Here is a 190,979-nt window from a genome sequence, read left to right as displayed (position 1 = left end):
CCCTCACGGGCCTGAAAACCGCGATCTTTCTGGAGGTTGAGGGTGCGGCCCACTATCTGCCCGCTTACGCCGGCAACCTCGACATCATGACCAGCGCCGGCCTGCGAACCGCCGAGCATATGGCCGAGCGCATGCTGGCGACGCTCGCCGTGGCAGCCTGAGGAGACGACACACCATGACGCAAACCAAGAAAATCTACATCTCCGACGTGACCCTGCGCGACGGCAGCCACGCCATTCGTCACCAGTACAGCGTGGAGCAGGCCAGGCAGATCGCACAGGCACTGGATGAGGCCAGGGTCGATTCGATCGAGGTCGCTCACGGAGACGGCCTGCAAGGCTCCAGCTTCAACTATGGCTTTGGTGCCCATACCGACCTGGAGTGGATAGAGGCCGTGGCCAGCGTGGTCAAGCACGCCAAGATCACCACCTTGCTGCTGCCGGGCATCGGCACCGTCCACGACCTCAAGGCAGCCTATGAAGCCGGTGTGCGCGTGGTGCGGGTAGCCACTCACTGCACCGAAGCCGACGTGTCCCGCCAGCACATCGAGTACGCCCGCCAGCTGGGCATGGAAGCCGTGGGCTTTCTGATGATGAGTCATATGACCTCACCCAAGGCCCTGGCCGAACAGGCCAGGCTGATGGAGAGCTACGGCGCTACCTGCTGCTATGTGGTGGACTCGGGCGGCGCCCTGGGAATGAACGATGTGCGCGACCGCTTCAGGGCCTTCAAGGACATCCTCAAGCCGGAAACCCAGACCGGCATGCACGCCCACCACAACCTGAGCCTGGGCGTGGCCAACTCCATCGTGGCAGTGGAAGAAGGCTGCGACCGCGTGGATGCCAGCCTGGCCGGCATGGGAGCTGGCGCCGGCAATGCTCCGCTGGAGGTATTCATCGCAGCCGCGGAGCGCCTGGGCTGGAACCACGGCACCGATCTGTACAAGCTCATGGATGCGGCCGACGACATCGTGCGCCCGCTGCAAGACCGTCCGGTACGCGTGGACCGCGAGACGCTGGCACTGGGCTATGCCGGGGTCTACAGCTCGTTCCTGCGTCACGCTGAAGTGGCTGCCGCCAAATACGGACTCAAGGCCGTAGACATCCTTGTGGAGCTGGGCAAGCGCCGCATGGTCGGCGGTCAGGAAGACATGATTGTCGACGTCGCGCTGGACCTGCTGAGGCAACGCGAAGCCGCCTCCCTCTGATCTTTTACCCTCTTCGCGGTCAGCCAGCCGTGGCTGCCGCCTTCACGGAGTCATTTATGAACGCCCCCAACACGGAAGCCTCCAGCAGTCGCTTTGTCACGATCACCGAAGCGGGACAGCCCCTGAGGCTGCACTACAACGATGTCGGCTCCGGCAGCGAAGTCGTGGTCATGCTGCACGGCTCCGGCCCAGGCGCTAGCGGCTGGGCCAACTTCCACCGCAATATCGAACCGCTGGTGGACGCGGGATACCGTGTCATTTTGCTGGACTGCCCCGGCTGGAGCAAAAGCGACACAATCGTCAGCACAGGCTCGCGCTCGGATCTGAACGCACGCTGCCTCAAAGGCGTGCTGGACGCGCTGGACATCGCCAAGGTGCACATCATCGGCAACTCCATGGGCGGTCATAGCGCCGTGGGCTTTGCACTGGCCCATCCCGAGATGGTGGGCAAGCTCATCCTCATGGGCGGCGGCACCGGCGGACCCAGCGCCCTCGTGCCCATGCCCGCCGAAGGCATCAAGCTCATCGGCGCGCTGTACCGCGACCCCACGGTGGAGAACCTCAAGCGCATGATGAACGTGTTTGTGTACGACACCAGCAGCCTGACCGAAGAGCTCTATCAGCAGCGTCTGAGCAATATCCTGGCCCGCCGTGATCACCTCGAAAACTTCGTCAAGAGCGCCCAGATCAACCCGAAGCAGTTCAGCGACTACGGCGCGCGCCTGCCTGAAATCAAGGCCAGGACCTTGATCATCTGGGGCCGTGACGACCGCTTTGTGCCATTGGACATCGGCCTGCGCCTGCTCTGGGGCATTCCCAACTCGGAATTCCACGTGTTCAGTCAGTGCGGCCATTGGGCACAGTGGGAGCACGCCGAAGTCTTCAACAATATGGTTCAAGACTTTCTCGCACGCTGACCGGCCAGTGAGCCCGCAAGAAGTGGGAGCAAGCCATTGAGAGGAATGCCATGCATGGGCCTATGCGTATGGCCAGGTCAAATCCCTCCTCGATCAGATCGACTGTACGGTCGCCAAACGACAGATCGATACTCAGCTGCGGATACAGACGCGTCAGATTCAGCAGTATTGGCGCCACACACAGCTGCCCGCGTTCTCTGCGCTGCGCGTGCGCGGGCTGATGACACTGGCACTGTTCTCCAGCGATGCGGAACGCGTGCGCCAGTGTTTTGTGCGGCTGCGCAACCTGCGCGAGCAGTTGCGCCAGAGCGTGCACGCCAGCATCGGGCTGCAAGAGCTGTCCATGGGCATGTCCGGGGATTTCGAGATCGCCATCGAAGAAGGCGCTACGGTGGTGCGCGTCGGTCAGGCCATCTTTGGCGCTCGCGCCCTGCCGGACAGCCACTACTGGCCCCACGAACCCCATGCCTAGCGCCTGCAACTGCGCGCCAGCATCTGGCGCTCTGCATCTTCAGTACATGGCAACTGCTCATCGGGGGATGCGCCGGGCTATGCGGCCGAGGTATGCGACCGAGGTATGCGACCGAGGTATGCGACCGGGGGAGCGTACTTCTCAGGCCCTGTCTCTACCGCAAACCTTTGACTGGCGCGCTCCGGTCAGCCCTCGCTGAGAGCAGCGGGTGCAGACACCATCACGGGTGCCAATAGCTTTCTCTGGCTAGGGGCGCGGTTGTGCCCGTATTTCCGGCCAATGCATCAGAACGCTGGTTGGCTGCAGCAATCACAGTGGGGGCCATTTCTTCCAATTTTTGCTGCGGCAGGCGTGAAGCCGGGCCCGACACGCACACGGAACCCAGAAGCCGCCAGTGCTTGCCAAAAACGGGGGCAGAAATGGTTGCCACGCCTTGCTCGCTTTCTCCAATCGACCAGTGAAAACCACGCTGGCGTATGGCCTCATAGAGCTCGCCGGGCGCTCCAGAAAAAGCAGGTATCACGCGCCCTGGAGACCCCTTGTCCAGCGGCAGGCCTTCACCCATCCGTGCGTGATGGCGCAGCGCTTGCGGCCCTTGCACGCGCACAAGGCAGGTTCTGACGTTGCCTTCTCTGACGTAGAAGGCGGCGCTTTCTCCGCTGTCCATGGTGAGCGCGCGCAGTGCGGGCTCCAGCACGTTTTGCACATCAAAACCAGCCTGGTAACGCGCTCCCAGCCAGCCTGCTGCAGGGCCTAAACGCCAATCACCGTCTTCACGCTGAACCAGGTATCCAGACTGTGCAAGCGTGCGTGCAATACGCAGTGCGGTGGTCTTGTGCAATGGGCAGCGCCGGCTCAGCTCGGCCAGCGTCAGGTGAGACTCTCCCAGCGCAAAAGCATCCAGCACCTTCATGGCCCGGGTGACCGCAAACATGCTGCCCGTTGAGGGCATTGCGTGCTCAGGCCCATCACCAGAGTTGGGGGCATCGTCTTTGAATGCTGGTGCGGAGGCTGCGTTTGATTGCATCTCGGATGCGTCATGGCAAGTTGCGGTCAGAAGGCGTGTTCATGCTGCAAATTGTTTCGTTGTACGAAATTTCATTCGTAGCTCTTGAAAATATGTTGAAAGCCGTGCACCACCTGAAGAAATCTCGGGCGGTGAAATGAATCACTCACGCTGCATGTAATTTTTATATTAATTCAATATTTATATTGCGCTGTTTAATTTTTATTTTTGAGTGATGTTCAATTGCTGGCATAAATTATTCTAATCAATTGAATGAATTCGGAAAGCGCCTGTTTTAAATTATTCCGAATATTGTTTTATATTGTTTGATGGTATTTATTTGTCTATTTATTCTTCTGATTATAAAAAAGTAATATTTTAAATCCTATTAATAAGATGGATTCAAGAGGGATCTCGCTTATTACCAAGAAATTTCTTGTTCATTTATTTGATTAATGGTATTAGAGTTCCTGATCGCCAATAACAGCGAATATTATGGAGGTTTAAACTCATGAATAAATTAAAGACTATTATGGCTGCCTGCGCCGCATGCGCGTTGACCAGTACCGCAATGGCGGCGGATCCTGATGGAAAAATTGAATTCACCGGTGAAATCATCTCTGGTTCGTGCGAGGTGACAGGCGGGGGTGCCGGCAACAGCGTCCCAGTGAAGCTGGGCAAGGTCTTAATGAGCGCCATTACGGATGCGGGTACCGGTAATAAGGTCAAGAGCGTACCGATTGCGATAAATCTTGATTGCAGCAACTCTTCCACAGGCCTGACAACCGTCAAGTTCAAATTTGATCCCACCTCTGGCGGCTCGGGTATCGACTCGCACGATACCCGCCTTCTGAAAACCACAGGTGCCGCAACTGGTGTGGGTATTGGTCTGTACGACGGATCGAACCAGCTCATTAACCTGTCTGATAGTAGTAAGGAATACTCCGCAGCGCTGACTGCTGCTGCTGGTGGTACTGGTGGTAATAATAAATACACCGCCACGATGAACATGAGTGCTTCGTATGTGGGCAACGGCCAAACGGTCGAAGTAGGCTTAGCCGGCGGCACTTTGCCTTTCACTCTGACTTACGACTAAGTCGTGCCAAGGGGGCTTTCAGAGCCGCTGATACCACCTCTGATACGTCGTTGTTTCGCCTTGTCGTACGCCTGTACTGCCTGCGGCTTCACGTCTCGTCTCAGTCGCAAATCTGCGATTTGCCAGGTGGTGTTGGCCGCTCTGATGCCCCAGGTTTCAGCGAGCCGCTAATGAATATCAAATTCTTTTTACGCACATATCTGGTGCTGGCATTTTGGGCGCACGCCGCAACAGGCATGGCTGGCATTCAGGTTGGTGGAACAAGGGTTATCTTTCCCGCCACGCAACAAGAGGCCGCGCTTCAGGTGCGCAATCAAGGTGCCGATGACATCATGATTCAGTCGTGGATTGAGGCTATGCCCAATCAGGCGGAGAGCGATGTCCCGTTTGCCATCACACCATCGCTGGCCCGCCTGGGCCCCCGCAAAGAGCAGACGCTGCGCATCTTCTATCAGGGCGTTGGCCTGCCGCAGGACCGTGAGTCCGTAATGTGGCTGAACGTTCAAGAAATTCCCCAGGTCAGCACGTCTGAGAACAGCCTGCAGATCGCTATCCGCCAGCGGCTGAAGCTGTTCTACCGCCCCAAAGATCTGCCGGGCACAGCGGACGAAGCTGCGCGCAACCTGACTTGGAGTGTCGAGAAGACCTCGGGCTCTCCTGCGCTGCTGGCCAGCAATGGCTCCGCTTTCCACGTCTCTTTCGGCAAGGTCAGCATCGTTGTTGATGAGAAAGAGTATGAGGTGGCTCCTTCCATGGTTGCGCCTCAGGGCACCGAGCGCATGACGTTTACCCAGCTGCCCGCCACGCTCAGTGGTGATGCACAGGTGCACTGGGAATCTATCAATGACTACGGGGGGCTGGTCAAGCACCAGGCCTTGCTTCGTTTCTGATGCTGTATCCACTGCTTTATTGCTTTCGCACTCTTGATGCGGCAATTGCCTCAGCGCGCAGAACGCGCCGCTTTGGCGGGCCCTCACTGCATTGCATACCGATGAGCACAATCAATAAAACACCCAGAACGCAGCGCATCTGGATGAAAACCGGTGTGCCCCTGCCTTATCTGGCTGTAGCGTGCCTGATGGGCGTCTCCCCCGCGAACGCCATTCAGTTCAACCCCATGTTCCTCAAAGACAAGGGGGCGAATGTGGATCTGCGCTTTTTCGAAAAGTCCAACGGCATGCTGCCTGGCAGCTACATCGTCGATCTTTACCTGAACCAGCGCCTGGTACGCCGCCAGAACATTTACTTTGGCGCGGCAGACAACCGCTCAGAGGTTGAACCGGTGCTCAGTGTGGGCCTGTTGCGTGAGATGGGGGTGGACATTGAACGGCTGCAAAAAGAAGGCATCGTGGCGCAAAGCAGCGGTGACGATGAGGCCGTCACGCTGGCGCGCATTGAGGGGGCTGTTGTTGACATGGATGTCTCCAAGCTCGCCCTGTACCTCAGTGTGCCTCAGGCATACATCCGCCGTAACTCGCGGGGCTACGTGGACCCCTCCCTGTGGGATGACGGCGTGACCGCAGCCTTCAGCAACTACCAGTGGACGGTTAACCGCAACAGCGGTGACAGTTTTAGCCGTGACTACGCCTATCTGGGAATGCGCAATGGTTTGAACATGGGCCCATGGCGCCTGCGCAATGATGCATCTCTCAGCCAGAGCACGGGTGCCGCGCGCCGCTTTACCAGCAACCGCACCTATGTGGAGCGCGATGTCACTTTGCTCAAGGGCCGTTTTGCCATCGGGTAGCTGTATACCCACAGCGATATTTTTGAAAGCAGCCGCATTCGCGGGGTTCAGATTGCCTCAGACATTGGCATGCTGCCTGATGACCAGGCCGGTTATGCGCCAGTGGTGCATGGCATTGCCGAAACGCACGCCACGGTTGAAGTGCGCCAGAACGGCTACGTCATCTACTCCACCACCGTGTCTCCGGGCGCATTCGAGATTCGCGATATTTACCCCGGTGGCTCCAACGGCGACCTTGAGGTCACGATCATTGAATCCGATGGCCGCAAGCGCTCATTCACGCAAGCCTATTCCCACCTGCCGGTGATGGTGCGCAAGGGTGCCTTTCGGTACAGCCTGTCAGTGGGGAAGTACGACGCCGAGGGCCTGAAGGCACCCCAACTGCTGCAGGCCACAGCGGTGTATGGCGCCACCAACAATCTGACGGTTTCTGGCGGCTTTTTAAGTACCAGCGGCTACCGCGCCCTCAACCTGGGACTGGGTTTGAACAGTGCACTGGGTGGTGTGTCGCTGGACGTCACCAACAGCCAGTCTCGAAGAGGCGATGGCCACAACACCACCACGGGCCAGAGTACGCGCCTGCTGTACTCCAAGACGCTTTCTCTCACCAACACGGCCTTCACCATGGCGGGCTACCTTTATTCCACCGTGGGCTATCGCACGGTGCGCGAGCATATTCAGGCGCGCAACGACTCTGACCTGCACCCGTTTTTCAGCAACCGCCCCAAAAACCGCCTCAACCTGAACCTGAATCAGCCACTGGGCAGCTATGGCTCGTTGTTTGCCAGTGTGAGCGCAACCAGCTACCGCGACCGTGCGGGCAAAACCCAGAGTGCGCAGCTGGGCTACAACGGCAACTACAAAGGCATCAGCTTCAACATCTCGGGATTGCGCACGAAAAATACCAATTCTTCGCGCAAGCCTGAAAACCAGCTTGCCATAGGCGTGAGTATTCCCCTGGGGTCACGCTCGCAGCGGCTGTACAGCCAGATGACGCGGTCGAGCAACGGCCGCGAGATGCTGCAGGCTGGGGTGTCGGGCTACCTGGACGATGACAACCGGCTGTCTTACTCGGCGCAGGCCGGTTCGGCAGACAGCCAGCGCTCTGGCGGCGTTGGTGTGCTTTGGAATATTCCGGCGGCCAAGCTGGCGGGCAACTACTCGCAATCTGGTGCATCGCGCCACGTGGATGTGTCTGCCTCTGGCTCGGTGGTGGCGCATGCGGGCGGTATCACCTTTGGCCAGCCGGTGGGCGAAACCTTTGTGCTGGTGGAAGTGCCCGGCGTAGAGGGCGTGGGCGTGAACGGCGCCGTCTCTCGCACCAACAAGTCTGGCTACGCCATTGAAAGTTATGCGCAGCCTTACCGCTACAACAGCATCGGCATTGACACGCAGACGCTGAGTGCCGACGTGGACGTGCGTGAAACATCGCAGTTCGTTGTGCCGCGGCGCGGTGCCGTGGTCAAGGCCAGCTTTGACGCATCTTCGGGCCGGCGTGTGCAGTTTGTTCTGGCCACGGTCAATGGCGAAAAACTGCCTTTTGGTGCCCGCGTAGAAGATGACACGGGCAGCGTGCTGGCGGTGATTGACAACCAGTCGCGCGCTCTGGTGTTTGGCATCAAGGATGACGGCTGGGTGACTGTGCACTGGGGCGATGAAAGCTGCTTAGCCCCCTACACCTTGCCGGCCAAGGACAGTGCCCTGACCTATGACCAAGTAAGCGTTACCTGTGGCAATGCCCGGGCTGACCATGGAGCCCCCCTGTGATTAAAAAACTTCTTCTTGCCGCTGCAACGCTGTTCATGGCCCTGAGCGCCAGCGCTCAAAACAGTGCCGGATGCTACTGGCTGGAGCAACCACCGGCTGCGCAGCCTGACACGGCTTCTCGTACCGCCAACTACGGTGGGTTCCCTTCAACACAAGATCTCAGGCTGGTGCCCATTGGTGCACCGATGGGGCACTTCTTTTTGAGCTACCCCTTCAGAGGGATGCCTGACCTCAAGTGTCCGCTCGACAAAGTGCCGAATGTGACTATGTCATATTGGCTGGAGGGTGCCCAGCTGGAGCCCGGCTACAGCGATGTGTACAGCACCAATTTGTCTGGCATAGGTTTCAGGCTCAGGTCGGCCGGTTCGGGGGGAGAAACTGTTCCTTTCAGTGCGAGCAGGAAAAACGCACCGCTCGCGACGTTTGGGCTCAGAAACTTCAACCTGGAATTCATTCGCACGGCACACCACATTCAGCCGGGACAGGTTCGTCTGAATTTCAAGGTTTTTGGCAAATACCACGACTGGACGGCCATTACCTTTATTGGCAACAGCACTGTTGAGCTGACCACCCGCGAGTATTTCTCGGGCTGTACTGGGGATCCAATCATTGATTTTCCATTGGGCAAAGTCCATGTATCAGATTTGCCGAAGCGCCAAACACGTCGCTCCTGGCTGAATGTGGTGTGTACCGGGTTGCCGGCGGGCTCCAAGTTGCCGGTCAAGGTTTATTTTGAGGGCAGCAACAATGGCCCGGGCAGGCTGCGCCTTACGCCGGGCGGTGCAACAGGTGTTGAAATTGCAGTGACCAGCAACGGCGTGAAACTGCCCTTTAACGTTGGCAGTGCGCTGAATATGGATTGGCAGCACTCCACGTCTGACGGAGAGCGGTACAACCTGCCGCTTGAGGCGGGCTATGAGCGTATTGGTAACAGCAAAGTCGAAGTTGGCAAAGCCGATGGAACGATTAACTACGTGATTGAGTACAACTGAGCCCAAGGGCCATGTGATTGGCGATTGAGTTGTTTTAATAGCTGCCAAGGCTTAACTGCAAAGGTTTTACGATATAAAAATATCTAAAAACCTTTATTTATAAGCGATGACAGCTATTGTTTTAATTGCTACGGAAGATGGCGTTGAAGCAGCTGGAGAGCGGCCCACGTTACGCCACTGAACCCAATGGATGCGATGCTTGTGATGCTTGGGCGGATTTGTGCAGGCAACCGCAGCCGGTGCGCGCAATGCGGGTGGGGCGAGATAAATCAGGGGCGAGCCAATGCGAATGTGAGCGACTTGAACTGCGAAAGATCAACCGTTAGGTTCTCTAAATTTCTGAAATTTTCTCCAAACGTGCAAATGACAAAGCCCGCTGTGAGCGCGCCTTGTCACACCCTGACGTGGCCGCTATGGACAGATTGGGAGCTGCCTTGAGGCTATGCGGTGTTTTTTAATCTAATCGCCGCATCATTTGCGGCGATTGTTGATGGCAATCACCGCATGGCGCTACTGCAGCACCGGCTTTTAATTGCATCAGGGATGGCTGCGTTTGCCTGTGTGAATCGGTGGATGAAAACAGGCGCACCGCGGTGCATGGGGAATGTCATCAAAGGTCAGCAGCCACGGGGCTGTTCTGTGCAAACCTTAGAGATGGAGTAATCTTTGAAAGCTTGGGCTGATTCACTCGATGCTGCCCCATCGCTGGGGGAGTTGGTCGCTAATACCTCATTGTCCCTGCCGCTTGAGAAAAAGTGGTGCCTCTTAAGGTTGCGGTGGTCCCGTGCGTAAGAAAGTCCTGATCGTTGATGATCATCCATTGATTTGCGAAGCCATTCGCCAGGCTCTGCTGCCCATTGGCTTTGAAGCCCTTGGCGAGACTGCCGACGGCATTGATGCCTTGCGCATGATTGAGTCGTTAACGCCCGATATCGTCATTCTGGATATTGGCCTGGAGAAGCTCGATGGGCTGACCGTGCTCAAGCGTATTACCCGGGAGAAACTGGATGTGCGGGTGCTGGTGTTTACCTCGCAGTCTAAAGACAGCTATGCCACTCGCTGCCTGCAGGCGGGTGCAAGCGGTTTTGTCAGCAAGAGCGAACCCATTGAGACGCTCACCAAGGCGGTCAAGACGGTTGCCGACGGCTATGTTTTCTTTCCCAAGAGCGCCATGCCTTTGCTGGGCAAGGCCAAGGTGAAGGCGGAGGGCGGGCTGGACGATCTGACCGACCGAGAGCTGCAGATCTTGAAACTGCTAGCGGAAGGTTTCTCTAATGCAGAAATTGCGGCCCGGCTGAGTTTGAGTAACAAGACAGTGAGCGGGCACAAGGTCAATATTCAGACCAAGCTCAGTGTTGATTCTGTGATTGAGCTGGGCGAAATTGCGCGCCGGCACCATCTGGTATGAGCTGAGCTGAAAGTTCGTCCGTGCAGTGCCTGTTGCACATCGCCTTTTGTTTGCTGATCTGCAGCCGGATTAGTTTTGCGGGCGACCTTGTGCTGACGCCAGTTCCCCGTCAGGCACTCAGCGAGGTCAGGGTCACGCTGACCCAGCCAGAGCGGCAGTGGCTTGCACAAAAGCAGTTGCTGGTGGTTGGTGTGCTCAACGATCCGCTGCCTCCGTTTCGTATCTTCGTTGAGGGTCAGCGCCTTGAAGGGCTTGTGGCCGACTATGTATCGGCGCTGCAGCGCGAGCTGGGCGTGCCTTTGCAAGTGCGTGCCTTTGATGCCCGTAGCGATATGTATGCAGCACTGCGCGATGGCCGCATTGACATGGTCAGCAATGTCAATGCGTTGATGGCGAAAAGCAATGGCTGGGTGCTGAGTGCCCCCTACACACTGGCGCAGCTGGCGTTATTTTCTGAGGGCGGGGACTTGCATGAGTACAGCACGACGGACGGCAAGACCCGCATTGCAGTAGCCAACGGCATGATGCAGGAGCTGTTTGAGAGCATTGGCGGGCGCGGTCGTTTTCAGCAATATTCGTCGCCCTTGCTGGCGATGGCTTCGGTATTGAACGGTGAGAACGATGTGTTTCTGGGGGACACGCTGTCTAGCGAGTACCTGTCCAGCCAGCTGTTCAGCAATCAGTTTGTGATTAACCAGAGCGCCAAGCTGCCTGAGGTGCAAGCCGGGTTTGGTCTGTTGCCAGACAGCACGCTGCTTGCAGGGGTGCTTGGGCGGGCGCTGGGCGGGCTGACGCGCTGCCAGATAGTGACTGCGCAACATCTGTGGGGCGGTACAGAAGACTGCAGCGTCAGTGATTTGCGCAGCCGCCTCAGTCCGCAGGAGCTTGACTGGCTGGAGCGCAATGAAACGGTGGAGCTGGTGGTGAGCGAGGATCTGGCACCTTTCGCTTTTTTCAACAGCCGTGGCCGTCTCAATGGTATTGCGTCAGATGTGCTGGACATCATCCGGCGCAAAACCGGCATGCGCTTGAAGATTCGCCGCGTCAGCTCGCTGACCGAAGCGCACGATTTGCTCGATCATGGACAAGGCATTCTGAGCATCCTGCCCGATACCGCTTCAGCCTCACTGCCGTATCTGCGTACAGAGCCGCTGACGACGACCCACTATCTGTTCGTGCAGCGCAAGGAGTCAGCGCAGGTCGCGCTGGATGAGAAGAGCACAACAACCGTCGCTGTCGCCAAGGGCTATGTAGACCCCGAGCAGTTCAAGAGCCGGTATCCCAAATTGCGCTTTCATGAAACGCAGACCATGGGGAAGGCCTTCAAGCTGGTGCGTGATGGCCGCGTTGATATGGCGCTTGCGCCCGCCAACATGGTGCGTTATTACCTTCCCTACAAGTACGAAAGTAGTTTGAAGGCAGGAGACGTTGTCAGCGGTCTGGGCGTAGGTATTGTGTTCGGCGCGCCGCAGGGGCAAACACAATTAATTGGCATTCTTGATAAGGCAATGCTGGAGATTAAGCCCCGGGAGTATCTGCAGATTATTGGCCGCTGGCGTGCCAATTCAGCCACCGACGACAAGTACTGGGAGGGCGTCGTGTCGTACGTCTGGCGCGTGTTCGAGGTGCTTACTGTGCTGCTGCTGGTGGCGGGGGGGCTGATTGTTGCCCAGCGCAGGCGCATTCGCAGCAAGCGCGAGGATCTGCAGCAGCGGCAGCTGTTGCTCGATGAGTTGCGGGTTGCCAAGGAATCGGCCGACAAGGCCAGCAGCGCCAAGTCGGTGTTCTTGGCCACGATGAGCCATGAGATTCGCACGCCGCTCAACGCCATCATTGGCATGCTGGAGCTGGTGCTGGCACGCAAGGGCGACGCGGAGCAGAACCATCAGCTTGCCCATATTGCCTATGAGGCGGCGATCAGCCTGCTGGCGCTGATTGGCGACATTCTGGATATCTCGCGCATTGAAGCGGGCAAGCTGAGCCTGGAGCTGGAGCCGGTCAAGGTGAAAGATCTGCTGGAGTCTGTGGGCAAGGTGTTCTCGGGGCTTGCGCGCCAAAAGCAGTTGCGCCTGAGCCTGTCAATCGATGCGCGCGCGGCACAGCTGGTGTGGGCAGATGCCGTCAAGCTCAAGCAGATCGTCTCCAACCTGCTTGGCAATGCCATCAAATTTACGCACCGCGGCGGGGTGGAGCTGCGTTGCTCGGTGGAGGTGGCCGGTGACTCGGGGTTGCGCTTTGACATCAGCGTCATCGATACCGGGGTGGGCATTCCTGCGGCGCAGCTGGATCAAATCTTCAAACCTTATCGCGGGGTGGATGGCGTGGTCAGCGACCCCAATGCTGGTGCAGGCCTGGGGCTGACGATCAGCCAGGCACTATGCCTGCTGATGGGCAGCAAGCTGAATGTGAAGAGCACGGTGGGCAGCGGAACGCGTATTGATTTTTCGGTCACTCTGGCGCGGGTGATGGTGGATGCTGTGGCGCAAAGCAGCATTGAATCTTCGGAAAATACGGCAACGGTGCTGACGGTACTGATTGTTGAGGACCATTTGCCAAGCCAGTATTTGCTGATTCAGCAGATCGGTTATCTGGGTCATCGCACGCTGACCGCCTGCAATGGCCTGGAAGGGTTGGCCGTCTGGAGCAAGCATGACATTGATATCGTGATTACCGACTGCAATATGCCGGAGATGGACGGCCTTGAGATGACCCGTGCCATTCGTCGCTTGGAGCAGGGCCAGTCCATCAAGCCCTGTCTGATCATCGGTCTGACGGCAGATGCGCAACGCGAAGTGTTTCAGCGCTGTCTCTACGCAGGCATGAACCATGCGCTGGCCAAACCCACCAATCTGGCTGCACTGAACCGCCTGATTCCCAAGCTGGACGCGGGGCAGTCGCAGGCCGTTGAAGCTTCGTTATTGACCAACGATATTCAGGCATCGATGGCCAAGCGGGTCATTGCCAGCAATCAGTCCGAAAGCGATGCCCTGCGCCATGCGCTGGATGCGCATGATCTGGTCGCTGTGAAGCGCATCGTGCACAAGCTCAAGGGGACGGCGTACCTGCTCAATCACCAGGGGTTGCTGGAGCAATGCATGGAACTGGAGGACCTTGGTGTCAAAGGCCTTACCAAAGATCTGCGTGACGCGGCGCAGGTGTTGCTTGAAACGCTGGAGGAAATCAACCGTTTCCTGCAGGCCAAATGAACTTTGTACCAAGAGGTTTCTTGGTGTTGCTCGGGGCGTGTCTTGGTTGATGCTCGGCTGAAGCAACGGGCTTGAAAACTTGAAAGAGCACTCAATGGCCTCCCATAGAGGTGGAGGTGATACGTAGCAGCTTGGCCAACTACTTCGGTGGAGTGGATATCGTCGGTCCCTAGGAGCAAAACCTCGCCCGGGCCCACTGCAGCGTGGGTGGTTTCGACAACGATTCCGGACTTAGGGAACCTCTGCACAAAGCAGTTCCGAGCGTGATAGTCACCGCATAAGCGTGTACTGCTATTTTTGGCGACTCTCCTCCCCCCAATATGCCCGCGCTTCGCGGGCATATTGCCTTTTTAGGCTGTTATCACTGGCTTGGATTGGATGTTCACAAGCAACCGGCCACGGGCCACGGGCCATCCATAAGTTTGCCAAGGCAAGCAAGGTATGCAACTGCTGAGTGTTCTTGCTCAAGCCTCGGTAGCGAACTTTGACATGACCAAACTGCCGTTTGATGACCCGGAATGGGTGCTCGACCTTGGCCCGTATCTTGGATTTGACCTGCTCAATTTGCTCCTGCAAGGCGGAGATCGGCTCCATCAGATCCAGGGCCTTGCGCTTGCTGCGCTTCATCGCAATATGCCAACGCAGTTTGCGCTCAGGTGTGGCCGCAGGCATGTCGGGACGCTTATCAGCACCTTGGTAGCCAGCGTCGCCATATCCATTGGTTTCTTGTCCGTGTAGCAAGCTGTTGGCTTCAACTACATCGTTGATGTTGGCTGCAGTGCCTCGTATTGTGTGCACCAACCCTGAGTCTGCATCCACGCCAATGTGGGCCTTCATACCAAAGTGCCACTGGTTACCTTTCTTGGTCTGGTGCATCTCTGGATCACGAGACCTGGAGCTGTTCTTGGGGGAACTGGGCACTGCAATTAGTGTGGCATCCTTGATGGTTCCGGTACGAAGCAGCAGCTTTTTGCCCTCCAGCAGGTCTGTGACGGTTTGCAGAATCTGCTCCGCCAGCTTGTGCGTTTCCAGCAAATGGCGAAAGCGCAGGATGGTGCTCTCATCGGGTGTAGCGCTGTCCCATGACAAGCCTGCAAAGTCCCGGAACAGTGGCATGTCATGCAGCGCTTCCTCCATGGCAGGATCGCTGAGGGTAATAAACCACTGCTGCATGAAGTGGATGCGCAGCAACATCTCAACGGGAAACGGTGGTCGGCCTTTGCGCCCTTCTGGAGCGTATGGTGCAATCAGTGCCACCATATCCCTCCAGGGCACAACCTGCTGCATCTGTTCAAGGAATTCGCGTTTGCGTGTCTTCTTGGTGGAGAGGTTCAGGCCGAGATCAGTTTGCTGCATGGGCCGAAATGCCGACGCACCCGGCACGCATGTGCAAGTACATGCGTTGAGGATTTATTCAGAGATTCCCTAGTGGAAAAGCGCAGCCCTTACCGAGAACGGATTGAATTGTCGTTTTTTGCCACCGCATCATCCTCAGGATTCAGCAACGCCGGAATCTCGGCCACCAGCGCGTCAATGGCCACCCGCAACTTGCAACGTAATTGCCGTGCCTGTGGCCAGAGTGCATGGATCTCATAAGAGCGGGCTCGATAAGCAGGCAGGATGTGTACCAGCTCGCCACGCTTGGCATAGCTGCTCAGCAGCCAGCAGGGGACCCAGGCAATGCCATAGCCCGCCACAGCAGCAGCGGCAATGGCCTGTATATCGTCCATGCTGATCTGGGAGCGCACCTGCAGGCGGTAGTCCGAGCTGGCGCCTCGCCCAGCAACTGGCGAAACATTCCACGGGGCGACGACACCCGAGTGCGAGTAACTGATGACCGCATGACCATCGAGCTCCTCCAGTTTGCCGGGCGTGCCGTGGCGTGCCAGATAGGCCGGGGAAGCTCCGATGCTGATGTGCTGTGTGCCCAGCAGACGCGCAGACAGGGTGCCGCTGTCTTGCAGCGGGCCTATGCGTATGGCCAGGTCAAATCCTTCCTCGATCAGATCCACTGTACGGTCGCCAAACGACAGATCGATGCTCAGCTGCGGATACAGACGCGTCAGATTCAGCAGTATTGGCGCCACGCACAGCTGCCCAAAGCCTTCTGGCACGCTGACCCGCAGGCGGCCGATGGGCTCCATGCGGCCACTGTCCAGATCCGCCTCGGCTGCATCCAGCTCCTTGAGTGCACGAGTGCAGCGCTCGTAGTAGATCTGCCCTTCCGCAGTCAAGGTCTGGGTACGCGTATTGCGCTGCAGTAGCCGCGAGCCCAGACGTGCCTCCAGCCTGGCAACGGCCTTTCCCACAGCAGAGCGCGTCACGCCAAGCCGCTTGGCAGCAGCAGTGAAGCCGCCCGCTTCCACCACCTGCACAAAGGTGGAGACTCCTTCCAGAGGGTCTTGCACAGTCATGTCGATTGGATCCTTTAGCTCCCCAATGATGGGAAATCAACGCGTAAATTTAAGAATTTTATTCCCATAGACTCGCGTTGAACGTTCTGCGCCAGAACGCCGTTTCCCTTTTCTGGAGTGCGCAACCATGTCCTCGAATGATGTTGATCTCTTGAACACCAGCAGCCTGGAGCCGGCACCGACCCGGCGCAATCGCATTGCGCTGCTATCGGTCTGTCTGGCCGCACTGATGTTCAGCCTTGAAATCTCCAGCGTGCCTGTCATCTTGCCCACGCTGGAGTCCGTTCTGCACAGTGACTTCAAAGACATTCAGTGGATCATGAATGCCTACACCATCGCCTGCGTCTCGGTGCTCATGGCCACCGGGACACTGGCAGACCGGTTTGGCCGCAAGCGGGTCTTTTTGATCTCCATCGCCCTCTTTGCGTTTTCATCGCTGCTGTGCGGCCTGGCATGGAACACACCGATGCTGATTGCCAGTCGCGTGTTCCAAGGGGCCAGCGGCGGCGCCATGCTGATCTGCCTGGTAGCCGTCCTCTCGCATCAATTTCCGCAAGGCGCCGAGCGCAGCCGCGCCTTCAGCACCTGGGGAGTCATGCTCGGCATAGGCCTGGGCTTCGGCCCCCTGATTGGCGGCTTGATCGTCGCCCTATCGGACTGGCGCTGGGTGTTCTGGGTACACGTGCTGATTGCCACGCTGACTTTCTTTCTTGCCACCATCGCCGTGCAGGAATCGCATGACCCCAAGGCCGGCGCGCTGGATCTTGCGGGCATCGTCACGCTGTCCCTCGCAGTATTCGGCCTGGCCTTCTTTGTGACCCAGGGCTCCGATACCGGTTTTGGCAGCATGTCTGCGCTGGCCGCCATGGCTGTGGGTCTGCTGAGTTTTGCAACCTTTGTGTGGGTGGAACTGCGTGCCCAGCATCCCATGTTCGACTTCTCCGTCTTTCGGGTACGCAATTTCTCCGGTGCGCTGATGGGCTCCATGGGCATGAACTTCAGCTTCTGGGCGTTCATCATCTACTTGCCCATCTATTTTCAAAGTGCGCTAGGTCAGGATGTCACGGCCGCCGGCGTCTCGCTGCTAGCCTACACCCTTCCCACGCTGGTGTTCCCGGTGGTTGGAGAACGCATCGCCATGCGCTATGGGCCGCGTATCGCCATTCCGCTGGGGTTATTCGCCATCGGCCTTGGATTCATGCTGATGCTCGCTGGCAGCCAGCTTGCCCACAGCCACTGGCTTTACGTGCTGCCGGGCTGCCTGATCGCCGGCGCAGGGCTGGGTATCACCAACACCCCGGTGACCAATACCACCACTGCAGCGGTCTCCAGCGCACGCGCCGGCATGGCGTCCGGCATCGACATGAGTGCCCGCATGATTACGCTGTCGATCAATATCGCGCTGATGGGTTTCCTGCTGGTGCGCGGCGTGCAGCAGCACCTGCAAACCGCATTGCATGAACCCGTAGATGCTGCTGCGCTGCGCGAGATGGCCAACGGCATTGTCTCTGGCAACCTGCAAGCCCTGCACACCCTGCAGGCAGACGCTGGCGCCATCACTTCGCCGCAGGCACTGACTGACATTGCCCGCGAGGCACTGGTACACAGCTTTGGCGGCGTAATGCTCTATGCCGCCATCGCCGTGTGGCTGCTGGCACTGGGCAGCTTTGTGATCTTTTCGGGTCGCAGGCCAGCCCGCTGACTTTGATGGCGCTCCATGCCCATGGGCAAGAATCTGCCCGCTGATCTGCAACTTGGCAGCCTGCATTGCCATGGGCATCGATTTCCTTCCTGCATAGCAAGCTGCTGGCCTCGACAAGCTCGCCGACATTGGCGGCCGTGCCACGTACTGTGTGCACCAGGCCAGGATCAGCACCCATGCGGAAGTACCACTGCTTGCCTCTCCAGCTCTGGTGCATCTCTCTACCATGCACCTTGCTCCTAATCTTGGTGAATGTCAGTGCAGCACTCCAGGTAGCGTCCAAGCTGGTGCCAGTGAGCGGCATAGCGGCCCAATGCGTTGCCGTGGCACATTCATAGCACGCTCCAAGTCGATCAAAGACTGCCGTACTTTTGCACCGCCTGCGATTTGCTGAATCGTGTCGACGGATCCTCACGGATAGAAAGGGCACATCGCAATATATTTAAAAATCAGGATATTTATCCCAATAAATTTGTTTAACAAATTTATCGAAACCCTCCAGACTCCCTCCAAGACTCATAGAACTTGGAGACATCCGTTGGAGCAAAAGACTTTCAGTGCGCCTGGGCACTTTTTCCGTCCCTCGCGTTCACATGCTGTTGTCATTGGCGGCGGGACGATGGGAGCCGATGTCGCGGTCGTCCTGTGCCGCGGAGCGTGCAAAACGACTGTTGTCGAGCCCGATGCCGACCGGGCTGCCAAAGTCCCTGAACTGGTCCATCACGGCTTGACCCAACTGGATGCCGCTCAGCGGCTTGCCCAGTTGTCCGTCGTATCGTCCTTGGACGACCTGGACTGGAGCTCGGTGGACCTGGTGATCGAATGCATCCCTGAGCGTTTGGACATCAAGCAAGCGCTTTTCAAGCAACTCGAGCAGCGTGCCCGCAAGGATGCATTGCTGGCCAGCAACAGCTCGAGCTTTCCCATCACCGCAATTGCACAAGGCCTGCAAACACAGGAACGCATGCTGGGCCTGCACTTTTTCATGCCTGCGCACCTGACGCCTCTTGTTGAAGTGGTGTGCGGCGAGGCATCGCGCATGGAATGTGCAGAGAACCTTCATGCTTTCATGCGCCAGTGCGGCATGGTGCCCGTGCTGGTCAAGAAGGACTTGCCAGGCTTTCTGGCAAACCGTCTTCAGCACGCACTGGCTCGCGAGGCTTTTGCACTGATTGAAGCGGGCATTGCATCGGCCGAAGACGTGGATTCAGCCGTGCGCTTTGGCTTCGGCTTTCGCTTTCTTGCAGCGGGCCCCGTGCTTCAACGCGACCATGCAGGTCTGGAAGTCCACTGCGCCGCCGGTGCGACGATGTATCCATCGCTGGCGGACAACAAGGAGCCAAGCCCATGTCTTTCGCAAAGAGTGGCTGAAGGCAAGTTCGGCATGAAGTCCGGTGAAGGTTTTTTCAAGTGGACTCCAGAGAGCATCGCGCAGGAGAAACAGCGCTACCAGAAGACGCTGCTGGCAGGTCTCGAACTTCTCAAGAGCGAATTGCCTTCCGTGGGCGACGCTGCCGTGCAGTAAGAGGAACGCATGATGAATACACCTCTGATCATCACCGTTGCTCCCAACGGAGCCTACAAGACCAGGGAGCAACACCCCGAGGTTCCATTGACTGCGGCCGATCTGGCAAAGACCGCTAGGGAATGTCTGGACTCCGGGGCGTCCATGATTCATATGCATGTACGCAAGCCTGACGGCAAGCATTTGCTCGATGCCCACGCCTACATTGAAGCCACTGCTGCAGTGCGCAAGGCGGTGGGCCAGGAACTGGTGGTTCAAGTCACCACTGAAGCGGCTCAGGTCTATCAGCCATACGAGCAGATGCGGGTCGCACGGGAAACGGCGCCGGAAGCGATCTCTGTCGGCTTGCGCGAAATACTCAGGCCTGAAGTTCCCGAAGCGGATATCCAATCCTTCTTCACATGGCTCAAGCAGAGCAATGTGATGACCCAGATCATCCTGTATGACGTGGCGGACGTGCAGGCCTGGCAGCGCCTGCTTGCAAGCGGCGTCATCCCCGAAAACAAATGGTTTCTGCTTTTCGTACTGGGCCGCTACTCGGCGGGCCAGACCTCTTCGCCCATCGATCTGCTGCCGTTCCTGAATGCCCATGACGATGCCCATCCATGGGCGATGTGCGCCTTCGGCCCTCAGGAAAATGCATGCGCGATGGCTGCAGCAAGTCTTGGCGGCCATGCGCGCGTCGGCTTCGAGAACAACCTGTTCCTGAAGAGCGGCGAGCCGGCAGCAAGCAATGCAGCCTTGGTCGCCCAGGTTTGCCAAGGGGCCGCAGCACTGGGCCGCCCTCTGGCCACGGCTCACGATATTCGAGGCATGTTCCTGAACTGATCAGCACTTCAAGGCAGCAGCGCCTCTTGTGCCTTCAAGTAGTGATCTCTTGGAGGCACAAGATGATCTGCCGTCAGGCGGATCAGACGCTCCCTCGACCCCTCCCCCTGCGCCAGCACCGCCAGCAGCTCGTGATGCTCCTTCTGGGATTGCAGCTGACGCTCTCTGTTCATCAGCGTTCCAAATCGAATTGCATGCGTTTGGCGCGCGAAGTCTTCGATGGATTGCGACAGAAAAACATTACCGCATTGAGCAAACAAAAGCCGATGAAACTCCTGGTTGGTCCGAAAAATGCCGCGCGGGTCCTGCTGCTGGATAGCTGCGTCATGCCCGGCCTGAATGCGCCTGAGTTGCTCCAGGGCATCACGCTCCAGAGGCAGCGCAATTCTGCGCATCGCCTCCAGCTCGAGCAGCTCTCTCATTTCGTAGAGATGAATGACTTCCTCCCTGCTGAAAGCCTTCACCATGGAGCCAATATTGCGCCTGCGCTCAAGCAGGCCAGCACTTTCGAGCTGAGCCAAAGCGTCTCGCACCACATGTCGTTTGGCTGCGAACCTTTCCATCAGCTCATCTTCGACAAGACGCACTCTGGGAGCCAAGAGGCCCAGAACAATGTCTTCCTCCAATGTCGCGGCAATCACGGATGCGCCGTCCCCGGATGGACGGCGGTCCTTGGCAAAAGCGCCCGTCGGCATATGAACTTAACTCCTTGGAATCGAACCCTTGCGCTGCGTCGCAGTCAGGAAATCAAAGTCTGCGCCACGATCAGCCTGCAAAACAGTTTTCTTGAACAGATGCGCGTAACCACGCTCTGCTACAGGAACTTGAACAGGCTTGGCATTCTGACGCATAGCCAGCTCTTCATCGCTGACCAGCCACTCAATACAGCGCTCGCGCACCGACAGGCGAATTCTGTCTCCGGTTTGCACCCAGGCCAAGGGGCCGCCAATCGCCGCCTCCGGCGTCACATGCAAGACGATGGTGCCGAAAGCGGTGCCGCTCATACGGCCATCGGAGACACGCACCATGTCTTTCACGCCTTGAGCAGCGAGTTTCTTGGGAATGGGCAGGTAACCCGCTTCCGGCATCGCCGCTGCTTTGGGGCCGATATTCTTGAGCACCAGCACATCCTCGGCCCGGACATCCAGCTCGGGCGAGTCGATACGAGCGGCCAGGTCCTCCGCATTCTCGAAGACAACGGCACGGCCCTCATGCTCCATCAATTCGGGGTTCGCTGCGGACTGCTTGATGATGGCGCCTGCCGGGGCAAGATTGCCGTGCAGCACGGCAATGCCGCCCTGTGGATACAAAGGGGCATCCAAAGTCTTGACCACATGCTGCTTGAAGCCGGGGCCGGCCGCCTCCAGTTCCTCGCCCAGGGTGCGCCCCGTCACGGTCAGAGCATCGAGGTGCAGCAGAGGCTTGAGCTCTCGAAGCAGGGTATGCATGCCGCCGGCTGCATGGAAGTCCTCCATGTAGTGGTCGCCGGACGGCTTGAGGTCGAGCAACACCGGAGTATTGCGGCTCATGACATCCAAGGCCTTGAGATCCAGCTCGTAGCCCAGACGACCCGCGATCGCGGCCATATGCACGATGGCATTGGTCGAGCCCCCCATGGCCAGCAGCACGCGCATGGCGTTTTCGAAGGCAGCTGGCGTGAGAATCTTGTCAATGCTCAATCCTGCACGCGCCATATGCACGGCCACCTCACCGGATCGCTCCGCAATCCGGATGCGATCGGCAGTGACCGCTGGAGGGGTCGCGCTGCCTGGAAGGCCAATTCCCAGAGCCTCTGCAATGCAGGCCATCGTGCTGGCAGTGCCCGCCACCGAGCAGGTGCCAACACTGGCGACGAGCTGATTGTTGACGTCGGAAATTTCCTCCGCATCAATTTCTTCGGCACGAAATTTCCCCCAGTAGCGTCGGCAATCGGTGCAGGCCCCCACTCTTTCGCTTCGATGCGATCCAGTGAGCATGGAGCCGGTCACCAGTTGAACCGCCGGCAGTCCGACCGAAGCCGCGCCCATCAGCTGAGCCGGCACTGTCTTGTCACACCCCCCGATCAGCACGACCGCATCCATGGGCTGCGCTCGCAGCATCTCCTCCGTGTCCATGGACATGAGGTTGCGCAGATACATGCTGGTCGGCTGGGAAAAGCTCTCGTGCAAGGAGATGGTCGGGAAGTCCATGGGCAGTCCACCTGCCATCAGGATGCCGCGCTGCACCGCCTCGATCAATTGCGGCATGTTTCCGTGACAAGGGTTGTAGGAGCTGCCTGTGTTCGTGATACCGATCACGGGTCTGTCCAGCGCCTTGTCGGTATAGCCCGCTCCTTTGATGAAGGCCTTGCGCAAAAAAAGAGAGAAGCCGCGATCACCGTAGTTGGTGAGTCCTTTGGAAATTCCGCTCGAAGCGGCTTCCGGATGGATCGTGGCTTGCTGGTCTGGCTTGTTCGTCATGGGAGGGTTAACCATTGTTGATGCACTGATTATTAATAATATTATTGATTAGAAGAAAAATCGAGCGCTCGAACAAGAAAGCGCATACCTGAAAACCCTAAAGGAGACTTCATGAAACCCACACAACTCGCCAATCCGGCCATGCGCCGCCGCAAGCTCCTTAGCTTGGTTGCAACAGCCCTCGTTGCATCTGGCGTATCTGGAGCAGCCAGTGCGCAGACTGATTACCCCAACAAACCCGTGAGGCTTGTGGTTCCCTATGCTCCAGGCGGAGCGACGGATGTCATCGGCCGCGTTCTTGCCAGGCAGCTTTCAGACGCGCTTGGGCAGCAGTTCGTCGTCGACAATCGCGCCGGAGCTGGCGGCAGCCTTGGCGCAGGTCAAGTCGCTAAATCACCCGCCGATGGCTACACCTTGCTGATGGGGGCATTCACAAGCCACACCATCAATGCAGCGCTGACGCCTGCGGCGACTCCTTTTGACATCCATAAGAGCTTCTCTCACATCTCGGTCGTAGGCACCGTTCCGCTGGTATTTGTGGTCAATCCCAGTGTTCAGGCGAAGTCCGTCAGGGAACTGGTGGCCCTTGCCAAGACCAGCCCCGGCAGCGTCACGTTTGCATCCGCAGGCAATGGCTCGCCTCAGCATCTCTCGATCGAGATGTTCAAGCGTCAGACACAGGTTGAAGTCGTGCATGTGCCCTATAAAGGCAGCGGCCCCGCTCTTTCCGATCTGCTCGGCGGTCAGGTCAATGCAATGATTGATACCGTTCCTGCCGCACAGAGTCAGATCAAGGCAGGCAAGCTCCGGGCCCTGGCCACAACGACCAAAGAACGCGTTGCCTCGATTCCAGACATCGCTACTGTCGTGGAAGCTGGATTTCCAGACATGCAGGTCAGCTCCATGTTCGCACTCTCGGCTCCTGCCGGAACGCCAGTTGCAGTCATTCAGAAGATCAATTCAGCGCTGAAAGTGATTCTGTCCAAGCAGGATGTCAAGGACTCCATGCTCGCCCAGGGCACTATTGCCACCTACAGCACGCCGGACGAGTCAGCCAAGATCATCAACGCCGAGTACGCCAAGTGGGCCCGGCTGATCAAAGACAGCGACATCAAGGCTGAATAAGCGAAGGTAACGGAGCTCCAGGACGCTGCAGCTCCGCTACCTATACTGCGGTGGTGCAAGCCAACCTATCAACCAAAGACCTGAGAGCGGTAGTAGCCCTGAGCCAGACCAAGAGCTTTGGCCAAGCCGCCCTCCAGGTTCACCTCTCCCAGTCCGCGCTGTCGGCTCTGATTGCGCGTGTAGAAGCCCAGATCGGAGCAAGACTGTTTGAGCGCACCACTCGCGCCGTCGAGCTGACCGATGCGGGCCATGTCTTTATCGCCCATGCCCAGGAGATCTTGCGCGACACACAGCGTGCCTTGCGCGCCGTGACGGACACCGTACAGCTCAGAACTGGTTCGGTGACGGTTGCTGCACTTCCCTCTCTGGCCGCCTCGCTGCTGCCAAAGGTCTTTGCCGAATTCACGCGGATCCACCCCGGGGTGCGCCTTGCCTTGCTTGATACCTTGTCGGGCCCGGCGTTTGATCTCGTTCGTGATGGCAAGGTCGACTTTGCGCTCACTGCTGCCGATCCCAAACAGGAAGACCTCGCCTATGAGCAATTGATGGAGGACCAGTTCTTTCTCATCTGTCCCGATGACCATCCTCTATCAAAGCAGACAGGTCCCATCGCAATCGAGAACACCTTGGACTATCCGCATGTCTCCATGCCCAGCTCTGCCAGCGTGCGCCAGTACATTGATGCGGATCTGCTCTCCAAAGGGCTTTACTTCGCTCCTGTCTTTGAAGTTGACCATATTGCGACCATCGGAGCCTTGGTCAGCGCTGGTCTGGGCATCAGCGCACTGCCCGAAACAGCCATATCGCTGCTACAGGCCGACCGCCTTGCGCAGATTCCCTTGTCGGCCCCTGGAATTCAACGTCCTTTGGGCATGGTGATGCGCCGCCACGCACCTCGAAGCTCGGCGGCCAGGAAATTAGAGACATTAATCAGAGCGAGCCTGCACAACCTGGCCTCTCATTCCAGCTAGAGCACTGCTCCGGATGCCGGAAAAGGCAGAGGTCGAAGGGCATGTAAAAAATTTCCCGCTGATCGATACGAGCCACCTGCGCCGCCAAAAACCAACAAAAACTGTGGGAACTTTGTCTTTAGCACTCCCTCTAACGGAGTGCTAATATGAAGATCATGGAAGAAAGGAAACCTGCAATGAAAACTGCCTCCGGCTCCATTGCTACTGCCTTGGCGCCCGCGAACCCCTGGGCGCTGGTACCTCCGCTGGGCAACCTGGATGCCTATATCTCGGCGGTCAATCGTATGCCAATGCTCACCCTTGAGGAAGAGCAGGACTACGCTCGCAAACTCAAAGAACACAATGATCTGGACGCCGCCGGGCGTCTGGTGATGTCCCACCTGCGTCTGGTTGTCTCCATCTCGCGCCAGTACCTGGGTTATGGCCTGCCTCACGGCGACCTGATTCAGGAAGGCAATGTGGGCCTGATGAAGGCTGTCAAACGCTTCGACCCCGATCAGGGCGTGCGTCTGGTCAGCTACGCCATGCACTGGATCAAGGCGGAAATCCACGAGTACATTCTGAAGAACTGGCGCATGGTCAAGGTCGCCACGACCAAGGCCCAGCGCAAGCTGTTCTTCAATCTGCGCTCGATGAAGCATGACCTGAAGTCCGATGCAGCCATGGCGGACGAAGAGCTGGCCCTGCGCGAGACCCTGACCTTGAACGAAATTGACGCGGTCGCTGCAAAGCTCAACGTCAAGCGCGAGGAAGTCATCGAGATGGAAACCCGTCTGGCCGGTGGCGATGTGCTGCTGGATCCATCTCCCAGCGATGATGGAGAACAGGCCTTCGGCCCTATCGCCTACCTGGCTGATGCCAGTCACGAGCCTACAGCCATGCTCGAATCGCGCCAGCGTGATCATCTGGCAACCGATGGCTTGGTCATGGCTCTGGAAGGCCTTGATGACCGCAGCCGACGCATCGTTGAAGAGCGCTGGCTCAAGGTCAATGACGACGGATCTGGCGGCATGACGCTGCATGAGCTGGCTGCCGAATACGGTGTGAGTGCCGAGCGCATTCGCCAAATTGAGGTAGCCGCCATGAAAAAGATGAAAAAAGCGCTGGCCGAGTTTGCGTAAACGCCAACTTGCGCTCCAAGCCTTTAAAAGGCTGAAATGCTGAACCTCAAACCCGGATAATTTCCGGGTTTTTTATTTTTCGGCATTGATGCATGTTCTCATGTGCACCGATCGCCTATCAAGAATTCAAAAGAGACCTGCCATGCCTATTCGCACTTCGCGCATCTTGAAGAACCTGTCCCGCCGCAGCCTGGTTGCTGCAGGAGTCGCCATGGGGGCGACGGCAATGGCTCCAGCCGTCCTGGCAGCCGACAACTGGCCCGACAAGCCCCTGCACCTGATCGTGGGCTTCCCCGCAGGCTCCTCGCCTGATCTGACGGCCCGCGCGTTGGCCGAGCCATTGGAGAAGAAGCTGGGTCAGACCATCATCGTGGAAAACCGCGTGGGTGCTGGCGGCAATATCGCCGGAGAATATGTGGCCAAGGCAGATGGCTACACCTTCAGCGTGATGATCAACGGCAATATGACCATTGCCAAGATGCTCAACCCAGCCGTGCGCTATGACCCCATCAAGGACCTACAGCCCGTGAGCCTGATCGGCGTGGCTCCGCTGGTACTTGTGGCCCCTGCGTCGGCCCCACAAGGCAAGGCCTTTATGGAAGCGGCTGCCAAGGCTGGCGACAAATGGAGTTATGGCTCGCCCGGTGTCGGCACCGTGGGCCATCTGGGCATGGAACTGCTCAAGAGCCGCTCGGCCATCAAGGCCGTGCACGTGCCCTATACCGGCTACCCCCAAGTGTTCAACGGCATTCAGGGCGGCGATTTGAAGCTGTCCATGCTCCCTCCGGCACTGGCCATGGCACAGATTCAGGCCGGCAAGCTGCACGGCATCGGCGTGACCTCTGCAGCACGCAGCCCGCTGGCTCCCGGTCTTCCCAGCCTCAAAGAGCTCGGCGTCAACAACTTTGATCTGGAAATCTGGAACGCCGTGGCTGCGCCCAGATCCATGCCCAAGGCCCATGTGGACAAGCTGGCGGCCGCCGTCAGCGAGATCGTGCGTACGCCCGAGATGCGCCAGAAGCTGTCCATGCAAGGCTGGCAAGCCGTGGGCAGCTCGCCCGAAGGCCTGAGCAACCGCATCCAGCAGGATGTGAAAGCTCTGGGCACCATCATTCGCGAGCAGGGCATCACGGCGCAGTAAACACGCCCCCTGAGCCGCTTTGCGGCTTCCCCCGAGGGGGGACGACAGCCTCGCTGCGCGGCGGCGCTTGCTCGCTGTCACACAGATGACGTGCGCCAGTTTTCCTCCATCCCACACGCTGAAGCCACTCCGGGTATCAACGAGAGCTACTGCGGCGTCCTTTATCATGCGCCCGACAGGCATGGGTTTACGCTATGCCGTCGGGCGCATTGTTGTATCTAGGGCAGCGCCACCGCTTTTGGAGCCTTCATGGACGCTGGTACCTGGTTCACGCAGCTCAATGCCTGGCAAGTCATGGCATTGGGTCTGGTTTTTTTCGGGGGTATTTATCTGCTGGGCGGCCTGCTCATGGGTGCTCTGACGACATCTCTTGCCCGTGCAGGTATTGGCAGGCCGCTGGATATACGTCCGCTCAAGCCCGATCAGTTGCAACGTGAATGGCGCCAGTCCTTTCACTCCATACTGATCTTCGGCATCGGGATGGTCGTTCCCTGGGGCTTTCTGCAGCTGGGCTGGGCCCAGCTCTCGCCCACAGCCAGCGCCGGACGCATCGCTGTGGAGATCTTTGCGCTGCTGATCTGGAACGATGTGCACTTCTGGATCAACCACCGCCTGCTGCACACGCGCCGCCTGGTTCGCTATCACGGCGACCATCATCGCTCCGTGGTGACCACACCATGGTCCACCTACAGCTTCCACCCCATCGAAGCTCTGATGCTGGGCAACATCATCTTGCTGCCCATGCTGGTGCACGACTTCTATTTCTGGTCGCTCGCCTCTGTGCCGGTATTGAGCCTGATCCTGAATCTGATCGGCCACTCCAACTACGACTTTTTCCCCTCAGTCTCCGACACCCATCCACTGGCCGCCAGCCGCCGTCACCATCTGCACCATGCGCGCCCGGCAGGCAACTATGGCTTTGCGCTGGCCTTCATGGACCAGCTCATGCGCACGCGGGTTGCAGACAACACCCCCAAAAGCTCCGGTCACTGAATGAGCAGGCACCCTGGCCAGCGCCGGTATCCAGTCCTGCGCCACTGGCGGGACTGGCAATCCGTCTTCTACATGCTCCTGCTGCCGCTGCTCGTGTGGTGGCAATGGAGCCATGGCTTCAGCTTCATTCTCTACAGCATCGAGCTGTTTCTGACATTGGGCGTAGGCGTGATTCACCACAACCACACCCATGTGCGCATGTGGTGGGGGCGCTGGACCAACCGCTTCACCGATTACTGGCTCACCCTGCTTCAAGGCCACCCCACCTTTGTGTTCTGGCCCGCCCATGTGGCCAATCACCACCGATTTCGCCACGGACCACGCGATCTGGCACGCACCTACCGCCCTGAATGGGGCGGCGATACCAATCATCTGTGGGGCTATCTGATTCATCCGGTGCAGGCGGCCTTCGTGCTGTATCCGCTGTTCTTTCGCTGGCTGAACAATCTGCGCCGTCACTGGCCTGGCGCCTTTCGCTACTGCATGGGGCAATACGCGCTGTGGCTGGGCAGCTGGGGCTTCTTTCTCTGGCTGGACTGGCAAAAGGCGTTGATCTTCATCATCGTTCCCCAGTTGCACGGCCTGCACTGGCTACTGGCCACCAACTATCTGCAGCATGCCCACGCCGATGGAAGGCCGCTGACCAGAGCGCAGCGCAATACTCCAGGTATCGAGCTGAACTACGCGCGCAACTTTGAAGGCCTGGTCAACCCCCTGCTTTTTAATATTGGCCTGCACACCGCGCACCATGAATGCCCGCATGCCCACTGGTCTGACCTGAGCGGACTGCACGAGCGCATTTACCGCCAACGGGTCACACCTTCATTGAACGAGGGTGGCCTGCTGCCTTATATGGGACGCGTGTTTGTATTGGGTCTGGTCTGGCCCGCGGCAAGAACCGAGCCGCAGATGCCACCCGACGCTGTGAAGTAAAAACCTGTTGAGGATCTATGCCTGTTGCCTATTCCAACGTCTATCTGCAATCTGCCGGCATGTTTCTGCCCGGTGCCCCGGTGGACAATGCTGGCATGGATGCGTTTGTCGCACCGCTGAACCGCATCTCCGAGCGTATCAAGCGCCGCATCCTGGCCGAAAACGGCATCCAGACCCGCCACTACGCCATTGATGGCGAAGGCCAGACGGTGTTCAGCAACGCCCAGATGGCTGCCGGAGCCATCGAGGAGACTCTGGCCCTGGCTGGCAAAAAGCTCGGCGATGTAGGCTTTCTGTCCAGCGGCTCCTCGGGGGGGGACGCGCTGATGCCCGGCTTTGCCAGCATGATTCAGGGCGAGATGGCCGCCCCGCCCATGGAAACGCTTTCTGTGCATGGGGTCTGCGCCGCCAGTGTGGGCGCCATGCAGGCCGCTGCCATGGCAGTGGAAAGCGGCGCCCATGCGCTGGCCCTGTCGGTGGCCAGCGAAATGCCCTCGCGCCTTTTCAAGCGTTCGCGCTTTGCGGCCCAGGGCTATGACACAGACTTTGACGCCCATTTTCTGCGCTGGATGCTGTCCGACGGCGCGGGCGCCGTGCTGCTGGGCGGCCCCAAGGCACTGCCTCAGGCCAACGGACTGCGCCTCAAGCTCAAGTGGACACACCAGCGCAGCTTTGCCGGCGACTACCCCGTGTGCATGCAGCTGGGCATGACGGCCGATCGCGGAAAAAGCCATCTGGACTTCCCTGCCTGGAGCGATGCAGAGGCCGCAGGCGCTCTGGCACTGCGTCAGGACATTCGTCTGCTGCCGCATCTGTTCGATGTCTGCATTCACGAATATGCAGCCCTTGCCCACCAGGGCTGGGTGCCCGAACGCGGCATAGACCACTTTCTCTGCCACTACTCGTCGGAGCGCTTCATCCCCGTTGTCGACGAGCTGCTGGGCAAGGCCCAGCTCAGCATTCCGCGCGAGCGCTGGTGGAGCAATCTGGCATGGCGCGGCAACACGGGGGCGGCCTCCATCTTCATCATGCTGTCGGAGTTTTTGCAAAAACAGGGCCAGCGTCTGAAAGCCGGCGACACAGTGCTCTGCTTCATCCCCGAATCGGGCCGTTTCACAGCAGGCTACATGCTATGGGAAGTAGAGCTGGATGCGAATACCGAGCAAACGCCAGAGGCCAGCACCCCTCGGAAATCGGCACAGTCGGCGGCGCTGCCGGATGATGCTCTTCCCGATGTATCCACCATCGCCGCACCCCATGACCCGGCCGCTGCGCCATCGCAACTGGCGCCGCTGCTGACCGAGCTGGCCAGCATCTGGCAGGACTACCGCAGCAATGTCTGGCGCACTCCCCTGCTCCAGCGCATGCGCACGCGCCAGTTGCAGATCACCGACTATCTGCGCTGGATGAGTCACTGGATTCCCCAGGTGCGCGAAGGCAGTCTGTGGATGCGCGAAGGCGCGGCCTCGCTGACCGGCGACTACGCCACGCTGGCCTCGCTGATCGACCTGCATGCAGGCGAGGAGCAGAACGACTTCAAGATTCTGCACAGCGACTATCTGAAGGCCGGCGGCACCGAGACCGACATTAACCGCCTGCGCCGCAACCCAGGCGGCGAAGCGCTCAATGCCTATCTGCACAGCCTGGCTGCCACGCCCAACCCGATCGGCCTGCTGGGCGCCATCTACATCATCGAAGGCACGGGCCAGCGCATCGTTCCCAGCCTGCTGCCCCTGCTGCGCCAGAGCCTGCCGCTGCCGCCAGATGCCTTCCGCTTTCTCGAATACCACGGCGCCAACGACGAGAACCACCTGGAGCGCTGGCTGCTGGCCGTGCAGATGGCGCTGGAGCTGGACAGTGAAGGCACGGCCCAGCAGGCCATACTGCAGACCGCGCGCAACACGGCCGCCATGTACCTGATGCAGTTTCAGCATGTGCTGGCCGAGCGATAACTAGAAGCAGCAAGAAGCACCGGGAGGATTCATGAAGAACGAGTTCAACGACCATGTCTGGGACGAGCGCGACCCCAGCCCCTGGCTGGCGCTCTACCTCGACCAGAGCACACCTTTGCCCGATGACGTCAAGGCCGCCTGGCTACGCGACTGCAGCAGCAGCTCGCGCCAGTTCTTTCTGCCGGCCATGCGGCCGCTGGCGCGGCTGTCCATGATCATCATTCAGGCGCTGAAGATCTTTCTGCCCAAGCGCTGGTCGCACTCCATGCTGCTGCACCGCCTGCTGGCCTTCGGCATGAAGAAGTTTCTCTCGCCAGAGGCCAACTGGCTCATCATGCGCCACTTTCATCTGGGCTCCCAGGTACTGGCCTTCGTCGCCGCCAATGCCCCCACCAAGGTCAGCACGGCGCCATTGACGCCCATGGAAATCGACGATGTGAAGGACGAGCTGTTTCTCAAGCACGACCTCAACCTCTTCAACTTCGTGATTCGTCTGAACAAGGCTCTGCGCGAGAACGGGCAGGAACTGGTGCCCGTGGCCGAGCCCGATTTCTCCATGATCCGCGAGCCCGATCTCAGGCTCGAAGACATGCCGCGCGGGCGCTTCAACGTCATCGACCTGCAAAGCGCCATTGAGCTGTACACGCCCATCTACCAGTTGCTGCTGACCGACAACGACTTCTGGCGCGCCAGCAACTCGCTGCAGCTCGACGAAACCGTTGCCATCTACTGCGCCAAGATCCTGGCCTCGCCTGAGCACCTGGTGCTGCTCAACAACAAGCATCCCATGGTGCCCCTGTCCACCCTGTATGCCGCCTACCGCCTGGTGCTGCACGGCCTTTCCACCGAGATGCTGCACTCGCTGCTGACACGCATGGCCAACGGCGAGCACCCCATTCCGGCGCGCGAGCTGGCCAAGATGCACCAGGCCGCCGAGACGGTGATGGATCAAACCGCTGCAAAAAGCTGAGCCATGGACCCACGAAGCAACCGCATCACAGGCGTTCGCATCGACGAGCAGACCATCTGGCTGGCACTCGCGGACGGACGCGAACTGGCCGAGCCCATCAAGCGGCATATCCGCCTCGAAAAAGCCACGCCCGAGCAAAGGCTGCACTGGGTTCTGAGCGACGAGGATCACGGTCTGAACTGGCCGGCGTTGTGGCAGCCATCTCCCGCAGGCATGGTCAGCGTCTGGGACATGGATCAGGACAGTCTCTACAACCAGGCCATGGGCGCGCTGCTCGGCGCCCAATGGGACGTTACACAGATATCCCCGGTCCAGCATGAGCTGGTGGCTTTGTGGCGCATGGAAGCCGATATCAACAACGGCGGCTTTCTGCAGTTTCTGGGCAACTGGGGAGTGGAGAACCATCAGCTCACACTGCAGGCTCTGCAAGCCATAGGCGCCCCCGTCACGCAGCAATGTCTGCAAGACATGTTTGCGGTGCTCAGGCGATTTGAAGACATGCCAGAGAATGTGGACTTCTCCGATCTGCCTGCGCTGCTGACGGACGCCGAGCATGAGCAGTTGCAGGAACTGGAAGAAGCCTTCTGGGACTACCCGGAGCCTTTGAACAAGCTCGTGGTCATGCACTACGGACCCGCCCAATGAAGTCTGAAAACCAATCCGGCAAGACCTATTCGCTGGCGTTTCGCAAAGCCCTGGTGGACGAAGCGCTGAACCGCACACCCGGCGGCGGCTTTCCGGAACTGGAAAAGCGCCACCGCCTCAAGCCCGGAACCCTGTTCGACTGGGTCGAGGAGCTGGGTCCAGCACCACCGCCCGCGCCTTTTTCTGCGCTGCATTTCTGGATAGGAAATACGCCATTGGGCGAGCCGGAATTTGCCCGCTACTTTGAACATGCAGACAGTTACTGGGAGCTGGAAGTCGAAGACATTGAAAGCAGCAAGCAAGATGTCACGGGCTGCGGCTTCTGCCAGGACCTGGGCAGACAATTTCTGTTCGACGAAGACCTTCTGCTGATGATCTGGCTGCCCGAGCCAGTCCCTGTCTCTGCCTTGGTGAGCCACAGCACTCTGGACTCCGACACATCGCTCGCGCTCATCGTGCAAGCCTGTGAAACCCATGGCATTCACACGGCCAACGCCATGTTTGTCTATGCCGACCCAACCGAGCCGATCACCGATCCGAATAAGCTCTACAACGGACTGAGCTACATCGGTCTTTTTGACGACTGACGCAGCTCAGACGCTTTTTTCATTTTCTTCATGCACGACTTCATTGCCCAGATTTCGCAGCAATGGCTGCAGCTGCCGGATTGCCAGACCGAGCACAAGGACGCAGCCAGAACACGCATTACCAGCAGCGCAGCAGCCGGTTGCATGGATGTCGAATTCTTTGTGCACCACGGTGGCAACGGCTCTTTCTCGGCCACCAGGTATGAGGAGGCCATGCAGTTGGGCGCGGAGCATCGGCTTCATGCCTGGATCACGCTGCGTGATGCGGCCGGTGAAGTCATACACCATGAAGTCAGCTGCAACCCCGGGCGCTTTGCTCAGCTGCTGCATGAATGGCGCGCAGCGCCTGATGCAGCACCGGAACAAGTCACCATCCAGGCCTTGGCTTGCAGTCCGTCTACCGATGAGACTGAAACCTGTGTCCCTTCGATGGATCAGGAGCTGAACCTCGGCCTGCTGGACGAGCTCGCGGATGCACAGCAGGCACTTGAACGGCTCAAGGCCGATGTGGCCGCTATCGACCTCATGCGCCTGCTTCAGTCCTGGCCGCGAGATGATCGCGGACGACCTGCGGCGCGCACCACCGCCGTGCTTGCGGCCTACGGCCCCGCCACCCGCAAGCGCCAGCCCTGCCTGCTGGTTCGATCGGTCATGCAGTCAAAGATGCCGGGCTGGCAATTGCTTGTGTCGTCCGAATTTCTCTACAACTGCCGCCATCAGTGGAGCGATGCCCGCTGGCTGTGGTCGCCGGCAGAGGCCCCCAAGGACTCGGCTCTGGAGCGCAAGGCACGCAATCTGATGGCACAAGGCAAGGTCAGCGAGGCCTGCGCACTGTATGGCATCGAGCTTCACGAACGCGTGCGAAGACTTGCCGCAAGTCAGTCATTTCAGCGCTTCTCGCCCGCGCCAGAGGCCTGGGTGCAAGAGCTACGAGCTGCTCTTCTGCAGTTGGCTCCGTGGCGTCTCACAGCAGGCCTGCAACGCATACAGGAGCACCTGATTCAGGCCAACCGCAAGCCGCCCAAGCCCGGCAGCTGGGAGCGCAAGCTGTTCTGGTTCTCGGGCCAGCGCCAACAGGCGCGTTGGGGCCCCGGAGTACGCTTCAACGAGGATGGCAAGCCGGTGCTGGACCTGATCGTCACCGCATCCAACGAGCATTTTCCCGTGCCGGACTGGAAGCAGCAGCCACGCTAATCCCGTCAGTCAATATCATCAAGCCACTGCCAGCCAGTCCCGCACCTGCTCGGCGGGCATGGCACGCGAATGCAGCCAGCCCTGGAAGAACTCGCAGCCGATGTCACGCAGCAGCTGCAGCTGATCGAGTTCTTCGACACCTTCGGCCACCACCTCCAGATCCAGCGCATGGGCCATATGCACAATGCCGCCCATCAGCCTGTCCCGACAAGGCGACGGAAACAGAAACTCCCGCCCCAGCTTGACGCGCTGCAGCGGCAGATATTGAAGATAGGCCAATGACGAATGGCCGGTACCAAAATCATCCAGCGCAATCGTCACTCCCAGCCGCGCCAGAGCCTGCAGCACTTCGCTCCCCTGAGCGGGGTTGATCATGGCCTGGGATTCGGTTACCTCCAGCTCCAGCCATTGCGGCGGTACCTGATAGCGCTGCAAACAGCTGCTGACCTGCTCAACCAGATTCACCTGCCGCAGTTGATAGGCAGAAAGATTGACCGCAACCCGCAGCGGCGTACCGGCCTTGAGCCACAAAGCGATCTGCTTGCAGGCTGCGTCGAGCACATAGTTGCCCAGAGCCACGATCTGGCCCGAGGCCTCGGCCACCGGAATAAAGCGCGCCGGACTGACATTGCCCAGCAAGGGATCATGCCAGCGCAGCAGGGCCTCCACAGCCACCACTGCGGTGCTCTCGACCTTGACCTGAGGCTGGTAGTGCAGTTGCAAGCCACCATAGCTGAGCGCCATGCGCAAGCGCTCGGCCAGTTGCACGCGTTCAGCCATCTCCTTGCCCATGGCAGGTTCGAAAAACACCGCATGGCCACGCCCCTGGGCCTTGGCGCTGTACATGGCCATATCGGCGAAACGCATCAGGTCGTCGCCAGTCTGCGCATCGTCGGGATAAAGGGCAATGCCCACGCTGGCACCAAAATCCAGCGCCAGCCCGTCATGCTTGAAGGGGATGGAGAGCGCAGCCAGTATCTGTTCGCTCCAGAAGCGGGCGCGGGCCGCATTCTCACCCACCAGCAGCACCATGAATTCATCGCCACCCAGGCGTGCCAGCACGCCCTCGCTGCGCAGCTGGGACTTCAGCCGCCTGGCGACCTCCCGCAGCAGCTGATCGCCTGCCGCATGCCCGTAGCCGTCATTGATGGCCTTGAAGTTGTCGAGATCCAGCTGCAGCAGGGCCAGTGCTTCGCCGTCGGCCTGTGCGAGCTTGAGTTGCTCCTGCAGCTCCTGGCCGAATTGCCAGCGATTATTGAGTCCGGTCAGGGTGTCCTTGGTGGCCTGAAACTTCAGGCGTTGCTGCATCTGATGCAACTCCGTCACATCGCGCACAAAGGCAATGGCCAGACCTTTGTCGTCATCGCCAAAATAGCCAAGAGCAATGTCCACCGGCACGGCATTGCCCTGCTTGCGCTGCAGCCACAGCACGCCACCCAGCCCCATGGGCCGGCGCGATGGCTGGGCAAAGTAGCTGCGCAGGTAATGGCCATGCCCGGCCTGAAACTCGGGCGGCAGCAGCGTGTCCAGCGCCTGCCCTTCGAGCTCGCCGCGCCCGTAGCCTGAAATGGCCTGCATGGCGGCGTTGGCCGTCACGATGTGCCCGTCGCGGTCCACGAGCAAAATGCCGTCCGGAGCGGCATCCAGTGCCTGCTGCTCACGCCGGCTCAGCATGACGGAAAGGCTCACCCCCTCCTGCCAGGCCGACATGGCCAGTCGCAACCGACGCTGACAGTCCGCCAGCGCTGGTTCAGACACCGGTTTGAGCATTGAAGAAAAAGGGCACTCGGCCATACACAGACTCCAGATATCCACTCTGGCGTCCCTGCGTGCAGCCACTCCCCATGCTGCATCAACGGCCTGCATGCCCAACTCTAGAAAGCCGGATCGAGCCTTGCCAAGTGTTTGAAGTCGCTCACTATGCGCGCGACATCGCACGCTCTCCTTGCGCTATATCAAACACCAACATGTAACAATAATTTTCAGAGTTCGAGACCAATGCTGCTGGTCGCGACAGCTTCAGCCCAGCAGTGCCTTCACGTCCTGAGTCAGCAGCTGCGGCCCCGCGCCGTAGCGCTCGTAAACGCGCAACCGGCCCTGGGGATCGAAAAGATAGGTACCGGCCGAGTGATCGAGGGTGTAAGTTCCGTCAACCTTGCCTGGCACCTTCTTGAAGAAAATCTTGAAATCCTTGGCCACGGCAGCAATCTCGTCGGCCGTACCGCTGAGCCCCACAAAGCTCTCGTCGAAGTTGGCCAGATAGGCCTTGAGCACCTCAGGCGTGTCACGCTCGGGGTCCAGCGACACAAACACGGCCTGCAGCTTGTCGCCATCGGCGCCCAGCGCCTGCTTGACTTCAAGCAACTCCTGCAGCGTGGTGGGGCAGACATCGGGGCATTGGGTGTAGCCGAAGAACACGGCCACCACCTTGCCCGAGAAGTCCTTGAGGCTGCGCTTTTTTCCGTGGACATCGGTGAGCGGAATGTCCTTGGCGTAGTCTGCGCCCGTCACATCCACGCCCTGAAACTTGGGCTTGCTATCGTCCTTGCAGCCAGTCAATGTCAATGTGGCCGCACCGGCCAGTGTTGCGGCGCCTAAAGCGCCGAGTACGCGCAGCGCAGCTCGTTTATCCATGGTCGATCAGGCTAGGTAGTGATCCACCAGCAGCGCAGCAAACAGCAGGCTCAGATGGATCAGGGAAAAGCGGAAGGTCTTGCGTGCCAGCGCATCCGAGTAGTTGCGCAGCAGTGCCCAACCATAACCGCAAAAGCCCAACCCCAGAATCACTGCGGCAAAAAGGTAGAGATAGCCACTCATGCCCACCACAAAAGGCAGCAGACAGCCGGCAAACAGCACCAGGGTATAGAGAAACACCTGCAGCCGCGTGAAGGCATTGCCATGCGTGACCGGCAGCATGGGCAAACCGGCGCGGCGGTAATCCTCCACTCGGTACAGCGCCAGCGCCCAGAAATGCGGCGGCGTCCAGAGAAAGATGATGAGAAAAAGCAGCAGGGCTTCATGCCCAACCTGCCCCGTCATCGCCGCCCAGCCCAGAACGGGCGGCATGGCGCCCGATGCCCCGCCGATGACGATGTTCTGCGGCGTCAAAGGTTTGAGCACCAGCGTGTAGATCACGGCGTAACCAATGAAGGTGGCCAGCGTCAGCCACAGCGTGAGAGCATTCACGGCCAGCAGCAAGATGGCGGCACCTGCTGCGCACAGCAAGGCCGAAAACAGCAGGGCCTGGGAATGCGAGAGCTCGCCGCGCGCCGTGGGCCGCCAGGCCGTGCGCTTCATGCGTGCATCAATGCTGCGCTCGACCAGGCAGTTGAAGGCCGCTGCCGCTGCCGCAACCAGCCAGATGCCCGCGCAGGCCGCCAGCATGCGGCCCCAATCCTGCCAGCCGGGAACGCCCGGCACGGCCAGCACCATGCCGATGAAGGCGCAAAAGACGATGAGCTGCACCACCTTGGGCTTGGTCAGCGCGTAGTACTGCGCCCAGCGCGAAGCAGCCGCTCCTGCAGCCGGAACAGCGCCGTTCAAATCCGAGATTTCTGCCTGCATGCGGCCCTCCTCGCTGACTGTGATTCAGATGGCTGGCAGTGCCTTGCGAAAGCAGGCTAAAGCCGGTTTCAACACCTATTTCCGTGCTGCATCGACCGTAGCCCGCCCGGCCTCGTCCCATGAGGCAGAGGCGCGCAGCAGCCGCTCCAGATCGCGCTTGGCCTTGCCGGCCGTGGCTTTATCCATGCTTGCTGGAAAGCGCATCATCCAATGCCCCTGCGGATCGACCACATACAGATGCTCGTCCAGTGCATGCCCGACCTCGGGCTTGAGCCAGTTGCCGATGACTGCAGCGGGCACACGTACCGTTATGGCTTGCTCGGCAGCCGGCAGGATTTTTTCAGGCACGGGCTGCTGGTCGCTGATGAGCCAGACCCAGTCCAGCCGGTCCTTTTCACGACCCAGGGTTTCACGCAGTTGGCGCTGCAGATAGAGATGCTCCTGACAGCGCTGCCCGCAGTCCCCGGCACTGGTGCTCAGCAGCAGCCACTGGCCCTTGAGGCTGTTCAGATTCACGCTGCGGCCGTCCAGCGTCTGCGCCTGCACATCGGGCAGGCCGGGCTGCTCGGCAATCAGCTCGCCGTAGCTGCGCTGCTGCGAAGGACGCAACACGTAATAGGTGAAGTAGGAGGCCAGCACCGGCGCCGCACAGACCAGCAGCACGGCCAGCATCTTCCAGCGACCGCTGCGCGCCTGCATCTGCCGTGCCTGGGTATGCGCGGGATCGGGCAGGCTGTGGACCGCAAAGCTCAGCGGTTCATCCCTCGGGCTGCGCGGCGCGGCGGCGGGGGTAAAAGCGTCGGACGAGTTGAAACCAGACATAGAGCAACACCACCAAGACACTGAGTCCGAACCACTGAAATGCATAGCCGTAGTGCTTTTGCACACCGGCATTGATCTGCGGCCAGTCGCGCAGCAAGCCTTCGCTTGCGCCGCCGCCTTGCACCACGCTCAGCGCCAGCAGCGGCAAGCCGCTTTGCTGCGCCCACAGGGCAATGTCTGCATTCTGTCGGATGCGCGACTTTTGCTCATCAGGGTCTGCCCCGCCATGGGCCGTTTCCAGCTCCATCAGCCTGGACGGTGGCGCCTCCAGCCTGCCCTCGATGCTGACCGTGCCTGCAGGCGTCTGCACCTCGGGCAGAACCGTGCGGTCCATGAAGTTGCGCGGCGCCCAGCCACGCTGCACGATGATGACCCTGTGCTCATAAGGAGCGCTCAATCTGAAGGGCGTGAGTACATAGAAGCCGGCCCGACCCTGCATCTGGCGGTTGTCCAGAAAGAGGGTCTGCTCGGCCAGCCACTGGCCTTGCAGCTGCACGGGTCTATGCAGCAGATGCGCCTTCTGTGCTTCGCCGGCGGAGTTTGCCGCCAGAGCCACCTCGGCGGCCAGCTGGGCGTTATGCCAGGGCTGCAGCGCCTGCTGGCGCGTGATGGCATCGAAAACAGCCTGCTTCTGCGCGGCCCGGCCCAGTTGCCAAAAGCCCAGCGATGCTGTGGCGGCCACGCAGATCAAGGCCGCCGCAGAAATCAGTAGAAACCGCCAGAGGTCTGGAAATCGGGAAATGCGCACCAGATAATCCGTTCATGAAATTCGTGATCATTCTCGCCTTTCTCGCCATTTTGGCGAGTCTCGGCAGTGCGCTTTTCTTCATGATGCGCAGGGGCGACGGCGGCGAAAACTCGGAGGCCGACGATGCCGAGCGAAGCCGCAAGATGTTTCGCGCCCTGGCCCTGCGTGTGGCTTTGTCGGTTGCGCTGTTTCTCTGCGTTCTGATGGCGGCCAAGCTGGGCTGGATACAGCCCACAGGCTGGCAGCCCGGGCAATAGACCGCTTTGAGTCGCGCAGGATAACGCTCCTAAAACAAAAGCGCCTTGCGCTTGCCATTCATAGGATTCAGCATTGTTTGATGCTGAAACCGATGTTGGTCATGCGCAAGACGCTTCTATTTTTGAGAGTCTTACATCCAGTACACGAGGATGTAGAGAAAGACCCAGACTACGTCCACAAAGTGCCAGTACCAGGCCGCACCTTCAAAGCCGAAGTGGTGCTTGTCGGTAAAGTCCCCTTTCATCAGGCGGATGGTGATGAAGAACAGCATCAGCATGCCCACCAGCACGTGGAAGCCGTGAAAGCCCGTCAGCATGTAGAAGGTGGAGCCGAAAACGCCAGAGTTGAGCTTGAGGTTGTAGTCGTTGTAGAGATGGTGGTATTCGTAGCCCTGCACGCAGAGGAATACGAAGCCCAAAATCACCGTCATCCACATGAAGCTGATGCAGCGCGCGCGGTTGTTGACCTGCAGCGCATGGTGGGCGATGGTCAGCGTCACGCCCGAGGTCAGCAGCAGCGCCGTGTTGATGGTGGGCAGCCAGAACGGCCCTACGGTCTTGAACGGCTCGACGATATTCGCGGGCGACGCCGTGGCTCCGGGAGCCACACTGGGCCACACGGCCTGGAAGTTGGGCCACAGCAGCTCGTTGGCCAGACTGCCCAGTGCCGGCACCGAGTGCGCGCGTGCCCACCACAGCGCGGTGAAGAAGGCGCCGAAGAACATCACCTCCGAGAAGATGAACCAGCTCATGCTCCAGCGGTAGGACAGGTCGATCTTGCGGCTGTTGAGCCCGGCCTCGCTCTCGCGCGCCGCATCGCGGAACCAGACAAACAGCACGGCCAGCCACCAGACCAAGCCGAAGAACAGGGAATACATTCCCCATTCGTGGCCGTTGATCCAGGTGCCGGCACCCAGAATCACGAAGAACAGGCCGATGGCCGCCATCACGGGGTGGCTGGATTCGGCTGGCACATAGTAGTAAGGGGTTGCGCCCTGCGGGATTGCACTCATCACTCGGCTCCTGACTCTGTTGATCGTTGTTTTGACCGACGCTCCACTATCACTGGCACTGCATTCGCCACACCTGCCCTCAGCCAGAGGCTAAACGACCAGGTTGACGATCCATATCAACGCTAATACCAAGGCAAAAATCGCCACCAGCCCCACGGCAATCACATGCAGCGGCGTGATGCTGGCGAAATCCTTCTCGTACTCCTTGCCCTTGCGCACGCCCAGCATGGCCCAGGCGACGGCCACAATGCTGCGCCAGAAGCCTGTCTTCTTGACGTCCTGCGTCATGAGCTGCCTCCTGGCGTGACGACTGCAGCCGTGCTGCCTTCGGGCGCTGCGGGGGTCTTGCCGCCCACCTCGAAGAAGGTATAGGACAGCGTGATGGTCTTCACATCCTTGGAGATGCGCGGATCGATGACAAAGGCCACCGGCCATTCACGCTTCTCGCCGGGCTCCAGCGTGTACTGCGAAAAGCAGAAGCACTCCATCTTGTTGAAGAAGGCCGTGGCCTGGCGCGGCGCATAGCTGGGGATGGCCTGAGCGGCCATGCGCCGGTTCTGCACGTTCTGGAATTCATACATCACCGTGGCCAGCTCACCGGGGTGGACCTGCACCGAACGCTTGGCCGGCTTGAAGTCCCAGGGCCCGCGTGCATTGGCATCGAACTCCACGGTGATGGTGCGGCTGGTGTCGATCTGGCTGTTGGGCGGAAGCTTCACGTCGCGGCCCGCCACGCCGGCACCGGGCACCTGCTTTTCGGACAGCGACAGGATGTTGATGCCCGTCAGCTCGCAGATATGCTTGTAGATGGGAATGAGCACATAGCCGAACGCAAACATGCCCAGGGCAACGATCGCCAGCTTGCCCACCATCTTCGCGTTTTCCTTGGCTATGCTCACCTCAAGCTCCTTCACTCGGTTGCCAGCGGCCTGCCTCAATGCAGCCAGGCCATCTTCACCACAAAGCCGATAAAGAACACGGCAGCCGTGGAGGCCAGGATCAGCCCCAGCCTCCGGTTCGCCTTGCGTTGCTCCTGTGTCGTCATACGCGCCTCCTCAACCGATCACCTTGGTGGCGGTTTCATCAAGCTTGGGAGGCGTCTCGAACGTGTGGAACGGAGCCGGAGAAGGCACTTCCCACTCCAGGCCTTCGGCCGCTTCCCAGGGCTTTTGCGGCGCCTTTTCGCCATGACCGCGCATCGCGGGCCAGACGACGAACAGGAAGAAATACACCTGCATCAGACCGAAGCCAAAGCCGCCCAGGGAGGCAATCATGTTGAAGTCGGCGAACTGCATGGGGTAGTCGGCATAGCGACGAGGCATGCCGGCCAGACCCAGGAAGTGCATGGGGAAGAAGGTGATGTTGAAGAAGATCAGCGAGCCCCAGAAGTGGATGCGGCCGCGCGTCTCGGAATACATCACGCCCGTCCACTTGGGCGACCAGTAGTAATAGCCGGCGAACATGGAGAACAGCGAACCGGCCACCAGCACATAGTGGAAGTGGGCCACCACGTAATAGGTGTCCTGCAGTTGGATGTCGATGGGCGCCATGGACAGGATCAGCCCCGTGAAGCCGCCCATGGTGAACACGAAGATGAAGCCCACGGCGAACAGCATCGGGGTTTCAAAGCTCATGGAGCCGCGCCACATGGTGGCCGTCCAGTTGAACACCTTCACGGCCGTGGGCACGGAGATCAGCATGGTCGCATACATGAAGAACAGCTGACCCGTGACCGGCATGCCGGTGGTGAACATGTGGTGCGCCCAGACGATGAAGGACAGGATGGCAATCGCCGCCACGGCATAGACCATGGAGGTGTAGCCGAACAGCTTCTTGCGGCTGAAGGCGGGCACGATCTGGCTGACGATGCCGAAGGCCGGCAAGATCATGATGTAGACCTCGGGGTGGCCGAAGAACCAGAAGATGTGCTGGTACATCACCGGATCGCCGCCGCCTGCAGGATTGAAGAAGCTGGTGCCGAAGTGACGGTCTGTCAGCGTCATGGTGATGGCGCCGGCCAGCACCGGCATCACGGCGATCAGCAGATAGGCGGTGATCAGCCAGGTCCAGGCAAACAGCGGCATCTTCATCAGCGTCATGCCGGGCGCGCGCATGTTCAAAATGGTGACGATGATGTTGATCGCACCCATGATGGAGCTGGCGCCCATGATGTGCATGGCAAAGATGCTGGTGTCCATGGACGGGCCCATCTGCAGCGTCAGCGGCGCATACAGCGTCCAGCCGGCCGCCGGCGCACCGCCGGGCATGAAGAACGAGCCCACCAGCATGATGCCGGCGGGAATCAGCAGCCAGAAGCTGAAGTTGTTCATGCGCGCAAACGCCATGTCGGAAGCACCGATCTGCAGCGGCAGCATCCAGTTCGCGAAGCCCACGAAGGCCGGCATGATGGCGCCGAACACCATGATCAGGCCGTGCATGGTGGTGAGCTGGTTGAACAGCTCGGGGTTGACGATCTGCAGGCCGGGCTCGAACAGCTCGGCACGGATCAGCATGGCCAGGATGCCTCCCACCATCAGCATGGTGAAGGAGAACAGCAGGTACATCGTGCCGATGTCCTTGTGATTGGTGGCAAACAGCCAGCGGCGCCAGCCCGAGGGCATGGCGTGATGGTCGTCGTGCCCATGGTCGTGACCATGGCCCTCGTGGGTGTGGACGGGAGGAACTACGGCGCTCATATTCTTTTCTCCAATCGGTCTCTATACCCGGGGCTTACTTCGCGACCGTGATGTCAACACGGCGTGCCTGCTGGTCCGCACCTGCTGCAGCCGTGATGGTCTCGGGCTTGCGCAGCTCGATGCGGTCACCCGCAACGCCGCTGTCCTCCAGCAGCTTGGCCACGGCCTTGGCTCGCTCCTTGGCCAGCTCCGCGTTCTTGTCGGCGTTGCCGGTGGAGTCCACAAAGCCCGACAGGGCAATCTTGCCGTCCTTGTGGGCCTTCCAGTACTCGGCCGCCTTCTTCACCGCAGCCTGAGCCTTGTCGTCCAGCACGCTCTTGCCTGTCTCGAAAAAGACCTGATAAGGGCCGGCGTCGCTGGCCGCAGCGGCTGCACCTTGCGCAGGGACGGCAGAGTCAGCAGCAGGAGCTGCGGGTGCCGCACTGCCTCCTCCTTCAGGGAACTTGCCGCCACGCGCAGCCACGAACTGGGCGGGCTGCACCAGCTGGCCGGTCTGGTTGCTCCAGTGGTTCTTGGCAAAAGTCACCACTGCGGCCAGTTCGGTGTCGCTCAGTTGCTTCCAGGCCGGCATGGCACCGTTGGCGCGGCCTTCGAGCACGGCATGCATCATGTCGGCTGTGGGGCCCAGCACCACGGGACTGCCGTCCAGCGGCTTGATGGGACCGGCCCCTTTGCCATTGGCCTGGTGGCAGGCTGCGCAGTTGGCCGCATAGACTTTTTCGCCACGTGCTACCAAATCGGCCAGCACCCAGACCTTGTTCGGATCATCAGCCTTGGCGGCCAGCTTCTTCTTTTCTCCGGCCACCCAGGCGCTGTAGGCTTCGGCAGACAGCACCTTCACATGGATGGGCATGTAGGCATGCTCCTTGCCGCACAGCTCGGCACACTGGCCGTAGTAGTCGCCGGTCTTCTCGGCCTTGAACCAGGTATCGCGCACAAAGCCGGGAATCGCATCCTGCTTGATGCCAAAGGCCGGCACCATGAAGGAGTGGATCACATCGTTGGCCGTGGTGATGATGCGCACCTTCTTGCCCACAGGCACGACCAGCGGGTTGTCGACCCTGAGCAGATAGTCGTTGGGCGCCTTGCTCACATCGCCGCTGTTGGACATCTGACGCTGGGCGTTGTCCAGCGTGGAAACAAAGCCCAGGCCTTCGCCCTCGCCGCTCAGATAGTCATAGCCCCATTTCCACTGGTAGCCGGTGGCCTTGATCGTGAGGTCGGCGTTGGTCGTGTCCTTCTGTGCCACCAGCACCTTGGTGGCAGGCAGCGCCATCAGAATCACGATGATGAAGGGAGCCACCGTCCAGGCCACTTCCACCTTGACCGATTCATGGAAGTTCGCGGCCTTGGCTCCCTGGGATTTGCGGTGCTTCCAGATGGAATAGAACATCACCCCGAACACCGCGATGAAGATCACCGTGCAGATGATGAGCATCATCCAGTGCAGCCAGTGCTGCTCCACGGCAATGCGTGTCACAGGCGGATGCAGATTGAGTTGGTTGACGGCAGGACCTCCCGGCAGATCCTGCGCCGCATAGGCCATGGAACTGCCCCACGCCGCCAAGGCCAAACTCCAGGGAACCAGCTTGGTGGAAATGTTTTTCATCGTTTTCACTTACCTCAAAGCCTCAGTTGTCCACTCGCTCACACCGCTTCCGCCGCTGCGGGCCAGAAGGCTGTGACACTCACACTACCTCGCGAACTTCAACGCAGCATGCCCCAGAATTTGATAGCACTGTCTGCGCGCATTCACTAATGCATGTACCGGAAACCCATGCCAATCGGCCTTGCGCAGGCAAGGCCGACCGGACTCGAAACTCGTACTGGCAAGCGCATCTCACGGCCAACGCCGGACATGGCTGAAACTGGCCTGGCAGCCATAACTGAAAACGGGGAGATGGGACGCTGCTGCACTTCGGCCACCGCCGGGCACAGGGATGCGTCAGCGCAGCAGGAGGCTGGCTTGAGCTGATGATGAAATGCGAAAACCGGCCGCTGTCGAACCCGCTGGCCAGTCCCTTTGGCAAAGCGAAACACCCGATATCTCCCCTGGCGGCTTGGGCCGCACTGTCTGTTTTCCTTCAGGCAGGAGAGAAGCCCGAAGGATTGCTGCTATCCATGAAATAACTTGGGGAAATTGTAGGCAGCTTTGTGTCGATTCAATGACCGGAAAACGACAGATGTGCTATCGCAAACCCGTGTTGCGGGGCTGCTTGAGCATGGCTTTCATGTCTTCCAGCGACACGGCGCTGTTGGCTTCCAGACGCAGCTTGGGCTGCGGTTTGTAGGCGTGGCCATAGACGATCTCGAAGGTCAGCGAAAGTTGGCCATCGGGCTGCTTGTCGGCCCAGCGCTCCGCCATTTTCTGCAGCAGCTCGGCCTTCCAGCCACGGCCGCGCAGGCCGGCAAAACGCCCGGGATGCAGATTGCGGCCCAGTTCGCGCAGCTCCTGCAACAGGCGCTGCGGCGTGGCAAAGGTCAGTGTGATGCGCTCCATGTCCATCACGGGCTCGGCAAAGCCCGAATGCACCAGCATGTCGCCCCAGTCATGCATATCGGTAAACGTATGACCTGCCGGGCCCCAGCCCAGTTCGGCGTAGAGCCCATGCAACTGCTGCACCGTATCCGGCCCGAGGCAGGAGAACATGACATAGCCGTCGACCTTGAGCGCCTTGTGCCAGCGCTCGATCAGCGTCTGCGGGTCGGCGGCCGTATGCAGCAGCATATTGACCCAGAGCATGTCCATGCTGGCATCTGCAGGCGCCCCCATCTGCACGGCAGCCCCCTTCCAGCGCGAGAGCTGCCACCAGCGGCTGCCGAGCTTGTCCTGGGCCACGGCCTCGCGGCGGGCTACGGGTTCATAGATCGTGCATTCCGCCTGCGGATAGCGCTCGCGCAGCAGATGGTGTGCCTGCATGCCGCCGCGAACCGGCTCCCAGTGGCACCATTTCTCAGGCGGCTTCACTATCCAGTCCAGGCGCTGCTGCATGCGGCTGGCCACCTCTTCGTGCAACCACGGGGATTCGGCCGGAGCGGACATTTGCCAATGGTTTGCAGCTGCAGAATCAATTGTTGGAGGCAGGACGTGGGACATGGGCAGACAAAAGCAGGCAGCAAGTCGAGCAAGCGAGCCGCTCACCAACTGCCGGAGTGAAGATCAATGCGGCGCGAGTATATTGATTCCATGCCCGACCTTCATGCGACATGGCTTTCACGCCTGCGCCGCCAGCAGCAGCGTTGGCTGGATGCCTTGCCCAGCCAGTGCGCAGTCTGTGGTCGCTGGCCGGGGCCACGCATCTGCCGCGACTGCCATGCCCGCTGGGCTCAGCACAAGCACCGCTGCCACAGCTGTGCCTTGCCACTGCCTGCTCTGGTCAGCCTCTGCGGCAACTGCCTCAAGCAACCACCCCGACTCAAGCGCTGCACCGCCGCGCTGGACTATGCCTACCCCTGGCAAAACCTCATCACACGCTACAAATTTCAGGCCGATCTGGGGTTGGCGCGCAGCCTGGGCAGGCTGATGGCCAGTCACCCCGAAGTCAGGGAGCAGTTGCGGGCCTGCGATGCCTTGCTGCCCATGCCGGCCTCCGCACAGCGCGTGCGCGAGCGCGGCTTTGACCACAGTCTGCTGCTGGCACGCTCCCTCTCGGAGCAATACGACAGGCCCTTGCCCTTGCTGAGCGAGGCTGTGCAACGCCAACATCTGGAGCTGCCCCAACATGCCTCCAGCCGGGAACAAAGACTGCGCCAGCTGCGCGGCATCTTCAGCCTCGCCCCGGCTCGGCAGGCTCTGGTGAAAGGACGGGAGATTTTGCTGCTCGACGACGTGATGACCACTGGTGCCACGCTGGATGCACTGGCAGGCTGCCTGCTGTCGGCTGGCGCGGCCTCGGTCAGCGCCGTCGTGCTGGCACGCACGCCTTGACCCATATTCGCCACTCTGGAACTGCGGAGGCAGCAGCGTGGGTAAAAGCCGGGCTGCACAATAGCGCCCCATGTTTCATATCGTTCTTGTGGCGCCCGAGATCCCTCCCAACACGGGCAATGTCATCCGTCTGGCCGCCAATACGGGCTGCAGCCTGCATCTGATCGAGCCGCTGGGCTTTTCCATGGAAGACCGGCATATGCGCCGCGCCGGACTGGACTATCACGAGTACGCCAATGTGGCCCGCCACGCCAGCTGGGACGTCTTCCTTCAAACCTGTCAGCCGCAGCGCGAGCGCATGTTCGCCATGACCACGCATAGCAGCAGTCCGGCCCATGCCATGGAATTCAAGGCGGGCGACTGGCTGGTCTTTGGTTCTGAAAGCAAGGGACTGCCACCAGAGGTGCGCGCCCAGTTCCCCAATGAGCAGCGACTGCGCCTGCCCATGCTGGCATCTCAGCGCAGCCTGAACCTATCCAACGCCGTGGCCGTGACGGTGTTCGAAGCCTGGCGCCAGCAGGGCTTCGTGGGAGCTGCCCTTGCGGAGCCCAAGACAGCTCTTTAAGTTCCCGCTTATTGTCTCTATTTTCGGAACAATAAGTTGCGCAACAAGGGGTTTTTCTCGCAATTAGATCGTCCTAAAGTACGACCCATGGACTTGCAGCCGACCGACGATATCCGCCAGGACTGCAGGCCCGATGTACCCAAAGGACGAATCATGAAATACGCCAACCGCCTCGCCATCGTTGCCACCCTGGCCATGTCCGCCGCCGCTGCACAGGCCGCAGGCTTTGACTTCACCGGCGATCACTACCCTCCCGAAGTGGCCTCTCAGTCCACCCTGACCCGTGCCCAGGTCAAGGCTCAGGTGCAGGACGCCATGGCCAAGGGTCAGCTGCAACCCGTTGGCGATGCCTATCTGCCTCTGTCCCAGCAACAGCAATCCAGCAACCTCAGCCGTGAGCAAGTGCGCCAGGAAACCATTGCCGCAGGCAAGGCCGGTTTGCTGGACAACTATGGCGAATGACGGCCTCTGCGCAGCACCCTGCTGTGCAAGGTGCGGCTCAATAGCAAAGCCCCAAGGCCGATGCCAAGGGGCTTTTTTCATGGCTTGAAGATTACGCCGCGAATCAGGCCGCAGCACCAAAACTGCGCGCCAGCGACTCAGCCACGCACACAGGCTTGTCGCTGCCCTCGCGCTCCACCGTCACCAGCCAGGTCATCTGAATGCCGGCCGGCTCGATGCGCTCCGCCGCCTGCAATGTCATGCGGGCCCGCAAGCGGCTGTTGACGGGCACGGGAGCCATGAAGCGCACACGATTGAGCCCGTAGTTCACCCCCATCTTGGCGCCTTCGATCTTGAACGTGCCTTCGAAGAACTGCGGCAGCAGGGACAGTGTGAGAAAGCCATGGGCAATCGGCGCGCCGAACGGTCCCTGGGCGGCGCGCTCGGGATCGGTATGAATCCATTGCTGATCGCCCGTGGCGTCGGCAAACATTTGAATCTGGGCCTGGGTGATGGTAATCCAGTCGCTGACGGCGACTTCCTGCCCAATCGAGGCCAGCACTTCGGAGTAGGAGCGAAAGGTTTTCATGCCCCCAATGTAGAAGCCCCCTGCCCTGCGCCATGTCTGACGCGGGACAAGGGGCTTACCCTAGATGATTCGATCAAATATGCCGCTAGCTCAATCTATTCATAAGCATGCAGCTATGCTTTTCAAAGCAGATCAGGCTTCACTGGAGCGCTGAACAAAAAACAGGCCTGTGCCTACTGCCATCAGCAGGCCGCCGAACACCCGGTTCTGGTTGCGCATGGCGCGTGCGCTGCGCATCAGGCCGCGCAAGGCGCTGGCACCTGCGGCATAGCTGTGCATCACAGTGGTGTCCACGGCCAGCATAGTCACGGCCAGAATCGCCAACTGAGGGGCCAGGGGACGACTGGTGGTCATGAACTGGGGTAGCACGGCGACCATGAAGATGATGCCCTTGGGATTGGTGGCATTGGTCAGAAAACCCGTCAGCACACGCTTTTTGAGACTGGCCTCAGGCACTGCCTCTTGCGTTGCCAGCGGCGAGCCACCCGAGCGCCACTGGCTGATACCCAGATAGATCAGATAGCCTGCGCCCACGATCTTGACGGCATTGAAGGCCCACTCGGATGCCATGAGCAGCGAGCCCACGCCTGCACCTGCTATCAACAAGATGAGCAGCAGCCCGAGTTGCAGACCCATGATGGTGGCGCTGGTCTTGCGCACACCGTAGGACAGGCCATGACTCATGGACAGCACAGCCCCCGACCCCGGCGAGACCGCAATGATCCAGGAGGCCACAAAAAAAGCAAACCAGGTGTGCAGATCCATACTCACTCCAAACGCCGATCTAAAGCGCCAGTCACAAAGCGCCTATCTTAAAAGTTGCGCTATCAACTTGCAGACGCATGGTTGACCAGGCGCTATAAGCACCAGGTAAACATTCGTGCCATTTTTCTTTCTGTCAAAAATCTGACGCCTGGCTGCGGGTGCCAAAATGGAATCTCTCTAGGGTTAACACCACATAACATTCCCATGGAACACGGCTCTCCCATCTGGCTGACTTACGGCTTCATCTATCTTACGGCGGCGGTTCTGGCTGTCCCCATCGCCAGAGCCCTGGGCCTGGGAGCCATCATCGGCTATCTGGGCGCCGGCATTGCCATGGGCCCCTGGGGCTTTGGTCTGGTGCGCAATGTGGACGACATCCTGCATTTTGCCGAGTTTGGCGTGGTGCTGATGCTGTTCGTGATCGGACTTGAGCTGCAGCCCAAGCGCCTCTGGGAGCTGCGCCGCCCCATCTTCGGCTGGGGCATGGCGCAAATGGCGGTCTGCACCGGCATTCTGTTCCTGGCTGCCTGGGCCTTTGGTCTGTCCTGGCGCGTCAGCCTGATTGCGGGCATGGGCCTGGCACTGTCGTCTACCGCTGTCTGCCTGCAGATCATGGCCGAGCGCAATCTGATGCGCACTCCCAGCGGACAGGCCGCCTTCTCCATCCTGCTGTTCCAGGACGTGGCGGCCATCCCCATCCTGGCGCTGATTCCGATTCTGGGCGCTTACAAGGCCGCCCATGCCAGCCACGGTGACAGCCATGTCTGGCTGGCCATTCTCAAGACCGTGGGCACGATTGGCGCCGTAATCATCGGCGGCCGCCTGCTGCTGCAACCGCTGCTGCGCTGGATTGCGCGCAGCAAGACCCCCGAGATCTTTACTGCCACCTCCTTGTTGTTGGTCGTAGGCATTGCCATGCTGATGACACAGGTGGGCCTGTCCATGGCGCTGGGCGCCTTCCTGGCCGGCGTGCTGCTGGCCGACAGCGAATACCGCAGCGAGCTGGAAACCAATATCGAGCCGTTCAAAGGGCTGCTCCTGGGCCTGTTCTTCATGGCCGTGGGCATGAGCATTGACTTTGGCGTCATCCTCCAGTCTCCCTGGGCCATGGCCGCCATGGTGACGGGCTTTATTGCACTGAAGGCAGTGATGATCTTCGGCCTGGCCAAATTCATGCAGATTCCCTGGCGCGAACGCCCTGTGTTCACGCTGATGCTGGCGCAAGGTGGGGAATTCGCCTTTGTGGTGTTCCAGACAGCCGCGCAGTACAAGGTGTTTCGCCACAGCGTCTCGTCCATGCTGGTCGCGGCCGTGGCTCTGTCGATGCTGCTGGGCCCGCTGTTGCTGGTGCTGCTGGACAAACTGCTGCTGCGCCGCTTTTCCACCATCAAGGATGAGGAGTGCGGCTCCGACAAGGCCAGAGAGATCTCCGAGCCTCAGGACTCGCCCATCATCATTGCCGGCTTCGGCCGCTACGGCCAGATCGTGGCTCGCGTGTTGCTGGCCCAGGGCATACGCCCGACCATCCTGGACCATAGCGTGGAGATGCTGGAGGCCGCGCAGATCTATGGCCACCGGGTGTTTTACGGCGATGCCACTCGCATGGACCTGCTGCGCATTGCAGGCGCAGCCAAGGCACATGTGCTGGTAATTGCCGTCGACACTCCCGAGCAGTCCCTCAAGATAGCCAGTCAGGTACGCAAGCATTTCCCCAACCTGGAGATCGTGGCCCGCACCCGGGATCTCAATCACTGGTTCCAACTGCGCGACCTGGGTGTGGAGCATGCCCAGCGTGAAGTGTTCGAGTCCAGCCTGATCTCGGCCCAGTCGGTGCTGGAACTGTTAGGTCAGAGTCCGGCCGAGGCCAAACGCATCACGGCACGCTTCAGGGAGCACAATCTGGCTCTGGCTGAGCGCATGTACCCGCATTACAAGGACAAGAACCAGCTGATTGCGGTGGCCAAGCAGGGACGCCAGCAACTGGTGGAGCAAATGGCCAAGGAACGTGCCGACCTCCTGGCTGACAGCGCAGAAACACCAGATACCGCCCCGGCCAGCGAGCAAGACCACAGTCCGGCCGACGCCCGGCAGCCGTGATACGCTGCGCGCCATCATGTTCAACCCCAGTCAAGCCGACGTACGGCGATTTTTTTGCGGTGTGCGCGCCAAGATGATCAGCGGCGCGCCCATGGAGGCCATCGAGACGCTGGCCAGCCTGTGGATAGACGAGCACCCAGAGTATTTCGATGAGCTCTCCGACGTGGATGCCGCCGTGGCGCGCAACTACGATGCGGAGACCGAGCGTACCAACCCGTTTCTGCACCTGTCCATGCATCTGTCCATCAGCGAACAGTGCAGCGTGGACTCGCCACGCGGCATACGCCAGGCCGTGGAACTGCTGACCAGAAAGCGTGATCTGCATGACGCCCATCACGCCGCGATGGAATGCCTCGGCCAGATGCTCTGGGAAAGCCAACGCTCGGGACGCCCGCCCGATGGTGAGGCGTATGTCGCCGGAGTTCAGCGTCTGGCCACCACCGACGGCAGTTTCAAAAGCAGCCCCTGAGGCGATGTGCCGCAGAGCGGCACTTCATGGAGACAAAGAAAAAGCCGTCTTCACGGGCTTTTTCTTTGTCGCAGCCGAGCTACTTCTGGCCCAGACGGAAGTGCGGCTGCGCCACCACCTGCATCTCGCTGTCCAGGCTGCCGATGTACTTGGCAAGTTGCTGCAGCTCGTCGTTCTTGAACTGCTTGGCAATACCCGCCATCACGCCATTGCTGCGCCCGATGAGCGGATTGCCATCGGTTTTGTATGACTGCAACGCGCGCAAGACATAGTCCGAATACTGCCCTGCCACCTTGGGGTAGGACGGGTCAATGGGCTTTGAAAAGCCTTCACCGTGACAGGAGAAGCAGGCACCTTTTTGCAGCAGCGCCGTGACAGCAGGGTTCGCCTCCTTGGCCTTGCCATCCTTGGCCTTGCCATGACCTGCATAGAAGGCCGCCACATCGGCCATGTCCTGCTCGCTCAGCGAGTCGGCAATGCCGCGCATGGTGGGGTGTTTTCGTTCGCCTTTTTTATAGGCATTCAGAGCCGAGACGATATAGGCCTCGTTTTGCCCGCCGATCATCGGCACCTTGTAAACCTCAGGGAAGCTGGCCTGATAACCGGTGATGCCATGACAGCCTATGCACATGGCGATCTTGCCTTCGCCGGCCTTTGCATCGCCCTTGACAGCCTGGGCGTTTGCCGCGCCGGTCACTGATGCGACAACTACTGCCAATACCGTGGTCCAAGTTTTTATCATTTTGCGCGCACAATCCTTCAAGAGTTCAGACGGGTGCTCAAATGCCTTGCTGCAGTGCAAACGATTATGGCAGTGAGAATTTCGCACGCTTATCAATACTTACGCTGATACCGCCCATGAAGTTTCAAGGTTCCGACAAATACGTGGCCACGCAAGATCTGATGCTGGCCGTCAACGCTGCCGCTACCCTGCAGCGCCCTCTGCTGATCAAGGGCGAGCCCGGCACGGGCAAGACCATGCTGGCCGAGGAAGTGGCTCAGGCGCTGGACATGCCACTGCTGCAGTGGCATATCAAGTCCACCACCAAGGCCCAGCAAGGCCTGTATGAGTATGACGCCGTAAGCCGTCTGCGCGATTCGCAGTTGGGAGACGAGCGCGTCAAGGACATTCACAACTACATCGTCAAGGGCGTGCTCTGGCAGGCTTTCACGGCAGAACGCCCCGTGGCCCTGCTGATCGACGAGATCGACAAGGCCGACATCGAGTTCCCCAACGACTTGCTGCGCGAAATCGATCGCATGGAGTTCTATTGCTACGAAACCCACGAGATGATCCGCGCCAAGCACCGCCCGCTGGTCTTCATCACCTCGAACAACGAAAAGGAATTGCCCGACGCCTTCTTGCGCCGCTGCTTTTTCCACTACATCAAGTTCCCCGATGCCGACACCATGCGCCAGATCGTGAACGTGCATTTCCCTAGGCTGCAGGGTGAGTTGCTGAGCGCCGCCATGAAGGTCTTCTACGATGTGCGCAATCTGCCCGGCCTCAAGAAAAAGCCTTCAACCAGCGAGCTGATCGACTGGCTCAAACTGCTGGTCGCCGAGGAGATCCCTGCATCGGCCCTGCAGTCCGAGGAAGGCAAGGTCAGCGTACCGCCCCTGGTTGGCGCACTGCTCAAGAACGAGCAGGATATGAGCCTGTTTGAAAAGCTGGTCTTCATGAACCAGCGCAACCGCTAACCTTCCTTAAGAACCGAGGAGACACAGCCCATGAGCACCGCACAACAACTGCTGCTGGAAGGCGGCTCCGACGCCATCGGCTTTGTGGGTGGAGCCCTGCTGGGCTGGGGCCTTTCCCATGTGCTGGGGCTTGACCTGTTTGCCCAGGGCTATGGTGCGGGCAGCATTGCCGCCATCGCCTTGGTGGGGCTTGGCGGAGGCCTGGGGCTCAAGCTGGCCCGACTCTGGCGCGGCAAGCGCAATCCACTTTGAGTGAGCGAGCCATGACTTTTGTAGAACCTGTGACCTTGCGCGACCGCGGCGTGCGGCTGGAGCCGCTGGCTCTGAGCCATGAGCCTGGACTGGCAGCGGCCGCTGCCGATGGAGAGCTGTGGAAGATACGAGTGACTTCCGTGCCCGAGCCTGGCGAAGTACGCAGCTATATCGAGGCCGCGCTGCTGGGCCGCGACCAGGGCCACCGCTTTGCGTTCGCCGTGCTTGACGATGCCACCGGCAAGGTGCTGGGCACGACCAGCTATCACGACATCGTGCCTGCCATTCGCCGTGTGGAGATTGGCTACACCTGGTATGCCAAAAGCGTGCAGCGCACCCATGTCAACACTTCGGCCAAGCTGCTGCTGCTGGCCCATGCCTTCGGTACGCTTGGCTGCCATGTGGTGGGCTGGCGCACGGACAACTTCAACTTCGCCAGCCAGCGCGCCATCGAGCGGCTGGGAGCCAAGAAGGATGGCGTGATTCGCGGCCATGCGCTGCGCCGCGACGGCACGATTCGCGACACCGTGATGTACAGCATGCGCAGTGGCGAATGGCCTGAAGCCCGTGCACAACTGCTCTACCTTCTGGAGCAACATGCACCCGCTGCATAAGCGCTGGAGGCATTTTTCATGCTGATCGATTTCTTCTATACCCTGCGCGCCGCCAAACTGCCTGTGTCGGTCAAGGAGTTTCTGGCTCTGCTGGAAGCACTGGACGCGGGCATCATCGGCCCCAAGAGCGAAGATCGCTGGAGCCTGGACGACTTCTACCACCTGGGCCGAACCATTCTGGTCAAGGACGAGAAGCACTACGACAAGTACGACCGCGCTTTTTCCGCCTATTTCAAGGGCGTGGAGATGCTGGCCGACCTGACCAAGGAAATTCCGCAGGACTGGTTGCAAAAGCTGTTGGAGCGCGAACTCAGCCCCGAGGACAAGGCCAAGATCGAAGCCATGGGCTGGGACGAGTTGATGGAGACGCTCAAGAAGCGCCTGGAGGAGCAAAAGGAGCGCCACGAAGGCGGCAACAAATGGATTGGTACGGGCGGCACCAGCCCCTTCGGTCATGGCGGCTACAACCCGGCGGGCATACGCATTGGCGGGCCGGGCCGCAACAAGAGCGCCGTCAAGGTCTGGGAGCAGCGCGCCTACCGCGACTATGACGACACCCAGGAACTGGGCACGCGCAACATCAAGGTCGCTCTGCGCCGCCTGCGCAAGTTTGCGCGCCAGGGCAGCGAACTGGAACTGGACCTGCCGGACACCATCCGCTCCACGGCCGCCAATGCGGGCTATCTCGACATCAAGATGATCCCCGAGCGGCACAACAATGTGAAAGTGCTGCTGCTCATGGACGTGGGCGGCACCATGGACGAGCATATACAGCGAGTGGAAGAACTGTTCTCGGCCGTGAAGAGCGAGCTCAAGCATCTGGAGTTCTATTACTTCCACAACTGTGTCTACGACTTCATGTGGAAGAACAACCGCCGCCGCTTTGCCGAAAAATTTCCGACCTGGGACATCATTCGCAAGTACAACAAGGACTACAAGCTGATCTTTGTCGGTGACGCGACCATGAGCCCCTATGAAATCCTGCAGCCCGGCGGCTCGGTCGAGTACATGAACGAGGAGCCCGGTGCCGAGTGGCTGCAGCGCCTGACGAATGCCTTCCCGCACTTTGCCTGGATCAACCCCGAACCTCAGGGCGTATGGCAGTACCGCCAGAGCATCAGCATCATCCAGCAGCTGATGGGGGACCGCATGTACCCTTTGTCGCTCAAAGGCTTGGAAGACGCCATGCGCATGCTGTCAAAATAGGGGCATGCCCCAGACCTTGCCCTTGAAAAAGCCGGCCTTGAGGCCGGCTTTGCTTTTGGGAGCCGCCTTGCTCCTCAGCGGCTGCAGCCTGCTTTCCCCCAAAGACAAAGAAGCCGAAGCCATGGGCATCGACACCAGCGGCCCCCCAGCCTTCACTCTGGAAGTCGATGCCCCCAAACAAGTCCGTGCGCTGCTGGAGCAGCATCTTGAACTCAAGCGTTTTCGCCACCAGCCCGATCTGCAGCGCCGCGAGCTGACGCGCCTGCTGGGCGCGACTGATGCCAACGTGCGCGAGCTGATAGGCACCCTTGGCTATTTCAGTCCCACGGTGACCGTGGAGCTGACCGATACTCCCGAGGAAGAAGCGCCGCGCAAAGTGGTGGTCAAGGTCGATCCAGGCCCGCCCACCATCATTGAAAAATCCGAGGTGCGTTTTACCGGCGTCAATGCCAGCGATGAACTGGGGACCTCGCAGCGCCTGCAGATCGAAGAAACCTGGCCGCTGCAGGCTGGCGAGCAATTCTCGCAATCGGCCTGGAGCAGCGCCAAGAGCGGTGGTCTCAAGGAGCTGCAAAAGCGCCGCTACCCGCTGGCACGCATAGATACCAGTCTGGCCGATGTGGATGCCGACACCAACAAGGCCCAGGTCAGCGTTAGCTATGCCCCCGGCCCTGCCTATACCTTCGGTCCGCTGCAGATTGATGGCGCCGAGCGCTACGACCCGGTGCGAACGGCCCGTATTGCGCGCCTTCCGGAAGGTCAGGAATATGACTTGCAAAGCATGCTCGATGCGCAGCAGCGCCTGGTCAGCAGCGGCTATTACGACTCGGTATTTCTCTCCCTGGCCGATTCGCCACAACAGGCCGCTACCGAAGCGGAGCGCGACGAGCAGCGCAAGAATCAGGGTGCAGCCATCACCTCGCCCGTGATTGCCAAGGTGCGCGAAGCCAAGCTGCAGAAATGGGTGTTCGGTGTGGGTCTGAGCACGGACACCGGACCTCGTCTGTCCATCGACCACACTTACAACAAGGTGCCCGGTCTGAACTGGCGCGCCGTCAGCAAGCTGCAGCTGGACAGGAAGAACCCGCTTATATCCACGCAGCTGGTCGGCCTTCCCGGAGAGAATCTCTGGCGCTGGTTTGCCAGCGGCAAGCTCGAGCGTGCGCCTGCAGGCGACTTCTACACCAACAGTGCACAGATGCGCTTTGGCCGCTCCAAGGCCGAGGACCGTATAGAGCGCAATATGTACCTGCAGTACGACTATGCCAAGACCCAGGGCGCAGGTGCTCCGCCCGGTGCTTCCTCGCTGCTGGCCAACTATGGCTGGACGGCCCGCTATTTCGACAACAATCTGCTGCCCACCTCCGGCTTCGGCCTGGCCCTGGAGGCTGGTGCCGGCACCACGCTGACGCCGCAGCGCTCGCCGTTCGGGCGCCTCACTGGGCGCTGGCTCAGCCTGATCCCGCTGGGCGAGCGCGACGAGGAAACCAGGCGCCACAGCCGTCTGCAGCTCAAGGCTGGAGTCGGCGCCGTCATGGCCAAGAAAGATGTGGATCTGCCCACCACCATCATGTTTCTGACCGGCGGCGACAACACGGTGCGCGGCTACGGCTATCAATCGATTGGCGCACGCACCGACAACGGCCGTGTGATTGCGGGCCGCTATCTGGCGATGGGCAGCGTGGAATGGCAGCGGCCCATCACCATCAAGGGAAATACCCAGGACTTCGAGCACGCCGTCTTCATCGATGCCGGCACCGTGGGCGATGACATCAACCGCCTCTACACCCGCGTCGGTTTTGGCACCGGCATTCGCTGGAAAAGCCCGGTTGGCCCAATTCAAGCAGATCTCGCCTGGGGCGCACAGGAGCAGCAACTGCGCCTGCACCTGCGTCTTGGCTTCACGTTTTAAGCATGGCAGAACAAAACACCTCCCCTCCCGCCAAGGCATCCTCTTCACCTCTCAAACGCCGCCGCTGGCTACGCGCGCTGGGTTGGACCTTTGCAGCGACCCTGCTCGCCCTGGTGCTGGCGCTCGGCAGCCTGCTGTGGTGGATTGGCAGGGACGACTCGCTCAACCAAACGCTGCAGCGTGTGGCCGGCTGGATGCCCGCAGACCAGACCCTGGTCGCCAAAGAGGTCACGGGCAGTGTCAAGAATGGCGGCCGCATCGGCTGGCTGCAATGGCAAAGCCCGACCATGAAGGTCGAAGTCAGGGAAGCTCAGATCGGCTGGCAGTTCAGGCCTTTGCTGCTGTCGCGTACGCTCAAGCTGGGCGAGGTTCATATTGCCGAGTTGCGCATTTCCAGCACCCCTGATCCCGACAAACCCGCCAGCGAACCGCTGCAGTCGCTGACCCTTCCAGTGAAGATAGAGCTGCCCTTCAAGGTCGATCAGATCATCTGGCAAGGCCCGCCTGAAGCCGTGGTGCAAGACCTTCGCGGTCGCTATGAATACACGGGCACGCATCACGAACTCAAAGTCAGCAGCCTGCGCTTTGCCCAGGGCGCCTACCAGGCCCAGCTGAAGTTGCAGGGCGCCGCACCCATGTCCTTGCAGGCCGAAGCAAGCGGTGATGTGCAAGTGCCCAATCCGCTGGACAAAAGCGATGATTCTGCCAACACCATTGCCGTGCAGGCCAGGGTGACAGCCGAAGGCACTCTGGCCACCGACGCGGCCAAGCTGGAGATCAAGGCCAATGCCAGCGCCGAGGCCTTCGGCTCCAGCGCAGACACTCAAGTAAAAACAGCTCTCGACCCCAAACTCAAAGGCAACCCGCAGCCCTCAGGCGCGAAGTCCGGGTCAGCAGCAGATGCCGCCCCCATGCAAGCGGATGTGGAGGCCAGCATCATGCCCTGGCGCAGCCAGCCGCTGCTGGCTGCCAAGGCCCAGCTCCGCAATCTCGATGTCTCGGCATTCTGGCCTCAAGGACCGCGCACCCTGTTGACCGGCCAATTGCAGGCTGGCCCCGACGAAACGGTAGCTGCAGCTACGGACCTGGAGGCTCAGCCCTGGAACCTGAACACCAGTTTCAGCAACTCGCTGCCCGGCCCCTGGGACCGGCAACGCCTGCCCGTGGCCGAGCTGATGGCCCGAGTCCATTTCAACGGCCAGCAATGGCAGGTCGACGACTCTCGTATCCAGATCGGCAAGGGCAATATCGCGCTCGACGGTCAGTTCACGCCGAGCACCCGGTTGTTTGAAGGCCTGGCCACGGTGGAACAGCTCAACCCGGCCGATCTCTACAGCACGCTGGAAGCCGCCCCTCTGGAAGGCGAAATCAGCGCCAAGGCTGTGCAAGCCGAGCCTGGCAGCGGCGATCCCGCTGCCAGCAAGATTGTGTTTGCCGCTAATCTGCAGGCAGCGGGCGGCAAGCGCGACAGCAAAGCCTTGCGCATTCAGACACTGGTGGCCAGCGGCCAGTGGCAGGCTCCGCTGCTGCAACTGGAAAAGCTGCAGCTGGAAGCCCTGCAAGCCAGCGTCGACGCCAGAGCCGTGGAGTTCAATACCGAAACCCAGCAGGCCAAGGCTCGACTCAAGGCTACGGCACCCGGTGCGCAGCTGAACTTTGACGGGCAGATGAGTCCTGCCAGCGGCGCTGTCCAAAGCCAGCTGCAGCTCAGCTCTATGAGCACGCTCACACAATGGCTGCGCAAGCTGCCGGGCGTCAAGGATCCGCTGGCCGGCGCGCAACTCGATGGCAGCGCAGATCTGCAACTGACTCTGAAGGGCGGTTGGGAAAATCTGCTCAAGCGCCTGAGCGCTCCCCATGGCGCGGCCATTCCCGCCAGTGGCTTGCAGATTCAGGCCAAGCTGCGCGCCGAGAAGATTCGCTATCTGCCTGCCGGCACCGCAGTCGACCAGGGCGCCGTCCTGCCTGCGCTGGCATTGAGCATTGACGGCAGCCCCGAAAATGCCAGGGTCGGCCTGACCGCACAGGCCCAGCAAGCGGGCAAGAGCATTCAGCTCGACACCGCTTTGCAGGCCGGTCTAGTCGGCGGCAAGGGCATGGCACCGCTGGACTGGCAAGCCAGTCTGGAAAAGCTGCAGGCCCAGCTCACACCCGACAAGAACAAGCCCGGCCCCTGGGTAGTGCAGTTGCAAGCCCCAGCCCCCGTGCAGCTCAGGCAGCGCACCAGCGGCAGCACGGTGCTGAGCACCGTCTATCAGTTCAGCGCCGGCAAGCTGCAGATCACGCCCCCGAAGTTGGGCATCAGACGTACCAGCAGCGAGCCACTGGCACCTGTACAGCTGGCATGGGATGAGGGCTCCGTCACCCGTACCGGCAGCGGCCAATGGGGTGTGCGCAGCGCAGGGCAGGCGCTTGGAATTCCACTGGCCTGGGTCGATGCCTTCAGCCTTGGCGATGACGAGCCGCCGCTGGAAGCAGCCGGCATTTCCGGTGACCTGAGCTTTAACGCACGCTGGAACCTGGACACCTTGGGCAAGGATCTCAAGGCCGATCTCACGGTCGAGCGCGCCGCAGGTGATCTGCGGCTGGCGGTGGACGATGGCTCCAGCACCACCGTCATCCAGACCACCGGCCCCACCGCCACACGCGCCGGCGGCACGCGCACGCGCCAGATCGGCGGCGCAGGCATGCGCTCGCGCATCAAGGATATACGCCTCAACGTGCAGGCCCAGGGCAGCCAGGTCAACGCCAAGCTACTCTGGGAGAGCGAGCGTGCAGGCAAGCTCAGTGCCGAACTGCGCACCCAGCTCAGCTATCAGCAGGACGGCTGGACGCTACCCGCCACGGCACCTCTGTCCGGTCAGTTACACGCCAACATGCCAGATATGGGACTGTGGGCCCTGTTTGCGCCACCGGGCTGGCGCATTCAGGGCACGCTGGCGGCTGACGCCAGCATCAGCGGCACCTTGCAGGACCCCAAGTGGCAGGGCGATATCAAGGCCGATGGACTCAATATCGTGTCTCTGCTCGATGGCGTGGACCTGCGCGACGGCATTCTGCGCGCCAAGCTGCAAGGCACCAGGCTGGACATCACCGAGCTGCGCCTCAAGGGCGGTAAGGGCAGCCAGGCACGCATTCTGGGCTATAGCGGCAACCTGACCCGAGCTCCCGAAGACGGCGGCCAGCTTACCGGTTCGGGCTATGCCCAGTTCACACCACCGGGTACGGGGGCTGAATCGGGCCTGAGCATGAATCTGCAGGCCAAGGCCAGCAAGCTGCAAGTCCTGGTGCGCGCCGACCGTCAGGTCAGCGTCTCCGGCGATCTGCAGGCCCGGCTGGAGCAGGGCCAGTTCACGCTGCGCGGCGACCTCAGCGTCGACAGAGCCTCCATCATCCTGCCCGAGGAATCCGCACCATCGCTGGACAAGGATGTGGTCGTGCGCTCGGCGGCATCGCGCAAGGCCGAAGAGGAAGAGCGCCAGCGTGCCGAGCAACAGGCACGCAAGGAGCAGGCCCGGGCCACGCCGCGCAAGGTGCCCGACATTCTCGTCAAGCTCGACATGGGCCGCGACTTTGCTCTGCAAGGCTTTGGCATCACCACGCGACTGCTGGGCCAGCTTGAAGTGCGAGGAGCCAGCTACATCGGCGGCCCGCCCAGCGTGACCGGAGAAATCCGTACCGAGGAAGGCCGCTACCGTGCCTGGGGACAGTCGCTGAATGTGGAAACCGGACTGATACGCTTCAATGGCCCCTACAACAACCCCTCGCTGGACATACTGGCGCTGCGCCCGAATATTGCCGTCAAGGCCGGTGTGCAAGTGCTGGGCACAGCCAGTGCGCCACGCGTGCTGCTGTATTCGGACCCGGCTCTTCCCGATGCAGAAAAGCTCTCCTGGGTGGTCATGGGACGCGATCCCGCCTCTGGCGGGGCCAGCAGCGCCTTGCTTCAGCAGGCCGCCATGGCCCTGCTGGCTGGTGGCAACAGCTCAAGCGGCAAGATTGCGGGCAGCCTGGGGCTCGATGAAGTCGGCTTCAAGGGCGGCGGCGACGGCACGGATGCTGCAGGTGCTGCGCTGACCATGGGCAAGCGCATCTCGGACAAGCTCTACCTGACCTACGAGCAGAGCCTGTCGGGAGCCATGGGCATCATCTACATCTTCTACGACCTGTCGCGCAGCGTCACCTTGCGCGCTCAGACCGGCATGACCAGCGCCATGGACATCGTGTATACCGTTCGCAAGGATTAAGCATGAAATATGCCTATAACCATTTACTGTTAAGCGATAACAGCTATCAATCCTGAAATGCCACGCAGCCGCACCACGCTGGAGCAAGCCGCCGGCAAGCTCATACTTCGCATCCAGCAGGAATGGATGCAGGAGCTGGGCGAGCCCGCAGCTGCAGACAGCGAGCAAGTCATGAACCGCGCCCATGACTTGCTTGTGGCCGCATCGGCCGGCCGGCTCGACCAGGGGCTGCAGCAGCAGTCGATTGAAGAATTTCTGGGCAGGGAATGGCTACGCAGCCATCCTGCGGTGCAGCCATTCGTCAATGCTCTGACCGAGCAACTGCAGTCCTGATCCATCTATACAGGCCCTCAGCGGCCTGCTGCCACGCCTTATTTGACGTAGGAACGCAGCACCTTCACGACCAGCTCCAGGTCCTGCTCACGCTGCTCGGCCGTCGCAGCCTCGGCCCCCAGATGCTCGCGCACATGGCCTTCGAGTAACTCCAGCATCAAACCATTGACGGCCCCGCGCACAGCCGCCAGTTGCTGCAGCACCACGGCACAGTCCTGCCCTTCTTCCAGAGCTCGCTCCAGGGCCTGTGTCTGCCCCTTGATACGGCGAATGCGCGCGAGCAGTGGCTTTTGATTCGAAACGGTATGCGACATAAGCAGGAATTGTAGTCCTCATGCCGGCATGGAAAATATACTGGGGTAGAGTATATGAAAACATACCAATCATGACCTCATACACCAACTCCACACTGACCCGGCAGCACTCCCACAGCTTTGACCAAGGCAATCCGCTGGGTGAAAAAAACGCCAAGCTGGCCATGTTGCTGACGCTGGCCATGATGGTGCTGGAAATCACTGCAGGCTACTACTTCAACTCCATGGCCCTGCTGGCCGATGGCTGGCATATGAGTTCACACGCGCTGGCGCTCGGTCTATCCGTCAGCGCCTATGCCGCTGCGCGCAAGCTGGCCAATGACAGGCGCTTCAGTTTCGGCACCTGGAAGATAGAAATCCTGGCGGGCTACACCAGCGCCATCTGCCTGCTGCTGGTTGCCGCCCTGATGGCCTTTGAATCCATACAACGCCTGCTCTCGCCTGCCGCCATTCACTATCAGCAGGCCATAGGCGTGGCAACTCTTGGTCTGTTGGTCAATCTGGCCTGCGCCTGGCTGCTCAAGGACGGAAACCACCATCACCACGGCCATGAATCGCACCACGATCATCACCATGGACACGACCATGCGCACGGCGACCTGAACCTGCGCTCCGCCTATCTGCACGTGATTGCAGACGCTGCCACATCGGTCATGGCCATCGCAGCGTTGCTGGGCGGCATGCTCCTGGGCTTTGCCTGGCTGGATTCGGTCATGGGCCTTGTCGGCTCCGTGATGGTGGCAATATGGGCCTCAGGCCTGCTGCACGATAGCAGCCGCGTGCTGCTCGATGCCGAAATGGATGCTCCCGTCGTGGAAGAAGTGCGTGAAGCTGTTGCACAAGGTCCGCACCCCGTCAACATCACAGACCTGCATGTCTGGCGTGTGGGCAAGAGCCACTATGCCTGCATCATCGCGGTCGAGGGTGCAGCTACGGTCACCCCCGACTACATCCGCCAGCTGCTGTCGGTACACGAAGAACTCACCCATGTCTCCGTCGAAGTCAACCGCGCAGAGCCGGCATAAATAAGTCGGTTGGAATCCGCAGGCTGACAACACGGGTAGAATCCAGCGTCCCTCCCCGTAGTTCAATGGATAGAACGGTCGCCTCCTAAGCGACAGATACAGGTTCGATTCCTGTCGGGGGGACCATTTCCTAGTCCGGTAGCTTCCAAAGGCTTCCGGACTTTTTTATTTCTCCGCTGAAAACGGCCTTTTTCTTTCCACTGAAGTCCATCAGAGTCCAATGGCATCCACGCATATGTGGGGGTACATTTGGGGGCATGCTTTCAAAAATTGGGGGCACATTTCATTTGTACCCCCAAGGCGCTCTGCAGGATGTACCCCAAGGATCCGGGCCAGATACCCGTTCCAGCGTGGTGGCCGGCATCAGCGGCCGGGCCAAGACCTTACGCCAGACCTATGCCAATGAGGCGGACGCCCTGGCCGCAGCCCGTGCCGAATGGCTGCGCATTCAGCGCGGCATTTACTCGTTCGACATCACCTTGGCCTATGGCCCATGCCCCAGCGGCCGGTGATCGTCAGCGGCTGGAAAAAGCAGATTGATGAGACCGTGTGGATGGTTACCGCCGTGCGCCACAGCCTGAGCAGCAGCGGCTACATCAGCCAGCTGACTCTGGAAACGCAGCAGAGCGAGGGCGTGGAGGGCGGTGATGAAGCGGAGGACAAATAACCGTCAGAGGTAGGTTTCATCTGCTCCACATTCTCTGTAAACGAGTTAGTTATTGCTATCAAGCAATAGAACCAACGATACTCCGCCCGCTTCAGTTACAAATGAACACATCCATGGATAAGCACCATTGCGAAATGACGCGCCATCTGTGGCTAGCGGGAGTGCTTCTAGTTTGCTGCTGACAAAAATTCATCGGCAGTTTGAACAGATCATTAATGGGGAAATAAATGAAGAAGATCACAAACAAGGGAATTGCTCAAATCGCCTTGAGCGCAATCATGGGAGCAGTACTGGTTGCATGCGGCGGTGGCGGTGGCGGAGACAGCGGCAATGCAGGTAATCCAGCCCCCAGCACAACGACTGCCAGCGGCGTAGCTGCAGTGGGCGCTCCGATCGTGGGAGGCACTGTCACCCTGAAATGTGCTTCGGGGGCTACAGCGACGACAACCACCGGCACTGACGGCACCTGGAAAGTTTCCCTCAAGAGCGGTGACTATCCATGCGTAATCCGAGTGGATGGTGGTCAAGCTCACGGCCAAGCTCTGGCCACGCCCCTGCACTCTGTGGTTGCAGGCTCTGGTATCTCCAACATCACACCGCTGACCGACCTGATGGTCGGGATCCTCAGCAACAGCAAGCCCAACGCATGGTTTGACTCTGCCAACAATGGGGATCTGGGCAGCAAAATCTCTGCTACAGCTTTGGCCAGTGCGCAAGACAAGCTCAAAGAGACTCTGGCCAGCCTGCCCGGAAAGCCAGCTCTTCCCGATGGTTTCAACCCTGTGACCAGCGCATTCAATGCTCAAAAGGGCGATGCAGGTGATGATCTGCTGGAGAGCTACGGCGCAGCACTGACCTCCACAGGGCTCACACAAACAGAAGCTGCTGCAAGCGCTTCTGCAGGCAAGCCTCTGACTCAGGGTGCATTTGCGGGTTCCATGTTCACCACTCGCAATATGCTGACATTCCGTGCCGGCGGTGCGCTCACCCATGGCGGGGACTATGTGCTCTCCATCCCCGACCCCAAGCGCGGGCTCTCTACTGCGAAGATCACCATGAGTTCAGACGGCAATGTGACTCAGGTTGGCCAGCCTCTGCGCAACGTCGTCAGCTTTCTGAGCAATCGCTTTGCACAGTACTGCCAAAGTGAGCCGTACTCGGTCCACTATGCTTATATTTCTGATGACTGGACCCCCGTAACTGACAGCAATGAGCTGGTCGGCAAGATCTTCCGTGAATATGAGTATTGCCAAGACACTGGGTTCACCCAGTTCCATTCCGACGGCTCTTTCACGTACACCCCATACGGTTCAAACGCTCAGCCAGAGTCTTTGCTTGGCTTCTCAAAGGCGTTTACTGGCGAAGGGATGGAAGACCCCAGAGAGGACGCAGTGGTCAAAGCTAAAGCCTTCAAAATCACCATCAACGGCAAGACAACCTACGCCTATGTTGCAGTGGCCACATCCAAGAATACGAAACTTGATTTCGGCGAAGGCAACTACGTGACCATGGGTCTGTCTCAAGACCTGAACTGATACCGATAAACGGCACAAAAAGCGATGTGGGCCCAAAGCCACATCGCTTTTTTTGACTTTCTAGAATTCAACGACGTTGCCAATGCCTGATTGCGGCTCTTGAAGCGAAGTCAAAGCCTTTACCAACGAGGCGGACGCTCTGGCTGCCGCCCGTGCCGAATGGCTGCTCATCCAGCGCGGCATCTACTCCTTTGACATCACCTTGGCCTACGGCCGCGCCGATGTCATGCCCCAGCGGCCAGTGATCGTCAGCGGCTGGAAAAAGCAGATCGATGAAACCGTGTGGATGGTCACTGCCGTGCGCCACAGCCTGAGCAGCAGCGGCTATATCAGCCAGCTAACGCTGGAGACTCAGCAGAGCGAGGGCGTGGATGGAGGGGATGAGGCAAATGAATGATTAATTTTTACTGAAATTCAATTAATTACTCAATTCCGAGATCTTCATTATTTTTTAAGTTTTTATATTTACTATATTCTTCAATTCTTTTATTAATTTTGGAAGCCATTATATATTTAATTATCTGATAACCAAAAACTAAAATCATTCCAAAACACGCAACAAAAATTCCGGCAGAAAATGCTTTTGATTTTTTTATAGTATCTTGGTAGAATTTTTTTCCTTCGACACCAAATATTCCGCAAGCGATGTACTTGTTAAACTTCTTATTGGCATCATCACTGCCAGGCTCTGGATATGCTCCAGCGGTCATCACATCGCATTGCCTACGACTAAATTTCTCATCGTAAATGGATAGCTTTTTTCCATCAAAATGAAAATTTTGCTCTGTTTCAACAACGACAAATTGCGCATCATTTGTATTTAAAAAAATATTTGAAATAATAATAGATGATACGAGAGCTAAAATAAGAGTGACATTAATAATAATGTCATATTTAAAACTATCTTTCTTTATGCGACCAAGCCTGACATCAAAGAGGTTGGAAATCTTGCGAAGCTCAAGAAAGTTCACGTTATTAGAGGAAAGCCAGTTTCTCAATGACCTAACATGATCTTTTGTTTCCACATCGAACCCATACCTATACCGAAATAGCTCCAAATCTCTAATAATCTCCCAATCATTATTAAGTTCTTTGTCATTGAATTCCAGCTTGCCCCCGAAAAATATCCATATCCTATCCAAAAGGAAGTTTATGGATTTAGCTCTGTAAACACAAATACCAAGACAGAAAATAATAAGAGCGCCTACAAATGCAACCCCCCATATTTGGAATGAACCAGAAATTGAACTAATTCCATCAACAACATCTGCATTACTCATATCTTCTGCCAGTAAACACTCAAATTAATTTGACTTAAGCTTTCCACGCACAAGCTCAATCAGACTCTTTATTTCATCCAAATTGAGTTTTTCAAGCAGTTGAAGAACAGGCGGTTTTTCCGTGTGATTGCCATCGAGTGACTTGGATGCGTTATAGGCAATTGCATCAATCGACTTAGCAATCAGTTCTTTTTGCAATTGATCTCCATCAACCTTTAAATCTACAAGCTGCATCTTGTAACTTTGATAAGATGAAGCCAGAGATTCTTTGTGCGCATACTCTTGCTGCAGTCTCTCGTATTGACTTCTGCGCGTCGCGGAAAAAATGGCAAGCCAAATAACAGGTGCAATTATTGGTACTCTTGTCAGAATTGTGCGGAGCATCTCACTCCAGTCACCGGCCTTTACCATCGTCCACGCAAATGGTGAAAAACCAAATGTATCAGTAACCATTACCAAGCCACCGATCAACATTAAAAATAATGATATGTAAAATGCAACTGAATATATAAATATAGGTCTATCGAATGAATTTTTCAGTTTATTATATGCACTAGCTAGACCCGCACTAGTCGCACCTGGCAAGAGCGATTCAATTTGAATATGCATTGCTTGGTGCTTGACTTTTTGATCCTCTTCAAAATCATTTAGATCTTTTTTTCTATCATCCAATTCTTGCTTCAATCCACCCGTCAGGGTATCGGAACCATCTTCTGTAGGTTTTCCGAAAATAGTGGCATGAAATGATTTAAGCTCCTTGTGCTCCTTAGTGGAAGCCTCCCTCATTTCACCTAGTTCATAATTTATTGCCTGAATATTATTTTTGTGCGAATTGATCGTATTAGAGATTGAATCCGGCCCATCTAACAACTCTTTCCGGAAAGCTGCGACAGAGTTTTTATCAGATTCAACGCTAGATATCAAATCCTTAATATATATCTCTGCTGCTCTATGATCACCATCTCCTTCAAAGAGGTAAGCCGAAAATTCCTTAACCTTTATCTCTATCGCATCAATATTATCTTTCTTTGACTGAATTTCACCGAATGCGGTGGAAATTGATGATTGAGATTTTTTTGCAGATTGCTCAAACGATTTTATATAGCCATTAACTTTATCTGTGTAAGCTTTAACCGATGCTCCATAGGCATCAAGCGCAACCTCTGGGACAACCATGTAGGGCCGTATGTACGATAGTAAATTATCGGCATTACCGTTTGCGTTGGACAAATGAGCAGCATTACGGTTTGATTGATAATTTTGAACTTCTGAGAGACAGAGAGCAGCCTGTTGTTGAAAGCTATTAAATATAGTCAGAGGCGTCAATTCAAGATCCAATCCTGAAATAATAGTATCGATGTACACTATTATTTTTTTCAATCTTGCCAGCTCTTCAACTGTCGTTAACACTGTCACATCATCAATTACTTGACTATCAACAGCTTCTAAAAGAACTTTCCAAGTTGCACGGAATGGATGCGTCATCCCTGCATCGACCCAACGACTCATGTTGATTGCCTCCTAGTTTTGTATCTGATTCACTGAATCAGCGGTCGACCACCGACCTCACCGCCGCAAATAACTCTTACGCCCCGAATCCGTATAGCAATACTGCCCGCCACGTGGTCCAGTGCAGATATTGCCGCTGCGGCAACTGCAATCACCGCCAGCAGATTGGGTAGGTTTAGGCTGTGACGTCAGCCCCAGCGCGCGGCTGGCACCGCCGCCCATCTCTGCGCTGCAGCTGCGCTTGGAGCCGCTGACGGAGCCGTCATTGCAGATAAACAGGTCACCCTGGCAATGCGACACACCGCCCTTACGGCCCGAGCATGGATAGTTGGCAGCGTTAACGTCAAAGCTGCTCAAAGCCAACAGCACTAAAGCGCATGCAGCTATGAATATGGAGTGCAGAGACTTTTGCTGAGCCCACGGCTTGCGCGTGCCGGGCGCCATCATCGAGACTGCCGGTTGAACTCAGCTTGCGCTCTCATTTCAGCGACACAGCTGGAGTTTGGTTCACAGACATCGTCCTCTGCAGACCGGCGAGTTGGTCGTGCAGCAGTGTTCTGCGCTTTGGGCGTTGCAGCGCTAGCTGACTTTTGTACCTGGGGCTTTGGCGCGTTGCTGCTATCGCTGTAGTAGCCGCCACCTGACGAACCGTACCCGGAGCCACCGCTGCCATAGCTACGTCGGCTGCTTCGGATGCTGCCGCCCGAGCTACGGCTACTGCCACCTGAATTGCGACGGCCACCGCCGCCGCGAGCCTGGGCCACCGTGGGCACCAGTGCAGCAGCGACCAAGGCTGTGAAAAGACCTCGCCGCGTTGAACGGGCGCTCTCTAGAACCAGCATTGCACTCCCCCTCTTTTGTGAGCCGCAGTCTCTCTGGACCGTCAGCCCGAAATTCGGTTCTTACCTATTTCTCTTTCTCTTCTGACGAAAAGGCGAGCTTTGCAACAGCTTCCAGGGCAGTACGGCCTTCAGAAGTGCTGTTGCGCCAGGCTTGCAGCAGTTCGCGCTCTGCTGGGGCCAGGGTGCTTTCTGAGGCATTGGCCTTTTGTCCTGTGACTACAACACCAAGACCGGCCATCAGCGCCAAAACGCTAGCATTTGGGGTGGCTTCGCCCTTCTCCCATTTGAGCAAAGCACCTCTCGAGACATTGCATGCCTCTGCAAATGCAAGCTGTGGCATATCCAAGCGGAAGCGCTCCTCCTTGATTCGCTCGCCTATAAGCTCACAAAATTCATCCATGATGCATTGACACGCTCATTTTTGCTATCAAAGATGCAGTTACGTTGTAAATCTCAGTTCTCATCGTACATGACCACCACCGTCAACCTGCAGACATCTCAGCGCGCCGCTTTAGTCAGTGCCTCTGTGGACAAGCCCATTGCCATCCGCCTGGGCCAGCAAGAGCTGGACGAAGTGCTGCAATTGGCCCGCGCAGAGGACCGCCCTGCTGGCAACTTTGCCCGCATGGTGGCGTGCAGACGGGTAGCGGCAACAGCGGCGGACCTATCGGGGGCGCAGCATGATGAACGTCAACACCGGCCGCAGCATCGACTAGAGCCCGTCACCGCAGACCTGCAAGCGCTTTCGCTCTATGGCGCGGCCGGGTTCGATGTGGGGGCGCTGCTGCTGACGCTCACCAGCCGTGCGCCTTGTGCCCCCATGTCTCCGTCCGGGTCGTAGGCCAGCACCACGGCAGGGTCGGCGTCGGCCCTGCGGTAGATCGGCAGGTGGGCCAGCTCGGCTTCACAGATCAGCTCTTCTTCTTTTTCCTCCAGCGTGCACAGCTGCGTGGTCAGCTGTTCGCGGCGTGTGGTGCGTTCGGTCAGTGGCAGGCTGGGCACATACCACCTTGGCCAGAAATACCTTCTTGATGGAGCCTCCAAACAGCCAGATCAGCTGCGGTGCGATCGAGATATTCAGCATCCCCGACGCATTGCTTTGCCCCACCGGCAAATTCCCCCCCTGCATCACGCTCAAGGGGCTCACCTCGGTGATGGATGCCTCCGGGTTGCGCAGGCTCAGGAACTTGTTGTTGACCTCTGCGGCATCGCTCGACATGCAATCGAACCACGCAGACACACGGACTTTGTCGTCGCAAGCACTGCGGCAGATGCTCAGCTTGTGCTGAAAACCTCGTAATTTCCCACAATACAAGCTACAGCCCAAATGCCATGCATTGCGTACATTGGCGCGGCTTATGGATGAATCAACCCGGTAGTAATTTGCGCCCCGCGAAGCGGGCAGGCGTGGCGGGGGCGTCATGGCGCGCCGCGGGGTTGAAGGCTGGGTCTGTATCAGCCTCTAGAAGTCAACCAAGCGTCCACCCAAAGCGCGAAAATCAGGAGTAGTTCAGCGTTTTGAACGGTGAGGAGCCAGAGACATGAAGTGGGATACTCCGTTTCGTGACCGGGCGGAGGCTGGTCAAGCCCTGGCTGCGATGTTGAGAGAGTTTCGTGAGCAAGCCGATGTGCTCGTGCTGGCCTTGCCTCGAGGCGGTGTTCCAGTCGCCTATGAAGTTGCCAATGCGCTGGCCCTGCGGCTGGATTTGATCCTAGTGCGCAAACTAGGCACACCCGGCCACAAAGAGGTGGCGATGGGCGCCATTGCCAGTGGCGGCGTACAGGTGTTTAACGATGACGCCATCCGTGACCTGCACATCTCCCCAACGGCCATCGAGACAGCAATTCACGAGGAAACCCTGGAGTTGCTGCGCCGAGACAAGGTCTATAGAGGCAAACGTCCTGCGCCAACCATGCTCGGGCAAAGGGTGATACTGGTCGATGACGGGATAGCGACCGGTGCCACCATGCGAGCAGCGATTGTGGCGGTGCGCCAGCAGGCACCGGCGCGTATCGCAGTCGCCGTGCCGGTCGCCCCCGCTGAGACGCTGGCGATGCTACGCCCACTTGTCGACCAACTGATCTGCCAGCTCACCCCGAAGCCCTTCCACTCCGTTGGTCAGTACTACCGAGATTTCGCACAGACCACGGATGAAGAGGTAAAAACGCTGCTTCGCCTTGCTTGGCGGAGGGAACCGCGACAAACAGGCGCCCCTCCCTAAACGGCAGGTGACAGGCCGTAGCGCGTCAAAGACGGCATAGATCCAGAAAGCTCGCAAGACGGCACTCGAAACGAGTTGCGAAAGTCGCCGAATGCGGTCTGCTCGAAACGCATTTTTCTCCTAAGCTGTGGGACATTGGCATGGGACATGAGGAGTGCAAAAGTCCGAATTTAGCGATGATCGCCCGGAGAACACACAGGAAAAGCAATGTGGATTTTGGCAGAGAAGCTGGTGTAACGGGTTCGATTCTTGCCGTGCAAACTCAAGGCCGCGAAGGTGCATAACCTTCCGGCCTTTTTCTTTTTCCCCTCTGTAGTCCTCAATTCGAAGTACGCCAAAGTCCACAGAAACGATCCGCAATCCGGGGACATCCGGGAGTAAATTTGGGGGCACATTTTTAGGAAAAGGTGGCACATTTCAGATGCCCTCAGCCTTTGTCCCTAGGCTTCATCTCCCCATCCGTCACCCAACCCTTTCCCTCGTCGGCGCGAATATCGACCAACCCTTATCTGGCGCTGGTATACGAGTCATGCTTTTCGCCGCAGGCAACCAGACAACAACAGGAACACGGGCCGCTCAATGCAAAATGCTCATACGCGTGCGAACTTCGCAATCAAGCCTTGGCACGGGGCTTGAAGAGATGGATGGTTTCGCCGCGGGCAAGCATTCCCACCAACTGAGCGATGCGCCTGGCGCGCGTCTCGGCTCTCGCAGCCGTCTGGATCCGCCACAGTATCGCGTAGCGATTGGAAGCATTGATGCTTGCAAAGAAGGTCTTGGCCGCCGGCTCGGCCTCCAGTGCAGCCTGCAGATCCTCAGGCACCGTGGACGTACGCGCACTGTCGTAGGCCCGCGCCCAGCGCCCGTCAGCCTTGGCTGCCTCTACCTGAGCCTGACCTGGGGCCTGCATGCGGCCCGCTTCAATGAGTGCCTGTACCTTCTCGACATTGATCTTTGACCAGACGCTGCGCGCGCGCCTCGGCGTGAAGCGCTGAAGATAGTGTTGATCGTCAAAACTTTTCTTCTGTCCATCGATCCAGCCCCAACACAGCGCAATCTCCACCGCTTCGGGGTAGGTGACACTGGGCTCATTGGAGCCTCGCTTGGCGATCTTGAGCCAGAGGCCTTCGGAGGTAGCGTGATTCTTCTTCAGCCAGGCCTCGAAGGCTTTGGCGCTCTTGAACAGGGTTGGTGCAAGTTCAAGCGGGATGATGGATTTGACGGTAGGCATCACCTGGACCTATGCGAATGAGCATCAGCGTGGCTCCTGGCATAGAGGCAGGAGCCTGTTTGATGGCAGGGAAAGACAAGTTTAACCAGAACTCCCGGCCTGTAGCAGCCGCAAAACGCCCCACGACTCACCCCAAAACAGGGGCTGGAGCGATCACCACAACTGCACAAGCAATCCTGCCAGCCCTGCCGCCACAATGACGTAGATGACATTGATCTTGAAGCGGAGCAACGCAATGCCTGCTGCCAGCCCAATGACAATCGACGGCCACTCCATGTGTCCTGCGAAGCCTTGAGGCCAAACGACATGGTAGGCAAAGAAAACCGCCAGATTCAGGATGACACCCACGACCGCAGCGGTGATGCCGACCAAAGGTGCAGTGAACTTCAGCTTGCCGTGGGTGGACTCGATAAAGGGGCCACCCAGGAAAATGAAAAAGAACGACGGCAGAAAAGTGAAGAAGGTCACGATCACTGCTGCGACGACTCCGGCCAGCAACAGCGAATCCGCACCGAAGATCGCCTTGGTCCAGCCGCCTACGAAGGCCACAAAGGACACCACCATGATGAGCGGGCCCGGAGTGGTCTCTCCCAGAGCCAGGCCATCGATCATTTGTGTTGCAGTCAACCAATGGAAGTTCTCCACCGCGCCCTGGTAAACATAGGGCAGCACCGCATATGCGCCCCCAAAGGTCATCAGCGCGGCCTTCGTGAAGAACCACCCCATTTGAACCAAGGCAGACTCCAGACCAAACGCCGTGGCGAGCACCCCCATAGCACTGCCCCACAGCGTCAGGCAGACCAGCGACACCCTCCAGAATCCTCGCCAGGAAAATCGCGCATGCGGCGGAGTGGGAGTGTCATCGTCAATCAATGCAGCCCCGAGTGACTGACGCGCATTGCCTTTTTCATGGCTGGAGCCATCAAAGGCCTCGGGGCGCAATTTACCGCCGATGAAACCGATGGCTGCGGCCGCAATGACGATGAGCGGGAACGGAACATTAAGGGCAAAAATGGCGAGAAACGCAGCTGCCGCAATGCCCCAATGCCAACTGCTCTTGAGCGACCTTGAGCCCACCCGATAGGCGGCCTGTGCCACAAGCGCCGTCACAGCGGGCTTGATACCATAGAAAATGCCGGCAATGATCGGCATGTCGCCGTGGGCCATATACAACCAGGCCAGAGCCATGATGATGAACAGCGATGGCAGGACAAAAAGAACCCCTGCCAAAATGCCGCCCCATGTCCGATGCAGCAACCACCCCAGGTAAGTGGCAAGCTGCTGAGCCTCGGGCCCCGGCAGCAGCATGCAGTAGTTCAGGGCGTGGAGAAATCGCTTCTCGGAAATCCATCGACGCCGATCTACCAGCTCCTCATGCATGAGTGCTATTTGACCTGCGGGGCCGCCAAAGCTGATGAAGCCCAGCTTCAACCAGAAACGCAGCGCTTCTGAAAGAGAAAGAGAGACCGGCGCAACCGGATCGGTGGGCCTGGGCAAAGCGGTGTCCATAAAAGCTCCATAGGGAATATCCAGCTCTTGGACGAGACACCGTCTACCCTTGCGGGACGGGAGGCTGCTTTCCCGATGCAGAAATTCTAGCCCAGTCGCCCGGGCGCTCGTACACGCCGAGGACAAAGTCTGCAGTCACCGAGAGCAGCGCCAGCATATGGAACACAGCCGCACTTGCCGTGTTCCACAAGAGCATGCATTTCAGCCTTCGACGCCCAGGGCTTCTTCGCCTCAGATCTCTCGTGCAGACGAAGCCACCGGGCGTTGGCGTTTTCACTGCCTTGAGGCACAGTGCAGCTCGGATAGCCTGAATCTCATCAGCGATAGCGCTGCTTTCAACCTTCAGGCTGCATCCACAATCGACGAGACATCCAGCACATACATCTGGCGCTGGCGCTCATGCACCGAGTCAATGCATACCTGCTTGCCATCACGGCTCCAGCGCGGATGCAGGTCACAGCGGTTTTCCTTGCTCAGGTCCGGAGTGGCATAGAAACTGCCCAGATTGCGACGCTCGCCGGTCTGCATGTCGAAAAGGAACAGAAAGCGCTCGTGCGTGCTGTCGTCGGGATAGGTATCACTCAGCATCCAGCGGGTGCTCACCGGCGAGAATGTCATATGGCCGTTTTCCACCAGTACATTGCGGCCAACCACCTGTACCTCGCCTCCTTCAACGTCGTGATAGAGGTGGTAGTGGATCTCGCCTGCATGCGGCCCCCAGACAATGATGTGCTCATTGTCCTGCCACAGGGGGTGAGAGATCTGGTATTCCGATTTTTCATAGTCAAACGTGCCTACGGCATCGGGGTCGAAGTCGTCGGCCAGTTGCGGCAGCGGGTGATCGGAACACTCCAGCAAGCGCATGTCCGAACCGTCCGAATTCATGGTGATAAGGCGGTGCAGAAAGCAGGTCTCATCTTTCACTCGCTCTGTCCAGCGATGCAGAAAAAGTATGCGTGAGGAAGCCGGGTTGACCTCGATATGGCTTACCCAGTGGATGGCCTTGTCCATCGACGTCACAGGATGGAATGCCTTGAGTTGCGCATAGCTGACCAGCAACCGGGCATCGCCTGTCGCCAGTTCCATGCGCCAGATGCCGTCATCGGCGGGCGCCAGAGGCAATTCAAACGGCTGGCCGGGCTCGCTGTAACCAATGGTCTCGTGCGTAATGTACAGACGCCGGTAATTGACCGACAGTGCCCAGGCACTGCTGGGTGCCACCACATACACGGGCATGGGCATAACGCGGCGCTCTTGCGTATCCACATCCACCACCACAGCGCCAAAGCCCGGGTAACGAGCGGACATATCGCCCGTGCGATCGTTATAGATCAGCTTGCGGCCCGGTGCGCCGTCAAGCCATTGCAGCTGGCTGCCCATCTGGAAGTTCCAGGCACCGGTCTCGCCCACGGCGTGAAAGCGGTCACCGTCCTGAGTGTCGAAATAGCCAATCGTTGCCTTGACCTCTGGCGTCAGATAGATGTCCATCCAGGGCGTTTGCTGGGCGGCCAGCAGGCGATTGCTTTTGTCCCAGTTGGACTTGTTGTAGTAGCCGAAGAAGTGATGAAGGCTGCCGTTACCCACGCGTCGGCAGGGAGCAAAAGAAGAATGAGAAGAGGTCGTCATTGGATGTCAAGCAGTAGCGTCGCAGCACACGCTGCGACTCGAAAACGATGCAGGGCATGAAAAAGCCCGGCTCTGGCTAGTTCGCCGTAATCTTTCCAGCAGCGATCACCTGATCCCAACGCTGCTTTTCCCTGGCCACAAAGCTTTGCGCTTCTACCGGGGTATTGGCCACGGCACTCATCCCCTGCTCCTGCAGACCCTTGCGGAACTCGGGTGTATTGACCACCTTGCGGATGTCTTCGCTGAGCTTGTGCACCACCGCCTGAGGCACCTTGGAAGACACAGCAACCGTGGTCCACGATGTGGCCACATAGTCCTTCATTCCTGCCTCGCTGGCCGTCGGTACATCCGGCAATGCCGCAAGGCGTTCATTGCCTGTGACCGCCAGTGCCTTGAGCTTGCCGCCCTTGACGTGCGCCAGCACTGTCGGAGGGTTCTCGAACATCAGCTGGATCTGGCCACCAAGCAAATCGTTAAGTGCTGCCGAGCTGCCACGATAGGGCACATGAACAATGGGAGCACCGGACTGGAGCTTGTACAGCTCCCCCATCATGTGGACCGACGAGCCCACGCCAGCAGAGCCAAAATTGATGCTGCCTGGGTCCTTTTTGGCCAGCGCGGTCAGATCCTGCAGATTCTTGACCGGCAGATTGGGAGTTGCAACCACGACATGGGGCATCTCCGCCAGCACGGTGACAACGCGCAACTCCTTGGCAGGGTCGTAAGGCAGTTTCTTGTAAACCCCGTAAGCAGCATGCAATCCGATGGATCCCACCATCAGCGTGTAGCCGTCCGCAGGCTGGTCGGACACATATTTCCCGCCCAGATGACCGCCCGCCCCGGGCTTGTTTTCCACCACCACAGGCTGGTTCCACATACGGCCGAGCCTGTCGGCAAGCATACGGGCTTGCACGTCCGAGCTGCCACCCGCAGTGAACGGCACGATGATGCGAATTTGACGAGCAGGGTTGGGATATGCGGAGCTGTCTTCAGCCCAGGCTGAGCCGACACTCGCCAGCGTTGCGGCAGCCAGCACTCCCATGCACAGAGAGCGACGAGCGCTAATGCAAACCATCTAATGACTCCTTGGATTGATCGATGCGCCCTCAATTCCTGAAAACGCATGCACTTATTCGTATGGAAGTCAGTGTAGAAAGCCTAACCTACTCGGAAAAATTCATTTTTCAAACTCATCTATACGCAGCTGGTATACCCTTCCCCCTCAGCATCAATCCGATTGCGCCATGCCACGCCCTTTGAGTTTTAAAGAAATTGAAGCATTTCGTGCCGTGATGCAAACCGGCACAACGACCGCCGCTGCGCAGTTGCTGCACACCACCCAACCGTCCATCAGCCGTCTGCTGGCTCAGATGCAGACGGGCGCGGACCTGAAGCTGTTTGATATGTATAAAGGGCGGCTGCGCCCGACTGCAGAGGCACGGGAGCTCTTTTCGACGGTGCAGCAACATTTCGTAGGTCTGGACCGCATTGAGCGCGACCTTCAGGGGTTGCGGCAGTTCGGTGCAGGCACTCTGCGCATAGGCTGCACCCCGGCACTGGGACTGTCCATCGTTCCTGCGGCCCTGCACAATTTTCTGCAGCACTACCCAAGCACACACATCAGTCTGCAGACGCTAGGCACCACACATCTTCGGGAAGGACTGCTGCACGGCCAGTTTGACCTGGTGGTCAGTACCATGGCCATTGGCGCCCCTGAACTCAATGCAAGCGTTCTGCATCAGACCCAGGCCGTCTGCGTCATGCATCCAGGCCATCCGCTGGCACAGCACAGCAGCCTGCATGTCCAGGATTTGGAAAATCAGCTGCTGCTGACTTTGAATTCGGACGACAACATCTACCTGCAACTGCAGCGAACCATGCTCGAGCATGATGTCCGGCCCAGCTCAACTGTCGAGACAACCTACTCTTCCACCATCTGCTGCCTCGCAGCGCAAGGTACAGGCTTGGGCGTAGTGAACCCATACGTGGCGGCAACATTTGCGTCAACCCTCTGCATCAAACCGTTCCTGCCCGAGTGCTCAGTAGAGGTAGCGCTAGCACTGCCAAGTCATTCGGCACCTTCAGAACGCACGCAATGCTTCGTCGAGGAGTTGCAAAGACAGCTGGCAACATAAGCAGCTCAGCCCAGCTCTGCGGCAAAGACTAACCACTCAAGAAGACTCCAGCGTCAGATGGCAGCGAACGCCAAATACGCTTCAAAGGTCTGCGCCTGCAACCGAGCACATGCGCATGAATGCGGTTGAATTACGGCGATAGTCAGAGGACCCTTACCGGGCCTTGCATTGGATCGGCGCCATGCGGCCGACCTCGACCGTCAGATCCAGTCCTTTTCCTCGGATGGTATTGGGCCCGTTGCTATACACAAATCCGGAGCCGCTTGGCTGCTGTGGAAGCTCTATGCCTTGACCACCGCGTATCAGGACTGCTTTGCTGTTGGCAGGCGAGAAACGCACCGAAATGGATTCTCCGTTTGCGCAGGTGAATGCAACTTCACGGTCTGCATCTTGAGACGGCGCAGAACTGCAGGCACTGACGGCGATTGCGGCAAGCATGGCAAGGCCGATGACTTTCATAGACTTCTCCCGTGATATTTCAAGGCAAGACTCAAGCAGCCATGAAGAACTCTGGTGTCTTGTAGCACTTCCAAAACTTGGCTGATCGCCTTTGGCCTTTGTCTCGACAGATAGGAATGTCCCAACCCGCTACAAGCTCCTGCAGTCAGACTGTGACGCGAAGTGGAACTGGATTGACGCATACCTGCGCTCAGGTTGAGCTCACACGCCTGTCGCGCTCCTTGTCCCGGTAAAGACGTGCTTTTTCAGCATACATGGCCTTGTCCGCCCCTTGAACGATGCTCTCTATCGGCGTGCCTTCCTGGCCACAGGCATGACCCATGGAGACCTGGATGCTGTGACCCGGATAGAACTGATTGTTCAGCTCCAGCAAGGACAAGATGCGCTCCTGCAATGCCACGGCACCGCGTTCATCGGTTCCCGGCAAAAGCACGACAAACTCATCGCCACCGATGCGGGCAGCGCAGGCCGGCGCATCCACCGCCTTGGAGAGAACTTCTCCCATACGCCTCAGCATGGCATCGCCTGCAGTATGACCATGCTCGTCGTTGACGACCTTGAGTCCATTCATATCTATGGCAAGCATGGACAAGGGCCAGGGCCCTTTGCGCGACAGCCTGTTGAGCTCTTCCGTATAGAAAGCGCGGTTGCGCAACTGGGTCAACACATCATGCTTGCCCAGATATTCGAGATAAGCCTCAGCCTTCTTGCGAGCGGTGATATCTACGAGTGACAGCAGCACCAAGCCCCATTTTTCCGCATGGCTGCTCATGATGGCGAACTCCATATGAATATGGAGCACATCGCCAGAAAGTCCGTAGTTCACCACTTCCCGCTGCTGCACCAGCTTACCTTCCCAAAGGTCTATCAGCTGCTCGGCAAACGAATCGTACATTTCGCCCCTGAAAACCTTGGACAGATTCTGCAGCAGTTGCTGCTTGCTCTCGGCACCGAACATTTGCAGCGTCTGGCGATTGACATCGAGCACCTGGATTTCCTGCATGCAGCGGGTCACGAATTCCGGATGCACTTTCAGAAAAGTCCGGAAATCGGTGATTCCGCGCGCTCGAACATCGTCCATCAGGCGCTTGACCACGCTGAAGTCCTCGACCCACAGCGACACCGGCGAGTACTCGAACAGGTCTCTGGAATATTGCTCGCTGCTCTGAAGCTTCACCGTGCTCTGCACTTCGGCCGTCACATCCTCCAGAGAGACCAGCACCCGGCTCCAGCTTTGCTCGTAGCCCGGCAGTACACGCGCCCTCACCTGCACATCAAGCCGCCGTCCATCCAGGGCATAGTTGACCGAACGGGTCTCGAAACTGAGCACTCCTTCCCAGAGGGCGAGCAGCTCGTTCATGATGCTGTCGAGCATGTCGCCGCGAAAGACCTCGCTCAGCCGGCTCTTCAGGGTTTCCTCATCAGCGGCCTTGAACAGGTCAAGCGTGTATTGATTGACCCGCAGCACCTTGTAGGACTGACTGCACAGCTTGAGCCGCTCCGGATCTTCTTTGAGAAAACTGAGCAGATCGCTCACGCCCTGCGCCCGCCATTGATCGAATATCTGTTTCAGGCCGCTGTAGTCCTCCATCCAGAGCGATACCGGGGCCAGGTTGAACATATCCTCGAAGTCCAGACCTTCTGCGAGCGAATTTTTCACAAACAATACCTCCGCCAACGATTATTACCGAGACATCAAGCCTGCACGCTGCCCTCCTTTGCAAGGTCGATCGACTGTCGTGCAGCAATGAAAAAGACCCCCTGGGGAGTCTCTTAAAGTCAGATCACCTCAGGCAGTCTCTGCCTTGCAGCTTTCACTTTGTACATCGCAGCATCGGCTTTCTGCAAAGCATCGTCCACGTCGGTGTCATCGGGCGTCAAACAGACCATGCCTACGCTGGCTCCTGCGTACTCGATCTCACGTCCGTCGGCCAATTGCAAGATGGCGACAGAGGCTTTGCTCAGTCGCAACTGCATCTCCCTGATCACGGCCTCAGCGTCTTCATCCAGCAGAGGCCCTGCACCGACCATGACGAATTCATCGCCACCGAAACGAGCCAGCATGTCACTGCTGCGCAGTCCTGCTCGCAATTGTTCGGCCATGGCACGCAGCAACGCATCCCCAGCCTCATGACCAAACTGGTCATTGATCTGCTTGAAGCGGTCAAGATCCACAAAGCCCACCAGCACCCATTCACGGGTGCGGCGGCAATGAGCAATGAGCCGGTTGAGCTCCTCAGTCACGCAGCGACGATTGGGCAATCCAGTCAGGGCATCGAGCATGGCCAGCGAGGCCAGCTCCTCATTGGCATGCTGCAACGATCTCACCAGTTGCTCGCGCTCGGCAAAGCCGGCAATGATCTTGGCAAACAGTCGCAGCAAATCCTCGGCCTCTGCGGCCAGCGCGACGGAATGGTCGCTGGCTGCACACAAAGTGCCAAACAACGCACCATTGGAAAAACGCACGGGCGTGCTCACATAAGTCTGGATACCCAACTGGCGCGCTGCATCCGAGTCGCCCCAGCATTCGCCAACATTGTCGGTAAAGGTACGTCCTTCGTCGAGCGAGCGCTTGCACAAGGTATCGTTCCAGGGAACCTCCAGCCCTTCGGGAATTCTCATGCCTCCCGTATTGAGGGAGTACAGCACATTCTGAATACCGCGTGTCTCATCAACGGTGGTGAGGTAGGCCGACTCCAGATCAGTCACTTCCACCATGATTTCCAGAAGAGGTCGCGTGAAGCTGGGCAGATTCTGAGATGCAGAGACGGTCTGGGAAAGGCGTTGAATAATTGATGGCATGGTGCAATTTGGGGGTACGGCCGCACGACGAGTGGGGCAGCTCAAGCAAAGCCTAAAGCCTAGGCATCATCACTTTCATTCGACTGAGACTATCTTTCAATCATGCAATGAAAGCCAGATCCCAACGCTCATATTTTCAAGCAATCGATTGTCAGACTAGGACTGAGGCCACAGGACCCTGACACGCAAACCGCCCAGTTGCGGCGACTCGTCAAGCAAAAGCTCAGCACCACTGCTTTGCGCAATGCTTTGCGCAATGGCCAGTCCCAGGCCACTACCGCCGGCCATGCAGCCAGCCCCTTGACCTCGCACAAAGCGCTGCAGGACGCGCTGACGCTCTGCCGGTGCAATGCCAGGACCCGAGTCTTCCACTACCAGTGCACGTCCGTGCTCGTCCTGCAACCAGCCCACATCAACACGGCTCCCGGCGGGCACGTATTTAATCGCGTTGTCCAGCAGGTTGCGCAGCAGCACCGCCAGTGCACCGGCGTCTGCGGCCACACTGAATGCGGACTGCTGCTGCGGGTCTTCGCTCAGGCCCATGTCCAGCCCCTTGGCCTGGGCAGCCGGTGCGGCATCAGCCAGGGCCTGCTCGACCAGCACACGCAAGTCCGCCAGCGGCGCGTCTTCAGTCTGCGGCCTGGCTTCCTGCCTGGCCAATGCCAGCAACTGCTCCACCAGTCGTCTGGCGCGCTCTATTCCTTGCGCCAGACTGGTCTGCGCTGACTCGCGCTCAGCGCTGTCCGTCGCTTTGCGCAGCAGCTGCAATTGCAGCTGCAACGCGGCCAGCGGCGAGCGCAGCTCATGCGCAGCATCTGCAACGAAATTCTGCTGGGCCTCAAAAGCCTGCCGTACGCGCTGCAGCAGGTTGTTGAGCTCCTCCACCAGCGGGCGCATCTCATCCGGCAGATCATGCTCCGCCACGGGTGCCAGATCCTGGGGCTGACGCAGGGCCAACTCCCTGCGCACCCGATGCACGGGAGTCAGTGAACGGCGAATCACCCACCACACGGCCAGCGCCAGCAGCGGCAACAGCAACACCACAGGCAACAAGCTGCGCCAGGCGGCTTCACGCGCGAGCATCTGACGCACGCGCATGTCCTGTGCAATCTGAATCACCTGAGAGCGTGTCTGCAGTGAGAACACACGGTAGGTCGTGCCACGCGCAGGCACATCGGCAAAGCCCAGCACAGCCATCTGAGGCAAGGCATCGCCCAGAGCCGACTCGAAGATTCTCAGTCCCTCATTGGTCCAGACCTGGACGATGAACTCGTTGTTTTCATCTTCGGGCGGCGTTCCCTGCGGCCGGCCTTTGGCGTCGACCGGCAGACCTGCCCGCAGTGCAAACGCCGTCTGCTGCATCTGGTAGTCGAACAGGGTATCGGTCTGCTCCAGAGCATTGCGATAGGCAAAAGCCCCCTGCAGAACTGCCACCAGCAAAATCGCCATGCCGATGAACAGCAGCAGGCGTCCGCCCAGCGAACCAGGCAGCTTCAGCCGCTTCAATGCCTGGTTTTTGCTCATGGTCTTGGCACCATATATCCAAGACCACGCACATTGAGCACCGCTGCAGCGCCGAGCTTTTTGCGCAGCCCGTGGATATAGACCTCCACCGCATTGCTGCTGACCTCGTCGCCCCAGCCGTAGAGCTTGTCTTCGATTTGCTGACGTGACAGCGTAGCTCCCGGCCTTGTCAGCAATGCCTGCAGCACCGCCCATTCACGGCCTGACAGGGTGACTGGCTGACCATTCACGCTGGCCTCACGGGTATTGGGGTTGAGCATGATGCCTTCATGCTCATACACCGCATCCAGATGCCCTGCCGCACGCCGCGTTAGCGCGCGAATGCGGGCCAGCAGCTCATCCATGTCATAGGGTTTGATGACGTAGTCATCGGCCCCGGCGTCAAGCCCCGCAATGCGGTCACGCACGGCATCCCTGGCGGTCGCCACCAGCACCGGAGTGGCATCCTTGCGCGCACGCAACTGGCGCAGCACCTGCAAGCCATCAAGCTTGGGCAAGCCCAAGTCGAGCAGCACCAGATCGTACTGGTGGCCATGCAAGGCTGTATCGGCCTGGGCGCCATCCTGAACCCAGTCCACCACATAGCCTTCACCGCGCAGCAGCGCCAGCACGGCCTGGCCGATCATGGTGTCATCTTCAACGAGCAACAAACGCATGGCGCAAGGATAGCGCCGCTACAGCGGAAATGCCCAGCACCAGAAACAAAGGGCGCATCGCACGCTGCCTGCATGCCCGCACGGCGGCAAGCGAGCCAGCCCCACCCCAAGCGGGCAAGCCGCCACCTCACATGAAGGGCTGCCGGTTACACCGCAGCTTCGATGCCCGGCATCGCCATACGTGCCTTGGTCAATGCCATGCCCAGGTTGGCGGTACGGCGGCAGACAAAGACTGCCACATAGTCGGGCACTGCCTTGCTACGCAGAAAGACATGAATCAGGTTGTCACTGTTGATGATGATTTCCTGAAAATAGTGGTGACCATCATCGCTGATGCCGCGCGAACGCTTGAACAGGGTCTCGATCATGGAGACATTGGGGCCGTTGAACAGGTCGGCCGTAGCCGCAGCCACCAGATCAATCACGTCACGCGGATGGGAATCCACGGTACGGATCGACAGCAGCATGCCCGAAGCAGCATCCACATAACCTGCAGCCAAACATTCAGGCACCGAAGCCACGGCCTGCGTCAACACAGCATCCAAACTCATTTCGCTCTCACTTTCCTATTGCTTATCTTTTGCGTCATGGCCGTATGCAGTCCGCAGCGGCCATGCTTTGGTGGTCTTGAAAACATCACGCCATCTTTTGCAGCAATGCGTTTTCGAATTCATAAAGAAGCGCTTCCTGCGCCTCGGATTGCACATACTGAGCGTCAATCAATCGCACACGGCGCAGCGCTTCTTCGGCAGTCAGGCCCTCTCGCACCAGCCAGGCGGCAAGCACGGTTCCTGTGCGGCCCAATCCGGCAAGGCAGTGCACGGCAAGCACCTCCCCACGGCGCAGGGCGGCAGACATGCGTGCCAGCAGCATCTGCATCTGTGCCACTGTCGGTGGCTCGTGGTCATAGACCGGCAGGTGAAAGTTCTTGAGCCCATTGCGGGCCAAGGCATCCTGCGGGAAGTCCTTTTCCGTCAGCGTGATCAGCATGGTGACGCCGCAACGATTCAGGGCTTTGAGATCGGCGTCCATGCCGTGCACCACGCCCGGCCAGGGCGTACCAGCCAGCCTCCCTGGCACCAGCCAGGAAAATCCGTTCGGGCCGCGGCTGGCTGGCACGGCATTTTCAGCAGCCAGCAATGGCTGCATTTCCATCAGCACAGCCGCATTCACGGTGCGAGGCTGGTAGCGGGCTGCAGAGGACAGGCCAGATGACGCGACCGCTGCCGGTTGCGACAGTGCAGGTTCAGGTGCAGAGACCGACGTTGACGCAGGCAGAACGGGTTCCAATTTGGAGGAAGTAACGACCTCACTTACGGCTGCCGAAGATGCAGGCAAGTCGGAAAATTCGGCGATGGCCGCCAAGGCGGCGGCAGGCAAGGGAGGTGGCGGCAACACATCGTCGGCCAGCTCATTCAAAGGGGTACCCGGCATAGGTACAGCGCAGCTGCCGGTACGCAGGAATTGCTGACCGGCGGCACTGAGCGGCCGCTGAGTGAACGCCGCCATTGCTGCGGCTTCCTGAATTTGACCACCTGCGAGCAACAGCATCTGCTGGGCAGCAGCCTGGGCATGCTGCTGATGGTGCGTGACGAGCAGCACACTACTGTGCTGCCCTATCTGCTTGATCAAGTCCAGCAGCAAAAACGCCTCATAGCCATCCAGATCAGCCGTGGGCTCATCCACCATCAACACCGCAGGCCGGGCCCAGGCCTCGCGCAGAATGGCTACAGCGCGTTGCTGCACCGCACTCAACAGCATGGTGGACTTGTCCAGTACCTGGGCCAGCTCGGCAAAACCATAGTGCTGCAGCTGTTCAGTCACCCACGTGCGCCACTGCAGTGGCGCACGTGACTCGCTCTGGCGCGCCTTCTCGATCAGTGCATCCAGGGTGTTGGCACGCATGAGCCGGGCATGCTGCTGTACCAGGCGCGGCAAGGCCTGCACGCCATCGGCGCTCAAAGGCATACGCAATGGATGAGCGCAATAGACCACCTGCCCCCAGCTGCGAAAACGCGGATTGACCGCATTCAGTCCGGCCAGCGTGCGCAGCAGCGTGGATTTTCCTGTGCCCGCAGGGCCCAGCAATGCGGTTACGCCTGATTGCGGCAGCGTGAAGTCCACTTCGGCCAGAACCACGCGTGGACCATATGAAGCGCCCAGGCCTTGCACCTGCAGACTGTGTTGCTGATCCAAAAAATCTTCCCCTCGCAGCGCCTGCTCCGAGGGCCGTCACGATGTATTTGCGGTCACGCCAAATCGCCACCAAATGGCGTCAAAAAGACGAATGAGTGCTTTGGCCCGGCAGTCTATGGCATTACTTCTCCTGAAACTCGTCACTTCTTGAAATATGACAACATTATGTTGATATTCATAGAATATTCATTCATTCAGATATTTTTTGTTTTAAATCAATGAAAGCAGATAAAGAAAAACCGCAACCCGGAAGGTTGCGGTTTTCTGCGTAGTCAGGGCGTCAGTCAGCCCAGGCGCACCGGCACAAAGATTTTGTTGCCTTCGCGCCAGATCAGCACGGCCACGGTCTTGTCCGCCTTGGCGACTGCGGCCCGCACCTCGTCGATATTTCCGGCAGGTGCGCCATTGATGGACAGCAGCACATCTCCCTGGCTGATGCCTGCCGCTGCAGCCGGACCGCTGGCCTGAGCCACCAGCAGACCGGAGTCCACACCAATCTGCTTTTTCTCCTCAGGCTGCAGGGGGCGCAGCGCCAGACCCAGCTTGCCCTTGTCTCCATCGGGAGAGGACTTGGCCACCTTCACAGCCTTGTCGCTGGCATCGCCAAGGGTCGCACTCAGGGTTTTGGACTCACCTTTGCGCCAGATTTCCAGCGACACTTTCTGCCCCGGCAAGGCCTGGCCGATAAAGGCAGGCAGATCGCCCGAACCAACAACGGGTTTGCCATCCACCTTGCGCACCACATCGCCTGGTTCCAGTCCGGCCTTGGCGGCAGGGCCATTCCTTTCGACACTGGCCACCAATGCACCTTCGGGCTTATCCAGCTTGAAGGAATCGGCAAAGGCCTGATTGACCTCCTGCACACTCACGCCCAGCTTGGCATGCTGGGCCTTACCCGTTGCCTGAATTTGCTGTTGCACACGGGTTGCCAGTTCGATGGGAATCGCAAACGACACCCCTTGATACCCGCCAGAGCGGGTGTAGATCTGGCTGTTGATGCCCACGACCTCGCCCTGAGCGTTGAATAGCGGGCCTCCGGAGTTTCCGGGGTTGATCGCCACATCCGTCTGCAGGAAAGGCACGAAGGAGTCATCGGGCAGAGAACGACCCTTGGCGCTTACCACGCCAGCCGTCACGCTGTTCTCAAAACCGAAGGGCGAGCCGATCGCCAGTACCCAGTCGCCCACGCGCAACTGGCTGGTCTGGCCCAGCTTGACCGTGGGCAGGCCGCTGGCGTCAATCTTGAGTACCGCCACATCGGTCTTGGGGTCGGCTCCCAGCACTTTGGCCCTGAACTCGCGGCGGTCGTTGAGCTTGACCGTCACCTCCTTGGCTCCGCGCACCACATGGGCGTTGGTCAGAATCACGCCGTCGCTGGACACGATAAAGCCCGAGCCCTGTCCACGCATGGGTGTATCGGGCTGTTGCGCACGCGGCCCCATGCCCTGGCCACCGGGCATGCCTGGAATGCCGAACTGGCGGAAGAATTCAAAGAAGGGATCGTCAGGGCTGATGCCAGGGCCCTGTTGCTGACGTTCGCTGGTCTGGTCGCCTTCATCGTCGCTCATGGCACGAGAGGAGCCCACCACGCTGATATTGACCACGGCCGCGCCGTTGCGTGCCGTGATATCCGCAAAATTGGGAGCATTCACCGCAGGCAGGTTAAACGCTGTGGGCTGTGCAGCCACTGCAGATTGCGTCACCTGCGCCTGGGCAGCGCTGCGGGTTCCCACCAGGCCGGCGCCGGTGGCGCCCAGTGCGCCAATCGCACCAGCAGCCACCAGAGCCATCACCAGTCGGCGAGGCGTAGACAGAATTGTGTTCATGGTCATCCTTTCAAAGAAAAGCACCGGATCGGTGTCGTTGAAGGGAAGTTTGAACATGCACACTTAGGCCAGACTTAGGCTCGTGCAGCTCTGGGCCAAAGGCCTGATCCGGCAGCCGCCGGCTCGCACACGGTCCGGCGTGCTCAGGCTCTTTACAGCCTCAGATCAGCTCCAGCACCAGCTCCGGCGGGCGACAAAGCTTGGCCCCCTTGGGGGTGACCACAATGGGTCGATTGAGCAGCACCGGATGCGCAGCCACGGCCTGAATCAGCTGGACATCGCTGACGGCTGCGTTATCCAGACCCAGCTCCTTGAACTGGGCCTCCTTGGTACGCAGCAAGTCACGCACGGGGACACCCAGATGCGCCACCAGCTCAGCCAGCTCCGGCGCCGTCAGCGGCGTGGCGATGTAATCGACGATATTGGGCTCGATGCCATGCTCGCGCAGCAGCGCCAGCGCGCCGCGCGAATTGCTGCAGCGGCTGTTGTGAAAAATGGTGATGTCGGGGCGATTCACGGGGGTGTCTGTACTTGTAGTCATGACTGCAGTGTAGCGAGCCTGTGCCTGTCAAAGGCTTGGCAGGCAGCCACTGCATAGCAGCTATGCCGGCTGCGCCAGAGCCAGGCAGAGCGCCATCTCATAGACTGTCTGCAAAACATCATGAGGAGACAATATGCCCGCTTTCACCGCACGTGAACCCTCCTCTCTGAACCGTCGCCAATGGAGCCAATGGGCTGCGGCTGCCGCCTTGGGCAGTCTGACCGGCACTGCTCTGGCGCAGGACTCGAGGTACCCCAGCAAGGCCATACGCATGGTCATTCCGTTCACGCCCGGCGGCTCTGCAGACATTCTGGGTCGCGCCATAGGTCATGAGCTGACGACCGCCTGGGGCCAGAGCGTGGTGCCGGAAAACGTCGCCGGCGCAGGTGGCAGCATTGGCGCGGACCGCGTGGCAAAGGCCAGTGCCGATGGCTACACCCTGCTCATGGGCCATGTCGGCACGCTGGCCGTTACACCCACGCTCTACCCCAAGCTGCCTTACGACCCTATCAAGAGCTTTACGCCGCTGGCCTGGGTGGCGCGTGTGCCCAACGTGCTGGTCGTGCATCCATCGCTGCCGGTCAATGATCTGGCATCGTTCATCAGCTACGCCAGGGCCAACCCGGGCGCAGTGAATTTCAGCTCGGGGGGCAACGGCAGTGCCGCGCATATGACCATGGCCTATCTGAGCCTGCAAGCCGGGCTGAAGATGCAGCATGTGCCCTACAAGGGCACGGCACCGGCCGTCAATGATCTGGTGGCCGGCCAGGTTCAGGCCTTGTTCACCGGCATCCCTGCGGTGCTGGCCCAAATTCGCTCCGGCCAGATCAAGGCGATCGCCGTTTCATCACCTCAGCGCATCCCTGCACTACCCAATGTGCCTACCGTGGCCGAAGCAGGCTTGCCCGGATTTGAGGCCGACCAATGGTATGGCGTGGTCGGCCCTGCCAATATGCCCGCCGACGTGGTCGCCAAGATCAATCAGCAGATCAATGCATCGCTCCGAAGCCCTTCTATTCTTGAGCGTTTGCAAAGCGAAGGTGCCCAGCCCATGCCCAGCACGCCCAAGGTCTTTGCCGACCTCATAGTCAAGGACCTCGCGCGCTGGCGCAAGGTCATCGTCGACAGCAAGATGACGCTGTGAACGGGCAGCATTGAGGCTTCAGGCAGCAGCGGAAGCGGCGGCCACGGCAGCCGTCGCCGGCTCCAGCTCCAGCTCTTCCTCATGCGCATCGAACTCGCGCCCCGGCAGCAGCAGATTCAGTCCCACGGCCACCAGCGCACCCACAGTGATGCCCGAACCAAAGACCTCGCGCACAAAGGCAGGCATCTTGGACAGAAGATCGGGGCGCACCGTCACGGCCAGCCCGCAGCCCAGCGAGACCGCAATGATCAGACCGCTGCGACGTGTCTGCTCGGCGCTGCTGAGCATGCGGATGCCCGCCAGGATGATCATGGCAAACATCATCAGACCTGCACCTCCGAGCACGGGCTGGGGAATCGTCACCACCAGCGCACCCAGCACCGGGAACAGTCCGGCCAGCAGCAGCATCACGCCGGTCAGCATCACCACATGGCGGCTGGCCACGCCGGTGAGCGACACCACACCCACGTTCTGCGCGAAGGTGGAAACCGGCGGGCTCGACATCACGGCGGCAAAGGCCGAGCCCACGCCGTCGCACAGCATGCCGCTGGCCAGGCGCTTGCCGCGGATCGGCGTCTGCGTTGCCGCTCCCAGGGCCATGAATGTTCCGGTGGTCTCGACAATGGTCACGAGAAAGGCGATGGACATGGCAACGATGCCCGATACCGGAAAGCTCATACCGAAATGCAGCGGCTGAGGAATCGCGAAGATCGGCGCCTCGCGCACCTGGGTGAAGTCGATCAGACCCAGGGCCAGGCACAGCAGATAGCCGCAGGCAATGCCCAGCACCACGGCCGATGCCGAAATCACGCCCTTGCCCCATTGCACAAAGCCGATCACCAGCGCCAGCACAAAGCCGGCAATCGCCAGATTGCCCACCGCGCCGTAGCTGCCGCTGCCCACGCCGCCTGCGGCCCAATCCACGGCAACGGGCGTGAGCGACAGCCCGATCATGGTCACGACCACGCTGGTCACGGTATGCGGAAAGAAGCGACGGATCACCGGCATGAAAAAGCTGCCGATGATCATCACCAGCGAGCCCACCAATGAGGAGCCCAGGATGCCGGGAACGCCATGCTCCAGTCCCACGCTGATGCCCGCACCGACAAAGGCAAAGCTTGTGCCCATCACGCAAGGCAGGCGTATGCCGACAGGCCCCACGCCTCGGCACTGGATGATGGTGACCACGCCCGAGCCCAGCAAAGCCGCATTGACCAGGGCCACGATCTGGTCGGCCGGCAGCTTGAGCGCACCGCCGAAAACCAGCGGCACGGCAATGATGCCACCCAGCGCGGCGAGCAGATGCTGCAGCGAAAGCAGCGTAGTGGTGATGAGGCTGGGCGGACGGTCTTCCACCCCGTAAAGCAGTTTTTCCATGGTTGTGTCTCCTTTTCCCTATGCGATGGCCTCTTCAGAGGCACTTGTAGATATGTCGTCGAGGGGTGCCCGTGAGGGCTTCACTGCGTGCTTGGCTGTGTCGTGGCATATCTCCTTGGTCGAATCGGCGGTTGCAGCGGTAGGCTGAATCCAGCCATTCGGGACTGCATGTTGAGAACTGATGCCCTCACCTCAGGGTCAGCGAGCAAAGGCCGCCCCCGCAGCGAGGCTGTCGCCCCCCCTCTGGCGCAACGCACCAGAGAGGGGGAAGCGGCGGGGCCGCCTAGGCAAAGCCGCTCAGGGGGTGCATTACTGTCCCGCGGCCCGCTCGAACAGGCTGCGCGCAAGACGGCGGTGCTGGCCCAGCACGACAGGCAGGTCGGCCGTGAGCAGACGTCCATCCTCGACCACCACGCGGCCGTTGATGACGCTGCTGGATACATTGGCCGGTGTGCAGAACACCAGCGCCGCCACGGGGTCATGGCCGGCGCCCGCATAGCCGACAGCCTCCATGTCGAAGGCCACGAAGTCGGCCGACATGCCGGGGGCCAGCGCGCCGATGTCGTCGCGATTGAGCACGCGTGCACCGCCCAGCGTGGCAATTTCCAGCGCCTCGCGGGCACTCATGGCCGCCGGGCCGTAGCCCACGCGCTGCAGCAGCATGGCCTGGCGGGCCTCGCCCAGCATGTGGGCTCCGTCGTTCGATGCGCTGCCGTCCACACCCAGGGCCACGGGCACGCCCGCATCGCGCATTCCGCGAATGGGCGCGATGCCCGAGGCCAGGCGCATGTTGGAGCATGGGCAGTGCGCCACACCGGTGCCGGTGCGCGCAAACAGCGCAATGCCTTCAGGATCGAGCTTGACGCAATGCGCATGCCAGACGTCGCGCCCCACCCAGCCCAGGTCCTCGGCGTATTGCGCCGGGGTCAGGCCGAATTTTTCGCGCGAGAAGGCCACGTCGTTGTCGTTCTCGGCCAAGTGGGTGTGCAGCGAGACGCCATGCGCACGCGCCAGCACCGCCGATTCGCGCATCAGATCGCGCGTGACCGAGAACGGCGAACAAGGGGCCAATACCACGCGCAGCATGGAGTGGCGCGAGCCGTCGTGGTATTGCTGGATCAAGCGCAGACTGTCGCGCAAAATGGCCTCTTCCTCCTCCACCACCACATCGGGCGGCAGACCGCCTTTGCTGCGGCCCAGGCTCATGGAGCCGCGTGCGGCGTGAAAGCGCATGCCCATCTGCTGCGCGGCTGCGATGGAATCATCAAGGCGCGATCCATTGGGGAACAGGTACAGATGGTCGCTGGTGGTGGTGCAGCCCGACAGCATGAGCTCGGCCATGGCGGTCTGGGTCGAGACATGGATCATCTCGGGCGTCAGATGCGACCACAGCATGTAGAGGTTCTGCAGCCACGAAAACAGCTCGGCATCCTGGGCGGCCGGCACGGCGCGCGTCAGGCTCTGGTACATGTGGTGGTGGGTGTTGACCAGACCCGGCGTCACGACCTTGCCGCGCATGTCCAGCACGCGCGCCTGGCCCTCGTCGGCCATGCGGCGGTATTGCGCCGGCAGCTCGGCCGTTGCACCCACCCACAGCAGGGCCGGTCCGTCCGCCACCAGCGCACCGCCTTTGATCTCGCGGCGCTGCGCATCCATGGTGACCAGTACGTCGGCATTCAGGGCTATCAGGGTCATGGGTTTCTTCCTCTCTAAACAAGAAGCACCAGTCTAGAGAGGCACCCAAGCGCGCGATAGCGCCGAATTCCGCCAACCATGTCCACAAAATGTGGACAGAAAATCAGCGTTTTCTGGCGTAGAGCCGTGCCAGCGCCGATTCGATGCTTGCTGCCATGAGCGAAGCGGCAGCGCTCAGCTCCGCCCCCTTGCGCACGAACAGCATCAGGGTCTGGCGCTGCAGATGCGCATCGCGCAGGGGCACAAAACTGAGCGAGCCGCGATCGAGCTCCTCCAGCACATCCAGCGCGTTGAGCAGGGCAATGCCCTCGCCCAGCATGACCAGACGCTGCATCAAGGCCATGGAGGTGGACTCGGCCACCGGCGTCACCTCGATGGCACTGCGCGCGAAGGCTTCATCGAGCAGGCTGCGTATGGTCAGCGCCGGTGCCGGCAGGATCAGCGGATGGCCCACGCATTCGCTGAGCAGCAGCGACGAGTGATGCGCCAGCGGGTGCTTGACCGGCAGGATGGCTCCGATCTGCCATTCGCTGGCCGCCAGCATGCGCAAGCCGGGTCTGGGCGCCAGATCGTAGGCGAGACCCAGATCCACCTCCCCAGCTTCCACGGCGGACACAATGGCCTGCGTCGGCAAGTCGATGACACGCACGACCATCCCCGGATGACTGCTGCGAAAGTCATGCACCAGCGAGGGCAGCAAGGAGCCCGCCAGGCCAGAAGTCGCTGCCACTGTGATCTCGCCGCGTCTCATGCCCTTGAAGTCGGCAATGCGCTCACGCAGCGCTGCATGTTCGCGCAAGGTGCTGCGCACATGGGTCAGCACCATCTCGCCCAGAGGCGTCAGGCGCAGGCGGTTGTGGATGCGGTCGAACAGCGGCGCTCCCAGCTCGGCCTCCAGATCGAGAATCTGCCGGTTCACGGCCGTAGGAGCCACATGCAGGTACTCGGCCGCCTTGCGGATGGAGCCGCGGCGGACCACTTCATCGAGATAGCGCAAAACTCTGGCGTGCATGCGCGCAGCCTACAGGGTTTGACGGAGCCAGCAAAGCGCCGGCAGAGCGCCTAGCTCTGGCGCAGCCTGTCCACTTCGGTGTGCAAGTCCTTGGCCCAGGCGCGGCGGTCGCGCCCTTGTGCGCTCTGCGCCTCGCCATAGTGCACCACGGCAATCAGCTGCTCCGAGCAAAGCACACGCCAGATGGAGCCCAGCAAGGTCTCGTCCCCCACATAGGTGGCGGCATAGCTGGTGCTGCCTGTCTTGCCATCGACAAAGCGCAGCCCCACGGGCTGCACCGGTGCATCGCATTGCACGGCGGCTTCGAGCAGATTGGAGTGAAACGAGAGCAGGCTGCGTCCATCGCCTGTCGTCCCCTCGGGGAAGACGGCGAGGATTTCGCCGCGCTTGAAGGCCTCTTCCATGGCTCCCACCATGCGCACGGCATCGCGGCGCGAGCTGCGCTGGATGTAGAGCGTGCCTGCAGCCGTCGCCAGCGTGCCGATGATGGGCCAGCCCTTGACGTCGGACTTGGAGATGAATCGGCAATGGCGCGCCGCATGCAGCAGCGGAATATCGAGCCAGGAGATATGGTTGCTGACCATGAGCACCGGACCTTTGGCCGGTGGCTGCCCTTTGACCTGCAGTTGCACCCCGGCCCGCAGCAGCAGCGTTGCGGCCCAGGCCTGCACATGCTCGTGCTGCTGCAGGTAGTGCAGCTGCGGAAAGCGAAACGCCACGATCCAGGCGCCCTTGGCCACATGGGCCAGCAGACGCAGCCCGCGCCATACCGCACGCGAGCCGGTTTTGATTTTGTGCAAGCCGTTTGCCATGATTCCCAAAGAGTTTAGCGACTCGCCTCGCACAAGTTGCACCAACTTGAAACCGGCAAGCGCCTAAGACTGGCGCAATGCAAAGTCAGAGGCACCGAGGAAGCGCCGCCGCGCACCGAAGGTGTCGTCCCCCTCCCGATGCAACGCATCCAGAGAGGGGGGAAGCGGCAAAGCCACTCAGGGGGAGCCTATCGTTGATAAGCCACCGCACCATCCACAATGGTCAGGCTCACGCGCGCAGGCAGTTCATAGCCGTTGAATGGCGTGCTCTTGCCCTGACTTTGCAGCGTCTTGGGATCAACCGTCCACTCAGCTTCGGGGTCGACGATGCACAGATCAGCCACGCCGCCCACGCTGAGCTGCCCCAGCAGTGACTGCTGCTCGCCCAGGGCGCTGCCCAGCACGGCAACGGGCGCCGAAGTCACGACAGCCAGTGCGCGGTTCAGCGGCACCTTGTAGTCGCGGCTCCACTTCACGGCAATCGACAGCAGCAGCTCCACACCGGTCGCACCGGGTTCGGCTTCGGCAAAAGGCAGCACCTTGGCGTCTTCGTCCACCGGGCAGTGATCGGAAACCAGCGCATCGATGGTGCCGTCAGCCAGCGCAGCAGACAGCGCATCGCGGTCGCGCTGCTGACGCAGCACGGGCACCACACGGGCACTGCTGTCGAAGTAGCCGATGTCGTTCTCGGTCAACAGCAGAGAGTTGATGGACACGTCGGCGGTCACGTTCAGACCTTCGGCCTTGGCTCGGCGCACCAGCTCCACGCCGGCGGCGCTGGAGATGCGGCACAGGTGAACCCGGGTCTGCGAGCCACGGATCAGCTCGAAGATGGTGTGCAGCGCAATCGTCTCTGCCGCCACGGACACCCCGGCCAGACCCATGCGGGTGGCCAGCGCGCCGCTGGCAGCCACGCCCCTGCCCAGATCCTTGTCCTGCGGGCGCAGCCACACGGCGTAGCCAAAGGTGTTGGCGTAGCTCAGAGCACGGCTGAGCGTGGTGATGCTGGATAGCGGCACATCCGCCTGGCCGAAGGCCACGCAGCCGGACTCGGTCAGCTCGGCCATCTCGGTCAGGGTTTCGCCCTTGAGGCCTATGGTCAGCGCGCCCATGGGGAACAGACGCGACTTGTGCTGCTTCTCGGCACGGAACTTGAGCATTTCCACCAGGCCCTGCTCGTCGAGCACAGGCTCGGTATCGGGCGGGCAGACCAGACTGGTCACGCCACCGGCCACGGCAGCCGCCATCTCGGACTGCAGCATGCCTTCATGCTCGTGACCGGGCTCGCGCAGACGCACGGCCAAGTCCACCAGACCAGGCAGCACCCACTGGCCGGAGGCGTCGATTTCACGCTCGGCCACAAAACCATCGGGCACCGTGCCGATGGCGGCGATCACGCTGCCATCGATGGCGATATCGGCCTGCTGGTCGAAACCTCGTGCCGGGTCCATCACCCGGCCATTGCGAATCAGAATCTTCATGGTTTGGCACCAAATTGGCTTCCAGCCCTTGCCACAAAAGCGCTAGAAGCTACAAAAATATTACTTATCTGAAAACCGGCGCGCTCCAAGCCAGGGACGCCGAGCAAGAGCCGCCTCGCAGCGAAGGCGTCGTCCCCCTCCCGCATTGCGAGAGAGGGGGAAGCCGCGCAGCGGCTCAGGGGGTGTTTAAGCCTCATTCCCCGCGACGATCGACATGACAGCCATGCGTACGGCGATACCGAAGGTCACCTGCGACAGGATCACGGCCTGCGGGCCGTCCACCACGGCGGAGTCGATCTCAACGCCGCGGTTGATGGGGCCGGGGTGCATGACGATGGCATCAGGCTTGGCCAGCTCCAGGCGCTTTTCAGTCAGGCCGAAGCTCTTGAAGTATTCCTGGCTCGAAGGCAGCAGCGCACCGCTCATGCGCTCGTTCTGCAGGCGCAGCATGATGATGACGTCGCAGTCCTTGATGCCCTCCTCCAGATTGTGGAAGACGCGCACGCCCATGCTGGCCATGTCCGAGGGCACCAGGGTGCGCGGGCCGACCACGCGCACCTCGGCAGCGCCGAGGGTGGTCAGGGCGTGGATGTCCGAGCGCGCCACGCGCGAGTGCAGCACGTCGCCCACGATGGCCACACGCAGATTGGAGAAATCCTGCTTGTAGTGGCGGATGGTGTACATGTCCAGCAGGCCCTGGGTGGGGTGGGCATGGCGGCCGTCGCCGGCATTGACCACATGCACATGGGGCGCCACATGCTTGGCGATCAGATAGGGAGCACCCGACTCGCTGTGGCGCACGACAAAGATGTCGGCCGCCATGGCCGAGAGGTTGTCGATCGTGTCCAGCAGGGTCTCGCCCTTGCTGGCCGAGCTGCGCGCGATGTCCAGGTTGAACACGTCGGCCGACAGGCGCTTGGCCGCAATCTCGAAGGTGGTGCGGGTACGCGTGCTGTTCTCGAAGAACAGATTGAACACGCTCTTGCCACGCAGCAGCGGCACCTTCTTAACTTCACGGTCGTTGACGCTGACGAAGTTGCTGGCCGTGTCGAGAATCTGGGTCAGGATGTCCTTGGACAGGCCTTCGGTGGAGAGCAGGTGGATCAGCTCGCCGTTCTTGTTGAGTTGGGGGTTGCGCTTGTACAGCACGATCAGGCCTCTTGAATGCGGAAGTGGAAAACACCGCCCTCGTCGCGCGCCAGCGCCAGGGAGCGGTCGGCCGGCAGCGCCACGCGCGCTGCGGCAAAGTCGGCCTGGATGGGCAGCTCGCGCCCTCCCCGGTCCACAAGAACGGCCAGTCGCACGCTGGCGGGACGGCCGTAGTCATAGAGTTCGTTGAGCACGGCGCGCACGGTGCGGCCGGTGTAGAGCACATCGTCGAGCACCAGCACATCGGCGCCGTTCACATCGAAGGCGATCTGGGTCTGGGCGCTGGAGGCCATGCCGCGCTGGGCAAAATCGTCGCGGTGCAGCGAGGAAGACAGCACGCTGGGCTTGCCCTTGAGATTCAGATCCTTGTGCAGACGCTCGACCAGCCAGGCACCGCCCGATGTGATGCCCGCCAGACGGGTGTTCGGCCCCATGATGCGCTGCACGCCGCGCAGCAGCTCGCTATACAAGGCTTCGGCGTCCAGGATCAGGCTGCCCTGACCGGCAATGGTTTCACTCATGGGAGACTCCTCAAAAACTGTTCAAGAATGATGCAGGCCGAAGCCGCGTCGGCGTCGCGTGCGCCACCCGCCAGGGCTTCGGTCGTGCTGTAGCGTTCGTCCACCTCGTACACCGGCAGCTTGAAGCGGCTTCTGAGCTGGCGGCCGAATTTCAGGGCCCGGGCCGTGTTCTCGTGCGCCGCACCATCGGGGTGGTAGGGCACGCCTATCACCAGGGCATTGGGCTGCCACTCAAGGATCAGCTTCTCCACCGCGGCCAGGCGTGCATCCGCCCCTTCGGCCTTGATGGTGGGCAGCGGGTTGGCGCCGCCGAGCACGCGGTTACCCGAGGCGCAACCCGTGCGCTTGATGCCGAAGTCAAAGCCCAGGAACTGCTGGAAATGGGCCGGCACCTCGGGCTTTTGCGGTGCGGGCGCCGCTGCAGGCCTGGCAGCCGCATTTTCGGCCGAGGAAAAAGTCGAGGAAAAGGCCGCATCGGCGGCCTTGTTGGAAGAGGAAATATCGTTCATGCGCGACCCGACTCAGGAGACAGCATCCAGCGCTGCAGGCCCAGCAGGCCCAGAGCACGGTCATAGCGCTCGTCCACCGGGGTGCTGAAGATCACCTCGGGGTCGGCTTCCACGGTCAGCCAGGCGTTTTCGCCGATTTCGGATTCGAGCTGGCCCTCATCCCAGGAGGAATATCCCAGCGTGACCAGCACGCGCCTGGGACCGGCGCCATCCGACAGGGCTTCGAGCACATCCTTGGACGTGGTCATCTCCAGCCCGCCAGGAATGGTCATGGTCGAGGCATAGGCCGATTCGTTCTCGGGGGCGCCTTCGATGACCATGGGCTCATGCAGCACAAAGCCGCGATCGGTCTGCACCGGGCCACCGGTAAAGACCTGCTGGTCGCGCAAATCATCGCGTTTGAGACCCAAATCCACTTTTTGCAGCAGGCCTTGCAGGCTGAGCTTGGAGGGCTTGTTGATAATCAGACCGAGCGCGCCACGCTCGCTATGCTCGCACAGGTAGACAACGCTGCGCGAAAACGACTCATCTTCCAGGCCGGGCATGGCAATCAGGAAGTGGTGCGTCAAGTTGATAGGCGCAGATTCTGCAGACATGCAGCGATTTTACTGGCGATCCATGACTCCTTCTTACCCTGTGGGCTTGATCTGGCTGCGGCGCGACCTGCGTCTGGCTGATAACGCAGCCCTTTATCACGCATTGCAGCAATGTGAAAAGCTGTATTGCGTCTTTGTCTTCGACGACAGCATTCTTGCCGCCCTGCCCCGCGCCGACCGCCGCGTGGAGTTCATCTGCCAGAGTCTGACCGAGCTGGATGCCGCCCTGCGCGAGGCCGCAGGACGCGCGCACACAGGGCTGATCACCCGGCGCGGCCTGCCCCAGGACATCATCCCGGCCCTGGCCCGGCAGCTGGGCGCGGGTGCCGTCTTCTGCAACGACGACGACGAGCCGGCGGCTCTTGCCCGCGACGCCCAGGTGGCGCGCAGCCTCAAGAGCCAGGGGCAGTTGCTGCTGCGCTTCAAGGACCACCGCATCTTTGCGCGTGACGAGGTGCTGACCCAGAACCTGTCGCCGTTCTCGGTCTTCACGCCCTACAAGAACGCCTGGCTGCGAAAGATCACACCGTTCTATCTCTCGGCCTACCCCAGCGAGCGCAATCTGGCGAGCAAGCTGGCCGATCTGCCGGACACCGAGCGCCGCCCGATCCCCTCGGCTGCGGATCTGGGCTTTGCCCCGGACACGCTGGCCGGCCTGCGCCTGCCCACCGGCGTCAGCGGCGCGCGCCAGTTGCTGGCCGACTTTCTTCCACGCCTGCCGCAGTACAAGACGGCGCGCGACTTCCCGGCCCTCAAGGGACCCAGCTATCTCAGCGTGCATCTGCGCTTTGGCACCGTCTCGATACGCGAGCTGGCCCGCCTCGCCCACGAGGCGGCCCACAATGAGGACTGGTCCGCCGCAGCACGTGAAGGGGCGGCCACCTGGCTCAGCGAGCTGATCTGGCGAGACTTCTACTTCCAGATCCTGGCCCACCAGCCCTATGTCGTAGAACGCAGCTTCAAGCCAGCCTATGACGCTATCGAATGGGAGACGGGAGCTGAGGCCGACGCCCTCTTCGCCGCCTGGTGCGAGGGCCGCACCGGCTACCCGCTGGTCGATGCCGCCATGCGCCAGCTCAATACCAGCGGCTATATGCACAACCGGCTACGCATGGTCACGGCCAGCTTTCTGGTCAAGGACCTGGGTCTGGACTGGCGCCGGGGCGAGGCCTATTTCGCCGAGAAGCTCAATGACTTCGATCTGGCGGCCAACAACGGCGGCTGGCAATGGGCGGCCTCCACGGGCTGCGATGCCCAGCCCTGGTTTCGCATCTTCAACCCGGTGACCCAGAGCGAGAAGTTCGATCCCGACGGCAAGTTCATCGCGCGCTACGTGCCCGAGCTGACGCCCTTGCCGGCCAAACTGCGGCATGCTCCCTGGCTGGCCAAGCCGCTGGAGATGGCCGAAGCAGGCATCGCACTGGGGCTCGACTATCCCTTGCCCGTCGTGGATCATGCGGCGGCGCGGGAGCAAACCCTGGCGCGCTACGGAATCCTCAAGAAGGAGTCCTGATCTGCCTCCCGCCTTCAGGCCCTGTGACGATCCTGGCCAACGGCACAGTACATGCTGCTTTGCACGCGACTGTCAGCTTCCCAGCCAGCTCCTGATTAAAAAAAGAAGCGGCTTGCGCAAGTCCATCATACATTTCAGATAGATATCAACCTGAAATGCAATACTGACTGGCGCAAGCCGCTTCCTTATCAGGAGCAACGCTTATTCGACCACCACTCCTGGCTCCTCGGCAGGCCCGCCAAGCGGGCTGCGCTCAGGCGCGGGGCCGCTGCGCTGCAAGGCGTAGTGCTGGATCAGACCCAGCAGTTCCTCATCGGAATAGGGCTTGCCCAGGTAGTGATTGGCTCCCAGGTCACGGGCCATTTCACGGTGCTTTTGGGCAATGCGTGAAGTGATCATGACCACCGGCATGCCTTCGAGCTTCTGATCGGCGCGAATATTGCGCAACAGATCGAAGCCGTCCATGCGCGGCATTTCGATGTCGGACAGCACCAGGGTCGGGCGCTCATCCTGCAGACGCTCCATGGCTTGCAGGCCGTCAGCGGCCAATGTGACGCGGTAGCCTTCGCGCTGCAGCAGACGCTGGGTGACGCGGCGCACGGTGATGGAGTCATCCACCACCAGCACCAGTGGCACCGTGGTCTGCGCAGCTTCGGCGCCCAGCAGATCGGCACCGCCTGAATGAGCCTGCAGTTCGCCATCGGCTGCGGCCTGCTCGACCCTGGCCAGCATGGCTCGCACCTGCTCGCCATGGACGTTGGCCAGCGCCACCGGGTTGTAGATCTGCACCACTGCCCCCGAGGGCAGCACGGACATGCCGGTAAGGCCAGGCAGACGCGACAACTGCGGGCCCAGGTTCTTGATCACCACTTCCTGGTTGCCCAGCACTTCGTCCACATGAAGCGCCACACGCTGCGAGGCACTGCGCACGATCACCACGGGGCGCGTGCGACCGAGGTTTTCCTCGCTGCGCAGCGAGGTCTGCCACAGCGCACCAGCCCAATAGAAAGGCATGACTTCGCTGCCGTCCTGGAACTCCTGCTTGCGGTAGCTTTCCTCCAGCACATCGACGGGCACGCGGCGCACAATTTCCACCAGGTTGGCCGGCACACCCATGGACACGGCACCCATGCGCAGCATCACCACCTGGGTCACGGCCGTGGTCAACGGCACAACCAGACGGAAGGCACTGCCACGGCCTGGCTCGGTATGGGTTTCGATACGACCGCCCAGAGCATTCACCTCGGAACGCACCACATCCATGCCAATGCCGCGACCGGCAACGCCCGTCACCTCGGTGGCGGTGGTAAAGCCCGGCTCGAAGATCAGACGCCCCGCATCTTCCAGCGTCATGGGACGCTCGTCGGTCCACAGCTTGAGGCTGATGGCCTTGGCGCGAATCCGTTCCAGGTCCAGACCGGCCCCGTCGTCTTCCACGGACAGCGCCACGTCGTTACGCTCCTGACCCAGCACGATCTCGATGGTGCCCACGGCCGGCTTGCCCAGCTCCTGGCGCCGCTCGGGCGACTCGATGCCATGAGCCACGCAGTTGCGCAGCAGATGCTCGAAGGCCGGCATCATGCGCTCGAGCATGCCGCGGTCCATTTCGATGGTGCCACCCAGGATGTTCAGGCGCACCTGCTTGCCCATTTCCTTGGACGTCTGGCGCACCACGGCGTACAGACGCTCGGCAAAGGAGTCGAACTCCACCATGCGCGTGCGCAGCAGATCTCGCTGCAGATCCCGTGCCTGCCGGCCCTGGGCCACCAGATCGTCTTCGGCAGCGGCCAGATCCCGCTGCAGATTGCGCTGCACGGTGGCCACGTCATTGACCGATTCGGCCATCATGCGCGTGAGTTCCTGCACGCGGGTGAAACGGTCGAACTCCAGCGGATCGAAACCGGCTGCCGTGTCCTTGGACAGGGCCAGACGCGACTGCATCTGGCTTTCGGCCTGCACCTCGATGTCGCGCAACTGCGTGCGCAGGCGCTCCAGGTTGCCCGTCAAGTCATTGAGCGCCGAACGCGCCTGCGACAGCCGCGCATCGACACGCGAACGGGCAATCAGCACTTCACCGGTCTGGGAAATCAAGCGGTCCAGCAACTGCGCCCGCACACGCACGGTCTGCTGCGATGCAGGACGCGGTACCACCGGTGCCGGCAGCTCAATGGCCTGCACAGAATCTGCGGCAGTCTTTTCTCCGGCTTGAGCTTCCGTTGCTGCTGGCGTTACAGCAGACTCCGCCGCGCTCAGATGCAAAGGCGCCTGAGCAAGAAGATCGTCCAGTTGCGCCAGCGGCTGCTCGGGCTCCTGCTCACCAGCCATGCGCAGCACATCGAAACTGGCTTGCAAAGCGTCAAAGCTGCTCAGCAGCGGCTCGATCGCTTCGGCGGTGGGCCGCTCCTGGTCGATACGCTCCACCGCCGATTCCAGGCGGTGGGCCATCTCACCCATGCGCATGGCACCGGCCAGGCGGGCACTGCCCTTGATGGTGTGCAACGCGCGCAGGGCTTCGTTGCGAGCCTCATCCAGCTTCGGGCGCCCATGCCAGCGGCGCAGTGCAGCACCGAGCTTGGGCAACAGGTCGATGGCCTCTTCCTCGAAAATGGGAAACAGGTCGGCATCGACCTGGTCGAGCACATCGATATCGTCTTCGTCATCTCCGGCATGCACCGCCAGAGCAATGGCTTCATCGATGCGGCGCTGCAGCTCGGCCTCATGCTCCACGCTGCCTGCGGCAGGCACCATGGAATACGGTGCCTGATCCGCAGTTTGTGCCACGGCATCCAGCAACGGATCGGCTGCCGATGCTCCTGCGTCTTCCTCGGCCACATCCTTGAGTCCATCACCCGCAAGCTCGGGCAAGGCCGCCTCCTGCGAAAGCTCGGCGGCAAAGTCCAGCGGCAAGTCCTTGGGATCTGCAGGCGGCTGCAGCGCGTCTTCGACAGCGGGTAAAGCGTCCTTGAGGAAGCCCGCCGCAAACTGGTGCAGCAGACGGCGTACCTCATCGGATGCGGTCACGCATTGCTGAATCTGCAGCGCGCTGGCATAGCCCTGAGGCTGCAGATGCAGCAGTGCGTGTTCGAGCAGACGCGCCAGCTCCGACAAGGCCTTGAAGCCCACGGTACCGGAGCTGCCTGCCAGCGAATGCGCCAGCGCGATCGCATCATCGGGAATGGCGTCAGCTGGCTCTTGCAGCCACTGCTGCAGCACCTCGCCCAGACGTTCTGACCACTCGTCCGCTTCGTTGAGATAGACGTTGTACAGCGCTGCGCTGATGCGCAGGCCGTCGATATTGCGATAGCCGTCGTCCGGCTCACCTGTCTGTCCGGTCTGCTCGAGCACCGGCTCCTCAATCGCCGAGACTTCAGGCTCCGGCAGCTGAGCGGGTTCTTCGGCCATGACTGGCTCGGGCACGCCATCCAGCAAGGCTTCAATGGCCTCCAGCTCGATCGCTGCCTCTGCAGACGGCAGCTCAAGCGCCACCTCCACAGCGGCCGGCGCCCCGGTAGCTGCGTCCATGGCGGGGAGCTCCACGGCAGTCTGCATGTCTATGGCAGCCTGCTCGCTTTCACGCATGGCCGCTTCGAAGGCGGCGAAGTCCAGCTCCTGCACCTCTTCTGCACTGCTGCTTGGCTCCGTCACGGGCTGAGCTTGCATCAGGGCTTCGGCAGCAGCGTCTTCGGTCTGCTCCGGCTCAGGCCTGCCTTCCGACTCCAGCGTGGGCAGCGCCGATGCTTCGAGCAACTCCGGTGCCGCCAGCTGCTGCAGCAGATCGTCGGGAATATCCAGCTGCGGCAAGGCAAAGTCGGCCGTTGCCGATTCCGGCTCAAGCACAGGCTCCTGCACAGACACGGAAGACAGCTCCTCCAGGTAGAAGTCCAGCTCCGGCATGGCAAATGCGGGCTCGCGCTGGGCGGGCTGGGCATCGGCGCCCGGCTCTGCAGCCAGGGGCCCGGACTCCAGCGGCCACTCGAGCTCGGACGGCAGCTCCAGCACTTGCTCGTGCTCTGCGGCGGCTGACACATCGGCCTGCTCCGTGTGCTGGGCGCGCTCGCCACGACGCGGACCCAGGGCCACATCGGCACGCTCGCCCTGCAGGCGCATGGCGTCTGCAGCGGCACGGAAGGCCGTGGCCGACCAGTTCTGCGCCTGCTGATTTTCAATATCCTGCGCCCAGACGGCAAAGGCCTTCAGAGCATCCTGAGCCAGCTGCTGCATGGCCTGAGGCATGGGTCGCTGCTCTGCCAGCCACGCATTGAGCATCTGCTCCATGGCCCAGCCAGCTTCGCCAAACTCATCCAGCCCCACCATGCGCGAGCTACCCTTGAGCGTGTGGAACGCACGGCGCAGCGTGGTCTGCTCGCTCAGATTGCCAGGCTCGTCCGCCAGCGCCTGCAGGGCTTGCTGACCGTTGTCCACGACTTCACGGGCTTCCTCCAGGAAGATGGACAGCAGCTCGTCGTCGCCATCGAGCTCGGCAGCGCTCAGCTCGGAGGGCGCCGACGCGGCTTCGGCCGCCGGGACTGCAGTGCGGCTCAAGGCCGTCAAATCCTCGCGGCCCGCTTCATCGCCTGCCGGCCTGCCCGACTGCATGTCCGCAAACACCTGGGCCATGGCATCGGCCAGTGCATCGGAACCTGCCACTGCCGGCTCGGCCATGGCAGGTGCGGCCATGGCCTCGAAATCGGGCAAGGCACCGGGCTCGGTCGCGGCCCAGGGCGGGCTGTCCTCGTCGTCTGTGAGCCGTGCCTGCAAGGGCTGAGGCTGGGCCACAGGCCGCACTTCGGTGGGTGGCGGCGGGGCAGCGACCGAAGGCTCGACGGCCGCCGCAGTTGTCGGGGTGGCCGCTGTGGCGGATGCAGCAACCGCAGGCTGCACGGGCGCCACGCCCTCCATGGGAATGTCCACGGTCGGGCGGAAGGCTTCGGGGCCGCGACTGCGGCTATGGCCCATGACGATGCGCAGCTCGTCTTTTTCCTCGTCATAGACGAACAGCTTGCGCGCCATATTGCGCTGGTAGCTGAGCATATCGATGAGAAAGCCCATGGCGCCCAGACTGCTGCCCAGCTTCTCGAAGATACGCGGCTGATTCTCGACCGTCACCTCGCCAAGCATCAGATGCTCGACGGTGTCACGCATGCGCTGCATGGCGGTTGCGGCCTGCTCGAAGCCCAGCACCGACAGCACGCCGCGCATCTGCGCCATCTGGCCCGGCACCGAGGCCAGCACCGAGGTGTCTGCGGGATTGCGAAAGAACAGATCCAGATGCTTCTCTGCCTCGCCCAGGGTGATGCGCAGCTCTCCAACCACCGATCCCATGGTCTGCTGGTCGCTGGCCTGACGGTAGAGCTCCTCCATCCAGACTTCCAGCGGCTCGGATTGCGCGCCATGCAAAGCCGCATCCAGACGCTGGACCAGCACGCTGGACTGGGCGGACTGTATTTCGTCGTCATGCCCGGCGGTCATGAAGCTGGCCTGCAGATAAAGCACTGCGGTCGCCACCTCCATGGCCAGCTCGGCCGGAGGCGGCTCGCCAATGCGCTCCACCGTCTCCGCCACACGGATCAGCGCACGCGCCAGCCCGTGACTGACAGGCTGCAGCTTGACCAGCGACTCGGACACCAGTCCAAACTGCTCGGCCATGGATCTGATCTTGCTGCGGTCGCCGCCGGCAACGGCCGACCAGGTCTCGGCAGCAGCCGCAATACGCTTGCGCGCCTGCACCAGCACCGATGGATCGAAGCGGCCATAGCGCGCCACGTGGTAGTCCACTACCGGCATGAGCTCCATGGCATAGGCCTCGTGCACGGCCTTCAGGCTGTCGCCGGCCTGCTCGCGGGGCTTGGCCTGCGCGCAGAAGAACATCAGGTCCTGCAGCAGACGTGCGGGCGGCAGGCTGTCGCCCTTGGCCATGCTGGCGTACTGCATGAGCACGCGCGAAGCCATGCGCTTGACGTAGATATCTGCAGTGATGAGCCCGCGAGCCTGAGCATCAAAGAAAGCTGCGGCAATCTTCCAGAAACTGCGCGCCGCCACATCCTCGGCCTGGCCGGCCGCAAAGCGCCGGCAAAGCTCGCACATCTGGGCTGCCGCCTCGCGGTCGTCGCTCTTGACCATGCGCAGCACCACGCCGTCCAGCATGGCACGTGCATGCGGGCCATAGGCCAGCGGCTCGGGAATGATCCCGCTCCAGCGGGGCTCGCGCGCACGGCGCTCGGCAGGCCACAGGTCTGCCGGGTGGGCCTTGTCATTGCCGGCCAGCACCTGGGTCTCACGGTACTGAGGGAACAGGGCTACGGCCGAGACCTGCTGACCGGCCAGCACGGCCTCCAGGAATTCCATCAGCGCAAAGTGCGTGCGCTCCAGCGTGCTCGCCGCTTCCTGCGTGCAATATTCGGGACGCTGTACAAAGCGGTTGACCGCAGCTTCCATGCTGCGCAACACCTGCGCCGGGGCGGTGACGCCCACCATCTCCAGCGCGCCGCAAGCCTGATGCAGCTGCTGGCGTGCAATGCGCAATGCCGATGTATCCAACTCCTCAAGATCAGACAAACGGGCCGCATCTGCATCGCGCATGAAACGGCTCACAGCCTTGGTCGCCGCCTCCAGCGACTTGCGCACTTCATCGAGCACCCAGGCCAGCGGGCCCAGATCCTGCTCTGCAGTTGCAGACATGGCTGTACGTATTGGCGAGTCGTCAACCACTGACATGCTCTAGTTCCTTAACCCTCAAGGGTCGTGCATTTTTATGAGAGAAAGAGCCAGTCAAATCAGGCAATCTTGAATCGGGAAACAGACTGACGCAGCTCTTCAGCCATGTGGGAGAGCTCTCGCACCTGCTGCGCAGTGGTGCGAGTTCCCTCACCGGTTTGCTCGGTCACGGCAAAAATGTGCTGAATGTTTTCGGCCACGCCGTTGGCCATGTTGGCTTCACGTGATGTGGAACTGGAAATCTGCTCAATCAGCTCGGCCAGTCGGCGCGACACGCTGTCAATTTCAGACAGTGCAGTACCAGCAGAGTCGGACAGACGAGCCCCTTCCACCACACCCTGGGTAGAGCGCTCCATAGCGGCCACGGCATCCTGGGTGTCGGTCTGAATGGCCTTCACCAGCGCGGCAATCTGCCGCGTGGCGTCTGCCGAGCGTTCCGCCAGGCGCTGCACTTCTTCCGCCACCACTGAGAAGCCGCGACCAGCCTCACCGGCAGATGCGGCCTGGATGGCGGCGTTCAGCGCCAGCACGTTGGTCTGCTCGGTAATGTCGGAAATCAGTTCGGTAATTTCACCGATCTCCTGGGACGACTCACCAAGGCGCTTGATTCGCTTGGAAGTGTCCTGAATCTGATCGCGGATGGAGTTCATACCGCCGATGGCGTTCTGCACCGCCTTGAGACCCGAGTCCGCAGCCTGCAGCGACTGGCGGGCCACCTGGGCCGATTCCTGGGCCTGGGCCGAGACGTTGTTGATACGGCCGGCCATGTCCAGAATCGACTTGCCGGTTTCACGAATTTCATGCAGCTGCTCGTTCGATGCAGCCAGCAGTTCGGTCGATGTGACGTCCACCTGCTCGGTGGTCTGGGCCACGCGGGTCACGGTGTTCTGCACCGAGCCCACCAGAGCGCGAAGCTCTTCCACCGTGTAGTTCACCGAGTCGGCAATCGCGCCCGTGATGTCCTCGGTCACTGTGGCTTCCTGCGTCAGATCGCCCTCGGCCACAGATTGCAGCTCGTTCATCAAACGCAAAATAGCCGCCTGGTTGGCGTCGTTGATGCGCTTGGCCTCCTGCTCCTGCAAACGGGCATCGACCTGGTGGCGCTCGGCCTCCTGCTGGCGTGCCCGGCTGTCCAGCAGTTGCACGCGCGAGATGCCGATACCGCTCAGAACCACGGTCAAAATGGCGATGGCCAGCAGAGCCAGCTGCAGCATGCTGGCCCCGCCCAGTCCCTGCAGAGCCGTCTGCAGCTGCTCCAGTTGCTGGCGCAGCGGTTCGCTGTCGTTGTTGATGCTGGTCTGCGCTTCCCGGGCCGACACCAGCCCTTGCAGATTGCCCAGAATGGCGCTGGCCTGGGTACGCGTATCGTCGTACTGCTTGATCAGCGTCTCGAGCTGTTCATGCACCTGGGGATCGCGCGCCGCCGACAGCCGCATCTCGGCGCTGCCGTTGAGCAGACCTTCGGAGATTTCCTTGAAGGAGTTCAAATCCTTGCCCAGCAGGAAAACGGCCTCGGGACTCACACCCTCCATGGTCTGGAATTCGTTGGCAGACTTGGCAATACGCTGAGTCAGCATCACCAGCTGACCGGCAGCAGAGATCTCGGCCGCGCCTGCACCTTGCTGCAGCTTCAGCGAAGAAATGGTTTCTGCGGTTTCCAGCAGATCGGAGGACTGACGGTTGATGGTGCGCAGCGCGTCGCCCACTTGAGTCAGAGTCTTTTGCTGCCCAAGAATCAGACCGGCGCTCTTTTCCGCTCGCTCCACCAGGGTGCTGATGGAGCTGAGCTCATCCTGCAAACCGCCGCCCAGCGCGTTCACGCCCAGATCGGAATCGCCGGCAGCCAGCGCTCGCACGTTGCGCGCCAGAACACCGGCACTGTCCTTGACGTCGGAAAATGCAGGAGCGGCCCCCGTCATGGCGATGGAGACCGACTTGGCCAGACGTTGCGACTGCATCAATGCCTGACCGGTCGCCGCCAGTTGCTGGTTGGAGTTGCCCGCTTCGCGCAGCATCCATGCCGACAGCACCACCAGCACCAGCACCGAGCCACCGAGCAAGGTAAACAAGGTGCGCTGATGCTTGGCAGTCGTGGCCGCACCAAGAATAGGCAGGCTCACCAGTTCGTCCGCACGGCTGGCCTCCTCATCAACGCCGAAGACGGAAGGTGCCCCCTGCACGCTGTTGAGAGCTCCGTCGTACATGTCCTGTACGACCGTGTCTCCCATCATGCCGCTATCACCACTGACGGCTTCCGCGATGGGCTTGCGTCGGAACAACTGATTTATTTTCTGTGCAAAGGACATAGCGCTGTATCCAGGAACCTCAAGCACGAATGCTCAAAAATTTGGCGGTTTGAGACAGGGACTGCAATTTCAGCTCCTGCCAGCGGCGGCCGCTCGCATCGATATGGACGGCACCGAAGAAACTCGGGGAACGCTCAGGCGCAGGCTCGGCCTTGGAAAACGCATCTGCGGCACGCAGGCCCAGCAGACGATCGGCCAGCAGGGCCGCGTTGACCTCCAGGGCAGGGTTGAAGGCCAGCAGACTGCAGTCCATCAATTCCTGCTCATTGCGGACATTTCCATGTCCCAGCAATTGAGCCAGGTCCACAACCCCCATCAAAGCACCGCGCAGATTGGCGATGCCCAGAAACCAGGCCTGTGTGTATGGGACGGGCTGAACGCCGGTCCAGGGAAAGATTTCTCCCGCCTGATTGAGCGGCAGCAAATAATCCCGCCCGCCAGCCTGCACCGCCAGCCAGGCAGCAACGCTGACGCCTTCGCTGCGTGCTGCCTGTAGGCGCCCGGCCAGGCGGGATTGAAGATCTCGGAGGGCTTCGCGGTTCGCCATAAGCAGCGCAGCTCGTTATAGCGCTGCGATCTTGGCTTGCAGCTCGGCGGCATCCACGGGCTTGGTGATATAGCCACGTGCGCCCTGACGCATGCCCCAGACCCGGTCGGTTTCCTGATTCTTGCTGGTGCACATGATGATGGGCACATCGGCATATAGGGGATCGCGAGAGATGGCGCGCGTCAGCTGAAAGCCGTTCTGTCCGGGCATGACCACGTCCATCAGGATCAGGTCGGGCTTGTCTTCGGCCAGGCGCTTCATGGCTTCCTCGCCATTCTCCGCGGTACGCACCTGCATGCCCTGCTTTTGCAAAATATCGCTCAGAGCCATCAGCTCCGTCTTGGAATCGTCAACGACCAGAACTTTTTGAATTGTCATCATGCAGCTCCCACATCTGCAGCTTGCAGCGCGAATTGTCGTACGGCTTGCAGCAATTGATCTTTGGTAAATGGTTTGGTCAGATAGTCTTGACAGCCCACCATGCGACCGCGAGCCTTGTCGAATACACCGTCCTTGGATGACAGCATCACGACTGGCGTATTTGCAAAGCGAGCATTGCGCTTGATGATGGCGCAGGTCTGATAGCCATCGAGCTTGGGCATCAGAATGTCGCAGAAGATGAGCTGGGGCTGGTAGTCATTGACCTTGGACAGGGCATCGAAGCCATCGTCGGCAAGAAGAACTTCGTGACCACCTTGCTTGAGGAAAATTTCAGCGCTGCGGCGAATGGTGTTGCTGTCATCCACGACCAGAACGCGCAAAGGCGCACCAGATGCTGTCACGTTGAAATTCCTCCCAATTCGGTCGTTGATGGAGTGAGCGGCTCTTGCACTCAGATTTCCACCATTTCAAAATCTTCTTTGCGTGCACCGCATTCCGGGCATGTCCAGTTCATGGGTACATCTTCCCAGCGGGTGTTCGGAGCAATTCCATGTTCGGGGCAACCTTGGGCTTCGTCATAAAGCCAGCCACAGGTCAAACACATCCAGGTTTTAGGGTCAGTCACAGCTTAAAGGGGCTTCACATAGAATGCAACGATTGTATCTAGTCACAACCCCGGCTCCCACCCTTGCATTCCCGGGTGCAAACTGGGGTGCGCCATGGCATTGAACCCCATCTCCTCTCCCCCCCCTCGCCGCACCCGCCAGGAAGAAGCGACAGAGTCCGCTCCCGTCTGCGTGCTGTCCTTCAACAGCAGTGACCCCAGCGGAGCCAGCGGTCTCTCGGCCGACATCGCCACCATCTCCTCCATCGGCGGCCATGCGCTGCCGGTAGCCTGCGGCGCCTACGCCAGAGACACGGCCCGCATCTACGAGCACTTTTCACTCGACGATGACGCGGTGACCGAGCAGGCGCGCATGGTGCTCGAAGACATTGCCGTCACCGCCATCAAGGTCGGCTTCGTGGGCAGCCCTGCCAATCTGGCCGCCATCGCCACGATCTCATCGGACTACCCCGACATTCCCATCATCAGCTACATGCCGGACCTGTCCTGGTGGGAGGACGACAAGCAGGATCAGTACCTGGATGCGTTCAAGGAGCTTGTCCTGCCTCAAACCTCGGTGTTGGTTGGAAACCACAACACGCTGTGGCGCTGGCTGCTGCCGGACTGGGAAAACAGCCGCGCGCCCACGGCGCGCGACATCGCCATGGCAGCCGAGGCGCTGGAAGTGCCTTATGTGCTGGTGACAGGCATCCCCCTGCCCGACCAGTTCGTGGACAACGTGCTGACCACGGCCCAGTCCGTATTGGGCAACAGCAAGTACGAGATGTTTGACGCCACGTTCACAGGTGCCGGTGATACGCTGTCCGCTGCGATTACGGCCCTGCTGGCCACCGGCAACGATCTGGGCGCCGCGACGCTGGAGGCGCTGGAATACCTGGACCACAGCCTGGATGCCGGCTTCAGGCCCGGCATGGGCCACTATCTGCCCGATCGTCTGTTCTGGGCTCAGCCCACCGAGGACGAGGAGTCCGAAGACGAGCAGGCCGAAGATGCCACCGATGACGAACCCGACTCCAAGCCGATTGAAGGCTTTGTGATTCCCTCTCATGACACAAAACACTGATCTGAATATTGCATTGTTCGAGCGCGCCAAGGGCGTGATCCCTGGCGGCGTGAACTCGCCCGTGCGCGCTTTCGCCGCCGTGGGCGGCACGCCGCGCTTTGTGAAGCGCGCCCAGGGCGCCTATTTCTGGGACCAGAACGATCAGCAGTTCACTGACTACATCGGCAGCTGGGGCCCCATGATCCTGGGCCACGGCCACCCCGAAGTGGTCGAGGCCGTGCAGGCCGCCGTGCTCGAAGGCTTCAGCTTTGGCGCACCCACCGAGCGCGAAGTGGTGCTGGCCGAGAAGATTCGTGCCCTCGTACCGAGCATGGACATGGTGCGCCTGGTCAGCTCCGGCACCGAAGCCGGCATGAGCGCGCTGCGCCTGGCGCGCGGCTACACCGGCCGCAACAAGATCATCAAGTTCAACGGCTGCTACCACGGCCATGCGGATTCGCTGCTGGTCAAGGCCGGCTCGGGTCTGGCCACCTTCGGCGCCTCGTCCTCGGCCGGTGTGCCTGCCGATGTGGCCAAGGACACCATCGTGCTGGAGTACAACGACGTTACTCAGCTCGAAGAGGCCTTTGCCAAGATGGGCAGCGACATTGCCTGCGTCATCATGGAGCCGATTGCCGGCAATATGAACTTTGTGCGCGCCTCGGTGGACTTCACCCGTCGCATCTCCGAGCTGACCCGCGAGCATGGCGCGCTGCTGGTCTATGACGAGGTCATGACGGGCTTTCGCGTCGCCCTGGGCAGCGCCCAGAGCCTGTACGCCAAGGAAATCGAAGGCTTTGCGCCCGACATCACCGTGATGGGCAAGGTCATCGGCGGCGGCATGCCCATGGCGGCATTCGGTGCCCGCCGCGAGATCATGGAAAAGCTCTCGCCGCTGGGCCCCGTCTACCAGGCCGGCACGCTGTCGGGCAACCCCATTGCCACGGCCTGCGGCCTGAAGACGCTGGAGCTGATCAGTCGTCCCGGCTTCCATGCCGAGCTGCACCTCAAGACCGGCCACCTGATGCAGGGTCTGAAGGCCGAAGCCAATGCCGCCGGCATTCCCTTCAGCGTGGACTGGCAAGGCGGACTGTTCGGCTTCTATTTCCTGCCCGAGCTGCCCACGCACTATGCCCAGGTCATGAAGACCGACGGCAAGGTCTTCAACAAGTTCTACCACGGCATGCTGGAGCGCGGCCACTACTTTGCCCCGGCTCTGTATGAGGCAGGCTTTGTCAGCGCGGCGCACAGCGACGAAGATATCGACCGCACCATCGAAGCGGCTCGCGAAGTGTTCAAGACGCTGTAAGTTCGCAGCCTCGCCCCAGGCCCTGCAGCCGATGCCTGCAGGGCTTTTTATTTTCTGCAGCAGACCGCTCTTGCGCTGCCTTCTGCAAAGACATGTTTGCTTTCACAGCCACGTCATGGACGCTTGCCACGCTCGCGTTTTTGTCAGCAATGAAAGCACCATGACCGACGAATCCAGCAAGCCGACGCTGCACAACCTGCTCAAAGACACTGCTGCCGAAGCCAGTGACCTGAACCGCCGCCGCTTTGTGCGCCAGATGGCCTGGAGCGCCGGCGCCATGACCGTGCTGCCGCTCGCGGCCTGCGGCGGCGATGACGGCCAGCCGGCGACGGAGCCAGCCGTTCCCAGGGTCAGCTTCGCCCATGGCCTGGCCAGCGGCGATCCGCTGTCCGACCGCGTGATGCTCTGGACCCGCATCACCCCGCCCGCCGGCCACCAGGCAGACATTCCCGTGCAATGGGAGCTTGCCAGCGATGCAGCGTTCGCCTCCATCGTGGCGCGTGGCGAGAGCAGCGCCACCGCCGCCAGGGACTTCACGGTCAAGGTCGATGCAGCCGGCCTCAAGCCCGCCACGGTCTATCACTTCCGTTTCCGCGCCCATGGAGTGACGTCGGCGGCAGCGCGCACGCGCACCCTGCCCACCGGCTCGGTGGCTCAGGTCAGGCTGGCTGTCTTCTCCTGCGCCAACTATCCGGCCGGCTACTTCAACGTATACGCCGATGCGGCCAGGCGCAGCGACCTGGATGCCACGGTACACCTGGGCGACTACATCTATGAGTACGCGCGCGGCGGCTATGCCTCGGCCCAGGCCGAGGCCATGGGCCGCCTGGTCAATCCTGCCGGCGAAATTCTCTCGCTGGCCGACTACCGCGAGCGCCATGCCCAGTACAAGAGCGATGCAGACCTGCAGGCTCTGCATGCTGCAGCGCCCATGATTGCCATCTGGGACGACCACGAATTTGCCAACGACACCTGGAGTGCGGGAGCCGAGAATCACCAGCCCGGCGAGGGCGACTTTGCCATGCGCAAGGCCGCCGCCATGCAGGCCTACCACGAGTGGATGCCTACGCGCACCGCGAGCGCCGAGCTGATCTACCGCAGCTTCGACTTCGGCGATCTGGTCTCGCTGCACATGCTGGACACCCGCGTGATAGGCCGCGACAAGCAGCTGGACTATGCCGATTTCATGACCTCTGCCGGCATCGACTCGGCGGGCTTCACCACGGCCATGGCCAACCCGGCGCGTCAGCTTCTGGGTCAGACCCAGACACAGTGGCTGCAGCAGCAGATGGCTGCCTCCCGTGCCACCTGGCAGGTGCTGGGCCAGCAGGTGCTGATGGGGCGCATGAACATTCCCGCCCCCATACTCATGGAAACCATTCAAGCCGGTGCGGGCGTATCGGTCTCGCAGTATGCAGCGCTGGCGGCCAAGGCGCAGACCGCACCCGCGACGCTCACGCCTCAGGAGCAGGCCATCCTGGCCCAGCCTTCGATCCCCTACAACCTGGACGCCTGGGATGGCTATCAGGTCGCGCGCGAGACCGTTCTGGGCTCCGCGCGTCAGCTCGGCAAGAAGCTGGTGGTGCTGGCCGGCGACACGCACAACGCCTGGGCCAGCGAGCTGCAGGACATGAACGGCAAGGCCGTGGGCGTGGAGTTTGCAACCTCCTCGGTCAGCTCGCCGGGCTTTGAGCAATACCTGCCGGGCGAAGACCCCGCCACGCTGGCCGCTGCGCTGCAGCAACTCATCAAGCCGCTTAAATACTGCGACACCTCGCGCCGCGGCTACATGCTGGTGACGGCCACGGCGGACGCCTGCCGCGCCGACTGGGTGTATGTGAACACCATCAGCAGCCGCCAGTTCACGGCCAGCACCGAAGCCTCCATGAAAGTTCTGGCCAGCGCGCCGGGGCTGCTGGTCAAGGCCTGATCCCCGGGCCCGCAAGGCGAAGCGAGTCCGCCCTCAGGGCCTCTGAAAAGCGGCTCTGGCGCGCTCCACTTCAGCTCTGGTGATGCAGCCCGGCGCATGGTCGTTGACCATGCCCATGGCCTGCATCAGCGCATACATGGTGGTCGGCCCGACAAACTTCCAGCCGCGCTTCTTGAGCTCCTTGGACAGGGTTTGCGACTCCGGCGTCTGGGCCTGAATGGTCGTGCCCGTCGATGGCACAGCCGGCTGATAGCGCCAGAAGAACGCGGCCAGCGAGCCTTCGGCCTGGACCATTTCGATGGCCCGCTGGGCGTTGTTGATCACAGCTTCGATCTTGCCGCGGTGGCGCACAATGCCTGCGTCCTGCAGCAGGCGCTGAACATCGGCCTCGCCGAACTGCGCGACGCGCTGGAAATCGAAACCCGCAAAGGCTGCACGGAAGTTCTCGCGCTTGTTGAGAATGGTCAGCCAGCTCAGGCCGGACTGAAAGCCTTCCAGGCAGAGCTTCTCGAACAGGCGCTGGTCGCTGCCCACCGGGAACCCCCATTCGCGGTCGTGATAGTGCACATAGCCCGGCGTGGCCAGACACCAGCGGCAGCGCTGCTGGCCGTCTTCGGCGGACTGGGTGGGGGAGCGGGTCTGCAGGGTCTCGGTGGGTTCGGTACTCATGCCCAGCACTCTAACCAATGCAAAAGCCCTGCAGAGCATTCCCTGCAGGGCTTTTATTTTGATAGCTTGTTACGATTGAATTCAAACGATTTCAGATATAAAACATACTGAAATCAATGAATATCATGCGCTAGCAGCTCACTTGTTATCTGCCTGAGCCAGGCGCGAATGGCGCATGCCATAGGCCATGTAGATCAGCGCTCCCAGCGCCATCCAGCCCAGAAAGCGCAGCCAGGTCAGAGTGGTCAGATTCAGCATCAGATAAAAGCACAGCAGGGCCGAGAGCACAGGCAGCACCGGCACCCAGGGCACGCGGTAACCGACTCCGGCGTCGGGGCGCTTCTTGCGCAGCAGCAGCACGCCGATGCTGACCAGCACAAAGGCCGACAGCGTGCCGATATTGATCATCTCCTCCAGCAGCTCTACCTTGGTGAAGCCCGCCAGGACTGCGACAACGGCACCCACCATCAGTTGCAGGCGTACCGGCGTCTTGCGCCTGGCCGAGGTCACGCTCCAGCTGCGCGGCAGCAGGCCGTCGCGCGACAGCGCCATCAGGATCCGGGCCGAGCCCATGAGCAGCACCATGACCACGGTGGTCAGACCCAGCAGCACGCCTACGGCGATCACCTGGGCAGCCCAGTTGGCGCCCACGCTGATGAAGGCCGTGGCCAGCGAGGGATTCTCGGCCTTGGCCAGCTCGGTGTAGGGCACCATGCCGGTCAGCGCCAGCGTGACCAGGATGTAGAGCAGGGTCACCAGCGCCAGGCCGCCGAAGATGCCGCGCGGCAGCGTTTTCTGCGGGTCCCTGACTTCCTCGGCCGAGGTGGCGACCACGTCGAAGCCGATGAAGGCAAAGAACACCAGCGATGCGCCCGAGATCACGCCCAGCCAGCCGTACTGACTGGGGCGGGCACCGAACAGCCAGGCCAGCATGGGCTGGCCCCAGACATCGGCGGTCACGCCATGCCCTGCCACGGGCGGCTGGGCCGGCGGCACAAAGGGCGTGAAGTTCTTCAGGTCCATATAGGTGAAGCCCACCACGATCACGAACAGGGTGATGGCGATCTTGATCAGGGTGAACACATTGTTGACCCGGGCCGACTCCTGCGTGCCCAGGATCAGCAGCCCGGTGAATACCGTCACGATGAAGAACGGCCCCCACTCCAGGCTGATGGCTCCCAGATGCAGGGTGCTGGGAATATCCACGCCTGCCGTGGCAAACACCGTGGACAGGTAAATGCCCCAGTACTTGGCGATCACCGCGCCGGCGGCAATCATCTCCAGCAGCAGATTCCAGCCGATGATCCAGGCCACGCCCTCGCCCAGCGTCAGATAGGTGTAGGTATAGGCGCTGCCCGTGACCGGGACGCTGGAGGCAAACTCCGCATAGCACATGGTGGCCAGCGCGCAGGTGGCGGCCGCCAGGATGAAGGAGAAAATCACGGCCGGCCCGGCAAAGCTGCCCGCCGCGCGCGCGCCGACCGAGAAAATGCCGGCGCCCACGGCCACGGCCACGCCGAGAATCATCAGGTCGAACGCGCCCAGGCTGCGTTGAAGTTGACGGCCCGGCTCGTCCGAATCGGCCAGCGCCTGTTCAATGGTTTTGGTTTTCAGCCACTGCATGCATATCCCCAGGCTCTTGGCCACGCTTTTGGCGCGGCGCCTTCGGCCCAGTCCTTTTGTTCAAAACGGCATCCTAGGGATTTCACCAATAACGCGCAGATTCCCTGCAGCATCACCAGTCCATCGGCATGTTTTGTGCAGGCCCGGCTGCACACCCATCTCAAAACAGACTAGGCAGGCCCGCGCTTCACGAAGCCTGCACCGCGCTCAAAAATCGCGCCGCAGTCCTGCATGCAAGCGATCACTGACGCAGGATTCGCAATGGGCCTGGCCAGCTCCGAAAAGTCAGATGCGTGGAGGCTGCGGCGGCACATCGGCCGGACGAATCAGCAGGCAGAGCACTGGCACCAGCAGCAGCGCCGTGACCACATCCAGCACATGGTGCTGATGCACCAGCATGGTGGAGGCGCAGATGGCCACACTCCACAGCACCATGAGCACGCACAGCCCCCAGCGGCCACGCTGCCATTGCGCCTGGCAGATGGCCAGACAGGTCAGCGCTGTGTAGACGATGTGCAGCGAGGGCAGGAGATTGTGCGGCTGGTCCACAAAGAACATGGTCGCAAAAATGCTGCGATAGGGCTCCAGCTCGGGGATCACTCGGTCGAAGGCCAGATTCGCCGGAAACAGCACGAAGACCAGGCCGCAGATCAGCGTGGCCAGCACCTGGCGCTTGCCCAGCGCCGCCGTATCGGGCTGGCCCACCAGCCAGAACGGCAGGGCCAGAAACGGGAAAAACGAGAAATAGACAAAGATGAATTCCGGCACCAGCGGAATCATCGCGTCCCAGCGCGTGATGAAGTCATAGCGCTGGTCGCGCAGGCTGGCCAGCCAGTTGGCCGTGGGATAGATCGCGTAGGTGGCGATGTTCACCCAGATGGCCCAGAAGACAAAGCCGCGCTGACGCGCCGGGGCGTGCACAGGCGTGTGCAGGGCTTGATCGGCTTGGCTCAGCACAGGAGCGGGCTCGGGTTTTCTCATTTGAGGATTATGAAAGCAAGGCCTGCCACCCTGCGTAGGCTGCAAAGCAAAAAAGGCTGCCGGCGCCAAGCGCCAGCAGCCTTCAATTCACGCACGATCTCAGCAACCCGGCTTATTGAGCTGCAGCCGATAGCGCCTGAGCCGACAGCACCCAACGGGCCATCTGCAGAGAATCGGCCTCGCTGATTTGCGGGTGGCGCGGCATGATCACATTGCCCCAGACACCCACGCTGCCGCTGCGAATCTTGTCTGCCAGATAGCTCTGGGCATCGGCTTGCGAGCCGTACTTCTGTGCGATCTCCGTAAAGCCGGGGCCCACAAATTTGCGGTCCAGACCATGGCAGCGCATGCAATCTGCTCCCTCCACCAGCTTTCGGGCTGCCGCCAGCTCGGGCCTGGCTGCCACCAGCGCATCAGCCGCCTTCTCGGCCGTGCTGACCCGCATGATGCGCCAGCCGATATTGGCCACACCTAAGGCGCTAGCCACCATGACCAGCCCGATCAGCCAGCCAATCCAGCGCGGCCTGGGCGGGTAGTTTTCTTCGTCGTCGATGGGATCAGTCATACCAAGCACCAGATTCACAAAAAAGTATGGCCGGCAGACGCCAGCCATTGAGCACCGTACCCGAACAGGCATGACCCATCAAAGGGACAGCGAGCAAGAGCCGCCTCGCAGCGAGGCTGTCGTCCCTCTCCCGATGCCCAGCATCGAGAGAGGGGGAAGGCGCGATAGCGCCTCAGGGGGAGCAATCAGTGCCTGAAATGGCGCACGCCGGTGAACACCATGGCCACGCCACGCTCGTTGGCCGCATCGATCACTTCCTGATCGCGCATGGAGCCGCCAGGCTGGGCCACGCAGGTAGCACCAGCATCGACCACCACATCCAGGCCGTCACGGAAGGGGAAGAAGGCGTCCGACGCCACGACGGTGTTCTGCAGCGACAGCTTGGCGGCTTCGGCCTTGATGGAGGCGATGCGGGCCGAATCCAGGCGCGACATCTGGCCGGCACCCACGCCCATGGTCATGCCGTTCTTGCAGAAGACGATGGCGTTGGACTTGACGAACTTGGCCACGTTCCAGGCGAACAGCAGGTCGTTCAGCTCTTCAGGCGTGGGCTGCTTGACGGTCACGACCTTCAGGTCGGCCAGCTTGAGCTCGTGGTTGTCGGAAGTCTGCAGCAGCAGGCCGGAGCCGATGCGCTTGGATTCGATGGCGTTGCGGCCGTTGTCCCAGTCGGTTGCGCCGCCGGCGGGCAGAGCGATCTTCATCAGGCGCACATTGACCTTGGCCTTGAAGATTTCCAGGGCTTCGGCGCTGAACTCGGGAGCCATCAGCACTTCGACGAACTGCTTGGACACAGCTTCGGCAGCGGCCTTGTCCACAGGGCGGTTGAAGGCGATGATGCCGCCAAACGCGCTGGTGGGGTCGGTCTGGAAGGCCTTGGAATAGGCTTCAAAGGCATTCGCGCCCACGGCCACGCCGCAGGGGTTGGCGTGCTTGACGATCACGCAGGCAGGGGTGTCAAAGCTCTTGACGCATTCCCAGGCCGCATCGGCATCAGCGATATTGTTGTAGCTCAGCTCCTTGCCCTGCAGCTGCACGCCCGTGGCCAGCGAGCCGGGAGCGGGGTACAGGTCGCGGTACCAGGCGGCTTGCTGGTGGCTGTTTTCACCGTAGCGCAGATCCTGCACCTTGATGAAATGTCCGTTGGACTGGCCGCCGAACAGGGCGCGCTCGGGCACATATTCTTCGCTGAGCTTTTCGTCTTCGAACTTGACGCTAGACAGGTAGTCGCTGATCGCTCCGTCGTACTGGGCAATGCGGTTGAAGGCTGCCACGGACAACGCAAAACGCAGCTTGTCGGACAGCTTGCCGTTCGCCTTGAGTTCGGCCAGCACGGCTTCGTACTGGTCGGCGGCGGTCAGAACGCCCACGTCTTTCCAGTTCTTGGCGGCGGAGCGCACCATGGCGGGGCCACCGATATCGATGTTCTCGATGGCGTCGGCCAGCGTGCAGCCGGCCTTGGCCACTGTGGCCTCGAAGGGATACAGATTGACCACCAGCAGATCGATGGTCTCGATGCCATGCTCCTTCAAAGCAGCCATGTGCTCGGGCAGATCGCGGCGGGCCAGCAGACCACCGTGCACCATGGGGTGCAGGGTCTTGACGCGGCCGTCCAGCATCTCGGGGAATTGGGTGACTTCGGCCACTTCGGTCACGGGCAGGCCCACGCCTGCCAGCAGCTTGGCGGTGCCACCGGTGGACAGCAGTTGCACGCCAAGAGCGTGCAGGGCTTGCGCAAATTCGACGATACCGGTCTTGTCAGAGACGGAGATCAGAGCTTTCATGGGCGTCAATTCAAAGTTTGGATAAAAACAAGCTGCAAGTGCAGATATATCAGGCGCTTGCAGCTATGGATTCGGTAGCTTCGTCGTTCAGAGCAACTCGTGATCGACCAGTTTTTTGCGCAGGGTGTTGCGATTCAGGCCCAGCCATTCGGCGGCACGCGACTGGTTGTTGTCGGCCTGGCCCATCACCACTTCCAGCAACGGTTTTTCGACAAGACGAATCACCATGTCATAGACATTGGCCGGTGTTTCGCCCTCGAGATCGCGGAAATAGCCCTCCAGGCTATCGCGAACGACTTGTTCTAAATTCTGATTGCTCATGCAGCCATTTCTGCCGGTTCGTCCAGCTCGCTGCTTGGTTCAGCAGCGGCCGTGGCCGCCGGGATCCGCTCCATCTGCTGCCCCAGGGCATCCAGATAGTCGGCCACGGCCTGCCATTGCACCGCACAGTCCTCAATAGTGTTGATGTGTTTTCTGAACTCTTCCCCGCCCGGCAGAGCTCGCAGATACCACGCAATATGCTTGCGGGCGCTGCGCACGCCGACTCCCTCGCCATACAGGCTGTAGTGATCTTGCAAATGTTCGAGCAGCAGACGACGCAACTCGGCCACCAGGGGGGGAGCCAGATGCTCGCCGGTGGCCAGAAAATGCGCGATCTCGCGGAAGATCCACGGCCTGCCCTGAGCTGCACGGCCGACCATGATGGCGTCCGCCCCCGTATAGGCCAGCACATCGCGGGCTTTTTCAGGGCTGTTGATATCGCCGTTGGCCACCACGGGCACGTTGACGGCCTGCTTGACGGCCGCAATCGTGTCGTACTCGGCAAAGCCCTTGTAGCCTTGCTCTCGCGTGCGGCCGTGCACGGTCAGCATCTGGATGCCGACATCTTCAAACTGGCGCGCCAGCAGAACTGCGTTCTTGTGCGTATCGCACCAGCCGGTGCGCATCTTCAGGGTGACGGGCACGTTGTAGGGACGTGCGGCCTCCACCACGGCCTGGGCAATTTCCACGGCCAGCGGCTCGTTCTGCATCAGGGCGGAGCCCGCCCATTTGTTGCAGACCTTCTTGGCCGGGCAGCCCATGTTGATGTCGATGATCTGCGCACCGCGCTCGATGTTGTAGATGGCAGCCTCGGCCATCATGGGCCCTTCGGTGCCGGCAATCTGGACCGAGATCGGACCAGGCTCGCCCTCATGGTTGGCTCGGCGACTGGTCTTGAGACTGTTCCACAAGTCCTTGCGGCTGGTCACCATCTCGCTGACCGCGTAACCGGCCCCCAGTGCCTTGCACAACTGACGAAACGGCCGGTCCGTCACACCCGCCATGGGTGCGACAAACAGACGATTTGCCAATGGAATATGACCAATGTGCAGGGCGGGCATGGAGAGAATTTGGTTTCTGCGGCAGGCAATATCTGGCGCAGACCGGGCGCTGGAAAAGAGGGCCGGATTATACCTGCTCAAATTTTCAGCAAAACCAAACTCTATGCATCACCCTGCGAGGCGAGTCACTATCGAGCAATGGCACCACCGGCGTCTCAGTTTTTACGCACCGGCATATCAAAGTACTGCTCCGGATAGGGCTCGCTGACCAGCGTGTAATGCCACCACTCCTCGGGCAGATTCTTCCAGCCATTGCGCTGCATCAGGTTGCGCAGCCAGCGGCGGTTGTGCTGCACATCGGGCGACTGCTGGGCATTGTCGGTATGCGATTGCTCGTCAAAGAGATCGAAGGGCGTGCCCATGTCCACTTCGATGCCGTCAGCCAACGGCCCACGCACCAGCTTTCTGGCGCGCTTGGCATCCACCACCAACAGCGTCATGTCCACAGTGCTGGCACGGCTGTGACCCGATTTCTCGGCGATGTAGCCACGCTTGAAGAGCTCGCTCTTGGGCACGCGCGGGTAATACATATCCTTGTTTTTCTGATCGGCCATATCGCGACCCCAGCGCACAAAGTCGTCGACGGCCGCCTGGGGTCGGTAACAGTCATAGACCTTGAGAGCCAGCCCCTGTCCTGCCAGTTCCTTTTGAACAGCTGCCAGAGATTCGGCGGCTATGCGGCTGAGCCAGCAAACCCCGGCTTCATAGCCAGCCACGGGGCGGCCCATGAAGTTGTGCTTGGAGACATAGCGCATGTCCTGCTTGATGCCGGGCGCCAGCGTCGCCAGCGGCACCAGATCGGCAGCCACTGTGACCGCGGGTTTGGCATCAGACGGCGCGATGGTCTTTATGTTCGGTGCGCAACCAGCTATCAAAAGCAAAGCGACCGCCAAGCCTGCTGCCTGGCTCGATCGCATCATTTTTTTTAGAGGGCTGAAAGCCATTCTTACTCCCATTGATCTGGCGTTACCGGATAACACCCGTGTACGCATTTGGATAAGAAACCATATATCAACAGCCTGCAACCAGGCTGATGATCGAGAAATGACAGGATGCAAAGTTCAGGGAATTGAGCGACCCGCCTAAACTAGCCGCCCTATGGAAGCGTGGATACATCAGTTGCTGCAATGGCTGGCCCTGCCGGAGCTGGGTCTTAGCACCGTGTTTGTCGTGGCCCTTGTCTCGGCCACCCTGCTGCCGCTGGGCTCTGAGCCCGTGGTGGCCGCACTGGTCTCCGCCAACCCCGACCTGTTCTGGCCCGCCATTGTGGTCGCCACGGCGGGCAACACGCTGGGTGGGGCCATCAGCTGGTGGATGGGACTGGCCGCCAACCAGGCCTGGAACAAGGCCAAGAAGCTGCGCAGGCATGGAGAGCCGCCGCCCCAGAACATGCACCACAAGTCACGCTGGAACCGCATCGCCCGTTACTGGCTGCGCAAATACGGCGCCAAGGCCTGCCTGCTGAGCTGGCTGCCTGTCGTCGGCGACCCGCTGTGCGCGGTCGCCGGCTGGGTACGCCTGCCTTTCTGGCCTTGCGTCGCCTATATGGCAGTTGGCAAATTCCTGCGCTATACCTTGATGACGGCAGGCCTGCACCAGATCATTCAGCGCTTTTTTTAGATCCAGCTCAAGGCAGAAACGAGGGCGTCAGCAGACGCAAGCCCAGCGAGAACCAGCGCTGGTTGCCTTCGCCAAGGCGGTTGCCGTAGGTCGCATCAATCTGCACTCTGTCCGGCACGACCCAGTAACGCATGCCCACCTGTACCAAAGGCTTGCCCGAGCCCTGTCCATAAGTCTCGGCAATCAGCCAGGTGCGCTCCCGCAACTGGGTCTCGCTGCCCAAGCCCCAGGTCAGATGATTGCTGCGCGTACCCTGCTCGCGCAGCCAGCCCAAATTGGTATGCAACACCACTTTGTCATCAGCCAGCGACCAGCTGACGGGCACATAGGCATACATATCGTGACCGCCACCCGCATCACGACGCGGGTCGCGCGACATGCCTGCAGCCAGCCCCCAGCCCCAGCCATTGGTCTCCAGCGTCTTGAACAGCGTCTTGCCCTGAAGCATCTGTGCGCTGCCACGCGTGCTGCCGTTTTCACGGCTCAAAGCCCCGCCCATGGTCAATTCCAGGTTGCCGGTGAAATTGCAGGCCGGCTGCGCCCAGAACTCGGTATGTCCTTTGGGGCTTTTGACCCAGCTCTCAAGCTGGCAGGCTTTGGCATCGACGATGCGTGCATCATCAGTATTCATAGGGCGGGCCGCATAGGCCGCCGTGGCCAGAGTTGCAACCGCTACCGGCAGCAGCTTGTGTAAAGTCATGAGTTCCCTCCCTGCTATGTGCTTTATTCAGAGGCGTTGCTCTGCGGCAATCAACCGCTTGGCAGAAGATTAGCGCAGCACTGTGACACAGCTTGGGCAGCCCGACAATCCAAGTGTTTTTCTGACTTAGTCCTTGCACGACAAGTACATGAAGCTATTGATTGATGAGCAACAAAAAAGCCCGCAGCATTCGCGCGCATTCGAATGACCGTTTCCACTGCCTGTCCCGCCAGCAGCCCCCCTAAGACAGACATGCGGGCTCAATCCACCTTCAGACCAAGACTCCGGGTCACCACGGCATAGCGGTCCATATCTGCAAGAATCTGTGCCCCGAATTGAGCTGGGGACTGCTGCATCAGCGTATAGCCCTGCTCGCGCAGCGCCTGCTGCATCTCGGGCTCGGCCAGAATCTGCGTCAGCACCTGGTGCAGATGGGAGATCACGGGCAGCGGCGTGGCGGCAGGCACCAGCAGGCCATGCCACTGCTCTACGGCAAAACCGGCCAGACCCTGCTCGGCCACCGTGGGGACATCGGGCAGGGATGCGACGCGGGCCGGTGCCGTGACGGCGATGGCCCGCACGCGGCCAGCCGCTATCAGGGGCGCAGCGCTGCTGGCCGTGACCACAGCCACAGGTAGCTGCGCTGCAGCTACCGCAGTGATGGCCGGGCCGCAACCCTTGTAGGGCACATGTTGGAGGCTTGCATGGGCGGCCTGGGCCAGCATCTCACCCGCCATATGCTGGGGCGCGCCGTTGCCGCAGGAGGCAAAAGGCAAGGGCTGGCCAACGGTCGCTCCAGCCAGCGCATCGTGCAGATTGCGCACGCTGCTTTGGCTCGGTACCACCAGCACCGAAGCGATGCTGCCGGCATTGAACACGGCCTTGAAGTCCCGGCGCGGATCGAAGTCCAGATGCCGGTAGACACCGGGGTTGATGGCAAACGAGCTGTTGACCATGAGCAGCGTGGCGCCGTCGGGGGCGGCCTCGGCCACGGCGCGCGCGCCGATATTGCCGCTGGCGCCGGGCCGGTTCTCCACCACTACGGACTGGCCCAGGCGCTGCTGCATGGCCGCGCCCAGGCGACGCGCCAACAGGTCCGTGCCGCCGCCTGGCGGAAAGGTCACAACGATGGTGATGGGCTTTTCAAAACGCACTACCGCCATGCCCGCGCGGGCATGCCAAATCCCCGCAGCCGTCACCGCCAGCGCGGCAGCAACCAGTACCGCCCAGCTGCGGCGCTCCTTAAGCACGGCCTTCATCAATGCGCCCCTAAAACAAGGGGCCGCAAGCAAGCGCCGCCGTGAAGCGAGGCTGTCCTCCTCCCATGGAGGCAAGCGCCAAAGCCGCTCAGGGGGCGGGCCATCAAGCGTCCAGACCTATATCGAGCACGCGCGCGCTGTGCGTGAGCCAGCCCACGGCAATCTGGTCCACGCCCGTGGCAGCCACGGCGGGTGCAGTTTCAGGGGTAATACGCCCCGAGGCTTCGGTGATGGCCCGGCCCTTGCACATGCCGACCGCAGTGCGCAAATCATCCAGGCCCATATTGTCCAGCAGCACCACATCTACGCCCAGTTGCAGTGCCACATCCAACTGGGCCAGCGTATCCACTTCCAGCTCGATCTTGACCATATGTCCCACGCCCGCACGAGCACGCCCCACAGCCGTGGCGACATCGCCGGCCAGTGCAATGTGGTTGTCCTTGATGAGTACGGCGTCGTCCAGGCCAAAACGGTGGTTGCTGCCGCCACCGACACGCACGGCGTACTTCTGCAAGGCGCGCAGGCCCGGCATGGTCTTGCGCGTGCAGGTCACTCGGGTGCCAAAGGGCTTGATGGCCTCGGCAATCGAATGCGTGGCGCTGGCCACGCCACTGAGATGACAAAGGTAGTTGAGCGCCGTACGCTCGGCCGTGAGAATGGCTCGGCTTTTGCCACGGATGCGTGCGATCTCCATGCCTGGCTGCAGCAGCGTGCCGTCTGCGCAGCGGACGTCAAACTCCATGCGAGCATCCATCAGCACAAAGGCCAGACGTGCCAGATCAAGTCCGGCCAAGATGCCATCCTGCCTGGCCATCAGGCGCAACTCGCCCACCGCATCGGCAGGAACAATGGTGTCGGTGGTCAAGTCTGCGGCGCGTCCCAGATCTTCCAGCAAAGCCATGCGCACCAGCGGCTCCAGCATTACATCGGGCAGGGATGGAACGGGCAAGGCTGCAGTTTTATTAATGCTCATTTTGAGTATTTTTAGTTCAATAAAAAACGCAAAGACTTCCAGATCGCTTTCAGGCCTTACGTAAACCGATTTATGCTAAGTCTGAGCATTATTTAAGTCAAGCAGTCGCCGCAGTGAAAACAGTCCTCCATTCACAGCAGGGATCAGGCAGTCAATGACTTCTGGCCAGCGGCAGCTTGTTGCCCGCGATGGCGCGCTCCAGCATCACATTGCGTCGGAAACGGAACAGCTTGGCCGGGCGGCCCGCACCTACGGCCGTCATCTGGCCGGTTTCCTCAACCAGCGCCTGCTGCTCGATCAGGCGCCGGAAGTTCTGCTTGTGCAGACCGCGCCCGGCCAGCGCCTCCACCGTCTGCTGCAGCTGCAGCAGCGAGAATTCCTCGGGCATCAGCTCGAACACCACGGGCCGATATTTGATCTTGGCGCGCAAGCGGGCCATGCCGGTGGCAAGAATGCGGCGGTGGTCGTTGCTCATGGCTGCACCGGGCAGCAGTGAAGTGGCAGCATCGCCCTCTCCCTCACCCTCTCCCCAGGCTTCGGGTACCACGGCGGCCTCGAACAGCAGCTCGTAGCGCTGCAGAACCAGCTCCTCGTTCCATTCGTGCTCATCCAGGCCAAAAGTCATTGAAGCTCTTTGCCAGCGCGCACTTCTAGCCACACTATCTGAAGCAGCTTCGCTCCATGCATGCAGCGCTGGCGCAATGCGCTCGGCAATCACGCCGGGCATACCATCGCGCCAGTCCTCCCAGGGAAAGTAGCGGTACCAGTCCTGCCAGCCCGGCTGTGCGGCGCCGACCTCGTCCAGTTCCTGCGTCAGCGCCAGATAGCTGATGGAGATGACATGCATGCCAAGCTGCTGCGAGCGCTCCCGGTCTGCAAAGGTGTAGAGCTGCTCCACAAAGCCCAGAGGATGGTGGGTCTGTTTCTCCACCCAGGCACGCAGGCTGGCCTGCAGCGAGCGGTGGTTGCTGGTAAAAGGCCCGGCAGGCAGGGCACGCCCGGCCCCGGTGGTCAGGATACGGGGCTGGCCACCCGTGACGGCAACCAGCACTGCCACCAGATCGGCCTGCACGGAATGCAGTTCGGAATTGTTCAAACCACTCAAAAGCTATGAAGACGAGGACAGGGAGGAAGAGCAAATTCTACGGTGAGGCAGCCCCTGTCCACGGCTTATCCGGACTCTTCCCCGAAAAGGTCAAGGAATCGCCCTGCGCCAGCAGCTCGGGGGCTTGCACCAAAGGCATGTTCATCGACCCCGTGGCGATGGCCACCTGATTGCGCCCCCTATGCTTGGCCCTGTAGAGCGCCGCATCTGCGCGCTTGAGCAGATCGTCCTCGGTTTCGCCCGGCTCCCAGAGCCCGACCCCCAAAGAGATGGTAAAACGCCCTACCTCAGGATCCGCGCATTCCTCCACGGCACAGCGAATGCGCTCTGCCAAGCCTGCGGCCACACCGAGGCTGGCATCCGAGAGGACGATCAGGAACTCCTCCCCGCCCCAGCGCACGGCATGGTCATAGCGACGAACCTTGCCGGAAAGCACATGTGCCACCATCTTGAGCACACGATCTCCGGCCACATGACCAAAGCGGTCGTTGACCTGCTTGAAAAGATCGATATCGCCCAATATCACGCCATAAGGTCGCAGCTGATTCTGAGCCTGGAGCTGGTTGCGCTTGAGCTCGGTCTCGCCTGCATGGCGGTTGAGCAAGCCCGTCAACTTGTCGCGGTTTGCACGCTCACGCAACTCCATCTCTCGTTGCACCATGCGACTGATGTCCTTGGATGCCCCTACATAGTGGCTGATCTGCCCTGACTCATCGCGCAGAGCTGCAATGCTTTGCTCGGCGTAATACACGCCGCCGCTTTTGTGACGGTTGATGAAGGTGGCGCGAAAATTGTGGCCAAGACTCAATGCTTCCTGCAACTGGGCATAGAACTCGGGCTCATGCAGGCCCGAGCGCAGCATCTCGGTGGGCTTGCCAAGCAGTTCCGCCGCGCTGTAGCCAGTGAGAGCTTCAAAAGCCTGGTTGACGAAGACGATGGTGGAGTCGCGATCCGTGATCAAGATTCCGTCATTGGCCGCATTCAATGCCCTGGCGAGCAGCGCGCGCTCCTGCTCGGCCTGCACACGCTCCGAAATATCACGCTGCACCGCCACAAAATGCCGAATTACATCCTTCTCATCACGCACGGGGGAAATATTCCACTCCACGTGGTAGGTGCTGCCGTCCTTGCGGTAGTTCAGCACACTGCCCTGAAATGACAGGCCTTGATGCAGACAGTCACGCAAACGCTGCAATACCAGTTGATCCGTCAGCAGCCCCTGCAGCATGCGCGGCGAGCGGCCCAGAAGCTCTGCTTCGGTGTATCCGGTCATCTCGCACATGGCCGCATTGCAGTACTCGATGACAGGACCCTCTCCATCCAACCTGGCATCGGTAATCATCACCGCGCAAAAGGACTGAGCCATGGCGATCTCCAGCAACTGGCCGGTGATCGTTCGCTTTGCGATGGCATTGGCACGAATCATGTTTGAAACCTCGAGCGCGCTTGCAGTCGTGAAGGCTCATTATTCGTTACTTTGCGTCACTTGCGTATACCAAAAACACAGCATCTCAGCTTGTCCACGCCGAGCCGCCTCCGGATGTGCGGCCACCAAGCCATCAATCGGATACTTCCGGGCTGTTCCCGCTGGCTGAGCTGCCCGCGTCCGTTCCCATCGCACATCACCCATGGTCAGGGATATCGATAGCTCAAACCTTGCATATCCGGCCCCAGTGGCGTGCCGCAGCCATTTCCATGATTCCTGGAGGCAGACATCAATGAAAAAAGCACGGGGGCAGGCCTCAAGGACAAGACCGCTCTGGTGCCCGGCAGTGGCTCCGGCATGGGCCGGGACACGCATCGTGATTGCCGAAATCAAGCCGAGGCTGGCTACCCTAGGCGGTTGAGCCACGAGATCCATGGGCACGCCCGCCACAGGACCTGAGTGGGGACGCCCCCTAAGCCAAAGCACCTCGCGCACCAGGCTGAGAAAAGGCGCAACGTCCCGGCCTCTGACAGGGAAGGCACGCCACAGGGCTCTCTGTCAGGTTGCTTTCCAGAAAATATGGTCGGACTGATACTGCACGATTTGCTTGCTGCCCAGATTCGCGGCCCCGCAGGCCATGCTCGGCGCGACGCCCCCGTGGTTGCCACACGCTGGATATAGGTCACACCCTGCATGGCTCCCATGCCGGTGGCAGGATTGGCCTTGACCAGTTGCACAGGGATATTGCCCGCCCCGGCAGGAGCCACGGCAAGCTGCGTGGCAGTGACCTTGGAGCCGTCGTAATTCTCCCAAGTCGCTGGCGGCCTCCAGTATTTGCCGATGACCGTACCGCTTCGCATTTGCAGCTTGGCATTGGGGCCTACAAACACCCATTCGTGCTCGGCTGCCATGTCCCTTTTGGCCCGGCACTCATCGGTAACCAGGCCAACACCCACGGTCTCCATGGCCACTTTATGTCCTGCGGGCACTTGCACGGAAGCCGGAAGTTCGGCTTGTGAATACACCGAGTGAGAGCCCGTGGATGAGCAAGCGCTCAGGCCAAGCGCGGATAGGCACAGAGCGATCAGCGAAAGTGTGTGCCGGTCTACCGCTCATGGTCAAACCTTCTCAAGCCGCTTTTGCAGAGTTTGATGAATCACTGCGCGAAGTGGCGGCGACGCTGGGTGCACGACCTTGGCAGGTGATCATGAAGATCGAGTTGCCGCAGGCCCGGCTCGGCATTCTGGCCGGACTGGTGCTGGCCTCCGGCCGTGCCATGGGGGAAGTCGGCGTTTCGCTGATGCTGGGGGGCAATATCAGCGGGCGTACCGAGACGCTGTCGCTGGCTGTCTACAACCATGTCCTGGGGTCGGAGACGGATTGTGCGAACGCTCTGTCCTTGGTTCTGACCGGAGTTGCAGCGCTGGCCTTCTTTCTGCTTTGGAGGTTCGAGAGCCCAACCGTGAGAACGGATTGATCCCTTTGCTCCATTCACGGCAAGCGGCCTTGCATGGGCGACCTGCTGAACCACTTTGAGCCTGCAACGTCTTTCGCATGCACCGACTATCTGTGCCAGCGATAGCTGAACAATCAGCAGGTCATGATCGGCTGCGTTCGGCCAGAGGCAACTGGTGCATGGCTCTGCGTGGCTTGCCACTCAAAGCTAGACGCAGTCAGGGCGAGCGCAGCTGCGCTCTCGACAAGCGCGCATGCGCGTCTCCCGGCCTCCCTGACTTTTCAGCAGGAGTTTTCGACATACGACGACCGAGAGCATATGGGTCTTTATAGAATCAGGCATGGATATCGACAAGATCAAGGGCCGCCTGGCCTTTCTGCAAGAAGCGGAAAAGCTCAAGAGCGTGCTCCGAAGCGCACACACGTCGACAGGCAGGACGGAGAGCACCGCCGAACATACTTGGCGCCTGTGCCTGATGGCGATGACATTCGAGGACGAGCTGGCCGGCATGGACATGCTCAAGTTGCTGAAAATGTGCCTTGTGCATGATTTGGGCGAAGCGATTCACGGTGACATTCCTGCCATCGAGAAAGACCAGCACCCTGACAAAAGCGAGCAGGAAAAGGCCGACCTGCTGCATCTCACACGCTCTCTCGATAAGTCGCACCAGACCGAGATCCTCTCGCTGTGGCAGGAGTATGAGGATGCCGCATCGCCCGAAGCCAAAGCCGTGAAGGCACTGGACAAGCTGGAGACCATTCTTCAGCACAATCAAGGGGTCAATCCGGCCGACTTCGACTACGGGTTCAATCTGACCTACGGTCAGAAGCACACCAGTGCCGAACCTCTGTTTTCATTGGTGCGCGGAATCCTCGACGAAGGCACACGCCAGAAAATGGCCGAAGCCTCCCGCAATCCTGGCCAGTCACTCTAGGCCGCCGTCACGCGACTGCCGGCTAGGTATGTTCTTGTCTGAGAGTGATTGTTGCAAAGCAGCCCTTGTTCGTCGCCATTGAGTTGCGGCATGGTGCCCGGGTGAACAACCGCATGCAAAAGTCGATCTTTCAGATCGATACGGAATCGACGACCCCACCAGCTGGAATGGTCTGGCTGCTCCCCAAAACCTGCCTCTTCGATTTTTCATAAGGCCTCGGTCGAGCACAGCCCCAGCTTGAAGCCGGAAGCTTGCGGCCGCAAACCTCAGCCTCTGGACAGATATGCAGCGGCAACATCGAACCGAAACAGCCGCAGCACTCCTCCCTGGCAAACGCATGATTTCTTGGGGGCTTCGAGCCGTCAGTCGAAGTAAGACCTGAGGCCAGCCTTCGGGCCGCGCTGCCCCTGGCCTGCTCAAGCGTGTCGGTCATCTCCTTGCGCAAACTTGGCCCGACAAGAGCAGCGCTTGCCGCTCACCTGCCGACAGCATGTCGCCTGAAGGAGTCGCATAACTTAGCGGGGGGCCCGTGATTCAGAGATTGCATTGCTGGCGGCCGAATCAGGGCCGATCTGGCTTTTCGCAGGTGTCTCAACACTCGGCTCACCGGAACGCCAGAAAGCTCTCACAGTATCGAGCATGACTGGCTTGCGCTGCGGCGGCGCTGCCGTGATGCTGCCGAGACTGATGAATCCGGCCAGATACTCGGTTGACTCGACCCCCAGCTCAGAACAAAGCAAAACGTCGAAGCAGCGCTCGCCGCTGAGCATGATGGCTCCAAAGCCGAGTTGATGCGCCGCATTCAGCAGGTTGCCCAGTGCTGAGCCGGCTGCCAGCCATTGCTCACGCTCCGGCACCCTCATGCGCAGCCTGGGCGATATGATGAAAGCGAGCAAAGTCGGACTGCGTGTGGCGTGCTCACGCGCACGCCTGAGGTCCTCACTGGAGGCGAGAGGGTCGCGGCGCAATTTCTCCTGTTCGAATAAATCCGCCAGCCGCGCTCGAGAATCCGAGGCAAACACCAGTACACGCCAAGGATGTAGACCACCATGGTCTGGTGCTCTCAACGCCGCCTCGATCATCAGGTCGATCTCCTGGCTATCCGCTCCAGGTGCCTCAAGTCGCTTCGGTGAGACGGAGCGTCGATCCAGAAGAGGAGCAATTGCCTTTCTGCTGTTGGAAACCGCAAATACATGCTTGAGGGTGGAGATGGCCTCCGACAAGCCTTGAGCCCAGACAACGACCTTCTCGCCTTCAGTCGTGAACCCCCGAAAGACTGTCCCGGTTTTCACAAGACAACAGCCGTACTCGCGTTCGGCTTCTGCCACGGCTTTCTTCAACTGCGCTTGAGAGATTTGGCATGCAATTGCTGCTGCCGCCCAGTCCTGCTCCCGATGGAGGGCCAGCAGGTAGGAAATGTGATCTTGCTTCACTAAAGCCCTCTACTAAACATGATCGTCGCGAAGTAAGAACAAGGCATTGGTTATTCGAACCAGCTTATGAACGGTGATATGGGCAAGCCGTGTTCGTCATGTCTTTGCACATAGAACGCACATCTTCTTGATTCAATGTCTGCTCTTGCAAAGCTGCGCCCCTGCCTGCACAAATCTTTTCGGGGAAGATGTGGTGTTCAGTCTGCAGTCCCTGAATATCGAACCAGCGGACGCAGCATGGGTTTGAGCGGATCAGGCGTGTTGTCCAACTCGGACAGCGCATCCGCCTGTTCATACAAAGCGGCAGTCACGCCTGGTGCAGGTTGGCCACTTCAAGGCGGGTATACAGAGCAGACGCGATGGCCTTGCGGTGCTCAGGCCGCTCGAGGTGGAGCCCCCAGATTGACTCCTCCAACAGGATTTCCAGCACTTGCAGCCGCTCTTCAACGCTGAGCTTTTCGCTTCCCATATAGGTCTCAATTCACATAGGCACAAGAGTTCGGGAGGCAGTGGCAGATGCAAGCAGGAAGAGCCGCTGCGCGCCAACCAGACGAAGTCTGCCATGCCAGCCTTCGCTATATTCGAGTATATATTACGAAGAGATGAGCCCCCCATTGAATAATGGTGGTTGAAAATCTGCATCACTGCTTGCTCATGCTTTGCGAGAAGCGGTCCAGCGTTTCTGACGGAATTGATGCGATGCATTCAGCGCCCTGCACCCGTGGTGACGGGGAGGTGCTGGGCGATGAAGTTCGTACTTGAGCTCCTGCGCGAAGTTCAATGTCATGAGGGATCCTTTGCACTACGCCACTGCGGGCCACGCAGCATTCCGCATGCGTACAGGTGCTTGTGCCTCCAGCCTGCCTAGCTGCTGTGGACCAAGGCGACCAGCTTGTCCAGATCTGCTTTACATGCCCTGAGAGCATGTTGCTCGATGCGCCTGTACAGGGCAATCACCAGGTGCCCCGTTTCAGTGAGCTCCGTACCACCTCCATGAGAGCCTCCCGTCGACGTGATCACCGCCGGCTTATTCAGCGCATGATTGACTCCATCGACCAGCAACCAGGCACGGCGGTAGGACATGCCCAGGGATTTGGCGGCCGCAGCAATGGATTTGGTTTCGTTGATGGTCTCCAGGAGTTCGATTTTTCCAGGGCCGATGGCAATGATGTCGCCGGCCATAACACGCATGCGCAGCTTCACTTCCGGTGAAGCGAGATTAGAGCGTGAAGGTGTATTGGACATGTGGTTTGAAAGCGCAAGATGTGAAGTTACTGAAGGCTCAGCGTAACCACGTCGCCTGGGCGGAGCTATTCCGGCACAACACGAATTATGACGATGGCTGAGCCTCAGGTCCGAAGCATCAACGTAGTCAACAGGCTCGGTTCATATAGTCTCAGTGCCAAAAGCCGCTGAACATCGAGGCTGAATGCGCGGCAATAGACCCTCGGCTCTTTTGCGGGAGATATGCGGCAGCCGCAAAACGTGTCGTCGTTGTCAATCGATTCTGCGATCTGCTGGCTCCAGGGCCTCACTCCATATCGGAGCCAGTGATGCCGCATGCCAGAGCAAATTGCTGGTTCTGCAACCTCGAGCTTGGCAACCATGCCTTACCTCTGGCGCCCCTTGGCCCCTGATTGCCAAGAGCCGGAAACGACCATGAGCTGCGTACACAGACATTAGCTTCAGCATTGGCTTGGCTTGCCAACCCAATCTGCCTGCAATAGGCTTTGATACCTCCTGTCAATATCTGTGAAGTGCGCATGACGGATCATCACAACCCAATTCAGGAGGCTCGTCCCTGATGGCGCGTGCGATGTCAGCGGCGGTGTGCATGGGTCGCGCGCAAGGAGACTCTGATGTCTCATTTCTCGTTCGCTCGCTCGGCCAGCCTCGTCGCGCTGGCAATGATTCCTATGGCATCCTGGGCCATTCACGGCGCCGAAGGTGTCGAGTGGGGAGCACCGCCTCCGGTTCTCGCCAAAGGGGCCAAATTCGCGGTACTCCTGGGTGACCCCAATCAACCCGGCCCCTATGTGGTGCGTCTGTCCGTGCCCGCCGGCTATCGCGTCTTGCCGCATTGGCACAGCCAAGCCGAGAACGTGACTGTCATCTCGGGCACGGTCATGATCGGGATGGGCGACAAGTGGGACTCGAAGGCACTCAAAGTCCAAAAAGCCGGCAGCTTCGGATCGATTCCGGCCAAGACCAATCACTTCGCCATGTTCAAGGTTCCAACAGTGATCCAGATCCACGGGGAAGGCCCATTCGACCTGAACTACGTCGATCCGGCAGATGACCCGCAGAAGGCATACAAGTAAACCCAAGTTGCACTCCCGGCGTGCTCTCGGCGGGGCCGCTGGCGTGCCCCCCCGCGCAGACCAAGCGCATCAAGAACAGGTTGGCAGATGACATCGTTCCCGGTCAACTCGTAGGTACAAGGCATTTGACATTCTCATGATGTCAGGGTTGAGACTTGACTCACAACCTTGAAAGGAGCATGCAATGACTGCTTTTCGTGTGACCGATATGACATGCGGTGGCTGCGCGGGGCGCATCAAACGATCAATTGTGGCCATGGATGACAAGGCCTATATAGAGTTTGAGCTTAAGGAGCAAACCGTGCTTATCTCGGGAACCGCATCTGACGCCGAGTTTGCAGAGGCCATCCAGGATGCGGGGTATACGCCTGAGCTGATTGAACCGACCTCCGCCCTGGCAGGCAATGCAGGCCCGGATACTGCTCGATGCAAATGCCGGGCGGCACATCCCGGTGTTTCATGCAGTGGTGGCGATGATCCACCCTCATGAGCTTCGACGACGGCTAGGTCAATGAGGAGGCCGATTGAGGCAAGGATCTCGCCAGAGCGACCGGTTCACTCCCTGAAGTGCTGGTGCATCCATCGTTCTCCTCATAACCCCCGACTCTTCATACTGCGATTGCAACCCCGGTGATCTTCGATGGATGAAATGAAAGCGGCCTAAAAGGCCAGGCTTTCATTTTGGGAAGCAGGCGACAGCACGATCTGGGCATGGATACGGAATGCCACGAGCAGCATTTCGGTCCATTGCCCAGTTTTTTCCTCAAGGTGCCAGAACCAGATCCTTGGTGGTCACACTGTTGGCGATTGTCAGCGTCACGGCTGGCGCAGTGGTCTGAGTGGTGTAGCCGGCAGCGCTACCCAATATGTTGTACTTGCCAGCGGCAGCAGTATCTGCAGTAAACACCAACGGCCCGCTTGCGACGTAAGGTGCCTTGTTGGGCGCCACCAATGGCAGGTTCAGGCTGTAGTTTGCATTGGCAGGGTCAACCAGAGTCCATGCAGCATCGAGCCTTTGACCTGCGCTTAGCACTTGCTGGGCATTCACATCCGCATCTGTCAAAGGCGTATTGGATGTGTTTGTCACCTTGCCCGTAACAGTCGCCGAAGCAGACGCAGGCAGTGGAATGGGGGCCGTCGATGCGTTGAGCGCGGTGGTACCAGCAGCGATCGATACAGGAACGCCAGTCACTGCGGCGGTGGTCAGGTTCTGGCCTGCAACGACGACGGTGTAGTTGGTGTTCTCCGGCAGATATGCCAGCACGAACTTGCCTGTAGTGGCGTTGGGCACGGTGGCGCGCAAATTGTTGTCCGGGTCACGCGTGGACACCACGACGCTGGAGGCCAGAGCAGGATCCACATAGCCCACAATTGCTGTCGTCAATCGCTTGATGACGGCCACCACAGGTTTGAGGTTGTAGTTGCCCGAGTTACCTGCCTTGACAATGGACTTGCAGGCATCGAAGTCCAGAACCATATCGGCGACCTGGCCGCCGGTGACATTGAAATTGGCCTTCAGCTTGAAGCCGCTTTGTTGGCCGCTGGGAGTGGTCAGTGCGATCTCGTTGGTCGAACCCGATAGCACCAGTGCATTGGCCAACGGATTGGCAGATGTCGGGTTGGAAGGATTGTCAGCCAGCACCAAGCGGATTTGCTGGTAGTTGCCGGCCGGCAGCGGCAACGAACCCAATTCCTGCAGTACCCCATTGGTCAAACCGAGCAGGTCGATGCGTTGGGCTGGAATCGTCAACTCGCTCCAGCCAGAATCGGTGGTACCTGCCGTAGCGCTCTGATGCACACGGATTTTGGTGACAGTGACATAGACATGGTCGTAGCCGCACGCCGGAGCATCGGTCATGGCCAGCTTGAGCGTGCCTTGCTGTGGGGAGCTATCGCCACCACCACCGCCGCCACATGCTGCCAGGCCGGCAGCAATCAAACCCAGCCCAGCCCAGCACAGGGCTTTGGCAGAGCGAAATCCATGCAAGTTACTCATACGGTACCTTTTTGAAAACAAAGACAGCGCAATGCTAGGAGTGCCCTTGGATACAGTGTTACGACTCGTAGAACGCGGCATTAAAGCCGGCCTCTGAGCAGATCCGATCATGCTCTACCTTCAGTAACAAAGCCATTGAAACCTGCCTCCATCTGCCACAGTCATCGCCGAAAATAGGACTTGGCCGAGGTGATCCAGGTATGGGTTCCATGAAGGCTCGGATACCAAGCCTGCATTGCCGCACTCGAGCAATCATTGATAGAGAAATACAGACCAAAGCCATGCTGCGCAGCAAATTCGGAACACTGCTGGTGATCAGTGCTGCACTTTCTTGTGCGGCAGGATTTGCTCTGGATGCCCAGGGCAGCATCGCGAACCTTGAGCTTTGGATAGCTTTGGCAGTCCTGCTGCTCCTCAGCGGTGCAGTCCTGATCGCCTTGGGACAGAACGACTAGCCCCTTGAGGCCAAACAACGCTGTTGCCAGCATCAATCGCGACGGCCAGTTCCAGGCCCTGAGCAAAAGAAATGGTGACGTCGCCGAGATCCCTCCAATCATTCTCAGGACCTCCCTGCAGCTCTCGGCGACATGCGTCAGATCGAAAGGATTTCTATGAAAAAGGTGCTAGCGCTGGTCGCCACCGCTTTGCTGCTCAGCGGCTGTGTCGTGTATCCGAACGGCTACTACGACGACGGATACAGAAAGCCTCATCCTCATGGGTGCCCCCCTGGGCAAGCCAAGAAAGGCAACTGCTAGCGCTGAACCTCGCTGTGTTCAGCCCATAAGCACTTGCAGACATGAATCCATCTGATTGACTGTCAGTTGCCCGCCATGGAGCCACTGTCGACGCCGGTTGACTGCCGGCACCGGCCGGGATCAGGCGGTCACGAACTAAGGCAGTTTTTCTAGACGACGCAGAGCCACCAGCTGCCATATCGACAGAATGAATGTAGCCAGCATCAGCGCAATCGACATGGGCTGAATGAACGACTCGCTGCCTTGGAAGAAGAAAAACGCGTGAATGCCTATGGTCAAAAGGCCGAGACAGGCCAAGAGCTTGTAGAAAGGCAAGCCGGTTTTCATGTTGGCGACAACCCGGCTGTGCGAGTACATGACCAATCCAATGATTGGAATATTGAGGAGCAGGTTGCTTTGATTGCCGCCAGGAATGAGGAACAGCTCCCATTCATGCCAATAGGCTGCGTCGATTTGATGCGTGATCAGGATGGTGGCATTTGCCAGAAAGAGAAGGCGAAGGCGGTCTTGCATCGGCATTGACAATTCTTCTGTCTATTTTGTGGACATAAAGACTACCCTGGCCGGGCTGTTCAACCAATTCAATCGGGGATAGCCTCTCACGATCAAGAGCGATCGGTCATGAGCATTTGCGAACTGTTCGGACTGGACTTGAGCAAGTGACTTGACGACTTGACGCAGGCTGCGCCCCATGCAGTCAACGTGAACACCCGAACCAGCCATTGCACCCAAACCCGTCAGATCCGGCCACGGGAAGACTGCACAGGCCGGGCATTCACTGCCGCAACCAATCCACAAGATTTCGATTGCCGGTGCCTGCTTGGTATCCACTTTCACCAGTCAAGCATCGCCGGTCCGCTGAATGCGTCAGCTCTGCACGAATGCAGGCAGTCTGTTGCGTCAGCCAACTCCATGCACATCTTGACTCAACGTACGATCAAAACCGGCATCTGTGCCAAGCGCAAGACCTTGCAAGTCACAGACCCGAGCAATACGGCTTCTGCTGCCGTGAGCCCGTGGGAGCCGATGCAAATACCGAAGCAGCCAAGAGTTTCAGCCAAGCCCACGATAGCGATTGCATCATCACCCATGACGACGTGAAGGCGCCAGGTGATAAGCGTGGCCGATTCTGCAAGCGCTCGGCGCGCCATGGCCGTGACTGCCCAGCCGTATCGACCCAACTCGGTCTCCGCAGCCTCTTTGCTCAACCAGGGCTGCACATTCACGAGGTCAAGCATGCTCCCTTGCCCCATTGCCACCAAATGGGCACCCACGGCAACAGCACGCGAAGAGCACGCGGAGCCGTCCACTGCCACCAGCCAACGCTCGCCGCCGGTGTTCGCACAGTTGCACTCGCCTTTCCACGTCAACGAAATCAGCCTGCCAAGACTATCGCGCCGCTCGAGATCAGGCGCAGGTATGAGTGCAGGCATCGCTGCATTGCTCATAAAACACTCCTCGAAGATTTTCGGTCTGAGAGCTTCACGCTAAGCAGCACGGAAATCAGGACAATCGAGCCAACAATGAGTAGCGACCAATGCACGGGCATATGAAACCAGGGCATCATCAGCATCTTGCCGCCGATGTAGATCAATACCAGAGCAAGGCCGTACTTGAGCAGATGGAAGCGTTCGGCCATGTCGGCCAGCAGGAAGTACAGCGCCCTCAAACCCAGGATCGCGAAGATATTGGATGTAAAGACGATAAATGGGTCGGTGGTGACAGCAAAGATGGCCGGAATACTATCCACGGCAAAGACCAGGTCACTCGCCTCAATCATCAGAAGCACCAAGAACATCGGTGTTGCATGAAGCAATCCATCGACGCGTACGAAAAACGACTGGCCATGAAAGCCTGGCGCTATACGCATATGGCAGCGCAACCAGCGTAGCAGTGGATTCCTTTCCAAATCAGGCTTTTGCTCAGCCATGATCAGCATCTTGCCGCCCGTGACCACGAGCAGCAGCCCAAAAACGTAGAGCAACCACTCAAACTCGGAAACAAGCCAGATTCCGCCAAGAATCATTGCTGCCCGCATCACGATCGCTCCAAGAACCCCATACAGCAGCACGCGTCGCTGCAACTCTGGCGGGACAGCGAAGTAGGTAAAGATCATCACGAAGACGAACATGTTGTCTACCGACAATGCCTGCTCGATGAGGTAGCCGGTAAAGAATTCAAGTGCCTTGCGATTGGCAATTTCACGACCTGCGGTAGCGTCCAAATACCACCATAGCAACGCGCCGAATGTCGTGGCAAGAGCCATCCAGGTGGCAGTCCAGCTGGCAGCCTCCTTGGCCGATACGCGGTGAGCCCTGTTTCCACCGAGGACAAATAGATCCAGGCCCAGCATGATGAGCACAAAGACAATGAAGCCGACCCACATTGGGCCAGTTGCCAGGGTTTCGATGTTTAGCATGAAATGGCCCCAAGCGTTTGCTTCTTTTGCCTTGAGATGCTGCTTGCACCATGAGCCGCTGACATGCCCCGGCAAACCGCAGAGACAAGGTGAAACAACAGCGTAGCGAGGGTGGAACGAGCGGCTCTCAACGTAGCTGTTGAGTTCTCAACTGGAAGCCATCCATAGAGCCACAATGCCCGCTCCGGCACCGACTCCCGCTGGAATACCAATGCGCTCCAGCTTCGAGGCGGGCTCGCCCGGGATCACCTCTACAGGCACGCCGGTTCGCTCCAGCACCTGATTCGTCACTGAATTTTCGACAAGACGTACCAAGGAGCTCTTTCGTGCCGTGCTCATGACAATCAGGTCGCAATGAAGCCTGCGCGCAACATCCACAATGCAGTCAACCTTGTTGCCGACTTCCGAGTGGACAGCGTATGGAATACTGGCAGCATCCAGCATTTGTCGAGTGGTTAAGAGCGCCGACTCCGTCTGCTCATGATGAAACTCCATCCGGTCACTCCTGCTTGAGTAATCGGCGATGAGTTTCGAGAATGGCGGCTGCACGTTCAGGAGATGAATCTCCAGATCTTCGCTCTTCCTGAACTCGTCGATCACGTGACGTATTGCAAACAACGAATTGGCTGATCCGTCTGACGGGACAAGAACTCTCAGCATGGTGCTTCTCCTTTGAGGTGAGCTGCTTGGTGCAGTGACTCTCCTGAGTGAATCCTCGTTCAAAGACTGCTTGCGCCTTCTGATTCGAAGGTTCTTTGCAGAGCACTTCTCCCTGCCCCGGACAGCACCAACAATAGCGATGCAGCAATTTAATAAAAGCAGATAATTCGGAAGCAATAGCTCCGAAAAGCCGAACAATGAGCCCTGGCTTCAGTTACAGGCACCTTTACTATTTTTGGGTTGTCGCCAAAGAAGGAGGCATGGCCCGTGCTGCCGAGCGCCTGGGCATGGCTGTACAAACAGTTAGTACCCAGGTTCGTGAGCTGGAGCGGTCACTGGGCTATGCACTGCTCAAACCTGCAGGGCGAGGCGTTGTCCTGACAGACGCAGGACTTGCCGCCATGCGACAGGCAGAGCAAATCTTCCAGCTAGGGGAGCAGCTGCCTGCGGTAGTGCGTGACGCAGTGGGCATGCCGACCATGCGGTTGATCGTCGGCATCGCCGACGAGTTGCCTGAGCTGGCGGTACGAAGCCTGATGCAACCTGTGATGCTGGAGCCTCATCTTCGACTTTTGTGCTTGGTTGACGAATTCGAGGATTTGCTGGGCGATCTGGCTTTGCATCGACTTGATGTCGTTCTTGCCGACCGGGCCGCTCCTCCAAACCCCAACCTGAAGGTCTATAGCCACTCCCTGGGCTCATCCCCATTGGCCTGGTACGCACCTGCATCCTTGTTTGCAGCAGCTCGGCAAGACTTTCCGCAGTCTCTGGCCAAAGTTCCCGTACTTCTGCCAACGGCCCATGCGGCAGTGCGCGCAAGGCTTGATCAGTGGTTTGAACGTGAATCCATCAAACCGCATGTCATAGGCGAGTTCGAGGACAGTGCATTGCTCAAGACGTTTGGAGCAGCTGGCATGGGTGTCTTTCCAATGGCCAGCTTGGTTCACGAAGACTTGACGACCCGATATGGGGTGAAGCGTTTGGGCGATTGCGAGGGTGTGGAAGAACACTTCTTCGCGATTGGTGCAAGCCGGAAGGTGCTACATCCTCTGGTGCAAAAGCTATTTTCGACCAGAGGCTAGATCTCCTCGTGAAGCAAGCGCTCAGCACTGTCGGCGAATCGAGGTGCAGTGAAGTGCGCGCCTGCGATCAAAACCGTCTATGGCCGAAATCCCCAAGAGCCATCAAAGCAGACTGTTGTGAAATGTGAAGAAAGCGCTGTGCTGACTTATTCAAGCACAATCTTTACAAGTTCGATATCACCAGCGCAGGTGCTTAGACAATATGAAATCAACTCATTGGTTTGCTATTGATCGCAGTCACTTCTCCAACATCTCCTATGCAATGCTCTTCGTGGCTGGAGCAATTGCGCTCTCGATGGCTGCGATCTGCGCAGCAGCTCTTTATCAAAGTCGGCTGGACACGATGAAGCACGCGGTGGAGACATCGCGTAATGTGGCGCTTCTCGCCGAAAATGACGTAGTTCGAAATCTCGAACTCTATGCGCTGTCATTGCAGGCCGTGATTGATGGATTGAACGATCCTGAAGTGATGGCCGCATCGCCGCACCTGCGCGAAGTTGCCTTGTTCGACAAAGCTGCGACTGCATCCTATTTGGGATCAATTCTGGTCTTGGATACCGAGGGAAACATTGCCATCGATGCACGAAAAGTCAACCCAGGCAATGTCAACTTCTCCGGCCATGATTTCTTCACCGTGCATCGAGAAAATTCCGGTAAAGGACTATTTGTGGGAGACCCATACGCATCGCCGCTACATGGCGGCGCCTTGAGCATTCCCCTGAGCCGTCGGCTTTCTCATGCAGACGGCTCTTTTGCAGGCGTAGTGCTGATCGATGTCCAGCTTGAATATTTCAGAAAACTATTTTCCGGGCTGTCGCTGGGTGAGAATGGATCGCTTGCATTGATAAGAAAAGATGGCGCGATGATGATGCGCCAACCCTTTGATGCCAAGGTCATAGGGCGCAATATACGAAACGCAAGCACATTCAAGCGGTTCATTGCTGAGCCTGAGGGCAGCTTTTCAGATATCTCCTACCTTGATGGCACTCATCGCCTGTACTACTTCAAGAATCTTCCGAGCTTGCCGTTCATTATCATGGTCGCGAAAGCGCACTCCGATATCTTCACGGCTTGGCGACAACGTGCACTGATCATTGCCTGTCTGATGGGGGTGCTCACAGCAGCCTTTATCGGCTTGTCCTTTGCTTTCGTGACACAGCTCAAGCGACGAATACGCGCCGAGTCGGAGCTGGCCTTGCTAGCTCGTACCGATGGGCTGACGGGCTTGAACAACCGCCGCAGACTCGACGAAATGTTGGATCAGGAATGGCACAGAGCAAGACGAAACCATAGCATTTTTTCATTGCTATTCGTCGATATTGACAGGTTCAAGGTCTACAACGACACATACGGACACCAAGCTGGGGATGACGTCATCGCAACCATAGCCAAATGCATAGGTGACAGTATTCGCAGGCCAGGAGATATCGCAGCTCGTTATGGAGGCGAGGAGTTCATCGTTGTTTTGCCGGATACATCTCTAGAGGGCGCTTCATGCCTTGCAGAAAGCATCCGCGCCGCCGTTTCGCAACTCTGTGTTGAGCACTCCGGAAGCGAATTCGGCTACATCACAGTCAGCATTGGTTGCGCGGCATGGGAGCCAGAACACGATGCAGATGTAGCCTCGGTGATCCGTTCGGCCGATGAGGCGCTGTACAAGGCCAAGACGACAGGTCGCAACAAAGTTGTTGTATTCACCAAAAGTCCGACACAGCGAGCTGCAGACTTTCGGGACACAACGCAAAGCCATAGCCAGTCCCTGATCTGAATCTGTCATGGAGGCTGCACCGGTGCTGGTGCTCGATAGACACAAGAGAGAATGACGAAAGGTTGCAATGCCGCTTAACAATGTCTGCTTGCCCTGACAGCAGCAAAGGCTGTAACGGATTTGCCGACGGCCAGAAGCTGTCTGTCACAAACTTCAGCTTCTGCGCTGGTGAGCTGCCTTACGATCAACGCGAAAACTGCCACTACATTCCCAGCGAGCCAATCGACCGACATCAAGCAGGGGAGCAGGATGCATGTGCATGACTGGTCAGATTCCCGGTCGCCACAGACAATGTTGAAAGGCCATGCTCAGCCTTGATTGCTGGAGCGTGATCTGCGAGCTCAAGGGGTCCAGGCTGAGAGCATTTCAGCTACCGGCTCTATGGGCATTGTGAATGCGGCGCCAGCTCCGCATCTAACGGTCAATTCAGCAGGAGTGAAGAGATGTCATATATCGATGGTTTCGTGATCGCTGTCCCCACCGCCAACAAGCAGAAGTTCATTGAGCACGCGCGCAAGCTCGACCCGATATTCATCGAGCTGGGCGCAATCAGGGTGATCGAGGCTTGGGGAGATGACGTCCCCGATGGAAAAGTCACCGACTTCCGCCGCTCGGTTCAGGCCACTACCGAGGAGACAGTGGCTTTTTCATGGGTCGAATGGCCGGACAAGGCCACGCGCGACGCAGCCATGAAGAAGATGATGGAAGACCCGCGCATGGACCCATCCGCCCCCGGCAACCCGCCCATGCCCTTCGACGGCAAGCGCATGATCTTTGGGGGTTTCGAGCAGGTCGTCGAAGTGAAGCCCTGAGGGCTGATGTTCAGCTCATTGAGCTGTCAGGTTCAAACCCAGGCGACATCACCCTCTCACCCAGTTGCTTGATGCCATGCAGCCTGGTCTTCACCTAGCTGCGCTGGCGATCCCCGCGCCAGCCATGGCATGCCTTGCGTCCAAAGCGCCTGCATGCGGCAGTCGCTCTCATTGCGACGCACATAAAGACATCGCCTTTGCGCATCCGGGCATTCTCTCGGGGGAGTGATGGGTGTGGCGGGGCGGCATGCGGGGGCTGTGCGTCATGAGCTCCATGAGATGTGACGGTCAACCGCAACGCCGTGCGTTGTGCCTGCAATCGCGGCAGTACCGCCGGCCCGGGAATTTGAGTCCGGTGGACTCAGCAAGCAGAAGCTTGCCTACCCTGGCTGGATTGATGAGCTGCCTGCCGATACCGGCTATTGCCACCTCCGGCACAAAGCCGGCGGCTGAGCGCTGCCTTGTACTGCATCCAGTTGGGGCTCGATAGCGGGGCTGGACTGCTGGGAGCTGTGCCCAGTATCCAGACCTGCCTGTCGCCGCGACACTGATTGATTCAACAATGCCGCCGCAAGCCTCTGCCAGATGCGCCCTTCAATGACGGTAGCACCTGGGCACAAACGGGCATCCATATGTGCCCAGGGTGCATGTCAATCGTGCTTATTTGGGAGAGAACAGGAAGTTCATCACATCGCCGTCCCTGACGATGTACTCCTTGCCTTCGGCGCGCATCTTGCCGGCATCCTTGGCACCTTGCTCGCCCTTGAAAGCGACGAAGTCTTCAAAGGCAATGGTCTGGGCACGAATGAAACCGCGCTCGAAGTCACCGTGAATCACGCCCGCGGCCTGGGGAGCCGTAGCGCCGACACGCACAGTCCAGGCACGCACTTCCTTTTCACCGGCGGTGAAATAGGTCTGCAGGCCAAGCAGCTTGAAGCCTGCACGGATCAGGCGGTTCAGGCCAGGCTCTTCCAGGCCCAGTTCCTGCAGGAACATATCGCGGTCTTCGTCTTCCATCTCGGCCATTTCGGCCTCGATCTTGGCGCAGATGGCCACCACGGGGGCGCCCTGAGCTTCTGCATATTCCTTGAGACGATCCAGAAAAGGATTGTTTTCAAAGCCGTCTTCAGACACGTTGCCTACAAACATGGCGGGCTTGGCAGTGATCAGGCAGAAAGGCTTGAGCAGGGGCGCATCTTCCTTGGACACCGACACCACACGGGCGGGCTTGCCTTCATTCAGGGCTGCCTGAATGGGAGTCAGCAGTGCCACCAGCTTGGCGGCTTCCTTGTCGTTACCGGACTTGGCGGCCTTGCTGTAGCGGTTCAAAGCCTTTTCCACCGTGGCCAGATCGGCCAGGCACAACTCAGTCTGGATGACTTCGATGTCGGAAATCGGGTCCACCTTGCCGGCCACGTGAATCACGTTGGGATCTTCAAAGCAGCGCACCACGTTGACGATGGCATCGGTTTCGCGGATATGGGCCAGGAACTGGTTGCCCAGTCCTTCGCCCTTGGAAGCACCGGCCACCAGGCCGGCGATGTCCACGAACTCCACGATCGCGGGAACGATGCGCTCGGGCTTGACGATCTCGGAGAGCTGATCCAGACGCGGATCGGGCACTTCCACCACGCCGGTGTTGGGCTCGATCGTGCAGAAGGGATAGTTCTCGGCGGCGATGCCGGCCTTGGTCAGCGCGTTGAAAAGAGTGGACTTGCCCACGTTGGGCAGGCCCACGATGCCGCATTTGAGGCTCATGGAAATTCCTTATGTATCAATGCACTACCCGGCACCACCCCCATGTGGCGGAAGTGCCCGATCCGCATCGTCGCGAATCCGGTTCTTTTGAGGCGTGACCCATAGGCACTCTGTTCACTCAGAGTTTCGTCCCGGTTTGGCCACGGAAAGCCCCCGATTGTAATGACCCGGCAATCTCTGCTCATCTGCGGTAGATTGCGCCGCCGTTCCGGCCAGAAAGCAAAAAAGCCTGCGTAAAGACAGGCTTGGGAGAAAAAGTCCGGGAAATGCCGGATCAATCAGCGGTCAACGCCGGCGAACTCTGTCGCATCGGGCCAAACAGTTGCTCCAGCCCGGCAGTCTCCTGCAGCCGTCGGAACTGGGATTGCGGACTGCACAGATATTTGGTCATGCAGGGAGTCTGAGAGTTGCGCATCAAGGCAGGCACCTTCTGGACAAACTCCAGCACCCAGTCTCCAGCCTCACAGCCAATATGGCCATGACCGTCCGGCAGACAGAAATCGCTGTCGGGTGCACGAAAAGTCAGGCGAGCGATCTTTCCGGCAAAAGCACTGCTGCCGGTGAGAACCACGAAATCGCCAGATTTGAATTCAGCCATGCCGCCCTCCCCTCGTTGCTGTTGCCAATGCCCTTATTGGACACTGGTTCTGCTGCATCACCATTACAGGGATGCCCCAAGTCTTTGAGGGTCAAAGGCCTACACCTTTAATCAAAGCGCAGATTGCCCGCCAGTTGCTGACCCACAGCCAGCTCTGCTGCAGCATCCGCAGCGTCCGGAAGACCCATCACTATGGCATTCATACCAAAAGTAATAGCACCATCCACACGCGGATCTTGGCGATAGCTGGAAATTGAATCTCCCACTGCCGTGCCGGGTACGGCGGTGTCGGGGTCTATATCGGGAATCGGGCAGCGCGTACAGGGCTTGCAGGGCAGCAGGCTCAGACCGGGCAACTGGGGCAGATCCAGCTGTTCCACACGATCTTCATCATGGGCCTCGATATCGGCAATCACGATATTCGCACGAAAGCGCCGCGCATCGACAGCAGCCTCGCCAGCCTGCGTCAATCGCTGATTGAGCTCGTCCACGGCCGACTGGCTCAGCAGCAGCAAAGGGTAGCCGTCGGCAAAATGCACCGGAGCGTCGCTATCGCCCACCCAGCGTTCACTGGCCCGGCGCGGTTGCGAACTATCAAAGCGCACCAGATGGCAGTCCTGCGCCAGAGCCCGACTCAGCCAGCTGCGTGCAGGCGCGGCCCATTCACCGAGGTCCCAGGCATCGACCGTATCCTTCCAGACCCGCGCACGGCATTTGCGGCCCTGTACCAGCAAAGGAATCTGCAAACTGTCCATATCCGGAAAATGCAACAGCAAATACTCATCCGTAATCTCGGGCCGGATCAGCGCCATGCGCGGATGACTGCGCTGTGTCAAGAAATCGCCATTGGCATCGACCACCATCCAGTGCCTGTCCCATTGCAGCCCATGGCGCGAGAGCTCGGCCTTCGGCACGGCAATACCAGCGCAGGATTTGACGGGGTAGATCCACAGTTCGGCAATCCGGCCCTGCACGTCATAGGCGGTGTCGGTCATCACATCTCCTTCGATTACGGATTCTTCATCATTTTGCCGCTAATCCCTTGCCTGATATCCGCAGGCCGCTATCAACAACATAGTTGCCCGCAACGGGTGGTCAACGGGCCTGAGGTTTCCTCTATGAGCGCAGGTCCTGTCCACGCCTCCTACAATGCCGGACATGGCGCAAACCTTTGATGTATGTATTCGTGGAGCCGGCATTGTGGGCCGGACCTTGGCTCTTTTGCTGGCGCGTGAGCGTCTGCGTGTGGCGCTGGTGGCGCCGCCTCAGCCTCGATCCCCGCAACAAAAGGATGTGCGCGCCTATGCGCTCAATGCCAGTTCCAGGGCCGTGCTGCAGTCGTTGCGCTGCTGGCCTGACGACGAGGATGCTACACCCGTGGTCGGCATGCAGGTGTTTGGCGATCTGGACGGCCAGGTCCAGTTCGACGCAGCGTCTCAGGACGTGCCGGCACTGGCCTGGATCGTCGATGTCCCCGCGCTGGAGCAGCGCCTGGCCGAGGCCGTGCGCTATCAACCCCAGGTGGAAATCGTCAAGGAACCGGTGGAGGCCGCACTCACCGCCGTCTGCGAAGGCCGCTCAAGCAGCACGCGCACCGAGTTCGGCGTGGAGTTCTCCGTCACACCCTATTCCCAGCACGCAATTGCTACCCGGTTGAGCTGTGAGCTGGCGCATGGCGGCATTGCACGCCAGTGGTTCACGCCGGAAGGAATTCTGGCCTTTTTGCCTTTGGGCGGGGCCGAAGGTCACGAAGTGGCCGTTGTCTGGTCGCTGGAACAATCGCTGGTGCCTGACTGGCTGGAAAGCGACGAAGAAAGCTTTACCACTCGCCTGCAGTCCATCAGCCAGGATGCGCTGGGCCGGCTGGAGCTGGTGGCCGAGCGCGCCACCTGGCCTCTGCAGCAGGCCGTGGCCGACCGCTGGTGCGGACCGCTGGACAGGAACAGTCAACAAAGCTGGGTGCTGGCGGGTGACGCCGCCCACAACGTCCACCCGCTGGCCGGCCAGGGTCTGAACCTGGGCCTGGGCGATGTGCAGACTCTGGCACGCATCCTTCAGGAGCGCGACTACTGGCGCAGCCCCGCCGATCTGAAGCTGCTGCGCCAGTACGAGCGTGAGCGCAAGGCATCTCTGGCTCCCATGGGCCTGGCCATGGACGGACTGCAGCAGCTGTTTGCCCGCCCAGAAGTGCCTGTGCAGATGCTGCGCAACTGGGGCATGAAGGGCTTTGAACGCAGCGGCCTGCTCAAGTCCTGGATGGCCAAGCAGGCCATGGGTCTGCTCTGAGAGGCGGGTTCAGGGAACCCTTGGCTCAGTCCTTACTCCAAGCAACAGCCCTGCCGTCCATGCATAGTGGATGGCAGCCTATCTCATTCTTTCCACGCTGCAGCGCGCTGCAGCCCACGACATCTTCCATGAAACTTGTTGCCTGCCTGCTGGCCACCGCCAGCCTGACCTTCGGCCTGAGCGTGCATGCCCAGGATGCCAACCTCAAGAAGACGCTGACCGAGCGCATTCCCCAGCTCGAGAAAATCGACGAGGTGCGCTCCACCCCCATGAGCGGCCTGTACGAAGTGCGCGTGGGCACGGATATCTTCTACACCGATGCCAAGGGCAACTACCTGATTCAGGGCGAGCTGATCGACACCAAGGCACGCCGCAATCTGACCGAAGACCGCATGACCCAGCTCACGGCCGTGGACTTCAAGCAGTTGCCCATCAAGGACGCCATCACCATCGTGCATGGCAAGGGCGAGCGCAAGATGGCCGTGTTTGAAGACCCGAACTGCGGCTACTGCAAGCGCTTTGAGAAAGACCTGCAGAGCGTGGACAACGTCACCATCTACCTCTTCCTCTACCCCATCCTGAGTCCGGACTCGGCCGAGAAGTCGCGCAATATCTGGTGCGCCAAGGATCAGGCCAAGGCCTGGCATGAGCAGATGCTGAACAGCAAGAACGCGCCAGCCGCCCAGTGCGACCCCGCCGCCATCCAGCGTAATCTGGCTTTCGGCCGCAAGTACAAGATCACCGGCACGCCCACCGTGATCTTCTCCAACAATGTTCGTGTGCCCGGCGCCATCTCGGCTGCCGAGGTCGAAAAGCACCTGGCCGCCGCCAAGTAATCTCTGTCTCATTGCCGGAGCAGCGCGCACCTGATGCAGTTTCAGGCGCGCTGCGCTAGGTTCGCATGCTCCGGCCCGCATTTCTGGAGCTGCCATGACATCTGTTCTCAACACATCCGGCATTCGCCCCGACATCCGCTTCGCCGTGCAGGCCAGCGCGGTGGACGCCCATCTTTTCGATGTGGAGTTGCATATCGCCCAGCCTGCGGCACAGCAGTTGCTGTCGCTGCCGGTGTGGATTCCGGGCAGCTATCTGGTGCGCGAGTTTTCCAAGAATCTACAGGCCTTGAAGGCCACGCAGAACGGCCAGCCCGTGGCCGTGCAACAGCTCAGCAAGAATCAATGGGAAATCGCCTGTAACGCTGATGCAGATTGCGTTATCAGCTATCAGGTTTGCGCCTATGACACCTCGGTGCGCACGGCCTGGCTGGATCGCCGGCGTGGCTTCTTCAACGGCACCAGCCTGTGTCTGCGCGTGCATGGCCAGGAGGACCGCCCCCATGCGCTGGAGCTGCTCGGCAGCCCCGCCACCGAGGGCTGGCAGGTCGCCACTGGCCTCACGCCCGCGCAAGTCGATGCCAACGGCTTCGGCCTCTACACGGCTGCCCATTACGACGAGCTGGTGGACTGCCCCGTGGAGATGGGCCGCTTCTGGCGCGGCAGCTTTGAGGTCGGCGGCGTGCCCCACGAGTTCGTGGTGGCCGGCGCAGCGCCCAGCTTTGATGGCGAGCGCCTGCTCGTCGATACGAAAAAGATCTGCGAGACCGAGATCGCCTTCTGGCACGCCGACGGCAGCCAGCCGCCCATGGATCGCTATGTCTTCATGCTCAATGTGGTGGATGACAACTATGGCGGCCTTGAGCACCGCAACAGCACGGCGCTGATCTGCGGCCGCCGCGATCTACCGCGCAAGGGCGAAGCCAAGGCTGGCGAAGGCTATAACACCTTGCTGGGCCTGATCAGCCACGAGTACTTCCACACCTGGAACGTCAAGCGCCTGCGCCCGGCCGAACTGGCCCGCTATGACTACGAGCAGGAGAACTACACCGAGCTGCTGTGGTTCTTCGAAGGCTTTACCAGCTACTACGACGATCTGTTCCTGCGCCGTGCCGGACTGCTGGACAACAGCCAGTACCTCAAGCTCGTCACGCGCACCATCAACCAGGTGCTGCAGACGCCGGGCCGCCTGGTGCAGTCCGTGGCCGAGGCCAGCTTCGATGCCTGGGTCAAGTACTACCGCCAGGACGAGAACACCGCCAATCACACGGTCAGCTACTACACCAAGGGCTCGCTGGTCGCTCTGTGCCTGGATCTGGCCCTGCGCGCCAACGGTCCGGGCAGCCTGGACGATGTGATGCGCGGCCTGTGGCGCAAGAGCGCAGGCGGCCCCATCAGCGAAGCCGATGTGCTGACCGTGGTCAGCGAAGTGGGCAACCTCGACATTGCCGGACAGCTGCAGACCTGGGTGCACTCCACCGGCGAGCTGCCGCTGCGCGAGCTGCTGGCCACGCATGGAATCAAGAGCAAGGCCGAGCCCGCACAGCTGGCGCAGAAACTGGGCCTGCGTGTCCAGGAAAACCATAGCGTGCAGATCAAGACCGTGCTGCGCGGCGGCGCTGCCGAGCAGGCCGGCATGATGGCTGGAGACGAGTGGCTGGCCGTCGAGGCCGATGGTCAGCGCTGGCGCATCAGCAAACTGGACGATGTGCAGCTGTACGCGGCCGGCTCCAATCAGCTCACTGCCTGGGTAGCACGCGACCAGCAGATCCTGCAGCTGACGCTGAACACGGGCAGCCTGCTCGCCAAAGCCGCCAGCGAGGATGCAGATAGCGCCAGCCCCATCAGCAATCTGGGGCTGGAAATCAGCGACAAGGCCGCCGCAGAGCGCTGGCTGACGGGCATTGCGGCCTGAGCCCGGCCCCAAAGTGGCGCTGCAGCGCGACAGCCGGCAGCCAGACTCAGCGGTTATTCTTGGCAGCAGCCATTCATTCTTTAGCAGGAGACAAACTTGGCCTACGAAACCATCGAAGTCCGCGTGGAAGCGGAAAAAGTCGGCGTCATCACGCTGAACCGTCCCAAGCAGCTCAATGCCCTGAACGACCAGCTCATGGACGAACTGGGCGATGCGCTCAGGAAGTTCGATGCCGACAAAAGCATTGGCTGCATGATCATCACCGGCAGCGAACGAGCCTTTGCCGCCGGTGCAGATATCGGTGCCATGGCCAAGTACAGCTTTGCCGACGCCTATGGCGGCGACTACATCACGCGCAACTGGGAGACCATTCGCAGCATCCGCAAGCCCGTGATTGCCGCCGTCAGCGGCTTTGCCCTGGGCGGCGGCTGCGAGCTGGCGATGATGTGCGACTTCATCATCGCTGCCGATAACGCCAAGTTCGGCCAGCCAGAGATCAAGCTGGGCGTGATTCCCGGTGCCGGCGGCACGCAGCGCCTGCCGCGCGCAGTGGGCAAATCCAAGGCCATGGACATGGCTCTGACCGCCCGCATGATGGATGCCAGCGAGGCCGAGCGTGCCGGTCTGGTCAGCCGCGTTGTGCCTTTTGACAAGCTCATGGAAGAGACGCTGGGCGCCGCCATCATCATCAGCGGCTTCTCCCAGCTGGCCGTGATGGCTGCCAAGGAGTCCGTGAACCGTGCGTTCGAGAGCGGCCTGTCCGATGGCGTGATGTTCGAGCGCCGCCTGTTCCATGCCCTGTTTGCCACCCAGGACCAGAAGGAAGGCATGGACGCCTTTGTGAACAAGCGCCCCGCCCACTTCACCCACCAGTAAGCAGCAGATTTTTCGCAAGAAATTTCAGCAAACCGATTGAAGAAGCGATTTTTTGCATATAATCGCTGTCTTCGGTCGTATAGCTCAGTTGGTTAGAGCGCAGCATTCATAATGCTGATGTCGCAGGTTCGAGTCCCGCTACGACCACCAGACAGGAAACCGCAGTGTTTGCAAAAGCACTGCGGTTTTTTCTTTGTCGCAACGCTCGCTGCAGTCTGCGCACAAAAATTCCCAACTTGGCTGCCAACGCCATTTCTTCCTATACAATTGCGGGCTGTCGGTCGTATAGCTCAGTTGGTTAGAGCGCAGCATTCATAATGCTGATGTCGCAGGTTCGAGTCCCGCTACGACCACCACATCCAAGCCCCAGTTGCTCGCGCAACTGGGGCTTTTCGCTTTTTACAGAGGCGACATTGCGCCGCACTGCCCTTTCTGCCCCGCAGAAATCAACGCAGTCCGCGCCGCCATGCTCCTGCCGCTCAAACCTCCCCTTCAAGGACTTTTTCGTGCCCGTTGCACCTCAAGGATGCTGCACGCACGCTGCGTGCCCGCGCGCTGGTCTTGCGCCCAGCGAGGGCCTGCTTTTTTCTGCAAAAGCAGGCTCACAGGCCCGAAAAGTCCGTCTTCGCTCAAGGACTCTCCCGTGACCACACAAACCACAGGCGCCGTGGCAGGCATAGCCGCGCCCGCCGCTCCAACAGAAGTCAACGGATACAGCTGGAAAGCACTCATGGGTTCGGCCGTCGGCTACGCCATGGACGGCTTTGACCTGCTGATTCTTGGCTTCATGCTCTCTGCCATCTCCAAGGACCTGAACCTCACGCCCGGCCAGGCCGGCTCTCTCGTGACCTGGACCTTGATCGGCGCCGTCTTCGGCGGCATCGTCTTCGGCATGCTCAGCGACAGATATGGCCGCATCCGCGTGCTGACCTGGACGATCGTGCTGTTTGCCGTCTTTACCGGCCTGTGTGCTTTTGCACAAGGCTACTGGGACTTGCTGATCTACCGCACCATTGCCGGCATCGGCCTGGGGGGAGAGTTCGGCATCGGCATGGCACTGGCCGCCGAGGCCTGGCCCGCACGCCATCGCGCACGCGTCTCGTCCTATGTGGCCCTGGGCTGGCAGCTGGGCGTGCTGGGCGCAGCCATGCTGACCCCGCTGCTGCTGCCCTCGATAGGCTGGCGCGGCATGTTTCTGGTCGGCGTGATTCCCGCTGTCGTGGCCTGGGTCATCCGCAACAAGCTGCATGAGCCCGAAGTGTTCGTGAACCGTAGCAAGAAGGAACAGCCATCGGCCATGCAATGCCTGAAGCTGCTGATGAAGGACAAGGCCACGCGCAAGATCAGCCTGGGCGTGATCGTGCTGACCTCGGTGCAGAACTTCGGCTACTACGGCATCATGATCTGGATGCCCAGCTTTCTGTCCAAGCAGATGGGCTTCAGCCTGACCAAGTCGTCGGTGTGGACGGCCGTCACCATCGTCGGCATGTCGCTGGGTATCTGGGTCTTCGGCCAGCTGGCCGACCGCATCGGCCGCAAGCCCACTTTCCTGATCTTCCAGGTCGGCTCCGTGATCTCGGTGCTGGCCTATTCCCAGCTCACCGATGCCACGGCCATGCTGTGGGTGGGAGCCATCATGGGTCTGTGTGTCAACGGCATGATGGGCGGCTATGGCGCCGTCATCAGCGAAGCCTACCCCACCGAAGCCCGCGCCACGGCTCAGAACGTGCTGTTCAACATCGGCCGCGCCGTCGGCGGCCTGGGCCCGGTCGTCATCGGTGCGCTGGCCATGGCCTACTCCTTCCAGGTGGCCATTGCACTGCTGGCCGCCATCTATGTGCTGGACATGCTGGCCACGATCTTCCTGATTCCCGAACTCAAGGGCAAGGAACTTCATTAAAGATAGCTGCCACTGCAGACCCATCAAGCGCCAGAGCCTGAAAGCCTGGCGCTTTTTTATTGCTGCGGTGCCATCACAGGGCAACAAGCCCCCACGCGGGCGCCCGGCGCGGAGGGCAGCCGCCACACGAGGCGGGCATGTGTGGAGGCTGAACACCTTATCTGCGCTGCCCGAACACTTCTCTGACCAATTCCCGTAGCCACCGATTCGCAGGCTCCTGCGCAAAGCGCCAGCTCCAGTGCAAAGAGACATCGAATGCACTCTCTGGCAGATCGGCCTGCAGCACCGCATATCCGCCCTGTGCTTCAAAGGTCTGGGCAATCTCGGCCGGCATGATGACGGCCAGATCCGTCTGATGCACGATGGAAGGCACGGCCATGAAGTGGGCCGCCGACAGCCTCACCTGATCCTGCAACTCGAGCTTGCGCAGAATGCGCAGCGTCTCGGAATGCGAGCGCACGGCCACATAGTCCAGCCCGCGCAAATGTTCAGCGCTCAGCCTCTCGGTCTTCAAACCCTTGAGCACCGGATGCCCCTGACGCAGCAACAGGGCGTAGTGGTCGGACAGCAGCACCTTCTGCTGCGTGCCCGTCACACCAGGCAGGAAGCCGATGGCGATATCCAGCGAGCCGCGATCCAGGGCATCGGCAATCTCGCCCATGGGCATGGGCAGGGTTTCCAGCTGCACATGGGGCGCCCGGCCTCTCAAGGCCTGCATCAGGGGTGGCAAGAAGCGCGCTTCGCCGATGTCGCTGAGGTGAATGCGAAAGCACTGATTCGCCTGCAAGGGATCAAAACTGTGCGCCTCTGCCAAGGCCACCTCCAGCGTTGCCAGTGCAGTTCTTACCGCCTGAGCCAGCCGCTCGGCACGCGGCGTGGGGCGCACGCCCCCATGCATGCGTTCGAACAGCGGATCGCCCAGCAAATGGCGCAGCCGCGTCACCGCCTGACTGGCTGCGGGCTGGGAAAGACCCAGCTCCTGCGAAGCGCGGCTGACGCTGCCGTGGCGGAACACCGCATCGAAAACACGCAACAGATTGAGATCCAGACCTGATATATCCATTAAACGAATATCTCTTAGATGATTTATTCAATTGCTGGAAATTATCTCCAAAGGCAGGATTGATGCCAACAGTGCCAAGGCCCAGTGCCAGCCCGATCCAAGGAGAATTTTTTGCCTGCCAACACCGCCCCCAATGCCCAGGCCGCCGAGGTCTTCACCGTACGCCACGCCGTCATCAACATGCTGCGCGAGCTGGGCATGACGCGCATCTTCGGCAACCCGGGCTCCACCGAGCTGCCCCTGTTTCGCGACTATCCCGAGGACTTCTCGTACATCCTCGGCCTGCAGGAGACCGTGGTCGTGGGCATGGCTGACGGCTATGCCCAGGCCACGCGCAATGCCAGCTTCGTGAACCTGCACTCGGCCGCCGGCGTGGGCCACGCCATGGCCAATATCTTCACGGCCTTCAAGAACCGCACGCCCATGGTCATCACGGCCGGCCAGCAGACCCGCTCGCTGCTGCAGTTCGACCCCTTCCTGCACTCCAACCAGGCCGCCGAGCTGCCCAAGCCCTATGTGAAGTGGAGCTGCGAGCCCGCACGCGCCGAGGACGTGCCCCAGGCCCTGGCGCGCGCCTACTACATCGCCATGCAGGAGCCGCGCGGCCCGGTCTTCGTCTCCATTCCCGCCGATGACTGGGATGTGCCCTGCGAGCCCATCACGCTGCGCAAAGTCGGCTTCGAAACCCGACCCGACCCACGCCTGCTGGACAGCATAGGCCAGGCGCTGGAGGGCGCGCGCGCACCGGCCTTCGTGGTCGGAGCGGCCGTGGACCGCAGCCAGGCCTTCGAGGCCGTCCAGGCCCTGGCCGAACGCCACCAGGCGCGCGTCTATGTAGCCCCCATGAGCGGGCGCTGCGGCTTCCCCGAGGACCATGCGCTGTTCGGCGGCTTCCTGCCGGCCATGCGCGAGCGCATCGTGGACAGGCTCTCGGGCCATGACGTGGTCTTCGTCATCGGCGCACCAGCCTTCACCTACCACGTCGAAGGCCACGGCCCCTTCATCGCCGAAGGCACGCAGCTTTTCCAGCTCATCGAGGACCCCGCCATCGCCGCCTGGGCACCCGTGGGCGACGCAGCCGTGGGCAATATCCGCATGGGCGTGCAGGAGTTGCTGGCCCGCCCCCTGACACATCCACGCCCTGCGCTCCAGCCCCGGCCCGCCATACCGGCGCCGGCGGCACCCGAGCCGGGCCGGCTGATGACCGATGCCTTCCTCATGCACACACTGGCCCAGGTGCGATCGCGCGACAGCATCATCGTCGAGGAGGCGCCTGGCTCGCGCTCCATCATCCAGGCCCATCTGCCCATCTACGCTGCCGAGACCTTCTTCACCATGTGCAGCGGCGGGCTGGGTCACAGCCTGCCTGCTTCCGTAGGCATCGCGCTGGCCAGGCCCGACAAGAAGGTCATAGGCGTCATCGGCGACGGCTCGGCCATGTACGCCATCCAGGCACTGTGGAGTGCAGCCCATCTGAAGCTGCCGGTCACCTACATCATTGTCAAGAACCGCCGCTATGCCGCCCTGCAGGATTTCTCCAGGGTGTTCGGCTACCGTGAGGGCGAGAAGGTCGAAGGAACGGACCTGCCCGACATCGACTTCGTGGCCCTGGCCAAGGGCCAGGGCTGCGACGGCGTACGCGTCACCGACGCCGCCCAGCTGTCCCAGGTTCTGCGGGACGCCCTGCGCAGCCCGCGCGCCACGCTGGTCGAGGTCGAGGTCGCCTGACCCGGCCCCGTGCCCTCGGAGACAAGACATGCACAACACACAAGAGCCGCAAGCGGCCACCGTCGGCATCCTGGGAGCGGGGGCCATGGGCACCCTGTTCGGTACCCGGCTGGCCCGGGCCGGCATCCCCGTCACGCTGGTGGACGTCAACGCGCAGCTGCTCCAGACCATACGCGAGCACGGCGTGCACTGCGAGACCGACCAGGGTCCGCTGCACGCCAGCGTTCAGGCCCTGCAGGCCCATGAGCTGACGCTGCCGCCCGCGCGCTGGCTGATCTTCACAAAGGCCGCCCACACCCAGGCCGCACTGCAAAGCATTGCCCACCTGATAGGGCCCGGGACCCGGCTGCTCAGCCTGCAAAACGGTATAGGACATATCGAGACCCTGCACGAATTTGCCGATGCCCGGCAGATCGCCGTGGGTGTGACGACATGGCCGGCCCGGTTGCTGGCCCCCGGAAAAGTGAGTTCGCTGGGCAGCGGCAAGATCCGCTTCATGCCGCGCACTGGACAGGTGGATGCCGGCTTCCAGGACTTCTGCGACGACCTCAACCGCGCCGGACTGCATAGCGAGATCGATCCCGAGGTCGAGACCGCCATCTGGGAAAAGCTGGCCTTCAATGCTGCCTTCAACGGTCTGTGCGGCATCACGCGCCAGACCGTGGACGCACTGGCCAGCCCCCTGGGCCGCAGCCTGATCCGCGAAGTCCTGGACGAGGTCGTTACCGTGGCTGCGGCCAACGGCATCGCTGTGGACGCCCTCCGCATCCAGGCCACGGTGGAGGATGCCCTGAATCACCATGTGGGACACCAGCCATCGCTGCTGCAGGACCTGCTGGCGAGGCGCCCCACCGAGACCGATTCCATCCACGGTGCGGTGGTGCGCGCTGGCGAGCGGCATGGCATCGACACGCCCATGACACGTACCCTGCACCGGCTCATCAGCATGACGCAGCAGCGCACGCCCTAGGACCAGGACTCGGCAAAGACGCATCGAAGGCTCGGGAAAGACTGCAAAACAAAGAGAAAGACAGCAGGGACCGGGCCCGCGGATTCAACAACAAGGAGACAACATGCGCAGAACCTTTCTCAAAGCCGGCGCTGCTTGCGGTGTACAGCTCATGCTGGGTACGGCCCACGCCCAGCAGACGTCCGGCAGGCCAATGGAATGGGTGGTCGGCTTTGCCGCAGGCGGCGGCTCGGATGCTGTGGCCCGGGGCGTAGCCGAAGCCTGGGCCAAGCCCATCCATCGCAACATCGTGGTGCTCAACAAGCCGGGCGCCGGCACCAACATCGCCGCAGAATATGCGGCGCGCTCGCGCGACTATGGCAACCTGGTCTTCACCGCTGACTTCGCCACCCTGGCCGCCAACCCGCATCTGTTCCCCAAGCTGGCCTACAACGCCGAACAGGACTTCGTCCCCATCAGCCTGCTGGCGCGCTTTCCGCTGCTGCTGGTCGTCAACAACGAATTGCCGGTGCGCAGCTTCCAGGAATTTGCGGCCTGGGCCAAGGCCAACCCCGGCAAGCTCAGCTATGGATCTCCCGGGCTGGGCACTCCGCACCACCTGGCCACCGAACTGCTGGCCCAGAAGATGGGCGTGAAGATGACCCACGCCCCCTATCGCGGCGCCGGCCCGGCCATGCTGGATGTGATCGGAGGCCAGATTCCCTTCATGCTGGTGGACAGCGCCGCAGGCCTGCCCCACATCAACGCCGGCAAGGTCCGCGCCATCGGCGTGGCCAGCGCGCAGCGGCTCAAGAGCCTGCCCCAGACGCCCACGCTCATCGAGCAGGGCGTGGCCGGCTTCGAGGCATTCGCCTGGCAGGGCCTGGTCGCCCCCAGGGGCACGGATGACGCCACCATACAGATGTGGTCCAGGACGCTGCAGGAAACCCTGAAGACGCCGGCCGTGCAGGCCCGCTTCGAGGCCCTGGCCCTGGAACCCCTGCCCAGCACCCCAGAGCAGATGCGCGAGTTCTGGCTCTCCGAGAAGAAGCGCTGGGGAGAGGTCATCAAGACCGCAGGCATCAAGCTGGACTGATCGATATCAATGACAAGCAGGAAAACACATATGGAGACTCCCATCACTCAACGCCCCTCTTCGCACAGGCCGCTGCGCGCCCTGATCGCCAAAGGCTGGGCCAGCCTGGGCATGGCGCTTTGCCTGGTGCCGGCCGCCCAGGCGCAGACATGGCCGGATCGCCCCATCCGCCTGATCGTGAACTTCGCCCCTGGCGGCGCCGCCGATGTGATGGGGCGCGCGATCTCGCCCTCCATGAGCCAGGTGCTGGGCCAGTCCGTGGTGGTGGACAACAAGCCCGGAGCCAACGGCAATATCGGTATCAGCGAAACCGTGCGCTCTGCCAAGGACGGCTATACGCTGCTGCTGAGCAGCGGCGGCGGCATCAGCATCAATCCGCTGATCTACAGCAAGCTGCCGTTCAACCCTGAAAAGGACTTGATCCCCGTGGCGGCCGTGGCACGCGTGCATGTGTTTCTGGAAACCAACCCCAGCCTTCCCGTGAGCAATGTGCAGGACTTCATCAAGCACCTGCAGGCCAATCCCGGCAAGCTGTCCTACGGCTCTCCAGGCCCGGGCAGCTCGCCTCATCTGGCCGGTGAAATGTTCAAGCGCGCGGCCAAGGTCGATGCCAGCCATATTCCCTACAAGGGTGCCGGTCCGGCCCTGACCGATGTGCTCAGCGGTCAGTTGCAATACTGGTTCGATCCGGGCCCGGGACTCAAGCAGGTCGAGGCCGGCAAGCTCAAGCTGCTGGCCATAGGCAGCCCGCACCGCTCGCCCCTGTACCCCAAGGTGCCCACGCTGGCTGAAAGCGGCCTGCCGGGCTTCGATGCCGACACATTGTTCGGCATCTACGCGCCAGCCGGCACACCCGCACCCGTGGTGGATGCCGTGCGCGCCAGCGTGATCAAGGCACTGGAGCAAAAGAGCGTGGTCGATGTGATTCAGGGCCTGGGCGCCACGCCCGAGCCGCGCATGAGCCGCCAGGACTTCGTGGAACACCATGCCAAGGAACGCGCCCGCTTTGCACCGCTGATCAAGGAAATCGGCTTGAAAGTGGACTAAGAAATTTCAGTTCAACGTGGGAGTCCGGTTGCCCGAAAACTCCCTTTTGACCGCCCATCTGAAAGGATCGGCGGTCTTTTTTTTGGCTTGCGCCAACAAGAATGTCCAGCAGGCATGCCTACCGACAAAACACCAAGTCAGATCCGAGTTTGCGCAGGTCGTGCTCAGTGGGACGCCACCGCCACCACTACCGCAGACTCGGCCACCTCCAGCCAGACATTGTCATTGGCCAACAGAGCGCTCATGGCCGGCGCAAAGCCCACGATCTGCGCACCCCAGCTCAAACGGCAGATGGCTTCGTCGCAAGCCAGACTCTCCTCCGTCACCGTGGCTGCGCCGTAGGTCGCGCGCTGCACCACGGCCGGCCAGATATTGATGGGCTGTGTGGACCCCGCAGGCCGCTCCTGTCCTAGCCAGACCTTGACGGCCGTGGCCTTGCACAACGCCAGCACCTGCACACCGGGTGCCAGACCCAGCAGCTCATAGCTTTCGGGCGTGATGCGCGCAGCAATCGTCCAGTCCGAGCCTGCATCGCTTGCGGCACGCAGCCAGACCCGAATCTGCCCGCCTATGGACTCGACCTTGAGCACGCTGCAAGGCCACTGATTGCGCATGCTGGTCATCAGGCCCAGATTGGGCTGACCGCCGCCTGGCGTGCCGGCCTGCATGCGCTGCAGCAACTCGGTACGCAAGCGCATCATGGCCTCGGCCGCGTGCAGCAACTCCTCGCCCGCCGGCGTGATCTGTGCACCGCCGCCCCCGGTGCCGCCCACGCTGCGCTCGACCAGCGGCACGCCAGCCAGATTGGTCAGGGTATCGATGGCCTGCCAGGCCGCCTTGTAGCTCACGCCCACGTCACGTGCGGCCTGAGAGATGGAGCCGCTTTGCGCAATCCCGCGCAGGATGGCAATGCGACGGTCGGCCATGTCATAGCCCAGCGCCTGGGAGACCGAATCGGACGATAGTGCGCCACCCGACACAGCCTCGTCGCCGGCCATATCCAATTGTTCTTGTTCGAAATTTTCTGTGTCTGACATAGACCGCCATCATGCCCTGACAGCCAATTTCCTCGCTCGACCTCAGTTGTTCATTCACGTTACACTCGCTATTCCATTAATGAATAGCGAAATTTCAATGACTCAGATCACTGCCCGCTCCACCGGTTTTTCCTTTCAACTGGCTCGCTCTGCAGCCGTGATCGGCACAGTCGTGCTGGGCCTGTGGTCTGCGCAGGCGCAGGCCGCTGAAGTGGCGGTCGCCGTGGCAGCCAACTTCACCGCTCCCATGAAGAAGATTGCGGCCGAGTTCGAGAAGGATACAGGCCACAAGGCCGAGCTGTCGTTTGGCGCCACCGGCAAGTTCTACGCCCAGATCAACAATGGCGCGCCCTTCGGCATTCTGCTGGCCGCCGATGACACCACGCCCGAAAAACTGGCCAAGGAAGGCAAGGGCGTGACCGATTCGCGCTTTACCTACGCCATCGGCACGCTGGTGCTGTGGAGCCCCAAGGCCGGCTATGTGGACGACAAGGGCGATGTGCTCAAGAGCGGCGACTACAAACATATCGCGATCGCCAACCCCAAGCTGGCCCCTTACGGAACAGCGGCCATGGAAGTGCTGAACAAGCTGGGCCTGAGCGCACAGGTGCAGCCCAAGGTGGTGATGGGCGAGAACATCGCCCAGACCTACCAGTTCGCTGCCACCGGCAATGCGCAGCTGGGTTTTGTGGCGCTGTCCCAGGTCATGGAGAACGGCAAGATCCGCGAGGGTTCGGCCTGGCAGGTGCCCGGCAATATGCATGAACCCATCCGCCAGGATGCCATTGTGCTCAATAGCGCCAAGGACAACGAAGCCGCCGCGGCTTTGATGAAGTACCTGCGCAGCCCCAAGGCGCACGACATCATCCGCTCCTACGGCTATAGCTTCTGACGCCTGGCCGGCAAGTCCCAGAGCTCAAACCAATCCGCTCTACCCTTGGCGCTGCTCGGCTAAGCTGGGCGCTCCAAGGGTCTTTTTTTTACGACTTGCGCAAATTCGGATCGGACATGGTGCTTTGCCGATAGAGATGTCCGTTGTGCATACTTGTTTGCGCAAGTCCTGTTTTTGATTCCATGCAACTGAATGCCGAAGACTACGCAGCCATCTGGCTCACGCTCAAGCTCGCGGGCGTGACCACCGTGCTGCTCATGCTGTTGTGCACACCGCTGGCCTGGTGGCTGGCCCATACCCGTTCGCGCTGGCGTGGCCCGATCGGTGCCGTGGTTGCGCTGCCGCTGGTGCTGCCGCCCACCGTCATCGGCTTTTATCTGCTGGTCACCATGGGCCCCAACGGGCCCATAGGCAAGCTCACGCAGGCCATGGGCCTGGGAAATCTGCCGTTCACCTTTGCCGGTCTGGTGGTGGGCTCGCTGATCTACTCCATGCCATTTACCGTTCAGCCGCTGCAGCGCGCGTTTGAAGCCCTGGGACCGCGCCCCATGGAAGCGGCGGCCAGCCTGGGCGCCAGTCCGCTGGACCGTTTTCTGACCGTTGCACTGCCGCTGGCGCGCCCCGGATTCATCACTGCCGCCGTGCTGACCTTTGCCCACACCGTGGGCGAATTCGGCGTGGTGCTGATGCTGGGCGGCAATATCCCCGGCGTGACACGCGTGGTCTCGGTACAGATTTACGACCATGTGGAAGCCATGGAGTACGGCCACGCCCATATGCTGGCGGCCGGCATGGTGGTGTTCTCCTTCATCGTGCTGCTGGCTTTGAACTGGCTGCAACCCAAAGCGGAGCGCCGCGCATGACAGCCACCAATTTCATCACCGCACAGCTCAGGCTGAGCCGGCCGGACTTTGAACTCGATGTGGATCTGCAGCTTCCCGGCCACGGGGTGACGGCCCTGTTCGGCCCCTCGGGCTGCGGCAAGACCACCTGCCTGCGCAGCCTCGCCGGGCTTGAGCGCGCGCAAGGCCGCGTCACCGTCAACCAGACCGTATGGCAGGACGACGCCAGCCGGCAATGGCTGCCCACGCACCAGCGCGCACTCGGCTATGTGTTCCAGGAGGCCAGCCTGTTTCCTCATCTGTCGGTGCAGCGCAATATCGATTACGGTCTCAAGCGCACGCCGCAGGAACGCCGCAAGGTCTCCAAGGAGCGGGCCGTGGAGCTACTGGGCATCGCCCATCTGATGGATCGCATGCCTGCCACGCTATCGGGCGGCGAACGCCAGCGCGTGGCGATTGCAAGAGCGCTGGCCACCAGTCCCGAAGTACTGCTCATGGACGAGCCTCTGGCAGCGCTCGACGCCCAGCGCAAGGCCGAAGTCCTGCCCTATCTGGAGCAGTTGCAGCGGCGTCTGCGGATTCCAGTGATCTATGTCAGCCACTCCATGGACGAGGTCGCGCGCCTGGCCCAGCACATGGTGTTGCTTGGTGCGGGCAAGGTGCTGGCGCAGGGCTCCGTCACCGAGCTGCTATCCAGCCTCGATCTGCCGCTGGCCCATGGCGACGTGGCCTCCAGCGTGGTCCACGCCGCGGTGCATGACCATGACGCGGCCGACCATCTGAGCACGCTGATCTTTGACGGAGGCAGGCTCCAACTCGTCATGGCCCGTCCGCGCGAATTGGGCAGCCAGGTACCGCTGCGCGTGCAGGCACGCGATGTCAGCCTGAGTCTGCTCAGGCCCGAGGGCAGCAGCATTCTCAACATCCTGCCAGTGCAGGTGCTGGGCCTGCGCGAGGATGGTCCGGGGCAGGTCATGGTTTCGCTGCAGGCGGGCGGCACCCAGCTGCTGGCCAGAATCACCCAGCACTCGGCCAAGGCCTTGCAGTTGCAGGCCGGCATGCCGGTGTATGCACAGATCAAGGGAATGGCGCTGCTGGACTAAATACTTGATGCAAATCAAGAATTTTCCGTTTCATACCCGAGGCCTGCACTAGCCTTTGCTGGACAAACATTCGCTTACTGAATAGATTCGCGATCCTTTGACCTTTATCTAAGAGTCAAACGACAAAAAGCTTGAGGGCTTTTGTCGCGCTTCCTCGCTTTGCGAACCTGGCTGTGCGAGCCGGTTCAATTGCTTGCCATTGGCATCCCTCAACATTCGACGTGGCCCGTGAGGTCCGGCAATGTGTGAGCAATCGTCAAGGTCGAGGCCCCGAGTCCGGGCTGTTCCCCCGGCTCACGGGTGGCTGCATCTGCGCATGCAGCCACCTGCAAACCTAACGCCCTCCATGGTCATGGGAGCGCGGTTGAAGAAAACAACACATGATGAATCACGGCAGAAGACGTTTCTTCAAGCTGTGCGGTGCCGGCATCTCCGGCGCCACTGCTGCATCTCTGGGCTTTGCCCCATCGGTGGCCATGGCCACACTGCCCCGCCAGTACAAGCTGCTGCGCGCCAAGGAAACCCGCAACAACTGCACCTACTGCTCGGTGGGCTGCGGCATGCTGATGTACAGCCTGGGCGACGGCGCCAAGAACGCCAAGTCCAGGATCTTCCACATCGAGGGCGACCCCGACCACCCCGTCAGCCGCGGCTCGCTGTGCCCCAAGGGTGCCGGGGCCCTGGACTACATCCATTCGGACCAGCGCCTGAAATACCCCGAGGTGCGTGAAGCCGGCAGCAACGAGTGGAAGCGCATCAGCTGGGACGAAGCCAACGAACGCATCGCGCGCCTGCTCAAGGACGATCGCGACGCCAACTTCATCGAAAAGAACGACAAGGGCCAGCGCGTCAACCGCTGGCTCAGCACCGGCATGCTGGCCTCGTCGGCCGCCTCCAACGAAACCGGCATCCTGGACTTCCGCTTCGGCCGCGCGCTGGGCATGGTGGGCTTCGACTGCCAGGCCCGCCTGTGCCACGGCCCCACGGTGTCGGCCCTGGCGCCCTCTTTCGGTCGCGGCGCGATGACCAACCACTGGGTGGATATCAAGAACGCCAATGTGATCCTGGTCATGGGCGGCAACCCCGCCGAAGCCCACCCCGTGGGCTTCAAGTGGGCCATCGAAGCCAAGATCCACAACAAGGCTCACCTCATGGTGGTGGACCCGCGCTTCAACCGCACAGCCTCGGTGGCCGACTTCTACGCCCCCATCCGTGCGGGCTCGGACGCCGCCTTTCTCATGGGCGTGGTCAACTACCTGCTGCAGCACGACAAGATCCAGCACGAATACGTCAAGGCCTATACCAATGCCAGCCTGATCGTGCGCGAGGACTATGGCTTTGACGAAGGCCTGTTCAGCGGCTACGACGCCGACAGGAAGGCCTACGACAAATCCAGCTGGACCTACGAGCGCAATGCCGAAGGCCATGCCCTCACCGACGAGAGCCTGCAGCACCCGCGCTGCGTGCTGAACCTGCTGAAAAAGCATGTGGAGCGCTACACGCCCGAGATGGTGCAGACCATCACCGGCACCCAGGTCGCCGACTTCTTGCATGTATGCGAGCAACTGGCCAGCACCTGCGTGCCGGACCGCACGGCCACCTTCCTCTATGCCCTGGGCTGGACCCACCACACGGCCGGCGCACAAATCATCCGCGGCGCAGCCATGATCCAGCTGCTGCTGGGCAATATCGGCATGGCCGGCGGCGGTGTCAACGCGCTGCGCGGTCACTCCAACATCCAGGGCTATACCGACCTGGGCCTGCTCTCTACCCGCCTGCCCGGCTATCTGAACCTGCCCGAGGACAGGCAGCAGACCATAGAGCAGTACCTGGCGGACGCCACGCCCAAGGCCGACCTGCCCGGCCAGGTCAACTACTGGAAGAACACGCCCAAGTTCTTCGTCAGCCTGATGAAGGATCTGTACGGCGAGCACGCCACGCGCGAGAACAGCTGGGGCTACGACTGGCTGCCCAAGTGGGACCGCAGCTACGACATGCTGGCCTACTTCGACCTGATGTATCGCGGCAAGGTCAACGGCTACATCGCCCAGGGCTTCAACCCCGTGGCCGCCATGCCCGACTCGGGCAAGATCCGCGACGCCCTGTCCAAGCTGAAGTTCCTCGTCATCATCGATCCGCTGCAGACCGAGACCTCCACCTTCTGGAAGAACCACGGCGAGTTCAACGACGTGGATCCCGCGAAGATCCAGACCACGGTGTTCCGCCTGCCCTCTTCCTGCTTTGCCGAGGAGAACGGCGCCATCGTCAACTCCGGCCGCTGGCTGCAATGGCACTGGGCCGCGCAGGAGCCGCCGTTCGAGGCACGCCACGACGGCCGCATCCTGGGCGGCATCTTCATGAAGCTGCGCGAGCTGTACGCCAAGGAAGGCGGAACCTGCCCCGAGCCCTTGATGAATATGCGCTGGGACTACCATGACCCCCACGACCCCCATCCCGAGGAAGTGGCCAAGGAAGCCAACGGCTACGCACTGGCCGATCTGTTCGACGACAACGGCAAGCTGATTGCCAAAAAGGGCGAGCTGCTGTCCGACTTCGGCATGCTGCGCGACGACGGCACGACCTCCAGCTACTGCTGGATCTTTGCCGGCTCGTGGACCGAGGCTGGCAACCAGATGGCCCGCCGCGACAACACCGACACCGGCCTGGGCAACACGCCAGGCTGGGCCTGGGCCTGGCCGGCCAATCGCCGTCTGCTGTACAACCGCGCCTCGGCCGACCCGGCCGGCAGGCCCTGGGACCCCAAGCGCCAGATCCTGCATTGGGATGGCAGGAAATGGGGCGGCTCCGACGTTCCCGACTATCCCCTGACCGCTGCACCCAACAGCGGCGTGAGCCCCTTCATCATGCAGCCCGAAGGCCTGGGACGCCTGTTCTCGGCCAAGGGCATGAACGATGGTCCCTTCCCCGAGCACTACGAGCCCACCGAAAGCCCGATTGCAGCCAATCCGCTGCATCCCAAGGTCAGCAAGAGCCCCGTGGCGCGCGTGTTCGCCGACGACGCGGCCCGCATGGGCTCACGCGAGCAGTTCCCCTATGTGGCCACGACCTACTCCATCACCGAGATGTTCCGCCACTGGACCAAGCACTCGCGCCTGAACGCCATCGTGCAGCCCGAGCAGTTCATCGAGCTGTCGGAAAAGCTGGCCGACAGGAAAGGCATCAAGGCCGGCGACATGATCCGGGTCTCCAGCAAGCGCGGTCACATCAAGGGCAAGGCCGTGGTGACCAAGCGCGTGATGACGCTGCAGGTCGATGGCCAGGAGATCGAGCAGATCGGCATCCCCTGCCACTGGGGCTATGAAGGCACGACGCGCAAGGGCTATCTGGCCAATACGCTGAGCCCCGGCATCGGCGATGCCAATGCCCAGACCCCCGAGTTCAAGGCCTTTCTGGTCAACATCGAAAAGGCATAAGGCGAGCACCCATGACCATGCAATCCCAAGATATCGTGCGGCGCTCGGCCACCAACGGGCTCACGCCCGCCGCGCGCGCCCGTGACCACAAGGCAGAGGTCGCCAAACTCATCGACGTCAGCATCTGCATTGGCTGCAAGGCCTGCCAGGTGGCCTGCAGCGAATGGAACGATCTGCGCGACGATGTGGGCGAGAACTTCGGCGTCTACGACAACCCACGCGATCTCTCGCCCGAGAGCTGGACGCTGATGCGCTTTGACGAGTATGTCAACGAGCAGGGCAAGCTGGAGTGGCTGATCCGCAAGGACGGCTGCATGCACTGCGAAGACCCGGGCTGTCTGAAGGCCTGCCCCCAGCCCGGTGCCATCGTGCAGTACGCCAACGGCATTGTTGACTTCCAGTCCGAGCAATGCATTGGCTGCGGCTACTGCGTGGCCGGCTGCCCTTTCAACATCCCGCGCATCAGCAAGAAGGACAACAAGGCCTACAAGTGCACGCTGTGCTCGGACCGCGTGGCTGTGGGCCAGGAGCCGGCCTGCGTCAAGACCTGCCCCACGGGCGCCATCGCGTTCGGCAGCAAGGACGACATGCTGGTCAAGGCCGAAGGCCGCGTGCAGGAGATGAAGACCCGCGGCTTTGACCAGGCCGGCATCTACGACCCGCAAGGCGTGGGCGGCACCCATGTGATGTATGTGCTGCACCATGCCGACCAGCCCGAGCTCTATCACAAGCTGCCCAAGGACCCCAAGATCAGCGCCGTGGTCGAGGGCTGGAAGGGCTGGTTCAAGCCGCTGGCCGCCCTGGGCTTCGTGGCCACGCTGGCCGGTGCTGCGGCCCACTACATGGCCACCGGCCCCAACGAGATCGACGAAGACGATGCGGGCGATGACCGCGCCAAGAAAGGAGAAACGGCATGAACAAAGACCGCATGATCTTGCGCACCCCGCTGCCCGATCGCCTCTGCCACTGGGCCATGGTGGTGTGTTTCTTTCTGGTCGCCATGTCGGGCCTGTCCTGGGTGTTTCCCAGCCTGAACTGGCTCAACAGCGTCTTCGGCACGCCGCAGCTGGCGCGGCTGCTGCACCCCTTCTTCGGCATCGTGGTGTTCGTGGCCCTGGTCTATCTGTTCGTGCGCTTTGTGAAATACAACCTGTTCGTCAGGGAAGACCGCATCTGGGTGGAGAACGTGAAAACGGTGGTGGCAGGAGACCACAGCCAGCGGCTGCGCATCGGCAAGTACAACGCAGGCCAGAAGCTGCTGTTCTGGGGCATCATGAGCCTGATCTGCGTGCTGCTGCTCACCGGCCTGGTGATCTGGCGCGCCTACTTCGCCCATCTGTTCCCGATTCCCGTGCTGCGTGTCGCGCTGGCGCTGCACGCTCTGGCGGGCGTGGGCCTGATCCTGCTGATCCTTGGCCATATCTATCTGGCCTTCTGGGTCAAGGGTTCGATCCGCGGCATGGTCACCGGCTATGTCAGCCATGCCTGGGCCCGCGCCCATCACGACCGCTGGCATGAGGAGATCAGCGCCAAACCTGCGGCAGCAGGCAAAGCCAAGACAGGGAGCACACGATGAGCATCCATCTGGTTCCCGAGTCCGAACGCTCGCCGGGTGTGGGCCATATCGCTCCCGTTCAACTGCCCGCCGCCAGACTGCCCTATGCGGCTCGCGCCAGCCGCCTGCAGCATCTGGCCCAGGGCCATGCCATGGCCGAGTATCTGCTGTGGGCCGCCGAGCTGGCCGGTGCCCAGCAGGCCACGGCCGAGGCCCTGCCCCTGCCCGAGCAGGAAGCAGCCGGCCTGGGTGCGGCCCTGCAACAGCACACGCAAACGCCTTTGCATTCGGCCCAATGGCCTCGCTCGGCCCACTGGCTGGCCCTGCTCGACGAGCTGCTGAACCGCATGACACAGCAGCCTGGCATGCAGACTGCCGCCATCCGCCAGGCATTGGCGCGCTTGCAGCAGGCCGATGCCACGCAGCGCCAGGCCTGGGCCGACGCCCTGCTGACGGCCCTGCGCAGCGAAGCACTGCCCGACGACGCGGTCCTGCCCGAAGCGGGCGTGGCCCAGCTGCTGTGGAGCGCGCTGTCGCTGTACTGGCGCCAGCTGGCCAGCCAGTTGCCCGCCGCCGGCCGGGCCGAGCCAGGCGAGCAGCGCCATCTTTGCCCCGTCTGCGGCCATGTACCCACCGGCAGTCTGGTGCTCGGTGGCGCCCAGGCCGGTGTGCGCTATCTGCAATGCAGCCTGTGCGAATGCCAGTGGCATGTGGTGCGCAGCAAGTGCAGCAACTGCGACAGCACGCATGCACTGGACTACTGGTGCCTGGAAGACGAAAAAGCGCCCATCAAGGCCGAGAGCTGCAACGAGTGCAAGACCTACCTCAAGGCCTTCTACCAGCAGGCGGACCACCAGCTGGAACTGGTGGCCGACGACCTGGCCAGTCTGGCCCTGGATGCCGAGATGGAGGAAAAAGAGCTTGCGCGCAGCGGCATCAACCCGCTGATGCTGCCGCTGCTGGCCTAGGCCCGCGCTGCGCAAAGCCCCGAGCCGGAGTCCGCCCCTTGCCGGCAAGGGATGCGCCTGCTGACTATCATCAGCCCATGACCGAGTCCGCCTGCCCCATCCCTGCCCAGCCGATAGCACCGCTGCACATCCATGCCGTGAGCTTTTTCCACGCCGGGCAACAGGAGCGGCAGGAGCGCGTGCTGGCGGCCGAGGTGCCGATCGCGCTGGTCTTCAACGGCATCTCGCATGCGGTGATGATGGGCTCGCCCACCGATGTGGAAGACTTTGCACGGGGCTTTGCGCTGACCGAGGGCATCATCGACAGCGCCGCTGACTGCTACGGCATCGAAGCCCGCCCCGTGTCTGCCGCGGCAGCCGGCCTGCCCGAAGGCATGGACGGCATGGAAGTGCAGCTCGACATCGCCTCGCGCTGCTTTGCCCGGCTCAAGGACAGGCGCCGCAGCATGACCGGCCGCACGGGTTGCGGCGTCTGTGGAGTCGAGAGCTTTGCGGCGCTGGACCTGTCGTTTGACGCCTTACCGCACCAGGACTGGCTGGAGCAGGTCGACGCAGCCACCGTGCTCAAGGCGATTGACGCCCTGCCGCCACACCAGATTCTCAATGCCGAGGCCGGCGCCATCCATGCCGCAGGCTGGGCCACGCTGGCGGGCGACATCACGGATGTGCTCGAAGACGTGGGCCGCCACAATGCGCTGGACAAGCTGGTTGGCCGGCTGGCACGCACGGGCCGCCTCGGCGAGCCCGGCTTTGTAGTGCTGTCCAGCCGCGGCAGCCATGAACTGGTGCGCAAATGCGCCAAGGTCGGCATCGCGGCGCTGGCCACGATTTCCGCGCCCACCTCCATGGGCGTGCGCATGGCTGAACTGACGGGCCTGCGCTTCTGGGGGCTGTGCCGTCCGCCCAAAGCGGTGCTCTATGCCGCGGGCGGCAAAGCCTGAGCAAGCCCTGCTGCCAAGCGCCAGCCTCTAGAATCACGGCATTGCGGCCATGACTAAAGCTCTGACCGCCCCACGATCAGCCCCTGGATATACACCATGAACCGCTGCACCACCGACCTCATCAGCCGCCGCTTCGTGGCCTGCGCCCTGCTGGCTGCTGCCGCCAGCGCCGGTCTGCCGGCCCTGGCCCAGGGCCTGCCCTCGGACGACACGCGCAACTTTCCGCCCACGGCGCAGTTCGGCGAACTGACGGTCACCAACTTCCCCGAAGTGGCCATCAACGGCACAGCCATTCGCACCACGCCCGGCTTTCGCCTGTTCAGCCGCGAGCGCAGCATTGTTTTTGCCAGCAACTATGCAGGCCAGAAGATGCTGGTGGGCTATGTGATCGAGCCGCAGACCCAGGGCCTGCACACGGCCTGGATTCTGACCCCTGCCGAAATCGAGAAATACAAGCCGATCCAGCCGCGCACCCTGCTGCAGCGCGTTTTCGGCAGCTGAGTCCGGCCCGCGCCGACCGCTATTGATTAAAGAGCTGCTTGCGCTTTTTCCGCAAGCTTTTCGAACTGTTTTCATATTCAAATCAAGTGATGGCAAGCGCTAGCCGCTATCACTCTGTGCTCGCAGACTCTGCAAGCCCGCACCCGACAACACCTGACAAGAGCGCCCCATGAGCAAGAAAGTCTTTATCAAAACCTTTGGCTGCCAGATGAACGAGTACGACTCGGACAAGATGGCCGATGTGCTGGGCGCGGCCCAGGGTTACGAGCCCACGCAGAACGTGGACGAGGCCGATCTGATTCTGTTCAACACCTGCTCGGTGCGCGAGAAGGCCCAGGAAAAAGTATTCAGCGATCTGGGCCGCATCCGCCACCTCAAGGAAAAGGGCGTGCTGATCGGCGTGGGCGGCTGCGTGGCCAGCCAGGAGGGTGCCGAGATCATCAAGCGCGCGCCGTTTGTCGATGTGGTCTTCGGCCCCCAGACCCTGCACCGCCTGCCCGAGCTGCTCAATCAGCGTGCGGCCAAGGCCAAGCCCCAGGTCGATATCTCCTTTCCCGAAATCGAGAAGTTCGACCACCTGCCGCCGGCACGCGTGGAAGGCGCTTCGGCCTTTGTCTCCATCATGGAGGGCTGCTCCAAATATTGCAGCTACTGCGTCGTGCCCTATACGCGCGGCGAGGAAGTCAGCCGCCCGTTCGAGGACGTGCTGGTGGAAGTCGCGGGCCTGGCCGAGCAGGGCGTCAAGGAAATCACGCTGCTGGGCCAGAACGTCAACGCCTACCTGGGCAAGATGGGCGACAGCAGCGAGATGGCCGACTTCGCGCTGCTGCTGGAATATGTGGCCGAGATTCCCGGCATCGAGCGCATCCGCTACACCACCAGCCATCCCAACGAGTTCACGCCACGCCTGATCGAGGCCTACGCCAAGATTCCGCAGCTGGTCAGCCACCTGCACCTGCCCGTGCAGCATGGCAGCGACAAGATCCTCATGGCCATGAAGCGCGGCTACACGGCCATGGAATACAAGAGCACCATCCGCAAGCTGCGCGCCATCCGTCCCGATCTGGCCATGAGCAGCGACTTCATCGTGGGCTTCCCCGGCGAGACCGAGGAAGACTTCCAGAAGATGATGAAGCTCATCCACGACGTGCGCTTCGACAACTCGTTCAGCTTCATCTTCAGCCCCCGCCCCGGCACGCCTGCTGCCAATCTGCACGACGACACGCCGCACGAAGTCAAGCTGCGCCGCCTGCAGGAGCTGCAAGCCGTGATCAACACCAACATCAAGGAGATCAGCGAAGAGCGTGTCGGCACGGTGCAACGCCTGCTGGTCGAAGGCGTGAGCAAGCGCGACGGCAGCGAGCTGATGGGCCGCACCTATTGCAACCGCGTGGTCAACTTCCCCGGCAACGAGCGCTTGATCGGACAGATGGTGGATGTGAAGATTACCGAAGCCAAGGCTTACACCTTGCGCGGCGAAGTCCTGCTCAAGGATTGACAGCCCGACAGTCCCTGGCCTCATCCACAAGAAGCCTGCCTGCAATGCCAAGGCAGGCTTTTTTCATGACTGGTTATAAATTCTGTAACAAATGGTGATGCCTTGCCGGATGGCACACGCCTCTTCAATCCGCCGCTAGGATGGTGGCCTATTGGGGCCAAGCTGCCTCGGATTGAACTCTGGACACCATGAACCAAACTGCCGCACTGCAGGGCGATTCCATCTACGCCTTGCTGGACCAAGCCCATGAGCTACTGAACGACTACAACGACGACAAGCCCGGCAGCATCAGCCGTCAGGACCGCATCGCCGCTGCGGTGGAATTGATGGGGCAGCAGAACTTTGCCCCGGCCACCGTGCAGGAGCTCGAGCGCGTTCACGACTTCTGGCTCTACCTCGATCAGCCCGAAGCGGCCAACAAGCTGCTGCAGCAGCATCGCGGCGCAGCCCTGGCCGCGGCCGACGAACTGAGCCCCGCAGAAGCCGCGCTGCGCCTGAGCCTGAGCGACATCCAGAGCCGCATGGGCTTTGACCAGCCCTCCGCGCAAGCCCTGCTGGGTGCGGCGGCACAGGCCATTGCCCGGCTGCCCGAGGATGTGGACAGCGACAACTACTGGCATGGCTGGCATTGGATGGCTTCGCAGCTGCAGGCCTGGGAAGCTGCGGCCACGGGCCTTGAGCTGCAACGCGCCCAGGAGCGTCGCAACCCCGATCTGGCCGAAGATGCGGCCTACCTCGATGCCATTGTCTGTGTTCGCAAGGCGGAAATGGCCCAGAAAAGCGGCCACGCCAGCGAGGCCGTCAGCCTGGTGCAGAACGCCATCAATCTCCTGCGCGATGCCGCACCCGACCAGCAGGTGGACTTTGACCGCTGGATGACGCTGGCCGATCATGTGCTGCCGCTGGCACCGCAAAGCCTGCCCGCCTTGCTCATGGCCTGCGAGCAGCAACTGGCCGCCCTGGAAAATCCCCCGCCCTCGCAAGCCGTCAAGGCGCATCGCCAGGTCAAGATCGTGCGGCTGCAGGCCCAGGCCTGCGCTCAGGCCGGTCAGCTGGAGGCGGCGCTGCAGCTGGCCCCTCAGGGACACTTCGGACTGACGGATGATTCGGGCGATCCCTTCACCGCCTCCTGGCTGGGCTGGCTGGAGCAGACCGGGCGCCTGAAGCAAGCCGCCGATCTGGCGCTTCAGAGCGTGCTCCACGCTCGTCCCGTCTCGGCCGTGGCCGCCTTCGAGATGGCCAAGAAGCAGTTCAGCAACGACCCGGAAAACGCCATCACCTGGGCCCTGGTTCTGGCCATTGGCCAGACTGACGAGGACATGCGCCAGCTGCTCGCGCAAGAAGAGAGGCCGCTGCACCCGGCTGATTTCTATCTGAACATGGTGCGCGCAGCCCAGCCGGCGCATCCGGTGCTGGCCTTGCTCGACGGCCTGCGCCTGGCACGCAAGCGCCAGATGGAGCAGGCTCTGCCGCTGCTGGAAATCGGCGTGGGCCAGCACCCCGAGATGGCCGACAGCGACAAGCTGCCCACGCTCTGGGCTGCCCGCTTTGCCGCGCTGCCGCTGGAAGAAGCGCTGGCTCGGCCCTTCCCCCAGGGCCATGGCGCGCACTGGTGCTACGCCGCCGGCGTGGTCCTTGACGATGCAGACGATCTGGCACCGCTGATGGGTGGCAAGAAGAAAGTGCCTGCGCAGGAGGTTCGCGAGCCTCTGGTCGTGCGCTACTACGAGGAAGGTCTCGCCCGCTTCGAGCATTTCTGGGCGACTGGCCAGGGCCGCTTCAAGGATGGCGACCTGCATGTGTACTCCATGCTGTGCAACAACCTGGCCATCAAGTACCGCTTCATGGACCGCTACGACGAGGCCGCCGAGCTGCACCACAAGGGACTGGGCAGCAGCCCGTTTGCCGAGCATCACAACGGCCTGCTGTGGTGCGCCGTGGGCAAGGACGACGATGCGCAGACCGTGGTCGAGGCCGAGCGCCTGTGGCATTTCGCCCAGGAGCATGGCTACAGCCGCCATGAGCCCACGCGCTACTTCTCCACCGTCGCCCTGTCGCTCTACAAGCTCAACCGCGATGACGAGATCAGCATCTGGATGGAGCGTCTGGACCAGTGGTTCCACGACCTGGATGAGGACGAGCAGCGCGACGTGCGCCGCAACTACCTGGCGTCCCTGATGTCCATGCTGGACTTTTTCTCCAGCACGCGCCCCGAGCTGGTGCTGCCGCGCCTGCGCACGCATCAGCAAGAAGTCATTGCGCTGCAGGACTGCTATCCGCTGCGCCGCCTGGCCTGTGCGCTGGAGGCCTACCCCGAGCTGCTGGAGGAATCCGTGGCACTGCACAAGCAGGCCAACAGCTATCTGGACAAGGACGACGACGAGGACGAGCGGCGCATGTCGCAGTCCGGCATAGAGCGCGCCGAGCGCAAGCTGGCCGAGCGCGACGCCCAGACCGGCACTGCGGCTTCGGGTCGCAAACCATGGTGGAAATTCTGGTGAATCAGGTCGTCGAAAAGGCCGCTGCCGCCAGTGCCTACAAGGCGCGCGATGTCGTCAACGCCCCAGCCATCAAGCAGCGCATCAAGGAGCGCAGCGCAGAGCGCGGTGACGCGGCCGATGTCGCGTCCTGGCTGGGCAACCATTTCTACCGCCATGTGGTGGGCAATCTGCAGGCCGACGAGCCTGCCGTGCTGCGCATTGCCGACGCCCGGCAGTTGCAGGAGCTGGCCGGCCGCCAGGAGCCGCCGGCCTGGGCGCTGGAGCGGCTGGCGCGCAAGCAGGCCGGCTTCGAGCTGCCCGACCTCTGGTGGGTGCAGCCCGACAGCGCCGCCCTGCTGGCGCTGGAGACGCGGCTGGTGGAATTTCTCTCCACCCGCAAGGGCACCTCTCTCGAAGGCAAGCTTCAGCGCGTGAACTGCCCACAGGCGCTGGCGCGCTGGACGCTGGAGCATCTGGCTTTCGAGAAAAAGCAGAACAGCGGCCGGGTTGAGCACAGCCAAAGCGCCGTGCACGGGCTGCTGCGTGGCCAGCACGGTACCTTTGTGGAGTTTGACGGCACAAGTGCGCAGATGCGCCAGGAAATGGCCTATGAAAGCCAGATGATGGGCCACTGCGTGGGCCAGTTTGCCAACCGCAAGTCCTTCAGCGGCGGCTATGGAGAACATTACGCCGAGGGTCTCGAATCGGGGCGCATGCGGCTGTTCAGCTACCGCACGGGCACTGCCCAGCCCCGCATCACCGTCAATGCCTATGTTCAAAAGGACGGCAAGCTTCAGATCGAGCAGATCAAGGGCAAGCAGAACCGGCCGCCGATTGCTCGCTATATGCCCGATGTGGTGACCCTGCTCAACCATCTGCCGCTCAACGACGAGGTACCCGAAGACGCTCTGTCCATGGGCATTGTGCGCCGCCCGCCGGAGCTGCTGAAGGCCCATCCGGGGCTGGCGCCCTGGTGCTCGGTGCAGGAGCTGCAGACCGACGACGAGCAACTGTGGCTGATGCAGCAGCACCCCGGCCTGCTGCCCCGGCTCAATCTACAGTCACCACTGATGCAGTGGATGGTGGCGGCACGCAAGGATTCGCTGGACAGCGAAGTCATCGAACGCATGCCCAAATCCGCGGCACTGAAGCAGACCTTGGTGATGGCCAGAAAGCGCCCCGGTCGCACAGGAGTGCGCACATGAGCGGATGGACGATCTTTGTGCTCATCGTGGCCCTGATCTACTGGGTGCTACGCGGCGGCTTCAAGCGCCTCAAGGAGGCCAAGCAACGCGGCGACATCATCAGCTACCAGGCGGGCAGTCAGGAGCGCAACTGGGCCCTGGCCCTGGCCCACCCGATGGCCTACCACGCCATGCAAGGCGGCTTTGCCAGCGATCTGCATGGCGCTGACGATGCGCTGGCCAGGCAGCTGCGCCCCATGATCCTGCACCACCTTGGCCTGCGCACCGACCTCAGCGACGAGCAGGTGCGCCTGCAGCTGCCCGATGCACTGCGCCAGCGCTGGTTCATGCTGGATCTGCAGCGCCTGCAGCGCAGCGACGACGTGCGCGCCGCGATGGCGTTTGCCTGCGCGCGCGTGACCTTTTTCGTGCGCAGCGCCAGGCTGCTGGAATGGACGGACGAAGCCCTGCATTGGGATATCCTCGAGCTCAACGCCCAGCGCGCCCAGCAATGCTTCGACAGCTGGCTTGCTTTCGGCCAGGCCTATGCCCAGGGCCGCGCGCAATGGCTGGCACAAGGCCGCAGCGATGTGCTGGGCAAGGCCTTCACGTCCGAAGAAGTGGCCCAATGGGTGACGCAGGAGCAGCACCCCTGGCATGCGATGAGCTGGAATCTGCAGCTGACCGGCAATGAGGCAAAGCCCGCCTCCGCGCCTGCCGCATAAGTGCGGGACACCCGCAAAAACCGAGGGACTGCCAGGCAGTCCCTTTTTTCATCCGCAGCGCAGGCGTTCAGGCAAAGATACTTCGGGCTTCCGTGAATCGCTTGGCGAAGTACACATTGTCCATGCGTACCCGCTGCACCGTTCCGCCGCTAGACGGCGCATGCACGAACTGTCCGTTGCCCACAAAAATTCCCATATGGGAATAGCGCCCGCCCAGAGTGTTGAAGAACACGAAGTCGCCGCGCATCAGATCGCGCCCGTCCACCGGATTGCTGGCCTGCGCCCATTGCGATGTGGTGCGGGGCAGACGGGTTTCCGTGATGCCGCCCACGGCCCACTGAATCAGACCGCTGCAGTCAAAACCGCCTTCAGGCGAGTTGCCGCCATAGGTGTAAGGCGTGTTGACCACCAGCATCGTGCGTGCCAGCAGCGACTCGCGCAGCTCTGCATCCAGACTCAGGGCATTGGCCGGGCGCGCGGAGGAGCCACCTTGCGCAGCAGGCCGGGGCCTGTCTTTGGTGGTGGAGCACCCTGCCAGCACCGCAAGCAGCGAGCCCGCCAGCATCAGCGCGCTGCGGCGCTCCAGACATTGAGGCAGAGGTTGTCGCTGACCCGCCTCCACGAAAGTCCTGTCTTGTAGCTTCATGGAAAGGCATGTTCTCAGAAAGCCGCCGCCACATCCAGTATTTGCCTTGGATTGGCGCGCTTCTTTACAAAAAAGTGAGCTGCTATCACTTGCCATTCCTTAGATTCAGATGCATTTCTCATCCAAACCCATAAACAACAAGCGCAAGCAGCTCACTTTTTATAGATCGCTGATCTCAAACCAAGCACACCCCAACTCAGGGACAGCGAGCAAGCGCCTATGCCGGCCGCGCCGCCGCGCAGCGAGGCTGTCGTCCTCCTCCCATAGCGCGCAGCGCGTACAGAGAGGGGGAAGCCGCGCAGCGGCTCAGGGGGGATCAAATATCAGAACGGCAGCTTGGGCATGCCACCGCCGCCCATCATGCCCTTCATGGCCTTCATGCCGCCCATCTTCTTCATCATCTTCATCAGGCCGCCGCCCTTGAACTTCTTCATCATGGTCTGCATCTGCTCGAACTCCTTGAGCAGGCGGTTGACTTCCTGCACCTGCACGCCGGCGCCGTCGGCAATACGCTTCTTGCGCGTGGCCTTGATCAGGGCGGGGTTCTTGCGCTCCTTGAAGGTCATGGAGCAGATGATGCCTTCCTTGCGCTTGATCTCGCGCTCGGCCTTGTCCATATCGACCTGACCGGCCTTGCCGGCCAGCTCGGCGGGCAGCTTGTCCATCAGGGTCGAGAGACCGCCCATCTGCTTCATCTGCTGCAGCTGCGCCAGAAAGTCGTTGAGGTCGAAGCCGTCGCCGCTCTTGAGCTTCTCGGCCATCTTCTGCGCGGCTTCCATGTCCACGCCCTTGGTGACCTGCTCGACCAGGGCCACGATGTCGCCCATGCCCAGCACGCGCTGAGCGTGGCGGTCGGCATCGAAGACTTCCAGGCCGTCGATCTTTTCCGAGACACCGGCAAACTTGATCGGCGCGCCCGTGATCTGGCGCACCGACAGCGCCGCACCGCCGCGCGAATCGCCGTCGAGCTTGGTCAACACGATACCGGTCAGCGGCAGCGCTTCCTTGAAGGCCTTGGCGGTATTGACCGCATCCTGGCCCTGCATGGCATCGACCACGAACAGGGTTTCGACGGGCTTGAGCGTGGCGTGCAAATCCTTGATTTCAGCCATCAGCAGCTCGTCGATGGCCAGACGGCCGGCCGTATCCACCAGCAGCACATCGAAGAAATGCCTTTTGGCGTAATCAATCGCGGCCACGGCGATATCGTGGGGCTTCTGGTCAGGCGTGGAAGGGAACCACTCGGCGCCAGCCTGGGCCGTCACGGTCTTGAGCTGCTCGATGGCCGCGGGGCGATACACGTCACCCGAGACCGTGAGCACCTTTTTCTTGCGCTTTTCGATCAGATGCTTGGCCAGCTTGGCCGTGGTGGTGGTCTTGCCGGCGCCTTGCAGGCCAGCCATCAGGATGACGGCGGGAGGCTGGGCATTGAGGTTGATGTCGGCCACGCCTTCGCCCATGGTCGCCGCCAACTCCTTGTTGACGATGGACACCAGCACCTGGCCGGGCTGCAGCGAGCTGATGACTTCCTGGCCCAGCGCCTTTTCCTTGACGCGGGCAATGAAGTCGCGCACCACGGGCAAGGCCACGTCGGCTTCCAGCAAGGCCATGCGCACTTCGCGCAGCATGTCCTGCACATTGGACTCGGTGATGCGGGCCTGGCCGCGCATCTCTTTGACAAGGCGCGAGAGTTTATCGGTGAGTGCGGAGGCCATAAGCAAAAAGCATTCGAAAGTTATGGATGGACGGAAGTCGTGCGCGAGCGGGCAGCACGACTCTCCGGGCAGCTTGCGGACCCAGCTCAGGCGAGGCGAAGCTGCATGAACAGGCATTTTACCCGCTGCCCTCGATTGACGATGCCCCGCAGGCTTGTCCGTGATCTGCCTCAGGCGTGCAACGTCGCTGCGCTCTGCTCCGCAGCTCCCTCGGAAAAGAGACCAGGCCGGAGAAAATCCTTGAAGACCGGGCTCAAAAGCCGACGATCTGCTCTGCAAACGCTCAAACCCGCGCTCATGACCGGGTTCAGGCAGCGCTTTATGCGCAAAATTGACGGACGGCAGCGGCCTGCAGAAGATGAGTGAGGGCCAGCGGCACTATCATAGAAAGCATGCTCTCCCAACCGCTCACTGCAGCTGGCCCCATTGGCTGGATCCTGGCCATGGCAGCAGCCATTGCCTACGCCATTCCTGCACTTGCCACCCAGCACCTGCAAGAAGCCGGTGCCCGTCGCTGCCTGCGCCTGGCCTGGGCACTGCATGCCCTGCTGCTGGGCTGGGGTTTGCTTGGCGAGCTGCCGCACTTCGGCTTTGCCCCCGCACTGTCGATCACGGCCTGGCTGGTGCTGACCGTCTATGTGGTGGAGCAGCAGCTGTACCCGCAGTTGCGCTCGCGCTGGCCGCTGTCCATCCTGGGAAGCGTGGCCGTGCTTCTGGCCGTGGTGTTCCCCGGCACACCGCTGCATGTCAACGCCTCGCCCTGGCTGCCGCTGCATCTGGCTCTGGGTATTGCTTCGTACGGTCTGTTTGCCGCAGCCGTCGTTCATGGCGCACTGATGAGCCATGCCGAGCGGCAGATGCGCCAGGGCGGCGACCATGACAGCGGGCTGCCGCTGCTGACGCTGGAGCGGCTGACCTTCCGTTTTGTCGGAGCGGGCTTTGTGCTGCTGACCGCCACACTGGCTGCAGGCTGGCTGTTTGGCGAGCAGCTCTATGGCAAGGCATGGGTGTGGAATCACAAATCCATTTTCTCCCTGCTGTCCTGGCTGGCGTTTGCCGTGCTGCTGTTCGGCCGCAAGCGATTCGGCTGGCGCGGCCAAAGCGCCGTGCGAGTTCTTTATATCGGCGCCATCTTTTTGCTGCTGGCCTATGTCGGCTCGCGCTTTGTGATTGAAGTCCTGCTGGAGCGCGCAGCATGAAGTATTTGCTGGTCCTGCTGGTCGTGGTGGTGGCTGTCGGAATCTGGCGCAGCAAACGCCGCGCTGAAGTGGCCGAGCAGACCAGGCCTGCCAGCCCCCCCAAGCGCCTACAGTCCATGGTAGCCTGCGCTCACTGCGGCCTTCACCTGCCGCAGGCTGATGCCGTGAGCGACGCCTCGGGCAAGGTCTTCTGCAGCGCTGAGCACCGCCGCCTGGCCCAGCAAGACACTGAGCGCCACTGACCGCATGGTGAACTCCGCCTCGCCCTGGCAGCACACCGCCATCCCGCTGGATGCGGCCATCAGCCGGCGCGCAGACGCCAGCCTCAACGCCCCATTCGTACGCCTGTGGCAGGCCTTTCTCAGCGGCCGCGTGCTTCTGGCGCTGGCCCTGGTCCTGCTGCAGACGCTGAATCTGCAGCTGCAGAACATCAGCTCCCCCCTGGCCTGGCTGATCTGCTTCACCTATCTGACGCTGACCGTCGTGCTGCGCCTGGCTGCCGGGCGTCATTTGCCAGCACCTCGCGCAGCCCTGCAATGGCTGCCCGTGATCGGCGTCGACATTGCGGCGATCTTTTTGCTGCAGATCTTTCAGGTCGGCTCGCTCAACTACACCGCGCTGCTGGCCATTCCCGTCCTGATCTCCTCGGCGCTGGGCGGGCTGATGCTGGCCTTTGGCACCACGGCCTGTATCACGCTGCTGACGCTGGCCTACACCTTCTGGCAATACCATGGCGGGCTCAACGACGGCGCCCAGTCTTACTACCAGGCGGCTTTTTCCTGCGCCGGCTACTTCTGCGTGGCCTATCTCACGCACGAGCTGGCCAAGCGCGTCCGGCGCGAGCGTTCCCAGGCCCTGTTCAACCGCTTGCGCACCCAGACCCAGGAGCAGGTCAACAGTCTGGTGATCAACCACTTCTCAGACGGCGTGCTGGTGGTCGACTCGAGCTTGCAGGTTCTGCAGGCCAACCCGGCCGCCTTGCAGCTGCTTGGCCTGCCCATAGATCACCCTCAGCCTTTTTCCCTGCAGGCCCATAGCTGGTGGGAGCCGCTGGCGCATTCCACACAAGCCAGCTTTGCCCATGCCCGCCCGCTGTCCGCCACGATTCACCTGCAGGCCCATGAGCGACGCGGTGCCACCGGCATGCATGTGCGCACACGCATCACCGAAGTTTCGGCGCCCTATCTGGACGAGGGTCCGCAGGCGCAAGCCAGCCACTCGCTTTGCGTCATGTTTCTTCACGACCTGCGCGAGATGGAAGCGCAGCTGCGCACCGAAAAGCTGGCCTCCATGGGCCGCATGTCGGCTGCCGTGGCTCATGAAATACGCAACCCTCTGGCTGCCATCACCCAGGCCAATGCGCTGCTGGCCGAAGACCTGGCGAGCCAGCCCGGCCCACAGCAGCTATGCCGCATCGTGGGGCAGAACGCCGACCGACTGGCCCGCATCGCCGAAGAAATCCTCAACCTGGCACGCGTGCAGCAGGGCGCAGAAACCCATCAGGGCCAGTCGCTGCCGCTGGACACCCTGCTGGCACAGATCAGCCATGAATGGCGCATACAGGCCGCTCCGCCGCGCCAGCTTCTGCTGCGGCTCAATGCAACGGCCCGCCATATCCTGTTCGATGAAGAGCATCTGCGCCGCGTGCTGATCAACTTGCTGGACAATGCCCAGCGCCACCGCAGCCATGCCGGCGATGAAGCGGGCCTGCAGCTGATCAGCGGCCACGGGCCCTTGAACGGCCAGATCCAGGGTCTCGCACCGCAGGACGACACCTGCTGGTTCATGGTCTGGAGTGATGGAGCACCGCTGGAGTCCAGCGTCGAGCGCCATCTGTTCGAGCCGTTCTTCTCCTCTCAAAGCCGCTCCAGCGGCCTCGGACTCTATATCTGTCGCGAGCTGTGCCAGCGCTACGATGCCTCCATCAGCTATCAACGCCTGGCTCGCAACACACCGCAAGGCGATGTGAACGGCAACGCCTTTATCGTGACTCTGCGCAGCGGCCCTTCATCCCTCGCAAGCCACTCTCTGTTTGACTCGATCATGGTGTAAGCCCAGTGACATCATCGCCTCACTCATCCGCAGCGGCCAGCATTCTCGTGGTCGACGATGAACCGGATCTGCGCACGCTCTACGAGCTGACCCTGCTGCGGGAAGGCTACCGCGTGGAAACTGCGGGCTCGGTCCAGGAAGGCATGACTCAATTGCAAGGCCGCAATTTCGATGTCCTGATTACCGATATGCGCCTGCCCGACGGGATCGGCATGGAGCTGCTGCTGCACCTGCGCGACCAGTCACGCAGCGAGCGCTGCATCGTCATGACGGCCTACGGCTCTGCCGAAAACGCCGTCGAGGCCCTGCGCGCGGGCGCGTTCGACTATCTGACCAAGCCCGTGGACCTGCGCCAGTTCCGCCAGGTCGTGGCCTCGGCCGTGCAAGGCATTGGCGCAGTGCCCAAGCCCGGCAACCCGCCAACCAGCGACAGCTCGGTCGCCGCCGGCACAGGGGCGGGAGCGCAAGCTGGCGCCCTGGAGGCTCTGGTTGGCAAGTCTCAGGCCATGCAACTGGTCAAACAGCGCATTGCCAAGGTCGCCAAAGGCATGGCTCCCGTGCTGATCCACGGTGAATCCGGCACGGGCAAGGAACTGGTGGCACGCGCCCTGCACGGCTGCAGCCAGCGGGCCGATGGTCCCATGGTCGCAGTCAACTGCGGCGCCATCCCGGAAAGCCTTCTCGAAGCCGAGTTCTTCGGCGCCCGCAAGGGCTCCTACACCGGTGCCACGCAGGACAGGCCCGGCTACTTCCAGGCCGCACAGGGCGGCACCTTGTTTCTCGATGAAATTGGCGACCTGCCCCTGGCCATGCAGGCCAAGCTGCTGCGCGCCATTCAGGAGCGCAAGATTCGCCCGCTGGGCAGCACCCAGGAAGAAGCCGTCGATGTGCGCATCGTCAGTGCCACCCACCGCGATCTGGGAGCCGAAGTGCAGGCAGGCAATTTCCGCCAGGACCTGTTCTACCGTCTCAATGTCATCGAAATCGAGCTGCCCGCGCTGCGCGAGCGCCGTGAAGACCTGGGCCAGCTATGCCAGGCTTTGCTGCAAAAGCTGGCCCGCGAGTCCGGACTGGCTACGCCGGAGCTGGACGAGATCAGCCTCAGCCAGATAGCCCGGCTCCCGCTGCCTGGCAATGTGCGCGAGCTGGAGAACGTGCTGCACCGCGCCATTGCACTGGGCGAGGAAGGCCCGCTGCGTCTGCCCGAATCCAGCATGCCGACGGAGGACGCAGGTGCGGCGGCAGCGGCTTGCTCGGGCGCTTGGGCATCAAGCGCACCGCCGCCGCAAGCTAGGCACGCAGGCAGTCCGGCCACGCTGCCGGAGGATCTGCAAGGCTGGCTTGATGAGCAGGAGCGCAGCATTTTAGTCAGAGCCCTGCAGGACAACGGATTCAACCGCACTGCCACGGCGGCCAGACTGGGCATCAGCCTGCGCCAGATTCGCTACCGCATCGACCGTCTGGGCATAGACCTGCCGGCCGAAGGCAGCAAACACCAGAGCGACAATGTCTGATCCCGCACCTCATTTTTCATCCTTGCCGCTGCCACAGCAGCCTTGGCAGGCCGGCTGGTTTGGTGCGGCGCGTCACCTGAGATCTCCCAATTTCGGCCCTCGCCCCGGCGACGCGCAGATCGACCTCGTCGTCATCCACTCCATCAGCCTGCCCCCGGGCCAGTACGGCACAGGCGCGGTCCAGCAGCTGTTCACCAACCAGCTGGACTGGGACGCTCACCCCTATTACCAGGGCATTCGCGGCCTCGAAGTCTCGTCACATTTCTTTATCACGCGTCAAGGCGAGATCTGGCAGTTCGTCAGCTGCGACGACCGCGCCTGGCATGCCGGCGTGAGCCAGTGGCGCGGGCGCGAGCGCTGCAACGACGACTCCATCGGCATCGAACTCGAAGGCCTGGAAGGCCTGAGCTTTGAAGCTGCGCAGTACCAGGCCCTGCAGCAGCTTTGCATAGCCATCGCGGCGCACTATCCGGTGCACTACATCGCCGGGCACGAGCACATCGCGCCCGGGCGCAAGCAGGACCCCGGCCCGGGCTTTGACTGGCAGCGGCTGCAGCAGCAGCTGGGCAGCACAGACGGCACGCGCAGCTGGGAATTCCCCCCCAGCCCTGCAGCCTCAGGCGCCGCCTGAAATCTTCATAGCACCTACCGCCTTCCAGCACTCGATTTCATACATATTTAAAGCTGAAATCATTTACTGGCAGGCGCTATGCGCTCCTCATTTTGAGAATCCCAAGCATTCATCGTTGTGGGGCTTCGAGACGGCATGTCAATGGCGCGCGCGCAACAACTGTCGCCTGCATCAAACACGCAATTTTTTTACATATTTCCGGCCCGATCTGCCGCCGCGCGCAACCGCGCCACAGGCCTTTATTCATGCGGGATGAAGTCATTTTTGCGGCTGTCAAGCGGCGCTCGAAATGCCAGATTCAGTAGTTTCATCAAGTCTCTCGGATTTAAGCGCGATACACTACCGGTAGTGTTTTGAAGCGCCTTAGACCCCATATCTAGTGTTTACAAGTTGTGCACACCCTGTGCAAACCATGTGTAAACCGAGGCGCCGAATCGTGTTTTTGATGGCCTGCCAGCAGTGCAGGCCTTTGTCTGCCTATCCACATACTGACTCAGAGGAACTTATGCAAGAAGCGTTGAACTCACTGCCTTCTGCCGCACCTGCCGGTGCAGCCAATTCTTCCTCCCCCAATGACAGCTATCAGATCATCCGCCGCAGCGGCGATGTGGTGGCTTTCGCGCCCCAGAAGATTGCCGTGGCCCTGACCAAGGCTTTCCTGGCCGTGCGCGGCGCGCAAGGCGCGGCTTCCGCCAGCGTGCGCGACACCGTCAACGAACTCACCGACGGCGTGGTGCGCGCACTGGTGCGCTCGCGCCCCGATGGCGGCACCTTCCATATCGAAGATGTGCAGGACCAGGTCGAACTGGGCCTGATGCGCGCCGGTCACCAGGACGTGGCCCGCGCCTATGTGCTGTATCGCGAGCGCCGCAACCAGGAACGTGCCGAGCAGAAGAAGGTCGCCGAAGTGGCCGCCGCTGCCGCCGCCAAGCCCGTGCTGCATGTGACCGACAACGGCCAGCGCGTGCCGCTGGACCAGGAGCGCCTGGAGGCCCTGATCGTCGCTTCCTGCCGCAATCTGAATGCCGACATTCAGTCCGCACCCATCGTGGCCGAGACCCTGCGAAATCTGTACGACGGCGTGCCTCTGGCCGAGGTCTACAAGGCATCCATCCTGGCCGCCCGTACGCTGATCGAAAAAGACCCCGACTACACCTACGTCACCGCCCGCCTGCTGCTGCACACCATCGTGCGCGAAGTCATGGGCCGCGACGTGCAGCCCGCAGAAATGCAGGCCGCCTATGCCGACTACTTCCCCGGCTTTGTACAAAAGGGCGTGGACAACGAGCTGCTCAACCCCGAGCTGCTGAACTACGACCTGCCCCGTCTGGCCAAGGCCCTGAAGGCCGAGCGCGACGAGCAGTTCGACTACCTCGGTCTGCAGACCCTGTACGACCGCTACTTCCTGCACGTGCGCAAGACCCGCATCGAGCTGCCCCAGTCCTTCTTCATGCGCGTGGCCATGGGCCTGGCGCTGAACGAGCCCGACCGCAACGCCCGCGCCATCGAGTTCTACGAGCTGCTGTCGTCCTTCGACTTCATGTCGTCCACTCCCACGCTGTTCAACAGCGGCACGCTGCGCTCGCAGCTGTCGTCCTGCTACCTGACCACCGTGCCCGACGACCTGGACGGCATCTACGAATCCATCAAGGAAAACGCTCTGCTGTCCAAGTTTGCCGGCGGCCTGGGCAATGACTGGACCCGTGTGCGTGCCCTGGGCTCGCGCATCAAGGGCACCAACGGCGAATCGCAAGGCGTGGTCCCCTTCCTCAAGGTGGTCAACGACACGGCCGTCGCCGTGAACCAGGGCGGCAAGCGCAAGGGCGCGGTCTGCACCTATCTGGAATCCTGGCACCTGGACATCGAAGAGTTCCTGGAGCTGCGCAAGAACACCGGCGACGACCGCCGCCGCACCCACGACATGAACACGGCGAACTGGATTCCCGACCTGTTCATGAAGCGCGTGATGGAAGCAGGCCAGTGGACCCTGTTCTCGCCCGCCGACGCCCCCGATCTGCACGACCTGTACGGCGAAGCCTTCGAGAAGGCCTACACCGCCTATGAAGCCAAGACCGACAGCGGCGAGCTCAAGCTGTTCAAGCGCGTGCCTGCCGTGGATCTGTGGCGCAAGATGCTCTCGATGCTGTTCGAGACCGGCCATCCCTGGATCACCTTCAAGGACCCCTGCAACATCCGCTCGCCCCAGCAGCACGTGGGTGTGGTGCACTCGTCCAATCTGTGCACCGAGATCACGCTCAACACCAGCGACACCGAAACCGCAGTCTGCAACCTGGGCTCGGTGAACCTGGTCCAGCACATCAAGGACGGCAAGATCGACCACGACAAGCTGCGCAAGACCGTGAACACGGCCATGCGCATGCTGGACAACGTGATCGACATCAACTACTACGCCGTGCAAAAGGCCAAGGACTCCAATCTGCGCCACCGCCCCGTGGGCATGGGCCTGATGGGCTTCCAGGATGCGCTGTATGAAATGCGCACCGCCTACGCCAGCCAGGGCGCCGTCGAGTTCGCCGACGAAGCCATGGAAGCGATCTGCTACTACGCTTACTGGGCATCGACCGAGCTGTCCAAGGAACGCGGCACTTACTCCACCTTCAAGGGCTCGCTGTGGGATCAGGGCATCCTGCCTCCCGACACCCTGAAGCTGCTGGAAAAGGCCCGCGGCGGCTATGTGGAAGTGGACCGCTCCGCCAAGCTGGACTGGGATGCCCTGCGCGCCAAGATCGCCAAGGACGGCATGCGCAACTCCAACTGCGTGGCCATTGCGCCCACCGCCACCATCTCCAACATCGTGGGTGTGGATGCCTCGATCGAGCCTTCGTTCGGCAACCTGTCCGTGAAGTCCAATCTGTCGGGCGAATTCACCGTCATCAACCAGTACCTGGTGCGCGACCTCAAGCGTCTGGGCCTGTGGGACGACGTGATGGTCATGGACCTCAAGCATTTCGACGGCTCGCTGCGCGCCATCGATCGCGTGCCCCAAGAGATCAAGAACCTCTACGCCACCGCGTTCGAAGTCTCGCCCGAATGGCTGGTGGAAGCCGCCTCGCGCCGCCAGAAGTGGATCGACCAGGCCCAGAGCCTGAACATCTACATGGCCGGTGCATCGGGCAAGAAGCTGCACGACACCTACATGCTGGCCTGGCTGCGCGGTCTGAAGACCACCTACTATCTGCGCACCACCAGCGCGACCAATATCGAGAAGTCCACCGTGCAAAGCCGTGTGCTGAACGCAGTGTCCTCCGGCGCTCCTGCCGCTTCGGCGGCTCCTGCAGCCAAGCCTGCGGTCAGCGCACTGGAAGCCGCTGCCGCCGCTGCCCGTGCCCAGGCACCCGCCACGGACATCAAGTTCTGCGCGATTGACGATCCAGGCTGCGAGGCGTGCCAATAACTGGCAACACCCCCTGAGGCGCTTGGCCTAGGCGGCCGCCGCGCCTTCCCCCCTCTCTCGCTTTGCGGGAGGGGGACGACACCCTCGGTGCGCGGCGGCGCTTCCTCGGTGTCTCTCGCTTTAGAGTGCGCCAGTATTTGAGTGGTGCCACTCGATAAATAAATGATTGAAAAGCTGGATGTCGATTGCACTGCGCCCAGCTTTTTCCCTTAAAGGAATAACTCATGCTGAGCTTTGACGACGACACCTTTGCCCCTTCCGCCACCAGCGCAGAAGCCGGCGCGTCCACCAGCACCCACAAGCGCGTGAATGCCGCTGACAAGCGCATCATCAACGCCAAGACCGACGTGAACCAGCTGGTTCCCTTCAAGTACAAGTGGGCCTGGGAAAAGTATCTGGCCACCTGCGCCAACCACTGGATGCCGCAGGAAGTGAACATGACGCGCGACATCGCGCTGTGGAAGGACCCCAACGGTCTGACCGAAGACGAGCGTCGCATCGTCAAGCGCAATCTGGGCTTCTTTGTGACGGCCGATTCGCTGGCCGCCAACAACATCGTGCTGGGCACCTACCGCCACATCACGGCGCCCGAGTGCCGCCAGTTCCTGCTGCGTCAGGCCTTCGAGGAAGCCATCCACACTCACGCCTACCAGTACATCGTGGAATCGCTGGGCCTGGATGAATCGGAAATCTTCAACGCCTACAACGAAGTCCAATCCATCCGCGACAAGGACGAGTTCCTGATCCCCTTCATCGAAGCGATCATGGACCCCAACTTCAACACCGGCACGCCCGAGACCGACCAGACTCTGCTGAAGTCGCTGATCGTCTTTGCCTGCCTGATGGAGGGTCTGTTCTTCTACGTGGGCTTCACGCAGATCCTGGCCCTGGGCCGCCAGAACAAGATGACGGGCGCTGCCGAGCAGTACCAGTACATCCTGCGCGACGAGTCCATGCACTGCAACTTCGGCATCGATCTGATCAACCAGCTCAAGCTCGAGAATCCGCATCTGTGGACAGCCGAGTTCAAGCAGGAAATCACGGAGCTGTTCCAGAAGGCCGTGGAGCTTGAATATCGCTATGCCGAGGACACCATGCCACGCGGCGTGCTGGGCATGAATGCATCCATGTTCAAGGGCTATCTGCGCTACATCGCCAACCGTCGTGCCACGCAGATCGGTCTCGAAGAGCTATTCCCCGGTGAAGAAAATCCCTTCCCCTGGATGAGCGAAATGATCGATTTGAAGAAAGAACGTAACTTCTTTGAGACACGAGTGATCGAGTATCAGACCGGAGGCGCACTTTCTTGGGATTAATTGCTTCTAAGCAGGCACAATGCGAGTCATGACTTGCTTCACTTCATTGCTACAAAAAACTGAGATTTTTGGCGTGAAGCAAATTTGTGTTCCTAGCGATGCGTAACTCCACATCGCTTTGAATCGTCCGGCACTGCAAAGAGCCGGACGTCTTATGCAAATCAACGAAGGAGAAAATGATGGCAACTGCGAAGAAGACGGCCGCCAAGGCCACAACCGAGAAAAAGACACCTGCCAAGAAGGCGGCCGCGCCCAAGGCTGAAGCTGTGAAGAAGGCAGCTGCAACCAAGACCGCAGCCCCCAAGGCCGCTGCTCCTGCAAAGGCTGCACCCAAGAAGGCTGCAACCAAGACCGCAGCCCCCAAGGCTGCTGCTCCTGCAAAGGCTGCGCCCAAGAAGGC

General features: G+C 60.7%; 168 protein-coding genes, 3 tRNA genes and 7 pseudogenes. 94 read left to right on the top strand and 84 right to left on the bottom strand.

Annotated elements, in window-relative coordinates; translation table 11 throughout:
- The 3 genes and pseudogenes from CTATCC11996_RS25495 to CTATCC11996_RS09590 all read left to right on the top strand — a co-directional run.
- Positions 1–161 (top strand): annotated as a pseudogene (locus tag CTATCC11996_RS25495) (acetaldehyde dehydrogenase); the annotation flags it as partial.
- A gap of 14 nt (positions 162–175) precedes the next feature.
- Positions 176–1,207, top strand: a complete 1,032-nt coding sequence (dmpG, locus tag CTATCC11996_RS09595; protein WP_003075543.1) for a 4-hydroxy-2-oxovalerate aldolase — start codon at positions 176–178, stop codon at positions 1,205–1,207.
- A 56-nt stretch (positions 1,208–1,263) separates the two neighbouring features.
- Positions 1,264–2,124: an alpha/beta fold hydrolase gene (locus CTATCC11996_RS09590; protein WP_003075542.1), complete on the top strand. Its 861-nt coding sequence runs from the start codon at positions 1,264–1,266 to the stop codon at positions 2,122–2,124.
- A 55-nt stretch (positions 2,125–2,179) separates the two neighbouring features.
- On the opposite strand, the pseudogene CTATCC11996_RS26245 reads toward CTATCC11996_RS09590, so the two are convergent.
- Positions 2,180–2,314, bottom strand: a pseudogene (locus tag CTATCC11996_RS26245) (LysR substrate-binding domain-containing protein); the annotation flags it as partial.
- On the opposite strand from CTATCC11996_RS26245, the pseudogene CTATCC11996_RS09585 reads away from it, so the two are divergent.
- Positions 2,306–2,596: pseudogene (locus tag CTATCC11996_RS09585) on the top strand (alanine racemase); the annotation flags it as partial. The pseudogenes CTATCC11996_RS26245 and CTATCC11996_RS09585 sit on opposite strands and share 9 nt — an antisense overlap.
- Before the next feature lie 220 nt (positions 2,597–2,816).
- Here CTATCC11996_RS09585 and CTATCC11996_RS09580 read toward each other — a convergent pair.
- The gene (locus CTATCC11996_RS09580) at positions 2,817–3,548 is read right to left on the bottom strand and encodes an IclR family transcriptional regulator (RefSeq protein ID WP_034348627.1); all 732 of its coding nucleotides are present in this window, start codon (positions 3,546–3,548) and stop codon (positions 2,817–2,819) included.
- A 565-nt stretch (positions 3,549–4,113) separates the two neighbouring features.
- On the opposite strand from CTATCC11996_RS09580, the gene CTATCC11996_RS09575 reads away from it, so the two are divergent.
- The 7 genes and pseudogenes from CTATCC11996_RS09575 (at position 4,114) to CTATCC11996_RS09550 (ending at position 13,818) form a co-directional block, all read left to right on the top strand.
- A complete protein-coding gene (locus CTATCC11996_RS09575) occupies positions 4,114–4,698 on the top strand; it encodes a fimbrial protein (RefSeq protein ID WP_003075539.1) in 585 nt (194 codons plus the stop codon).
- A 170-nt stretch (positions 4,699–4,868) separates the two neighbouring features.
- Entirely contained in the window at positions 4,869–5,588 is a 720-nt protein-coding gene (locus tag CTATCC11996_RS09570; RefSeq protein WP_003075538.1) for a fimbrial biogenesis chaperone, read from the top strand.
- Positions 5,588–7,909, top strand: a pseudogene (locus CTATCC11996_RS26240) (fimbria/pilus outer membrane usher protein); the annotation flags it as partial. The gene CTATCC11996_RS09570 and the pseudogene CTATCC11996_RS26240, both read left to right, overlap by 1 nt.
- Positions 7,886–8,212 (top strand): FimD/PapC C-terminal domain-containing protein, encoded by a 327-nt coding sequence (locus CTATCC11996_RS26235; protein ID WP_259348455.1) that lies wholly within the window; start codon positions 7,886–7,888, stop codon positions 8,210–8,212. The pseudogene CTATCC11996_RS26240 and the gene CTATCC11996_RS26235, both read left to right, overlap by 24 nt.
- On the top strand, positions 8,209–9,204 hold the full coding sequence (locus CTATCC11996_RS24600) for a fimbrial protein (RefSeq protein ID WP_003075537.1): 996 nt from the start codon (positions 8,209–8,211) through the stop codon (positions 9,202–9,204). The genes CTATCC11996_RS26235 and CTATCC11996_RS24600 overlap by 4 nt, the downstream gene beginning before the upstream one ends.
- 784 nt (positions 9,205–9,988) lie before the next feature.
- Positions 9,989–10,612: a response regulator gene (locus CTATCC11996_RS09555; RefSeq protein ID WP_034348569.1), complete on the top strand. Its 624-nt coding sequence runs from the start codon at positions 9,989–9,991 to the stop codon at positions 10,610–10,612.
- An 89-nt stretch (positions 10,613–10,701) separates the two neighbouring features.
- Entirely contained in the window at positions 10,702–13,818 is a 3,117-nt protein-coding gene (locus tag CTATCC11996_RS09550; RefSeq protein ID WP_201409235.1) for an ATP-binding protein, read from the top strand.
- 405 nt (positions 13,819–14,223) lie between these two features.
- Here CTATCC11996_RS09550 and CTATCC11996_RS09545 read toward each other — a convergent pair.
- Both CTATCC11996_RS09545 and CTATCC11996_RS09540 read right to left on the bottom strand, forming a co-directional pair.
- Positions 14,224–15,174 (bottom strand): annotated as a pseudogene (locus CTATCC11996_RS09545) (IS5 family transposase); the annotation flags it as partial.
- 89 nt (positions 15,175–15,263) lie between these two features.
- Positions 15,264–16,232 (bottom strand): LysR family transcriptional regulator, encoded by a 969-nt coding sequence (locus CTATCC11996_RS09540; protein ID WP_003075533.1) that lies wholly within the window; start codon positions 16,230–16,232, stop codon positions 15,264–15,266.
- A 127-nt stretch (positions 16,233–16,359) separates the two neighbouring features.
- Between CTATCC11996_RS09540 and CTATCC11996_RS09535 the strand changes: the two genes are divergently transcribed.
- The 3 genes from CTATCC11996_RS09535 (at position 16,360) to CTATCC11996_RS09525 (ending at position 20,287) form a co-directional block, all read left to right on the top strand.
- Complete coding sequence (locus CTATCC11996_RS09535) at positions 16,360–17,934, top strand: MFS transporter (protein ID WP_003075532.1); 1,575 nt, start codon at positions 16,360–16,362, stop codon at positions 17,932–17,934.
- A 619-nt stretch (positions 17,935–18,553) separates the two neighbouring features.
- Positions 18,554–19,459, top strand: coding sequence for a 3-hydroxyacyl-CoA dehydrogenase family protein (locus tag CTATCC11996_RS09530; RefSeq protein ID WP_233506381.1), 906 nt, complete (start codon positions 18,554–18,556; stop codon positions 19,457–19,459).
- 12 nt (positions 19,460–19,471) lie between these two features.
- Positions 19,472–20,287, top strand: a complete 816-nt coding sequence (locus CTATCC11996_RS09525; protein WP_080569851.1) for a beta-keto acid cleavage family enzyme — start codon at positions 19,472–19,474, stop codon at positions 20,285–20,287.
- 8 nt (positions 20,288–20,295) lie between these two features.
- Here CTATCC11996_RS09525 and CTATCC11996_RS09520 read toward each other — a convergent pair whose 3' ends face one another.
- Both CTATCC11996_RS09520 and CTATCC11996_RS09515 read right to left on the bottom strand, forming a co-directional pair.
- Positions 20,296–20,982: a GntR family transcriptional regulator gene (locus tag CTATCC11996_RS09520; protein WP_003075526.1), complete on the bottom strand. Its 687-nt coding sequence runs from the start codon at positions 20,980–20,982 to the stop codon at positions 20,296–20,298.
- 6 nt (positions 20,983–20,988) lie between these two features.
- Entirely contained in the window at positions 20,989–22,746 is a 1,758-nt protein-coding gene (locus tag CTATCC11996_RS09515; protein ID WP_003075524.1) for an IlvD/Edd family dehydratase, read from the bottom strand.
- 111 nt (positions 22,747–22,857) lie between these two features.
- Here CTATCC11996_RS09515 and CTATCC11996_RS09510 point away from each other — a divergent pair, with 111 nt between their 5' ends.
- The 12 genes and pseudogenes from CTATCC11996_RS09510 to CTATCC11996_RS09460 all read left to right on the top strand — a co-directional run bounded on the left by CTATCC11996_RS09510 (position 22,858) and on the right by CTATCC11996_RS09460 (position 34,378).
- Complete coding sequence (locus CTATCC11996_RS09510; protein WP_034348564.1) at positions 22,858–23,871, top strand: Bug family tripartite tricarboxylate transporter substrate binding protein; 1,014 nt, start codon at positions 22,858–22,860, stop codon at positions 23,869–23,871.
- 50 nt (positions 23,872–23,921) lie between these two features.
- Positions 23,922–24,062 (top strand): annotated as a pseudogene (locus CTATCC11996_RS26230) (helix-turn-helix domain-containing protein); the annotation flags it as partial.
- 117 nt (positions 24,063–24,179) lie between these two features.
- Entirely contained in the window at positions 24,180–24,842 is a 663-nt protein-coding gene (locus CTATCC11996_RS09505) for a LysR substrate-binding domain-containing protein (RefSeq protein ID WP_236597920.1), read from the top strand.
- A 176-nt stretch (positions 24,843–25,018) separates the two neighbouring features.
- Positions 25,019–25,963: an RNA polymerase sigma factor RpoH gene (gene rpoH / locus CTATCC11996_RS09500; RefSeq protein WP_003075520.1), complete on the top strand. Its 945-nt coding sequence runs from the start codon at positions 25,019–25,021 to the stop codon at positions 25,961–25,963.
- A gap of 142 nt (positions 25,964–26,105) precedes the next feature.
- Positions 26,106–27,104, top strand: a complete 999-nt coding sequence (locus tag CTATCC11996_RS09495; protein WP_003075518.1) for a Bug family tripartite tricarboxylate transporter substrate binding protein — start codon at positions 26,106–26,108, stop codon at positions 27,102–27,104.
- Between the two features lie 249 nt (positions 27,105–27,353).
- A complete protein-coding gene (locus CTATCC11996_RS09490) occupies positions 27,354–28,097 on the top strand; it encodes a sterol desaturase family protein (protein ID WP_003075517.1) in 744 nt (247 codons plus the stop codon).
- Positions 28,098–29,030, top strand: coding sequence for a fatty acid desaturase (locus CTATCC11996_RS09485; protein ID WP_003075515.1), 933 nt, complete (start codon positions 28,098–28,100; stop codon positions 29,028–29,030).
- Positions 29,031–29,047: 17 nt separating this feature from the next.
- Positions 29,048–30,982 (top strand): StlD/DarB family beta-ketosynthase, encoded by a 1,935-nt coding sequence (locus tag CTATCC11996_RS09480; RefSeq protein WP_003075513.1) that lies wholly within the window; start codon positions 29,048–29,050, stop codon positions 30,980–30,982.
- Between the two features lie 31 nt (positions 30,983–31,013).
- Complete coding sequence (locus tag CTATCC11996_RS09475; RefSeq protein WP_003075511.1) at positions 31,014–31,952, top strand: DUF6999 family protein; 939 nt, start codon at positions 31,014–31,016, stop codon at positions 31,950–31,952.
- A 3-nt stretch (positions 31,953–31,955) separates the two neighbouring features.
- A complete protein-coding gene (locus tag CTATCC11996_RS09470) occupies positions 31,956–32,597 on the top strand; it encodes a DMP19 family protein (RefSeq protein ID WP_003075509.1) in 642 nt (213 codons plus the stop codon).
- On the top strand, positions 32,594–33,184 hold the full coding sequence (locus CTATCC11996_RS09465) for an immunity 22 family protein (protein WP_003075506.1): 591 nt from the start codon (positions 32,594–32,596) through the stop codon (positions 33,182–33,184). The genes CTATCC11996_RS09470 and CTATCC11996_RS09465 overlap by 4 nt, the downstream gene beginning before the upstream one ends.
- A 30-nt stretch (positions 33,185–33,214) precedes the next feature.
- Complete coding sequence (locus tag CTATCC11996_RS09460; protein ID WP_003075504.1) at positions 33,215–34,378, top strand: hypothetical protein; 1,164 nt, start codon at positions 33,215–33,217, stop codon at positions 34,376–34,378.
- An 18-nt stretch (positions 34,379–34,396) separates the two neighbouring features.
- On the opposite strand, the gene CTATCC11996_RS09455 is transcribed toward CTATCC11996_RS09460, so the two are convergent.
- From CTATCC11996_RS09455 to CTATCC11996_RS09435, 5 genes are all read right to left on the bottom strand, one after another.
- Positions 34,397–36,172, bottom strand: a complete 1,776-nt coding sequence (locus tag CTATCC11996_RS09455; RefSeq protein ID WP_034348613.1) for a putative bifunctional diguanylate cyclase/phosphodiesterase — start codon at positions 36,170–36,172, stop codon at positions 34,397–34,399.
- A gap of 225 nt (positions 36,173–36,397) precedes the next feature.
- Positions 36,398–37,012 (bottom strand): SCO family protein, encoded by a 615-nt coding sequence (locus CTATCC11996_RS09450; RefSeq protein WP_034348560.1) that lies wholly within the window; start codon positions 37,010–37,012, stop codon positions 36,398–36,400.
- Between the two features lie 6 nt (positions 37,013–37,018).
- Positions 37,019–37,942 (bottom strand): heme o synthase, encoded by a 924-nt coding sequence (cyoE, locus tag CTATCC11996_RS09445; RefSeq protein WP_003075499.1) that lies wholly within the window; start codon positions 37,940–37,942, stop codon positions 37,019–37,021.
- A gap of 75 nt (positions 37,943–38,017) precedes the next feature.
- Positions 38,018–38,764, bottom strand: a complete 747-nt coding sequence (locus tag CTATCC11996_RS09440; protein ID WP_080569848.1) for a hypothetical protein — start codon at positions 38,762–38,764, stop codon at positions 38,018–38,020.
- Positions 38,700–39,512 carry an SURF1 family protein gene (locus tag CTATCC11996_RS09435; protein ID WP_034348558.1) on the bottom strand — a complete coding sequence of 271 codons (813 nt, stop codon included), beginning with the start codon at positions 39,510–39,512 and terminating at the stop codon, positions 38,700–38,702. The genes CTATCC11996_RS09440 and CTATCC11996_RS09435 overlap by 65 nt, the downstream gene beginning before the upstream one ends.
- Before the next feature lie 14 nt (positions 39,513–39,526).
- On the opposite strand from CTATCC11996_RS09435, the gene CTATCC11996_RS09430 reads away from it, so the two are divergent.
- Positions 39,527–39,769: a twin transmembrane helix small protein gene (locus tag CTATCC11996_RS09430; protein WP_003075492.1), complete on the top strand. Its 243-nt coding sequence runs from the start codon at positions 39,527–39,529 to the stop codon at positions 39,767–39,769.
- Between the two features lie 131 nt (positions 39,770–39,900).
- Here CTATCC11996_RS09430 and CTATCC11996_RS09425 read toward each other — a convergent pair whose 3' ends face one another.
- The 7 genes from CTATCC11996_RS09425 to CTATCC11996_RS09400 form a co-directional block, all read right to left on the bottom strand.
- Complete coding sequence (locus CTATCC11996_RS09425) at positions 39,901–40,782, bottom strand: cytochrome c oxidase subunit 3 (protein ID WP_003051795.1); 882 nt, start codon at positions 40,780–40,782, stop codon at positions 39,901–39,903.
- Between the two features lie 90 nt (positions 40,783–40,872).
- Positions 40,873–41,070: a DUF2970 domain-containing protein gene (locus CTATCC11996_RS09420; protein WP_003071276.1), complete on the bottom strand. Its 198-nt coding sequence runs from the start codon at positions 41,068–41,070 to the stop codon at positions 40,873–40,875.
- Positions 41,067–41,681 carry a cytochrome c oxidase assembly protein gene (locus CTATCC11996_RS09415; RefSeq protein WP_003075489.1) on the bottom strand — a complete coding sequence of 205 codons (615 nt, stop codon included), beginning with the start codon at positions 41,679–41,681 and terminating at the stop codon, positions 41,067–41,069. Before CTATCC11996_RS09415 ends, CTATCC11996_RS09420 begins: the two co-directional genes overlap by 4 nt.
- A gap of 35 nt (positions 41,682–41,716) precedes the next feature.
- The gene (locus CTATCC11996_RS26225) at positions 41,717–41,827 is read right to left on the bottom strand and encodes a cytochrome oxidase small assembly protein (protein ID WP_003075487.1); all 111 of its coding nucleotides are present in this window, start codon (positions 41,825–41,827) and stop codon (positions 41,717–41,719) included.
- A 10-nt stretch (positions 41,828–41,837) separates the two neighbouring features.
- The gene (gene ctaD, locus CTATCC11996_RS09410; protein ID WP_003075485.1) at positions 41,838–43,478 is read right to left on the bottom strand and encodes a cytochrome c oxidase subunit I; all 1,641 of its coding nucleotides are present in this window, start codon (positions 43,476–43,478) and stop codon (positions 41,838–41,840) included.
- Between the two features lie 34 nt (positions 43,479–43,512).
- Positions 43,513–45,087: a cytochrome c oxidase subunit II gene (gene coxB, locus CTATCC11996_RS09405; protein WP_003075483.1), complete on the bottom strand. Its 1,575-nt coding sequence runs from the start codon at positions 45,085–45,087 to the stop codon at positions 43,513–43,515.
- A 579-nt stretch (positions 45,088–45,666) separates the two neighbouring features.
- Positions 45,667–46,575 carry a class I SAM-dependent methyltransferase gene (locus CTATCC11996_RS09400; protein WP_034348553.1) on the bottom strand — a complete coding sequence of 303 codons (909 nt, stop codon included), beginning with the start codon at positions 46,573–46,575 and terminating at the stop codon, positions 45,667–45,669.
- Positions 46,576–46,665: 90 nt separating this feature from the next.
- Between CTATCC11996_RS09400 and CTATCC11996_RS09395 the strand changes: the two genes are divergently transcribed.
- The 3 genes from CTATCC11996_RS09395 (at position 46,666) to CTATCC11996_RS09385 (ending at position 48,433) form a co-directional block, all read left to right on the top strand.
- The gene (locus CTATCC11996_RS09395) at positions 46,666–47,406 is read left to right on the top strand and encodes a ComF family protein (protein WP_034348551.1); all 741 of its coding nucleotides are present in this window, start codon (positions 46,666–46,668) and stop codon (positions 47,404–47,406) included.
- Between the two features lie 70 nt (positions 47,407–47,476).
- Complete coding sequence (gene trmL / locus CTATCC11996_RS09390) at positions 47,477–47,971, top strand: tRNA (uridine(34)/cytosine(34)/5-carboxymethylaminomethyluridine(34)-2'-O)-methyltransferase TrmL (RefSeq protein WP_003075476.1); 495 nt, start codon at positions 47,477–47,479, stop codon at positions 47,969–47,971.
- 87 nt (positions 47,972–48,058) lie between these two features.
- Positions 48,059–48,433, top strand: a complete 375-nt coding sequence (locus CTATCC11996_RS09385) for a DUF4148 domain-containing protein (protein ID WP_233506359.1) — start codon at positions 48,059–48,061, stop codon at positions 48,431–48,433.
- A gap of 103 nt (positions 48,434–48,536) precedes the next feature.
- On the opposite strand, the gene CTATCC11996_RS09380 is transcribed toward CTATCC11996_RS09385, so the two are convergent.
- Entirely contained in the window at positions 48,537–49,001 is a 465-nt protein-coding gene (locus tag CTATCC11996_RS09380; RefSeq protein ID WP_003071260.1) for a MaoC family dehydratase, read from the bottom strand.
- A 132-nt stretch (positions 49,002–49,133) separates the two neighbouring features.
- On the bottom strand, positions 49,134–49,766 hold the full coding sequence (locus tag CTATCC11996_RS09375) for a LysE family transporter (RefSeq protein WP_003075471.1): 633 nt from the start codon (positions 49,764–49,766) through the stop codon (positions 49,134–49,136).
- 204 nt (positions 49,767–49,970) lie between these two features.
- Between CTATCC11996_RS09375 and kefC the strand changes: the two genes are divergently transcribed.
- Together kefC and CTATCC11996_RS09365 are read left to right on the top strand one after the other, a co-directional pair.
- The gene (gene kefC / locus CTATCC11996_RS09370) at positions 49,971–51,863 is read left to right on the top strand and encodes a glutathione-regulated potassium-efflux system protein KefC (RefSeq protein WP_003075469.1); all 1,893 of its coding nucleotides are present in this window, start codon (positions 49,971–49,973) and stop codon (positions 51,861–51,863) included.
- A 16-nt stretch (positions 51,864–51,879) separates the two neighbouring features.
- Positions 51,880–52,332, top strand: a complete 453-nt coding sequence (locus CTATCC11996_RS09365; RefSeq protein WP_003075467.1) for a DUF1841 family protein — start codon at positions 51,880–51,882, stop codon at positions 52,330–52,332.
- A gap of 79 nt (positions 52,333–52,411) precedes the next feature.
- Here CTATCC11996_RS09365 and CTATCC11996_RS09360 read toward each other — a convergent pair whose 3' ends face one another.
- Positions 52,412–53,074: a c-type cytochrome gene (locus CTATCC11996_RS09360; RefSeq protein WP_034348604.1), complete on the bottom strand. Its 663-nt coding sequence runs from the start codon at positions 53,072–53,074 to the stop codon at positions 52,412–52,414.
- Positions 53,075–53,190: 116 nt separating this feature from the next.
- Between CTATCC11996_RS09360 and CTATCC11996_RS09355 the strand changes: the two genes are divergently transcribed.
- From CTATCC11996_RS09355 to CTATCC11996_RS09325, 7 genes are read left to right on the top strand one after another with little or no spacing between them, the layout of a single operon-like run.
- Entirely contained in the window at positions 53,191–54,033 is an 843-nt protein-coding gene (locus CTATCC11996_RS09355; RefSeq protein WP_003075462.1) for an AAA family ATPase, read from the top strand.
- 30 nt (positions 54,034–54,063) lie between these two features.
- Complete coding sequence (locus tag CTATCC11996_RS09350; RefSeq protein ID WP_003075460.1) at positions 54,064–54,285, top strand: hypothetical protein; 222 nt, start codon at positions 54,064–54,066, stop codon at positions 54,283–54,285.
- 11 nt (positions 54,286–54,296) lie between these two features.
- Complete coding sequence (locus CTATCC11996_RS09345; protein ID WP_003075456.1) at positions 54,297–54,899, top strand: GNAT family N-acetyltransferase; 603 nt, start codon at positions 54,297–54,299, stop codon at positions 54,897–54,899.
- A gap of 18 nt (positions 54,900–54,917) precedes the next feature.
- Positions 54,918–56,105, top strand: coding sequence for a vWA domain-containing protein (locus tag CTATCC11996_RS09340; RefSeq protein ID WP_003071236.1), 1,188 nt, complete (start codon positions 54,918–54,920; stop codon positions 56,103–56,105).
- Between the two features lie 4 nt (positions 56,106–56,109).
- On the top strand, positions 56,110–58,017 hold the full coding sequence (locus CTATCC11996_RS09335; protein ID WP_034348545.1) for an autotransporter assembly complex protein TamA: 1,908 nt from the start codon (positions 56,110–56,112) through the stop codon (positions 58,015–58,017).
- 2 nt (positions 58,018–58,019) lie between these two features.
- Entirely contained in the window at positions 58,020–62,264 is a 4,245-nt protein-coding gene (locus CTATCC11996_RS09330; protein WP_003075452.1) for a translocation/assembly module TamB domain-containing protein, read from the top strand.
- Positions 62,265–62,321: 57 nt separating this feature from the next.
- Positions 62,322–62,597 carry a hypothetical protein gene (locus tag CTATCC11996_RS09325; protein WP_003075450.1) on the top strand — a complete coding sequence of 92 codons (276 nt, stop codon included), beginning with the start codon at positions 62,322–62,324 and terminating at the stop codon, positions 62,595–62,597.
- A 38-nt stretch (positions 62,598–62,635) separates the two neighbouring features.
- Here CTATCC11996_RS09325 and CTATCC11996_RS09320 read toward each other — a convergent pair whose 3' ends face one another.
- Positions 62,636–62,911, bottom strand: a complete 276-nt coding sequence (locus CTATCC11996_RS09320) for a metal/formaldehyde-sensitive transcriptional repressor (protein WP_003075449.1) — start codon at positions 62,909–62,911, stop codon at positions 62,636–62,638.
- A 71-nt stretch (positions 62,912–62,982) separates the two neighbouring features.
- On the opposite strand from CTATCC11996_RS09320, the gene dmeF reads away from it, so the two are divergent.
- The 6 genes from dmeF (at position 62,983) to CTATCC11996_RS09295 (ending at position 66,535) form a co-directional block, all read left to right on the top strand.
- Positions 62,983–63,936: a CDF family Co(II)/Ni(II) efflux transporter DmeF gene (gene dmeF / locus CTATCC11996_RS09315; RefSeq protein WP_003075447.1), complete on the top strand. Its 954-nt coding sequence runs from the start codon at positions 62,983–62,985 to the stop codon at positions 63,934–63,936.
- A gap of 51 nt (positions 63,937–63,987) precedes the next feature.
- A tRNA-Arg gene (locus CTATCC11996_RS09310) sits at positions 63,988–64,062 on the top strand.
- Positions 64,063–64,223: 161 nt separating this feature from the next.
- Positions 64,224–64,448 (top strand): hypothetical protein, encoded by a 225-nt coding sequence (locus CTATCC11996_RS09305; RefSeq protein ID WP_003075445.1) that lies wholly within the window; start codon positions 64,224–64,226, stop codon positions 64,446–64,448.
- The gene (locus CTATCC11996_RS25875; RefSeq protein ID WP_003075444.1) at positions 64,430–64,603 is read left to right on the top strand and encodes a hypothetical protein; all 174 of its coding nucleotides are present in this window, start codon (positions 64,430–64,432) and stop codon (positions 64,601–64,603) included. The genes CTATCC11996_RS09305 and CTATCC11996_RS25875 overlap by 19 nt, the downstream gene beginning before the upstream one ends.
- 227 nt (positions 64,604–64,830) lie before the next feature.
- Complete coding sequence (locus CTATCC11996_RS09300; RefSeq protein ID WP_042437689.1) at positions 64,831–66,138, top strand: hypothetical protein; 1,308 nt, start codon at positions 64,831–64,833, stop codon at positions 66,136–66,138.
- Between the two features lie 202 nt (positions 66,139–66,340).
- Positions 66,341–66,535, top strand: a complete 195-nt coding sequence (locus CTATCC11996_RS09295) for a hypothetical protein (RefSeq protein ID WP_003075440.1) — start codon at positions 66,341–66,343, stop codon at positions 66,533–66,535.
- Between the two features lie 25 nt (positions 66,536–66,560).
- Here CTATCC11996_RS09295 and CTATCC11996_RS09290 read toward each other — a convergent pair whose 3' ends face one another.
- The 5 genes from CTATCC11996_RS09290 to CTATCC11996_RS25710 form a co-directional block, all read right to left on the bottom strand.
- On the bottom strand, positions 66,561–67,418 hold the full coding sequence (locus CTATCC11996_RS09290; protein ID WP_138983850.1) for a DUF6216 family protein: 858 nt from the start codon (positions 67,416–67,418) through the stop codon (positions 66,561–66,563).
- A gap of 24 nt (positions 67,419–67,442) precedes the next feature.
- Positions 67,443–68,927, bottom strand: coding sequence for a hypothetical protein (locus CTATCC11996_RS09285; protein WP_138983849.1), 1,485 nt, complete (start codon positions 68,925–68,927; stop codon positions 67,443–67,445).
- Between the two features lie 57 nt (positions 68,928–68,984).
- Positions 68,985–69,284 carry a YdcA family protein gene (locus CTATCC11996_RS26530; RefSeq protein WP_003075434.1) on the bottom strand — a complete coding sequence of 100 codons (300 nt, stop codon included), beginning with the start codon at positions 69,282–69,284 and terminating at the stop codon, positions 68,985–68,987.
- Between the two features lie 549 nt (positions 69,285–69,833).
- The gene (locus CTATCC11996_RS09280) at positions 69,834–70,169 is read right to left on the bottom strand and encodes a helix-turn-helix domain-containing protein (protein WP_034348541.1); all 336 of its coding nucleotides are present in this window, start codon (positions 70,167–70,169) and stop codon (positions 69,834–69,836) included.
- Between the two features lie 350 nt (positions 70,170–70,519).
- Positions 70,520–70,771: a hypothetical protein gene (locus CTATCC11996_RS25710; RefSeq protein ID WP_003075432.1), complete on the bottom strand. Its 252-nt coding sequence runs from the start codon at positions 70,769–70,771 to the stop codon at positions 70,520–70,522.
- Positions 70,772–71,310: 539 nt separating this feature from the next.
- Between CTATCC11996_RS25710 and CTATCC11996_RS09265 the strand changes: the two genes are divergently transcribed.
- Positions 71,311–71,991 carry a phosphoribosyltransferase gene (locus tag CTATCC11996_RS09265; protein ID WP_003075428.1) on the top strand — a complete coding sequence of 227 codons (681 nt, stop codon included), beginning with the start codon at positions 71,311–71,313 and terminating at the stop codon, positions 71,989–71,991.
- A gap of 613 nt (positions 71,992–72,604) precedes the next feature.
- Here the strand turns inward: CTATCC11996_RS09265 and CTATCC11996_RS09260 are convergent.
- From CTATCC11996_RS09260 to CTATCC11996_RS09245, 4 genes are all read right to left on the bottom strand, one after another.
- Entirely contained in the window at positions 72,605–73,222 is a 618-nt protein-coding gene (locus tag CTATCC11996_RS09260) for a YdeI/OmpD-associated family protein (protein ID WP_003075425.1), read from the bottom strand.
- A 153-nt stretch (positions 73,223–73,375) separates the two neighbouring features.
- Positions 73,376–74,731, bottom strand: coding sequence for a chromate efflux transporter (chrA, locus tag CTATCC11996_RS09255; RefSeq protein WP_003075423.1), 1,356 nt, complete (start codon positions 74,729–74,731; stop codon positions 73,376–73,378).
- 342 nt (positions 74,732–75,073) lie between these two features.
- Entirely contained in the window at positions 75,074–76,357 is a 1,284-nt protein-coding gene (locus CTATCC11996_RS09250; RefSeq protein ID WP_034348538.1) for a TolB-like translocation protein, read from the bottom strand.
- Positions 76,358–76,433: 76 nt separating this feature from the next.
- Positions 76,434–77,432: a Bug family tripartite tricarboxylate transporter substrate binding protein gene (locus CTATCC11996_RS09245; protein ID WP_003075417.1), complete on the bottom strand. Its 999-nt coding sequence runs from the start codon at positions 77,430–77,432 to the stop codon at positions 76,434–76,436.
- A 169-nt stretch (positions 77,433–77,601) separates the two neighbouring features.
- Here CTATCC11996_RS09245 and CTATCC11996_RS09240 point away from each other — a divergent pair, with 169 nt between their 5' ends.
- Positions 77,602–78,492, top strand: coding sequence for a LysR family transcriptional regulator (locus CTATCC11996_RS09240; RefSeq protein ID WP_034348537.1), 891 nt, complete (start codon positions 77,602–77,604; stop codon positions 78,490–78,492).
- A gap of 153 nt (positions 78,493–78,645) precedes the next feature.
- On the opposite strand, the gene CTATCC11996_RS09235 is transcribed toward CTATCC11996_RS09240, so the two are convergent.
- From CTATCC11996_RS09235 to arsC, 9 genes are all read right to left on the bottom strand, one after another.
- Entirely contained in the window at positions 78,646–78,951 is a 306-nt protein-coding gene (locus CTATCC11996_RS09235) for an MliC family protein (RefSeq protein ID WP_003075413.1), read from the bottom strand.
- Between the two features lie 190 nt (positions 78,952–79,141).
- Complete coding sequence (locus CTATCC11996_RS09230; RefSeq protein WP_172590562.1) at positions 79,142–80,611, bottom strand: sensor domain-containing diguanylate cyclase; 1,470 nt, start codon at positions 80,609–80,611, stop codon at positions 79,142–79,144.
- A gap of 119 nt (positions 80,612–80,730) precedes the next feature.
- On the bottom strand, positions 80,731–81,753 hold the full coding sequence (locus tag CTATCC11996_RS09225) for a sensor domain-containing diguanylate cyclase (protein WP_034348535.1): 1,023 nt from the start codon (positions 81,751–81,753) through the stop codon (positions 80,731–80,733).
- A gap of 156 nt (positions 81,754–81,909) precedes the next feature.
- Positions 81,910–83,277 carry an ATP-binding protein gene (locus tag CTATCC11996_RS09220; RefSeq protein ID WP_003075407.1) on the bottom strand — a complete coding sequence of 456 codons (1,368 nt, stop codon included), beginning with the start codon at positions 83,275–83,277 and terminating at the stop codon, positions 81,910–81,912.
- Positions 83,274–83,933 (bottom strand): response regulator, encoded by a 660-nt coding sequence (locus CTATCC11996_RS09215; RefSeq protein WP_034348534.1) that lies wholly within the window; start codon positions 83,931–83,933, stop codon positions 83,274–83,276. The genes CTATCC11996_RS09220 and CTATCC11996_RS09215 overlap by 4 nt, the downstream gene beginning before the upstream one ends.
- Before the next feature lie 146 nt (positions 83,934–84,079).
- Complete coding sequence (locus CTATCC11996_RS09210) at positions 84,080–84,484, bottom strand: hypothetical protein (RefSeq protein WP_003075403.1); 405 nt, start codon at positions 84,482–84,484, stop codon at positions 84,080–84,082.
- Positions 84,485–84,569: 85 nt separating this feature from the next.
- Positions 84,570–86,129, bottom strand: coding sequence for a phosphatase domain-containing protein (locus tag CTATCC11996_RS09205; RefSeq protein ID WP_003075401.1), 1,560 nt, complete (start codon positions 86,127–86,129; stop codon positions 84,570–84,572).
- 284 nt (positions 86,130–86,413) lie between these two features.
- Positions 86,414–87,955, bottom strand: coding sequence for a Do family serine endopeptidase (locus CTATCC11996_RS09200; RefSeq protein ID WP_034348592.1), 1,542 nt, complete (start codon positions 87,953–87,955; stop codon positions 86,414–86,416).
- Between the two features lie 160 nt (positions 87,956–88,115).
- Positions 88,116–88,496, bottom strand: a complete 381-nt coding sequence (gene arsC / locus CTATCC11996_RS09195; RefSeq protein ID WP_042437682.1) for an arsenate reductase (glutaredoxin) — start codon at positions 88,494–88,496, stop codon at positions 88,116–88,118.
- A gap of 133 nt (positions 88,497–88,629) precedes the next feature.
- On the opposite strand from arsC, the gene CTATCC11996_RS09190 reads away from it, so the two are divergent.
- On the top strand, positions 88,630–89,640 hold the full coding sequence (locus CTATCC11996_RS09190) for a Bug family tripartite tricarboxylate transporter substrate binding protein (RefSeq protein WP_003075396.1): 1,011 nt from the start codon (positions 88,630–88,632) through the stop codon (positions 89,638–89,640).
- Positions 89,641–89,658: 18 nt separating this feature from the next.
- On the opposite strand, the gene CTATCC11996_RS09185 is transcribed toward CTATCC11996_RS09190, so the two are convergent.
- The 9 genes from CTATCC11996_RS09185 to CTATCC11996_RS09145 all read right to left on the bottom strand — a co-directional run bounded on the left by CTATCC11996_RS09185 (position 89,659) and on the right by CTATCC11996_RS09145 (position 98,792).
- Positions 89,659–91,017: a nucleobase:cation symporter-2 family protein gene (locus CTATCC11996_RS09185; RefSeq protein WP_003075394.1), complete on the bottom strand. Its 1,359-nt coding sequence runs from the start codon at positions 91,015–91,017 to the stop codon at positions 89,659–89,661.
- Between the two features lie 309 nt (positions 91,018–91,326).
- On the bottom strand, positions 91,327–92,712 hold the full coding sequence (locus CTATCC11996_RS09180) for an 8-oxoguanine deaminase (RefSeq protein WP_003075392.1): 1,386 nt from the start codon (positions 92,710–92,712) through the stop codon (positions 91,327–91,329).
- A gap of 103 nt (positions 92,713–92,815) precedes the next feature.
- Positions 92,816–93,724 (bottom strand): LysR family transcriptional regulator, encoded by a 909-nt coding sequence (locus tag CTATCC11996_RS09175; RefSeq protein ID WP_034348533.1) that lies wholly within the window; start codon positions 93,722–93,724, stop codon positions 92,816–92,818.
- Positions 93,725–93,774: 50 nt separating this feature from the next.
- Positions 93,775–94,536, bottom strand: coding sequence for a lysophospholipid acyltransferase family protein (locus CTATCC11996_RS09170; protein WP_003075388.1), 762 nt, complete (start codon positions 94,534–94,536; stop codon positions 93,775–93,777).
- A gap of 188 nt (positions 94,537–94,724) precedes the next feature.
- Positions 94,725–96,017 carry a dihydroorotase gene (locus CTATCC11996_RS09165; RefSeq protein WP_003075385.1) on the bottom strand — a complete coding sequence of 431 codons (1,293 nt, stop codon included), beginning with the start codon at positions 96,015–96,017 and terminating at the stop codon, positions 94,725–94,727.
- 186 nt (positions 96,018–96,203) lie between these two features.
- Complete coding sequence (locus tag CTATCC11996_RS09160; protein ID WP_003051536.1) at positions 96,204–97,166, bottom strand: aspartate carbamoyltransferase catalytic subunit; 963 nt, start codon at positions 97,164–97,166, stop codon at positions 96,204–96,206.
- A 2-nt stretch (positions 97,167–97,168) separates the two neighbouring features.
- A complete protein-coding gene (gene pyrR / locus CTATCC11996_RS09155) occupies positions 97,169–97,687 on the bottom strand; it encodes a bifunctional pyr operon transcriptional regulator/uracil phosphoribosyltransferase PyrR (protein ID WP_003075383.1) in 519 nt (172 codons plus the stop codon).
- Positions 97,684–98,196, bottom strand: coding sequence for a Holliday junction resolvase RuvX (gene ruvX / locus CTATCC11996_RS09150; protein ID WP_003075381.1), 513 nt, complete (start codon positions 98,194–98,196; stop codon positions 97,684–97,686). Before ruvX ends, pyrR begins: the two co-directional genes overlap by 4 nt.
- On the bottom strand, positions 98,193–98,792 hold the full coding sequence (locus CTATCC11996_RS09145; protein ID WP_003071169.1) for a YqgE/AlgH family protein: 600 nt from the start codon (positions 98,790–98,792) through the stop codon (positions 98,193–98,195). The genes ruvX and CTATCC11996_RS09145 overlap by 4 nt, the downstream gene beginning before the upstream one ends.
- A 22-nt stretch (positions 98,793–98,814) precedes the next feature.
- Between CTATCC11996_RS09145 and CTATCC11996_RS09140 the strand changes: the two genes are divergently transcribed.
- Positions 98,815–100,305, top strand: coding sequence for a cryptochrome/photolyase family protein (locus CTATCC11996_RS09140; RefSeq protein ID WP_003075380.1), 1,491 nt, complete (start codon positions 98,815–98,817; stop codon positions 100,303–100,305).
- A gap of 201 nt (positions 100,306–100,506) precedes the next feature.
- Here CTATCC11996_RS09140 and CTATCC11996_RS09135 read toward each other — a convergent pair whose 3' ends face one another.
- Genes CTATCC11996_RS09135 through CTATCC11996_RS24925 form a run of 6 tightly spaced genes read right to left on the bottom strand, consistent with a single transcriptional unit; the run spans position 100,507 to position 110,857 of the window.
- The gene (locus CTATCC11996_RS09135; protein ID WP_034348532.1) at positions 100,507–107,019 is read right to left on the bottom strand and encodes a hybrid sensor histidine kinase/response regulator; all 6,513 of its coding nucleotides are present in this window, start codon (positions 107,017–107,019) and stop codon (positions 100,507–100,509) included.
- Between the two features lie 59 nt (positions 107,020–107,078).
- Positions 107,079–109,325 carry a methyl-accepting chemotaxis protein gene (locus CTATCC11996_RS09130; RefSeq protein WP_003075375.1) on the bottom strand — a complete coding sequence of 749 codons (2,247 nt, stop codon included), beginning with the start codon at positions 109,323–109,325 and terminating at the stop codon, positions 107,079–107,081.
- Between the two features lie 19 nt (positions 109,326–109,344).
- A complete protein-coding gene (locus CTATCC11996_RS09125) occupies positions 109,345–109,872 on the bottom strand; it encodes a chemotaxis protein CheW (RefSeq protein WP_003075373.1) in 528 nt (175 codons plus the stop codon).
- 15 nt (positions 109,873–109,887) lie between these two features.
- Complete coding sequence (locus tag CTATCC11996_RS09120) at positions 109,888–110,250, bottom strand: response regulator (RefSeq protein WP_003071159.1); 363 nt, start codon at positions 110,248–110,250, stop codon at positions 109,888–109,890.
- Positions 110,250–110,654 carry a response regulator gene (locus CTATCC11996_RS09115; RefSeq protein ID WP_034348530.1) on the bottom strand — a complete coding sequence of 135 codons (405 nt, stop codon included), beginning with the start codon at positions 110,652–110,654 and terminating at the stop codon, positions 110,250–110,252. Before CTATCC11996_RS09115 ends, CTATCC11996_RS09120 begins: the two co-directional genes overlap by 1 nt.
- A gap of 50 nt (positions 110,655–110,704) precedes the next feature.
- The gene (locus CTATCC11996_RS24925) at positions 110,705–110,857 is read right to left on the bottom strand and encodes a rubredoxin (RefSeq protein ID WP_034399566.1); all 153 of its coding nucleotides are present in this window, start codon (positions 110,855–110,857) and stop codon (positions 110,705–110,707) included.
- A 115-nt stretch (positions 110,858–110,972) separates the two neighbouring features.
- Here CTATCC11996_RS24925 and thiD point away from each other — a divergent pair, with 115 nt between their 5' ends.
- The 3 genes from thiD (at position 110,973) to CTATCC11996_RS09100 (ending at position 115,159) form a co-directional block, all read left to right on the top strand.
- Entirely contained in the window at positions 110,973–111,941 is a 969-nt protein-coding gene (thiD, locus tag CTATCC11996_RS09110) for a bifunctional hydroxymethylpyrimidine kinase/phosphomethylpyrimidine kinase (protein ID WP_034348529.1), read from the top strand.
- A complete protein-coding gene (hemL, locus tag CTATCC11996_RS09105; protein WP_003075367.1) occupies positions 111,925–113,229 on the top strand; it encodes a glutamate-1-semialdehyde 2,1-aminomutase in 1,305 nt (434 codons plus the stop codon). The genes thiD and hemL overlap by 17 nt, the downstream gene beginning before the upstream one ends.
- 160 nt (positions 113,230–113,389) lie before the next feature.
- On the top strand, positions 113,390–115,159 hold the full coding sequence (locus tag CTATCC11996_RS09100; protein ID WP_003075365.1) for an alkaline phosphatase D family protein: 1,770 nt from the start codon (positions 113,390–113,392) through the stop codon (positions 115,157–115,159).
- 33 nt (positions 115,160–115,192) lie between these two features.
- Here CTATCC11996_RS09100 and CTATCC11996_RS09095 read toward each other — a convergent pair whose 3' ends face one another.
- The 8 genes from CTATCC11996_RS09095 to CTATCC11996_RS09060 form a co-directional block, all read right to left on the bottom strand.
- The gene (locus CTATCC11996_RS09095; protein WP_003075363.1) at positions 115,193–115,828 is read right to left on the bottom strand and encodes a DNA-3-methyladenine glycosylase I; all 636 of its coding nucleotides are present in this window, start codon (positions 115,826–115,828) and stop codon (positions 115,193–115,195) included.
- A gap of 138 nt (positions 115,829–115,966) precedes the next feature.
- Complete coding sequence (locus CTATCC11996_RS09090) at positions 115,967–117,451, bottom strand: amino acid permease (protein WP_003075361.1); 1,485 nt, start codon at positions 117,449–117,451, stop codon at positions 115,967–115,969.
- Positions 117,452–117,736: 285 nt separating this feature from the next.
- The gene (locus CTATCC11996_RS09085) at positions 117,737–118,432 is read right to left on the bottom strand and encodes a phosphatase PAP2 family protein (protein ID WP_034348526.1); all 696 of its coding nucleotides are present in this window, start codon (positions 118,430–118,432) and stop codon (positions 117,737–117,739) included.
- Between the two features lie 112 nt (positions 118,433–118,544).
- On the bottom strand, positions 118,545–118,997 hold the full coding sequence (locus tag CTATCC11996_RS09080) for a c-type cytochrome (protein ID WP_034348584.1): 453 nt from the start codon (positions 118,995–118,997) through the stop codon (positions 118,545–118,547).
- 185 nt (positions 118,998–119,182) lie between these two features.
- Positions 119,183–120,781, bottom strand: coding sequence for a bifunctional phosphoribosylaminoimidazolecarboxamide formyltransferase/IMP cyclohydrolase (purH, locus tag CTATCC11996_RS09075; protein ID WP_003075352.1), 1,599 nt, complete (start codon positions 120,779–120,781; stop codon positions 119,183–119,185).
- Between the two features lie 87 nt (positions 120,782–120,868).
- On the bottom strand, positions 120,869–121,102 hold the full coding sequence (locus tag CTATCC11996_RS09070) for a Fis family transcriptional regulator (protein WP_003071135.1): 234 nt from the start codon (positions 121,100–121,102) through the stop codon (positions 120,869–120,871).
- A complete protein-coding gene (gene dusB / locus CTATCC11996_RS09065; RefSeq protein WP_003075349.1) occupies positions 121,099–122,163 on the bottom strand; it encodes a tRNA dihydrouridine synthase DusB in 1,065 nt (354 codons plus the stop codon). Before dusB ends, CTATCC11996_RS09070 begins: the two co-directional genes overlap by 4 nt.
- 155 nt (positions 122,164–122,318) lie before the next feature.
- Positions 122,319–122,972, bottom strand: coding sequence for a M15 family metallopeptidase (locus CTATCC11996_RS09060; protein ID WP_003075343.1), 654 nt, complete (start codon positions 122,970–122,972; stop codon positions 122,319–122,321).
- Between the two features lies 1 nt (position 122,973).
- Between CTATCC11996_RS09060 and CTATCC11996_RS25490 the strand changes: the two genes are divergently transcribed.
- Positions 122,974–123,249 (top strand): hypothetical protein, encoded by a 276-nt coding sequence (locus CTATCC11996_RS25490; RefSeq protein WP_138983848.1) that lies wholly within the window; start codon positions 122,974–122,976, stop codon positions 123,247–123,249.
- Between the two features lie 12 nt (positions 123,250–123,261).
- Positions 123,262–123,783, top strand: coding sequence for a YqaA family protein (locus CTATCC11996_RS09055; RefSeq protein ID WP_042437679.1), 522 nt, complete (start codon positions 123,262–123,264; stop codon positions 123,781–123,783).
- Between the two features lie 7 nt (positions 123,784–123,790).
- On the opposite strand, the gene CTATCC11996_RS09050 is transcribed toward CTATCC11996_RS09055, so the two are convergent.
- From CTATCC11996_RS09050 to CTATCC11996_RS09025, 6 genes and pseudogenes are all read right to left on the bottom strand, one after another.
- Positions 123,791–124,483, bottom strand: coding sequence for a hypothetical protein (locus CTATCC11996_RS09050; RefSeq protein WP_003075340.1), 693 nt, complete (start codon positions 124,481–124,483; stop codon positions 123,791–123,793).
- Positions 124,484–124,743: 260 nt separating this feature from the next.
- Complete coding sequence (locus CTATCC11996_RS09045) at positions 124,744–125,742, bottom strand: tripartite tricarboxylate transporter substrate binding protein (protein WP_003075337.1); 999 nt, start codon at positions 125,740–125,742, stop codon at positions 124,744–124,746.
- Between the two features lie 103 nt (positions 125,743–125,845).
- Positions 125,846–126,715 (bottom strand): carboxylating nicotinate-nucleotide diphosphorylase, encoded by an 870-nt coding sequence (nadC, locus tag CTATCC11996_RS09040; RefSeq protein WP_034348523.1) that lies wholly within the window; start codon positions 126,713–126,715, stop codon positions 125,846–125,848.
- 151 nt (positions 126,716–126,866) lie between these two features.
- Positions 126,867–127,811: an NUDIX hydrolase gene (locus CTATCC11996_RS09035; protein WP_003075331.1), complete on the bottom strand. Its 945-nt coding sequence runs from the start codon at positions 127,809–127,811 to the stop codon at positions 126,867–126,869.
- A 46-nt stretch (positions 127,812–127,857) separates the two neighbouring features.
- Positions 127,858–129,246 carry a sensor domain-containing diguanylate cyclase gene (locus CTATCC11996_RS09030; protein WP_003075328.1) on the bottom strand — a complete coding sequence of 463 codons (1,389 nt, stop codon included), beginning with the start codon at positions 129,244–129,246 and terminating at the stop codon, positions 127,858–127,860.
- Positions 129,247–129,804: 558 nt separating this feature from the next.
- Positions 129,805–130,334 (bottom strand): annotated as a pseudogene (locus tag CTATCC11996_RS09025) (DUF3455 domain-containing protein).
- Between the two features lie 26 nt (positions 130,335–130,360).
- Between CTATCC11996_RS09025 and CTATCC11996_RS09020 the strand changes: the two are divergent.
- Together CTATCC11996_RS09020 and CTATCC11996_RS09015 are read left to right on the top strand one after the other, a co-directional pair.
- Positions 130,361–130,723 (top strand): molybdate ABC transporter permease subunit, encoded by a 363-nt coding sequence (locus CTATCC11996_RS09020; RefSeq protein WP_003075323.1) that lies wholly within the window; start codon positions 130,361–130,363, stop codon positions 130,721–130,723.
- A gap of 319 nt (positions 130,724–131,042) precedes the next feature.
- Complete coding sequence (locus CTATCC11996_RS09015) at positions 131,043–131,636, top strand: HD domain-containing protein (protein WP_003075321.1); 594 nt, start codon at positions 131,043–131,045, stop codon at positions 131,634–131,636.
- Between the two features lie 515 nt (positions 131,637–132,151).
- Here CTATCC11996_RS09015 and CTATCC11996_RS09010 read toward each other — a convergent pair.
- The 3 genes from CTATCC11996_RS09010 to CTATCC11996_RS09000 form a co-directional block, all read right to left on the bottom strand.
- Positions 132,152–133,069, bottom strand: coding sequence for a nitroreductase family protein (locus tag CTATCC11996_RS09010; RefSeq protein ID WP_003075317.1), 918 nt, complete (start codon positions 133,067–133,069; stop codon positions 132,152–132,154).
- 307 nt (positions 133,070–133,376) lie between these two features.
- On the bottom strand, positions 133,377–133,538 hold the full coding sequence (locus CTATCC11996_RS26220; protein WP_003075315.1) for a hypothetical protein: 162 nt from the start codon (positions 133,536–133,538) through the stop codon (positions 133,377–133,379).
- 395 nt (positions 133,539–133,933) lie between these two features.
- On the bottom strand, positions 133,934–134,251 hold the full coding sequence (locus CTATCC11996_RS09000; RefSeq protein WP_003075313.1) for a winged helix-turn-helix domain-containing protein: 318 nt from the start codon (positions 134,249–134,251) through the stop codon (positions 133,934–133,936).
- A gap of 677 nt (positions 134,252–134,928) precedes the next feature.
- On the opposite strand from CTATCC11996_RS09000, the gene CTATCC11996_RS08995 reads away from it, so the two are divergent.
- Both CTATCC11996_RS08995 and CTATCC11996_RS24920 read left to right on the top strand, forming a co-directional pair.
- On the top strand, positions 134,929–135,390 hold the full coding sequence (locus tag CTATCC11996_RS08995) for a cupin domain-containing protein (RefSeq protein WP_003075311.1): 462 nt from the start codon (positions 134,929–134,931) through the stop codon (positions 135,388–135,390).
- 184 nt (positions 135,391–135,574) lie between these two features.
- The gene (locus tag CTATCC11996_RS24920) at positions 135,575–135,880 is read left to right on the top strand and encodes a heavy-metal-associated domain-containing protein (RefSeq protein WP_003075309.1); all 306 of its coding nucleotides are present in this window, start codon (positions 135,575–135,577) and stop codon (positions 135,878–135,880) included.
- Positions 135,881–136,153: 273 nt separating this feature from the next.
- Here the strand turns inward: CTATCC11996_RS24920 and CTATCC11996_RS08990 are convergent, their stop codons facing one another.
- Positions 136,154–137,386 carry a DUF4382 domain-containing protein gene (locus CTATCC11996_RS08990; protein WP_003075307.1) on the bottom strand — a complete coding sequence of 411 codons (1,233 nt, stop codon included), beginning with the start codon at positions 137,384–137,386 and terminating at the stop codon, positions 136,154–136,156.
- 200 nt (positions 137,387–137,586) lie between these two features.
- Here CTATCC11996_RS08990 and CTATCC11996_RS25485 point away from each other — a divergent pair, with 200 nt between their 5' ends.
- Positions 137,587–137,841: a hypothetical protein gene (locus tag CTATCC11996_RS25485; RefSeq protein WP_138983847.1), complete on the top strand. Its 255-nt coding sequence runs from the start codon at positions 137,587–137,589 to the stop codon at positions 137,839–137,841.
- A gap of 435 nt (positions 137,842–138,276) precedes the next feature.
- Here the strand turns inward: CTATCC11996_RS25485 and CTATCC11996_RS08985 are convergent, their stop codons facing one another.
- The 4 genes from CTATCC11996_RS08985 to CTATCC11996_RS08970 all read right to left on the bottom strand — a co-directional run bounded on the left by CTATCC11996_RS08985 (position 138,277) and on the right by CTATCC11996_RS08970 (position 141,220).
- Positions 138,277–138,660, bottom strand: a complete 384-nt coding sequence (locus CTATCC11996_RS08985; RefSeq protein ID WP_003075303.1) for a DUF6713 family protein — start codon at positions 138,658–138,660, stop codon at positions 138,277–138,279.
- Between the two features lie 407 nt (positions 138,661–139,067).
- On the bottom strand, positions 139,068–139,589 hold the full coding sequence (locus CTATCC11996_RS08980) for a universal stress protein (RefSeq protein ID WP_003075302.1): 522 nt from the start codon (positions 139,587–139,589) through the stop codon (positions 139,068–139,070).
- Positions 139,586–140,560: a TerC family protein gene (locus tag CTATCC11996_RS08975; RefSeq protein WP_003075299.1), complete on the bottom strand. Its 975-nt coding sequence runs from the start codon at positions 140,558–140,560 to the stop codon at positions 139,586–139,588. Before CTATCC11996_RS08975 ends, CTATCC11996_RS08980 begins: the two co-directional genes overlap by 4 nt.
- Before the next feature lie 147 nt (positions 140,561–140,707).
- Positions 140,708–141,220, bottom strand: a complete 513-nt coding sequence (locus CTATCC11996_RS08970) for a universal stress protein (protein ID WP_003075297.1) — start codon at positions 141,218–141,220, stop codon at positions 140,708–140,710.
- A 197-nt stretch (positions 141,221–141,417) separates the two neighbouring features.
- Here CTATCC11996_RS08970 and CTATCC11996_RS08965 point away from each other — a divergent pair, with 197 nt between their 5' ends.
- The 3 genes from CTATCC11996_RS08965 to CTATCC11996_RS08955 all read left to right on the top strand — a co-directional run bounded on the left by CTATCC11996_RS08965 (position 141,418) and on the right by CTATCC11996_RS08955 (position 144,882).
- Positions 141,418–142,302, top strand: a complete 885-nt coding sequence (locus CTATCC11996_RS08965; protein ID WP_003075295.1) for a LysR family transcriptional regulator — start codon at positions 141,418–141,420, stop codon at positions 142,300–142,302.
- Positions 142,303–142,504: 202 nt separating this feature from the next.
- A complete protein-coding gene (locus CTATCC11996_RS08960) occupies positions 142,505–144,070 on the top strand; it encodes a sensor domain-containing diguanylate cyclase (protein WP_003075293.1) in 1,566 nt (521 codons plus the stop codon).
- A 443-nt stretch (positions 144,071–144,513) separates the two neighbouring features.
- Positions 144,514–144,882 (top strand): DUF1428 domain-containing protein, encoded by a 369-nt coding sequence (locus tag CTATCC11996_RS08955; RefSeq protein ID WP_003075292.1) that lies wholly within the window; start codon positions 144,514–144,516, stop codon positions 144,880–144,882.
- 660 nt (positions 144,883–145,542) lie between these two features.
- Here CTATCC11996_RS08955 and ychF read toward each other — a convergent pair.
- The 3 genes from ychF to CTATCC11996_RS08940 form a co-directional block, all read right to left on the bottom strand.
- Positions 145,543–146,640 carry a redox-regulated ATPase YchF gene (ychF, locus tag CTATCC11996_RS08950; protein ID WP_003075290.1) on the bottom strand — a complete coding sequence of 366 codons (1,098 nt, stop codon included), beginning with the start codon at positions 146,638–146,640 and terminating at the stop codon, positions 145,543–145,545.
- A 274-nt stretch (positions 146,641–146,914) separates the two neighbouring features.
- On the bottom strand, positions 146,915–147,238 hold the full coding sequence (locus CTATCC11996_RS08945; protein WP_003075289.1) for a hypothetical protein: 324 nt from the start codon (positions 147,236–147,238) through the stop codon (positions 146,915–146,917).
- A gap of 107 nt (positions 147,239–147,345) precedes the next feature.
- The gene (locus tag CTATCC11996_RS08940) at positions 147,346–148,233 is read right to left on the bottom strand and encodes an MOSC domain-containing protein (RefSeq protein ID WP_003075286.1); all 888 of its coding nucleotides are present in this window, start codon (positions 148,231–148,233) and stop codon (positions 147,346–147,348) included.
- A gap of 163 nt (positions 148,234–148,396) precedes the next feature.
- On the opposite strand from CTATCC11996_RS08940, the gene CTATCC11996_RS08935 reads away from it, so the two are divergent.
- From CTATCC11996_RS08935 to CTATCC11996_RS08905, 7 genes are all read left to right on the top strand, one after another.
- Positions 148,397–149,524 (top strand): FAD-dependent monooxygenase, encoded by a 1,128-nt coding sequence (locus CTATCC11996_RS08935; RefSeq protein ID WP_003075283.1) that lies wholly within the window; start codon positions 148,397–148,399, stop codon positions 149,522–149,524.
- 128 nt (positions 149,525–149,652) lie between these two features.
- Positions 149,653–150,360, top strand: a complete 708-nt coding sequence (locus tag CTATCC11996_RS08930) for a DsbC family protein (protein WP_003071046.1) — start codon at positions 149,653–149,655, stop codon at positions 150,358–150,360.
- 94 nt (positions 150,361–150,454) lie between these two features.
- Positions 150,455–152,272 carry a M61 family metallopeptidase gene (locus tag CTATCC11996_RS08925; RefSeq protein WP_003075281.1) on the top strand — a complete coding sequence of 606 codons (1,818 nt, stop codon included), beginning with the start codon at positions 150,455–150,457 and terminating at the stop codon, positions 152,270–152,272.
- Between the two features lie 96 nt (positions 152,273–152,368).
- The gene (locus CTATCC11996_RS08920) at positions 152,369–153,148 is read left to right on the top strand and encodes an enoyl-CoA hydratase (RefSeq protein WP_003075280.1); all 780 of its coding nucleotides are present in this window, start codon (positions 152,369–152,371) and stop codon (positions 153,146–153,148) included.
- Positions 153,149–153,221: 73 nt separating this feature from the next.
- Positions 153,222–153,298, top strand: a tRNA-Met gene (locus CTATCC11996_RS08915).
- A gap of 129 nt (positions 153,299–153,427) precedes the next feature.
- Positions 153,428–153,504, top strand: a tRNA-Met gene (locus tag CTATCC11996_RS08910).
- A gap of 374 nt (positions 153,505–153,878) precedes the next feature.
- Positions 153,879–155,048 (top strand): MFS transporter, encoded by a 1,170-nt coding sequence (locus tag CTATCC11996_RS08905; RefSeq protein WP_003075277.1) that lies wholly within the window; start codon positions 153,879–153,881, stop codon positions 155,046–155,048.
- A 157-nt stretch (positions 155,049–155,205) separates the two neighbouring features.
- On the opposite strand, the gene CTATCC11996_RS08900 is transcribed toward CTATCC11996_RS08905, so the two are convergent.
- Complete coding sequence (locus CTATCC11996_RS08900) at positions 155,206–156,111, bottom strand: LysR family transcriptional regulator (protein ID WP_003075275.1); 906 nt, start codon at positions 156,109–156,111, stop codon at positions 155,206–155,208.
- Positions 156,112–156,222: 111 nt separating this feature from the next.
- Here CTATCC11996_RS08900 and mdlC point away from each other — a divergent pair, with 111 nt between their 5' ends.
- From mdlC to CTATCC11996_RS08880, 4 genes are all read left to right on the top strand, one after another.
- On the top strand, positions 156,223–157,839 hold the full coding sequence (gene mdlC / locus CTATCC11996_RS08895; protein WP_003075272.1) for a benzoylformate decarboxylase: 1,617 nt from the start codon (positions 156,223–156,225) through the stop codon (positions 157,837–157,839).
- 28 nt (positions 157,840–157,867) lie between these two features.
- Entirely contained in the window at positions 157,868–158,809 is a 942-nt protein-coding gene (locus CTATCC11996_RS08890) for a ketopantoate reductase family protein (RefSeq protein WP_003075270.1), read from the top strand.
- A gap of 103 nt (positions 158,810–158,912) precedes the next feature.
- The gene (locus CTATCC11996_RS08885; protein WP_003075269.1) at positions 158,913–159,884 is read left to right on the top strand and encodes a Bug family tripartite tricarboxylate transporter substrate binding protein; all 972 of its coding nucleotides are present in this window, start codon (positions 158,913–158,915) and stop codon (positions 159,882–159,884) included.
- Between the two features lie 30 nt (positions 159,885–159,914).
- Positions 159,915–160,931, top strand: a complete 1,017-nt coding sequence (locus tag CTATCC11996_RS08880; protein WP_003075267.1) for a Bug family tripartite tricarboxylate transporter substrate binding protein — start codon at positions 159,915–159,917, stop codon at positions 160,929–160,931.
- 164 nt (positions 160,932–161,095) lie between these two features.
- On the opposite strand, the gene CTATCC11996_RS08875 is transcribed toward CTATCC11996_RS08880, so the two are convergent.
- Positions 161,096–161,968, bottom strand: coding sequence for a molybdenum-dependent transcriptional regulator (locus CTATCC11996_RS08875; protein ID WP_172590563.1), 873 nt, complete (start codon positions 161,966–161,968; stop codon positions 161,096–161,098).
- A 97-nt stretch (positions 161,969–162,065) separates the two neighbouring features.
- On the opposite strand from CTATCC11996_RS08875, the gene modA reads away from it, so the two are divergent.
- The 13 genes from modA (at position 162,066) to CTATCC11996_RS08810 (ending at position 178,091) form a co-directional block, all read left to right on the top strand.
- Complete coding sequence (gene modA / locus CTATCC11996_RS08870; RefSeq protein ID WP_003075262.1) at positions 162,066–162,860, top strand: molybdate ABC transporter substrate-binding protein; 795 nt, start codon at positions 162,066–162,068, stop codon at positions 162,858–162,860.
- Positions 162,861–163,042: 182 nt separating this feature from the next.
- Positions 163,043–163,723: a molybdate ABC transporter permease subunit gene (gene modB / locus CTATCC11996_RS08865; RefSeq protein ID WP_003075261.1), complete on the top strand. Its 681-nt coding sequence runs from the start codon at positions 163,043–163,045 to the stop codon at positions 163,721–163,723.
- A complete protein-coding gene (gene modC, locus CTATCC11996_RS08860; protein ID WP_003075259.1) occupies positions 163,720–164,805 on the top strand; it encodes a molybdenum ABC transporter ATP-binding protein in 1,086 nt (361 codons plus the stop codon). The genes modB and modC overlap by 4 nt, the downstream gene beginning before the upstream one ends.
- A 380-nt stretch (positions 164,806–165,185) precedes the next feature.
- The gene (fdnG, locus tag CTATCC11996_RS08855; protein WP_201409233.1) at positions 165,186–168,239 is read left to right on the top strand and encodes a formate dehydrogenase-N subunit alpha; all 3,054 of its coding nucleotides are present in this window, start codon (positions 165,186–165,188) and stop codon (positions 168,237–168,239) included.
- Positions 168,240–168,250: 11 nt separating this feature from the next.
- Entirely contained in the window at positions 168,251–169,156 is a 906-nt protein-coding gene (gene fdxH, locus CTATCC11996_RS08850) for a formate dehydrogenase subunit beta (protein WP_003075256.1), read from the top strand.
- Complete coding sequence (locus CTATCC11996_RS08845; protein WP_003075254.1) at positions 169,153–169,815, top strand: formate dehydrogenase subunit gamma; 663 nt, start codon at positions 169,153–169,155, stop codon at positions 169,813–169,815. The genes fdxH and CTATCC11996_RS08845 overlap by 4 nt, the downstream gene beginning before the upstream one ends.
- The gene (fdhE, locus tag CTATCC11996_RS08840) at positions 169,812–170,762 is read left to right on the top strand and encodes a formate dehydrogenase accessory protein FdhE (protein ID WP_003075251.1); all 951 of its coding nucleotides are present in this window, start codon (positions 169,812–169,814) and stop codon (positions 170,760–170,762) included. Before CTATCC11996_RS08845 ends, fdhE begins: the two co-directional genes overlap by 4 nt.
- A gap of 77 nt (positions 170,763–170,839) precedes the next feature.
- Entirely contained in the window at positions 170,840–171,703 is an 864-nt protein-coding gene (gene fdhD, locus CTATCC11996_RS08835; RefSeq protein ID WP_003075249.1) for a formate dehydrogenase accessory sulfurtransferase FdhD, read from the top strand.
- 96 nt (positions 171,704–171,799) lie between these two features.
- Positions 171,800–172,204 (top strand): hypothetical protein, encoded by a 405-nt coding sequence (locus tag CTATCC11996_RS08830; RefSeq protein ID WP_003075247.1) that lies wholly within the window; start codon positions 171,800–171,802, stop codon positions 172,202–172,204.
- Positions 172,205–172,373: 169 nt separating this feature from the next.
- Entirely contained in the window at positions 172,374–173,702 is a 1,329-nt protein-coding gene (miaB, locus tag CTATCC11996_RS08825) for a tRNA (N6-isopentenyl adenosine(37)-C2)-methylthiotransferase MiaB (protein WP_003075245.1), read from the top strand.
- Between the two features lie 188 nt (positions 173,703–173,890).
- Entirely contained in the window at positions 173,891–176,203 is a 2,313-nt protein-coding gene (locus CTATCC11996_RS08820; protein ID WP_003075243.1) for a hypothetical protein, read from the top strand.
- On the top strand, positions 176,185–177,387 hold the full coding sequence (locus CTATCC11996_RS08815; RefSeq protein ID WP_003075241.1) for a hypothetical protein: 1,203 nt from the start codon (positions 176,185–176,187) through the stop codon (positions 177,385–177,387). Before CTATCC11996_RS08820 ends, CTATCC11996_RS08815 begins: the two co-directional genes overlap by 19 nt.
- On the top strand, positions 177,384–178,091 hold the full coding sequence (locus tag CTATCC11996_RS08810) for a DUF1266 domain-containing protein (RefSeq protein WP_003075239.1): 708 nt from the start codon (positions 177,384–177,386) through the stop codon (positions 178,089–178,091). The genes CTATCC11996_RS08815 and CTATCC11996_RS08810 overlap by 4 nt, the downstream gene beginning before the upstream one ends.
- A gap of 67 nt (positions 178,092–178,158) precedes the next feature.
- Here the strand turns inward: CTATCC11996_RS08810 and CTATCC11996_RS08805 are convergent, their stop codons facing one another.
- Both CTATCC11996_RS08805 and ffh read right to left on the bottom strand, forming a co-directional pair.
- Entirely contained in the window at positions 178,159–178,737 is a 579-nt protein-coding gene (locus CTATCC11996_RS08805) for a C40 family peptidase (RefSeq protein WP_034348519.1), read from the bottom strand.
- Positions 178,738–179,060: 323 nt separating this feature from the next.
- On the bottom strand, positions 179,061–180,452 hold the full coding sequence (gene ffh / locus CTATCC11996_RS08800) for a signal recognition particle protein (protein ID WP_003075236.1): 1,392 nt from the start codon (positions 180,450–180,452) through the stop codon (positions 179,061–179,063).
- A gap of 392 nt (positions 180,453–180,844) precedes the next feature.
- Here ffh and CTATCC11996_RS08795 point away from each other — a divergent pair, with 392 nt between their 5' ends.
- From CTATCC11996_RS08795 to CTATCC11996_RS08760, 8 genes are all read left to right on the top strand, one after another.
- Positions 180,845–181,651, top strand: coding sequence for a cytochrome C assembly family protein (locus tag CTATCC11996_RS08795; protein WP_003075234.1), 807 nt, complete (start codon positions 180,845–180,847; stop codon positions 181,649–181,651).
- A complete protein-coding gene (locus tag CTATCC11996_RS08790; RefSeq protein WP_003075232.1) occupies positions 181,648–181,893 on the top strand; it encodes a PP0621 family protein in 246 nt (81 codons plus the stop codon). The genes CTATCC11996_RS08795 and CTATCC11996_RS08790 overlap by 4 nt, the downstream gene beginning before the upstream one ends.
- Positions 181,894–181,897: 4 nt before the next feature.
- Positions 181,898–183,703 (top strand): sensor histidine kinase, encoded by a 1,806-nt coding sequence (locus CTATCC11996_RS08785; protein ID WP_003075230.1) that lies wholly within the window; start codon positions 181,898–181,900, stop codon positions 183,701–183,703.
- A 47-nt stretch (positions 183,704–183,750) separates the two neighbouring features.
- On the top strand, positions 183,751–185,217 hold the full coding sequence (locus CTATCC11996_RS08780; RefSeq protein WP_003075228.1) for a sigma-54-dependent transcriptional regulator: 1,467 nt from the start codon (positions 183,751–183,753) through the stop codon (positions 185,215–185,217).
- On the top strand, positions 185,210–185,848 hold the full coding sequence (ampD, locus tag CTATCC11996_RS08775; RefSeq protein ID WP_003075226.1) for a 1,6-anhydro-N-acetylmuramyl-L-alanine amidase AmpD: 639 nt from the start codon (positions 185,210–185,212) through the stop codon (positions 185,846–185,848). The genes CTATCC11996_RS08780 and ampD overlap by 8 nt, the downstream gene beginning before the upstream one ends.
- 505 nt (positions 185,849–186,353) lie before the next feature.
- A complete protein-coding gene (locus CTATCC11996_RS08770) occupies positions 186,354–189,263 on the top strand; it encodes a ribonucleoside-diphosphate reductase subunit alpha (protein ID WP_003075224.1) in 2,910 nt (969 codons plus the stop codon).
- A gap of 224 nt (positions 189,264–189,487) precedes the next feature.
- A complete protein-coding gene (locus tag CTATCC11996_RS08765; RefSeq protein ID WP_003075222.1) occupies positions 189,488–190,579 on the top strand; it encodes a ribonucleotide-diphosphate reductase subunit beta in 1,092 nt (363 codons plus the stop codon).
- 179 nt (positions 190,580–190,758) lie between these two features.
- Positions 190,759–190,979: hypothetical protein (locus tag CTATCC11996_RS08760; protein ID WP_193763597.1), on the top strand; the 221-nt coding region annotated here is incomplete at its 3' end.

The sequence above is a fragment of the Comamonas testosteroni ATCC 11996 genome, from assembly GCF_000241525.1.
In the GTDB taxonomy this organism is placed as follows: Bacteria; Pseudomonadota; Gammaproteobacteria; order Burkholderiales; family Burkholderiaceae_C; genus Comamonas; species Comamonas testosteroni.
Note: the sequence above shows the minus strand (reverse complement) of the source record. Positions and strands in the feature narration are given on the sequence as shown.

What these genes read in the sequence shown, in the direction of transcription:
- CTATCC11996_RS09175 (WP_034348533.1), bottom strand. Translation starts at nt 93,724, where the DNA reads ATGCACGCCAGAGTTTTGCGCTATCTCGATGAAGTGGTCCGCCGCGGC.
- CTATCC11996_RS09400 (WP_034348553.1), bottom strand. Translation starts at nt 46,575, where the DNA reads ATGTCCCACGTCCTGCCTCCAACAATTGATTCTGCAGCTGCAAACCAT.
- arsC (WP_042437682.1), bottom strand. Translation starts at nt 88,496, where the DNA reads ATGACTACAAGTACAGACACCCCCGTGAATCGCCCCGACATCACCATT.
- chrA (WP_003075423.1), bottom strand. Translation starts at nt 74,731, where the DNA reads ATGGACACCGCTTTGCCCAGGCCCACCGATCCGGTTGCGCCGGTCTCT.
- CTATCC11996_RS09080 (WP_034348584.1), bottom strand. Translation starts at nt 118,997, where the DNA reads ATGACTGATCCCATCGACGACGAAGAAAACTACCCGCCCAGGCCGCGC.
- CTATCC11996_RS09285 (WP_138983849.1), bottom strand. Translation starts at nt 68,927, where the DNA reads ATGAGTCGTTGGGTCGATGCAGGGATGACGCATCCATTCCGTGCAACT.
- CTATCC11996_RS08980 (WP_003075302.1), bottom strand. Translation starts at nt 139,589, where the DNA reads ATGAGCAATGCAGCGATGCCTGCACTCATACCTGCGCCTGATCTCGAG.
- CTATCC11996_RS08785 (WP_003075230.1), top strand. Translation starts at nt 181,898, where the DNA reads ATGGTGAACTCCGCCTCGCCCTGGCAGCACACCGCCATCCCGCTGGAT.
- CTATCC11996_RS09450 (WP_034348560.1), bottom strand. Translation starts at nt 37,012, where the DNA reads ATGGATAAACGAGCTGCGCTGCGCGTACTCGGCGCTTTAGGCGCCGCA.
- CTATCC11996_RS09130 (WP_003075375.1), bottom strand. Translation starts at nt 109,325, where the DNA reads ATGTCCTTTGCACAGAAAATAAATCAGTTGTTCCGACGCAAGCCCATC.
- CTATCC11996_RS09140 (WP_003075380.1), top strand. Translation starts at nt 98,815, where the DNA reads ATGACTCCTTCTTACCCTGTGGGCTTGATCTGGCTGCGGCGCGACCTG.
- miaB (WP_003075245.1), top strand. Translation starts at nt 172,374, where the DNA reads ATGAGCAAGAAAGTCTTTATCAAAACCTTTGGCTGCCAGATGAACGAG.
- fdhD (WP_003075249.1), top strand. Translation starts at nt 170,840, where the DNA reads ATGACCGAGTCCGCCTGCCCCATCCCTGCCCAGCCGATAGCACCGCTG.
- CTATCC11996_RS09240 (WP_034348537.1), top strand. Translation starts at nt 77,602, where the DNA reads ATGCCACGCCCTTTGAGTTTTAAAGAAATTGAAGCATTTCGTGCCGTG.
- CTATCC11996_RS08845 (WP_003075254.1), top strand. Translation starts at nt 169,153, where the DNA reads ATGAACAAAGACCGCATGATCTTGCGCACCCCGCTGCCCGATCGCCTC.
- CTATCC11996_RS09200 (WP_034348592.1), bottom strand. Translation starts at nt 87,955, where the DNA reads ATGAACACAATTCTGTCTACGCCTCGCCGACTGGTGATGGCTCTGGTG.
- thiD (WP_034348529.1), top strand. Translation starts at nt 110,973, where the DNA reads ATGGCATTGAACCCCATCTCCTCTCCCCCCCCTCGCCGCACCCGCCAG.
- CTATCC11996_RS08805 (WP_034348519.1), bottom strand. Translation starts at nt 178,737, where the DNA reads ATGAAGCTACAAGACAGGACTTTCGTGGAGGCGGGTCAGCGACAACCT.
- CTATCC11996_RS09420 (WP_003071276.1), bottom strand. Translation starts at nt 41,070, where the DNA reads ATGACGCAGGACGTCAAGAAGACAGGCTTCTGGCGCAGCATTGTGGCC.
- ruvX (WP_003075381.1), bottom strand. Translation starts at nt 98,196, where the DNA reads ATGAACGATATTTCCTCTTCCAACAAGGCCGCCGATGCGGCCTTTTCC.
- modC (WP_003075259.1), top strand. Translation starts at nt 163,720, where the DNA reads ATGACAGCCACCAATTTCATCACCGCACAGCTCAGGCTGAGCCGGCCG.
- CTATCC11996_RS09490 (WP_003075517.1), top strand. Translation starts at nt 27,354, where the DNA reads ATGGACGCTGGTACCTGGTTCACGCAGCTCAATGCCTGGCAAGTCATG.
- CTATCC11996_RS08955 (WP_003075292.1), top strand. Translation starts at nt 144,514, where the DNA reads ATGTCATATATCGATGGTTTCGTGATCGCTGTCCCCACCGCCAACAAG.
- hemL (WP_003075367.1), top strand. Translation starts at nt 111,925, where the DNA reads ATGACACAAAACACTGATCTGAATATTGCATTGTTCGAGCGCGCCAAG.
- ctaD (WP_003075485.1), bottom strand. Translation starts at nt 43,478, where the DNA reads ATGAGCGCCGTAGTTCCTCCCGTCCACACCCACGAGGGCCATGGTCAC.
- purH (WP_003075352.1), bottom strand. Translation starts at nt 120,781, where the DNA reads ATGAAAGCTCTGATCTCCGTCTCTGACAAGACCGGTATCGTCGAATTT.
- CTATCC11996_RS08820 (WP_003075243.1), top strand. Translation starts at nt 173,891, where the DNA reads ATGAACCAAACTGCCGCACTGCAGGGCGATTCCATCTACGCCTTGCTG.
- CTATCC11996_RS09440 (WP_080569848.1), bottom strand. Translation starts at nt 38,764, where the DNA reads ATGTCTGGTTTCAACTCGTCCGACGCTTTTACCCCCGCCGCCGCGCCG.
- CTATCC11996_RS09580 (WP_034348627.1), bottom strand. Translation starts at nt 3,548, where the DNA reads ATGCCCTCAACGGGCAGCATGTTTGCGGTCACCCGGGCCATGAAGGTG.
- CTATCC11996_RS09125 (WP_003075373.1), bottom strand. Translation starts at nt 109,872, where the DNA reads ATGGCGAACCGCGAAGCCCTCCGAGATCTTCAATCCCGCCTGGCCGGG.
- CTATCC11996_RS09525 (WP_080569851.1), top strand. Translation starts at nt 19,472, where the DNA reads ATGAATACACCTCTGATCATCACCGTTGCTCCCAACGGAGCCTACAAG.
- CTATCC11996_RS08905 (WP_003075277.1), top strand. Translation starts at nt 153,879, where the DNA reads ATGGGTTCGGCCGTCGGCTACGCCATGGACGGCTTTGACCTGCTGATT.
- CTATCC11996_RS09530 (WP_233506381.1), top strand. Translation starts at nt 18,554, where the DNA reads ATGGGAGCCGATGTCGCGGTCGTCCTGTGCCGCGGAGCGTGCAAAACG.
- CTATCC11996_RS09520 (WP_003075526.1), bottom strand. Translation starts at nt 20,982, where the DNA reads ATGCCGACGGGCGCTTTTGCCAAGGACCGCCGTCCATCCGGGGACGGC.
- ampD (WP_003075226.1), top strand. Translation starts at nt 185,210, where the DNA reads ATGTCTGATCCCGCACCTCATTTTTCATCCTTGCCGCTGCCACAGCAG.
- modB (WP_003075261.1), top strand. Translation starts at nt 163,043, where the DNA reads ATGCAACTGAATGCCGAAGACTACGCAGCCATCTGGCTCACGCTCAAG.
- CTATCC11996_RS09475 (WP_003075511.1), top strand. Translation starts at nt 31,014, where the DNA reads ATGAAGAACGAGTTCAACGACCATGTCTGGGACGAGCGCGACCCCAGC.
- nadC (WP_034348523.1), bottom strand. Translation starts at nt 126,715, where the DNA reads ATGAGCATTAATAAAACTGCAGCCTTGCCCGTTCCATCCCTGCCCGAT.
- CTATCC11996_RS25875 (WP_003075444.1), top strand. Translation starts at nt 64,430, where the DNA reads ATGCCCCAGCGGCCGGTGATCGTCAGCGGCTGGAAAAAGCAGATTGAT.
- CTATCC11996_RS26225 (WP_003075487.1), bottom strand. Translation starts at nt 41,827, where the DNA reads ATGACGACACAGGAGCAACGCAAGGCGAACCGGAGGCTGGGGCTGATC.
- CTATCC11996_RS26220 (WP_003075315.1), bottom strand. Translation starts at nt 133,538, where the DNA reads ATGGGAAGCGAAAAGCTCAGCGTTGAAGAGCGGCTGCAAGTGCTGGAA.
- CTATCC11996_RS08945 (WP_003075289.1), bottom strand. Translation starts at nt 147,238, where the DNA reads ATGGCTGAATTCAAATCTGGCGATTTCGTGGTTCTCACCGGCAGCAGT.
- CTATCC11996_RS09340 (WP_003071236.1), top strand. Translation starts at nt 54,918, where the DNA reads ATGCTGATCGATTTCTTCTATACCCTGCGCGCCGCCAAACTGCCTGTG.
- CTATCC11996_RS08995 (WP_003075311.1), top strand. Translation starts at nt 134,929, where the DNA reads ATGTCTCATTTCTCGTTCGCTCGCTCGGCCAGCCTCGTCGCGCTGGCA.
- CTATCC11996_RS09355 (WP_003075462.1), top strand. Translation starts at nt 53,191, where the DNA reads ATGAAGTTTCAAGGTTCCGACAAATACGTGGCCACGCAAGATCTGATG.
- CTATCC11996_RS08990 (WP_003075307.1), bottom strand. Translation starts at nt 137,386, where the DNA reads ATGAGTAACTTGCATGGATTTCGCTCTGCCAAAGCCCTGTGCTGGGCT.
- CTATCC11996_RS09335 (WP_034348545.1), top strand. Translation starts at nt 56,110, where the DNA reads ATGCCCCAGACCTTGCCCTTGAAAAAGCCGGCCTTGAGGCCGGCTTTG.
- CTATCC11996_RS09135 (WP_034348532.1), bottom strand. Translation starts at nt 107,019, where the DNA reads ATGTCAGTGGTTGACGACTCGCCAATACGTACAGCCATGTCTGCAACT.
- CTATCC11996_RS09320 (WP_003075449.1), bottom strand. Translation starts at nt 62,911, where the DNA reads ATGTCGCATACCGTTTCGAATCAAAAGCCACTGCTCGCGCGCATTCGC.
- CTATCC11996_RS08930 (WP_003071046.1), top strand. Translation starts at nt 149,653, where the DNA reads ATGAAACTTGTTGCCTGCCTGCTGGCCACCGCCAGCCTGACCTTCGGC.
- CTATCC11996_RS09215 (WP_034348534.1), bottom strand. Translation starts at nt 83,933, where the DNA reads ATGCGTTTGTTGCTCGTTGAAGATGACACCATGATCGGCCAGGCCGTG.
- CTATCC11996_RS09455 (WP_034348613.1), bottom strand. Translation starts at nt 36,172, where the DNA reads ATGGCCGAGTGCCCTTTTTCTTCAATGCTCAAACCGGTGTCTGAACCA.
- CTATCC11996_RS09460 (WP_003075504.1), top strand. Translation starts at nt 33,215, where the DNA reads ATGCACGACTTCATTGCCCAGATTTCGCAGCAATGGCTGCAGCTGCCG.
- CTATCC11996_RS09165 (WP_003075385.1), bottom strand. Translation starts at nt 96,017, where the DNA reads ATGAAGATTCTGATTCGCAATGGCCGGGTGATGGACCCGGCACGAGGT.
- dmpG (WP_003075543.1), top strand. Translation starts at nt 176, where the DNA reads ATGACGCAAACCAAGAAAATCTACATCTCCGACGTGACCCTGCGCGAC.
- CTATCC11996_RS09145 (WP_003071169.1), bottom strand. Translation starts at nt 98,792, where the DNA reads ATGTCTGCAGAATCTGCGCCTATCAACTTGACGCACCACTTCCTGATT.
- CTATCC11996_RS09220 (WP_003075407.1), bottom strand. Translation starts at nt 83,277, where the DNA reads ATGAGCAAAAACCAGGCATTGAAGCGGCTGAAGCTGCCTGGTTCGCTG.
- CTATCC11996_RS09300 (WP_042437689.1), top strand. Translation starts at nt 64,831, where the DNA reads ATGAAGAAGATCACAAACAAGGGAATTGCTCAAATCGCCTTGAGCGCA.
- CTATCC11996_RS08985 (WP_003075303.1), bottom strand. Translation starts at nt 138,660, where the DNA reads ATGCCGATGCAAGACCGCCTTCGCCTTCTCTTTCTGGCAAATGCCACC.
- dmeF (WP_003075447.1), top strand. Translation starts at nt 62,983, where the DNA reads ATGACCTCATACACCAACTCCACACTGACCCGGCAGCACTCCCACAGC.
- CTATCC11996_RS09100 (WP_003075365.1), top strand. Translation starts at nt 113,390, where the DNA reads ATGACCGACGAATCCAGCAAGCCGACGCTGCACAACCTGCTCAAAGAC.
- CTATCC11996_RS09170 (WP_003075388.1), bottom strand. Translation starts at nt 94,536, where the DNA reads ATGGCAAACGGCTTGCACAAAATCAAAACCGGCTCGCGTGCGGTATGG.
- CTATCC11996_RS09210 (WP_003075403.1), bottom strand. Translation starts at nt 84,484, where the DNA reads ATGAGTTTGGATGCTGTGTTGACGCAGGCCGTGGCTTCGGTGCCTGAA.
- CTATCC11996_RS09350 (WP_003075460.1), top strand. Translation starts at nt 54,064, where the DNA reads ATGAGCACCGCACAACAACTGCTGCTGGAAGGCGGCTCCGACGCCATC.
- CTATCC11996_RS09090 (WP_003075361.1), bottom strand. Translation starts at nt 117,451, where the DNA reads ATGCAGTGGCTGAAAACCAAAACCATTGAACAGGCGCTGGCCGATTCG.
- modA (WP_003075262.1), top strand. Translation starts at nt 162,066, where the DNA reads ATGACTCAGATCACTGCCCGCTCCACCGGTTTTTCCTTTCAACTGGCT.
- CTATCC11996_RS08790 (WP_003075232.1), top strand. Translation starts at nt 181,648, where the DNA reads ATGAAGTATTTGCTGGTCCTGCTGGTCGTGGTGGTGGCTGTCGGAATC.
- CTATCC11996_RS08795 (WP_003075234.1), top strand. Translation starts at nt 180,845, where the DNA reads ATGCTCTCCCAACCGCTCACTGCAGCTGGCCCCATTGGCTGGATCCTG.
- CTATCC11996_RS08830 (WP_003075247.1), top strand. Translation starts at nt 171,800, where the DNA reads ATGAACCGCTGCACCACCGACCTCATCAGCCGCCGCTTCGTGGCCTGC.
- CTATCC11996_RS09045 (WP_003075337.1), bottom strand. Translation starts at nt 125,742, where the DNA reads ATGAAGGCCGTGCTTAAGGAGCGCCGCAGCTGGGCGGTACTGGTTGCT.
- CTATCC11996_RS09225 (WP_034348535.1), bottom strand. Translation starts at nt 81,753, where the DNA reads ATGCCATCAATTATTCAACGCCTTTCCCAGACCGTCTCTGCATCTCAG.
- kefC (WP_003075469.1), top strand. Translation starts at nt 49,971, where the DNA reads ATGGAACACGGCTCTCCCATCTGGCTGACTTACGGCTTCATCTATCTT.
- CTATCC11996_RS09325 (WP_003075450.1), top strand. Translation starts at nt 62,322, where the DNA reads ATGCCACGCAGCCGCACCACGCTGGAGCAAGCCGCCGGCAAGCTCATA.
- ychF (WP_003075290.1), bottom strand. Translation starts at nt 146,640, where the DNA reads ATGAGCCTCAAATGCGGCATCGTGGGCCTGCCCAACGTGGGCAAGTCC.
- CTATCC11996_RS09020 (WP_003075323.1), top strand. Translation starts at nt 130,361, where the DNA reads ATGGTCAAACCTTCTCAAGCCGCTTTTGCAGAGTTTGATGAATCACTG.
- CTATCC11996_RS09120 (WP_003071159.1), bottom strand. Translation starts at nt 110,250, where the DNA reads ATGACAATTCAAAAAGTTCTGGTCGTTGACGATTCCAAGACGGAGCTG.
- CTATCC11996_RS08965 (WP_003075295.1), top strand. Translation starts at nt 141,418, where the DNA reads ATGAGCCCTGGCTTCAGTTACAGGCACCTTTACTATTTTTGGGTTGTC.
- CTATCC11996_RS08765 (WP_003075222.1), top strand. Translation starts at nt 189,488, where the DNA reads ATGCTGAGCTTTGACGACGACACCTTTGCCCCTTCCGCCACCAGCGCA.
- CTATCC11996_RS09385 (WP_233506359.1), top strand. Translation starts at nt 48,059, where the DNA reads ATGGACTTGCAGCCGACCGACGATATCCGCCAGGACTGCAGGCCCGAT.
- CTATCC11996_RS08900 (WP_003075275.1), bottom strand. Translation starts at nt 156,111, where the DNA reads ATGGATATATCAGGTCTGGATCTCAATCTGTTGCGTGTTTTCGATGCG.
- trmL (WP_003075476.1), top strand. Translation starts at nt 47,477, where the DNA reads ATGTTTCATATCGTTCTTGTGGCGCCCGAGATCCCTCCCAACACGGGC.
- CTATCC11996_RS08960 (WP_003075293.1), top strand. Translation starts at nt 142,505, where the DNA reads ATGAAATCAACTCATTGGTTTGCTATTGATCGCAGTCACTTCTCCAAC.
- fdxH (WP_003075256.1), top strand. Translation starts at nt 168,251, where the DNA reads ATGACCATGCAATCCCAAGATATCGTGCGGCGCTCGGCCACCAACGGG.
- CTATCC11996_RS08810 (WP_003075239.1), top strand. Translation starts at nt 177,384, where the DNA reads ATGAGCGGATGGACGATCTTTGTGCTCATCGTGGCCCTGATCTACTGG.
- CTATCC11996_RS08770 (WP_003075224.1), top strand. Translation starts at nt 186,354, where the DNA reads ATGCAAGAAGCGTTGAACTCACTGCCTTCTGCCGCACCTGCCGGTGCA.
- CTATCC11996_RS25485 (WP_138983847.1), top strand. Translation starts at nt 137,587, where the DNA reads ATGGGTTCCATGAAGGCTCGGATACCAAGCCTGCATTGCCGCACTCGA.
- CTATCC11996_RS08975 (WP_003075299.1), bottom strand. Translation starts at nt 140,560, where the DNA reads ATGCTAAACATCGAAACCCTGGCAACTGGCCCAATGTGGGTCGGCTTC.
- CTATCC11996_RS08940 (WP_003075286.1), bottom strand. Translation starts at nt 148,233, where the DNA reads ATGACCGACACCGCCTATGACGTGCAGGGCCGGATTGCCGAACTGTGG.
- CTATCC11996_RS09590 (WP_003075542.1), top strand. Translation starts at nt 1,264, where the DNA reads ATGAACGCCCCCAACACGGAAGCCTCCAGCAGTCGCTTTGTCACGATC.
- CTATCC11996_RS09190 (WP_003075396.1), top strand. Translation starts at nt 88,630, where the DNA reads ATGCCCGCTTTCACCGCACGTGAACCCTCCTCTCTGAACCGTCGCCAA.
- dusB (WP_003075349.1), bottom strand. Translation starts at nt 122,163, where the DNA reads ATGCCCGCCCTGCACATTGGTCATATTCCATTGGCAAATCGTCTGTTT.
- CTATCC11996_RS09095 (WP_003075363.1), bottom strand. Translation starts at nt 115,828, where the DNA reads ATGAGTACCGAACCCACCGAGACCCTGCAGACCCGCTCCCCCACCCAG.
- CTATCC11996_RS09085 (WP_034348526.1), bottom strand. Translation starts at nt 118,432, where the DNA reads ATGAGAAAACCCGAGCCCGCTCCTGTGCTGAGCCAAGCCGATCAAGCC.
- CTATCC11996_RS09515 (WP_003075524.1), bottom strand. Translation starts at nt 22,746, where the DNA reads ATGACGAACAAGCCAGACCAGCAAGCCACGATCCATCCGGAAGCCGCT.
- CTATCC11996_RS24925 (WP_034399566.1), bottom strand. Translation starts at nt 110,857, where the DNA reads ATGTGTTTGACCTGTGGCTGGCTTTATGACGAAGCCCAAGGTTGCCCC.
- cyoE (WP_003075499.1), bottom strand. Translation starts at nt 37,942, where the DNA reads ATGCAGGCAGAAATCTCGGATTTGAACGGCGCTGTTCCGGCTGCAGGA.
- coxB (WP_003075483.1), bottom strand. Translation starts at nt 45,087, where the DNA reads ATGAAAAACATTTCCACCAAGCTGGTTCCCTGGAGTTTGGCCTTGGCG.
- CTATCC11996_RS08970 (WP_003075297.1), bottom strand. Translation starts at nt 141,220, where the DNA reads ATGCTGAGAGTTCTTGTCCCGTCAGACGGATCAGCCAATTCGTTGTTT.
- CTATCC11996_RS09280 (WP_034348541.1), bottom strand. Translation starts at nt 70,169, where the DNA reads ATGGATGAATTTTGTGAGCTTATAGGCGAGCGAATCAAGGAGGAGCGC.
- CTATCC11996_RS09430 (WP_003075492.1), top strand. Translation starts at nt 39,527, where the DNA reads ATGAAATTCGTGATCATTCTCGCCTTTCTCGCCATTTTGGCGAGTCTC.
- CTATCC11996_RS24920 (WP_003075309.1), top strand. Translation starts at nt 135,575, where the DNA reads ATGACTGCTTTTCGTGTGACCGATATGACATGCGGTGGCTGCGCGGGG.
- CTATCC11996_RS08935 (WP_003075283.1), top strand. Translation starts at nt 148,397, where the DNA reads ATGGCGCAAACCTTTGATGTATGTATTCGTGGAGCCGGCATTGTGGGC.
- CTATCC11996_RS09345 (WP_003075456.1), top strand. Translation starts at nt 54,297, where the DNA reads ATGACTTTTGTAGAACCTGTGACCTTGCGCGACCGCGGCGTGCGGCTG.
- CTATCC11996_RS09245 (WP_003075417.1), bottom strand. Translation starts at nt 77,432, where the DNA reads ATGGTTTGCATTAGCGCTCGTCGCTCTCTGTGCATGGGAGTGCTGGCT.
- CTATCC11996_RS09395 (WP_034348551.1), top strand. Translation starts at nt 46,666, where the DNA reads ATGCCCGACCTTCATGCGACATGGCTTTCACGCCTGCGCCGCCAGCAG.
- CTATCC11996_RS09540 (WP_003075533.1), bottom strand. Translation starts at nt 16,232, where the DNA reads ATGACTGTGCAAGACCCTCTGGAAGGAGTCTCCACCTTTGTGCAGGTG.
- CTATCC11996_RS09260 (WP_003075425.1), bottom strand. Translation starts at nt 73,222, where the DNA reads ATGCCTACCGTCAAATCCATCATCCCGCTTGAACTTGCACCAACCCTG.
- CTATCC11996_RS09380 (WP_003071260.1), bottom strand. Translation starts at nt 49,001, where the DNA reads ATGAAAACCTTTCGCTCCTACTCCGAAGTGCTGGCCTCGATTGGGCAG.
- CTATCC11996_RS09495 (WP_003075518.1), top strand. Translation starts at nt 26,106, where the DNA reads ATGCCTATTCGCACTTCGCGCATCTTGAAGAACCTGTCCCGCCGCAGC.
- CTATCC11996_RS08875 (WP_172590563.1), bottom strand. Translation starts at nt 161,968, where the DNA reads ATGTCAGACACAGAAAATTTCGAACAAGAACAATTGGATATGGCCGGC.
- CTATCC11996_RS09510 (WP_034348564.1), top strand. Translation starts at nt 22,858, where the DNA reads ATGAAACCCACACAACTCGCCAATCCGGCCATGCGCCGCCGCAAGCTC.
- CTATCC11996_RS09360 (WP_034348604.1), bottom strand. Translation starts at nt 53,074, where the DNA reads ATGATAAAAACTTGGACCACGGTATTGGCAGTAGTTGTCGCATCAGTG.
- rpoH (WP_003075520.1), top strand. Translation starts at nt 25,019, where the DNA reads ATGAAAACTGCCTCCGGCTCCATTGCTACTGCCTTGGCGCCCGCGAAC.
- CTATCC11996_RS08880 (WP_003075267.1), top strand. Translation starts at nt 159,915, where the DNA reads ATGGAGACTCCCATCACTCAACGCCCCTCTTCGCACAGGCCGCTGCGC.
- CTATCC11996_RS09330 (WP_003075452.1), top strand. Translation starts at nt 58,020, where the DNA reads ATGGCAGAACAAAACACCTCCCCTCCCGCCAAGGCATCCTCTTCACCT.
- CTATCC11996_RS09480 (WP_003075513.1), top strand. Translation starts at nt 29,048, where the DNA reads ATGCCTGTTGCCTATTCCAACGTCTATCTGCAATCTGCCGGCATGTTT.
- CTATCC11996_RS09265 (WP_003075428.1), top strand. Translation starts at nt 71,311, where the DNA reads ATGAAGTGGGATACTCCGTTTCGTGACCGGGCGGAGGCTGGTCAAGCC.
- ffh (WP_003075236.1), bottom strand. Translation starts at nt 180,452, where the DNA reads ATGGCCTCCGCACTCACCGATAAACTCTCGCGCCTTGTCAAAGAGATG.
- CTATCC11996_RS09290 (WP_138983850.1), bottom strand. Translation starts at nt 67,418, where the DNA reads ATGAGTAATGCAGATGTTGTTGATGGAATTAGTTCAATTTCTGGTTCA.
- CTATCC11996_RS09375 (WP_003075471.1), bottom strand. Translation starts at nt 49,766, where the DNA reads ATGGATCTGCACACCTGGTTTGCTTTTTTTGTGGCCTCCTGGATCATT.
- CTATCC11996_RS09250 (WP_034348538.1), bottom strand. Translation starts at nt 76,357, where the DNA reads ATGACGACCTCTTCTCATTCTTCTTTTGCTCCCTGCCGACGCGTGGGT.
- CTATCC11996_RS09070 (WP_003071135.1), bottom strand. Translation starts at nt 121,102, where the DNA reads ATGAGCAATCAGAATTTAGAACAAGTCGTTCGCGATAGCCTGGAGGGC.
- CTATCC11996_RS09185 (WP_003075394.1), bottom strand. Translation starts at nt 91,017, where the DNA reads ATGGAAAAACTGCTTTACGGGGTGGAAGACCGTCCGCCCAGCCTCATC.
- CTATCC11996_RS09425 (WP_003051795.1), bottom strand. Translation starts at nt 40,782, where the DNA reads ATGAGTGCAATCCCGCAGGGCGCAACCCCTTACTACTATGTGCCAGCC.
- fdhE (WP_003075251.1), top strand. Translation starts at nt 169,812, where the DNA reads ATGAGCATCCATCTGGTTCCCGAGTCCGAACGCTCGCCGGGTGTGGGC.
- CTATCC11996_RS09485 (WP_003075515.1), top strand. Translation starts at nt 28,098, where the DNA reads ATGAGCAGGCACCCTGGCCAGCGCCGGTATCCAGTCCTGCGCCACTGG.
- fdnG (WP_201409233.1), top strand. Translation starts at nt 165,186, where the DNA reads ATGATGAATCACGGCAGAAGACGTTTCTTCAAGCTGTGCGGTGCCGGC.
- CTATCC11996_RS09535 (WP_003075532.1), top strand. Translation starts at nt 16,360, where the DNA reads ATGTCCTCGAATGATGTTGATCTCTTGAACACCAGCAGCCTGGAGCCG.
- CTATCC11996_RS08815 (WP_003075241.1), top strand. Translation starts at nt 176,185, where the DNA reads ATGGTGGAAATTCTGGTGAATCAGGTCGTCGAAAAGGCCGCTGCCGCC.
- pyrR (WP_003075383.1), bottom strand. Translation starts at nt 97,687, where the DNA reads ATGAGTGAAACCATTGCCGGTCAGGGCAGCCTGATCCTGGACGCCGAA.
- CTATCC11996_RS09015 (WP_003075321.1), top strand. Translation starts at nt 131,043, where the DNA reads ATGGATATCGACAAGATCAAGGGCCGCCTGGCCTTTCTGCAAGAAGCG.
- CTATCC11996_RS09180 (WP_003075392.1), bottom strand. Translation starts at nt 92,712, where the DNA reads ATGACCCTGATAGCCCTGAATGCCGACGTACTGGTCACCATGGATGCG.
- CTATCC11996_RS09235 (WP_003075413.1), bottom strand. Translation starts at nt 78,951, where the DNA reads ATGAAAGTCATCGGCCTTGCCATGCTTGCCGCAATCGCCGTCAGTGCC.
- CTATCC11996_RS09470 (WP_003075509.1), top strand. Translation starts at nt 31,956, where the DNA reads ATGGACCCACGAAGCAACCGCATCACAGGCGTTCGCATCGACGAGCAG.
- CTATCC11996_RS09365 (WP_003075467.1), top strand. Translation starts at nt 51,880, where the DNA reads ATGTTCAACCCCAGTCAAGCCGACGTACGGCGATTTTTTTGCGGTGTG.
- CTATCC11996_RS08890 (WP_003075270.1), top strand. Translation starts at nt 157,868, where the DNA reads ATGCACAACACACAAGAGCCGCAAGCGGCCACCGTCGGCATCCTGGGA.
- CTATCC11996_RS09050 (WP_003075340.1), bottom strand. Translation starts at nt 124,483, where the DNA reads ATGACTTTACACAAGCTGCTGCCGGTAGCGGTTGCAACTCTGGCCACG.
- CTATCC11996_RS08885 (WP_003075269.1), top strand. Translation starts at nt 158,913, where the DNA reads ATGCGCAGAACCTTTCTCAAAGCCGGCGCTGCTTGCGGTGTACAGCTC.
- CTATCC11996_RS09570 (WP_003075538.1), top strand. Translation starts at nt 4,869, where the DNA reads ATGAATATCAAATTCTTTTTACGCACATATCTGGTGCTGGCATTTTGG.
- CTATCC11996_RS09465 (WP_003075506.1), top strand. Translation starts at nt 32,594, where the DNA reads ATGAAGTCTGAAAACCAATCCGGCAAGACCTATTCGCTGGCGTTTCGC.
- CTATCC11996_RS09030 (WP_003075328.1), bottom strand. Translation starts at nt 129,246, where the DNA reads ATGATTCGTGCCAATGCCATCGCAAAGCGAACGATCACCGGCCAGTTG.
- CTATCC11996_RS09575 (WP_003075539.1), top strand. Translation starts at nt 4,114, where the DNA reads ATGAATAAATTAAAGACTATTATGGCTGCCTGCGCCGCATGCGCGTTG.
- CTATCC11996_RS08925 (WP_003075281.1), top strand. Translation starts at nt 150,455, where the DNA reads ATGACATCTGTTCTCAACACATCCGGCATTCGCCCCGACATCCGCTTC.
- CTATCC11996_RS09055 (WP_042437679.1), top strand. Translation starts at nt 123,262, where the DNA reads ATGGAAGCGTGGATACATCAGTTGCTGCAATGGCTGGCCCTGCCGGAG.
- CTATCC11996_RS09000 (WP_003075313.1), bottom strand. Translation starts at nt 134,251, where the DNA reads ATGGCCGGCGACATCATTGCCATCGGCCCTGGAAAAATCGAACTCCTG.